This window comes from Ruegeria sp. K3 (assembly GCF_056531845.1).
The window spans coordinates 1-192,430 of record NZ_JBQFMM010000010.1 but is presented as its reverse complement, the minus strand read 5'-3'; the positions used below and the strand labels follow the sequence as shown (position 1 = coordinate 192,430).

Sequence of the window (192,430 nt, the reverse complement as noted above, 5' to 3'; positions counted from 1 at the left end):
CTGCGGTCAGCGTGGTCTTGCCGTGGTCAACGTGGCCAATCGTGCCGATGTTGACGTGCGGCTTATTACGCTCAAACTTTTCCTTTGCCATGATGGCCTCCTTTTTCGGTAATGAAGGGAGCGCGTTAGCCGCGCTCCCTCAAATCTTCGCTTATGCGTATTTCGCCTGAATCTCGTCCGAGATGTTCTGCGGAACCGGATCGTAGTGATCGAACTGCATGGTGAACTGGGCACGGCCCGACGACATCGAACGCAGAGTGTTGATGTAGCCGAACATGTTGGCCAGCGGAACAAACGCGTCGATCGCGATTGCGTTTCCGCGCGGTTCCTGACCAGATACCTGGCCCCGACGCGAGGTCAGATCACCGATGATACCGCCGGTATATTCTTCCGGGGTGATCACTTCGACCTTCATGATCGGTTCCAGCAGTTTCGCGCCAGCTTTGCGCATGCCTTCACGCATACACATCCGCGATGCGATCTCGAACGCCAGAACGCTCGAGTCAACGTCGTGGAACTTACCGTCCAGCAGGGCAACCTTGAAGTCGATCACGGGGAAGCCAGCCAGCGGGCCGCTGTCCATGACCGAGTTGATACCTTTTTCAACACCGGGGATGTATTCCTTCGGAACGGCACCACCAACGATGCGGCTTTCGAACGAATAGCCTTCGCCTGCCTCGGTCGGCTGGATCTCCAGCTTGACTTCCGCGAACTGACCCGAACCACCCGACTGTTTCTTGTGGGTGTAGGTGTGCTCGACCGGCATCGAGATGGTTTCACGATAGGCCACCTGAGGTGCACCGATGTTCGCTTCAACCTTGAACTCGCGCTTCAGACGGTCAACCAGGATGTCCAGGTGAAGTTCGCCCATGCCCTTCATGATGGTCTGACCGGATTCCAGATCAGTTTCCACACGGAAGGACGGGTCTTCGGCGGCCAGACGGGCCAGACCCTGAGACATCTTCTCTTGGTCGCCCTTGGTTTTGGGCTCAACCGCGATCTCGATAACCGGATCGGGGAAGGTCATGGTTTCCAGAACCACCGGATCTTTCGCATCACACAGAGTATCACCGGTGGTGGTGTCTTTCAGACCTGCCAGCGCGATGATGTCGCCTGCAAACGCTTCTTCGATCTCTTCCCGGTTGTTCGAGTGCATCATCATCATACGACCGATGCGCTCTTTCTTACCTTTGGTCGAGTTCAGGATCGAGTCGCCCTTGTTCATGGTGCCCGAGTAAATCCGGGTGAAGGTCAGCGAGCCAACGAAGGGGTCGTTCATGATTTTGAACGCCAGACCCGAGAAGGCCATGTCGTCGTCTGCACGACGGGCGATGTCACGAACTTCTTCCTCGTCGCCGGGTTTGAAGCCCATGTAATCAACAACGTCCAGCGGGCTGGGCAGATAGTCGATCACAGCGTTGAGGAGCGGCTGAACGCCTTTGTTCTTGAACGCCGAACCACCCAGAACCGGAACGAACGCGATTTCCAGAGTACCTTTGCGCAGCAGGGCGCGCAGGGTCGGAACGTCGGGCTCATTGCCTTCCAGGTATTCCATCATCGCGTCGTCGTCCATTTCGACGGCCGCTTCGATCATCTTGCCGCGCCATTCGTCAGCCATGTCTTTCAGGCTGTCGCGGATAGGAGCTTTGATCCAGCTTGCGCCCAGATCTTCGCCCTGCCACAGCCACTCTTCCATGGTGACCAGGTCGATCAGGCCTTCCAGCTCGGACTCGGCACCGATCGGAATACCAACCGGAACAGCGCGTGCGCCGGTGCGGTCTTCGATCATGTTGACGCAGTTGAAGAAGTCAGCGCCGATCTTGTCCATTTTGTTGACGAAAACCATACGCGGAACCTTGTAGCGGTCAGCCTGACGCCACACGGTTTCGGTCTGGGGCTCAACACCGGCGTTTGCGTCCAGAACGCAGACAGCACCGTCGAGAACCGCCAGCGAACGCTCAACTTCGATGGTGAAGTCAACGTGGCCGGGGGTGTCGATGATGTTCAGGCGGTGCTTAGGAGTTTCTGCGGTCTGACCGTCCTCGGTGCGTTCCCAGAAAGTGGTGGTCGCAGCCGAAGTGATGGTGATGCCGCGTTCCTGCTCCTGCTCCATCCAGTCCATGGTGGCTGCACCATCGTGCACCTCACCGATGTTGTGGGATTTACCAGTGTAATACAGGATACGCTCCGAGCAGGTGGTCTTACCTGCGTCGATGTGCGCCATGATACCGAAGTTACGGTACAGTTCGAGCGGATATTCGCGTGCCATTGGTCTAAGCCTCTCGGATTACCAACGATAATGGCTGAAGGCTTTGTTCGCCTCGGCCATCTTGTGGGTGTCTTCGCGTTTCTTGACGGCAGTACCGCGGGACTGAACGGCGTCCAGCAGCTCGCCTGCAAGGCGCTCTTCCATGGTGTTTTCGTTGCGGCCGCGCGCAGCAGTGATCAGCCAGCGGATGGCCAGTGCTTCGCGGCGCTCAGGGCGCACTTCGACCGGAACCTGATAGGTTGCACCACCAACGCGGCGCGAGCGAACCTCGACCGACGGTTTGATGTTGTCGAGCGCTTCGTGGAACACTTCGACAGGAGCGCGCTTTACCTTGTTCTCAACGCGGTCAAACGCGTTGTAAACGATGCGCTCTGCGACCGACTTCTTGCCGTCGATCATCAGGTTGTTCATGAATTTGGTCAGTACCTTGTCGCCAAATTTGGCGTCAGGCAGGACTTCGCGTTTTTCGGCGGCGTGACGACGTGACATATCAGCCTCTCCTTCTTACTTGGGACGCTTCGCGCCGTATTTCGAACGACGTTGCTTACGATCTTTGACGCCCTGAGTATCCAGAACACCGCGCAGGATGTGGTAACGCACACCGGGAAGGTCTTTTACACGACCGCCACGGATCAGAACAACCGAGTGTTCCTGCAGGTTGTGGCTTTCACCCGGGATGTACGAGATGACCTCGAACCCGTTGGTCAAGCGCACCTTGGCAACCTTACGCATAGCCGAGTTCGGCTTCTTAGGTGTGGTGGTGTACACGCGGGTGCAGACGCCGCGTTTCTGCGGGCACTGTTCCAAGTGCATGGACTTCGAGCGTTTTACTTTGGGCTGCCGCGGTTTGCGGATCAGCTGTTGAATAGTTGGCATTCCGGTTTCTTCCCCGTTTTGCAACACACATGACATGCACGCGCGTTGCGTGCGGTTAAATTCGCTGCACTCATGCGTCCACAAGCGCAAAACCCGCGAGCGTTCCCATTCCGAGGTGAACGTCGCGGTTTGTTATCAGAGGGCGCGAACGATAAAAGTGTTCGGGCCTTGACCAGTTCATTACTGAAATCGGTTATGGGGCGGCCCCCGGTACCGAGATGTCGCGCGTATTAAGGGGAGTCGGCCCGAGTGTCAACAGCCCAGCAGGAAAGGCGTGTTGTACATAAGAGCTCCGGCCGTCTATCAGGAACTAATGGAGATTCCCACTGCGCCGACGCATTGCAGCACTCCGGCACCGGATGCATAGTGAGCATGCCCTGCAAACCATTGGATGCCCCATGCAAGTCTTTGGCCTGTGCCGATTTTCATTCCCTGCTCTGGGCGATTTCCAGATCGAACATGACACGGTCGCAGATCGGCGCGCCCATCTCTACAACCCTGCTCGTCTGGAAGAGCGGTTCCGCCTGTTCGAATCTGTGACGTTGCCCAGCTTTCGCGCGCAGACAGATGGGGACTATCAGCTTCTGGTCGTTGTTGGGGACTGTCTGCCGCGAAAGGCGCTCGACCGGCTTAAGGACCTCACCGCTGACATCAAGCAGGTACGAATTGTCCAAAGACCCGTCGAACCAAGCCATAAACACCGGCAGGTCATGAAACGAATCCTTCAGGAAGCGCGTTCAAACCCGGACCGGCCCTGTCTTCAATTTCGCCATGATGACGACGACAGCATTTCGATTGATTTCATCGAAAGACTGCGCGAGTCCGCCGATGATGTTGCCGGGCTGATTGGAAAAAATCAGGCCATAGGCCTCGATTTCAACAACGGATACCAGGCCAGCTTTGGGCCGAATGGGGTTCGGGCGGCACAAGTCTACAAATCTCTGCTTGGGGTGGGCTTGGGCATGCTTATCGCGGGCGGGTGCGACCACACGATCATAAGTTTTACCCACAACCGGATCGGGCGTTTCATGCCAGTGGTCAGTTATCCTGATCGCCCGATGTGGATCAGGACATTGAACAACTCCAACGACTCGCCGCGCGCTGAAAAGCAGAAGGCGCAGCTTGCGCCGATCACGCCCGAAATCGAGACCGATTTTGCCACGCGTTTCGCGCTAAACCCCGGTTTCGTACGTTTGCCTCACTTCTCCGCCTGACGCGACCGTTCGCGAAACAGAGTGAACATCCCTGCCCCAACTACCAATGCACCACCCAGCATTGTGATCGCGTCCGGCCAGTCACCAAACACAGCCCACCCCAGTCCCAGTGCCCAAAGCAGGCTGGAATAGCGAAATGGCGCAACAAAACCGACCTCGCCCACGCGCATCACCATGACACTGAACAGATAGCCTATCAGAACAAAGACCGCAGCGCTGGCGATCATCGCTCCAGATGCGGTCGAGACCGGCACCCATCCTTCAAACGTGGAGACGATGATCGCTGCCAATGTGATAGTGAGGGATGTTGCCAGTGTTACCACCACAGAAGGTACTTCAGCTGACATTCGGCGGGTGATCAAATCGCGAACTGTAACGGAAGCAACCGCAATCAATGCGTAAATCGCATAGATGCTGAACCCTTCAGGACCGGGCCGAACGATCAACAACATACCGACGAACCCAAGCGCAATTGCAGCAATACGTCTCCATCCAATTACTTCACCGAAGAATAAGGCAGCGCCCAAAGTCACGGTCAGCGGCAACGCCTGTAGAACTGCCGTAACGTTGGCAAGCGGCATGTGCATCAGAGCCGTCAAAAAGAAGATGGTCGCCGCCAACTCTGCCAGGCAACGTAATGCGATAAGCCATTTGTCATGGAGGGGAAAATTCAGGTGGAGCGCCCCAAGATAACGGGCCATTATCAACACAAGAACTGTCGCCAAAACTCCGCGCATGGCCACAAGTTGGAACAGAGGCAGATCTTGCCCCACCACTTTCACCAACGCATCATTGACGGTAAAGGCCGCCATACTGCCCATCATCAGCAGCGCGCCTTTAACGTTAGGACTCATTTAATCAACACCCGGTCTTCAATATATTGTCGTATTCACTGTTCAATTGATCACGAATTCAATTTGCGCCTGACAATCCTACAGTAATAGTTCCGACGAGCTACACAAACTGTCGACTTTTCAGTCGTTTCAATCTGTCATCTGGGCGGAAGGCGTAGATTTCGAGATCTCGATCTCATCATCCGTCATCTCCTCTTCTACGCCATCAAACAATGGCGTCGAAAGGTAACGCTCGCCCGTATCTGGCAACATTACCAACATGACGGAACCTTCCGGAGCAGTCTCCGCCAGTTTCATCGCGACCGCAAAGGTCGAGCCACCAGAAATACCGGTAAAAATCCCCTCTTCCGCGGCCAAACGGCGCGACCATGCAATACCGTCGCTACCGGGAACGGGAATCAACTCATCATAGTACGAGTTATCAATGGCCTCCTGCAGAACCCACGGAATAAAATCAGGCGTCCAGCCTTGGATCGGATGCGGCTCGAAGTTCGGATGGCTCTCGGTCGGCTGGTGTATTTCATTGCGCGTGTTCACATATCCTGACGACACAATGGCTGCGTTGGCAGGCTCTGTCAGGATGATCTTGGTCTCAGGGCGCGCTTTTCTAAGAGCCCGGGCCACGCCCGAGACGGTCCCGCCAGTGCCATAGCCCGTAACCCAATAGTCGAGATTCTGCCCATCAAAGTCACCCAAGATTTCCTGCGCGGTGGTATTTTCGTGAATATCGGCGTTGGCTGCGGTTTCAAACTGGCTGGCCAGGAACCAACCGTTCTGCTCGGCCAGTTCTTTAGCTTTTGTATACATGCCGAACCCCTTTTGCGCGCGCGGTGTCAGGACAACTTTTGCCCCCAAAAACCTCATCAGCTTGCGCCGCTCGACCGAGAAACTGTCGGCCATCGTCACAACTAAGGGATAGCCTTTGGCCGCGCAGACCATCGCCAGCCCGATACCGGTATTCCCCGAGGTCGCCTCAACCACTGTCTGACCGGGTTTTAAGCTACCGTCGCGTTCTGCCGCTTCGATGATGTTGAGGGCAAGGCGATCTTTGACAGAACTGGCCGGGTTAAACGCTTCGAATTTTACGTAAACCGTCACGTTTGAGGGCGCGATCCTGTTTATTCGTATGCTTGGCGTGTCTCCGACGGTGTCCAAAATACTGTCATACAGTCGCTTTCGCCCATGCGTTTGACGAGTTGTCATTGCGGCCCCCTCCTCTGTTGACGAAAGCATGCCACAAACCGGATCACATTAGTAACTATCTTTGTGAGAGTTCGCCTCGGAGCGCTCACAACAAGAAAGGCCCCGCGAAATCGCGGGGCCTTTCTTAGTTATTGAGGGTGCCTATTCGCGGCTTTCCGGTGTTTCCACCAGAACGTCCAGCTCATCACCGACCATGTCGTCGTCGAAGGTCGGAGCGGCCAGAGCAGCGGCTGCTTCGGCCTCTTCCCTGCGCGCTTCGATAACCACGTTGTCACGCGACTGCGCGATGTGGCGGACGGCCTGAGTGGCCCCACCGGTCCCGGCGGGGATCAGACGACCAACGATTACGTTCTCTTTCAGGCCAACCAGCTTGTCTTTCTTGCCCTGAACCGAAGCTTCGGTCAGCACGCGGGTGGTTTCCTGGAACGACGCCGCCGAGATGAACGAACGCGTCTGCAGCGAAGCTTTGGTGATCCCCAGAAGGATCGGCTCACCCTGAGCCGGACGACCGCCACGCGAGATAGTCTTCTCGTTGGCTGCGTCGAACTCTTGCTTGTCGACATGTTCGCCTTTCAGCAGGGTGGTGTCACCTGAATCCAGGATTTCCCACTTCTGCAGCATCTGGCGCACGATGACCTCGATGTGCTTGTCGTTGATCTTAACGCCCTGCAGACGATAAACGTCCTGCACTTCGTCGATCATGTAATCCGCCAGCGCTTCGACACCCATAATCGACAGGATGTCATGCGGAGCCGGGTTACCGTCCATCAGGTATTCACCCTTCTGGATGAAGTCCCCTTCGGCGACCGGGATGTGCTTGCCCTTGGGTACCATGTATTCGATGGTCTCCATGGACTCGTCAGCCGGTTCGATGCTGATGCGGCGCTTGTTCTTGTAGTCGCGGCCAAAGCGCACGTAACCATCGGCTTCTGCGATGATCGCGTGATCTTTCGGACGGCGGGCTTCGAACAGTTCGGCCACACGTGGCAGACCACCGGTGATGTCCTTGGTCTTGGCGCCTTCACGCGGGATACGCGCAACAACGTCACCGGCTTCGATCTGCTGACCATCTTCGACCGACAGGATCGCATCCACCGACATCGGATAGTGAACCGGGTTGCCCGCATCGTTGCGGACCGGCTCGCCATCTTCACCAACCAGAATGATCTCGGGCTTGAGGTCGCTGCCTTTGGGGGCTGCGCGCCAGTCGATCACGATCTTCTGGGTCATACCGGTTGCGTCGTCGGTCTCATCCCGGACAGCAAGGCCCGAAACAAGGTCAACATATTTCGCGGTGCCAGCTTTCTCGGCGATGATCGGCAGGGTGTAGGGGTCCCATTCGAACAGCTTGTCGCCGCGAGCCACTTTGGTGCCGTCCTTGACGAACAGCTTGGAGCCATAGCCCAGCTTGTGGCTGGCACGCTCTTCGCCGTGTTCGTCGCTGATCACCAGCTTCATGTTCCGGCCCATAACGAGGCTTTCGCCTGCGGCATTGACCAGAATCTGCGGGTTCTCGAAGGAAACGACGCCTTCCTGGCTGGCTTCCTGGAACGACTGCTGACCACCTTGCGCAACACCACCGATGTGGAAAGTACGCATCGTCAGCTGCGTACCGGGTTCACCGATGGACTGCGCGGCGATGATACCGACAGCCTCACCTGTGTTCACCATGGTGCCGCGTGCAAGGTCACGACCGTAGCAGGTGGCGCAGACGCCTTCCTCGGACTCACAGGTCAGAGGCGAGCGGATGCGCATCGACGCAACACCAGCTTCGTCAATGGTGTCCGCCATGCGTTCGTCGATCAGCTGACCAGCGGCCACGATCACTTCATCGGTGCCCGGACGCAGAACATCGTCAGCCGCCACACGACCCAGCACACGTTCGGCCAGCGAGGCAACAACCTCACCGTCATTCACGGCGGCTTCGGCTGTGATCGCACGCTCAGTACCACAGTCGATCTCGCGAACGATGCAGTCCTGTGCGACGTCCACCAGACGACGGGTCAGGTAACCCGAGTTCGCCGTCTTCAGAGCGGTATCCGACAGACCCTTACGGGCACCGTGGGTCGAGTTGAAGTACTCGAGAACGGTCAGACCTTCTTTAAAGTTCGAGATGATCGGCGTTTCGATGATGTCACCGTTCGGCTTCGCCATCAGGCCGCGCATACCGCCCAGCTGTTTCATCTGAGTGACCGAGCCACGCGCACCGGAGTGGGCCATCATGTAGACCGAGTTCGGTTCCTGCTCGGAGCCGTCCTCTGCCCGATCCGACGACGAGATCGTCGACATCATAGCCTCGGTGACGCGGTCGTTACACTTCGACCAGGCATCAACAACTTTGTTGTACTTTTCGCCCTGAGTGATCAGGCCGTCCATGTACTGCTGTTCAAAGTCCTTCACCTGACCGCGGGTGTCATCAACGATGCCCCACTTGTCATCCGGAATGACCATGTCGTCCTTACCGAACGAGATGCCCGCCTTGAACGCTTCTTTGAAGCCCATCGACATGATCTGGTCACAGAAGATAACCGACTCTTTCTGACCGCAGTAACGGTAGACGGTGTCGATCACCTGCTGCACTTCTTTCTTCCGTAGCAGACGGTTGACCAGTTCGAACGGCGCCTTGTTGTTCATCGGCAGCAACGCACCCAGACGCAGACGGCCCGGAGTGGTTTCATAACGCTTCTGAACTTCGTTGCCTTCTTCGTCGATCTGCGTGATCCGCGCGGTGATTTTCGAGTGCAGATGCACCTCACCCGCGTCAAGCGCGTGCTGAACCTCGTCGATCGAGCCAAAGACCTTGCCTTCGCCCGGCATGCCTTCACGTTCCAGGGTCACGTAGTACAGACCCAGGATCATATCCTGCGACGGAACGATGATCGGCGCGCCGTTTGCAGGCGACAGAACGTTGTTCGTCGACATCATCAGAACACGGGCTTCCAGCTGGGCCTCAAGGCTCAGCGGGACGTGAACGGCCATCTGGTCCCCGTCGAAGTCGGCGTTGAAGGCCGAACAGACCAGCGGGTGCAGCTGGATGGCTTTACCTTCGATAAGAACCGGTTCAAACGCCTGAATGCCAAGACGGTGCAGCGTCGGCGCACGGTTCAGCATGACAGGGTGTTCGCGGATCACCTCGTCGAGGATATCCCACACTTCGGGACGCTCTTTCTCGACCAGTTTCTTCGCCTGCTTCACGGTCGAAGACAGACCCTTGGCTTCAAGGCGCGAGTAGATGAACGGCTTGAACAGCTCCAGCGCCATCTTCTTGGGCAGACCACATTGGTGCAGCTTCAGCTCCGGGCCGGTCACAATGACCGAACGGCCCGAGAAGTCGACGCGCTTACCCAGAAGGTTCTGACGGAAGCGGCCCTGCTTACCCTTCAGCATGTCCGACAGCGATTTCAACGGACGCTTGTTGGCGCCGGTGATCACGCGGCCACGGCGGCCGTTGTCGAACAGAGCGTCCACGGATTCCTGCAGCATCCGCTTTTCGTTGCGGACGATGATGTCAGGCGCGCGCAGTTCGATCAGACGCTTCAGACGGTTGTTCCGGTTGATGACGCGGCGATACAGATCGTTCAGATCCGAAGTCGCGAAACGGCCACCATCCAGCGGAACCAGCGGACGCAGTTCCGGCGGAATGACCGGAATCACGGTCATCACCATCCACTCGGGACGGTTGCCCGACTCGAGGAAGGATTCAACAACCTTCAGACGCTTGATGATCTTCTTGGGCTTCAGTTCGCCGGTCGCTTCCGCCAGATCAGCGCGCAGCTGCTCGGCTTCGGCTTCCAGATCGATCTGGGCCAGCATCTCACGGATGGCTTCGGCGCCGATATTGGCGGTGAACGCGTCCATGCCATAGGCATCCTGTGCGTCCATGTACTCTTCTTCAGTCAGCATCTGGCCGTAGGTCAGGTCGGTCAGACCGGGCTCGATAACGACGTAGTTTTCAAAGTACAGAACGCGTTCCAGATCGCGCAGCGTCATGTCCAGCATCAGACCGATGCGGGACGGCAGCGATTTCAGGAACCAGATATGTGCGACGGGCGCGGCCAGTTCGATGTGGCCCATACGCTCACGGCGGACTTTCTGCAGGGTGACTTCCACACCGCATTTCTCGCAGACAACGCCGCGATATTTCATCCGCTTATATTTACCGCATAGACATTCGTAATCTTTGATCGGGCCAAAGATACGCGCGCAGAACAGACCGTCACGCTCGGGCTTGAACGTCCGGTAGTTGATGGTTTCGGGTTTCTTGATCTCGCCATAGGACCAAGACAGAATCCGCTCGGGCGACGCCAGCGAGACCTTGATCTCGTCGAAAACCTTCGGGGGCGTCAGCGGGTTGAACGGGTTGTTGGTGATTTCCTGGTTCATCAGGTATCCTTTCCAGGCTCATCGCACGAGAACGTCACGTGCAGTCCAGTGCCAATGTATGCATACGTATGGGTGAAGCGGTTCAGTTCAGATTGTGTTGCACAGATTGCCGAAGCGACTTCGAAGCCATCCCATTTTGATGTTTCGTAGATCGCCATTCGGCCATCGACACTCTCATTGTGATCAACCAACAGGTCCACTTCCATCGAAGTTGAGCCCGCGGCTTTTCCGGCGAAGAAGCTTGCAACTCCTACAACCAAAACCACCGCGGTGCTCGCGATCACTTTGAGAGTGCGCATCTGCGTCACTCATCCACCTCCGCATCCAGGAGTTCCATATTCAGGCCGAGGCCACGGACTTCTTTCACCAGAACATTGAACGATTCCGGTACGCCCGCTTCGAAGTTATCCTCGCCCTTGACGATCGACTCATAGACCTTGGTCCGGCCGGCGACGTCATCCGATTTCACGGTGAGCATCTCCTGCAGGGTGTAGGCGGCGCCGTAAGCTTCCAGAGCCCAGACTTCCATCTCACCAAAGCGCTGACCACCGAACTGCGCCTTACCGCCCAGCGGCTGCTGGGTAACCAGGCTGTACGGCCCGGTCGAACGCGCGTGGATTTTGTCGTCCACCAGGTGGTGCAGTTTCAGCAGGTACTTGATGCCCACGGTGACCGGACGTGCAAACTGCTCACCGGTACGACCGTCGAACAGAACCGACTGACCGCTTTCCGAGAAGCCTGCACGCACCAGCGCATCGTTGACGTCAGCCTCTTTGGCACCGTCAAAGACCGGGGTCGCGATCGGAACACCGCGGGTCACGTTGCCCGCAGCCTCGATCAGGCCATCCTCGTCCAGACCGGTGATGCCTTCTTCGTAGACATCTTCGCCATAGGCCAGCTTCATCGCTTCGCGTACCGGGGTCAGGTCGCCGGAACGGCGGTATTCACCCAGAGCGTCATCGATGTTCAGACCCAGACCGCGCGCGGCCCAACCCATGTGGGTTTCAAGGATCTGGCCAACGTTCATACGCGAAGGCACACCCAGCGGGTTCAGACAGAAGTCGACCGGCGTACCATCGGCCAGGAACGGCATGTCTTCCATCGGAACGACCTTGGAGATCACACCTTTGTTCCCGTGACGACCGGCCATCTTGTCGCCCGGCTGCAGCTTGCGCTTCACGGCGATGAAGACTTTGACCATCTTCATCACACCCGGCGGCAGGTCGTCGCCACGACGGACTTTCTCGACCTTGTCCTCGAAACGGGCGTCCAGAGCACGCTTTTGCACTTCGTATTGCTCGTTCAGAGCTTCAACGATCTGTGCATCCTGCTCGCCTTCCAGCGCCAACTGCCACCACTGACCGCGGGTCAGGGTTTCCAGCAGATCCTCGGTGATCACCGACCCTGCCTTGACGCCTTTCGGGCCTTTGACAGCGGTTTTACCCAGGATCAGACCTTGCAGACGCGCGTAGATGTTGCGGTCAAGAATCGCCAGCTCGTCGTCCCGGTCACGGGCCAGACGTTCGACTTCCTCACGCTCGATCTGCAGCGCACGCTCGTCTTTTTCAACACCGTGACGGTTGAAGACGCGGACCTCAACGACCGTACCGTAGTCGCCCGGCTTCACGCGCAGCGAGGTGTCGCGAACGTCAGATGCTTTTTCACCAAAGATGGCGCGCAGCAGCTTTTCTTCCGGGGTCATCGGGCTTTCGCCCTTCGGAGTGATCTTGCCGACCAGAATATCGCCCGGCTCAACATCCGCGCCGATGTAAACGATGCCCGCCTCGTCGAGGTTGCGCAACGCTTCTTCACCGACATTCGGGATGTCGCGGGTGATCTCTTCCGGACCCAGCTTGGTGTCACGGGCGGCGACTTCAAACTCCTCGATGTGAACCGAAGTAAAGACGTCGTCACGCGCGATACGTTCTGAGATCAGGATCGAGTCTTCGTAGTTGTAACCGTTCCACGGCATGAACGCGACGACCACGTTCTTACCAAGCGCCAGTTCACCCATATCGGTCGACGGACCATCGGCAATGACCTCGCCCTTCTGGACGGTGTCACCCACCTTGATCAGCGGACGCTGGTTGATGCAGGTGTTCTGGTTCGAACGCTGGAACTTGCGCAGACGATAGATGTCAACGCCAGCGTCACCCAGTTCCAGATCTTCGGTGGCGCGGATAACGATACGCTGGGCATCAACCTGGTCGATGATACCGGCGCGTTTCGCCTGAATCGCGGCACCCGAGTCGATCGCAACCTTTTCCTCGATCCCGGTACCGACCAGCGGAGCCTCGGCCCGCAGCAGCGGAACCGCCTGACGTTGCATGTTCGAGCCCATCAGAGCGCGGTTGGCGTCGTCATTCTCAAGGAATGGGATCAGCGATGCAGCAACCGAGACCAGCTGTTTCGGCGACACGTCGATCAGGTCCACATTCTCGCGCGGGGCCAGAGTGTAGTCACCAGCCTGACGGGTCGAAACCAGATCGTTGATGAACTTGCCATCGGCGTCCAGGGTCGCGTTCGCCTGCGCCACGGTGTGACGCATTTCTTCGGTCGCGGACATGTAGTGAACCTCATCGGTCACCTCGGCGTCTTTGACGACGCGGTAGGGTGTTTCGATGAAGCCATACTTGTTCACGCGGGCAAAGGTGGCCAGCGAGTTGATCAGACCAATGTTTGGACCTTCGGGCGTTTCAATCGGGCACATCCGACCATAGTGGGTCGGGTGTACGTCGCGCACCTCAAAGCCCGCACGCTCACGCGTCAGACCTCCCGGGCCAAGCGCCGAGAGACGGCGTTTGTGGGTGACTTCCGAAAGCGGGTTGGTCTGGTCCATGAACTGCGACAGCTGCGATGAGCCAAAGAATTCACGAACAGCAGCCGCAGCTGGTTTCGCGTTGATCAGGTCCTGCGGCATGACGGTGTCGATCTCGACCGACGACATACGCTCTTTGATCGCGCGCTCCATGCGCAGCAGGCCAACGCGGTACTGATTTTCCATCAGTTCGCCCACTGAACGCACACGACGGTTGCCGAGGTGGTCGATATCGTCCACGTCGCCTTTGCCGTCACGCAGTTCCACCAGCGCCTTGATGCAGGCCACGATGTCTTCGCGGCGCAGCGTGCGCAGGGTGTCCGGCGCGTCCAGAGCCAGACGCATGTTCATCTTCACACGACCAACGGCGGACAGGTCATAGCGCTCGCTGTCGAAGAACAGGGTGTCGAACAGAGCCGACGCAGCCTCGACGGTGGGAGGCTCGCCCGGACGCATGACGCGGTAGATGTCCATCAGCGCGCTTTCACGGTTCAGGTTCTTGTCCTGAGCCATGGTGTTGCGCATGTAGGGGCCAACGTTGACGTTGTCGATGTCCAGAACCGGGATGTCGGTGATGCCCGCATCCATCAGGTCCTTGACGGTGCCGCCGATCAGGTCGCCGTCTTTATCATACTCCAGGGTCAGCTCATCACCGGCTTCGACATAGATCGCGCCGTTTTCTTCGTTGATGATGTCCTTGGCGACATACTTGCCGACGATGTTGTCGAAGGGCACCAGCAGGTCGGTAACAGCACCTTCGTCGATCAGCTTCTTGACCGCGCGCGGGGTGACTTTCTTGCCCGCTTCGGCAATCACTTCACCAGATTTCGCGTCGATCAGATCATATGTCGGACGGGTGCCGCGCACACGCTCGGGGAAGAAGGGCGTGACCCAGCCTTTCTTCTTGTCCAGCTTGTAGGACACGGTGTTGTAATACGCGTCCATGATCGCTTCCTGATCCAGACCCAGCGCGTACAGCAGGGTGGTCACAGGCAGTTTGCGGCGACGGTCGATACGGGCGAAGACGATGTCCTTGGCGTCGAACTCGAAGTCCAGCCAGCTGCCGCGATACGGGATGATGCGGCAAGCAAAAAGCAGTTTGCCCGAGGAATGGGTTTTGCCCTTGTCGTGGTCAAAGAACACACCGGGCGAGCGGTGCATCTGGGACACGATCACACGCTCGGTGCCGTTCACGATGAAGGTACCATTCGGCGTCATCAGGGGCATGTCGCCCATGAACACGTCCTGTTCTTTGATGTCTTTGACCGATTTCGCGCCGGTGTCCTCATCGACATCAAACACGATCAGGCGCAGTGTGACCTTCAGCGGCGCGCTGTAGGTCATGTCGCGCTGCATGCACTCTTCGACGTCGTATTTGGGTTTTTCCAGATCGTATTTCACGAACTCCAGAACGGAGGTTTCGTTGAAATCCTTGATCGGGAAAACCGACTGGAACACACCTTTGATGCCTTCGCCGTCTGTGGGCTGTTCTGCATCGCCGGAGCGCAGGAAAAGATCATAAGAAGATTTCTGCACCTCAATGAGGTTCGGCATCTCCAGCACTTCGCGGATTTTGCCGTAATATTTACGAAGACGTTTCTGGCCAAGGAACGTTTGAGCCATGTCAGATGTCACCTTTCGATGTTCTCAGCGGGCAAAGACACCGTCGGGCCCCGGCATCTTGCACAATCGAGACGACACGTCCGGATCAATTCGTGACCACCGTCCCGAAGGTGGCCTCCCGATCCGAAAACCGTGTCTTAGAAAACGCCCCAGACAATGAGGCCCTTTCTAAGACAGGTTCGGCTGGACCCGGATTTCTCCGGACCCAGCCAAATTTTGCGGCGCATCAGCGATGCACCTGTCGGTTGGCTTAGGCCAGCTCGACTTCGGCGCCAGCTGCTTCCAGCTTGCCTTTGACTTCCTCGGCTTCGTCTTTCGACACGCCTTCTTTGATCTTGCCGCCAGCTTCGACCAGCTCTTTGGCTTCTTTCAGGCCCAGACCGGTGATGCCGCGAACTTCTTTGATCACGTTGATTTTCGAAGCGCCGGCGTTCTTCAGAACGACGTCGAATTCGGTTTTTTCTTCCTCAGCTGCGCCACCGGCGTCGCCACCAGCTGCAACCATTACGGCGCCGCCAGCTGCAGGCTCGATGCCGTATTCGTCTTTGAGGATAGTTTTCAGTTCTTGTGCTTCCAGCAGGGTCAGACCCACGATGCTTTCTGCGAGTGCTTTCAGATCAGCCATTTTATCAGCTCTTTCCGTTTACAGTGTGTGTTCCAACGTCAGGGTATTTACCCTACGCAGATCATTCAGTGCCAACCGCTTACGCAGCTTCCGCCTTCTCTTCGATGGTGGAAAGGATGCTTGCGATGTTGCTTGCAGGTGCGCCAATCGCGCCGGCGATGTTCGAAGCAGGTGCGCCAATGCAGCCCACGATCGAAGCAATAAGCTCTTCACGAGACGGCATTTTCGAAACGGCTTCAACGCCTTTGCGGTCCAGAGCGTTCTCGCCCATTGCACCGCCGAGGATTTCAAAATTCTTGTTATCCTTGGCGAAGTCCTCGGCCACCTTGGCTGCTGCCACGGGATCCTCGGAATAGGTCAGAACGGTCATCCCTGTCAGCAGGTCGGCCATGCTTTCACACGGCTTACCCTCAAGGGCGATTTTGGCGAGCCTGTTCTTGGCAACACGCACGGCACCACCCGCGTCACGAGCACGTGCGCGAAGGTCCTGCATCTCGGCAACTGTCAGACCGGCGTAGTGCGAAACCACTACGACGCCAGAGCTTTCGAAGATTTGGCCGAGTTCCTCGACCACTTTCTCTTTCTGGGCTCTATCCACAGTTCTCTCCAAGTTAGGGGCGATATCTCACCCCGGCTCATATTTGCCGCAGCTTTCGCTCCGGCGTTCAGGTCCGTTGTTACGGGATTGGCCAAAATGCGCCCGAGGATCGTGACCCTCAGAATTCTTTGGTCTTACCCGTCTCAGGCAGGGAATTAAGGGGCCAGATGGACCCACCCACCGTCTTGGACGAAACAAAATAAAGCGCACGACGAATCGCACGCTTTATTCCGTGGCTCTACTTAGGACAGATGGGCCGGGTTTCCAAGGGGTAAATTTAGGTGACTCGCGTCTTCTGCGCAGAGGAAGCCACATAGCTGGAAATGTTCTGAGACCTCTTGGTTATTGGGAAACAAGCCGACATTAAGGCTTGCAGAATCCGCTGCGCACAAACCATAGCCTCACCCCTCCCGCGACAAAGCGCATATCCCTACATTGATCTGGTCAGGCATACCCCTGACTTACCCCCTTGGCACAAATGTGATTGCAACTTGAGGGCCTATGGCGCGGCGCTTTCAACCGATACTAAAGTCGCGCTGACACAAAGGTGCAAACTTACGGCGCGCCCGTCGCCAATGGAAATGAAAAAGCGGGTCCGGTATCCGCCAATTGTTACCGTAACTTTGGGCCAGCAATGCAGGCGCGTCCTGTGGCAGCATGATTTCACCACCGTTAAGCGATTTGAGTGGGAAAATCGCGCTTTCCGGCAGATCATCAAGTGAGTACGGATACACGCTAAAGCGCCCGTTTTCCGTCCAAGCCGGAAACAGATCGATATCAATACCCAAGTTATTTTTGACTTTGAAGATAGGAATGCTGTTTTTCAGCGAATTGTCATCCAAGCAATCGCTGTCCAGCAACTTTCGCTGATAATCAGCCCATTTTTTTGCGACGCCTTCAAGCGTGGACTCACCCAAATACACCGCAAAATCGACATCGTCATCGTGACCGATCAATCCACCCTCGCGAACATGACCCAACAATGCGCCAGCGTACAGCATGATCGGCTTTCCTAAACGGATTACGGGTTCAAGCTCGGCGTCAAGCTTTGAAAAGATATCATCGCCAGTCTTTTCCCCGAATGTTCTGTTATAGCCATGCGGTGTAATGAAATCGGGGTATAGCGTCTGCTTCACGCGCTCAAAGAACGAGGCAAAGCGCGCCTCTTTGCCCTGATCCGCATAGCGAGTCTCCATATGCTTTAGCCTACCGTGCGTCCGGGCAGGCTTTGTTCTCCCATGGCAGCAAAGAAGGATATAGGTCTCTTCCCAGTCATCAAATAGCGCCTGGTTTTCCAAGCGCTTTATTGGTTCCTTTAGCGAATTGACAGCCAAGCGCGTTTTACGAGGCCGTGGTAGTGCAGTTTGTGCCGCAGCATGGGTGAAAACATGCTCTCGAAGTGAGGCAAGCTCCTTGATTAACTCTTCTTCTGTCATTGTGTTTTTTCATAGATCGCGCGGGCGACGATCGCATCTTCTGTTTTATATTTTGCGAAACCACTGCCTTCGACGCCATAACACTTTCGGAATTCTGAGGCTTCCATTTTTGAATCCAGATCCGTCGCACTTACGTATCGCCGGAAATGCGGCGCCGCAATTTTCGTTGTGGCTCGGTCCGCCAACGTTCGATATTCGAACGCTACGACATCGCCAGGCCTGCACTCGCTCCGCAGCGCCCGGATCAGAGCATCTTCTTCATCATCTGTGATCGCATGCAAAAAGAACCGAGCATAAACGCAAACGATTTCAGATCGTCGCTCGGACAACACACGCTCAATCAATCCATCTTCGAGATTGGTCTGAACAAATTCAAGATCGTCGCCGCCCTGCTTTTGTGCATGCTTTTGCGCTGACGCAATCGCTGCCTCAGACGCATCCATGCCGGTCACTTTGAACCCGTGTCGTGAAAAGAAAAAACTGTCACGGGCATTCCCACACCCTACGTCAATGACATGTGACTGCCGATCAATCTCATTTGCCACAAACGCTGCGAATTGCGACGGCAAGGTAAGCTCCCATGACCCTGCCGATTTCGCATAAAACTGGTCCCAAAAGGCGCGTCGATCTTCTGGAAGTGATTTCTGACGAATATTTTGGTTCATTGATGAGTATTCTCGAACAGCTACTACACGGCAATGGGGGAACTGTGTCAGACCGCACCCCCTAGTTCAATCGCTTCTTTAGCCACCGCTGCTGAAGCAGTGAATCTATGTTTGTGTGTATCGCTGCTTTTTAGTCAGCTTAGCTGTAACCGGGTTTGAAATTGGCAAAACTTCAAGATTTCAATTGAGGTGCAAGCAACCGCGCTATCACACAGCTACAGCCTGTTTCTCATGTGGTGCGCAATAAAAATCCCGGGCAGTTCTCACTACCCGGGATCAAGTTCTCAAAGCTAAACGCTAAGGCTTATTCGCCCGCAGCAGCCGCCACGTCCAAAGTCACACCCGGGCCCATGGTCGAGCTCAGCGCGATTTTCTTCATATAGGTGCCTTTGGCACCCGACGGTTTGGCCTTCGCAACAGCCGAGATGAAGGCACGGACGTTTTCGACCAGCTTGGCTTCGTCGAAGGACGCTTTGCCAACACCGGCGTGCACAACGCCGCCTTTTTCCGCTTTGAACTGAACTTCACCACCTTTTGCTGCTTCCACAGCCGCTTTCACGTCCATGGTCACGGTGCCAACTTTGGGGTTCGGCATCAGGTTGCGGGGGCCGAGCACTTTACCCAGACGACCGACGATCGGCATCATGTCCGGGGTTGCAATGCAGCGATCAAATTCGATGGTGCCGCCCTGAATGGTTTCCATCAGATCTTCTGCGCCAACGATATCTGCGCCCGCTTCTTTCGCTTCGTCTGCCTTGGGGCCACGAGCAAATACAGCAACGCGCATCGCTTTGCCGGTACCGTTCGGCAGGCCAACAACGCCGCGAACCATCTGATCTGCGTGACGAGTGTCAACGCCAAGGTTCAGAGCGATCTCGATGGTCTCGTCGAATTTCGAGGTCGCGTTGCCTTTGACCAGGGAAACAGCTTCTTCGACCGACAGGTTTTCCTTGCCAGCGACAGCTTCGCGCGCAGCGCGGGTACGTTTACCGAGTTTTGCCATCTTACTTCACCTCGATGCCCATTGAGCGGGCCGAGCCCAGGATGATCTGCATTGCGCCTTCGACGTCGTTGGCGTTCAGATCTTTCATTTTGGCTTCGGCGATTTCACGAACCTGCTTCGAGGTTACGGTTGCCACGGTCTCACGACCTGGGTTTTCCGCACCACGAGGACGGTTACGCTTGCCAACCGGCTTCAGACCAGCCGCTTTTTTCAGGTAGTAAGACGCGGGCGGCGTCTTGATGTCCATGGTGAAGGACTTGTCCTGATAATAAGTGATCACGGTCGGGCACGGAGCGCCGGGCTCCATGTCTGCGGTCTTGGCGTTGAACGCCTTGCAGAATTCCATGATGTTGATGCCGCGCTGACCCAGCGCCGGACCAACTGGTGGCGACGGGTTCGCCTGACCTGCAGGAACCTGCAGCTTCATTGTACCAGCAAGCTTCTTGGCCATTTGGTTTTCCTTTCAACTTAGGTGAAACGCGTTTCACCCAGACTATGTTGCGTGGTCCGATCCGGGATCGCGATCCCAGCAACCTCCCACGAGAGAATCTCGCCCGAAGACGATAGGGGCGGCATTTACAGCGGAACGGCGGGGTTGGCAAGTGGCCTGCCCTGCTCTCACACATCGAATCAAGCCCCCAAGTGGGTCTCATACGCTCTCGGCGTACAGATCGTTACTAACAAGGTGCGACTGACAGCTCTTAAGAAATTAATATCAATGCAGAATCTGCGCGGTGGTTGCGGGATGGTCGGGTTTTCGCCACCCCCATCACCTCAATACTCGCAGCTGTGCTATACTCGACGAAATTAGTATTTTTGGTGGAGGTTAATTATGATCATTCGTTTATTAATAACAGTTGGCATCGCGCTGTCATTTGCGGCGTTTTCTCCTCAGACCGCGCGGGCCGATGCTGGCGAGATACTGGGCGGTGCTGTGGTTGGTGGCGTCATCGGCTACGCTATCGGCCGGGATCAGCAGAGAAAGCAGCAGGCCCGGACGAGGTCAACAACAACACGCACTTATCGCCCCGGAATTCCGTCGACCACACAAGGGGCGCAAACCCAGACCGCGCTCAACTATTTCGGCTACAACGCCGGTCGCGTTGATGGTCAGGTCGGTCGTGGCACGCGGTCTGCGATCGAACGCTATCAGGTCTCGATGGGCTACCCCGTGAATGGCTATGACTTCCAGCCCTATCAGCGCGACTTCCTGATGCAGGCCTATTACTGGGCGACAAGCGGCGGTCAGACGACAACCCAACTCGCAGGCCAACCGCTTTTGATGGAATACCGTCGGCAGATACAAACCGGCTCTGCCCTGGCTGCTGCCCCTCAGGCACCAGCACAAGCCCCAGCAACCACGATTCCGGTTGTGGTTCCTCAAGCTCAGGAACCAGAGCCCGAGGCCAATACAACTGAAACAGCCTCTGCCAGCCTGCCAAGCCTGTTTTCCGGCGGGACCGGCGGCCCATCGCTGGCCAATCGGTGTAGCGGGGTGATGCTGCAGACCTCGACCAACGGGGGCTACACGACACTGTCAAATATGACGGATGCCGATTTTGCCCTCAGCGAACAGTTCTGCCTTGCTCGCAGCTATGCAATGGCGCGTGGCGAAGATCTGATGGCGGATATCCAGGGGCTGACGCCGGATCAGGTGAGCGCACAATGCGACTCGTACGGTGAAATGTTGGCACCGCAAGTTGATGCGCTGTCGATCAGCTCGAAGGCAGAAGCTGAAACCCAGGTACGCAAGCTTGCGCTGGACTCGGGCCTCAGCCCCGCTGATCTTGCCGCGACAAGCAAAGTCTGTCTGTCGATGGGCTACCGTCAGGACAACATGGACACGGCAGTCGGTTCCGCATTGATGCTAGTCGCGATGGGTGAGCCTGCCTATGGAGAGTTGATCGGCCACCATCTGCGCGAAGGCTTTGGTGTGCAACAGCGTCGCGATCTTGCGATGCAGTGGTACGATGCGAGCCTTTCGGCGCTGGATGCCGGTTCGCAGGCCGTCTTCCTGCCATCCCAGACCGACCGCCCGCAACTGTTGCGAGCCGCTATGGTTCAAGCGCAGTAAGTCGCGCACTAAGTCGCTTCAGCCACTGCGAGGCTGATACAAATAACGCCGCGGTGTCTGTTTGCATCGCGGCGTTCTATATTGAGGGTGCCATTATGCCGACCCCACCGGAACCGATCTCAAAACATGACAAGATCGACGCTCTGATCGAGTGGATGGTTGACGGTGCCCGCCCAGCTGGAAATGCGGTCGATATCATCGAAGGTATCTGTACTCGTCTGCTGGATGCCGGTGTGGCCATCGATCGGTTCGGTTTGTTCATCTGGACGCTGCATCCCAATCTGATGGGTCGACGTTTCCTGTGGAAAGCGGGCGCTGGCGTTGATCGTGTCGACGCGCCGTCTCAATTGTTCACCGAGGCGATCTACACCGATAACCCCCTTGCGCATGTGATTGAGCGTCAGCAACCCGTCCGCCGCCATCTGGAAGATCCCAACTGCCCCGAGGATTACATCATTGTTGGCGAATTGCGCGAGCAGGGCTTCACCGATTACCTGGCGCAACCGCTGATCTATCTCAACGGCGATACCCATGTCTGCACCTGGTCAAGTGCCACGCCCGGTGGGTTTTCAGAGAGTGATCTGGCGATCCTGAACCGGGTTCGCGGTCCGCTCGCCCGCCTGACCGAAACCTATATGCTGCGGCTCGACGCGACCTACCTGCTGTCGACCTATGTCGGCCGTAACAGTGGCGCCCACATTCTGGACGGTAAAGTACATCGCGGTGATGGCAGCAAAATCGAGGCCGTTATCCTGTTTGCGGATCTCAAGGGATTTACCCGCCTTTCGAATTCGGTTTCCGGCGATACGCTGGTCCGGCTGCTGAATGACACGTTTGATTGCCTTGTCCCGTCGGTCATGGACCACGGCGGAGAGATTCTGAAGTTCATGGGCGACGGCTTTTTTGCCATCTTCCCTACCAGCACGGATCTTCCGCCAAAGGTGCAGATTCAGGCCGCCATCGCAGCGGTGCGCGAGGGTGTGGCGTCGCTGGCCGAGGCCGATTTCCAGCACAAGCTAGGCGCACGGACTGCGATCCATCATGGTCGCTTCCACTATGGAAATGTAGGTGGCGGGGACCGCCTGGATTTCACGGCCATCGGTCCAGACGTCAATTTGGCGGCTAGACTTGTAGCGGCGGCCACAGACTTGGATTGCGACCATGTCCTTTCGGATACAGCCGCAGCATTTCTCCCGACACTCTGCGAACCGGTCGGAACTGTATCACTTAAAGGTTTTGGTGAGGATCAAACTGTCTGGCAGATGAGCACGCCCCAAACGTAAAAAGGGTGCCCATAAGGCACCCCAAACGATGGTACGATGGAAACCAATCAGCTCTGCTTGGTGACCTGCGTAAAGTCCAGCTCAACCGGTGTTTCGCGGCCAAAGATCGAAACCGAAACTTTCAGTTTCTGGTTCTCGTCGTCCACACCTTCGACCATGCCGTCGAAATCCTCGAACGGGCCGTCGTTGACCTTGACCTTCTCGCCGACCTCGAAGCTGATCATCAGCTTGGGCGCTTCTTCACCTTCCTGAACGCGGTTGAGGATCTGGTTCACCTCGGCGTCGCGCATCGGCATCGGGCGGCCTTGGGGGCCCAGGAAGCCGGTAACGCGATTGATCGAGTTGATCAGGTGATAGCCCTGATCCGACATTTCCATGTGTACCAGCACGTAACCCGGCATAAAGCGGCGTTCGGTGGTGACCTTCTTGCCCCGGCGCACTTCGATCACCTCTTCGGTGGGCACCAGAACCTCGTCGATATCGTCTTCAAGGCCCTGCTCAGCCACCGACGTGCGGATCTGCTCTGCGATCTTCTTTTCGAAATTCGAAAGAACGCTGACCGAATACCACCGTTTCGCCATGAACCTGTCGTCCTTGTTTGCCTTTGGGCTGCGACGCATCGCGCCCTTCGTTGAAATCCTATTGCGTCACCCGGAATAAAAAGCGGCGCGCAGCCCGATTCGCCGCACGCCCATTCCGAATAGTCATGTCACCTACTCTGACATCGCAAGCTGTGCAAGGGGGCAGTCGCGTTTCAGCTTGCCCAAACCGGCTTAGCTGAACGCGCCGAGTACCAGTTGCAGACCGCCGCGAATGCCCAGATCAACCAGCGCAAAGAACACAGCCGTCAGCGCAGCCATGATGAACACCATGACCGTGGTCAACAGAACCTCACGACGGGTCGGCCAGACGACCTTTGCGACTTCTGCGCGGACCTGCTGAATGAACTGGATCGGGTTTAAGGTTGCCATGAGGCTACAATCTCTCTTCTAGCGGATGGGCCGGACATAGCCGGGCATTGCGGCAAATTCAAGGGCTGTTGACGCCCTTGTCAGGGCTTGGGCTTGTCATCCCATTCGTCGCTTAGGATACGGCGCGCATCGCCTTCGGGATCCTCATACTGGTTCGAGCGGACCGTGTAGATAAACGCAACCAAGCCAACCCCGCCCAAAAGCAGGGAAATCGGGATCAGATAGGCAAGCACTTCCATCAGAGTTACCTCAGCCGCAAGGCGTTCAGCGAAACAGTAATCGACGAGGTCGACATCGCCAATGCCGCAATAAGGGGTGTCGCCAACCCGGCAACGGCCAGCGGGACCGCGATGATGTTATAGACAGTGGCGATCCGGAAATTCTCGCGAATCCGACGCGTCGCCCTGACGGCTGTATCGCAAGCCTCAGCGATTGGGGACAGATCATTGCCCAGTAGCACGATATCCGACGCCACCCGCGCGGCATCCAAGGCGCTGGCCGGAGAAATCGAGACATGCGCCGCCGCCAATGCCGCCGTATCGTTCAGCCCATCGCCGACCATCAGAACGTGCCGACCTTGATCACTCAGCTCCTGCACCTTGGCGGCTTTGTCTTGAGGCAAGGCCTGGGCGATCCAGTTCTCAATGCCAAGCTTGCCCGCCAAGGCCTGAACCGCGCCTTGCGTATCGCCCGAAATCAGGATGACGTCTTTGCCTGCCGCACGGAAAGCCGCGACCGCCTCGGCAGCGCCTGCGCGCAGACTGTCGGTAAAAGTAAAGCGCGATGGCGTCCGCGATCCGATTGCGAGCCAGGCTGCGGTCTGCTCACCATCTTCGCCGCCGACCCAGGCCGCTCGACCCAGCCGGACCTGCTGATCGCGGTAAACGCCCTCAGTGCCATATCCCGGCACCTCAACAACATCGTGCAACTTGGCAGGCTTGATCCCGGCCTCACGCGCAGCCTTTGCAAGGGCAAGCGACAAGGGGTGCGAAGACGCTTCGGCTAATGCCAGAGCCACTTGCAAATCGCTACGCGAATGATCACCAAGGTTGGTCAACTCAGGCGCACCGGATGTGAGGGTTCCGGTCTTGTCGAACACCACCGTATCCACTTCGGCCAACCGTTCTAACGCGGTCGCGTGTTTGATCAGCATGCCACTGCGGAACAATCGGCCTGATGCAGCAGTGGTTACCGCCGGCACTGCCAAGCCCAGCGCGCAGGGACATGTGATGATCAAAACCGCCGCAGCGATATTCAGCGCCGTCCGGATATCGCCCGAATAAATATACCATCCTAAGAAGCTGAGCGCGGAGAGTATGTGTACCCCCGGCGCATAAAGCTTGGCCGCCTTGTCTGCCAGCGAGGTATACCGTGACCGGCCCGATTCAGCGATGGCTACCAGATCCGCCATACGGTGCAGCGAGGTATCTTCCCCGACTGCCGTCGCACGGATGGTCAGAGGGCCGGTCAGGTTAACCTCACCTGCACTGACGTTCAGCCCGGCCTCGGCAAAGACCGGGAGGGTTTCCCCGGTCAGCAGCGACCGGTCCAACTCGGACTGGCCCGAGATGATTTCGCCATCCACTGGCATGCGCCCTCCGGGGCGAACCAGAATCAGATCACCCACGTTAAGGCTCGCCACCGCCACTTCCGCTTCGGTCCCATCCACGAGCCGGATGGCGCGCGGGACCTCCAGCGCGGTTAGTTCTTCGGCGGCCGAACGTGCCGCGGCACGGGTGCGATAGTCCAAATACCTGCCCGCTAGCAGGAAGAATGTCAGGGTCAAAGCCGCGTCGAAAAAAGCATGTTCACCGCTGAGTGCAGTTTCCCAAAGCGACGTGACCAGAGCTAGCAGTATCGCCAAAACAATCGGCACATCCATATTCAACCGGCGTACGCGCAGCGCGCTCCAGGCGTTGGAAAAGAAAGGCTGGGCCGAGAACGCAATTGCAGGCAGCGCAATCGCCGCAGATATCCAGTGGAACATGTCGCGCGTCGCATCGGTGGCGCCGGACCAGACCGACACCGATAACAGCATCACGTTCATCGAAGCAAAACCCGCCACTGCCAGCCGCATCAGCAGATCGCGCCCGGCCTTATCGGTTTGCGTAGCCGAAAGCGCACCCGGATCCAGTTCGTGGGCTTCAAAGCCAGCGCGCTCCAGCACCGGGATCAGATCGGCGGCGCGCGTATCCGGTGCCGCCTTGATCATCGCGCGTTTCAGCGTGAGATTGACCCGCGCGTCTTCAACGCCGGGATGGGCATTCAACTCACGCTCGACCGTAGAGATGCAGGCCGAGCAGTGGATGCCCGGCAGCGACAGCGCGATCTGCACATCCTCTGGGATTGGCCGCGCCGCTTCCGCCGGGGCTGCGATGCAGCCAGGACAGGCTGCCCGAGATGGAGTGGCTTGCGCAACCATCTCTAACCTTTCACATACAGGGGCACACGTTGCGCGAACTCGGCACCATCTTTTGCTTTGGCCACAAGGCGAATGTTCCAGTTCCCTTCGCCCAGGGCAGCCGGAGCGGCATAGGCGATGCCATCAAAAGTAAAGTCCGGCGAGAAGTCTTCCTTCACATGGGTGGCGCGCCCCACCACGGCCTGCAGATCTGCCACTTCAACAGGGGAACCGGTCTGATCGGTTATGTATAGCACCAGCAGCCCTCCGGTCAGCTCGGCCTTGATATTCCAACCCAAGGCCTGCTGTTCCTTCAAACGTTCATTGAACTCCTGGCTGGCTACATAAGAGTTCTTCACCTCAAGCCCCGGAAAGGTCTTGATTGCACTATAAGCCAAGACGAGGTTCACCGTGATGATCACGCCAAAGGCCGCGACAAATACCGCCAATGCGTGTTTGCCTGTGAATTGACGTTCTGCCATTCTCAGCTTCCTCGTCCGTTGAAACTGGTATCCTTGTAGGCCCGCTCACCACTTTCCAGATCTTCGACCCAGATGCGAACCGAGGTGCTGTCAGCCGCCGCAGGGGCAGTACCCTGCGGAGCGGTGATATAGACGCGGGTCAATTGTGCCGTATCTGCAGTGACATTAACAGTCTCGCCTTCAACACCTTCGATTTCAATCTGCAGCGATGGATCGCCCGCAATCGTCAGTTTGAATGGCCGATCCTCGCCATGTTTGTTGCGCAGGCGTACATCATAGGTGTTACGGATCGTGCCATCTGAAAGGGTAACGAAAGTCGGATTCCGCACCGGCGCAACCGTCAAATCGATATCCGAACGAATAAACAGCGCAAAGAGCAGTGCAAATCCGACCAGTGACCATAGCGCCGTGTACAGGATCGTGCGCGGACGCAGGATGTGTTTCCAAACGTTTTTGGGTGGCTGACCTTCGCGTTCGCGGGCCTCATCACTCAGCGCCATATAATCGATCAGACCACGGGGCTTGCCTATCTTGGCCATCATGTCATCGCAGGCGTCGATGCAAAGCGCACAGGTAATGCATTCCAGTTGCTGACCGTCTCGAATGTCGATCCCTACCGGGCAGACATTGACGCAAGCCATACAATCGATGCAATCGCCCAGCTCGCTGTCAGCCGTACGTTTGCCTTTGCCGCGTGGTTCACCCCGCCATTCGCGATATCCGACGACGAGGGTGTCCTCGTCCATCATCGCGGCCTGTATGCGCGGCCATGGGCAGGCATAGATGCAGATTTGTTCGCGTGCAAAGCCACCGAAGAAAAACGTGGTGCCGGTCAGAATCAGCATCGTCGTATAGGCCACTGGATGCGCGTTTCCGGTGACCAGATCACGCGCCAGAGTTGGTGCATCCGCAAAATAGAAAACCCAGGCGCCACCAGTTGCGAGCCCGATGAAGAACCAAGCGACCCACTTGGTCAGGCGCAGCCGCGCCTTGCGGAAATCCAGCTTTTTCTGCCTGTGCAGACGCAGGCGCGCATTACGATCGCCCTCGATCCAGCGCTCTACAAGGATATACAGGTCCGTCCAAACCGTCTGCGGGCAGGCATACCCGCACCAGACCCGCCCAAGCGCCGAGGTGAACAGGAACAAACCCAAACCCGCCATGATCAGCAGCCCAGCGACAAAATAGAACTCGTGCGGCCAAATCTCGATCCAGAAGAAATAGAAGCGGCGGTTCGCCAGATCCAGAAGAACGGCCTGATCCGGAAGGCTTGGACCACGATCCCACCTGATCCAAGGCGTCACATAGTAAATGCCCAGCGTCACCGCCATGATGATCCATTTCAATTTGCGAAACGGGCCGGACACACGTCTCGGGAAAATCGGCTCTCTGGCGGCGTAGAGACTGGGGGTGGGATTGGAATCGCTCACAGGCTGGCTCCGCAACTGGCTATTCTGAGTGTGTGTTCTTCCAGATCACGAGGCAAGGGACTTTGACATGGGTCAAAACGCGCATCGTGCAGACACCTTTAGACGCGTGAATTATTGCTGGCTTCGCGCTTCGCGCCTCAGCCAGTTGATGAAAATTTTCACAGATCGCCTAAGAGCTTGTTTTTGCGTAACTATATGATACCCGCGCGTATCCGGCTCGGCGAACAGTTCGACGATGCGGCCCGCTTTGATGTCCGCTTCGACGAATTGTCGCACAGTGACGGTGACCCCTTGCCCAGACCGCAAACCATCCAGCAGCAGGTTACCGGGAAGCTGCGTACGCCCCGCGCCGCGTTCGGGTCCGACACCTCGCTCAGTCAGCCATTTTGTCCCCTCAGTCGTGCCAATTTCCTCAAGCCACGGCAACTGCGCAAGTTCTGCCGGGGACCAATCGGTCTTGTTACCCAATAGTGTGGGTGAGGCGACGATGACCATCGGCGTCTGCAACAACATCTCACACTCCACCCCCGGCCAACCGCCGGCGCCATAACGGATCGCTACATCCACGCCACCCGGTTGCAGCTCGACCACCTCAAAGGTTGGATCTAGGATCAGGTTTACATCGGGATGCGTCGCGCGGAAACTCGGCAGTCGCGGCATCAGCCAAGATGCAGCGAAGGAAGACGTCAGCGACACATGAACCGGGCGGTCCTGAGCCGAGCGAGCCAGATCACCCACAGCAGCCTCGATCGCACCAAATCCAAGCTGCAGGGCACGGGCCAGATGCTCACCTTCCGCGGTAAGTGTCAGCGCTTTGCCCGTTCGGTCCAGCAGAGCCGCGCCCAGATGTTTCTCGAGCGCGCGAAGCTGCTGGCTGATTGCAGCGTGGCTAACATTGAGCGCAGCACCGGCCTCGACAACACTTCGCTTCTCAGCGAAGGCTGCAAAGGCCCTGAGAGAGGCCAACGGCGGCAGTGATAGCCAGTCCATATGTAAACCCTACTTACACATTGAAATGGTAATTGAGTCGCATTCGGCGTGCGAAAGGTCAATCTTAAAGCTCAGAAACAACTCTGCACAGGAGGGAAACCATGCTGACCGTATTCGCCAGATCTTTTTTGAACGCGACACGCATCAATACGCCTCACATCTACGATGCGCCAAAGCCGGGCCGTCGCAAGCGGCGCTGGCTGCCCGAACATCATTGGTGGAGAGAAAACCCGCGCGATGTAAATCTGAACGATCTTTGATACTGGTTTGAATGCCGTATCTGGACCGGCAGAGATTGCAGCCCTATTGTTTGAAAATCGGCACCGGCTGTTCTGGAAACGCGCGAACAGATGGAACAGCCGGTGCCTAGACCTTCGGGCGGGAGACCGCCCGGAGGTGTTCTTTTAACCCTTACTGACCACCACCCAACTGATGAACATACGCCGTCACGGCGCGGATTTGCGCGTCGGTCAGGCGATTCTCCCACGGGGGCATCACGCCAAAGCGGCTGTAGGTGACCGTCTCGGTCAGGGCCTCTTGGCTGCCGCCGTAAAGCCAGATCGCATCGGTCAGATTCGGCGCACCCTGGGAAACGTCGCCTTTGCCGTCATCACCGTGGCAAGCCGCGCAGTTGTCTTCGAACACAACCTTGCCTGCCTGCGCCGCCGCGTCATCGGTCTGGGCGTTGGTCAGGGACATGACGTATTGAACCACTTGAGTGATCTCATCCTTTTCGAGGATCTCACCAAAGGCCGGCATCTCGGAATAGCGCGCGTCGTCGCTTTCCTCGTTCCGGATGCCATAGGCGATGGTGTACTCGATATCCTCAAGCGAGCCGCCCCACAGCCAGGCGTCATCCAGCAGGTTCGGGAAACCCGGCGCACCCTGCGCGCCCGATCCGTGGCACTGCGCGCACCAGGTTCGGAACACAGCGCCACCAGAGTTAACTGCGTATTGTTGCAGCTCCGCGTCGGCCGAGATTTCTTCCAGCGGTGTTTCCACCAACTTGGCATTCCACGGCGCATTCGCTTCTTCGAACGCGACCATTTCCTGCTGCACCAGCTCGCGCGAGGACCAACCCAGCACACCGGCGGTTGCCGATTGAACCAAGGGCCATGCGGGGTACATGATCGTGTAGATCACGCCCCAAATGATGGTCGCGTAAAAAGTCCAAAGCCACCAGCGCGGCATCGGATTATCGAATTCCTCGATTCCGTCCCAGCTGTGACCCGTGGTGTTAGGATCGCCCGGCTGTTTTTCAGGTGTCTTACTCATTGCCGCGCCTCCTTGGATGTGGCGGGTTTGTCATCGCCCCGACGGGGCGCTGGGGCATCAGTGTGCCGGAACGGGATGTTGGCGGTGTCCTTGTATTCCTTGCTGGCACCCGGGCGGAAAACCCAGATGATGATGCCAATAAAAAACGAGAACAGGAGCAGCAACATCCAGCTATCCGCGAACTGCCTTAGAATTGTGTATAGTTCCATCACACCCTCCTTTAACGGCTTGCGTCCGGGGTGAAGGTCGAGAAATCGACCAGCGTGCCCAGCATCTGGAGGTAAGCAACCAACGCATCCATTTCAGTCAGCTCGGGCTGACCGTCAAAGTTACGCACATTGACCTTGTCGCCATAGCGTTCCAACAATCCATCATAATCGCTGTCCGGATCGGCCTGCGCCCGAAAATCGGCCTGCGCCTGTTCAAGCATCTCGTCGGTATACGGGGTGCCGACCACGGCATTTGCCGCCATGATGTCACCGATATACTTGCCGTCTAGCTTACGATCCTCAAGGAAGCCGTATTTCGGCATCACCGATTCCGGCACCACCGATTGTGGATCGCGCAGGTGGTCCACCTGCCATTGATCCGAATACCGGCCACCGACGCGGGCAATATCCGGCCCGGTGCGTTTGGACCCCCATTGGAACGGATGATCATACATGGATTCAGCCGCCAGCGAGTAGTGGCCATAGCGTTCAACCTCATCACGCATCGGGCGGATCATCTGGCTGTGGCAAACATAGCAGCCTTCGCGCAGATAAACCTCACGCCCCGCCAGTTCGAGAGGGGTGTAAGGGCGCATGCCCTCCACCTTCTCGATGGTGTTCTCAAGATAGAACAGGGGCGCGATCTGTACGATGCCACCGATGGTCACGACCAGAAAGCTGAAGATCAGCAGGAGGGTCGCGTTGGTCTCGAGGATCTTGTGTTTGTCGAGAATTGCCATTGCTCCGGCCCTCCTTATTCAGCCGGGACCGCGACGGTCAGGCTGGCCTCTTTGGCCGGCGCTTTCCGTACGGTCATCCACAGGTTGTAGCACATGATCAGCGAGCCAGCGACGAACATCACGCCACCCAGCGCACGCACCACATACATCGGGAACTTCGCGGCAACGGTGTCAGCGAACGAATTCACCAAGAAGCCATTGGCGTCCACTTCACGCCACATCAGGCCTTCCATGATACCGGTGACCCACATCGACGCCGCGTAGAGAACGATGCCAATGGTGGCGAGCCAGAAGTGCCAGCTGACCAGCTGCAGCGAGTACAGGCGCTCACGCTTCCACAGAACAGGGACTAGGAAGTAAAGAGCACCAAAGGTGATCATACCGTTCCAGCCCAGCGCGCCCGAGTGTACGTGACCGATAGTCCAGTCGGTATAGTGGCTGAGGCTGTTCACAGCGCGGATCGACATCATCGGACCCTCGAACGTGGACATGCCGTAAAAGCCGACCGAAATCACCATCATCCGGATCACTGGGTCAGTGCGTAGTTTGTCCCATGCACCCGACAGGGTCATCAGACCGTTTATCATACCACCCCACGAAGGCATCCATAGGATCACCGAGAATACCATGCCAAGGGTCGAGGCCCAATCAGGCAGCGCGGTATAGTGCAGGTGGTGCGGGCCGGCCCAGATATACAGGAAGATCAGCGCCCAGAAGTGGATGATCGACAGCTTGTAGCTGAATACTGGACGCTCAGCCTGTTTCGGGATGAAGTAGTACATCATACCCAGGAAACCGGCAGTCAGGAAGAAGCCCACGGCGTTGTGGCCATACCACCACTGGATCATGGCATCCTGAACACCAGACCAGACGATGACCGATTTCGATCCCCAGATGCTGACCGGGATGGTCATGTTGTTGACCAGGTGCAGCATGGCGACAGTCACGATAAAGGCCAGATAGAACCAGTTTGCCACGTAGATGTGCGGCTCTTTCCGCTTGATGATCGTGCCCAGATAAACAGCCAGATAGGCAACCCAGACAACGGTCAGCCACAGGTCAACGTACCATTCAGGTTCGGCATATTCTTTCGACTGCGTTCCACCAAGTATATAACCGGTTGCCGCAAGCACGATGAACAGCTGATAGCCCCAGAACACGAACCATGCCAGGTTTCCACCCCAAAGTCGCGCAGCGCTGGTGCGCTGTACGACATAGAACGAAGTTGCGATCAACGCGTTACCGCCAAAGGCAAAGATAACCGCCGATGTATGTAACGGCCGCAGACGCCCGAAATTAAGATAGCCCTGCGCCCATTCGAAGTTCAGCGCCGGAAAGGCTAGCTGGAACGCAATAAAAGTCCCCGCCAGGAACCCGACTACCCCCCAGAATGCGGTTGCGATCACGCCGTAGCGGATCACGTCATCCATATACTCACCAGAGCGGTCGACGAGGATATCTGGCTCTTCCGTGTTTCTAAGCGTCCAGATGAACAGACCGCCGGCGATCAACATCACCAGAATTGCGTGCACCTGATACGCCAAATCCCGTGCGTAGTTAGAGCCGATGGCTGCGAACAGCACCACCAGCCCAAGCACGATCAGCTTGATGTAATTTGACATATTGCGTCCCTTTGCCATGCCTCGCGCGATTCTTCGTGTCACGCGAAACCTTTTTGACTGCATGCTGTAATGCAGCGAGGTCGCCTTTGACGCTTTGATCTGCATCAAGACAAGCCCCTGTTTTCTGTGAGAGGTATTTTGCAGAAACAGACACGCGCTGGCAACGGACAGCGCCGGAAACATGAGGTCGACATGGCATTTAAATCTCTTCTTACGGTCATGACGGAAACCAAGCTTTCTCAGAACGTACTGGCACAAATGGTGGCATTGGCAGAAGGGCAGGACGCCCATGTCGAAGCGTTGTGTCTTGGCGTCGATCGCAGTCAGACCGGTTATTATTATGCCGGTGCAAACGCTTTGATCCTGCAGGAGACCCTGAGCCGCGCCAATGCCGAGGCGGACGAGATACTCGCCTACGCTCAGGATTATCTGGGTAAGTCGGGCGTGCGCTGGTCCGCTGAAAACGGGGTAGCTCAGATCGCTGATCTCGGGCGACATGTCGCACGTCGCGCGCGCTTTTCGGATCTCGTGGTATTGCCGCGACCTTATGGAAAAGACCGCGACGCAGAAGCTGAACCCATCGTCGAGGCCGCCATGTTCGAAGGCCATTCGCCGGTGCTGTTAGTGCCCGATGATAACAAACCGATTTCGGCCCCTAAAACCGTCATGGTGGGCTGGAACGAAAGCGTCGAAGCGATGCGCGCCATCCGTCGCGCGTTGCCATTCTTGAAGCAGGCCGAACTCACACGGATTGTTGTGATTGATCCACCGCGTCATGGGCCGGATCGATCGGACCCGGGCGGTCTGCTATCTCAGATGCTGGCACGACATGGGGTGAAGTGCGAAATCGACGTGCTCAGCAAGACCATGACGCGCGTCTCAGACATCCTCAATCGCCACGCTGCCGATACCGAGGCCGATATGATCGTTATGGGGGCCTATGGCCATTCGCGCTTTCGCGAGGCCATTTTGGGCGGTGCGACCCGCAATATGCTGGAGCAATCAGAAATCCCCGTGTTTCTGGCTCACTGACGACGCCAACAAACGCAAAAGCCGCCCGTCTCTGGTGCGGCTTTATGTCTTGCGGATCAGGCCGATCAGGAACAGCAGGATCACCGCGCCGATAGTGGCAAAGAAGATCGAAGAGATGAGCCCTCCGCCAACCGCAAAGCCCAGGGCGGGAAAGATCGTGCCCGCCAGAAACGCACCGACAATCCCGACTATAATATTCCCGATCAGGCCGAACCCACGCCCTTCCATGATTTTTCCCGACAGCCAGCCAGCTATTGCGCCGATGAACAGCATGGCGAGTAAACCGCTAAATTCCATAAGGGACTCCCAATTGTTCGAGGGCGGCGGGCTGAGGCATCAGACCAGAAACCCGCCATCGGTATCGTCGCCCGCCTCTTCCATTAGGCGCCCCATATCGGGGATTGTTACATGGCGTTTACCTTCCAGAGTAATGACCTGATCTTTCTTCAAGGCGGAAATCTGCCGGCTGACAGTTTCCAGGGTCAGCCCAAGATAGTCGGCCATCGCCTCGCGCGTCAGTGGCAGGTCAAAGACAATCGGAGCTACCATTCCGGCTTGATGAATCGATGCGTCCCGGCGCGCGATGATCGAAAGCAGGCTGGCAATCTTTTCCCGCGCCGTCTTGCGCCCAAGCACCAGCATCCACTCACGGGCCGCATCCAATTCGTCCAGCGTCATTTCCAGCAGACGCTGCGAGATGTGCGGCGTTGTGATCATCATGTCTTCGAACGGCTTTTTGCGGAAACAGCACATCATCAGATCGGTGGTTGCAACCACGTCATAAGGCGCGTTGTCTCGTCCAGGGCGACCCACGAAATCACTAGGCAGCAGCAGGCCGACCATTTGCCTGCGCCCATCCTCCATCGTCTGTGTCAAAGACGCGATTCCCGACACGACCGAGCCGACAAAATTCATCGGATCGCCGGACCAGATGATCGTCTGCCCCGCCTCAAAGCTGCGGTAGTACTTGATGTTCTCAAGCTCTTCCAGCTCGTCCTTTTCGCAATGCGCGCACACCGCACGATGCCGGATCGGGCATTCTGCGCAATTGGTGTGGTCGAATTGGGCCTTGAGTGTCATTCGCGCTTCCATTTGATTTCGGTCAAAGTACCCTGGGCCCTCCAGCTATAGTCATATCTTTATGACACTGAAACCTCAACTGGCACGGCTTGGACTTTTTGACGCGAAAGTACCGCGTTACACAAGCTATCCCACCGCACCCCACTTCAGCAATGACGTTGGGGCCGATCTGTTTAGCGACTGGATTTCCGGGATTGCTCCGGGCAGTTCAATCTCGCTTTACATCCACGTACCCTTCTGCCGTCGGCTGTGCTGGTTTTGCGCCTGCCGGACACAAGGCACCCAGACTGATAACCCGGTCATTGCCTATGTCGACGTGCTAAAGGCCGAGCTGGACCTGCTGGCGGCACGCCTGCCAGAGGGTGTTAAATTGTCGCGGCTACACTGGGGCGGCGGTACGCCGACGCTGTTGAATGCAGACCTGATGCGGGATCTGGCCGCGCGAATCCTTGAGATTGTGCCTTTAGGCCCAGACGCCGAGTTTTCCGTCGAGATCGATCCGAATGAGATCGACGAAGCTCGGCTGGATGCACTGGCCGAAGCCGGGATGAACCGCGCATCGATCGGCGTTCAGGATTTTGACGACGAAATCCAGAAAACCATCGGTCGCATTCAAAGCTATGACACCACCCGCGAAGCTGCCGAGATGATCCGAGCGCGTGGTATATCCAGCCTGAATGCGGACATCCTTTATGGCCTGCCCCACCAGACCAAGGCACGCATGACCGAAAGTGTGCAAAAGCTGTTGTCGCTGAACCCTGACCGGGTCGCACTCTATGGCTACGCGCATGTGCCGTGGATGGCCAAGCGCCAGCAGTTGATTCCATCAGATGCCCTGCCCACACCGGAACAGCGACTGGAACTTTTTGAAACCGCCCGGCGACTGTTCCTATGGGACAATTATGCCGAGATCGGGATCGACCACTTTGCAACGCAGGACGATGGACTGACCCACGCGTTGCGCGCGGGTCGCCTAAAACGAAATTTCCAGGGCTATACAGACGATCAAGCTCCTATTCTGATTGGCTTGGGTGCCAGCTCGATCTCACGCTTCCCGCAAGGATATGCGCAGAACGCACCGGCAACCTCGGCTCATACGAAGGCCATACGCGAAGGGCGGTTCTCGACGTCGCGCGGGCATTTGTTCAAAGATCAGGATGTTCTACGGTCTCGTCTGATCGAAGCATTGATGTGCGATTTTCAGATCAACTCGGCCGAGATTCTGCGCGATTATGACATTTCAACTGCGGAACTGCAGCAAATGTACGCAACGGCAAACGCGGCCTTCGACGGGTTGCTACGCGTGGATGAAAACGGATTGTTCATACCGCCCGAAGCACGTGCGCTGACCCGCATGATCGCGCGCAGCTTTGACACGTATGATCTGAGTAAGGCTGGGCATAGTTCCGCGATCTGAACACTCTTCGGCAGGTCGTTTTTCGCGACCTTCCCTTACAAACCGGCACGGGGGCTTGACGCATGCCTTCGGTTTTCTCCACACTCAAGGGGGTGGAGAGACCCACCTCTTCACAGCCTGAGGCAGGCAAACGCAGACAGTTCTTGCCGACGCGCATGCGTTCGACAGCCCTTTTCGTGCAGCCATACTGCAACCTGAAAGAGGGACAGCACTCATGCGCGTTTTCACCGTCCTCGGCCCCAGCCAATCGGGCAAATCCACCTTGGTCGAAGCGATCAGCCGCCTCGACGGGCGGCCCACCACATTCGATGTTGCCGGAACCGTGCATCTGCACGGTTTTTCTTATTTAAACGAACCGTGGTGCGCTGTGGACGTAGACGGAGGCGGCGATGCGCTGGCCTATGTCGGCCCGGCCATGGCGATCTCGGACGCAGCAGTTGTGGTTGTCCCGCCTGACCCCGATGCCGCCGTTCTGTGTGCCCCGTATCTAAGGTTGGTCGAAGAGGCCGGCATTCCCTGTTTTTTATTCATCAACCGCATGGACAGCCCTAACGGTCGCATCCGCGACATCGTTGCTGCACTGCAGACCTATTGCACCCACCACATCGCTCTGCGGCAGGTGCCGATCCGGGACGGAGACACCATTATCGGCGCAGTCGATCTGATCTCGGAACGCGCCTGGAAGTATCAGGAGGGGCAGCCCTCGGCCCTGATCGAGCTACCGCAATCAGCGGAAGACCGCGAACAGGAAGCACGCACTGAGTTGTTGGAGACCCTATCGGATTTCGATGACAATCTGCTGGAGCAACTGATTGAGGACAAACAGCCCCCAAGCGACGAGGTATACGAGCTGGCCGCACAGGTCTTGCAGAACCATCAGCTTATCCCGGCTTGTCTGGGTGCCGCGAGCCATGGCAACGGTCTGACCCGCTTGATGAAAGCGCTGCGTCATGAAGCACCTGAATTCAACATTGCAGCTGACCGGGATGAGGCCGAAGAAAACGCCCGTGCCATTGCTGGCTTTGCGGATGTGAAGAAGCATATCGGCAAGATCACCGTATTGCGCGGTCTGGGCGACGGCGTGAAAGCTCATGAACCCCTTGGTGGCGAAACTGTTGGAAATCTGACAACCTTGGACGCCAAGACCCAGATCAGCGCGCTTGAAGCCGGACATATTGGCCTTGCTGTCAAATCCGACCACCTTAATCCTGGCTTCATCTATGACAGCGCGGCGGCAACGCCGTTGCCGGAATGGGCCTCATCCCATCCTGCCGCGCATCGTCAGGTCGTATCGCCCGCGCATGAGCGAGACGACGTGCGCCTGTCGAATGCGTTGACCCGGCTGGTTGAGATCGACCCCGGCCTGCACCTGGAGCAAGACGAGTTGAGCGGTCATTCTATTCTGGGCTCACAAGGCCCGCAGCACATGCGCCGCGTGACCGCCAAACTCGCCGAGGATTTTGGCATCGAGATCGAGGCCGAGGCCGCCGGAACCGCCTATCGCGAAACCATTCGCACAAGGGTCGATCATCGCCATCGCCACCGCAAGCAATCCGGCGGTGCGGGGCAGTTTGCCGATGTGGTCATATCCATCGCTCCGCTGCCGCGCGGCTCGGGGTTCCAGTTCGAGGAAGTGGTGAAAGGTGGGGCCGTACCCCGGAATTACATTCCTTCGGTTGAACACGGGGCCAAGGACGCACTGGTCGAAGGCCCCGAAGGTTTCCCTGTGGTGGACGTTAAGGTGACGCTCAGCGACGGCAAGCACCATAACGTGGACAGTTCGGATTATGCCTTCCGCACCGCTGGCAAGAACGCGGTGCGTGAAGCGCTGCCCGAAGCGAAACCAGTCGTGCTGCAACCGATCCTGAACGCCGAGATCCATCTGCCGTCAACCTTCGTAGGCGATCTCGTTCCAACGATCAGCTCGCTGCAGGGACAAGTCCTAGGTTTCGAAGGCAACCCCAACGCCTCAGGCTGGGAAATCTTCAATGCGACACTCCCCGCCGTTGCGGAAGATGAACTGCACCGAACCCTCGCCAGTGCCACCCGTGGCACCGGTTGGGTCAAACTGCAATTCGATCACTATGAAGAACTGCGCGGCCCCGTTCCCGCGTCAGCCAAAAACAAGGAAATAGCCTGACATCGAAGGCGCGGGCTGCGTATCAGCCCGCTGCCGCGATCAGTTCGCGGGTGTAGTCGGTCTGGGCGTGTTCGAACAAATCTTCGGCAGCGCCCATCTCGACGACATCGCCGTTTCGCATGACGATTACGTTATGTGACATCGCGCGCACGACCTTCAGGTCGTGGCTGATAAACAGATAGGCCAGCCCGTATTTCCTTTGCAGGTCACGCAGCAGGTCAACGATCTGCACCTGCACGGTCATGTCCAGCGCACTTGTAGGCTCGTCCAGAACCAGCAGCTTGGGCCGCAACACCATGGCGCGGGCGATGGCGATCCGCTGGCGTTGCCCGCCGGAGAACTCATGCGGATAGCGGTCCATCGCAGAGGGGTCCAATCCGACCTCGTTCATCACTTCGGCCACCAGATCGCGCGGGGCGCGATGAGGATCGACCTTATGGATGGCCAGCCCCTCGGCGATGATCTGCATGCAGGTCATCCGCGGGCTGAGGCTGCCGAACGGATCCTGAAATACGATCTGCATGTCCTTGCGCAACCGCCGCAACTCGCGCGTTGACCAGCGGCGCACATTCTGGTCGCGGAAAGTGATCCCGCCCTCGGACGCGATCAGACGCATGATCGCCAGCGCCAGCGTCGTCTTGCCCGAGCCGCTCTCCCCCACGATCCCAAGCGTTTCCCCGGCACGGACGCTGAGGGTCGCGTCGTTGACGGCCTTCACATAGCCTACGGTCCGTTTCAGGAAACCGCGCTGGATCGGGAACCAGACTTTCAGGTGATCGGTGCGGGCTACCTCTTCGGCATCCGGGGCCACCGGGTCGGGGTGCCCGGACGGCTCGGCCTCCAGAAGCTTGCGAGTATAGGGGTGTTGCGGGTTGTCGAAAATCTCCGTTGTCACTCCGGCTTCGACAATTTCACCGTCCTTCATCACGCAAACCCGGTCGGCGATGCGGCGGACGATGCCAAGGTCATGGGTGATGAACAACATACCCATGTTCTCGGACTTTTGCAATTCGGCCAGCAACTCCAGAATCTGCGCCTGGATGGTGACGTCCAGCGCCGTTGTCGGCTCATCCGCGATCAAAATGTCCGGCTTGTTCGCCAACGCCATCGCGATCATCACGCGTTGACGCTGCCCGCCGGACAACTGGTGCGGATAGCTGTCCAGCCGTTCCTCGGGGTCTCGGATGCCGACCTTGGTCAGCAGTTCTACAATCCGTTCCCGTGCCTCATCGCCGGTAACGCCCTGATGCAGAGCCAGCGATTCCGCCATCTGTTTCTGGATCGTGTGCAATGGATTGAGCGAGGTCATCGGCTCCTGAAAGATGAAACTAATGTCGTTGCCGCGCACGTCCATCAACCTGTCTTCGGTCGCGCCGATCATCTCTTGCCCTTCATAAGTGACCGAGCCTTCGACAATTGCGCTATCACCCAGCAGCGACACAGTGCTCAACGCCGTCACGGATTTGCCCGAGCCGGATTCGCCCACCAAAGCCACCGTTTCACCCCGGTCGACGGTAAAGGACACGCCTTTGATTGCCGCACTCACCTGCCCGTCCTGCCGGAACGAGACCTTGAGGTTGTTCACATCCAAAAGGCTCATGAGAAGGTCTTTCTGGGATCAAACGCATCGCGGACGCCTTCAAAAATGAAGACCAACAGCGACAGCATGATGGCAAAGGTGAAGAAGGCAGTGAAGGCCAGCCACGGTGCCTGAAGGTTCTGTTTCGCCTGCAAAGTCAACTCTCCAAGCGACGGGGCTGAAGACGGCAAACCGAAGCCAAGGAAATCCAGCGAAGCCAGCCCACCGATGGTTCCAGTCACGATGAACGGCATGAAGGTCAGCGTGGCGACCATCGCATTAGGCAGCATGTGGCGAAACATGATCGTCATGTTACCCACGCCCAGCGCCCGCGCGGCACGGACATACTCCAAATTTCGTGCCCGCAGGAATTCAGCGCGCACGACGCCCACCAGTCCGGTCCAACTGAACAGGATCATCAGAATCACCAAGAGCCAGAAACTTCGCCCAAGAATCGCGAACATGATGATAATGACATAAAGCGAGGGTGTCGCCGACCAGATCTCGATAATACGTTGGAAGATCAGATCCAGCCAACCGCCAAAGAACCCCTGAATGGCCCCAGCAAAAATGCCGATCAAACTGGCCACACCGGTGACGAGTAAAGTGAACAGGATCGACAGGCGGAAGCCATAGATGACACGAGCTAGCACATCTCGCTTGGTGTCGTCAGTGCCGAGCAGATTCTGACCATTAGGCGGCAGCGGTGCAGCGCCCGGGCGGTCCACGCTGGTGTTGAAGGAATACGGGATTGGAGGCCAGATGGCCCAGCCTCGCTCAAACCCATCCGCTTCGAACGTGCCCGCCTTGATTTCGTCGATGATACCTTCGGGGTCGTCGAAGCACTGATCCAATCCGCCGCTATCGATCAGGCACATGACCTCGGGGTCGCGATAGATCGCCTCGGTCTGGAAATCACCGCCGAACTCAGTCTCGGCGTAAAAGTTGAAGACTGGCGTGTAGATTTCACCCCGGTACTTTACCAGGATCGGTTTGTCGTTAGCGATGAACTCGGCAAACAGCGATAGGCCGAACAACACCGAGAAGATGATCAGCGACCAGAACGCCCTGCCATTGCGCCGGAAGTTGCGCCAACGGCGCTGATTGAGAGGGGAGAGTGCCATTTACCCCTCCCGCTTTTCGAAATCGATACGTGGGTCAACGAGCACATACATCAGATCGCTGATAATGCCGACGACCAGCCCCATAAGGCCAAATATGAAAAGCGTACCAAAAATCACCGGATAGTCGCGCGCCACTGCGGCCTCAAAGCCCAGACGCCCAAGACCATCGAGCGAGAAAATGGTCTCGATGATGATCGATCCACCGAAGAACACACCAATGAATACAGCAGGGAAACCTGCAATCACGATCAGCATCGCGTTGCGGAAGACATGACCATACAGCACCTTGCTTTCACTCAAACCCTTGGCGCGAGCGGTCATCACGTACTGCTTCTTGATCTCATCCAGAAACGAGTTCTTGGTCAGCAGCGTCAGCGTCGCAAAGGCCGAGATGGTCAGCGCGATTATCGGCAAAGCAATGTGCCAGAAATAGTCAGTAATCTTCCCAAACAGGCTGAGGCTGTCCCAATTGTCCGAGGTCAAACCCCGTAGCGGGAAAATCTGCCAGTAAGAGCCACCGGCGAACAACACCAGCAGCAGAATGGCAAACAGGAAACCGGGGATCGCATAGGCCACGATGATCGCACCGCTGGTCCAAGTATCAAAGCTCGACCCGTCCTTGATCGCCTTGCGGATACCTAGCGGGATCGAGACCAGATAGGCGATCAGCGTCGACCACAGACCCAGCGAAATAGACACCGGCATCTTTTCCAGCACCAGATCAATCACACTGATCGAGCGGAAATAGCTCTCTCCAAAATCCAGCGTCAGGTAGTTGCCCATCATGCCCAGAAAGCGTTCCAGTGGCGGTTTGTCGAAGCCAAACTCTTTTTCCAGTTCAGCGATGAATTCGGGCGGAAGGCCACGCGCACCGACGTATTTGTCATCAATGGCACCACCTGCGGGCTCGGCCCCAGCTCCGGCATCGCCTCCACCAGCGAACCCAGCAAAGACGTCGCCCTGCCCTTCGATCTGCGCGATGATCTGTTCAATGGGACCACCGGGCACGAACTGCACCAGCGTGAAGTTGACGATCATGATGCCCAGAAGGGTCGGAATGACCAGCAACAGGCGTCTTAGGATATAGGCGCCCATGTTATCGCAGCGCGCCTTTGGCTTTCAGGTCAGCCTCTTTCTCGGGGTTGATCCACCACAGATCGAGATACCCAAGCGAGAATGGAGGCAGGTTTTCAGGGTATTCGTACATGTCGTAATAAGCCGTCCAGTAATCCGCCACATACCCATCGGGAATGACGAAGAACTCATAACGCAAGACACGATCCAACGCCATCAGCGCAGCATCCTGTTCTGCCTGATTTGTCGTGTCGAATGACGCTTCGATCACAGCGTCAACAAGCGGGCTGGCAAGACCGGCAGGGTTGAACAAGCTGAACGCGGCTTCTTCCGATCCGTACATCTGACTGAGACCCCCGCCGGTCGACAGGAACGAGCCGTAGCGGTTCGAATATACCATATCATAATCACGCTCACGCCGCCGCAGGGTGAATTGAGAAGGATCTACCTTCTCTGCCGAAGCATCCACACCGATCGACTGCAGGTTCTGCACATAGGTCTCGATCATGGTGGCGGTCGAGGTTGGAATGCTCGACGCATACGGAATATTGACCTTCAGCATCTGCCCATCGGCATTGCGGCGCAGATTGCCGTCGCCGACGGGCCAACCAGCCTCGTCCAGCAGTTTCGAGGCTTGCCGCAAATTGCGACGGTCGTTCAACCGAGCTGGATTGGATTCGTGGACGACAAGCGCAGGCTCGCTGAACACCTCGGCCGGAACCACGTCACCCAGCGTTTCCAGAAACGCCAGTTCGGCACCCTCCGGCACGCCTGTCGCTTCAAGATGTGTCCCCTGCACAAATGAACTGCGCGGTGCGTTCAGACCGAACATCAGCGATTCATTTGCCCATTCGAAATTGAACGCCAGCGCCAGCGCTTTACGCACATTCTTGTCGGCAAATTGAGGCTTGCCCAGATTGAAAACGAAACCCGACGGCGTCGGTGGGCTACCATCCACGATCTCGTCCTGCACGACAAACCCTTCGCTGAGTTTCGGGAAATCGTAACTAGAGGCCCAGAGCTTGGGGTCACTTTCGATACGCATCGTGTATTCGCCCGCCTTGAACCCTTCGAAGGCGGCGGTTTGATCCGCGAAATACTCGATCCGGATAGTGTCGTAATTGTTGCGGCCTATGTTGATCGGCAGATCCTTGCCCCAATAATCGTCGCGACGCTTGTAGACTATACGACGGTTGATGTCATAGCTGTCCAGTTTGTAAGGACCTGAACCAACGGCGACCTCCAGCCGCGGTTCGTCCAGACGACGGCTTTCATCAGCCTCGAACCAGGCTTTTGAAAATACCGGGGTCGACCCGACGGTTTCGATCAACCCGCGCCGGGTGACATCCGGACTAAAAGTAAATTTTACAGTGTGGTCATCCAGAGCTTCAGCCCCTGTAACCATGCGCCCGACGGCTTGCGCATAAGACGGCAAACCCTGCTCAATGAACAAACGATGACTATAGACGACGTCTTCGGCAGTCACCGGGGTGCCATCCCAGAACATAGCTTCGGGGCGCAGATTGAAGATCACATAATTGCGCCCTTCGTCATATTCCATACTTTCCGCAACAACCCCATAATACTGCCCGACACTATCCGCGGTGCTTTCGATCAGCGGGTCATATTGAAGCGTAGTCAAAGCGCCTGCCCGCCCCTTGCGCGAATAAGGGTTCAGGGAATCAAACGTACCTGAGCCCGCCAAAGACAGCTCTCCGCCCTTTGGTGCGTCTGGGTTGACGTAGTTCAAGTACGGATAGTCGGCCGGATAATCCAGATTTCCGAAATAGGAATACCCGTGGCTGCGCGTGACGCCCTCTTCATTGGCACGGGCAGGATCGCTGCTGCCCAGAACCAGTGTCGCCGAAATCCCCAAAGCCGCAGCCCAAGCGTGAATTCCGGTAAAGCGCATCTGGGGCAGAAGGGGTTTCATCAGGCTCGTCCTCTGAATTTCTGTCATCTTCATTGTCGTGCCCGCCAGCTAAAGGTCCAGCACTGTCAGTTGCAAGTTTAGAATGCGTGAACGCTTTGTGAAGTTCTTCTCAGACAAAAAATAAAGCCGCTGCGCAGGGCAGCGGCTTTAAATCCTGCAAATCTGATCAACAGATCAGTTGCCGATGGTCTGCAGATACGCAATCAGATCGGCGCGTTCTTGTGGTTTTTTCAGGCCAGCAAAGCTCATCGAAGTGCCCGAGATATAGGCGCTTGGGCGTTCTAGGAACGCGTCCAGGGCTTCGGGTGTCCAGTTGCCACCATGCGCCTGCATCGAGGCCGAATAACCGGTAAAGCCTTTAGCTGAGGCAACCGGGCGATCTACGACACCATAAAGGTAAGGACCTGTACCATTGGCGCCGTCTTCCAGTTTGTGGCAAGCGGTGCACTTGCGGAATACGCGCGCGCCTTTTTCCGGATCGGCTGCAGCCAACATATCTTCAAAGACTACTTCTTCGCCGTCCGCGCTTTCGCCCGAGCTTTCGGTTTCGATAATGTAAGCAGCTTCGGCAAGATGGCTGTCAGAGCTATAGAGGACATCCGCCCCCCATTTTGCCAGAAGCAACACCAGGAAGGTGCCAAACAAGCCGGCTGCGGCTTTGGTAACTGTCATCGTGTCGAACATTTTGATCGCGTGTCCATTTCAGCTGTCTGCGGGGTGTCTAAGGCTTCCCCTGAGAAGACGCAAGGTATAGACACCGCGACTAAACGCCCAATTCAAGAACTTGTTGCACGGAAACGACCAAATGACCAATCGCATAGCATTTCAGGGAGAACCCGGCGCATACAGTCACGAAGCCTGCCGGAACGCGCGACCGGATATGGACGCCCTGCCCTGCCGCACTTTCGAAGATGTGATCGAATCAGTGCGCTCAGGTGAGGCTGATCTGGCCATGCTACCGGTGGAAAATACCACCTATGGTCGTGTGGCCGATATTCACCGCCTGCTTCCGCATAGCGGGCTGCACATCATCGACGAAGCATTTGTGCGCGTGCACATCAACCTGTTGGGCGTACCGGGCGCGACTCTGGAGGATATCACTGAGGCGCATTCCCACCTCGTCTTGCTACCACAATGCGCAGGTTTCCTGAAGCAACACGGAATTCGTGGCAGGGTCAGCCCGGATAATGCTCGTGCCGCACGCGAGGTCGCCGAGATCGGCGACAAACACTCCGCAGCGTTAGCCAGTGAGCTGGCAGGTGAGATTTACGGCCTCAACGTTTTGGCCCGTCACATTGAGGATCAGGGCGACAACACGACCCGTTTTCTGGTGATGTCTCGTGAGGCCGATGAATCGCGCCGTGGTGATCACGGCATGATCACAAGTTTTGTCTTTCAGGTGCGTAACATCCCGGCAGCGCTGTACAAAGCGATGGGCGGATTTGCCACCAACGGAATCAACATGACCAAGCTGGAAAGCTATATGGTCGACGGGTCCTTCACCGCGACCCAGTTCTATGCCGATATCGTGGGTCATCCAGGCGATCGAAATGTGCAACTGGCGATGGATGAGCTTGAGCATTTTACCACCAACGTAGAGGTCCTCGGCGTTTATCCGGCGGCGCAACCTCGTGGTTAGTGCAGGCAATCGGCTCGCCCCTTCAAAGGAACGGCCTAGATAGGCGGGGCAGCTACGCTTGCAGCTTAGAACGGTAGCTAGAGTCCTTCGGTGCGACATCCTGAAAGTGCGGCGGACTACGGGTTGGTCACTCCGGTCCCCATGCGAAAGACCTTGCATATCGCGCCATCCATCTGCCGGTACTCTCTGAATCCCATCGCCTCATAATAGCCAAGGCCGTCGGAATTATTGGCCCCGATCGTAGCATCGATAGCGGGCAATCCCTGCTGCCTAGCGGCTTGAAGAGAACGTTTGAACAACGCCCGACCGATACCACATCGCGCAGCGGACGGTTTGATATGCGTCCCAATGATGCCCCACCCGACCGCAACGCCATACGGGTTGTTTCGGGTGGCAAGCTTCAACGACTGGAAACCCAGTATCTGTCCGTCCGGCGCAACGGCAAGGCTACACTGAATCCGCTCAGGGTCGCAGATGTAATGCGTCAGTGCAAAGGCGCTGTCGGCGGGCTTGGTCCGCTTTCCAGCCGCTACAAGCGCTGTTAGCACACCGGACAAGCCATCCGCATCGGCTTCGACAGCGTCGCGTATGATCGGTCTCGTTAAAGTACTCATCTACTTCTCGGTTGTCAGACACCATGGAGGTGTCGTTCCTCCATATCGCGCGCGAATTCGCTGAGACGGGTCTGGAACTGCCGCCTGAATCGGGATTGCCCTAACTTCAGGGATTGAAGCAATAGGCGGGCGGGCAGCGTTTTCGCACCCAGCGATGTTTCAACGCGCAGCCGTGTCCGACGTTGGGAAAGCGCCAAAAGCTCGATCACCGTGTCGCCGTTCATTCCCTTGCTGCTGGACTGGAACCGCATCAAGGACGGGCGGTCGCATTCAGTCATCTCGATAATGATATGACGTGGCTTGCCACGTATCTTGAATTCGGTCTCCCAGGTTATTCCGGCCTGCGGCACAACCGACCCCGTGACCCGACGCACATCGACCCCGCGCCGCAAGGCTTTGCGTTCGAAGCGTTCAAAATCCGAGACCATGTTGAAGACCGTCTCGATTGGTACATCGATATCTTCCTGCGCTGAAAACTGCATGATTGCTTTTCTCTGCCCTAGATTGGGTTCAGTTTCTCGTCAGTCCAACGTGTCTGCAAGCCAGTGTTGCAACAAAAAGTGCGCAATCGCACCTTTTCGGGCAGGCAACAGCTTAGGGTGATCCCCAGCGAAGGCCTGCATCATCTCGGTCCGTGTGACCCAGATCGCATCCTCGATCTCGACCGGATCGATCTGGATATCGCGCGATAACGCCTCGCCTGCGCATCCAAACATCAGGGATGCGGGAAAGGGCCAGGGTTGGCTTGCGAGATAGCTCACCGCACCCACGGGCACGCCCGCCTCTTCCATCACTTCGCGCCGCACAGCGGCTTCCAGCGTTTCACCGGGCTCAACAAAACCAGCCAAAAGCGAATACATGCCTTCAGGCCAGCCCGGAGAGCGCCCCATCAGCACCGAATTGCCATGGGTAATCAACATGATGACCACAGGATCGGTGCGCGGGAAATGCTGGCCGCCGCAGGCCGGGCAACTGCGCTGCCATCCACCCTGAGACATCTCGCTGCGGGCACCACATCGGGCACAGAATTGATGCGTTTCGTGCCAGCCGATCACCGCCTTGGCGGTTGCCGCAATCTCTGCGTCTCGTGGGTTGAGGCGTGTCATGATGCGGCGCAGCTCGGCAAAGACACACCCCTCGGGCAGATCAGGGTGCTGCTGTTCGCTGCGGTCGACAAAATCTCCGACACCGGATAAATCCAGCCCTTCAGCCGCCCAGCCCGAGATGTCCATGGCAAAAAGCGGCGATCCATCCTCGGATTTTCCAAGGAAAATCGGTTGCTCGATCACACCGCCCGCTCCCTGTTCGAGAATCTTGTGCGTCATCGGAAGCCGGACGAGCCGGTCCAGTGCCTCACCCTCAACCAACAGTTTGCCGCGCCACAGCAACACACATGTTGCCAAAGGGTCACGATAAACCTGTGCCAGTTTGTCCGCGTCGCCGCGCAGCAAACCCGCCCGATCCAGTGCCGAGCCGCCAAATGTCACCTGTTCTGCGCGTTTCATGCCTGCCGTTCCTGACTGCCGCGCAAAGGGCTGCCACGTCTTACCTGATCGTGCAACGGGTATCGACCAAACATTTTTCGACCCTGCCGCGGAATGACCGCAGCATCGCCCCGGAAATTGCATTAAATCGACCTCATGGTGGAAACGTTGACACACTGACAGCTAGAAGTTGAAGATATTGAAATCAAAGCATTTAATGCGACAACGAAGAGATGCGGATGATAGCGCACGGATTCGAATCCTTGCAACATCCGATCTACACATGCACCTGACGTCATATGATTACTATTCGGATCGCCCCGAACCTGTGATTGGTTTGACCCGTACCGCCAGCCTGATTCACGATGCGCGCAGACAGGCTGAACGCGACGACGCCCTTGTGCTGTTGTTTGACAATGGTGATAGCCTGCAGGGAACGCCATTTGGCAAATGGGCAGCTGAAAACGTGCCAGACGCCCATCCCCTGCCACGCGCGTTCAACACGTTGAACTATGACGCGATCGGATTGGGTAATCACGATTTCGGATTTGGGCTGGAACTCGTCAATCGCATCGCTCGCCAAACCGCCTGCCCAATGATTTGCAGCAATATGCAAACCACTCAGACCGAACAAGGTTGGGATGCACACACGATTCTGCATCGGGTTGTCAGACTAAATGGACAGGACACCGCAATCCGCATCGGGGTTCTTTCTGTTTTGCCCTCTCAAACCGCACAGTGGGAAGCACATCTGCTAACGGACCGGGTCGTGGTAACAGACATTCTGGCCGCTGCGCGGCGCGCTGCTGAAGATCTCAGCGTGCAAGGTTGCGACCTGATTGTCGCCCTTGCGCATACCGGACTGGGATCGGCAATGGCCGAGCCGGATATGGAAAACGCGATCATCCCGCTGGCCGAGATGCCGCTGATTGATGCCGTCGTCGCAGGCCACACCCATCTGACACTGCCCGGAAAGGCGCATGATGGTTATCCATTCGTCGACAGTACGCGGGGGCTTGTCCATGGAACGCCGGTTGTCATGCAGGGTTGGGCCGGGTCTCATCTTGGGATCATTGATCTGACACTGCAAAAAGATACCACCGGCGATTGGCGCATTACAGGCAGCCATGTCGAAGCACGGGCAATCGCTCAATCGGGTACAGAAATACCCGAATGCCAAAGGATCACAGAGCTGTTTGCGACCGGCCACGCTGCGACGCGCAAAAGGGTGACCAGGCCAGTGGGCACAATCCCACACACGCTGCACAGCTACTTCTCATATTGCGTACCGGATCGCGGTCTGGCCTTGGTTGCGGCGGCTCAGGCCGCTGCCCTACGCCCGCATTTGGTCGATACCGACTGGGCAGATTTGCCTATCATATCGTCAGCCGCCCCGGCAAAGTTCGGCGGGCGCGCAGGAAGCAAGTACTACACTGATATCCCCTCAGGCGAGATTTCAGTTCGACATATCGCCGATCTCAGTGTCTTTCCTAATGAATTGCGCGCGATGCTGGCCTCAGGTTCTCAGATTCGGGACTGGCTTGAGATGTCAGCCGGGCTGTTCCATCAACTTGGATCAGACGCCCCGATCGATCTTGCCGATCCTCAGCGCACGGGCTTCAATTTCGATGTCCTGCATGGCGTCACCTACCAGATCGATCTTTCGCAACCGGCGCGGTTCGATACGCTCGGTCGAGTGATTGATCCGGCATTTTCCCGCATACGCAACCTGGAATTCGATGGGCAGCCGATTGCGCCTAACCAGAGTTTCCTTGTCGCCACCAATAACTACCGCGCCAATGGCGGCGGTCATTTTCCAATTGCGCGACAAGCCCGTATGATTGACCTGCCTCAGATCAGCATACAGGATATTCTATGCAAATACGTCGCCGGGACACTGCCCGCCGACCCACTTGCGCATGCACCGCGCTCTTTTTCTTTTGTGCCAAACCAAAGGCAGGGCGCGATCCTGACAACGGGGCCGCGCGCGCTACACCATGTTGCAGAGCTTGCTGAGTATCATCCACGCATTCTGCCCGACGATGCGGATGGTTTCATGCGTATTCATCTGACCTTCTGACGGGTTGCCATTTTCAGGGGATGCACCTATATCGGCTTTGAGAGGTTGGCGCGGGCGAGCGCCTCGCCAACCTGGTCAGGTCCGGAAGGAAGCAGCCACAACGAGCCCCGCTTGGGTCGATGTCCAACCTCTCACTTAGAACCTATCAGCCGCAGGAGGGCGTTTATGATTGTAGCAAAAACCCTTCGGGCAGACCGGTTCTGATCCTTTCCGATCAACTGATTGCCTGAACACGTCGCCGGCGGATGCGCGATTGCCATTCGACTGGATTGCTGTTTCTGATCACAGGCAGACCAATGTTACTTTCCTTATCGGACCTCGGATGGTCCTCTCATTTCGCGGCTCAGCATACGGCTGATCCGTCACTTCTTCCGTATCGCATCTCGGCCGTACACCGGGATCGACTGATCGGGCTGCGCCCTGAAGGTGAATCGCCTTTGTTATCTCTGGATCAATCAACCGGCGCATATGCCGTTGGGGATTGGGTTCTGGCGGATGAAAACAAACGCATACGCCGAGTGATGGACCGGCGCAGCCTGCTGCAGCGCCGGGCCGCAGGTACAGGGGCAGCGGCGCAGCTGATTGCTGCAAATGTTGATGTGCTGTTCATCGTCAGTTCCTGCAACGCCGATTTCAATATGCCACGATTGGAGCGGTATCTTGCGCTGGCGCATCAGGCAGGCTGCTATCCGGTGGTCGTTCTGACCAAATCGGACATGTGCGATGATCCGAGCCTTTATGTAGATCAAGCCCAATCGCTCGCCCCGTTTCTGACGGTACTTGCGGTCAACGCGCTGGATCACGGCGATCTCGAACAAGTTCTGTCGTGGTGTCCGAAAGGACAAACCAGCGCCTTGCTTGGATCATCCGGCGTTGGGAAAACGACGCTCGCCAACGGGATGACGGGGCAGGATCAGGCCACCGCAGGTATTCGCGAAGACGATGCGCGCGGCAGGCACACAACAACTGCACGCGCCTTGCATCGCATGCGCAATGGCGGCTGGCTGATCGATACGCCCGGCATGCGCGCGTTGCGTCTGCTGGATGCGCAGGAGGGGTTGGATGAGGTATTTTCGGACATCTCAGACCTCAGCCTGGATTGCCGCTTCTCGGATTGTCAGCACGAGTCTGAGCCCGGATGTGCGGTGCAGGCGGCAATCGACGCTGGTACGCTTGATCCCGCGCGGCTGGACCGCTGGCGCAAGCTGCGGCGCGAAGACCAACACAATTCCGCTTCGGTGGCGCAGGCCCGCGCCCGTGACAAGGCTTTCGGCAAGATGGTGCGCAGCGTGATGCACGAGAAAAAATCCCGTAAAGGGCTATAACGAAGCTGGGCACCGACCTACCGGTGCCCAGCGCTATCAGGCGATCAGCCTAGGCCAGACTGCCGCATTCCGTCTTGCGAATGCACCGATATGGCCGATCTTGGACACTCCGAATTCGCTTGGTGCAAGCAGATGGCGCCCGGCTTTGGGTCCATAGAGATCGGCAAGACGCCAGACAGCATCCGGCGGCACCATTTCATCATCTGCGAAGGTAAACAGATCGACACGTTTGCCCAAGTCTTTCCAGCGGGCGGCGGGCAGTGTCGTGCCGATCTCTGGCACATAGCTTTTGGGGGCGGTGCACCATTTGCGCCATTGCCAATAGACTTGGGCAGGCAGGTCCGATCCAAACCCGACCAACCGCCCGGGCAGGTAGCCAAGCGCCTTGACCACCAGCGGCGCGTGACCATACCAGAACAACGCCGCCAAAGCGCGATAAGGCCAAGGGTGATCCGCCAGCGTTACCAGACCCGAACAGACACAGATCATCCTGTCAATCTGATCGATATCGGGTTGGATCGGGCCAAACATTCCGCCCAAGGAATGACCGATGCTCCATAGCTTGGCCTGCGGAAACCGTCGGCGCATCTCGGCCCGGGCGGCTGGAATGTCGATCAACGCCCAATCGGCCATGGTGACATTTGACCGCTTTTGCGAACCCACCAAAGAGTGACCAAAATCCCGGTAGTCATAGGTCAGGCAGGCCATGCCCTGTTCTTCGGCAAGCCATCGGGCGAAGTACTGATAGTAATCCCTCGGCACCCCAGTCGCACCGTTTATGACGACCACCTTTTCGGGGTCGGCAACCGGACGGTAAAGCCGCGCCGACAACATTGCCGGGTCGGACGGGATCTGAAAATCCTCGGTCACAACCGCCAGCTGCGTGTCCAACATGGTGCCCTCCAATACCGACTGAACTGATCAGTTCACCCGAAGCGCCTCAAGTCAAGGTTGACGTAGCTGGACCGTACGTCACTTGCCTGACGCAATCTTCTTGACTCGGGCACGGCGCAGCCGCTAGCCATGGCGCGATGGTTCTCGCGCCCAATCGGGCCGGGATGAAAAGGGAACACGGTGCGGTTCTGCCCGGATAAATCCGGAAAGAACCTAGTCCGAGACTGCCCCCGCAACTGTAAGCGGAGAGCAATGCCGAGATACCACTGGCCTTGAAGGCTGGGAAGGTCGGCAAAGCGATGACCCGCAAGTCAGGAGACCTGCCATCGGATGTAGAACCGAAACTCGGGCGGGGTGTCCGGGACGGGTTTGATCGTGCTCCGCAACGACCAACCTGTGCCACGCCCTCGCCTTGCGCGCGGAGGGCGCATTGATGATCTGGAAGACCAAAACACACGAATTCACGGCGACCGTGTGCCAACGTACTGGCGCACCCTGCCCCGCATTGGCGCAGATGGCGCGGGCTCTGACGCAGGCCATGTCGTCTGCACAGCCGATCACAAAACCTGAGTTCGAAATTGAAGGCAGCATAGACCTGTCGCACTGCCCAGAGGGGTGTACCGCCCGCTTTCGCGCCCAATGTGATCAGATCCGCGTATTCTGCGGCGCCGATCCTGAAACTGCGATCGACCGGCTTGATGACTACGCTGACATGATGTTCGGGACCGAGTTCAGCAGCCTGCCCTCTGACCTGCTGAGGAACCATCCGTGCGCCATGCTTGAGGCTTCGCTTCTGGTACCACATACCGGTGGCGAAATCTCGCCACATGTTGGTGTCTAGGCCGTCAAACGGCTTGAACACGGGCCGGTTCAACGGCCCAAAGCATCTGGGCATTTGTCTCGACTGCGCAAGGACGCACCGTACGCAATCGCTTCAATGCCGCCTCAGGCCGTTCACCGCATTCAACCATCAGACGCAGAACCACCATCCCGGATCGGCCACAGCCACCACGGCAATGCACTAGCACACGGCCACCACCTGACAACGCCTGACGGGCAGTCGCGCCAACGCGGGGCCAGCGCTCCACAATCTCCTTGGGTGGCGTGCCAAAATCTTCGATCGGCAAATGCACCCATCTGCTGGCACGCCCCTGAATATCAGCGCCAAAATTCCGCGCACCATCCTGAATCATCTCAACCTCAGTCGTCATCGAGATCACAAGCCCGGGCTTCCAGTCTGCGATAAGATCAAGGTCTTCTGCATACGTTCCTCCACGCCCAGGCATCGAGGACAAGGCCAAGGTGCCTCCGCCGACCTGCAACGCATAAACCACCAGTTGCGACATAATCTCCCCCCAAACAAACTTCACCCAACAACATACTGGTCCAGTAAATAGAATAGAGTGGATTTTAGCCGCATACCCACGCATTCCAAAATGAAAATCGTCCCGGCTGGCTGTGGACGCGGGCGGCGGGGGCCTCTACGCTGCGGCGTAACGCGAATCCGACAGAGCAGACATGACCGAGACGCCCAGCCCCGCCTACCAGGTTCTTGCCCGCAAATACCGCCCCGAAACCTTTGCCGATCTGGTCGGTCAGGACGCCATGGTGCGCACTCTAAAAAACGCCTTCGAGGCGGACCGGATCGCGCAGGCCTTCATCATGACCGGCATCCGCGGTACCGGCAAGACGACGACCGCTCGGATCATAGCCAAGGGTATGAACTGCATCGGTCCCGATGGCAGCGGCGGCCCTACCACCGAACCCTGCGGTCAATGTGAACACTGCGTAGCCATCATGGAGGGCCGCCATGTCGATGTGATGGAGATGGACGCCGCCAGCCGCACCGGTGTCAATGACATCCGCGAGATCATCGACAGCGTACGCTATCGCGCTGCATCCGCGCGCTACAAGATCTATATCATCGACGAGGTTCACATGCTATCGACCAGCGCTTTCAACGCGCTGCTCAAGACGCTGGAAGAACCCCCCGAACACGTGAAGTTCATCTTTGCCACCACCGAGATTCGCAAGGTCCCGGTGACCGTCCTGTCCCGTTGCCAGCGCTTTGATCTGCGCCGGATCGAGCCGGAGGATATGATCGGACTGCTGCGCAAGATTGCAGATGCCGAAGGGGCACAGATTGCCGAGGATGCGTTGTCGCTGATCACCCGGGCCGCCGAGGGATCGGCGCGGGATGCGACCTCGCTGCTTGATCAGGCGATCTCGCACGGGGCCGGTGAAACCAGCGCGGATCAGGTGCGCGCGATGCTGGGGCTGGCCGATCGGGGCCGGGTGCTGGATCTGATGGATATGATCCTGCGCGGCGATGCTGCAGGCGCGTTGACCGAGCTGAGCGGGCAATATGCCGAAGGGGCTGATCCACTCGCCGTCTTACGCGATCTGGCTGAAATCACGCATTGGGTTTCGGTGGTCAAGATCACACCGGATGCCGCCGAAGATCCCACCGTTTCCCCCGACGAACGCGCCCGAGGTCAACAAATGGCCGAGGCTCTGCCCATGCGAGTCCTTACACGCATGTGGCAAATGCTGCTGAAAGCGCTCGAGGAAGTTTCCGCCGCACCCAACGCAATGATGGCTGCGGAAATGGCCGTGATCCGCCTGACCCATGTGGCCGACTTGCCTAGCCCGGAGGAGCTGATCAAGCGTCTGCAGGATTCACCCCCGCTGCCCAATGGTGGCCCCGACAAGGGAATCGGTGCGCCGGGACATGCTCCTGCCGCGCCGCAGGCTGCGGCCCGACCGGCCTATGCCACATCGGGAATCGGCGGCAACGCCGGCGGGCCAACGGCCGCGCCAGCCCAAGATGTGCAGGCAGCGCTGGCACGCTATCCAACATTTGAACATGTGGTCGAACTGATCCGAGCCAACCGGGACGTGAAGTTGTTGGTCGAGGTCGAAAACGGCGTGCGTCTGGTATCCTACCAACCGGGCAGGATCGAGTTTGCCCCAACCGACAACGCCCCGATCGACCTGTCACAACGATTGGGCGCGTCGCTGCAGCGTTGGACAGGCAACCGGTGGGCCGTTTCTATTGTCGCTGAGGGCAACGCACCGACCATTGCCGAGGTACGGGACGCTGCAGACTTGGCCCTGAAAGCCGAGGCTGAACAGCATCCTCTGGTGCAAGCAGTGCTGACTCATTTCCCGAAAGCGCGGATCAAGAGCATCGAAACCGCAAAACAACGCGCCGCTCAAGTCGAAACCGAAGCCCTGCCCGAGGTCGAAGACGAATGGGACCCGTTTGAAGAGGACTGACTTTCGAGCATAAGCGCACCTCAACCAAATGCTCCCGCACCCGCCACGGGCCATCGGCTGGCGCCGATACCCCTGAGCGGCTTTGTGCCCGGCAGCGCGCCTTGCTCGCCACCCGGCCCAACGGGAGGAAAGGTCTTGCCAAAGACCTTGACGACGGTCGGGAGCATCCTGACCTCTTGTGCCGCGCGGTTACGCTTCGTATCTAGGCCACAAATCGAGTGACAGGAGATTACCGATGCTAAAAGGTTTAGGCGGCCTGGGTGACATGGCCAAGATGATGAAATCCGCGCAGGATCTGCAGACCAAGATGACAGACATGCAGGAAGAGCTGAACACCATCATGGTTGTCGGCGAATCCGGTGCCGGGCTGGTCAAGGCCACCGCAACTGCCAAGGGCGAGTTGAAGGGTCTGGACATCGACCCGTCGATCTTTAACGGTGACGATAAGGAAGTAGTCGAAGACCTCATCCTCGCCGCGATCAAGGACGCCCAAACCAAGGCGCAGGAACGTTCGCAGGCAGAAATGGCCAAGCTGACCGAAAGCATGGGCCTGCCCGCAGACATCAAGCTGCCGTTCTGATACACCCTCCTGACGGATCTATGGCCGGGGCGTGTTTCCCTGGCCCAATTGCGAGGGTCTCACGGTGAGTTCGAACAGTGACATCGACAATCTGATCGACCTGATGGCCAAGCTGCCCGGTCTCGGCCCCCGCTCGGCCCGCCGCGCAGTCCTGCACCTGATCCGCAAACGCGCCCTGCTGCTGACGCCGCTTTCTGACGCCATGCAGCAGGTAGCCGTAACTGCCCGTGAATGCCTGAACTGCGGCAATGTGGGCACCACTGATATCTGCGACATCTGCAATGATGAGGCCCGCGCAACCGGAGAACTGTGCGTAGTCGAAGACGTCGCAGATCTTTGGGCGATGGAGCGCGCCGGGGTCTTCAAGGGCCGCTATCACGTTTTGGGCGGCACGTTGTCGGCTTTGGACGGAGTCGGCCCGGATGAATTGCGCATCCCCCGGTTGAAGGACCGGGTTGTGGCCGAAAGTACTACCGAGATCATCCTCGCCCTGAACGCCACCGTCGATGGTCAGACCACCGCCCACTACATCGCGGATCAGTTGGAGGGGCAGGTGCGCCTGACCTCGCTGGCACAAGGTGTGCCGATTGGGGGCGAGTTGGACTATCTGGATGATGGGACGATTACGGCAGCGCTTAGGGCGAGGAAGGAATTATAGTCTTTTTCGCTTCAAAGATGAAATTTGTAACAACTAAGATGCAGAAACTCAAACCAGCCGTGCGTTCGCAGATCTTGGCACTAGGTGCTGTAGTGTTTTGCTGTCTCGCAAGCGCGGCGAGTCCAGAACATCTTAGACTAGCTGTGATCTCAAACATGGACGATCAGACACTTGATGGGTTTTACAATAGAATTGCCGCAGAAAACCCGGTCGTCGACCCCTTTGCTCGTCCAAGTGGAATCGATGATACAGACATACTTGTCATTCTGTTAGAAAACTGGGCGGACGTTGAAATTCTTCCAATGGTGGTCCCCTGGACCCATTATTTGCGAATATCGGAAAGAACCGTCCAGATACTGTAAGATTCGAAGCATCGGCCAAGAGCTCTAGTGGCACCGAATTGAGGATTGTTGCGTACGCTCTTGCGAGCACAAACTACAAATCGTTGGCGTGTTACGCTGAAGATATTGCTGCAGTACTTCGCAAAAACTTCGACGTTTTAAACTCAGACGACTGCCAGTAGTTTGAAAGCTACTTTGTTTTCAACGATGGGGCGTCATTACACGTTTATCATATTGATTGACCCTACTACGTTAGTAGGCATCAAACTCGCCACATGATGTTGGGAAACCATACTATGAGCCGCCTTCTCGCCCTCACCCTAGCCACCTTCACTGCCACCGCCGCACTGTCCCAAGAACTCATCGACAAAGGTTTTGTCGAAGGCTGGAACATCATGATGGACCCCAATCTTGGCAATGGGTGCCTGATACAAACCGTGTATCAGGACCTCTCGGTGGTGCGGCTAGGCTATGACGCGTTGGATAATCGCGGGTATTTCACCGTTTACAACAAGGCTTGGGGCGACATTAAACCGGGGGAACAATATCCAATCCGGTTTGAGCTGGACGGCAAGAGCTTTGATGCCACCGCCATCGGGTTCAAGCAGGATCGCGTGCCCGGCGCGACGGTGTTCTTTACGGACCGGAGTTTCGTCACCTCGATTGCGCAGAACAAGACCATGACCGTCTACAATCCAGAAGGTCAGACCGTCATGGCGATTGATCTGAAAGGCACCGCCAAAGCGCTGGATTATGCGCGCGACTGCCAGAACAAAAAGCTCTAACGAATCGGATCAAACACTGCGTCTTTGGCGGTGCAATCACGGATCACGTCGCGGCCACAGGGCACCGGGTCAAGATCGCGGGACAAGCACAGGCGGACTTCTTCGATATAGCCTTGCTTACAGGTGATGGTGATCATGTCAGGCTCGAGCGTGGGATTGGCCTTGAGAAAGGCCTCTTCCACCACCGAAGCGGGCAGTTTGACCGTCGCGTCCAGCTTGCGGAACACTTCGGGGCGCGCAACACCTGCATAAGCCTGCCGCGACAGGGCGAAATAGTCGGGTGCACTGAGGCCCGAACAGGTGCCGTGCTTTTTCCATTGATGCCAGGCCAACCCGGATGAGCCCTGAATATCCTCCATTTCCCGCGTCATGCGGCGTGTGGGTGGCGCTTCGGACGTGCGACAGTACGAAGGCCAACCCTGATGGAATTGCGGCCAGAGACCATGCAATATCCATCCGTGATCGTGTCGTGCGTTGCACTGATCCGATCCGCGCGCATCGCCCTCGCGGGCGCACCAATTGGGCGACCAGCTGAGCGACAGAACGTAGTAGTCAAAATCGCCCGCCTTTTCGCCCTCGGCCATCGCAGCCATGGCACTTAGCACCCACAAAATCGCCCAGCGCATTCGCCTCTTCCCTTCTTTAGCTGTCGCGACTATATAGGCCCCAAGTTCCCCGACAACGGAAACCTGCCCCATAGCTTCGGGGCCGCCGAATTCCGGCGACGGGACAGATGTATTTATAGGAGACGGGCTGATGGCAAAACCGCTTATGGCCAAGGCAACCGCCGTATGGCTGGTGGACAACACCACGATCAGCTTCAAGCAGATCGCGGATTTCGTAGGCATGCACGAGCTGGAAGTGCAGGGTATTGCGGATGGTGATGTGGCTGCAGGTGTCAAAGGGTTTGACCCGATAGCCAACAACCAGCTGACTCAGGAAGAAATTGACACCGCGCAAAACAACCCGCTGCACAAGCTGAAGCTGAAATTCAATCCGGCGGCATCAGGCGAAGAGAAACGCCGTGGTCCGCGCTACACCCCGCTGTCCAAGCGTCAGGACCGTCCGAACTCGATCCTGTGGCTGGTCAAGTTCCACCCGGAACTCAGCGACGGCCAGATTGCCAAGCTGGTCGGCACCACCAAGCCGACCATCCAGTCGATCCGCGAGCGGACGCACTGGAACATCTCGAACATGCAGCCGATCGATCCGGTTGCCCTGGGTCTGTGCAAACAATCCGAACTGGATGCCATCGTGCAAAAGGCTGCGGCCAAGAAAGCAGCTGAAGGTGGCGTGATGAGCGATGATGAGCGTCGCAAACTGGTGTCGACCGAACAGTCGCTTGAGATGGATTCAGCGCCCAAGATCCCGACCGCGATCGAAGGTCTCGAGACATTCTCGTTGTCCGAGGACACCAACGAGAAGGAAGAAGAAGAGCCCATCGTCGATGCGGATAGCTTCTTCAACCTGCCCAAGGGTGGTGGTGATGAAGAAGACGAAGACGATCTGCGCCCCTGAGATGCGCATGGTCCCGGCCTCGAATAGCCGGGACCCGATTTTTTGGGTGATTTGATGCTAAAGGTTCTATCCTTATTCTTCGACGCGCATCGTGCCGTTTCAATCTATGTGTTCCTGAAATCCTGGTGGTTGGCCATTACAGGTGCCGTAGTGATGATTGCAATAGTCGCTGGCTTGCTATTGCTGAATGACGACGGCAAGCACGAGCACGAGGCGTTTCTCACCGTCGCGGTTTTGTCGGCGACACCGATCAATGGCGATCTCAAGAACGGGGTCATTGCTTCGGTGCGCTTGCCGGATGGCTCGGCAGCATCAATCACCTCGACCGAAGGGCCGATTGCTCAGACAGTTGGAACCCAAGCCTGTATCGAGAAACGGGTTTTCGTTGAAAGTGGAGAGCCAAGGTATCGGTTCAAACTGCCACGATATTGCGAAGCTAGCTAGAAAAGGAAAACCGCCCGGTGGCTCAACCGAGCGGTTTTTTGTTCAGATCATCTGAAACAGGATGCCTGCTACGATAGCGCCGCTGATGCCCAATCCCAGATAGGTGGCAAAGACGCGCGGTTTCACCAGTGACCACACGGCCGCCATCGCAGGTATCGAACTGACGGCGCCGGCCACCATGAACGACATCGCAGCACCCGCACTCATACCCTGCTCCATCAGACCCGCAAGAAGCGGTGGTGCGACGTAAGAGTTCAGATAGGCAGGCATTCCGACCAAGGCTGCGATGACGATTGGTACAACACCCTCACCACCAACAACGCGGGCGATCAGGTCTGCCGGAACATAGCTGACCAGCAATGCTTCGAGCACGTAGGCAAATGCCAGCCATTTGAGCAAGAACAGACCGTTATGAACGAACTCAACCCGAAAGCGCGTCCGACGGTCAGGGTCTTGCCAGAACTTCCAGACGGGTTTGTCATCTTGCTTTGGTCCGCAACCGCAGCAACCAGCGGGTTTGTATTCACGCAACGGCTGCGCAAAGGCACCTCCCTGCATCAGGGTGCGCACGGCAAACCCGCCGAACAAACCCAACGCGACAGCGGCAACCGCTTTACCAATTGCAAACGGCCAACCCAGCGCACCCGCAGTAATCAGCAACGTCGGGGGGTCGATCAACGGTGAACTGAGCCAGAATGCCATCACGGCCGACAATGGCGCACCCAGAGCCAGCAAGCCTGCGATGAATGGGATCACTTCGCAGGAACAAAATGGGGCCAGCCCGCCAAACAACGCGGCCAGAAAGATCATCCGTGTCTCGCGACCCTCAAATGCACGGGCGACCATCACTTCGGCCCCGGTTGCCTTCAGGTATGATAGCAGCAGAACAGCAAACAGGATGTACTGGCCCGTATGCGCAAGCGCTTTGGCTGCAAAACTCACGACCTCGGTCCAGTTGCCCGGATCAAGAATGGCCACCAGCGCCAGTATGACCACGATCAGAGCCCAGGGCGTTTTGATCAGGTCGATCAGGTTTCTGGCAAGTGGCTTGGGGTTTTGGGTCAGTTCAGCCATCGTTTGCGGCCTTTCCGATTTCGTCTGCGCAGCATTCACTTAGGATGAACTGCGCCAGGTTTCTCAATTCGTCAAAGCACGCGCGGTTGATCGTGCTACGCCCGATCTTCTCTTGCTCAACTACTCCGCCAGCAGCCAGAAACCGCAGATGATGCGCCAGAGTCGAGGGCGCGATTCCTGTCCTCGTTTGAATTTCTCCAACGGTCAGGCCTGCTTCCCCAGCACGAACCAAGGTCTTAAGAACCTTCAATCGGGCTTCCGAGCCCATGGCAGAGAAACCTGCGGCAGCTTCTTCCCACATCCTTTATCTCCATTAAACTAGATTTATGGTTATTTAGTTTAATTCGTATCCTGCGTCAACCACACGTGTGCGTAAAACTCTCCACATGGTTCGCAGGGCCATAAGTCCAGATTGCCACCGCCTTAGGTCCAACCTATAACGATGCAATGGGTATTTCGGTCGACACATTCTTTTTGGAACGCAATGGGCAAGGCACCTTACAGGCGCAGCTGCAACAGCTGATTGCCGAAGGCATTCTGTCAGGACGCTTCCACGTCGGGGAAAAGCTGCCCTCGTCCCGTAAACTTGCTGCCCATTTGGGTGTCAGCCGGATTACGGTCACGCTTGCCTATACTGAACTGCTGGCCAATGATTACCTGACCGCCAAAGGCCGGTCGGGATACTATGTTTCAGAAAATGCGCCAGTGCCGCCGACCTACACGCCAGTGCGGCGCGACACCGAAGTGGTTGACTGGGATCAGGCGTTTGCCCGCCGTTTCTCGGGCGGTGATGTGCTGACAAAACCCAGCAACTGGCGTGACTACCGCTATCCCTTCATTTATGGCCAAGTCGACAGAAAGCTGTTCGATCATGCAAACTGGCGTCTCTGCGCAGTTCGGGCGTTGGGACATAAGGACTTTGATTCTTTGACCGGAGACTATGTCGATCAGGATGACCCGCTGCTGCTTGAATTCATCGCCCGGCATACTCTTCCCCGCCGCGGAATTGTAGCCCGGCCCGAAGAAATCTTGATCACCCTGGGCGCTCAGAACGCCCTTTGGCTGGCGTCTCGCATATTGCTGAACCGGAACCGTAGGGCAGCGATCGAGGACCCCTGCTATTACGCCCTGCGCGATCTTCTGATTCACTCGGAATGCAAGCTGTCTTATCTGAAGGTCGACCGGGACGGGTTGCCCCCGGAAACGATCCCAGATGATACCGACGTCATATTCACCACCCCCAGCCACCAGAGCCCGACAACCGCGACCATGCCGGTGGACCGCCGACATGCACTGCTGCGTCGTGCCCGCGAATTGGATGCCATGATCGTCGAGGATGACTATGAATTTGAAATGTCATTTCTCGGGGCCCCGTCACCGGCGCTCAGGTCAATGGATCGCGATGGGCGGGTGATCTACGTGGGCAGCTTTTCCAAGTCGCTGTTTCCGGGGCTTCGATTGGGCTACATGGTCGGGTCCGAACCCTTTATCCGTGAAGCGCGCGCCCTGCGATCTCTGGTCTTGCGTCACCCTCCTGGCCACATGCAGCGAACTGCAGCCTACTTCCTATCGCTCGGCCACTATGATGCTCAGATCCGGCGCATGTCTAAAACGCTGCAACGCCGTCGCGAAGCGATTGAGGAGGCGATTGGACAATATGGTCTGACTGTTGCTGGGCGCGGGATGCTGGGCGGATCATCGATCTGGATGCAAGCGCCGCTGCATGTAGACACCAGCAAACTGGCCCGAGACCTGCAGCGCCAAAGCGTCCATATCGAACCGGGTGAGGCATTTTTTTCAAGCCAGAACAGGCCAAAGAACTTTTATCGGCTGGGCTACTCTTCAATCTCGTCGGATCGTATCGAACCGGGAATCCAACAGATTGCTGAAGCGATCCGGCGTTCTTAAGCACTCTGGACTTAAACCGCTACCGGTTCTGGCCCTAACGCCACAGACACCCGTACGCCAAAACCGATCAGAAAACTGGGTGCAAAACCCCCGTTCCATCCTTCTATGATCGGAGATTACGCAGATGAAGATGACCACCGAAGAAGCCTTTGTAAAAACCCTGCAGATGCATGGCATCGAACATGCGTTCGGTATCATCGGCTCGGCCATGATGCCGATCTCCGACATCTTTGGCAAAGCAGGCATCACTTTCTGGGATTGTGCCCACGAAGGGTCCGGCGGCATGATGGCCGACGGCTATACCCGCGCAACCGGCAAGATGTCGATGATGATCGCCCAGAACGGCCCCGGCATCACCAACTTTGTGACCGCCGTCAAAACTGCCTATTGGAACCACACTCCGCTGCTGCTGGTCACTCCGCAGGCCGCAAACAAGACCATGGGTCAAGGTGGTTTCCAGGAAATGGAGCAGATGCGCATGTTCGCAGACTGCGTTTGCTACCAGGAAGAGGTGCGTGACCCCAGCCGTATGGCAGAGGTTCTGAGCCGGGTGATCATGAACGCCAAGCGCGCCTCGGCACCTGCGCAGATCAACGTTCCGCGCGACTTCTTCACTCAGGTGATCGACATCGAGCTGCCTGCTGTTGTTGAGTTTGAACTGCCTTCGGGTGGTGCAACGGCCGTGTCCGAAGCTGCAGCTCTGCTGTCGAACGCAAAGAACCCCGTTATCCTGAACGGTGCAGGCACCGTTCTGTCGAAAGGCGGCATCGAAGCGTCGAAAGCACTGGCCGAGCGTCTGGACGCTCCGGTCTGCGTTGGCTACCAGCACAATGACGCTTTCCCCGGCTCGCACCCACTGTTCGCTGGCCCACTGGGCTACAACGGCTCAAAAGCCGGTATGCAGCTGATCAAGGAAGCAGACGTTGTTCTATGCCTCGGCACCCGCCTGAACCCCTTCTCGACCCTGCCGGGTTACGGAATGGAGTACTGGCCTGCAGATGCAAAGATCATTCAGGTCGACATCAACCCCGACCGCATCGGCCTGACCAAGAAGGTCTCGGTTGGTATCGTGGGCGATGCGGCGACCGTTGCCACCAGCATCCTGAACCAACTGTCCGACACAGCCGGTGACGAAGGCCGCGACGCGCGCAAGGCTAAGATCGCCGAAACCAAATCGCGTTGGGCGCAAGAGCTGACCTCGATGGACCACGAGCAGGACGATCCGGGCACCACGTGGAACGAACGCGCGCGCGCTGCCAAGCCGGACTGGCTGAGCCCGCGCAAAGCATGGCGCGCGATCCAGTCCGCGCTGCCGAAAGAGGCGATCATCTCGTCCGACATCGGCAACAACTGCGCCATCGGCAACGCCTATCCTTCGTTTGAAGAAGGCCGCAAGTATCTGGCCCCCGGCCTGTTCGGCCCCTGTGGCTATGGCCTGCCTTCGGTCATTGGCGCGAAGATCGGCTGCCCGGATGTACCAGTTGTCGGCTTCTCTGGCGACGGTGCCTTTGGCATTGCAGTCACTGAACTGACCGCCATCGGTCGCGAAGAATGGCCAGCCATCACTCAGGTTGTGTTCCGCAACTACCAGTGGGGTGCGGAAAAGCGCAACTCGACCCTGTGGTTCGATGACAACTTCGTCGGCACCGAGTTGGACACAAAAGTGTCCTATGCCGGCATCGCCAACGCCTGTGGCCTGAAAGGCGTCATCGCACGCACTCAGGATGAGCTGACTGCGGCGCTGAGCCAGGCGATCGAGGATCAGAAGAACGGCATCACCACCCTGATCGAAGCAATGATCAACCAGGAACTGGGTGAACCCTTCCGTCGCGACGCGATGAAGAAGCCGGTTGAGGTTGCAGGTATCGACGCAAGCGACATGCGTCTGCAGCAGGTTTGATTGCTGTCAAAAACATAAGTCGGACCGGGTTCAACCGGTCCCCTTAAAAAAAGCAGAGGAAGGGGGTGCCTGCACTCTCTTCCTCTATATGGTTGAGCCCGGTGTGCTTACGCTCCAGTGTGTTCAACACGTACAGGTACCAAGGCGATCCGCCACAGGGAGAGACAGCGTGAATCAACAACCGAACCTCAACCTATCCCCACCCGTGTCAGACGAGATCCGCCGGACTACATGCTACATGTGTGCCTGCCGCTGCGGTATCAACGTGCACATGAAGGATGGGAAGGTCGCCTATATCGAAGGCAATCGGGATCATCCGGTAAACAAGGGCGTTCTCTGCGCCAAAGGCAGCGCGGGGATTATGCAGGTGAACGCCCCGTCGCGCCTACGCGCACCGCTCAAACGCGTCGGCCCGCGTGGGTCTGGCGAGTTCGAAGAGATCAGTTGGGACGAGGCGCTCGAGATCGCTGTCGGTTGGCTAAAACCGATCCGCGAAGACAACCCTGAGAAACTGGCCTTTTTCACCGGCCGTGATCAGAGCCAGAGCTTCACCAGTTTCTGGGCACAGAATTTCGGCACCTGTAACTATGCGGCCCATGGCGGGTTCTGTTCGGTCAACATGGCAGCCGGTGGCATCTACACGATGGGCGGTGCATTCTGGGAGTTCGGTCAGCCCGACTGGGATCACACCAAGCTGTTCATGCTGTTCGGCGTTGCAGAAGACCACGACAGCAACCCGATTAAAATGGGCATCGGCAAGATCAAGGCGCGCGGTGCCCGGGTGATTGGGGTAAATCCGATCCGCTCGGGCTATAACGCCGTGGCAGATGATTGGGTCGGCATCACCCCCGGTACCGATGGCCTGTTCATCTTGTCGATGATCCATGTGCTGATGAAGGCAGGCAAAATCGATCTGGATTACCTAAGTCGCTACACCAACGCGCCGGTCCTGATCAACGTATCCGACGGTCCGGAAAAGGGTCTGTTCCTGAAAGACGATGACGGCAAGCCATTGGTCATCGACCGCAATACCGGCAAGCTGACTGCTTTCGACACCCCCGGCGTCCGCCCTGACCTATCAGCGACCTACGAAAAGGACGGTGTCACCCACCGCCCCGTCTTCCACCACATGGCAGAACGGTATCTGGCGGATGAATACGCCCCCGAGGCAATCGCAGAAAAATGCGGCGTACCAGCGACCCGCATTCGCGCGATTGCTGGCGAGCTCGCCCGTGTGGCCTTTGATGAAGCGTTCGAACTGGACCATGAATGGACCGATTTCCGGGGCGAGAAACACTCGAAGATGATTGGTCGCCCCGTCGCGATGCACTCGATGCGCGGCGTTTCGGCCCACGCGAACGGTTTCCAGACCTGCCGCGCCCTGCATGTGTTGCAGATCCTGCTTGGAACGGTCGAAGTCCCCGGCGGCTTCCGCTTCAAGCCGCCCTACCCCAAGCCAGTTGAGGCGCATCCGACTCCGCATTGTAAGGTGACTCCGAATACACCTCTGGACGGGCCGCATCTGGGGTTTGTTCGCGGCCCCGAGCATCTGGCGCTTAAAGAAGACGGCAGCCCGGCGCGGATCGACAAAGCGTTTACATGGGAAAACCCGATGTCCAGCCACGGGCTGATGCATATGGTGATCTCGAACGCACATGCGGGCGATCCCTACAAGATCGACACGTTGTTCATGTACATGGCGAACATGTCCTGGAACTCGACCATGAACACCAAGGGTGTCATGGAGATGCTGACGGACAAGGATGAGAACGGCGACTACGTGATCCCGCATATCATCTATTCCGATGCTTATTCCTCGGAAATGGTGGCCTATGCCGACCTTATCCTGCCCGACACAACTTATCTGGAACGACACGACTGTATCTCGCTGCTGGACCGCCCGATCTGCGAGGCCGAGGCAGCGGCAGACGCGATCCGTTGGCCGGTGATTGAACCCGACCGCGACGTACGCGGCTTCCAGTCGGTGCTGATTGATCTGGCCAATCGCATGGATCTGCCCGGCTTTACCAACGATGATGGCAGCGCCAAGTGGACGGATTACGCCGACTATATCGTCAACCACGAACGTAAGCCGGGCATTGGACCGCTTGCCGGTTTCCGGGGCGAAAACGGCGACAAGGAAGGTCGTGGCGAGGTTAACCCCAACCAATTGAACCAATACATCGAGAATGGTGGCTTCTATGTCGCGCATATTCCCGAAGGTGCGGATTACTACAAACCTTGGAACACTGCCTATCAAGACTGGGCTGTGGGCATGGGTATCTATGACAGCCCACAGCCCTATCTATTCCAGCTCTATTCCGAGCCGATGCGTAAATTCCAACTGGCCGCCGAAGGCTACGGGGAACGCCAGCCCCCAGATCACCTGCGCGCGCAGATCCAAGATACAATGGACCCCCTGCCCATTTGGTACGAAACCGATCAGACCAGCAATGAAGGTTTCACCGTCAACGCTCTGACCCAGCGGCCAATGGCGATGTATCATAGTTGGGGCACACAAAACGCCTGGTTGCGTCAGCTGCATGGGCGCAACCCGCTATACGTCCCGACCAAGCTGATGCGTGAACACGGGCTGCAAGACGGCGATTGGGCCAAAGTCAGCTCTCCACATGGCGAGATCACGGTACCCGTCATGGAGATGGCTGCGCTGAACAACAATACCGTGTGGACTTGGAATGCCATCGGAAAGCGCAAAGGGGCCTGGGCCTTGCAGAAAGACGCCCCCGAGGCCACCAAGGGTTTCCTGCTCAACCACCTGATCCACGAGCTGCTGCCCCCCAAAGGTGACGGCCTGCGCTGGGCAAACTCTGATCCGATCACCGGTCAGGCCGCCTGGTTCGATCTGAAGGTAAAAATCGAAAAGGCCGCCGCTCCAAGCGATGCTGAAAGCCAGCCAGAATTCGCTCCAATCAAATCGCCGGTCGGGCAGGGGCCAAAGGATTTGGCCTGGAAGGTGGGCAAATGACCCGATCCGTTCTTCATCTGGCTATAAATATCTCGGGGTCTGGGGCAGAGCCCCAGCCCGCCCTGACCACAATCGCAGAGGCAAGGCAGTCATGACCCAGCTCCCCCAATCAACCGAACGCAAGATGGGTCTGGTCATTGATCTGGACACCTGCGTTGGCTGCCATGCCTGCGTCATTTCATGCAAAGGCTGGAACACCGAAAACTACGGCGCGCCACTGTCGGATCAGGATGCTTATGGTGCTGACCCTTCAGGCACCTTCCTGAACCGGGTGCACTCTTACGAGGTGCAACCCGCCGAAGGGCATGCCCAATTGATCCACTTCCCAAAATCCTGCCTGCATTGTGAAGACGCACCCTGCGTGACCGTCTGCCCCACCGGTGCCAGCTACAAGCGGGTCGAGGACGGAATCGTTCTGGTCAACGAAAATGACTGCATCGGCTGCGGCCTGTGCGCGTGGTCCTGCCCCTATGGCGCACGCGAACTGGATCAGGCCGAAGGCGTTATGAAGAAATGCACGCTTTGCGTCGATCGGATTTACAACGAGAACCTACCCGAGGTGGATCGTGTGCCCTCTTGTGTGCGCACCTGCCCGGCAGGTGCCCGACACTTTGGCGATCTCGGCGACCCTGACAGCGATGTCAGCAGGTTGGTCGCCGAGCGTGGCGGCATGGATCTGATGCCTGAACAGGGCACCAAGCCCGTCAACAAGTACCTGCCGCCCCGACCCAAGGACAAAATTGAGGAGCAGATTGACATCCTAGCCCCTCTGCTGGCCCCGGTCGCCGAAGAGCCCAAGGGTTTCCTCGGCTGGCTCGACAAGACCCTGGAGAAGCTCTGATGCACCCGGCACCTTCCGTTATCATCTTTACCACCCTGTCCGGCCTCGGATTTGGACTCTTGTTCTTCCTGGGGCTCGGCATACCTGACGTCTCGGGCTGGGTCGCGTTTGTGTTTTTCGCAATTGCCTATGGCTTGTCCGTCGGAGGTTTGCTCGCGTCGACCTTCCACCTCGGCCACCCCGAGCGCGCCTGGAAAGCCTTCACCCAGTGGCGCTCAAGCTGGCTCAGCCGCGAGGGCTGGTGCGCGGTCATCGCGCTGCTCGTCATGGGGCTTTATGCTATTGGTGCGGTCTTTCTAGGCCAACGCTGGGGTGTGCTGGGCTGGATCGGGGCGGCATTCTCGCTGGCCACGGTCTTCACCACATCGATGATCTACACGCAGCTCAAGACCATCCCTCGCTGGAACATGAACCTGACACCGGCCATGTTCTTGTCGTTCAGCATTGCAGGCGGTGCTTTGTTGGCCGGAGCGGAAGCGCTTGCCCCTTGGTTGCTGGCTATTGCCGGCGCTGTACAGCTTGCCTATTGGGCCAAGGGCGACGATGCGTTGTCCCGATCGGGAACCACGCTCGCAACCGCGACAGGGCTTGGTGAGCGAGGCGCTGTCCGCGCATTTGAACCACCTCATACAGGTACAAACTATCTGCTGCGTGAGTTTGTGCATGTTGTCGGTCGGAAGCATGCGCAGAAACTACGGATGATATCCTTTGGTCTGGCTTTTGTGCTGCCTTTACTGCTGATCCTGCTCCCCGTCTCAGGTGTTCTGATCAAGCATGTCTTCGCGCTGGTGGCGGTGCTGTCGCATCTCACCGGCGTCGCTGTTTCACGCTGGTTGTTCTTCGCGCAAGCAGAGCATGTGGTTGGGTTGTACTACGGCAAGCGTTGATGGGGGCTCTGCCCCCGTCGCGGCAAGCCGCGCCTCCCCCGAGGTATTTCTAGCCAGATGAAATTTGGATCCCGAATTAAAGAAAGGGCGGCGCTCGATCTTCGAGGCCGCCCTTACGAGTCCGTGTATTGATTTCAGATTAATCCAGCATGCGCCATTGCTGCTTCGATAGCGGCTTTGGTGCTGTCTTCCAGCTCGGTCAGAGGCGAGCGCACTTCGGTGCTACACAGGCCAAGTTTGCTGAGCGCGTATTTTGCACCAACCAGACCGGGCTCGATGAAGATCGCTTCGTGCAGGGGCATCAGGCGGTCCTGATACTCCAGCGCCATTTCGTAGTCGCCATTCAGCGTTGCCTGCTGGAATTCAGCACAGAGCTTCGGAGCCACGTTTGCGGTGACCGAGATGCAGCCCACTCCGCCATGAGCGTTGAAGCCCAGTGCTGTGGCGTCTTCACCGGATAGCTGGCAGAAATCCGCACCACAGCTTGCACGCTGCTGGCTGACGCGCGCCAGATCTCCGGTCGCGTCCTTGACCCCGATGATGCGCGGCAGTTTCGCCAGCTCACCCATCGTTGCAGGAGTCATGTCGATGACCGAACGACCCGGGATGTTGTAGATGATGATCGGGATATCGGCACTGTCATGCAGAGTTTGGAAATGCGCCAGCAGCCCCTTCTGGGTCGGCTTGTTGTAATAGGGGGTTACGACCAGCGCCGCATCCGCACCGATTTTTTGCGCAAACTGAACAAACCGAATTGCCTCGACAGTATTGTTGGAGCCCGCGCCTGCGATGACAGGCACGCGACCTGCTGCAGCCTTCACCACTTCGGCGATAACCGTTTCATGTTCTTCATGGCTGAGGGTCGGGCTTTCGCCGGTCGTACCAACCGGAACCAGACCGGTCGAACCTTGCTGTATTTGCCATTCCACCAGGTGTTTGAGCGTTTCCAGGTCCAACGCGCCGTTGCTGAACGGGGTGACCAGGGCTGGCATTGAGCCTTTAAACATGGAACGCTCCTTAGGTGTTTTTTGCGCACCGGTCTGTCACGATTAAGGGTTTGTGAGTTGATCCCGGCGGCGCAAGGTTTATCCTGCATGGCTGTATCCTTGGTTTGTTGGGGAATGCAAGGGATGAGACGTATTCTGTCGCTTGGAATAGCGATGATTCTTGCGCTAATGCTACAGCCGCATGCCACTCGTGCGGATGCGACGCAGGATTTGCGCGCGGGGCTCTATGAGATGCGCAAGGGCGATTGGAATGCCGCGCTGCGCGTTGCAGGCCAGCGTGGATCGGTGGCGCGGGACATTATTGTCTGGCATTGGCTACGCGAAGGTTTTGGCAGCTCGGGCGATGTGCTGGTGTTTCTTGAGCGGCGCCCGGATTGGCCCGGTTTGGCCTGGCTGCGCCGTAAGAGCGAGCCATCATTCACCGGGGCCGATCCGAATCGAGCTCTGAAATTCTACGAAGGGATGCCACCGCAAACAGCAGAAGGTGCTTTGAATTATGCCGTGGCCTTGAAAAGCCAAGGCCGCAATGGTGAAGCAGAAGCCGACGTCGTAACCGCGTGGCGAACCATGCCGATGGGGTCGGGCCTACAAAAGGATTATCTTGAGAACTTCGGGAAGCTTCTGAGACCACATCACGAGGCCAGGTTGGATCGGATGTTGTGGGATGGGCATCTGGTCAGCGCCGGGCGGATGCTGCCCCTGGTCAACTCTGAGCAGCGCAAACTGGCCGAGGCGCGCATTGCCCTGCAAAAGCGCGAAAACGGAGTGGACGGCAAAATCGCCGCAGTGCCGGAATCACTGGCCAAAGACCCTGGCCTGGCATTTGATCGTTTCGTGTGGCGGGATCGCAAAGAACTGGACGACAGCGCCATTGATCTGATGTTGGCACGCTCGACCGGACCAAAATCGCTGGGTGAACCCGACAAATGGGCGGAAGGGCGACGCAGACTGGCACGTCTTGAGATGCGAACGGGAGATGCCGAACGCGCCTATGCGATTGCCGCCAATCACCACATGACCCCCGAAATGGGCTATGGCTATGCTGATTTGGAGTGGCTCTCGGGATTTCTGGCGCTGCGCAAGCTGAATGATCCGGCCACGGCGGTGCGGCATTTCCAGAATTTCTCGGAGGCGGTGCAATCGCCGATTTCGAAGGGTCGCGGTGGATATTGGCTGGGCCGCGCCTATGCGGCGCAGGGGGATGCTGACAAGGCGCACGAGGCTTATGCCGAAGGCGCGAACTATCAGACCTCGTTCTACGGGTTGCTGGCGGCGGAACAAATCGGCCGTCCGTTTGACAGCGAATTGGCCAACCCACGCCGCGCGCCGCATTGGAAACAAGCCGCATTCGCTGACTCAAGCGTGTTGGAGGCTGGATTGCTGTTGCAGCGCGCAGGAGAGGGAAACCTTTCAGAACGGTTTCTTACCCATTTGGTGGAAGGTCTCGATCAAACCCAGGCCGCTCAGCTGGGTGACCTGGTGATCGAACTGAACGAACCGCATCTGGCCGTCATGATCGCCAAGCGCGCGGCAACAACCGGTGTTGTTTTGCCTGCCGCTTATTACCCAGTGCACCCGGTCGCAGATATGGGACTTCCCATGGCGAAGGAAATGACGCTGGCAATTGCCCGACGCGAAAGTGAGTTCGATCCGGTAGTCATCAGTGGCGCAGGCGCGCGCGGTTTGATGCAGGTCATGCCCGCTACCGCCAAACTTGTGGCTCAGGATTTGGGTATTCTGGGTGGCCATAAAACCGCGCGCCTAACCTCGGACTGGCAATATAACGCAAAGCTGGGGGCGAATTATCTTGCAACGCTTGCAGAGGATTTCAACGGCAATGTCGTGATGATGGCCGCTGGATATAACGCGGGGCCAAGACGGCCGATTTCTTGGATGGAACGCTATGGCGACCCGCGCCGGGGCCAGGTGGACGTGATCGACTGGATTGAGACCATTCCTTTCAAGGAGACGCGCAACTATGTCATGCGTGTCGCCGAAAGCCTGCCGGTCTATCGCGCTCGGCTTGGGCAGCCAGCTTTACCAGTGCCATTCTCAAAGGAACTAACCGGTTCAACCCTTTCGTCGTTCGCGCCATAAGGTGAACAGGCCCGCAGCGATCACCAAAGCTGCGCCCAGAACAACCTCGGGGCGCAGGGTCTCGTGGAAGATCGTGATGCCGAGAATTGCGCTCCACATCAGATGGAAATAGGCAAAGGGTTGCACGGCGCTGGCCTCGGCCATTTCGTAGCACTTAATCAATAGCCAGTGTCCCAGAGCGCCTGCGATGCAAAGCAACCCCATCCAAAACCAATCGCTGCTGGCCATGGGTTCCCAAAACCAGACACCGACAGCAGTCATTGCGACTGCACCAGCCACCCCAGTCCAGAAAAAACTGGTCGCGGTACTGTCCCGCCGAGCCGCATACCGTGTCAGCAGGCCATAAATCGCGAACATAAACGCCGAGATCAGCGGGATCACAGCCCAAGGGTTGAACACACCGGCACCGGGCTGCAGGATGATCAACACCCCGATGCAGCCGACCCCGATGGCAGCCCAGCGACGCCAGCCGACTTTCTCACCCAGAACCGGGCTGCTGAGGGCAGCGATCAGCAGCGGATAGCTGATGAAAACGGCCTGGCTTTCAATCAAGCCCAGAATGGTAAAGCTGAAAACGGCGACACAAATTTCTGCGGCCAGTAACACACCCCGGAATATCTGGAGTCCCAACTGGCTGGTTTGCGCCGCCGCCCGCAAACCTCCGCTAGATCTCGCAGCCAGAGCAATCACGAATGCGGCAAAGAACCAGTACCGGATCATCACCACCATATACGTATTGTAGGTACCGGCCAGATGGCGCGAAATCCCATCCTGCAAAGCAAACACGATCGTCGCGCTGACCATAAGCGCTATACCGGCGTTGACGTTGTTCTTCTGGCTCATTGCTTCACCGCCCGGGTCATGTGCCGTTTACGGCCAAAGCCGGGGCTGCGGGTAACATCAAAACCTGCGTCGGATAGGCCCCGACGCACGAAACCCGCGGCAGTATAGGTTGCCGCTGTACCGCCTTGGATCGTGTGCTCCGCCACCTGCTGCATCAGGTCAGCCTCCCACAGCTCGGGGTTTTTTGCGGGTGAGAAGCCATCCAAAAACCACGCATCTGCCTCACCTGCCCATGTGGGCAAGGTCTGGCGCGCGTCTCCGACGTTGACCTCAAGATGCAACGTGTCCAGCACGCATTTCTGCCCATTCCATGTTTTCAGAAAGCGATCGGCCCACGGTGTCATCTCGGGGAAGGCGGCTAAAGCACGCGCCATATCGTCAGGCGCCATCGGAAAGGCCTCGAAGCTGGTGAACCGTAAAGGTGTAGTCTGCCCTGCTGCTTCCCACGCCGACCACGCGGTCAACAGATTCAGGCCGGTGCCAAAGCCTAGTTCAGCGATGTGAAACCCCGGTACAAAGCGCGTTGGCAGATCGTTGCCTGCCAGAAACACATGACGCGTTTCCTCTAACCCGTTCTGCAACGAGTAATAGGGGTCATCGAACCGATCCGAGACCGGGATCTGGTCTTCCGACCAAGTAAGTTCGGCACGCTGGTCTGCCATCGGGGAATCCTGTAGCTAAGCGGCGCGACACTGAACAACGAAAAGGGGATTGGCAATGGTCGATGTGACGGTGCGGGGCGCAGGAATATTTGGCCTCTCCATCGCCTGGACCTGCGCACGGCGCGGCGCGAAGGTTCAGATCGTCGATCCATTTGGTCCGGGCGCGGGGTCCAGTGGAGGGCTTGTTGGCGCGCTGGCCCCACATGTGCCCGAAAACTGGAACACCAAAAAGGCGTTCCAGTTTGAAAGTTTAATCATGGCTGAACCGTTCTGGAAACAGGTCGAGGCCACCGGTGGTGTGTCGCCCGGCTACGCACGTCTTGGGCGTCTGCAACCCATACCAGACGCACGCGGTTTGGAGCTGGCCCAAGCGCGTGAACAAACAGCTGCAACACTCTGGCAGGGTCAGGCTAATTGGCGCGTCCGGTTTATAGATCAGATTGGTGCCTGGTGCCCACCCAGCCCGACGGGATATGTCGTCCACGATACGCTAAGCGCGCGCATGCACCCAAGGCGTGCCTGCGTGGCGCTGGTGGCCGCGCTTGCCGTAATGGGAGTAGAAGTTACCGCCGAAGCGCCCGACAAGGGACAAGTCGTACACGCCACTGGACTTGCGGGTCTGCAAGAGCTCAGCAAGGCGTTTGGCAAGACAATCGGTAACGGCGTGAAAGGACAGGCAGCGTTGCTGCGATTTGATGCGGGCGACGTACCACAGTTGTTTGCCGATGCCGTTCACATCGTGCCTCATGCCGATGGTACGTTGGCCATTGGCTCGACATCAGAACGCGAATACGACGATCCGACCAGCACAGATGCCGCTCTGGACGATGTACTGGACCGCGCCATGCGTGCCGTGCCGGTCCTGCACGGGGCGGAAGTGATCGAACGCTGGGCCGGTGTCCGCCCCCGCAGTAAAAGCCGCGCGCCGATGCTGGGCGCGCATCCCCTGCACAAAGGGCAGTTTATCGCCAATGGGGGATTCAAGATCGGTTTTGGTATGGCACCGAAGGTGGCCGAGGTCATGGCCGAGTTGATGCTGGTAGGGCGCGATAGAATCCCGCAGGATTTTCTGCCCGAAGCTTCACTCTGATTGCGGTATTGCCTTGGCTGACATGCATTGTCGGCCTCCGGGTCCACGCACCCAAAACTCCTGACCGTTCCGACACAGGGTCGCCGTTTCGAAATGCATCAGCGGCGACGACGCGCGAAATTTAAACTCTGCCAAGGGTCCCAAAAGATCCGTTGCGAACAACATGAGGAATTGAGCCAGCAGAGGCCCATGGACGACCAGCCCGGCATAGCCTTCCACGTCTCGCGCATAGTCGAGATCGTAATGTATCCGGTGTCCGTTGAACATTAGCGCCGAATAGCGGAACAGCAGGGTTGTATCAAATTCAACACTGCGGTGATCCAACTCATCCGTTCGGGCCATCGGAACTTTTGGAGCCGGTGCGTTTGATGAGGGATCTTCTCGATAAACCAGATCCTGCCATTCGGTCACGCTCAGCGCGCCCTTTTGCCAAATCTCGTGACGTAGGGTGACAAATGCCAACGGTCCGCTACGTCCTGTCTTTGCCACGGCGCTTTCTCTGACCGTCCGACGCTCGGCTGCGACCCCTGCCACAAAGGGCTGATGAAACTGCAGTCGCCCACCTGCCCACATGCGCCTTGGTAGTCCCATATCGGGGATCAGACCTTGGCCTACCCGCGGATGTCCATCACGCCCAAGATCGCTCGGCACATGCGGCGACCAGAAATAGAGCTGATGAAAGAAGGGAGGGAGTACTGAGCCTGCCTCAATCGTCGGTTCCTGCCCCAATGCTACCTGCAGTGCAGCCGCTCGGGCAGGATCTACGACATCGGCCTGAGTCTCGATCTGGTCTTGATCCTTCATCCGCATAACCTAGAAGTTGCGGTACAGACCGGCAAGCAAAGAGGATTAAAACCCGGCCTCTGCCCGCAGCTTCTGCATCAGGTTATGCAGCGTATGCTCGTAGCGGTCGTTAGACAGCCGCCCGTCTGCATCAAATTCATTCGAACTGTCCGCCAAGTGAAGCTCGGGACCTTGCAGAATGCGTGGCTGAAAGGGGACCATGAAGGACCGCAAGATCATTTGCGCCCGCTCCCCCCCGGCCCGGCCCGCAGCCGCAGACATGACGGCGAGCGGTTTATCCATCCATGGTTTGCCTTTCGTCCGGCTGACCCAGTCCAGCGCGTTTTTTAGAACACCCGAAGGCCCTTTGTTGTATTCCGGCGTTGATATGATCACCGCGTGGGCCTGGGCAATCTGATCGGCCAAATCCTGCACGGCTTCGGGGATGCCTTCGCCAACTTCGAGATCGCCGTCATAAAGCGGCAGATTGAGATCAGCCTCAATGAATGTGCCGGGTTCGAACAGGCGTGCAGCTTCGCGCAGCAATTTACGGTTGGTCGCATCCTGCCGTAGCGAGCCGGAAAGGCCAAGAAGGATCGGTTGGGACATGGGGAAACTCCGCTTTGGTGTTTCCCCTTAGTTATCCCGAGACACCATCGAACCAAAGGCCCGATGACGCGCAGTCATTGTGCGCGAGACGCGTGATCAGGTGTTGTCGCTGGGAACCACCACAATCTCGACCCGCCGGTTCTGGGCTTTCCCCTCGGGTGTCAGGTTCGATGCGATCGGGTTGTTTTCGCCTTGCCCGACAGTAGTGATACGGGCGTAGCTGACACCATTGGCCTGCAGAATATCAGCCACCGCATTGGCGCGGCGTTCAGACAGTCCGAGGTTGTAGGACGCCTCTCCGTCACTGTCAGTATGACCGATAATCTGGACATTCGAATTCGGGTAGTTAACCAAATTCTGCCCCACCTTCACCAAATCGGCACGCAAGGCCGGGCGCACGGTGGAACTGTCGGTGTCAAAGGTGATGTCATTCGGAACCGTGACGATCAGGCGATCACCCGCGTTGACGATCGTGATGCCGTCATTTGCCAACTGCTGCCGCAGCTCTGCAGCCTGCCGGTCAAGTTGGTTGCCGATCACGCCACCGCCTGCGGCACCGATGGCACCACCGGCCAACGCCCCCAACAGTGGGTCAGAGTCATTGGCAATTGCGCCCACACCAGCGCCGATCAGACCACCCAGCAACGCGCCTTGCTTGGCATTCTGGTTGGGATCGTTCTGCACGCTGAGGGTGCCCGGGTCGGTACACGCCCCCAAAAACAGGGCTGAACACAGTCCAACCGTCAGTACACATTTGGAAATCGTCATTGAATCACCTTCTGCTCACGTACCCGTTCACCGGGTTTGTTTCGTTCCGCTTAGTATAACACAGTGAGAACAAAGAGCCTCAAGCAACAATTGAGTGAAATCGGCGAATACCTGCCATTCAGGCGACCCCTTTGGAGCTATCCCAGCTGTTCTGCTCCTGCCAGATCGCGCGCAGAGGTTCCCCTTGCCCGCAGAAATGATCCTCGGTCAGTTCGCAGGCCCAGATCCGATCCGTGCGGAAGTGGCGAAACCCGTTTCTCAGCTCGCACCACGCGGCCAGCATGGTGCATTCAATATGATAGATCAGGGCGACGGGCCGTATCGTGCGCTCGGTACGCTCATCTTCCGAATTCACGTAGGTGATGCGAATTTTACGTTCGGCCCGGATCGCTTCGCGATAGTTCACGACGGGCACACAGCCCTTTTCCGGATCATCCATCGGTGCGCCCCAGGGCGCAACCTGTAGCCAGTCGGCTGGCGCGCGCAGGGCCTCGATCTTCCGACAAACTCGGTCAGCGGCCTGTTGCAAGGTGCTGTCACCCGTGCGGGCCAGCATCGACAGGCCCACCCACAGGGCCTCAACCTCTTCGGCGTCGAAATTGAGCGGCGGCAGATCATACCCGCGCCGCATCAAGTAGCCAACACCCGCCTCGCCTTCGATTGGCGTACGCTGTGCCTGCAACGCGGCAATATCGCGGTAGACGGTGCGGACCGAAACCTCGAGCTTGGCGGCCAACGCATCGGCCGTCACGGGCGCTTCAGCAGCACGCAAGATCTGAATGATTTCGAACAAACGTGTCGAACGGCGCATCCGGGTCTCCTATCAATCTGCTGACAACTTAGCACACCTCCCTGACAAGGTGGTGTCAGGAGTGTTGGGCGAAGATTGGGCAATTGCAATTCAGGAGAGTGACCATGCCCTACCTCGACAATCACGTCATGATGACCTTGAAACTGGATCGCTGGTCCCAAGATCACGTTTTGCGCGGATTCGAAATCGAACGTGAAATTGCTGCCGCACGGGAACGCCAAGTTATACGCCCGGTCAAACGCACCAGGCGGTTTTCGCTGGGAAACCTGAAGATGCTTTGGACCAGTAACGCCTAGAATCAGAACTCGGCTGGCGCGCGAAATTTCATCGACACCCCGCCTTCGGGATTTTTGAGGCGCAGTTCTTCCGAATGAAGCATCAACCGCGGGAAGTCGCGCGCCGCGCCATCGGCATAAAACGGATCACCCAAGATAGGATGCCCCAGCGCCTGCATATGAACCCGCAACTGGTGTGATCGTCCGGTCTTGGGAGACAGGCGAACACGCGTTGTCTCGCCCTCGAATTTAACCACGCGCCAATCCGTAACAGCAGGCTTGCCGGTGTCGTGACAGACCATCTGACGGGGGCGATTGGGCCAATCGACGATCAGCGGCAGGTCAACCGTTCCCGTTTTTGGTTCTACCCGCCCCCATACGCGCGCGACATAAGTTTTGCGGGTCTGGCGATTTTCGAACTGTAGCCCCAGATGCCGCTGGGCATGCGGCGTCTGTGCAAACACCATTACACCGGATGTATCCCGATCCAACCGATGCACCAGCAGCGCTTGTGGAAACGCAACTTGTACGCGGGTCAGCAGGCAATCAGCAAGATGCGCGCCCCGCCCCGGCACGGACAACAAACCCGCCGGCTTGTTCACCACGATCAATTGCGTGTCTTCAAACAGCACATCCAGAGGGGAGTTTGGGGGATCATAGGTTTCGCTCATGCGCGCTTGCCTATCTCAGGCGGCCCCCTCCCGCAACGTCGTCCTTGCGTGAGTGAAAAGGTTCAGCAACTCTTTGGTCAACAAGAGGGAAGACGGTATGCACCCGACGATCAAACGAATGCAGGAAGTGGTGGCCAAAGGCGATGAAGGCCTGATCCAAGAGTTGCTGGCCGAACATGTGCGGTTTTCACCACCCACTTACTACAGCACCTGGACCGGGCGTGAACCTGTTGCAGCGGTTCTGGGTCATGTGGGTCAGGTGTTTTCCGAATTTCGCTATCGCCGGATCATGGGCGACGGCAACGATTGGGCATTGGAGTTTCAATGCAAAGTCGGTGCCTTGGACGCCGTGGGTGTAGACTTGATCACGCTGAACGCAGACGGACTTATTCAGGAATTTGAGGTCGTCATGCGTCCTTACAAGACCGTCGGAGCCTTGCGCGAAGCCATGATGGCACGAGTCATGAAAGATGCGCGCTTTCTAAAGTTCAAAGATGCGCTGAGCTAACGGTTCCTTTGCCTGTTGCCGCCGATCAGATTCTCAGAATTCCGCTTTTGCCTATTCTGGCAATTCAGGGGTTCGCGGTAAGGCGCAATGCGCAATTTCTGCCAGAACCGACTGGTCCCCGCCAAGGGTGTGCAGGGCGCGGGCCCAGACTGCGCTTGTTGATCACCGGGGACAGCTCGGCCGCTGGCGTTGGGGCGGGCACACAAGGCCAGGCGCTATCCGGGCAACTGGTCGGCCAATTGGCAAAGCGTTATACCGTGGAATGGCGGCTTGAGGCGGCCACCGGGCATACCACTCAAAACACAATTGAGCAGCTGCAAGGGCTTTCCGAACAGTTTGATGTAGCCATAACGGCGCTGGGTGTGAACGACGTGACTCGAGCGAGAAGTAGACAGAGCTTTGAGGACCACCAAGCACGCCTATTGGACCTTCTGACCGGGCCGATGAAAGCCAGGCGGGTGATCGTGTCTGCGGTTCCTCAGATGGCGCGTTTTCCCGCTCTGCCTCAGCCGCTCGCCTGGTTTTTGGGGCAACAGGCTGCAAGGCTGGATCACGGCTTGCAGACGGTGGCTGCAGCATATCCGCAAGTTTCACATCTGGCGCTGAACCTGCCCGATGACCCGGCGCTCGCCGCGCCGGACGGATATCATCCAAGCCCCAAGGCCTATGCAATCTGGGCGGAACAGCTTGCCCAGCTCATTCGCTAGGCCTGAGACCGTATTTGCCGGATCATCGGGATCGAATATACAATCAACCCGGCCCAGATCAGGGGGAACGCGATCAATCTTGCCTGATCAATACGCTCTCCGAACAACGTGATCGCGGTGATAAAAATCATCGTGGGCGCGATGTACTGCAGGATACCCATCGTCGACAGACGCACCAGTTTGGCCCCATTGGCATAAAGCAGCAACGGAATTGCAGTCACCAGCCCCGCGCCTGCAAGCAGCGCAGTGTCTGACACGGCTGCTCCAAAATGCCCGGCACCACTTGTTCCAAGCCAGGTGACGTAGGCCAGGGCGGGTATCAGTAGAATCAGGACTTCCAACAAAAACCCTTGGTTGGGCCCAATTGGGAGTGAGCGCTTGAAGAACGCATAAAACCCCCAGCTGAACATTAAGCCCAAAGCCGCCCAGGGTAAGCTTCCCGCCTGAAACACCAGTACCAACACCCCCAAAGCGGCCAACCCGACCGCAACCAACTGTGTTCGGTTCAGAGGTTCGCGCAGCAATATCGCACCCAACGCAATGCTGAACAAAGGGTTGATATAATAGCCCAAAGCCGCGTCCAGCGCATGCCCCGATGAAATCGCCCAGACATAAATCGCCCAGTTGACTGAGATCAGCGCCGCTGTAATTGCCGCCATACCCAACATTTTGGGATTGCGAAGTGCAGTTTTCAGATCGCCGGTCCGCCCGAGCGCTATCAGCAGCAGCCCGGCCACTGGCACCGACCAGATCACCCGATGCGCGACTACCTCGATCGGGCCGATATGTTCCATTGCTTTCATGTAAAGCGGCAGGAAGCCCCAAAGCACATAGGCCATCACAGCCAACGCCAGCCCTTTAGGCGTATCGGTATTGTTTGGTGGTACGCGGGTGTCTGCCACAGAGAGTCTCCGACTGATACCGTGTTTCTCTACGGCAAATCAGATGGGCTTGGGAACTATCAAAACTGTGAAGCAGGGCATCAAAGTTTCTGATAGGTCGCGCGTTCTGCAGCCAACCTACATGCGAAGCGCTGTCTCACGCTCATGGATATTGTTGGCCAGATGAGCAGGTGATCCCTTGTTGATCTGGCCAAAAATACTCTCGCGCGCGTCGCCCGTTACGGACGGTGGGGCAGAGCCTACCCCTGTCGATGTTTTCTAGACTTTGACCCGCTCGGATTTCGCATCGTACATCGGTTTCAACGACGCCTCTGCCTGGACTTTCACACCACAGACATCGATCTCATAGGTCGAGGCAAGCACATCTGCAGGCTTTTCGCCCTCGCATGGCACATAGCCCAGACCAATGGCACCACCCAGCGTGTGACCATAATTGCCCGAGCTAAGGTAACCTACATATTCACCATCGCGCACGATTGGTTCGTTGTGGAACAACAGTGGTTCGGGATCAGTCAGTCTAAACTGGACAAGCCGGTTCTTGGGCCCGCTTTCCTTTCGGGCCATCACCGCCTCGCGACCGATGAAATCGCTGCCTTTGTCCACTTTGACGGCAAATCCCAATCCCGCGTCGACCACGTGATCCTCGCAGGTGATGTCATGACCGAAATGGCGAAAACCCTTCTCGATCCGGCAACTGTCCATCATGTGCATGCCGCAGAGTTTCAGGCCCATATCTTGTCCGGCTTCGTGCAGCGCCTCAAAAACATGACCTGCCATGTCGGACGACACATAGATCTCCCACCCTAGCTCACCCACATAGGTCACCCTGTGGGCGCGAGCGAGACCCATACCGATCTCAATCTGTTGTGCTGTGCCAAAGGGGTTAGTCCTGTTCGAGAAATCAGCGGGCGAAACCTTTTCAAGCAATGCACGCGCATTCGGCCCCATGACGGCCAAAACGCCCTCGCCAGCGGTGACATCGGTGATAACAACACTGAAGCCGCCTGCATGACGCATCATCCATGTCTGATCCGCCAATCGGGTCGCCGCGGGGGTGACGACCAGGTAGGCGGTCTCAGTCAACCGTGTGACCGTGACATCTGCTTCGATCCCACCGCTACGGTTCAGAAATTGGGTGTAGACGATCTTGCCATTGGGCACTGAATAATCGCCGCCGCCGATATAATTCATGAATTTCTCGGCATCCGGCCCTTCGACGCGGATTTTGCCGAAGGACGACATGTCATACATGCCTACATTTTCGCGCACGGCACGGTGTTCGGCAGCCGAATTCTCGAACCAGTTCTGCCGATTCCAGCTGTATTGATACTCCCGTTCCTGCCCTTCGTTGGCAAACCAATTGGCGCGCTCCCACCCAGCCAATTCGCCCATCACGGCACCCTGTTCGATCAGGTGATGGTGAAACGGTGTCCGGCGCACACCGCGCGCGGTGGTCTTTTGGCGATAGGGATAGTGGTCGGCATAAAGCAGGCCGAGCGTCTCTTTCGAACGCTCAAAGAGGTACTGCTTGTTGCCCTGAAACGGCTGCATGCGACTGATGTCAACATCGCCCAGATCGAACGGTTTCTCGCCCGAGTCCATCCACTCGGCCAGTGCCATACCAGCACCACCCGCCGACTGAATACCGATCGAGTTGAACCCCGCAGCGACCCAAACGTTATCCATCTCGGGGGCGAGTCCCAAGTGATAGGCATCATCCGGCGTAAAGGATTCGGGGCCGTTAAAGAAGGTGTGAATCCCCGCCTCGGCCAACATCGGCATCCGATTGCAGGCCGCTTCGAGTATTGGTTCAAAGTGATCGAAATCCTCTGGCAACTGGTCGAATTCGAAACTGTCGGGGATGCCGTTCATCGCCCAGGGTTTTGCATTTGGCTCAAACGCGCCCAGCAGGATTTTGCCGGCATCCTCTTTGTAGTAGGCACATTCATCCGGTACGCGCAGCACCGGCAGTTGGGTCAGCCCGTCGATCCCTTCGGTCACGATATAGAAATGTTCGCAGGCGTGAAGCGGCACGTTCACACCTGCCATCTTACCAACCTCGTGGCCCCACATGCCCGCACAGTTCACCACCATGTCGCATTCGATATGGCCCGAGGAACTGCCATCGTCCGCAATCCAGTCCACGCCGGTGACTTTACGACCCTGCTTGACGATGTCGGTGACTTTCACACGTTCTTTGACGACGCCACCGCGCTGACGCGCACCTTTAGCCAAAGCCAGAGCGATATTCGCTGGATCACCCTGCCCGTCCAAAGGCAAATAAACCGCCCCCTTGACCCCTTCGAGGTTGAGATGGGGATACAGCTCTTGCACACGATCATTGCCGATCTCTTCGACCTCAACCCCGAAAGCACGTGCCATGGCGGCCTGACGATAGATCTCTTCCTTGCGCTCTTCAGTCAGCGCCACCGTGATCGATCCGCAACGCTTGAACCCTGTGGCAACGCCAGTTTCTTCCTCAAGTGCGCCATATAGTTCCTGACTGTACTTAGCCAGCTTGGTCATGTTTGCGGTCGCGCGCAGCTGCGCAATCAGACCTGCAGCATGCCATGTGGTGCCGCTGGTCAGTTGCTTGCGCTCAAGCAGCACAACATCGGTCCACCCTTTCTTGGTAAGGTGATACGCGACCGAGCATCCGATGACGCCGCCGCCGATGATGACCACACGGGCCTTGGTGGGAAGATCAACCATCCTGATGTCTCCGCTGTCTCAGGTTTTTTGCAAAATGCCATGAAGGATCGACAAAAAAAGCGTCAAAAACGTCATCTCAATTGCGAAAATCACCTATATTCTGCACGTCTTTTTTGACGTCTCAGAACAAACGGAGTGACGCCAAAGACGCTTTTGTAAACGGATGAGAATCCGTTTGGAAAGCCGCACACCAAGCCGATTTCCCGCACGCTCATCGTTGTGTTCAAAAGCAGGTTGTTGGCTTTGGCCAAGCGCATTTCTCGGTAGAATCCGTTTGGAGTGGTTGCGAAAGTTGCCTTGAACTTGCGCTCAAGCGATCTGTTCGACACGTGTAACATGTCAACGATCTGATTGATCGGTAGCGGTTCTTCAATATTTGCCTGCATCAGCTTGATACACTGATCCAGCTTTGCATCACCCGTGGCTGTATTCCGAGCGCCAGAAAACGGCTGCATGGATGAGAAATCGCGAATGTTCTCGTGCAGCATGATATCCGCAACTGTCATCTTGGCGGCACCCGAAATGTGCCGCCCAATCACCGCCAGTGCCACATCCGTCGTTGCCTCCATTCCCGCGCAGGTAACCACCGAACCCTGTTCGGTCGCAATTGAAAGCTTGGCCTCAAACCGCGCGCCACGTTCGCGCAAGAAAGAAGCGTTTTCCCAATGGGTTGCCATATGATCAGCGCCGTTTTCGTCGATGTACCTGCTTGCCGCTTCGGCCAGCAAAAAGACCTGGGCTCCCCGGTACGTATAGTCGGGCACGACGCGACCTAAAGAAAGCTCTGGCTGATCCGGATCCGAGTTTCCGATCACAAACAGATAATCCGCATCGGGCTGCGCAGGTATGGTTTCGGTCGACACCGTCGCGCAACTGCTGCTTTCAACAGGTCCCCCCTTTCGGGACCGGTATGTGAATGTGAACGGAGGATGCGCGCATACCCGGTTGGCCAGGCGCAACACATCGACCAACGAGGCCAATTCAAGCAACACGAAACCGGGTGCAACCAGAATATCGAAATGCTGCTGATCCCGTTCTTTTCGCCGTTCAGGTTTGTTGCGGATCGACATGAGGCACACTCAAACAATTGTGTGCCCAGCCGCGCGTAAACTGTCGGCAAGGGTTTCGATGTGATCTGGCCCAACTTCGCAGCAACCGCCAACAATCGTCGCGCCCTGTGCCACCCAGCCCATGGCATGCTGCGCATAGGCGTCAGGGTCTAGGTCATGACGGCTTTCCAGAGAGTCAACCGTCGGGGCATCCTTCAAAAAACCGTCTTTGATACCAGTAAAGCCATTGGCATAAGCGCCGAACGGGCGACCCAGCTTTGCGATGATCTCCAGTGCAGCCGGAATCGCTTCCGGGCGCGCGCAGTTGATCAAAACGGCCTCGGGGGCGTAACGCGCAACAAGCGGGGCGATGTCCTCCAGCGCTTCGCCTGACCGCAATCGCGTGCCGTCATCATCCATAACCGACATTGCCAGCCAGACGGGTTTGCCGCAATTCTCGGTACCGCGAAGCGCACCTTCGGCTTCCAGAACCGAGGACACGGTTTCGATCAGGAACAGATCAACCCGGTCTGCCATCAGTTGAGCCAACTCGGCAAATTTTTCAGCCGCATCGTCTGGGTCGGGGTTCAGATCGGGCCGGTAGCTGGCCAAAAGCGGACCAAGCGCACCAGCGATACGACCGTCAGTTCCCGCGCAAGCCTGCTCGGCCCGCGAAAGAGCAGCCTCGATCAGACGTGGCATCTGGTCTTCGATCCCCTCACGCACCAGCCGCGAGCGGTGAATGGCATAGGTATTCGTGGTGGCAATCGTCGCGCCACTGCGGAAATAGGCCGCGTGAACTTCGGTCAGCAAGTCAGGTTTGTCGATCATCACCCGCGTTGACCACAAAGGCGTGGGCTGGTCACCGCTGCGTTTCACCAGTTCCTGCCCGATCGAGCCATCTAAAAGCGTAATGTCAGCCATCTACCCCCCTTTCACGGTATTAATACCAGTTTCCCGGGCAAGGTCTTGGACATAAAATCCTCTTGCGCCTGAACAATGTCACGCAACGGGTAGGTTTTTGAGACCAAAGGCCTGATCCGACCTGCATTCATCAGCACAACAAGTCGGCCAAAGACTTCGGGAGGCTGATGGGTGCAGCCATGGATTGTGATGTCGCGCAGATAGATGTCTCGCAAATCGGCGCTGACGATGGGGCCAGCGATTGCACCTGACACCGCATAATGCCCGCCGGGTTTCAGCGCCAGTATGAGATCGGGCCAAGCCGAGCCGCCCACCACATCGATGACGACATCGAACATATCCTTCGGCAGTTGCGCATCCCGGTCAAAGGTTGCCGACGCCCCCTGCGCTTTGACCACATCCGTTTTGGCAGCGCTTGTCACCCCCCAGACCGTCGCTCCTCGTAGCGCCGCGAGTTGGACCGCGGCGAGCCCCACACCGCCTGAAGCCCCTGTAATCAGCACTGTGTGGCCTGCCGACACACCAGCGCGAGTCAGCAGGTTTTCTGCGGTCCCAAACGCGCAGGGAATAGCGGCGATTTCCACGTCTGATAGGGGCGAGGCGGTCACATCATAAAGATCACCCGCGTCGACCAGACAGTATTGGGCAAACGCTCCGTCGATTTCTGAACCAAGCGCGATAAAACCATGCGGTCTACCCGGCCCCGGGCGTGGCAAGTTGATAGGACAGGTCACGCGTTGGCCGGGCTTGAACGCTGCCCCCGGTCCAGCCTCTTCAACAATCCCACACAGATCACCGCCTTGGATGCGGGGGAAGTGCAGCGCACCTCCCCACCCACCGGCTTCAACCTGCTGATCTACCGCATCCGTCGCTTCTGTAACATCCGGCGAGTACCAGCCGATCCGCGTGTTGATGTCGGTGTTGTTCACCCCGGCAGCGGCGACGCGCACCAGAACCTGCCCTGGACCGGGGGTCGGAACGGGGACGTCTTCCCGCCATTCCAACACCTCAGGACCTCCATGGCCAGTCAGATATACGCCTTCCATCTGCCGGGTCATATCAGCGCCTTTCTGTCGTAGGGGTCAGGCCCTCAACCGTTCATTTGCAGGATCCCAGAGCGGCTGATCCTCCTGAACAACAGCACGACATTTCTGACCGTAGATTTCAACCTCTAGCTCAGTTCCCGGGACAGCCAGATCTGCGCGCACCATGCCCAGCGCGACCGAGGCACCAATGCGATACCCCCACGCACCCGATGTGGTTTCACCCACGATCTCATCACCGCTCCAGATGCAGGACATGTAAGGCGCATCGACCTCACCTGCGTCCACGATCAGAGTGACAAAGGACTTTTTAACGCCTTGCTGTTTTTCGTTCTGAATGGCTGCTTTGCCAACAAAATCCTGCGGTTTATCGAGCTTGACAAAGCGCCCCAAGCCACCTTCCAGCAGAGAGTAATCCGTGCTTAGATCGCCTTTCCACGCGCGATAGCCTTTCTCGATCCGCAGCGAATTCAACGCATACATGCCAAAAGGTTTCGCTCCGGCAGCCAGCACAGCTTCGTAGATGGCGGGCATCGCATCATTTTCAGCATGGATTTCCCAACCCAACTCACCCGCGAAAGATACACGGATCAGGAAGGCATCCTGCCCGGCAACTTTGGCGAATTGGTGGGTCAGCCACCCTTGCTGCAAATCTGCATCGGTGATGCCGGACAATACATTCCGCGTCATCGGTCCGGTCACGATCAGTGTGTCGCGCTCGGTTGTGGTTTCCCGAACGGTCACACCTTCGGGCACCGAATTGCGGATCAAATCACCATCGTGCCACTGTGCCGTGGCAGCGGTGATTAGGACGAAATTGTTCTCAGCCAGACGGATACAGGACAGCTCGGTCAGAATGCGCCCTCTTTCATCCGAGACATAGATCAGATTCATGCGCCCTGCTTTAGGGATACCTCCGGTACAGAAGCCACGCAGCCAGTCATCCGCCCCCTCGCCTTGTATCCAGAACCGCGAGAAGCCCGGCAGATCCAGCACCCCGCAGTGATCGCGCACGGCTTCGCATTCTTCTTTGACCCGTTGCTCCCAGGGGCCCGAACGTCCCCAGGTATGGGTGGCTTCCAGTGACGTGTCATCGCCGGTTTGCGCAAACCAGTTTGCGCGTTCCCAGCCGTTGTACGCGCCCATGACACCGCCCAATTCCTTGACCTTGGCGTGCACAGGCGAGACCTTCTTGTCGCGTGCGGCAGGCCATTCGTGATGTGGGAAATGCATGGCGTATTCGTTGCCGTAGACTTCCATCCCTTTCTGATTGCAGTAGTCCTGATCGGTGTAGTCGGTGTAACGACGCGGATCGACCGCCCACATATCCCATTCGGTGTGACCATCGACGATCCATTCGGCCAGAACTTTGCCTGCACCACCACCTTGGGCGATACCGAAAGTAAAGGTATGAGCCTCGAACGCGTTTGTCACACCCGGCATCGGGCCAATCAACGGCAGACCATCTGGTGCATAGGGGATCGGGCCATTGATGACGCGACCAACGCCCGAGGTTGCCATCAGCGGAACCCGTTCCATCGCATCGGTCACGATATCCTCGATCCGGTCCAGATCATCGTTCCACAGTTGGAAGCTGAAATCCTCGGGCATCGGGTCATCCTCGGTCATCCAGTGGCCCTTGCAATTGGGCTCATAAGGGCCAAGGTTGAAGCCGTTCTTCTCCTGCCGCAGATAGTACGAGATATCGACATCGCGCAGCAGCGGTAGCTTCTTGCCACCGTTTTCTTTCGACCACGCTTCGATTTCAGGAACTTCGTCGGTCAACAGATACTGATGGCTCATGACCATTGCCGGGACGGTTCGGCCGCCAAAGGGTTTGAACCATTCCCCTACGCGCTGCGCATAGTAACCGGCGGCGTTCACCACATAATCGCAGGCAATATCACCCTTTTCGGTATGCACGGTCCATGTGCCGTCGTCCTGCTGTGTCACACCGGTTGCCGGGCAGAATCGGATAATCTTTTGCCCCATATCCCGCGCTCCCTTGGCCAGAGCCTGAGTCAGCTGCGCCGGGTCAATGTCACCATCGGTCGGGTCATACAGAACGCCTTCAAGATCATGGGTCTCCAGGAAAGGATAGCGTTCCTTGGCCTCTTCCGGAGTCCACATCTCCATCGGGATGCCTTGATAGCGGCCCATAGACATGGCCCGTTCGAATTCCTGCATCCGCTCCTTGCTGTGCGCCAGACGAATTGACCCGGAAACGTGGTAGTTCATCGGATAGTCGACCTCGTCCGCGAGGCGCGAATACAGTTCGGTCGAATAGCGCTGCATGTTCATGATCGCCCACGAGGTCGAAAACGTCGGAACGTTACCCGCCGCGTGCCATGTCGAGCCTGCGGTCAGTTCGTTCTTTTCCAGCAGAACACAATCCGTCCAGCCCTTCTTGGCCAGATGATACAGCGATGAACAGCCCACAACGCCGCCGCCGATGATGACCACACGGGCCTTGGTTGGAAAATCACTCATGTGTTTGGTTCCCTATTAGTGTGCCCGCTGGGGCAGGTCGTCTTTGATGTCATAGTAATCGCCCTTGTCCGCAACGAAGATGTGCTGGGCGAGTTTCAACCCGGTCGGCTCATCCAATGAGCCCACGGAAATTGCGATCGTGTCCTCGTCATTGTGCTGCCAGAAGAGGAACGAGCCACAAGCGCGGCAAAATCCGCGCTTGGCAATGTCAGAGGCGCGATACCAGCCCAGCGTTTCGCTGGTGGTAAAGCTGAGATTGTCCTGTTGCGTAACGGTCGAGGCCCACAGGTGACCCGACTGTTTGCGACACTGCCCGCAATGGCAGGCATTTGGTGGCGTGAGGTCTCCGTCAACAACAAAAGCGACCGCGCCGCACAGGCAGGAACCGGTATGCATATCCTTACCCCCTCGCTGTCGGCGTCGAACTGGCACCCAGCAAAACGCCATAAATGATGAAACAGGTCGCCATCACGCGGCGTACCCAGATATTGAACACCGCCCCCAACGCAGCCTTGCCCATCAGCGCCCCCAGCGAGGTGAACCCGGTATAGCTGAGCGTCGTGATGACCAGTGCCGTCGGCATGATCACCGCCATCTGCTGCCAGATGGGTACATTCGGCTGCACAAATTGCGAAAACGCCGCAAGGTATCCGGCGACGCTTTTGGGGTTGATCGTGGCAACAGCCAACGCGTGAAAGTAAACATGTCGCGCCGGACGCTCTGACGCCGGAGCGGGTTTCGCTGCGTTCATCCAACCGCGAATGCCCATCCAGATCAGAAACCCGGCCCCGATCAGCTTGGCGACAAAGAAACCTGTTGGCGACGCGGCAATCAACGCTGTGATTCCCACAGCCGAGAGGATCAGGAACACACTCGCCTGAGTCAAAATAGCCAAGACACCCAACATAGCCTTGGAGAACGGCAGGCTCATCCCATTTGAGATGCAATTGACCGCATTAGGCCCCGGGGTGGTAACGAACACCACCCAGAACAGGGCGAATATGGTCCAGGCCTCGAAACTCATCAGTACACCGGTGGGGCGATAACCCAGATGGCCACAGCGGGCTCATCAAAGGGGTTGGACCAAGTGTAGGGCTCGTGCTTGATCCGGAAGCTATCGCCGGGTCCGACCTGAAAGCTGCGCGAGCCGATCGTCAGTTCCAGACGGCCTGAAACCATATAGCCGACTTCCTGCGTCGGCCGGTTTGCCGGGGTCTGCATCTGCGAATGCGGCTCAAAGGTCGAATGCACCATCTCGAAATCATCGGTCAGGTCCGGCGAAAGCAGTTCTTCGATCAACCCTTCTTCACCAGAGCCCATCGGGCGACGGGACCCTGCCCGCACAATATACCCTTGCTCATCCGCCGGCGCAGCGGAATGGGCAAACAGCATCGACATCGGCACACCCAGACATTCGGCAATCTGGCGTAGATCCGAAATCGACGGCTCGGACATGTCACGCTCGACCTGGCTGAGCCAGCCAACGGACCGATCCAATCGGTTGGCGAGCTCAGTCAGAGTCAGCCCACGCGCCTTGCGCAGTGCGCGCAGATCGGCACCGAGGGATGCGCTATGAGGGGCTTGCGAATTCAAGTTGCGCTCCGAGTCTGCGTGAAATTTTCTGTTACTTTTTCACGGTGCCTCGAATCGGTGAAATTTCCAAGCATTTTTTCACTTGGGTCTGCAAATTTAGTTGGCTATGCACGGTCCATGTGGATTGCCGTAATCTATCTTTGGGCCATTAATGCCCTGACTTTGATGGCGTTTGGCTGGGATAAGCTGCGCGCGCGCCGTAGAAGGCGACGCATCCCCGAGCGGCGCTTGTTATGGTTGGCGGCACTAGGTGGCAGCTTGGCCGCGCTACTGGGGCGCTGGATCTTCGGGCACAAGACCCGCAAGCGCGGTTTCTCGGCTTGGCTATACACGATCACAGCGTTTCAGGCCGGGCTTTGCTATCTGATTATGTCCCGAGATCTTGGCGCATTTTTGCGATAGGTCGGAACCCTCTAACGCGCAAATACATCCGTTAGAATAGCACCAAGTGCAGTCGCATCATCTTTGGTAAACGCGTCGGGCTGGTCGCTGTCGATATCAAAGACAGCGATCACGTTACCATTCGCATCCCGCACTGGTAGAACCAACTCGGACCGAGTGGATGACGCACAGGCGATATGGCCGGGGAAAGCATCTACATCCGAAACCAATTGCACTTGCCCTGTACGGGCAGCCGCACCACACACACCGCGTTCAAAAGGGATTACAAGGCAGCCATGCCCCCCCTGATAAGGCCCGATCTTTAGCACCTCGGGCTCAGTTACGCGGTAGAACCCTGTCCAATCGAAACGGTCGTCGGAGTGATGCACTTCGCATGCAACCGTGGCCATCAGCGCAACCTCGTCGGTTTCACCTTCGGTCAAGGCGGCAATGGTTTTGGCGAGTGTGTCGTAGTCGGCTTTCATGTTGGTAGACCTTGCATCCGAGGAACTGCGGGCGCTGCCGCCAATTCCCCGGAGTATTTGCAAAAAGACAAAGCGTCAAACGCGTTCTATTGCGATGGCCGTCCCTTCTCCGCCGCCGATGCAGATTGCCGCGACACCGCGCTTGAGGTTCCGCTTTTCTAACGCATTCAGCAGCGTGACCATGATCCGCGCCCCAGAAGCGCCAATCGGATGGCCAAGCGCACATGCGCCGCCATTCACATTCACGATCTCACGCGACAAGCCCATTTCGTGCATGAAAGCCATGGGCACAACGGCGAAGGCTTCGTTGACCTCCCACAGATCGACATCTTCTTTTTTCCAACCGACACGATCCAACAATTTCTGCGCTGCCGGAACCGGAGCAGTTGTGAACAGCCCCGGTGCCTGCGCGTGACTGGCGTGGCCGAGAATTCGTGCGCGCACGGTCAGGCCCTGCTGTTCTGCCGCCTCTGCCGAGGCAAGCACAAGGGCGGCGGCGCCATCCGAGATCGAAGAAGAATTGGCTGCCGTAACCGTTCCGTCCTTGCGAAAGGCTGGTTTCAGTGTGGGTATCTTCTCGGGTCGCGCCGATTTTGGTTGCTCATCCGCCTCCAGCACAACCTCGCCTTTACGGGTTTGAAGCTTGACCTGTGTAATTTCCTGGTCGAACGCATTATTTTCCTGCGCGGACAGCGCGTTCGAAAGCGATCGCAGGGCGTATTCGTCCTGCGCCTCGCGCGTGAACTGATAGGATTCGGCACAGTCCTCGGCAAACGTGCCCATAAGCCGACCTTTGTCATAGGCGTCTTCGAGCCCGTCCAGAAACATGTGATCGACGACCTGCCCATGTCCGATCCGGGCGCCACCGCGCATCTTGGGCAGCAGATAGGGCGCGTTGGTCATGCTCTCCATCCCGCCAGCGACCATGGTCTGAGTATGGCCCAAAGCGATCTGATCAAACGCGATCATTGCGGCCTTCATGCCTGAACCGCACATTTTGTTGAGCGTTGTGGCAGGTACATCTTCTCCCAGACCGGCGGCAAACCCAGCCTGACGCGCCGGGGCCTGTCCCTGGCCGGCAGGCAGGACGCAGCCCATCAGCACCTCATCCACGGTCCGAGTGCCAGCACCCTCCAGCGCTGCGCGGATAGCAGCACCGCCCAGATCAGCAGCGGCGACGCCGTCAAACATGCCCTGAAAGCCGCCCATTGGTGTACGCGCGGCACCTGCTATCACAACTTCGTTCATCCGAAATCTCCTTGAACTTTCCAGCCTATGGATACCGAATGGTAAGAATTACCGTCTAGCGTATTTCTACCATCATTTTGCATTGCCAAAGGCGGACGAACATGGGGCTCAGCAGCGAGATCACTGGCGAGACACAGATAATATCCGTTCATTGTGATCGAATTGATGCCGCGATGGCGATTCAATTCAAGGAAGATATGCGCGCGGAAACCCAAACCCATGCCAAACGGGTGGTGTTGGATTTGTCTTCTGTTGAATTCATCGATTCCAGCGGTCTGGGCGCCATTGTCGCCTCGATGAAACAATTGGAAAAAGGGCGCAGATTGGATCTGGCCGGCTTGCGCCCGATCGTTGAAAAAGTGTTCCGCCTGACCCGCATGGACACCGTGTTCAGACTGTTCAAATCGCTGGATGAGGCGATCGGCGCTGGTGCAGACTGACGATCGGCAGAGGTGGAACCGCGTGTGCTCGAATTGCAAACAAAACTGCCTGGAGGTGAGCTTTCCCGCGACACAAGTGCAGGCCAGCGCAGGGATCGCGGCGTTAAGCGTACGGCTGGCGGCGCAGGGATTGCCGGAAAGCAAAGCAGATGACGTAAGAATCGCGCTGACCGAAGCGATCAACAACGTGGTCGAACATGCCTATGCCGGGGTGGCCGCCGCTGACATTCAAATCGATTGCTCATTATGTGCAAAGAAGTTGGTGATTCAGATCATCGATACCGGCGACCCGATGCCCGAATTGCGGATACCGAGCGGCACTCCACCATCTGTCGACACTGCTTTGCAGGACCTGCCCGAGGGCGGCTTTGGCTGGCACCTGATTCATCAACTTGCCAGCGACATACAATATGAACGCAAAAGCGGCGGGAATCTGCTCTGCTTGCGGTTCGACTTTGACGAGATGCCCTAGCAGGCATCAAATGGCCACAATAAGGCCTAGATCGAACCATTGTCGCGCCGCAAACAAAGGTCATAAGTAAGGGGTAGCTCAGATAGCTTCCCTCGGCGCCTAGCGTCACAGCCCCCACCCAGTGAGCGGCGCCGAGGACCTCCTTCCTCTGATAGCATTGGACAATTCCCAGCTGCGGCTTAGTGTCTGCGTGTTTGCAGAAGGAAAGACCCATGCGCGATTTTCACAAGACAGGCCGTTCTGAAGTTTTGGCAACCGAAGGGATGTGCGCAACGTCCCATCCGTTGGCCGCCAAAATCGCGCTGGATATTCTGCAGCAGGACGGCAATGCCATGGACGCAGCCATTGCAGGCGCGGTGCTTCTGGGAATTTGCGAGCCGCAAATGACCGGCTTGGGCGGAGATTGCTTTGTTCTGTACAATCGCGCAGGCGAGCAGACTGTTCGCGCACTAAACGGTTCGGGTCGGGCCGCGGCAGCAGCGGATGCAAAGGCATTGCGGGATCGCGGTTCAAATTCGGTTCCCGAGACCAGCCCGGATGCCGTGACAATTCCCGGAGCGGTTGAGGCATTCTGCCGTCTAGCAAAAACCGAAGGTCGGCTGGGCCTGGAAGCAATCCTGCAACCCGCAATCCATTATGCCGAGTCAGGTGTTCCGGTGGCTCCTCGCGTTGCCTTTGATTGGATGAACAGCGCATCCACCCTGCAAGGCGCGGCCCGTGATCATTACCTGATTGACGGCAAACCCCTGCAAACCGGGCAGGTTTTTCGCGCACCCGGTCAGGCAGAAGTTCTTCGGCGCGTGGCCCAACACGGTCAAAAGGCATTTTATTCTGGTGAGATTGCCGATGACATGCTTGCGGCCCTGTCCGATCTGGGTGGAGTACAGACTGCGCAGGATTTCGCGGCCGTGCAAAGCGATGAAACTGTGCCCGTCAGCGGAGATTATGGCGGTGTCGAACTGGTCGAGCACCCACCGAATGGTCAGGGCGCGACGGCAATCCTGTTGCTGAATATCTTGAAGCACTTCGATCTGGCCGCAATGGACCCTTGGGGGGCTGAACGCATACATATCGAAGCCGAGGCTAGCAAACTGGCCTACGACGCACGCAATCGTTTCATCGCCGATCCCGACCACAGCACGCGGATGGCTCATTTTCTTGCAGCTGAGACAGCCGCCCAACTTGCCGCGCTGATCAATCCGAAACGCGCCATGGCTGCCGCCGCTCCCTTGACCGAATCTGTTCACAAAGACACCGTCTATATCACCGTGGTTGACCGGGATCGCATGGCCGTTTCACTTATTTATTCGATCTACCACGGGTTCGGGTCGGGCATCGCTTCGGAAAAGTTCGGCATTTTGCTGCAGAATCGGGGTGCTGGTTTCAACCTCGAACCCGGTCATCCAAATGAGCTTGCCGGTGGAAAGCGACCAATGCACACAATCATACCGGGAATGTTGCGCGCCCAAGGCCGCATCGCGATGCCCTTTGGTGTCATGGGAGGTGCCTATCAACCAACCGGACACGCTCGGCTAGTGTCAAATCTCACGGATTTCGACATAGAGCTGCAGGAAGCCATCGATGCGCCTCGGGCATTTGCAGATGGGGGTGTTCTGAAAATTGAGCGAGGCTATTCCGATGCCGTTCTGCAACAATTATCCGATATGGGGCACACTGTCCAAATACCGGAAACGTCTCTGGGTGGTGCGCAAGCCATTCGAATCTGTTCAAACGGAGTTCTGGAAGGTGCTAGCGATCCCCGTAAAGATGGTTGCGCATTAGGCTACTGACACACGCCATTATGACGGACATATTCAGTTCAACTGAAAGTGCAGCGGATAAGATCCATCCTGAAACGGGCCGAACATGTTGGGGATATCGGGATGGTCTACCGGCTCACCCGATTGATCCTCAACCAGATTTTGTTCTGAAACATAAGCGACATAGAAGGATTGATCATTCTCAGCCAGCAAATGATAGAACGGCTGGTCCTTCAGCGGGCGACTATCTTCGGGAATGGCCTGATACCATTCCTCCGAGTTCGAGAATTCCGGATCGACATCAAAAATAACCCCTCGAAAAGGGTGTCTACGGTGTCGAACCACCTGTCCCAGGCGGTACTTGGCTTGTGTCTTTAGCATTGTTTCGGCCCCCAAAGCATTTAGTACATCTTTTCGGGCAGAAAAGCCAACCAATGAGCTGAAATTCGGGGAAACAGTCTGTGAACCTACTCCTAACAGTGTTCGAAATCGTTGCCCCAGTGTTCCTTCTGGCCGGGATCGGGTTTGCGTGGGTCAAGCTTGGGTTCGAGTATCGGTTACAATTTGTCACGAGGTTTGCGGTGACGCTTGCAGTGCCCAGCCTGATCTTCGTAGCTTTGATGCAAACCGACATTCCTGGCGGTGAATTGACCGTTTTCACGCTCGCTGCGATTGCATCACATGTTGCTTTGGCGGTGGTTTTCTGGGTCTTTGTACGTGCCTCAGGGCTTGAGCAGCGGACCTATCTGTCACCTCTTATCTTCGGTAACACTGGGAATCTGGGCCTGCCTTTGTGCATCTTTGCCTTTGGGCAGGCTGGGTTGGGTTTCGCGGTGATCTTTTTGGCCGTTACCGCTCTGTTTTCTTTCACTTACGGTATCTATCTGGTCGCGGGGCGCGGCGCCTTTGGCAGGGTTCTGCGCGAGCCCATGGTCTGGGCCACGCTGCTGGGGGCATTGTTTCTGTGGCGTGGATGGCAGACGCCACTGTTTCTAACCAACACGCTGGAACTGTTGGGCCAGATGGCGGTGCCTATGATGCTGATCACCCTTGGGGTCGCGATTGCACGCCTGACAACACAGAAGCTGCAACAGGCTATATGGTTGTCCTTGCTGAAACTCGCGGTGTGCTTCGGGTTGGGCTGGGTTCTTGCCATCAGTTTTGAACTGGGCCCTGTGGCTTTCGGAGTTTTAGTTTTGCAGATGTGTACCCCAGTCGCTGTCACCTCATACCTGCTGGCAGAGCGGTTTGAGGCGGATTCAGATGCGGTTGCAGGCATGGTCATGGTCTCGACCGTGCTATCGGTTGCCGCACTGCCTATAATTCTCGCTATTATTCTGTAACGATTGTGATTTCCTCAGAGCTCAATCTGCGCTAGAATAAAGAAAAAAGGCACGAGGCACATGAGCAGAATTCTTTTCGTACTCTTCGTGGTGCTGCTTTTGGCATCCTGTGGTGGCGGGTCCAAACAGCCACCGAGCAGACTGAATGACGCGTGCAGCATTGCGCGCGAAAAACCCGATTATATCAAGGCTTTCAAAAGCACCGAGCGCAAATGGGGTGTCCCCGTTCACGTTCAGATGGCCACGATTTACCAAGAAAGCCGTTATCGCGCAGATGCGCGCACACCGCACAAATACGTGCTGGGCGTCATCCCGATGGGTCGCCAAAGCAGTGCTTACGGCTATGGTCAGGCACTTGATGGCACGTGGGAGCAGTATCAGCGCGAAACCGGCAAACGCCGCGCCAAGCGGGATCGCATCCGTGATGCGTCAGATTTCATTGGCTGGTACATGAACAAAAGCTATGAGCGGAACGGGATTCATCCCACCGACGCGCGTAACCAATACCTGGCCTATCACGAAGGGCAAACCGGCTACGCGCGCGGCAGCTACAACAGAAAATCTTGGCTGTTGAACGTTGCGAATGATGTAGACGCCCGAGCGCAACTGTATCAGGCGCAGCTGGCGAACTGCCGTTACTAAACAAACCCTGTCAGGTCAGCGATCGTCTGACCTGATACGGGTTTTGCTTGAAAACACGCTGGAATCGAGGTTTCCGCCTTCAGTCAACGGCCCCAGCAGTACGGTCGTTTGACTTCCAGCGTTATCGTGGATCACCCATTTGCGCAGCTCAACCGGATTGGATGTAAACATTAACTCGATCCGCCCGCTTTCCGGGTTTTTGGGGTCCTGAGCCGTCACAACCGTGGCGGTCCCGTCAAAATCGTGCCCAACAACCATATTGGCTTGCCCCAGATTGACATTCCGCGCCAACACCAGTGACAGCGGTGTGCGTTTCAGCGGGTACTGTTCGGGCGGCTGATTGGATTTCGGGTCAAAGATCTGCACCGTCCCCGACCGCGCCAAAACTACCGCGCTGTTGGGCGGATCATATTCGAACCGCATTTTTCCGGGCCGCTCGAGCCACAGCTTACCGGTGCTAAGCGATCCGTCATCATTCACCTGCGTGAATGTGGTCTGAGCCGTCTTCATCTGGTTCAGGTAGTTAGAGATTTGCGACAGTGGCAGCTTTTCAGCCGCCCACGCGGCGGGCGCAGCCAGTGTCAGAGCAAGGGCAAAAGCAATCTGTTTCATAGGACCCAGATAGGCGTTCTGCCCTTGTTATTAAATATCTTACTGCTCGGGGACGAGGATTTCGCGTTTTCCAACGTGATTTGCCCCGGAAACAACGCCTTCGTCCTCCATCTGCTCAACAAGCCGCGCAGCTTTGTTGTAGCCAATGGCAAGTTTTCGCTGAATGTAGGACGTCGAGCATTTGCGATCTTTGATCACAATCGCCACTGCCTGGTCGTAAAGGGCGTCTTCTCCGTTCGTGTTGCCACCCGTGTTCAGGCCCAGAACAGCGTCGATATTGTCAGCCTTTTCCTCAGCCGGGCCATCGACCACGCCACTCATGTAGGCCGGCGGACCGAACTGTTTCAGGTGGTTGACGATTTCTTCGACCTCTTCATCCGAGACAAACGGACCGTGGCAACGGGTGATCTTCGCCCCGCCCGCCATATACAGCATGTCGCCCTGACCAAGCAGTTGCTCGGCACCCATCTCGCCCAGGATCGTGCGGCTGTCGACTTTCGAGGTCACCTGGAACGAAATCCGCGTTGGGAAGTTCGCCTTGATCGTCCCGGTGATCACGTCAACAGAGGGGCGCTGAGTGGCCATGATCAGGTGAATGCCCGAGGCCCGCGCCATCTGCGCCAGACGTTGAATGCAGGCCTCGATCTCCTTGCCCGCGACCATCATCAGGTCGGCCATTTCGTCGACGATCACAACGATATAAGGCATTGCTTCGGGCGCGAATTCTTCGGTCTCGAACATTGGCTCGCCAGTTTCATCGTCAAAGCCGGTCTGGACCGTGCGGCTGAACATCTCGCCCTTGGACAGCGCATCCTTCACGCGGCCATTGTAGCCCGCGATATTGCGCACGCCCATTTTGGACATTTTGCGATAGCGATCCTCCATCTCGCCCACGACCCATTTCAGGGCCACAACCGCCTTTTTCGGGTCGGTCACAACAGGCGAGAGCAGGTGCGGGATACCGTCATAGACCGACAGTTCCAGCATCTTGGGGTCGATCATGATCAGGCGGCACTCATCCGGCGTTAGCTTATAAAGCAGCGACAGGATCATCGTATTGATTGCCACCGACTTACCGGAACCGGTCGTACCAGCGATCAAGAGGTGAGGCATTTTTGCCAAGTTCGCCACCACGGACTCACCGCCGATATCCTTGCCTAACGCCAAGGGCAGCGCATGGTTACCATCGCCGAAATCGCGACTGGCGAGGATTTCGCGCAGCACCACCATCTCACGGTTTTCATTGGGCAGTTCAATGCCAATAACCGAGCGCCCCGGTAGAGTTGAAACCCGCGCGGACAAAGCCGACATTGAGCGCGCGATATCGTCGGCCAAACCGATCACACGGCTGGCTTTTAAACCCGGTGCAGGCTCCAATTCGTACATGGTCACAACCGGACCGGGGCGGACGCTGACGATCTCACCCTTGACGCCGTAGTCATCCAGCACGTTTTCCAGCATCCGCGCATTTTCCTCGAGCGCCTCATCGCTTAGGTGATGGCGTTGGATGCTTGCAGGGTTGGACAGAAGGCCCAGCGGTGGCAGTTCGAAATCAGAATGCCGTTCCTCGAAAGAAAGTGTCGGCTGTGCTTCGGCTTGCGCCCTGCGCGAAGGTGGAGGAGTGCGTCGGACCGGTTGAGCTACTACAGGTTTACGCGGCTCAGCGACAGGAATCTTGACAGCCTGTCTCGCTTGGAGCGCGGGTTCGGAGGCATCATCAAACACGGCCTCATCATCATAGTCCGGTTCGGAAACATAGTCCTGCTGCATCCAATTATCAGCCTCGGAGTCAGCCGCCAGCGTCTCAACATCAGATCCTGCTGTCAGCGGTGGTTCGGGTGGCAAACCTGCAGAGGTCATCGGGGGTTCGGGCGGCAACTCGTCTGCCGCGCCAGAGTTCAAAATCAACGGGTCCGGTCCCCTGCCCCGCCCTTTGGTCAATGGCAAGTTGGGATCGGGTTCGGGCGTTAGCACACCAGCGGCCACTTTACGATTGCGCACAGCGGCGGAAATCTTGGACCGGATGCGATCCTCACCCGGCATGTCGTAATACCCTTCGACCGCAACGTTTTCGACCAACTCAGGCTCGGGCATTGGGTCAGGACGACGGATCAGGGAAGGCATCCGAGCCAGAAGGCCTGTCTTGGCGACAGGTTCCTGCGCTTCAATCTCAGGGTCTTCAAAGACCGGATCAGCGTAGGCCAGGTCGTCGTCAAAATCCGCCTGAACCGGAACTGCACGTTTGGCCTTGCGCTCGGCCCATTGGGCCTTCCGGTCCCGTGCTGCCCGCGCTGTCGCCGATGCCCCGCGTCCCAGCGCGTTCATCAACAGATCATAGGCCATGACCAGTCCCAACAGAAACGCCCGGAAGCCATTGCGAACGTCCGCTTTGCCGAAACCCAACACGAATACACCCAGAGCGAGCATACCGACCGCCATCGCCAGCGACATCAGCTTGACCAGGAAATGCGATGAGATCGGCAACAAAGTCAAAATCGCGCCCATCACTGTATCGCCGAATAGACCACCCAAGCCATAGCTGTGCGTCGTCCGCCATTCGGCACCCGGTACCAGAGTCGCTGCATAGACAGCCAGAACGGCGATCCAGATCGGCGCAAAAATCAGGCGGGCAATGGCACGGTCTTCACCTAAATGACCTGCAAATCGAACGCCCCAAGTGATCAGCACCAAGGCGACACCCAAGCTGCCCCAACCCACGATCATAAACAACGGCGCGGCAATCGAGGCCCCAATGCGCCCCATCCAGTTTTGCACGGGCGCATCGGTCGAAACCATCCAGTTTGGATCATCGGGCGTATAGGACCAGATCATCGCTGCAGCGGCCAACCCCAACAGGATCAAAGCGATCCCGATCAGTTCTTTGCTACGCCGTTCAATGGCGGCTTGCGTGTTGCTGTCCAGCAGCGGGTCACGGTTTCGCGCGTTATATGATGCCATTTTGCCCTCGTACCTCACGAATAGATGCAGTCGCGGAGTGTAATCAGCCCGCGCTTCATCTCTGTTTTTGGGGCCACCATCGCGACCCGGATAAATTGCTCGCCCGGGTTTTGCCCCGGATCACCTTGAGAAAGATATGCGCCCGGCAGAACCCGAACACCGGTTTCCTGCCAAAGCTTCAATGCGGTTTCTTCACCGTTTTCGACCGGCAGCCACAGGAAGAACCCGGCCTCGGGCGGCATGTAGCCTTGTACGCCTGCGAAAACCTCATCCGCTACGGCGTATTTCTCCTGATACAGCGCGCGGTTTTCCTGCACATGCGCTTCATCCGCCCAAACCTTGGCGGCGGCGGCCTGCAGCGGGGCGGGCAAAGGGGCACCCGCATAGCTGCGCAACAGTTTGACACGGCTGATTGTTTCAGGTCCACCTGCGATCAGCCCCGACCGCAGCCCGGCCAAGTTCGACCGCTTGGACAGAGAGTTGAACAGCGTGACACGTTCGGGGTCAGCACCCAGTTCTTGCGCAACGGTTAGCGCGCCAACCGGCGCGGCGTCGCGGTAGATTTCGGAATAGCATTCATCGGCAAAGATGCGAAAATCGTACTTTTCAGCCAATTGAATCAGTTCGACCCAGTTATCGCGCGAGGCGACCGCCCCCTGAGGGTTCGCGGGCGAGCAGATATAGGCTACAGCAGTACGGTTCAGAACCTCTTCGGGCAGGCCTGCATAGTCTGGCAAATGACCAGTGGCAGCGGTTGCCGGCACGAAATATGGCTGCGCACCGACCGAAATCGAGGCAACCATGTAGACCTGATAGAAGGGGTTCGGGCACAGAATGATCGGTTGCTGCCCATTTTTCTGCTCAGGGCAGAGCGCCATTGCAGCGTTATAAAGACCCTCGCGCGTACCGTTCAGTGCCATCACATTGGCATCTGCATCCATCGACACACCATAGCGGCGGTTGATCCAACCCGTGATCGCTGCGCGCAATTCAGGTGAGCCTTCGTTTGGGGGATATCCCTGAAACCCGGCGGCGTTTTCCATGATCACGTCAGTCACCCAAGAAGGGAAATCATGCTTGGGCTCGCCAATGGTCATGTGAACGACTTCACCACCCGGCTGATGATGATCCAACAGGGCGCGTAGACGCGGAAATGCGTATTCCGGTAGGTTCGAAAACCGCTCGGGGAAATTCATGATACTGCCTCAATTTCGGGGTCATTTTGCGCCCCGTTTTATGGCAGATTACAGATCGACCCGGGCTTCGTCCAGACAAAGAGGTGCCGAATCAGGGGATTGTGGCATTCAGGTCAAAGCGCTTTCGGCTGCCGACCCGAGCCGTAACAAGGCCTCTTCCGACCCCGGATAGCCCAACATCATCAGCCCGCAACCGGGTGTTCCCGTGGGCAAAGTCAGTGCCGCAAGCCCCATCAGATTGCCGATCCGGGTGTTGCGGAGAGCCAAGAGATTTTCGGTAACATAGTAGTCATGATCATTCATCAACCGGTCGAGATTGGGCGGTAGGATCGGGGCCGTCGGCGCAAGCACGGCGTCAAAGCCCGCAGTGGCCGCATCCCAAGCCTGTCGACAAGCGGTTAGTTTCGACCAAGCGGCCACGTAATCGGGGCCGGAATAGGCCTTGCCCATTCGGAACCGTTCAAGGATTTCGGGATACATCGCCTCGGGGTTCGCTTCGATCACATCTCGCCACAAGCCGTAGGCTTCGGTTGTATAGAGCACACCCGACAGGCTCATCGCTTCGTTCAGCTCAGGCACGTCAAGCGGAACGATCTCGGCCCCGGCCTCTTTCAGGCGCGCCAGCGCATCATCATAGGCGTTGGCTGGAGCTTCGCGCAGATCGTCCTTGGCGACGTTCTGCAAATCAGCAAAGCGGCGACCGATCAATGACGCCCCGCGCAGATCAGCCGGGGCGGTGCCCTCAAGCGCGGCAAGCATATGTGCGGCGTCCTCAACTGATCGCGCCAGCGGCCCAACGGTATCGAATTTCAGACATAGCGGCACGACGCCCTCAAGGCTAACGCGCCCCGCCGTGGTTTTCAGCCCCACCAGATCGTTCCAGGCCGAGGGAATCCGCACCGATCCACCCGTGTCCGAGCCAACGCCGCCTGCAGCAAGCCCCCAAGCCACCGAAGCTCCTGCACCTGAAGATGAGCCGCCCGGCACTGCGTCTTCGTCATTCACGCATGGAGGCGTAGCCGTCACAGGGTTTAGACCCAAACCCGAGAACGCCAATTCGCTCATATGCGTTTTACCCAGACAGACCGTACCCATCGCGGTCGCGTTCCGCACCACCTGCGCATCGGATTCGGGCACGCGGCCTTCCAACAGGGCCGAACCGGCCTCGGTCCCTACGCCTGCCGTGTCAAACAGGTCTTTCCAGCTGATCGGGACGCCATCCAACAAAGACCGACGCAGGCCAAGCTTGGCCCGCTCTTGCGCCGCAAGGGCCTCGGCGCGGGCGCGATCGTGGGTCACCCGGGCATAGATCCGATCGCGATGTGGATGGGCGTCAATCGCGCTCAGATAAGTTTCTGTCAGTTCAACCGGATCAATCTGCCCCATTCCGATACCACGGCCCAAATCACATGCCGTCATGGTCAGCCAGTCTTGCATCCGGTCCCCTCCCGAGTAATTCCGTGATCGGACGGTAGCGACAGGACCGCACATGGACAATCCCGAAAGGGCGCGCATATTGCAGCACATGGAACACAGATCCGATATCCTGATCGTTGGTGGTGGCCTGAATGGCCCTGCCCTTGCGCTGGCGCTGGCCCAGACCGGGCATTCAGTCACGGTTGTTGACGCTCTGGCAGAGAAAGTACGCAAGAATGCGGCCTTCGACGGGCGCGCCTATGCGCTGGCATTGGCGTCGCAACGTCTGCTCGACGCGATAGGCGTTTGGGAAAAGGTGGAAGAGCGCGCCCAGCCGATGCTGGAGATCAAGGTAACGGATGGTCATGCCGGTGCCGGACCTTCCCCGTTCTTTATGCATTTCGACCATGCCGAGATCGAAGAAGGCCCGATGGGCTATATGGTTGAAGATCGCCACCTGCGGCGGGCTTTTCTGGAGGCCATGACCGAACAAGACGGGATTACCGAAATCAGCGGCAAAACGGTCGTGTCTCAGGACATCTCGGCAAACGGGGCAACGCTGACGCTGGATGACGGGGCCACCTTGTCCGGCAGCCTACTGGTGGGTTGCGATGGCCGCCGCAGCGGCACCGCTATGCGCGCCGGAATCAAACGAACCGGCTGGGACTATGGCCAGACCGCTCTGGTCTGCGCCATTGAACACGAGCTACCGCATCACGGTATCGCCCATCAGTTCTTCATGCCCCCCGGCCCGTTGGCGATTCTGCCGCTGACCGGGAACCGCAGTTCCATCGTCTGGAGCGAACGCACTGAGACGTCCGCGCAGATCAATACGCTGCCCGAGGCAGATTACCTACAAGTTCTGCGCCCGCGCTTTGGCGATTTCCTGGGGGATATCCGCCTGCAGGGTGACCGGTTCACATACCCGTTGAACCTGACCATCGCCAATTCCTTCATCTCGGACCGGTTGGCTTTGGTCGGAGACGCCGCCCATGGCATGCACCCCATCGCCGGGCAAGGCCTGAACGCAGGCCTGCGTGATGTCGGTGCATTGGCCGAGGTTCTGACCCTTGCGGGACGACGTGGCGAGGATATCGGATCAACGCTTGTGCTGGAGCGCTATCAAGAGTGGCGCCGGTTCGACACAGCCTCGCTTGCGATGGCGACTGATGTGTTCAACAAGCTGTTTTCGAACGATAATCCCCTGCTCCGCATAGGTCGGGATATTGGAATGGGTATCGTCGGATCGCTGCCCGGGCTGCGCCGAGGTTTCGTGCGCGAGGCTGCAGGTCTGACCGGAGACCTGCCGAAACTGCTGCAGGGACACCCGATCTAGTCCAGCTCTCGGGCCTCATCCACTAGCATCACTGGAATACCGTTGCGGATTGGAAAGGCCAGAGCGGCGGCTTTTGACACCAGCTCTTGCCGTTCGGCATCATAGTGCAGCGTCGTGTGGGTCTGCGGACAAATCAACGCCTCAAGCATATGGCGGTCAAAGGCGTGTTCGGTATCGCTCATTGCAGTTTTTCCTCATTCGATCCGCCGCGCATGGCGAATTCAATCAATGTCACCAATGTCTCGCGCCGGGTGCGCAGGCAGGGGGCCTCAAGCAGGGCTTGCTTTTCCTCGGGGTCAAACTCTAGCATCATTGACAGGGAATTGACCAAAAGCTCGTCATCGGCATCTTTCATCGTGTCCCAATCGGTGGACAACTGACGGGACGAAAAAAACCGTTCCAACAGCCGCAGGAACCTGTTCCGATCAAAACCGTCATCCACCTCGGCCTTGCCGAGATCTCGGTCAAACCCGTCCCAGGACACCGAAACCCGGCGATACGGGGTGAAACTGTCCAACTCTGATTTGACCCTGAACCGAGAGATTCCCGTCAGCGTAATCAGATACCTGCCATCTTCGGTCTCGGAAAACTGGGTGACCCGTCCAGCGCAGCCGATCTGGTGCAGCTTGGTTTCGTCGCCCTGACAGGTATTCGGTTGCACCATCCCGATCAGGCGTTCTTGCGTTTTCAGCGCGTCGTCCAGCATCTGTAGGTAGCGCGGCTCAAAAATATGCAGCGGCAGGCGAGACCGTGGCAGCAGCAGCGCTCCGGGCAAAGGGAAAACGGATACCGTTTCCGGCAAATCGGCAGGATGCATCATGTACCCGAGTTTAGTTCTGATCGGGGATTAGGCAAATATCATCGAGCTGAGCTTGCGCCGCCCGTTCAGAACAATTGGGTCATTGGGCTTGAGCGCATCGAAAATTGTGAAGAGCTGCGCCTTTGCTGCCCCATCATTCCACTCGCGATCGCGGCGGAACAATTCCAACAGTTGAGCCACTGCCTCTTCGACATCGCCATTGGCATGCAGGGCCTGCGCCAGATCGAAACGGGCTTGATGGTTGTCTGGCTCGGCCTCAACTGTTGCAGTCAACTCACCTACCGGACCAGCATCTGCAGCCTGCTTGGCCAATTCCAGTTGCGCATGGGCCGCTTCAACCTCGGGTGAAGTGCAAATCTCGGCAGGAGCGCCATTGAGGATCGCCTCAGCCTGATCCAGATCCCCCGATGCGATATGCGCGCGCACCAACCCGCCATAAGCGGCAGCGTGATTGGGGTCTTCACCCAGTATGGCGGCAAAAGTCTGTGCCGCGTCTACAGCGGCCCCCTCGGTCAACATTTCTTCGGCAGCTTGCACAGCATCATCTAGTTGACCACCCGGGCTTTCACCGCCCGCGGCTTCGATCACACGATCTATGAAGGCCTTGATCTCGGACCCTGGCAAAGCGCCCTGAAACCCGTCGATCGGTTGGCCTTTGTGAAATGCATAGACCATCGGAATCGACTGGATGCGCAGTTGCCCTGCAATCATCTGCGCTTCGTCCACGTTGATCTTGACCATCTTGACCGCACCTTTGGCAGCGGTCACGGCCTCTTCCAACGCCGGGCCCAGCGTTTTGCAGGGACCACACCAAGGCGCCCAGAAGTCAACGATGATCGGCGATTCTTGTGAAGCTTCGACCACATCGGCCATGAAGGTGGCCTCGGTCCCGTCTTTAATCAGATCAGTGGCTTGGGGGCTGCCTGCGCCGTTCAGAAGGTCCATGGCTTATACTCTCTGGTTCGAACTTGCGCCCTATATGCAGTCCAATGCGGCAGAAACCAAGGGGAGAGTTCGGCGAATTTGCTTCGGTCAGACGTCAAACGTAGCAAATACCGGGGCGTGATCACTGGGTTTTTCCCATCCGCGCGCGTCGCGCAGAATGCGGCTGGAATGACCCGCGTTCGAGATATCGGGCGTAGCCCACACATGATCCAGCCTGCGTCCCTTGTCGGCGGCATCCCAATCTCGTGCCCGATAAGACCACCAGCTGTATAGCTGGCCCTCGGGAATATCCTGCCGGGTGATATCGACCCAGCCACCTGCATCCTGAGTCTCGGCTAGCGTTTCAACCTCGATCGGCGTATGTGAAACCACCTTCAGCAACTGCTTGTGCGACCAGACATCATCTTCGCGGGGCGCAATATTCAGATCGCCCACCAGAATGGACTTTTTCGGCTTTTCCGCATGGAACCAATCGCGCATGTCAGCGAGGTAATCCAGCTTTTGGCCAAACTTCTCGTTCACTTCGCGATCCGGCACGTCGCCCCCAGCGGGGACATAGAAATTATGAATGGTCACGCCATTCTCCAACCGCCCCGCAATGTGTCGCGCATGACCCAAACCCGCGAAATCCTTATCCCCTACTTCCTCAAGCGGAAGGCGCGACAGGATGGCGACGCCGTTATACCCCTTCTGGCCCCGCGCAATCATATGCGTATAGCCCAGCTCGGCGAACCCTTCGGTTGGGATTTTGTCGACCGGCGATTTGCATTCCTGTAGACACAGCACATCCGGTGCCTCTTCCTGCAGCAATTTCAGAACGATAGGCTCGCGCAGGCGGACCGAATTGATGTTCCATGTGGCAAGGGTGAAGGGCATATCCGGGGGTTCCTTTGTCGAAGTTGCCGCAGGTTAGCGCGGCGCCAAGCGAGGTGCCATCGAAAAACAAAGCAATGTTGCCTGACCCGGCGGTGACGGAAACTTGCAAAGTTTCCGGTCCGATTTCATTGAATGAAATCGGATGCCCGGTGCCGATATCGCCCTGCACGATACAGTTGCACCCTACAAAAAAAAGCCGGGCCATCAGGCCCGGCAGTCCAACAGGGAGGTGCATGTCATAACCCGGACATGCGCGGGTTGGGAGTAATCTAAAGATACCTACAGAGTATCACTTTGATCCAAGTCAATCCACCATTAGTCAAGCAACAAGGCGATATCCGCCCGATTCTGTGACCAAAAGGCGCGCATTCGACGGGTCGGGTTCAATCTTCTGACGCAGACGATAGATATGGGTTTCAAGCGTGTGCGTTGTAACGCCTGCGTTGTAACCCCAGACCTCATGCAAAAGAACATCACGTGCAACGACGCCGTCAGTTGATCGATAGAGGAACTTGAGAATGTTAGTCTCTTTCTCGGTCAGGCGGATCTTGCGATCATCTTCGGTCATCAGCATCTTCATGGCCGGTTTGAAGGTGTAGGGCCCCAGAACAAAGACCGCATCCTCGGATTGTTCATGCTGGCGCAGTTGGGCCCGAATCCGGGCCAGAAGAACCGGAAATTTGAAAGGCTTGCTGACATAATCATTAGCGCCAGCATCAAGGCCCAGGATCGTGTCAGCATCGCTGTCGTGCCCAGTCAGCATCAGCACCGGGCTTTTGACGCCCTGCTTGCGCATCAGGCGACACAGCTCGCGGCCATCGGTATCCGGCAGGCCGACATCCAGAATCACCAGATCGTATATTGCTTCGCGCGCGCGTTCCATTGCCGACGCGCCATCGGACGCCTCGAACACGTCAAAGTCTTCGGTCATGACAAGTTGCTCGCTGAGCGCTTCGCGCAGGTCTTCGTCGTCATCCACCAGCAGTATTTTCTTGAGCTGAGCCATGTACGGTCCTCCTAAGCCTTTTCCATCACTTGCGTATGAAGAATGCAATCAGCAAGATTTACTGCAGTCGTCTCACGCCCTCGTGTCTGACGCCGAGGAAATGTTTCACATTTTCCAGTGATCGGGGTAGGACAGGGTCTGATCGTTTCAAGGTAAACTGCATGAGTCTCACTCCCGACATCACCGAATTGCTGGCACGGGCGCGGGCTGACCTGCGTATGGGTGTTCCCGTTGTTCTGACCGACGAACTGGGATTTGGAGTACTCGCATTCGCCACCGAGACCCTGAGCCCGCAAAGGTTGGCCGATTTGCGCGGCTTGGGCGGGGATCCCGTTGTCGCCATCACGGTTCGGCGCGCTGAAACACTTAAAGCGCGTGCATATGACGGCGATCTTGCTCGTGTCATGATCCCGGCGGATGCTGGGCTGAGCTGGGTGCAGGCGGTGGCCGACCCGTCCGATGATCTGAACGCCCCGATGAAGGGCCCGCTGATGACCGAACGACAAGGCAGCGCAAATCTGCACCGGATCGCTATTGCGCTGGCCAAGTCGGCGCACTTGCTTCCGGCCGCCGTCGTCGCCCCAATTCAAGACGGGCGCGAATTTGCGGCAGATCATGGTCTGACCTGCATTGACCATGCCCGGGCCGCGCCACATCTGACAGATCGCAGCGCTCTGCACCCTGTCGTCGCCGCACGCCTGCCGATGGAAGTGTCGGAGGCCGGGCGCCTACATGTATTCCGCCCCGAAGATGGTGGAGAAGAACACTATGCGGTTGAAATCGGTCGCCCTGACCGCGACAAGCCCGTCCTCGCGCGGCTGCATTCGGCCTGTTTCACGGGCGATCTCATGGGCAGCCTGAAATGTGACTGTGGCCCGCAGCTGCGCGGGGCCTTGGCCCAGATGGGGGACGAGGGTGCGGGTGTCCTGCTCTATCTGAATCAGGAAGGACGTGGGATCGGGCTCGCCAACAAAATGCGCGCCTATTTTCTTCAGGATCAGGGATTTGACACAGTCGAGGCCAATCACCGGCTTGGATTCGAAGACGATGAACGGGATTTCAGGCTCGGCTCGGATATCCTGAAATCGCTGGGCTTCAATTCGGTCCGTCTGCTGACCAACAACCCTGCAAAAATCGCGATGATGGAACGCACAGGTATCGCCGTCACCGAACGTGTTCCGTTGAAAGTAGGTGAAACAGATTTCAACCGCGCGTATCTGGCGACCAAAGCGGCAAAGTCAGGCCACCTGCTGTGACACCAAGCGATCTGGTTCTTACACCACGTGGCATTCGGTTTCTCGGGCACCTGTTCCCCTGCGCTATAGGCAAAGGGGGCTTGAGCCCAACCAAGCAGGAAGGTGACGGAACAACACCAACAGGTGTGCATCACATTGTGGGTATGCTCTATCGCGCAGACCGAATGCCACGGCCGGCGCATTGGGCACGACCGATCGGACCGCGCGATTTATGGTCAGACGACGTAGAGGACGATGCGTATAACCATTTGGTGCGGGCGCCTCATGATTTCAGTCACGAAAAACTGCGTCGCCCAGATCCGCTTTATGACCTGATCTTGATAACCGATTGGAACTATCCCAATTCAGAACCCAGCCGGGGATCGGCCATCTTCCTGCATCAATGGCGACGCCCACGGTTTCCGACCGAAGGCTGCATCGCATTCAGGCGCGACCACCTACGTTGGATTGCCCAAAAAATCACGCCGGGCACACGGCTGATCATCCCTGAGGCTTAACCCGCGCCCCGAATATGGCAGACCCAATACGGACGTGTGTGGCACCCAAGGCGATTGCCGATTCAAAATCACTGCTCATTCCCATCGACAAACCCTCCAGCCCATTCCGCTCTGCGATTTTTGCTAATAGCGCGAAGTGCAGCGCGGGCTCCTCTTCAACCGGTGGAATGCACATCAAACCTCGGACGGGCAGGTCCATGCCGCGGCATTCTGCAATGAACGCATCAGCATCTTGTGGAAGAGTACCGGCTTTCTGATCCTCTTCGCCTGTGTTGATCTGTATAAAAAGATCAGGGCACTTACCCATCTCTTGCGCCAATCGCGCCAATATTTTGGCGAGCTTTGGTCGATCAACTGAATGGATGGCATTGCAAAGCTCAATCGCCTGCCGTGCCTTGTTTGTTTGCAATGGACCGATCAGATGCAGATCGATGTCCGGAAAACTCTCGCGAAATGCAGGCCATTTGCCAGCGGCTTCCTGCACACGGTTTTCTCCGAAACACCGGTGGCCCTGCTTCAATACGGCTTCGACCCGGTCGTTAGGTTGCACCTTGGAAACCGCGATTAATTGCACCGAGCCTTCGGCGCGTCCTGCCGCAGATTCAGCTTTGGCTATTCGATCGGTGATTTCTTGCAGCGACATGGGTCCCTCATTCTGCGTTTGCAGCAGCAAAACACCATGTGGCGGCAAAAGAAAAGGGCAGGTCCGAAGACCTGCCCTTGAACCTTGTGGTTCAGATCAACTTAGAAGTTGAACTGAGCACCAAAGTCGGCACGCAGCTGGCTGTCGCCGTCGCCACGCTTCTGGTTGCCGATACCACCGCGCAGCGATGCACCGCCACCCAGGTCGTAGATGGCACCGATGCCGTACTGCTGCAGATCGTCGTCTGCCGAACCGTCACCGTAAGCGAAGGTCAGAGTGGTTGCCGCGCCCAGGTTGTAGGCTGCCGACAGACCGTATGCGGTGCCGTTGCGGTCATCGTTTGCAACGTCATCGTCTGCGACGAACAGAGTACCGGAGAAGTCACCGAATTCTGCACCCAGGGTCAGAACGGTCAGGCTCTGCTTGTCGGCGTCGCCCAGACCGCTGGTCTGACCGTAGGCCAGAGCGGCAGTTACGTTACCGAAGGTGTAGGTCGCGCTGATGTCCCAGCGGTCTGCATCATCAGTGTCCGCACCGGCAACAGCTTCGTCAGCAAATGTGCGCTGGTCATACGACGCGCCGAAGGCGAAGTCGCCAACTGCGTACTGGAAGAACACAGCGTTTGCGCCCGAACCGGTCGACGAGTACGCCAGGAAGTCATAGTCGACGCCCGAGTACTGACCAATGAAGCTTTCCAGGCCAGGCTCGTTACCGTAGTAGTTTGCCAAGTTGTCGAACGAACCGGCTACGTTACCGGCGTCAACACGCAGACCACCGAAGATGACCGAGAAGCGTGCGCCGTTCAGGCCAGCAGAGTTTGCTTCGCCGTTGCCGGCATCTTCGTCTGCCTGCAGACGAACACGGCCTTCGAAGCGAACGCCACCGTCAGTTTCAACGATTCCGTCGATGTTCAGACGGAAGCGCGAGACCAGAATGGTTTCGTCGGTTTCTACGCCGGTCGCTTCACCACCACCAATTGCGTCAACGGTACCTGTACGGTCTTCCAGGTATCCCAGACCAAAGCGGCCGTAACCGCTGAACTTTACTTCGGCCGCTGCAACACTTGCGGTTGCAATCAGTGCGGTCGTTGCGAAGAGAACTTTTTTCATCTTGTTTCCCTCGGTTTCAAAGATTTTCTACTCGACACATGCAAAGCACGCGTCTCAGCACGGACACCGTTTCGCTTTTTTTGCCCCCGTTGCGCAAGCTTGGCATAAACGCAAAGACGTCATTCGGCCCAAATTGGTGCAAGGATGCCACAGTCGAATTCAACGGATCGTGCGGTTCGCGCGAGTCGATCATAAAAGAATAGGGTTGTTGCTGTACGGGTCCTTGTCTAGGAGTATCACTCGACAGAGCAAAACAAGTGACACGGGACCTTCCAACGATGCGCCGTATTACGATTCCAGGTTTGATCATGGTAACGGCTGCCTTATCAGCCTGCGGAGGGCCACCGCCTGGCGATGCAAGTGTGTTGACCGCTGATGGCAGCTCGACAGAGGAACGCGAACTGAATGACCCGAATCGTTCGACGATTTGGGATGTATTTGGCCCGAACACCTCAGAGCAGGTCACTCAGGTAAATCGCTATCTGTGGGCCGCATCGCTGGATGTATTGAATTTCTTACCGATCCAAGAGGTCGATCCGTTTACCGGAGTGATCGTAACGGGTTATGGCACACCGCCCGGCGGCGGGCGTTCCTATCGCGCGACAGTTCACATCAGTGATCCTGCTTTGGAAGCGCGTTCTTTATCCGTAGCTCTTCAGACCAGTGGCGGTTCTCCGGTCAGCGCTGCAACGTCGCGCGCCGTCGAAGATGCGATCCTGTCTCGCGCGCGTCAGCTACGCATTGCGGACAACAAGTTCTAGAAACCCGACAAAAATCACACTATTACCACGCCGGGTTCCTACCCGGCGTTTTCATTCACGAAGGACCGCATGATGTCTCGCTACTCGGCCAACGAAATCGAAGCAAAATGGCAGGAGGCCTGGGACAAGGCCGGAATCTTCACCGCCAATCACAAGGCGGACAAGCCGAAATACTATGTGCTTGAGATGTTCCCCTACCCGTCTGGCCGTATCCACATGGGGCATGTACGCAACTACACGATGGGTGACGTGATCGCCCGCCACAAGCTCGCAACCGGTCATAACGTGCTGCACCCGATGGGCTGGGACGCGTTCGGGATGCCTGCGGAAAATGCCGCAATGGCCAGCGGCGGCCACCCCAAAGATTGGACCTACGGCAATATCGCCGACATGCGCGGACAGATGAAGCCGCTGGGCCTGTCGATCGACTGGTCTCGTGAATTCGCCACCTGTGATCCGGAATACTACGGCCAGCAGCAGGCTTTGTTCCTGGATATGCTCGAGGCCGGTCTGGTTTATCGCAAGAACGCCGTGGTGAACTGGGACCCAGTCGATATGACCGTTTTAGCCAATGAACAGGTAGAAAACGGCCGTGGCTGGCGTTCAGGCGCCTTGGTTGAGCGTCGCGAGTTGACTCAGTGGTTTTTCAAGATTTCCGATTATTCCGAGGAACTGCTCGACGCGCTGGATACGCTGGATGACTGGCCCGCCAAGGTGCGCCTGATGCAAGAGAACTGGATCGGCAAGTCCCGTGGCCTGCAATTCGGGTTCGAACGCACCGATGGAGGTGAGCCGATCACCGTCTACACGACACGGCCCGATACGCTGATGGGCGCGTCGTTTGTTGGCATCTCGCCCGATCATCCGATTGCCAAGCAGCTTGAGGCAGAAAACCCGAAAGTCGCTGAATTCGTTGCTGAATGCCGCAAGGGCGGCACCACCGAAGAGGCGATCGAAACCGCCGAAAAGCTGGGTTATGACACCGGCATACGTGTAAAACATCCACTCGACCCCAGCTGGGAGCTGCCGGTTTGGATCGCCAACTTTATCCTAATGGACTATGGCACCGGCGCCATTTTTGCCTGCCCAGCTCATGATCAACGTGACCTCGATTTCTGTCGCAAATACGGCCTGCCTGTGGTCGACACATTCTTTGCACTGGATGATGACACTCCGGTCGACAAGATCGCGTTTGTTCCACCAAAAACCGAGAAAGTCCGCTGGGTGAATCATTTTGCGGGTCTCACCGAGGCAACGGGTGACGAGGCCATCAATGCCACCGTTGATTTCGCCGAAAAGGCCGGTTGGGGTGAAGGTGTTACCAAATACCGCCTGCGCGATTGGGGGCTCAGCCGCCAGCGCTATTGGGGCTGCCCGATTCCTGTTGTGCATTGTGATCAATGCGGCACGGTCCCCGAGAAGAAAGATAATCTGCCGATCGAGCTGCCTTATGATGACGGCAACAGCAAACCCATAGATTTTTCGATCCCCGGCAACCCGCTGGACCGCCACCCCAGCTGGCGCGACACCCCTTGCCCTTCCTGCGGCGCTCCAGCCAAGCGGGAAACTGACACGATGGACACGTTTGTCGATTCGTCGTGGTACTTCGCCCGTTTCACCGCCCCGCGCGCTGAAACACCCACCGATCTTGCCGAAGCCGAGTATTGGATGAATGTCGACCAATATATCGGTGGGATCGAGCATGCGATTCTGCACCTGCTCTATTCGCGCTTCTTCGCACGGGCGATGAACATCACTGGTCATTTGCCGAAGAAAGCGATTGAGCCGTTCAACGCGCTGTTTACTCAAGGCATGGTGACTCATGAAATTTATCAGACACGCGACGCCAACGGTCGCCCGGTCTATCACCTGCCCGAAGACGTGACCGACGGCAAACTGACCGACGGCACCGTGGTTGAAATCATCCCCTCAGCCAAAATGTCCAAGTCGAAAAAGAACGTCGTCGATCCGGTCAGCATCATCTCGGCCTTTGGTGCGGATACTGCGCGCTGGTTTGTTCTGTCCGACTCCCCACCTGAGCGCGACGTGGAATGGACCGCGTCGGGCGCCGAAGCCGCGTTCAAACATCTCAGCCGCGTGCACCGCATCGCCGCAGAAATCGCAGAATCGGATCTGCCGGCCACTGCAGATGACGAAACGCTGCTACGTGAGATGCACAAAGCCATTCATGACGTATCGGGCGGGGTCGAATCCTTTGGCTTTAACGCATCTATCGCAAAGCTTTATGCATTCACTAACACGCTTGCCAAATCCAAAGCGGGCTCTGCAGTCAAGCGCGAGGCAGCCAAGACATTGGCGCAGCTGATGTCGCCGATGACGCCACACTTGTCCGAAGAACTTTGGCAGATGCTGGGCGGAGAAGGCCTGGTTGCAACCGCGCCTTGGCCCATCGCGGATGAGACGATGCTGATCGATGACACCATAACCCTGCCGATTCAGATCAACGGCAAGCGTCGGGCCGAGATCAGCGTAGCCAAAGATCTGGATAAAGCAGAGGTTGAAAAAATCGCCCTCAGCACCGAAGCTGTGCAAAAGGCGCTGGATGGCGCTGCACCGAAGAAAGTGATCGTTGTTCCGGGCCGGATCGTTAATGTCGTCGTTTGATCGCAGAACCCTGTTATTGATGCCGCTGGCGCTCGCCGCTTGCGGGTTCGAGCCGGTCTATGCGCCCGGAGGATCAGGCTCGGCCTTGGATGGCAAGGTCGAGGTGTCAGCGCCGAATACCGTCGAAAGCTTTCTGCTTGTTCAGAATCTGGAACGCAAATTAGGTCGAAGCGCGACCTCGGGCAACGAATACAAGCTGGATGTGGGGGTTTCGACGGTCACCCGCAGGGCCTCGATCACCACAGCAAATGAAACCAATCGCTACACCATCGACGGGAACGCGACTTACGCGCTGAAATCCAATGCGACCGGGCAAATCATCGCCTCGGGCAACGTTACCGAATTTGTCGGCTATTCTGCTGCGGGCTCAACTGTGTCGACGCTGGCCGATGAGCGTGATGCGACCGAGCGGCTGATGGTGATTCTAGCCGATCAGATCGTGAACCGCCTTTACGCCACGCCGGGCCTGTCCACATGAAGTTGAGCCCGCGTGAGGCTGAAGGGTATTTTTCCAAGCCGGACGCGGACAAAGCCGGATTGCTGATCTACGGGGCGGACGCGATGCGCGTTGCGTTGAAGCGTCAACAGGTGCTGGCGGCTTTGCTGGGACCTGGCGCCGAAGAGGAAATGCGCCTGACCCGCATTCCCGGAAGCGATCTACGCAGCGATCCGGCCCTGTTGCTGGACGCGGTCAAGGCTGTCGGATTTTTCCCCGGTCCCCGCGCGGTGTTTGTTGAAGACGCCACCGATGTCGCAGCGCCTGCGATTCTCACAGCCCTTGAAGACTGGGATCATGGCGATGCACAGATCATCGTGACGGCCGGGCAGCTCAAACCCAGCTCGAAAATCCGCAAAGCTTTCGAAGCGAACCCTGCCGCATACGCTGTTGGCATCTACGATGACCCGCCCTCGCGTGCCGAGGTGGAGCGCATTCTGGCGCAAGCCGGATTGAAGAATATTCCGCGCGATTCGATGTCGGCGCTTAGCGAACTTGCGATGGCGCTCAGCCCTGGTGATTTCACTCAATCAGTTGATAAACTGTCGCTTTACAAACGCGGTGACGCCGGTGAACTGACGATTGAAGACATTGAAGCCTGTGCGCCGCGGTCGACCGAGGCGGCGCTGGATGATGTATTGAACGTCGTTGCCGAAGGCCGGGCACAGGAAATCGGCCCCCTTATCCGACGCCTGCAGGCGCAGGGCACCAACGGGGTCACCTTGTGTATTGGGGCGACGCGGCATTTCCGAACGCTCTATGCCTGCGCATCCGACCCTGAAGGCGCGGCGCAGGGAATCGGCAAGCTGCGCCCTCCGGTCTATGGCAAACGACGTGACCGGATCCTGAGGCAAGCTCAGGGATGGGGGGCGCCCAAGCTGCAGACCGCTTTAACCGTCCTTACAGATACGGACCTATCCTTGCGCTCGGCAGGTCAAACCGCACCTGCGATGGCACTGGTAGAGCGTGCAATGATCCGACTGGCGATGCTGGCCCGATCGGGTTAAGGCCTAGCGCGCCAACCACGTTGCCGCCGACTGACCGGCCCAACGTCCCGTCGCCAGACAGGCGGTCAGAAGATAACCACCGGTCGGGGCTTCCCAATCCAGCATCTCGCCCGCGCAAAAAACGCCCGGACATGCAGTCAGCATCAAACCGCTGTCCACGGCACCCGATGCTACCCCGCCAGCGGTTGAGATCGCCTCATCCATCGGGCGTAGCCCAGCATACCTGATGGGCAGGTTTTTCAGCGCACCGATCCATTGCGTTTGCTTCAATGCGCGGCCCTTAGTCATTTCGTGGAACAAAGCGATCTTTTGCGGAGACAGACGCAGACCATTCTTCAACCAATGCGAAAGCGTTGCCTTTGATTTCTTCGCGTCCAATCGCGCCTGCATCCCTTCAGCCGTCACATCCGGGACCAGATCAACAAACAGCGGCGCCCCCGTCCGCAGCGCAGGGGTCAGGGCATACATACCGCCACCTTCCAGGCCTTTTGCGGAAATAGTGGCCTCACCACGGCTATCCAGATCGCCCGCCATCCACCGCACCGACTTGAGCGCCGCGCCAAAATGTGGCTGCATATAGGGGCTCCAATCGACTGACAGAGCGGCGTTAGCCGGTGCAAACGGTGTTAGATCAACTCCGCTGTCTGCAAGCCATTGGGCCCAAGCCCCATCCGAACCCAACCGCGCCCAGCTGGCACCCCCCAATGCCAAAACCGTCGCGCCGGGCGAGCAAAACTGCATGCCATCTGGCGTGTCAAAAGCCAAAGCCCCACCTTGCCATCCCTGCCAGCGCCAGCGTGTCCTGATCTGAACACCGGCCTGATCCAATCTGGCCAGCCAAGCCCGCAGCAAGGGTGAGGCCTTCATGACTTTCGGAAACACGCGCCCGGTAGAGCCCGTGAACATCTCTTGCCCAAGATCACCGGCCCAAGCCTTCACCGCCTGTGCGTCAAACGCTTGTATCATCGGATGCAACCAATCCTTTGCATCCCCGTATGCGCCCATAAGCATGTCAAAAGGCTCATCCTTGGTCAGGTTCAGGCCGGACTTCCCCGCCATCAGGAATTTACGCGCGACAGACGGCATGGCTTCGGCCACTACAACCTCGTGCCCGGCGGCGGCAAGCTGTTCGGCGGCCATTAGCCCCGCTGGTCCTGCCCCGATAACCATGGATTGCGCCATTGTGTCCCTCTTGCCCTGTACACGCATCAGCGCGAAGTTAGGTCATGGCAAATTCCGATCCGATCTGCCCGCTCTGCAACCGTCCGATCCCCGAAGGTGGTGGAAGCCTGCACCATCTGATCCCAAAGCTTAAGGGAGGCAAGGGCGGACCCACCGTTTTATTGCATCAGATATGCCACAAAGAGATCCACGCGACACTGACCGAGGCCGAACTGGCGCGTGACTTCCACACTGTCGATGCACTGCGCAAACATCCGAGGCTTGAGAAGTTCCTGAATTGGGTGCGCAAACGCCCGCCGGGGTTTCGCTCAAAAGTGCCGGGAAAACGACGCGGGCGATGATCAGGCAGGAAGCCAGGGATCACCGAATGCATCCTTTTTCGGGTCAGCCAGCCCTTCAATTTCGATCCCAAGATAGTCCGGCACCGGTGCAAACCGGGCATTTGGGATGTGTTGGTATTCCAACGTGGTATATGGGCGCTTCCACAGCCATTCGCGATTCTCAACCGCCCAGAGATCGGGGTTGGGAGGCTCCTCTGCGGTGAACGCATAGAAATGCAGATCGAACCCGTGAGGTTCGACATCCTGCAGAGACAGCAAAGACAGTCCCATGGATCGGCAAAACGCATCTTCGGCGACAATATCGCCGGTTCGCAAAGTGATCTGGCCGATACAGGCCTTCGCGAAGGGGGCGTCCGGGCTTGTAGCATCAACCGGTCGGTTGCCCTCGAAATCCTGCTGCAGCAGTTCAATGGCAAACCCTTCGGGGTCATTCAGATGGCACATATAGCCGATATCCAGAAACTGCCGCGGCGCGCTGACCGGGATACCCTTCTGGCGCAGGTGTGCTGCGACAAGATCAACATCCGGCAACGTGATCCCGATCTTCCAATACCGCTGCCCCGGGTCGTGGCGGTAGCCCCCGCCACCCGGCATCAGCAACAGATCGGCATCCTGACCGGAATATCCAAGACGACGATTGGCGCCTTCAACCCTGACAGACATGCCAAGCGCATCACGATAAAACGCCGCCAACGCATCCGGGTCCTCCACCCGCAATCGGAGCGCGGCCAACCTCATGGGCACAATCCGGCTATGCCCGCAGCAACCGACGGATCTGCGGACAGGCTGTCGGCTACAAGTTCTTGTGCAGTTGGTATCAAATGTTCGGGCTCAACCACCCGATCAACCAGCCCAAAACTATAGGCTTCTTCTGCAGAAATCTTCTGTCCAGCCATCAGTATAAGCCGGGTTCTGGCCGGACCGATCAACTCTGCCATCCGCTTGGGATCCGAGGGCTGCGGCAAGAATCCCAGCTTCATGACCGGGTAAAAGAACTTGGCCGAGGGCACTGCGATACGCAGGTCACAGGCCAGCACCATACCGTTGGCTCCACCGGCCAAAGTGCCGTTGAGCGCGGCCACCGTCAGACAGGGCAAGGCGGCAATGGCACCCGACAACCTCTCCCAAAGATCGGAGGTCGCAAGGCCCGCCCGCGCTTCTTCAAGATCGGCGCCCGCACTGAAGACCCGGCCCGCCCCCGTCAGGATCAATGCACGTGCCTCGGTCGCCGCCTCTGCGATGCGAACCAATTCGCTTAGCATCGCTGAGGTCAGCGCATTGGCCTTGTCCGGATTGTTCAACGTGACGGTCCACAACCCATCATCCTGTGTCAGTTCGATCACGTCAGCCCGACCCTTTTTCGGATGTCTTCGTTGCGCAGCGATATCTCGGTCCCCAAGAACTCATCCGCATCTGCCGAGCACATCCACATCAACGCCCGCGCGGGCCAGTCTGCGGGGATGTGATCGTCCCAATCCAGCTGACTTACTGGATTGATTCCGCTGGCCTTGATCACCCGCTGCATATCTGTGGCCACAGTTCCCGGGGACAGGCCCATTGCGCGAATACCGTGATGCGCCTCTTCCAGATGCAGGCATTCGGTCAGCATCTTGGCCCCGGCTTTTGATGCGCAATAGTGGCTCCAGGCTTCGACCGGATTCGACGCGGCACCGGACGAGACTGTCAGAACGGTCCCGCCGCCTGCTGCCCGCATGATGGGCAGGACGGCACGCATTCCGTAAAAGACACCTTTCAGGTTGATGTCGATTGCTTGGCTCCAGGCCCGGGTGTCGGCATTCGACAGATGAAAGATCGGATCAATGACGCCCGCGTTCCCGATTAGCACATCCAGCTTGCCGAACCGGTCGATGCAATCGGCAACTGTCTGTTCAACCTGGGAAAAATCGCTGACGTCGCAGGCCAGCGCCATGGTGTTTTCACCCAATGCCGCAGCCAGAGCGTCAATCTGATCGCGGCTGCGGGCGACCAAGGCCACATTGGCCCCAGCTGCGGCAAAAACGCGCCCGGCTTCCGCTCCGATGCCTCGGCTTGCCCCTGTGATCAGTACCGTTTTCCCTTGCATATGCATCGTTTAAATCCCTGCATTTGAAATTGTCTTAACTCGTACCCTGCAAATGGGGAATTGGTCCACCCCTTCCCCCTTGACGCTGGCCGCTACAGGCACGACCATGCCGGCAAATTGATCAAGAAGGGTTCTCTTATGACTGTTTTCCTTCGCCGTAGCTGCGGTGCAGCTTTGGCCTATGCTGTTGCAACCAACGGCGCCTTTGCAGATGTTACCGCCAATGATGTCTGGGCCGATTGGCAGGCTTATCTGGGCGGCATGGGCTATGACGTCACTGGCGATCAGAGCGTTTCCGGCAACGTCACCACCATCGCGAACATGACGATGGCCATGGCCATTCCGGACACCGAAGGCACCTTCGACATGGTCATCCCCGAGATGACGTTGACCGAAAATGGCGACGGTACAGTCAATATCGGCTTTCCTGCCAGCTTCCCGATGACAATTTCGGGTGAAGCCGAGGGCGAGACATTTTCGGCTGATCTGATGTACGCTCACGACGCCTTGGAAATGGTCGTTTCGGGTACCCCCGAAAACATGACATATGACTATACGGCGAACAGCCTGACTCTGTCGATGGACTCGATGGAGTTTGATGGCGAAACCGTATCCAGCGACATGTTTGCCTTGAACGTTCAGATGAACGAAATCGCAGGCACATCGCAGATGCAGATCGGCGAGATGCGCGATATCGCGCAGCAGTTCACGGCCAGCAGCCTGTCCTATGATGTGGCCTTCAACGAGCCCGAAAGTGAAGACACGGGCCGGATCAGCGGTAAATTAGATGGTTTGAAATTTGATGGCGATACAATCATTCCACCCGGTATGGATGTCGCCAACATTGAAGACATCTACAAGGCCGGGTTCGCCGCTTCAGGTACATTCACATACGCCTCGGGCAGCACCGAAATGGCAGGCACTGCCGAGGGTGAGCCATTCTCGCTCAGCAGCAGTTCCGAAGGAGGCAGCTTTACCGGCAGCATCGATGCACAGCGCCTTGTCTACGATCTTGCGCAGAACAGCACCAAACTAGCCGTCACCACGTCGGATCTGCCTTTTCCAATCGAAATCGCGATGGCAAATGCAGGGCTGAAATTCGAGCTTCCGGTGCAGGCCTCGGAAGAAATCCAGCCATTTGGGTTTGGCATGAACCTGACGGATTTCACCATGTCCGACGTGTTGTGGAGCATGTTCGACCCTGCTAGTGCGCTGCCGCGCGATCCGGCGACCATCGCGTTGGATGCAACCGGCACCGCCAAAGTTCTGGTCGATTTCATGGACCCGGAAGCCGTCGAAGAGCTTGAGACATCTGATATCGTTCCGGGCGAACTGCATTCGCTGAAGATCAACAAGCTTCTCGTATCATTGGTCGGAGCCCAATTGAGCGGTGATGGCGACTTTGCGTTCGACAACTCCAACACGGAAGAGTTTGATGGCCTGCCTGCCCCGTCGGGTGTCGCCAACTTGAAACTTGTTGGGGCCAACGCTCTGCTGGACAAGCTGATCGGCATGGGCTTTGTGTCGGAAAACGACGCGCTGGGCGCGCGTATGATGATGGGTCTGATGGCTGTTCCGGGCGAAGAACCGGACACGTTGAACTCGAAAATCGAGTTTACCGAGGATGGACAGATCCTGGCTAACGGTCAGCGTATCAAGTGACAATCAAATCGGGAAAGGCCGCTGCGCTGGCCTTTCCCGCCCGAGGCACATAAAGCCAGTGGGCTGCAGGCCTTGCGGGACAGGCTATCCGAGGCTAGGTCCAGAACAACAAGACCGGAGGCCTCATGACGCGAACACCTCAAACAATCAGTGAAGAGCTGCTGAATGCAGCCCGCACGGCAGGTGCCGAGGCAGCGGATGCCATAGTAATTGATGGCTCATCCGTTTCTGTGGAAGTACGTAGTGGTGCATTGGAACATGCCGAACGCTCGGAAGCGACCGATCTAGGGCTGCGGGTCTTCCTTGGCAAACAGCAGGCAATCGTATCCAGTTCGGATAGTCGCCCCGATACGCTTACCGCGATGGCCGAGCGCGCCGTGGCCATGGCACGGGAAGCGCCGGAAGATCCGTTCACCGGCTTGGCCGCGCCTGACCAATTGGTCGCCAACTGTAATATCGACGCGCTGGAGCTGTTTGACCCAGCCCCTGAACCCGGCGCTGAAGCTCTGATGCAGGATGCGCTGGCGGCAGAGGCAGCAGCGCTGGACGTTGCGGGAGTCTCACAGGTGTCCGACGCTGCGGCCGCCTATGGTACCCACCGGGTCCATCTTGCCGCAACAAACGGCTTTTCGGATGGCTACATGCGCAGCAGCCGTTCAACCTCATGCGTCGCCATTTCCGGCGAAGGGACGGGAATGGAGCGTGACTATGACGGTGACAGCCGGACTTTTCAGTCTGACCTGCGCAGCCCCGCCGAGATTGGTCGCACGGCTGGTGAACGTGCGGTTCAGATCGTGGGAGCACGCAAGCCCCAGACCGGCAGTTTTCCGGTGGTGTTCGACGAACGGATTTCATCATCCCTGATCGGCCATCTGCTGGCCGCCAGCAATGGCGCGGCGATAGCCCGCGGGGCCTCGTGGCTGAAGGAAAGCCTTGGGCAACAGGTTCTACCGGCACATTTGTCTTTGATTGAAGACCCGCATCGCCCGCGCATTTCGGGCTCGCGCCCGTTCGATGCCGAAGGGCTGGCAACACGGCGCAGGGCGATCGTTGAAGATGGCGTACTGACCGGCTGGACGTTAGACCTGTCCAGCGCCCGCAAATTGGGAATGACCTCGACCGGCAACGCAGCGCGCGGCGTATCCGGGCCGCCGTCGCCCAGCAACTGGAACCTGAGCCTGACGCAAGGCGAGAAGACCCGCGCCGAGTTGTTGCGCGACATGGGTACTGGGCTTTTGGTCACTTCGATGATCGGATCGACCATCAATCCGAATACCGGCGACTATTCACGCGGCGCTTCGGGATTTTGGGTTGAGAACGGCGAGATCACCCATCCCGTCAACGAGTGTACCATCGCTGGCAATCTTCGCGACATGCTGATGCGAATCATTCCGGCAAACGATGCGCGGCCTTACCTATCGCGCGTTGTACCCTCGCTGTTGATCGAAGGGATGACACTTGCCGGCAACTGACCTGCCCCTGCTGATCGACGCTGCGCTTGAGGCCGGAAAGATCGCCACGCGCTATTCGGGTCCTGATGCCCAGAGCTGGGATAAACCCGAAGGCGCAGGCCCGGTGACCGAGGCCGATCTGGCCGTCAACGCGATGCTAGAACGTGATCTGCAGGCGGCCCGCCCGGATTATGGCTGGCTGAGCGAAGAAACCGAGGATTCACCCGATCGTCTGGCCCGTGATCGGGTCTTCGTCATCGATCCCATCGACGGCACCCGCAGTTTTGCCGAGGGGTCGCGCACATGGGCCCATTCGCTGGCCGTAACCGAGAACGGTGAGGTCACGGCAGCCGTCATCTACCTGCCCTTACGTGATCTGCTGTATGCGGCTGCAAAAGGGCAAGGTGCAACGTTGAATGGCACTGCCATCCAAGTGTCAGGGCAAGCGCACCTGCCCGAAGCCGAGATTTTGGCGGCAAAACCCAATCTAGATCCGCGCCACTGGCAATCCGGTGCTGCACCTGACTTTCGCCGTGTATACCGCCCGTCTCTGGCCTATCGGATGGCGCTGGTTGCGCAGGGACGGTTTGACGGGATGCTGACGTTGCGACCCAGTTGGGAATGGGATATCGCCGCCGGAGATCTGATCCTGCGCGAGGCAGGCGGGCTCTGTACCGATCGTTTGGGGCAACCTCTGCGCTTCAACAATACCCACCCGCGCCTGAACGGCGTGGTGGCGGCAGGTTCAGCGGTGCATTCGGACCTTCAGACCCGACTTAACCCGAATGGGGCCGGAATTCCGGCATGAGCAAGCCGCGATCTCTGAGCCTTGCGGCCTATCGAGTCCTGTCCTGGGGCGTCCCGCAAAGCACGGGTCACCCCGAGATTGCGCGCCCGGAAGGTGAACTTCTGTGGGTCCATGTCAGTACACCCGATCGGTTGCGGGCCGTCGACAATATTTGCCGTCGGCTGCTGTCTGTGCGACCAGAACTTTCGCTGTTGCTGACCGCCCCACCCGATGTTGATCTGAAGGACTGGGAAGATTGCGATACCCCGATCACAATGCTGCCCGCCGAGCATACCGGCGCGGCGCGCACGTTCTTGGATCACTGGCGCCCTGATATGGGGCTGTGGTTTGGCGGTGGGCTGATGCCCAATGTCATAACACGCGCACAGGAGCGGGGCATTCCGCTAATTTTGCTTGAGGCTGTGGTCGACGTGAAAACCGCAAGGGGTGGACGTTGGCTACCTGATATCACGCGATACACGCTGGATTGCTTTACAGCGATACTTGCGCCCAATGATGACAGCGCACGCCAAATCCGACGCCTGGGAGTGAACTCGGCAAAAATCTCGGTCGCGCCACCACTTCATATCAGCCCCAACCCAGAGCCCTGGCCCGAAGATGAATTGATCGAGACCACTCACACAATGGCCGGGCGCCCAGTTTGGCTGGCCGCATGGGTTCAGGACAAGGAATTCATCTCGGTTCTGACGGCCCATCGTCAGGCCTTGCGGATGCTGCCACGTCTGGCTTTGGTCCTGCATGTGGCGGATATGTCCGAGTCAGCGCCCTTGTTTAAACGCCTCGAAGCGATGGACCTGCGATGCGCCAACTGGGATGAAAGCCATCCAATCGAAGACACCACACAAGTGATTCTAACGGCCGAGCCCGAGGATCTGGGCCTTTGGCACCGTGTATCCGCAGTTACCTTCATGGGAAGTTCACTGGAACGCGGGGCGCGGGGGCACGACCCTCTGACCGCAGTCGCCTTGGGATCTGCGGTAATCCATGGGCCTCATGTCAGCAAGCATAGCAGTCTCTATGACAGATTGGGGCAGGCAAAAGCCGCGTTGAAGATACGAACCGCAACAGAGTTGGGCGATGGCGTTGTCGAATTGTTGGCACCTGACCGCACAGCAGACATGGCATTGGCCGGATGGCGGATTGTCACCGAAGGGGCTCCACAGGCGGACCAACTGATCGATATGGTACAGGATACACTGGACCGGCGAGGGCGTGACGATGCGGGCACCTGACTTCTGGAACTCAGCCCCTGATCGGTTGGATCTGCGCGCCAGGCTGTTGGCGCCACTTGGTCGCCTCTATGCCACTGCAACCGCCCGTCGCGTGGCGAGCGGGCAAGGCATCTCGCCGGGCGTACCGGTTATCTGCGTTGGCAACCTGAATGCCGGTGGCACAGGGAAGACACCGACGGTGATCTGGGTTTTGGAATATTTGAGGGATACCTGGCATCAACCTCATGTCGTGACCAAAGGCCATGGTGGCTCGCTGGAAGGCCCGGTGCAGGTCGACCCGCGCAAACACACAGCGGCTCAGGTCGGGGACGAACCCCTGTTGCTCGCCGCGTTTGCCGAGGTCTGGGTCGCCAAAGATCGTGCAGCGGGCGCGCAGGCAGCCGCAGCGGCAGGGGCAACCGCGATCGTGCTGGACGACGGTTTTCAGAACCCCGCAGTTGCCAAGGATTTTTCCATCATCGTGGTGGATGCGCAGCGCGGATTTGGCAATGGCCTTTGCCTTCCTGCTGGTCCACTGCGAGAGCCTGTGGCCGTTGGATTGAAACGTGCCGATCTCGTGTTGTCGCTTGGGGACGCCGCAGCGCAGTCAACATTTTCAGAAAGATGGGAACCTGCCCTGACGGTCCCACACGCCACCGGCGAGGTGTGTCCGCTCCAAACCGGAATGGACTGGAACAATACACCCGTTCTGGCCTTTGCGGGCATAGGCTATCCGGACAAGTTCTTTGGAACTCTGCGACAGCAAGGCGCTAAACTGCTGCGGGCCGAGGCACTGGATGATCACCAACCACTGACTTCAGCGCTGATGACGCGGCTTGAGAACGAGGCCAAAGCACTGGGCGCGCAACTGGTGACAACCGAGAAAGACGCCGTGCGCCTGCCCGCCACTTTCCGCAACAAAGTTCTGACCCTACCGGTTCGGTTGCAAATCAATCAGGATGACAAAGTCAAAGAGTTGTTGGCGAAGGCCGCGCCTTCACCTTAGGCAGATGGCCAGCCCAAAACAGGCTGACCATTCAGGATTTAGCTGCCAAGCTCGGCTTCGATCAGCGTCTTGAAGTCGTCATACGGCTGATTTTCAACCTTCTTCCCATTCACGACGAAAGTAGGCGTCGCCTGAATTCCATCGCGTTCGGCATTTTCCTGATACCAGGCCACCAGTGTCTGCGCGCGGGTACCGTCCTGCAGGCAAGCCTCAAGCTGATCATTGTCTATGCCAGCGAGACGCCCGATCTTGCGCAGTTCATCAACGATTTCGGCAGGACCTCCGGCACGGGTCCATTCCGACTGGCCTTCATACAGCAGGTCGGTGATGCCAAAGAACTTGTCAGGTCCTGCACAGCGCGCGACCATCGAGGCCCACAGGCCATAGCGGTCGAAATACACCTCGCGGTAAGTGAACTTTACCTTGCCGGTATCGATGAAGTCCTTTTTGAGCTGCTTGTACGCGCCCTGATGGAAATTCGCGCAGTGCGGGCAGGTGTACGATGCATATTCGATGATCTCGACTGGCGCGTCTTCGGCCCCCTGCACCATCTCGACGATGGTCGAGGTGTCCAAATCCGCCTCTTGCGCCTCAGCAGCACCAACAAGCGGGTTCGAAGGGATCGTGTTACTCGACGTTGTCAGCCAATAGCCGCCAGCGGCCACGGCGACAGCCGCACATATTACGGTTGCAATCCGGCTCATTCATCAGCCCTTTCTTAGCGTTTCTGTCTGGATAAAACGTTGCGGCCCAAACGTTCAAGGGCCGCGCGCAAATCTTCATCATCAACCGCGCGCGACACATTGTCGGCCTCAGCTGCGATTTCTGGTGAAACAACCGGTTTCGTCTGTTTCGGTTTGTGATCGAAACTCGCCTGCCCCTCAGCAAATCCGGTAGGCGCGGTCTGGGTGATACGCACCCGATTGATCGCGTTGTAACCATAGACCGCATTCACTTTGTCGCGCAGCTGTTCTTTCTGCATCTCCAGCATTGGCGCCTGCGGCCCGGTGGTCAGCACCGTCAGCGTCGCGCCAAAGCCACCCTTGGCGTATCCCACATTCACCGGCCGGGCGATCGACGCGATGTCCTGGCCCACAATCTCGGCCCAATGGGTCAAAAGGCGCGAGACGGCAAATCCCCGGCTTTCCCCGGCCTGCCTGATCCGGTCGTTCAGCAAAGTGGCGGTGCGCTTGAACCCGCGGGTCGAGGAACGTCTGCGTTGCATCTGGTTTCCAACTCCTGCGTCGCTATTGTAATAGGCTGATACCCGGACGCCAGTGAAACCCGACAGAGAGTTACATAAAACTTGCGTGACTGCACCGAATCTGACCTGAGCGATACGCTGCTGGATTGGTACGACCGCCACGCACGTGAAATGCCTTGGCGTATTGGCCCGGCAGCGCGTGCCGCAGGCGTAGCACCAGACCCCTACCGCGTCTGGCTATCCGAAGTGATGCTGCAACAAACGACCGTTGCCGCTGTTCGCGACTATTTTGTTCGTTTCACCACGCGCTGGCCAACCGTCGAAGCCCTTGCCAATGCGCAAGATGATCAGGTCATGGGGGAATGGGCTGGCCTGGGCTACTACGCCCGCGCCCGCAACCTTCTGAAATGCGCGCGGGTGGTTGCGTCCGCGCATAACGGGCAGTTTCCCGACAATTACGATGCACTACTGGAACTGCCGGGCGTTGGCCCCTATACGGCGGCGGCCATAGCAGCCATCGCATTTGATCGACCAGAAACTGTCCTGGACGGCAATGTCGAACGGGTCATGGCAAGGCTCTATGATATTCACGAACCCCTGCCCGCCTCAAAACCCCTGTTAAAGAAAAAAGCCGCGGCATTGACCCCGCAGCACCGACCCGGAGATTACGCGCAGGCTGTCATGGATTTGGGTGCAACGATCTGTACTCCAAAATCTCCGACCTGCGGCATTTGCCCCCTGCATGCGGCCTGTCTGGCGCGGAAGGCGGGGACGCAGATGGAACTGCCGCAAAAAACGCCCAAGAAGCCCAAACCCACCCGGCTGGGCCACATCTACATCGCCCAACGCGGCGATGGTGCTCTGCTGTTGGAACGCCGCCCCGACAAGGGTCTGCTGGGCGGAATGCTGGGCTGGCCTGGCTCGGACTGGTCCGAAACACCGCAGGAAAGCCCTCCGTTCCCGGCGCGATGGCACGAAATCCCCGGTGAAGTGAGACACACCTTCACCCACTTTCACCTGATCCTGCGTATTTGGACAACCGAATTGCCAGACGGTTGCGATCCGAACGGTCTGACTGTCATGGACAAACACCAATTCAGGCCCAGCGACCTGCCCACTGTTATGCGCAAGGCTTTTGACCTCTGGCGCGGCCAATAGACTGCTGGGCAAAGCCCAGTGCGCGGTCTACGGTGCCGCCAACGTTTCGGAGCCTCAACATGATCGCATCTGACACCCTGTCCCGCTGGCAATCCGCCCTTCCCTTTTGGGTCTCATATCTCCTGATCCCACTGATCTGGATGACCACCACGGCAGGCGGATGGTGGGTCCTGCTGGTACCGCTTTCGACATGGTGGGTCTTTGCGGTGCTTGACCGGCTGACCGGCCTAAACCTTGAAAACGCCGACCCGGATACGCCAGATACGGGGCTGCAATGGTATATCTGGCTGACCAAAGCCTGGGCGCCTGTGCAATTCCTCACGCTCTATGGGCTGATCTGGTACACTACCCGAGCCGTAGATATGAGCTCGGTCGAAAAAATCGGCGTGTTCTTCGGCATGGGCGTCCTTTCCGGAACGATCGGGATCAACTACAGCCACGAGCTGATGCATCAGAAAGGCAAACTGGAACGCTGGCTGGGCGATTTCCTGTTGTCGATGGTCCTTTATTCCCATTTCCGGTCCGAGCACCTGCTGGTTCACCACCGCTACGTCGGAACTCCGCGCGATCCGGTAACCGCTCGCTACAATGAAGGTTTCCACCGGTTCTATCCGCGCGTTCTGCGCCAAAGCCTCATCTCAGCCTTTCGCGCCGAGCGGGAAAAACTGGCCCGCAAAGACCGCCCGTGGACCGACCCGGCAAACCCGTTCTGGCGCTATTGGAGCCTGCAAGGAGCCATGCTGCTGCTAGCATTTCTGATCGGCGGATGGGCAGGGCTAGGCCTGTTTTTGGTACAGGCCGGTACCGCGATCTGGCAGCTTGAACTTGTTAACTATGTCGAGCACTACGGGCTGACGCGCAAATATCTGGGCGATGGCAAATATGAGCATGTGCACCCGCGCCATTCCTGGAACGCGTCACAAAAGGCCTCGAATTGGTTGTTGATAAACTTGCAACGCCACTCGGACCACCACTACAAGCCAAACCGGCGCTTTCCATTGCTGCAACACCATACGCAGGACGCAGCGCCGCAACTGCCTCATGGATATCCGGTCATGACCCTTGCCGCGATGATCCCGCCCTTGTGGCGGCGTATCATGAATCCGAGGGTCCGCGCTTGGCGGCGTCAATACTATCCCGAAATCACCAACTGGAAGCCTTACAACAAAGCGCACAACCCTGCCCCTCGCACCTGACTGCAGCGCGCACCAGCGCGCTGCCCGGCCCAACGGGAAGGATCACATCTTTGATCCGGTGCTGACAGGCGGGAGCCCTGGTTGCTACAGCACCCAGACATCCATCGGGGCTGTAACACCGCGAACAGGCTGGTCCGAGTGCTGTGCAAACCCGGTCATCATGTCTTGCGCATTTGGCGTCTCGCTTAGAGCCTGAGACCGCAATGCATCGCTGACAATGATGCGCGCTTGAAAATCGCGCGTCAGGGCCTCTAGCTTCGCAGCAACATTCACCGCATCGCCGATCACTGCAAATTCCAGCCGGTTTGCACCGATATCCCCCAGTACGACCGAGCCATAATGAACCCCGACCCCGATCCGAATCTCTGGCTCACCCGCGCGCTTGCGCTCCAAATTCCAACGGTCGATCATCTCGACCATGGACCGCGCGCATGCCAGCGCATTGCTTGCATCCAGCTCTCCGGGTACGGGGGTTCCAAACGTGGCCATCAGCCCATCGCCCAAGTATTTGTCGAGTGTTCCGTGATGGCGAAACACCTCGGTCTCCATTCGGGCGTGGAAACCACGCAAAACTTCAATAACCTCATATGGATCACGGCCAGCCGAGAACTTGGTGAAGCCAACGATGTCGATAAATAGAACCGCGATATCCTCTTTGCGGACCTGCTTCAGAGGTTCGTCGTTCTGGCTCAGCTCATCCACCACATTCGGCGAAAAGTATCGAGACAGATTCGCGCGTTCACGTTCAAGCCCAGCATTGGACATCAGCAAGCGATTGAGGCGGCGCATCGACACCCCAAGCGTCACTGCGACCATGACAAAAACGATCACCTGCTGGATGCGTAGGGTTGGCATGAAACTGTTGGGATCCATGAACTCGGCCACATCCGGGTAGCCTGACAAAGCCTCGGCCACACGCTCGCTAATCCCGGGGATCGGGGTGGCGACCCACCAAGCGATCACCCATCCAGCCGTCCACATCATCGCCGTCCACGAACCGATCGCAATGACAGTGCGCCAGGAATAGGCAAGCGTCCCTGCTGCTAGGATAATGAAGAAATATTGAAAATTGTCGAACCGATACTGCATCGCCAGTGGTCGCACATCGTCGCTGAACGGGTTTGGCACAATCATCCCCAGCGTCATGATCAGCAGATCGACGAAGATCAAAAGCAACTCGGTCCGTGATTGCCCCACACGACCCGCGCGTTGGATCAGCCAACCATTGGCGCAGATCAGAAGCAGGATGAAATGGTACCATAGGACCTCCCACTGGGGATTCAGATAGATCAGCAACAGCCCGGTCAACGCCATCGCGATCCACCGTGCACGAACAGCCAGTTCAAGCCCCTCTCGCTTGTGTCGTTCCAGTGCTGCCTCGGTATATTTGTTGTCCAGATCGAAGTTGTCCGGTTGCGTAACAAAGAACCGGCTGAGGCGGGATTGACTGGCGGTGGTCTCGGTCATTGCCTTTATCTCCCAAAAGGGCTGTCAGGGGCTGCCCTATGCAATCATCTCACAGGCAAAAACAAAAGACCCCGCCGGTAACGGCGGGGCAAGGCGTAGTGCCTTGTGTCAGGCCACAGGCACCGGCGGTATTCAGCTATGCAATTCGGCCCTGATCTGCTGACGCAACACGTCGATGGGCACGGTTTTGCCATCGCGTTTGAAGCACCAATAGGTCCAGCCGTTACAAGACGGTGCATTTTCCAGATGCGCGCCAACCTGATGGATCGAACCTTTGACGTTCTGCCCTACCAGAGTCCCGTCGGCGCGGACCTTGGCTTTATGGCGTTGGTTCATCGAATACAGTTCCTCACCCGGGCGCAGCATACCGCGTTCGACCAATTGGCCGAAGGGCACGCGCGGCTCAGCGCGCTTGCTAGCGCTGACTTCCAACGCTTCGCGGTCAAACTTACGGACCTTTGAGATACGCTTTTCAGCCACCTTGCGATAACTTTCTTCGCGCTCAATCCCAATGAACTCACGCCCCAGCATTTTCGCTACAGCACCTGTGGTGCCCGTGCCAAAGAACGGATCCAGCACCACGTCACCGGGATTGGTCGAGCCAATCAGGACACGATGCAGCAGTGATTCCGGTTTCTGTGTCGGATGCGCCTTGTCGCCGTTTTCGTCCTTGAGCCGTTCATGCCCGGTGCAGATCGGCAGTACCCAATCGCTGCGCATCTGCACGCCTTCGTTCAGCGCTTTCAGTGCTTCGTAGTTAAACGTGTATTTGGCCCCTTCGCGCTTGGACGCCCAGATCATTGTTTCATGCGCATTGGTAAACCGCTTGCCACGGAAGTTTGGCATCGGGTTGGATTTACGCCACACAACGTCGTTCAGAATCCAATAACCCGCATCCTGCAGGGCGGAACCCACGCGGAAAATGTTGTGATAAGACCCAATCACCCAGATCGCACCATTGGGCTTCAGCAGACGATGCGCAGCCTTCAACCATTCCCGCGTGAACTGGTCATAAGCCCCAAAGCTGCTGAACTGATCCCAGTGATCATCGACCGCATCGACCTGAGAATTATCGGGCCTGTGCAATTGACCTTTCAACTGTAAATTATACGGGGGGTCCGCAAAAATCAGGTCAATCGACGCCTCGGGCAGACTGTTCATCGCCTCGATGCAGTCACCGGATAGAATCGTGTTTAAAGGGAGCGCGGCTGCGCCCTTTGTCTTGATTGTGGTCATATCACTGCCTCAGTTCCACGGCGCTTTTGCGCTCATTTGGTTGAGACAAGGATGAGTCAAAGATGATTCGCCGTCAATTTCTTTTTTGAATCAGCGACTTACGATTTACTCTTGATACAAGATATTGTGGACCGGTTTGAACGAACGTCTATGGTGTGGGGTCACGCCAAGATTTTGCAACGCCTCGCGGTGCTGTTTTGTCGGATATCCGGCATTCGCCTCCCACCCATAGCCGGGATGCTGTTGCGCCAAATCCACCATCAGCTGATCACGCCAGATTTTTGCAATGATCGACGCTGCCGAAATCGACACCGACCGTGCGTCGCCCTTCACCACCGCCTGCGAGGGTAATTTCATACCGCGCGGGATCATGTTGCCATCAATCAGCAAGAAATCCGGAGCCGGGTCCAGCGCAGCTACCGCGCGTACCATCGCCAGATGCGAGGCGCGCAGGATGTTATGCTCATCGATCTCTGCAACCGTGGCTTCGGCCACCGCGACCTCTGCCCGGTCGCGCAATATCTCATCCAAACCGCCGCGACGCTTGGCCGTCAGTTTTTTTGAATCGTTCAACCCAGCGGGAATGTCATCCGGGTTCAAAATAACCGCTGCGGCTACAACCGGGCCGGCCAGCGGACCGCGCCCAACCTCATCCACCCCGGCAATTCGGGTATATCCGCGTGCCAGCAAAGCCCGTTCGAGTTCATAATCAGGTGTCGTCATACCCTTGGCAAATCGCGTTTCGTAGCGCTTCGCAAGAAAAAAGAGAGGGCAGCTTGCGCCACCCTCTCCCGCGCGGCGCTTCTATGGCGCCACTCCTGCTCGAAACCTGTTACTGGTAAACGACACGGTATCCTTTCTGGCGCAGGCAGGCGGGTTCGTATGCCCGTTTTACCTTTTTACCATTCCAGAAACCAACCTTGCATTGGTGTGGCAGGCTATCGGCATGTTTATAGTACTTCTTCAGGCAATTCGGCCCAAGCAGCGGACGCTTGTTCGAATAGGCATTGAACGTGCGCAGGCAACGCTGTGGTAGGTCATAACGGGCCACGCGCTTTGGCAACGGGCGTACAGCATGTTTTTTCTTGGCCTTCTTCGCCTTGGCTTCAGCCTGCTTGTGACGCTTGCGGCGCTCTGCCTCTTCGTCGCGCTTTTTCTCCTGATGATAGTGGTTGATCGCAGCACCTATGAGCGCGATCGCAGCCAATCCGCCGAGAATATCTCGGGTATCTGCCGCCCGTGCCTGCGACGCCGAGATCCCCGTGATGGCGACGGCGGTTGCTATGATCAGAGCGATAAATTTCCGGTGCATGATGCGTGTCCTTTCGGATAATGGGCAGGCCGGTTACCGACCGCGGAATTGATAACCTGACACTGCGACCACCCCGTTCAGACAAGCAATAACGGCATACTGTTATTCAATATCAGCACCACAAACCCCCTGAGGTTATTGAATATCCACCCAACCCATGCGCAGGATGCAGCCCATGAAACAGATCCTCTCTTCTCTGGCTCTGACGGCCCTGATATCGGTTGGGTCGCAAGCCATCGCGGCAGATTGCTATGCCGACTACAAGGCCAAGCAGGACAATCCCTTACGCCTGCACTATGGCGTCATGCAGGTCTCAAGCTGCGATAAAGGCTCGGCCCGGAAAGAAGTCGCCAAGCGGCTGAAATCAAACGGCTGGACCCTGCTGAACGTGATGACCGTTTTCGAGGCGGGTGGATTGGATCAAAGGAAGGCCAATGCCGGAAAATACTATCTCCGTTACTGAGGCGCGTCGTTCGGGGGTTCGGCTGGTTGGTCTGGGGATTGCGGCAATCGTCGCGATCCTGGTGACTGCAGCGGTTTTCCTGTTCTGGACGCTACCGGACGCAAATGCCTTCAACGCGCGGGTTGAACGGCTGTTTGTCGAGGCTGACCTGACCTCGCAATCGGAAATCCGTCTGCTCGAGATTCTGGCGCAATCGGGCACCGCCTTTGCCGATACGCTATCCAGCTATCGAATGGTCATCTTCGTGCTGTTGGTCTTTGCCAGCGCCATGCTGATCACCGCGCTTGTTTTTCTGGTCATGCTGGTTCTGCTGAACCGCCGCATGGCCCAGATTGAGCGGACGGGGATCCAGGTAACATCCCTGCTGATCAGCCGTGAAGAGAATACCGTTTATCTCAACAACATGGATTTTAAGTTGACCCCCGCCGCGATGGAAACGCTTTCGGTTCTGGCTGAATCCCGGCTGGATGACGAGGTCCTGTCGGGTGCCCAGATCGAAGCGATGATCTCGGGCAGAAACGCTGCAGATTGCGATGAGGCCGCCGGGGCAACCCGGATCAAACGCCTGCGCGACGCCTTGGGAAATCAGATGGTCAGTGAGCTGCTGGTGAAGAACATCGCCAAGAAGGGCTATATGCTATCGATTGAGAAAGACGTTATTCAAATGGTCTGAGGATGCCATTGCGGTAAAATCTACGTGCGCATCTTGGAATTCTCGCCCTCAAGACCCATGATATAAGGGCTTGGCCAAGGGAGGTTGCAGATGAACGTCCATGCCACACCGAATGTCAAAGGCTATGGGATATCAGTTGAGCCGCTGCAGGGACGGATCGCGATCTACCGTGGTGATATACTGCTGGCCGAAAGCCACAACGCCAAAGTGATGTACGAAACGCGGCTACCTCCCGCGATCTATGTTCCGCGCGAAGACTTGTGCGTCGAACTCAGCCCTGAGACCGAATTGCAGACGTTCTGCCCCTTCAAGGGTACCGCAACCTATCACGACATTAGCCTGCCGGAAGAGCGCCTTACGAACTCGATCTGGGCCTATGAAGACGCCTTCCCTGAAAGCGCGGCCATTCAGGGCCATATTGGATTCATGCCGGATACCGCGACGCGGATCGACCTCGGCGACAACCAACTGCGTCAACCCGACGATGGCAATATCAGCGGCCCCCTGATCGATTGGCTGATGCGCGGTGCGTCCGAAATTGACACTCCTGATGCCTTCACAAAAGCGCTGGCCGAGAAAATGCTGGAACATGGCATCGCTATTCAACGCCTAAGCATTCTGGTCTGGTCGCTGCATCCGCTGATCGCAGGCAAACACTATATCTGGGAGAAAGACTCGGCTGAGATTTCGACCCACACTCCGACCTATGAAATTCATGATCACCCTGCCTTTACCAATAGCCCTCTGCGTCACGTTTCAAACGGGTTGGGTGGTGTCCGCCAGCGCCTGAACAACGACAATCCGCATAACAGCTTTCCGATCATCGAAGACCTGCGCGCAAAAGGGGCCACCGATTACGTTGCCATGCCACTGCCTTTCTCGGATGGGCGGACGAATGTCCTGACCCTGACTTGCGATCATCCCGATGGGTTCACGACCGAGAACCTGGGTCTGGTTTTTGAATGCTCTACTGTCATCGCGCGGTTCTACGAGGTCTTCATGCAGCGCGAAAACGCGCAGGTTCTGCTGGAAACCTATGTAGGCAAGCGCAGCGGTGCGCGCGTTCTAGGGGGCGAGATTCGCCGCGGTGATGGCGATGACATAGATGCGGCGATCATGTTTTGCGATCTTCGAAATTCAACCGCATTGGAAGAAAAACTGGGGCGTGATGACTATATCGAGCTACTGAATGCGTTTTTTGAGACAGTTTCAGGGATCGTGCACGACCATGACGGAGAAGTTCTGAAATTCATCGGCGACGCTGTTCTTGCCGTCTTCCCGGCGGGTGACGATGCCGCCAAAGCCCGATCCAGCGCGCAGCTTTCGGCAACTGAGATCGTCGAAAAACTGGGTGAATTGCGCAGTGACGGAAGTGATCATGATTTCGACTGCACGATTGGTGTCGCCTATGGCCGCGTCACCTATGGCAATGTGGGCTCGCGCGAACGGTTGGACTTTACCGTGATCGGTCAGGCCGCCAATGTCGCTGCCAGATTGGGCGAATATGGCAAAACCGTCGGACATAGAATTGTTGTCTCGCAAGATATCGAACCTGTTTGCAAACAGGCGATCCCTTTAGGGGCGATCAAGCTGCACAACGTCTCGCAACCGATCAAATCATTTGCCCTGCAAACCTCAGCCGATGCCTGATTTGACAGTTTACTTCGCAAGAGTTGAACCTCAAAATGTGCCACCCACTATCTCGGATCGGGCAACCTAGGGCCTTGCGCGAGATACCGTACACACCGTGTCTGGTTGACATCAATGGTTCAAAAACCACCGCCCAGCAGGATCAGAGCCGTCTGCGCAGGTGAGATCGTCTGTTGGATTTGATTGATCTGATTGCGGGCCAGATACGTGTCGGTCAGCTTTTCGATTGCCTCACTTTCAGTGAACTGCGCCAGATCGGATGAACCCGTAACGCGCTGCAACCGATCCTTGAACACCTCAAGCTGCTTGTCGATATCCAGTTGCGCAAATGCTGATGGCAGGCCCAATGCAGTTTCCATCATACTGCGCAAGGGGGGCAGCCCCATCAGATCAAACCACCGTCTGTCCTCACTGCCACCCTGGCCAGCCAGATCGCGCAATGCATGCTGGGTGTACAACGCGATACGCATCGATTCATCTGCTTCACCAACCGAGATTTCAAATCGCGCAATCAAGTTGTCGTCGGCGATCTTTTCCATGGCGTCCACCAATCCGGTCTTGCGCACATCGCCGGGACCAAGTCCAAAGGCATTGGCAAAATCACGGTACCTGCCGTCGGCCAGCCTGTTCGCAAGCGCATCGTCAGCCTGCGTTCCATCGGACAAGATTTTTTGGACAAAATACCGATTGTCGAGATCACCTTCCAAGCCAAACGCACCCAAAGCCACCTGCAACAACCGTCGGTCCGAAACCAGATCCTCGGCCGTCTGGACCTTGCCAATATTGTCGAGAAAATACCTTGAGTCCCGTTCGTTGATCCCCGAGGTGGAATAGCTTTGAAGCTGCGCATCATAAGTACGCTGCAAAAAGCGCCAGCCAACTAGCCCACTTGATGGTATGACCGGCTGAAAGGTCACTGCTGATATGCCATCAGACGTTCTTCGCGCGGCAACAGTGAACGCAAAGCCTTCAAACACTTATAATATTGCTCTGCCACCAACGCTTCAGTTGCGTTGGCCAGGACCCGGCGACTGTCGGCATCCGTGAAAACCTGGCTCAGCTCTTCCACGCGCCGCAGAAGTTGCTGGCGCGCCAGCTCAGGTTCGGTATCGCCTGACAGAACCAACTGCGCGGCATAGCAGACACGGCGTACCGGCGTGTTGACCTCTTCCGGGTGAATGGCATCGCGCAGGCGCAGGACATTTGCCTGAGGTGTCATGATCGAAAACCGACTGCGTCGATCCCCGTTTTCGATTACAACACCATTGATCAGAACCCGTTCCTTTGGGGCAAGTTTCAGGACCAGACCCCCCATCAGTTGCCCCTCATTTGACGTAACCCGCGCAACACGGCCATGTTGATCTCAAGCAGCGGCTCAACGGTCGCCTTGTTCGCCAGCACCTGGCTGCTGTGTTGTTCGGTAAACTCAGCCAAATAGAAAATCCGCGCCCGCAGATTGCTCGGCAGCCCGTTATCCGCATCCGCCACATCGGTTGCCAGCACAGTCCACAGGCGGCGATTTTCGTGCAAGGCTTGAACGAACCCTCGGAAATCAGCCGTTTTCCGCGTGGAAGCAGCCTTCAACCGATGTGTAATCCTGGAAATCGCCTCATACTCTGTATCCCGAGGTGTTCGCGTCGGTGCAGCAGATTGCGCATAAGCGCGGTGAGCAAGCGTTTGCGGTGTCACTTGAAATCCTTCCAATTGTCCTTCAGCGGGCGATTAAGTCCGGGGCACGGCGTGCGTGCCCCGGATCAGTTCCAAAGTTAGCGGAACAGCGACAGGATGGACTGTGGCGCCTGGTTCGCGATCGATAGCGATTGGGTTGCCAGCTGTTGCTGGACCTGCAACGCTTGCAGTCGCGCCGAGGTTTCTTCCATGTCAGCGTCAACCAACGAGCCGATACCGGATTTGAACGAGTCAGACAGGTTCGAGATGAACTCTTTCTGGGTCTCGATCCGACCCTGCGCCGAACCAAAAGCCGCCGAGGCATCAATCGCAGTATCGATGAGGCCTTCGATCGCGCCAAGCGCTGCGGATGCGCCGGCAGAAGTCGACACATCAATCGAGGCCAGAGCGCCTAGACCGCCAGAGTTCGCATTGGCATATTGACCGCTGATCTGCAGCGAATCCGACCCTTCGTTGGTGATATCGAGTTGCGCAGCATTCGTACCCGGATCATAGACGACCGAAACATTGGCATCCGAAGCTTCGATGGCAGCTTTTAGCCCCGCAGCGATGATCTCTTCGGGCGCGTTGCCTGCGGCGATATCCTCAGCCCGGACTGTATAAGACGCGACATCGTCGCCCAGTCGGACCGTGAAAGTATCACCAGCGGACAATGTGCCCGGATCAGCGATCACGATGCTTCCATCATCATCGCTTCCGCCGTTTCCATCCAACGAAAATCCGAATGCGTCGGCCGTATCCGCAGTGACCCCGTCAGTTCCAGTGAACACGTCGGCAGCAGTGTAACCACCTGTCGACAGGTTTTGCGCCGATACACTAATGGAAGACGCTGTCACGTTGCCTGCATTGTCTCGATCCAAAGAGGACAGAATGCTTGCGCCAGCCCCACCGTTCACCAGATTGAGGCCATTGAACTGGGCAGCGCCGACAACCGATTCGATCTGATCCCTAAGCGCGGCCACATCGGTGTTGATCTTAGCACGATCAACGTTGTCTTCCTGCGCCGCAACGATCTTGCCTTTCATCTGGTTCAGCAGATCCGTCACAGTTTCTGAGGCGTTTCGAGCAACTGCGACAGTGGATTCACCCAAGGCCAGGCTGTCCTTGATCGCATTGAAGCCGTTGACGTCTGATTCCATCACCTTTGAGATGGCCCAGACAGCCGAGTTATCCTTGGCTGTAGCCACATCCTTGCCGGTCGAGATCGCGTTTTGCGTCTGGGCGAGGTTCTTGTTGACCGATTTGAGAGTTTGTAGCGCAACCATTGCGCCATTGTTCGTCAGAATGCTGGACATATTTGTCATCCTCTTAGCGTTCGGGCGCGTTTGACGCCCATGTTGGACCCACCAAACCGGCAGGCATTCTGTCGTTCTGACCTGTGCGTCGTGCCTTGTGGCCTTCGCGCCACCCGTTGTTTCAGGTGCATCGCCACATTTGACCCCGATCTCCTAACGGAGTGCTAAGACGGGCAAATCCGAAATCTCGGATTTGAATCAAACCTGATGCTATGCCCGTTTTTCCAGCTTTGCCCGCGATCGCAAAGCAAACCCGCTACGCTGCCCCGAGGCGTCATAAGTGCTGAACTCCTGTCGGACCTGTTTCAGTTCCGCCATTCGGTCCGCCACAGTCCGAATACCCTCGGCCGCACTGTTCAAAAGGGCTTGGTTGCGCACGACCTTCTTCTGGATCCGGATCAGATCATCGCTTTCCAACACCTGCAGATCATTTATTGCACCGATCAAATTTTCTTTTTCAGGCACCAATCGATCCAGATCGGTCAAATCCCCCTGGACCAGGGCCGTGCGCTCCAGATCCAAAAGGTCTTCCAGTGCCTGAATCGGATCTTTATCCATCAAACTTCTCCATCATTGCATTGAACAAAATTTCGGAAAGGCCGATTCCACCCGCCTTTGCCATTTGCTGTGCCTGCTGTTGCACCAGAAACGAAGCAAATTGATCTTCGCCTGCGCCACCGCCAAAAGAACTTCGTGTTTGGCCGAGGCCTGCAGACTTGAGCATTTCAGCCAGAAAAGCGGCTTCCAGCTCAACAGAGGCGGCTTTCATTTTCTGTGGAATCTGGGCGGAATGCATGGTCGCACTGGTAGATGTAATCGTCATCGGATTCTCCGAAAATTGCTATGAACTTTCTCGATCAAAGGGGAAAGCGGTTAAAATAAACGTAACTTCCTGTGGGCACAGTGCCGGCCAGATCAAAGAAACCCCGGAGCGAAAAATGACCAACCCGCTGACGATCATGTCGCCTGCATCTGCCACGGGTGACAAACCGGGGGCATCTCAGGGTAAAGAGCGTGATACCAAAGGTGGGTTTGCCTTTGAGGAAGTGCTCAATGAGGATGTCGAACAAATCGAGTTGAAGGATGTTGATCCGTTTGTGGCTGATTCAAACCTGCCACCCAAACAATCAGAAATTCCATCTGTTTCTACGGCAGATTCAACTGAGACAATCAAAACCGACGAACTAGAGCCCGCCCAACTGCAGGTGGCTGCGCAAGAGGTCGCAAATGCGCCGAAACACCACGCAGATTTTGCCGTCGGTGAGACGAACCATGTTGCCGCTCCGCCCAGCCCGGTACAGCAAATTTCGCAGTTGGCCTCTGAAAACTCAACGCTAAGACAAAATGCAGGCTCGCCCGAAGCGGCTGCCCCAAGGCCTGACGCAAACGTGCTTCGAGCGCCAACCCAAGTTCCGATCCCTGATGTTAGCGGAAATGGATATCTACACCATAGGCCGGCCTCACACGCGCTAAATGCTAGCTTTTTGGGGGATACGTTTTCGAAACTGGAACCGCCAAGTCCCGAACCAGAGGTGCCACTCGTCGCACGCGCAGTTGAGCCTGTAGAGGCTCGAATAACCCGGCAAACTGTCATTTCTGCCGCCTTGAAACCGCAGACAACAGCTTGGAATCTCGACCGGGCTCCGGGCGATGCTATTGCTGAAACGGCGATCAGCGCGGAAGTTGATGACCTCTTTGCTGTCAAAGACACAGCGGTGGGCCACACGATACGCGACACGACGCAAGCGATGCCCATCGCCGCAGCCCGCGCGGAAACGGCACGCACGATTGCGGGGCAACTGGCCGCTTCGATTTCGACCCGACCAAATACCGGTGGCGTTGAAATAGCCCTGAACCCCGAAGAGCTTGGGCGCGTATCAATCTCGCTCAACGGTCGAGAAGACGGGTTTCATCTATCGATCGCGGCCGAACGGCCTGAAACACTGGACCTGATGCGGCGACACATTGCGATCCTGTCGGCTGAGTTCGAAAAGCTGGGTTATGGGGATCTGTCGCTTGACCTTAGCATGTCCGGGGACTCGTCCCAGCATGGTGACCCATCAGAGCCTGGCCCTTCCTCAGAAACGGTCGAAATGGTTCGCGACGCGGACCATAAGGCACCCACACTTTCGGCTGGCCCTGAAAGGGGCCTTGATATGAGGCTTTAATTGATGATTTCAGCGACCAATTCAGTGACCGCAACGGGTGCAAATCCCGGCGCAAACAACAATTCGGAACGCTCGGCACTGACGTCAGATTTCGAGACCTTTCTGCGCATGCTGACCGTGCAGGCGCGCAATCAGGATCCGCTTGAACCTCTGGATTCCTCCGAATATGCCTCTCAGCTGGCGCAGTTCTCGATGGTCGAACAACAAGTCAAAGCCAATGAGCTTCTGTCTGGTCTCGCGCTGACAATGGGGGCAGTCGATCTTAATCAGCTCACCGGCTGGGTTGGGATGAATGTCAAAACCGATGCACCGTTTCGCTTTGTAAATCAGCCTGTTCCGATTTTTGCTCAGGCCGAACCCACTGCCGACCGGGCCGAGTTGGTCATCCGCAACGACCAGGGCACCATTGTCGATCGCATCCCTGTGCCTACCGATAAGGCCGAATTCGAGTGGGCCGGGGTCAGCAGTGCCGGTGATCCCTTTCCCGCTGGCAGTTACTCAGCCACATTGGAGAGCTTCAAAAGAGGTGAGTTACTAACCAGCACGCCCGCATCTGCCTTCGGTCGGGTGGTAGAGGCACAGGTCAGCGAAGGTGGCATCATCCTGAAACTGGAGAGCGGTGCAGAGGTGTCCGCCGAAATGGTCACGCAAATCCGCACGGGCGCTTGATCTGGAAGGCAAGGCGGGCCAAAGCTTGGCGCATCGCGACTCGCCCCCTAACCCGGTATCTCTCCTGTCTGATCATCACCAACCTCCCCCGGGCCTTGTTGCCCAGCTCAGCACCCAAGGTTTGATCCGCCACGACGTGACCTTCGAGGTGTTGTACGGTGGGCGGACCAATCATGTCTGGAAGGTTTTGTCCGGCAATAGTGATGCCGTGCTTAAGCTATACAGTGCGCGGTTTCAGAACCCCTTGTTTCGCAACGATGCCCGGCTTGAGTCAGAATGTCTGCGCACGCTCAACAGCTTTGGCTTCGTGCCCAATTTACGTGCCACGGGTTCCTTTGGAGACGACAGCTGGGTCTACTATGACCACGCTCCGGGCGTCCCTTGGCAGGACGATGTTTCGGGCGTGGCCCATCTGCTTGGAAGGTTGCACCAAATTCCGGTCAATCTGGACCTCCCTAACGGCTGCAATGGCAGCGAAGATCTGGAACAGCACGCGTGTCAAATTCTGGCTGATTGCCACGCGGAAGAGCGGCGATCGTTGCTTGCAAAAAAACCTCAGGCCCAAGTACCGCCATTATCCGCGCGGTGCTTGATCCATGGCGATCCGGTCGCGGGAAACATCCTGCAATCGAAAAATGGGCTGACGCTGATCGATTGGCAATGCCCGGCCTTCGGTGACCCATGTGAAGACTTGGCGATATTCCTTTCACCTGCGATGCAGCAACTCTATCGAGGCGCGCCCTTGTCCGAGGCCGAAGAGACGCTGTTTCTTAAGGCCTACGACCAACCCGATATCACCGAACGCTATCTGTCATTGAGGCCTTGGTTTGCCTGGCGCATGGCCGCTTATTGTCTTTGGCGGGCCGAAAACGGTGCGGCTGATTATGCCATTGGGTATGAGTTGGAAGTTGAGGCCTTATAGGTCCGCCAGACCCAGATACGCATAGGCTGGCGGCATGACAGCGCGACGCCAACGGCCAAAGGGAAACCGCCCCGGCGCACCCGCAATAGGGGACGGAATGTCTGCGGATTGCCCCAGCACCAGTCGCGCCAAAGCACGTCCACAATAGGTTCCCATCGCCACACCATTGCCGTGGTAAGCAAACCCTGCATACATCCCCGGATGCTCAGGAACCGGGCCCACAAAGGGCACAAGGTTCCGGGCAAGGCAAACCATGCCGGACCACTTATGTGTGACATCGACCGTGTCCCAGGCGGGGAACATCCGCCTGAAATCCCCGAAGGCCTTTTGCCGAATGCGCGCCTCAGCCCCAGGGGATGAAAGCAGCCCCCCTCGTGTCCCAAACAGAAATCGTCGATTGGGCATCAATCGGAAATAGTGCAGCAAATTACGCGTGTCATAGGCCATCTGATCCGACGTCCAGCCTTGCGCCTGCAGCTCGACATCAGTCAGAGGCCGCGTCACAAGAACCGTTGACTGTGCAGGCATATAACGCGCGGCCAACCAGGGCGGCAGATCCTCGCTTGAGTAGCCATTTGTGCACACCAGAACGTTCGAAGCACGAACGTGACCCGCAGGCGAGGTCAGCACGAATCCCAAGGTGGCCTGTTTGATCTGCGTGATCGGGCTGTTCTGGAACAGAGTTGCGCCCTTTGCCTGGGCAGCGCCTGCCAAGCCGAACAGATACTTTCGGGGGTTCAGGGCAAAACCAATCGGAGTTGTATAGCCGCCGAAAAACGCACCGCCCAACCCAAGGCTCCTCAGTTCGCCGATTTCGTGCAATTGTCCGGCCGGATCGGCCGACCGGCGCAATCGTTCCATCGCGCGCCGTGAATGGGCCAGTTGAGTTTCACCATTGGAATGCGTTTCGGCGTCGATTTGGTTATCACGCAGAAGGTCAGCAACCAGTGAAACGGCGTCTTCTTCCGCTTGGTAATAGGCCTGCGTTGCCACCTGACCATAGCGACGGGTCAGACCAGCCTTGCTGAGCTTTGACCCGCCCAGACAACAAAAGCCCCCGTTTCGACCGGACGCCCCCCAGCCCGGTGTTTCCGCCTCGAACACAGCGACCGAAACCCCTGCCTCGGACAGATGCAATGCGGCGGACAAGCCGGTAAACCCGCCCCCGATGACGGCGACGTCAACGCTGATATCGTCTTCGAGCTTTGGCCAAGCAGGGGTCGCGATCGTCTCATCCCACCAACACCCCGCGCGTGGCGCGGGGCCGTAGGCATAATCAGGAAATATACGCCTCATTCAGCGCTTGCCGCGGCCAACTCATCCTGTTTCTGCCGAACCATCGCCCGCTTGGTCACCAGGGACGCGGTAATAACGCCCACCGTGACAACCGCGATCATTAACGTCGACAGCGCGTTGATCTCTGGACTGACCCCCAGACGCACAGCCGAGAAAATCTTGATCGGCAACGTGGTGGCAGAAGGTCCAGATGTAAACGAGGCAATCACAAGGTCATCCAGCGATAGGGTGAAAGCCAGCAGCCATCCCGAAATCACTGCAGGCGCGATGATTGGCAGTGTGACCAGACGAAACGCCTGCGCCGGAGAGCAGCCCAGGTCCAGCGCCGCCTCTTCCAACGACCGATCAAAGGTCACAAGACGCGAGGATACGACGACCGAGACAAAACACATCGAAAACGTCGTGTGCGCCAGAACGATGGTCAAGATCCCCCGGTCCAATCCGATGCCAATGAACAACAACAGCAGCGACAGACCCGTGATCACTTCGGGCATCACGAGCGGGGCATAGATCATCCCGGAAAACAGCGTGCGCCCAAAGAACCGTCCGCCGCGCACCAGAACGTAAGCTGCTGCGGTGCCCAGAATCGTGGCCAACGTTGACGAGAACACAGCCACACGCAGCGTGACCCAGGCTGCATCAAGAAAGGCTTCGTTCTGCATCAACTCGCCGTACCATTTGGTCGAAAAACCGGCCCAAACAGTGACTAGCTTGCTTTCGTTGAAGCTGAAGATGATCAGGATGATCATCGGGATATACAGAAAGGCAAATCCCAGCGTCAGTGAGACAGTGTTGAACCAGCTCAGCCTGTTCATTGTTCTGCCTCCGTCTGCTTTTGCTGGTTGCGCTGGAACAGCACAATCGGGATCACGAGGATGAGCAACAGAACCACGGCCACCGCGCTGGCGACGGGCCAATCGCGGTTCGAGAAGAACTCTTCCCACAGCACCTTACCGATCATCAAGGTCCCCGATCCGCCCAGTAGCGAGGGGATTACGAATTCCCCAATCACCGGAATCATCACGAGGAAGCAGCCCGCGATAATACCGGGGCGCGACAAGGGGATTGTGATCAACCAGAATGCCTGCAGTCGCGAACACCCAAGGTCTTCGGCGGCTTCGATCAGCGACCCGTCCATCCGTTCAAGCGACGAATAAATCGGCAGGATCATAAAAGGTAGGTAGGTATAAACGATACCGATATAAACTGCGGTATTCGTGTTCAGAATGGTCAACGGGGTCGAGATGATGCCCGTCCACAGCAACAATTGGTTCAGATAGCCTTCGTTGCTGAGGATACCCATCCATGCGTAGACCCGGATCAGAAACGAAGTCCAGAACGGCAGGATGACCAGCATCATGAATGTAGGTCGCCACTCTTCAGGTGCGCGCGCCATCGCATATGCGATCGGATACCCGACAATCAGCGTCAACACCGTTGAGATCAGCGCGATCTTTACGCTGGACAGATAGGCCTTCCAATAAAGATCATCTTCAGTCAGCCAGACAAAGTTTTCCAGATCAAGCTGGCTGAAGAAATCCCTGATACCCGCCCAACCTGCGGACAGGTCCAGCGTCGGAGTGTAGGGCGGAATGGCAAGTGCGGTGTCTGAAAGCGATATCTTTAGGACGATAAAGAATGGCACCAAGAACAGTGCCAGCAACCAGACATACGGGACAGCGATAAGAACAGCGCGGCGCATCAGTTTTCCAGCAGAACTGCGGCAGTCGCTGTCCAGGACAGCCAAACCGGGTCTTCCCAGGTGAACGAGCGGCGCGAGATGCGGCGGGTATTCGCTGTTTGCGCCTTGATGATCGTGCCGTTTGGCAGTTCGACATGATAGGTCGACAAGTTGCCCAGATAGGCGATGTCATGCACCTTGCCCTGAATGGCGTTGATTGCATCGACCGGGCGCTCGGCAGAGATCGCGACCTTTTCAGGCCGGATCGCCAGATGACAGCTCTGACCATTGGACAGTTGGGTCGCAGAAGACGCCGCTAACGGGGGCTGCCCTTCTGCCCACTCGATCTGATAACTTTCGTCGCCTACTGCAGTAGCTCGTCCCTCAATGATATTTACATCCCCAATGAAATCAGCAACATAAACCGAGTTTGGTGTCTCATAGATGCGATCTGGAGTTGCCACTTGCATCAGTTTGCCCTGATCCATCACGGCCACTCGGCTGGCAACGGTCATCGCCTCTTCTTGATCGTGCGTCACGATGACAAAGGTCGTGCCGGTTTTTTCCTGAATGTCCATCAACTCGAACTGAGTATCCTGACGGAGTTTCTTATCCAAAGCACCCAAAGGTTCGTCGAGCAATAGCAGTTTTGGTGCTTTGGCCAATGACCGGGCCAGCGCAACGCGTTGGCGTTGACCACCCGAGATCTGGTGCGGCTTGCGGCGTGCGAACTGTTCCAGCCGGGTTAGGCGCAGCATCTCATCGACCCGCTCTTCCAGATCGCGCTTGGGCATGTTGTCCCGGCGCAGGCCAAAGGCGATGTTGTCCCAGATGCTGAGATGAGGAAACAGCGCATACGACTGAAACATCATGTTTACCGCCCGTTTGTTGGGCGGGATCGGGTCGATATCCTGTCCACCCAGAAGGATATGACCATCGGAGGGGGTTTCGAATCCGGCCAGCATCCGCATCATCGTGGTCTTGCCGCAGCCCGACGGGCCGAGCAGCGCAAAGAACTCACGCTCGTAGATATCCAATGAAAGATTGTCGATTGCGGTGAATGCGCCAAAACGCTTGGTGACGTTCTGGAACTGGATCAAGGGTTTCGCCTGCGGGTCATCCCACGGCGCAAAGACTTCAGAATTCAAGGCGGCCCCCGTTTATCGGTCAGGATAAAAATGGCGCAAGGCAGTGGGCCCGCCTTGCGCTATGATCAGATCAGGTGCCTGATTTCACTTTGGTCCAGAGACGTGTCACCACTCGCTGGGTCTTTGCCGGATAAGGTGTGGTGATGTAGAGGTTCTGCATGGTCGCATCATCCGGATAGATCGCCGGATCACCGATCACGTCCTCTTCAAGAAACTCCTGCGAGGCCTTGTTGCCGTTGGCGTAGTACACATAGTTCGACGCCGCAGCCATGTTGTTGGCATCCAGGATAAAGTTCAGGAACTGGTGCGCGCCTTCGGGGTTTGGTGCGTCGACCGGAATAGCCATCTGGTCAAACCACATCAGCGAGCCTTCCGCAAAGGGATGGTATTCAATTTCCACGCCGTTATCCGCTTCCGCCGCACGGTCGCGTGCCTGCAAGATGTCGCCCGACCAGCCGACAGCAACGCAGATATCACCATTGGCGAGCGCATTGATGTATTCCGAACTATGGAATTTCTGAACATACGGGCGCACACTGGTCAGAATCTCTTCGGTTTTCCCAATTACGTCTGTGTCGTGGCTGTCAGGGTCTTCGCCGATATACTGCAGCACCATCGGAATGATCTCAGACGGTGCGTCCAGGAAATGCACCCCACACGAGGCCAGCTTTTCCATGTTCTCGGGCTTGAGCACCAGATCCATGCTGTTAAGCGCAACATCGTCGCCCAGCACTTCTTTGACCTTGCCGACATTCAACCCGATACCTGTCGTGCCCCACATATAGTTGATCGAGTAGGCGTTGTTGGGGTCATACCCTGCAGTTCGTTCCTGGATCACATCCCATAGGTTGCCTGCATTCGACAGCTTGGCGGCATCCAGTTCCTGGAATGCGCCGGCCTGGATCTGGCGTTGTAGGAACGTGCCTGAAGGCACAACCACATCATAGCCTGACCCACCGGCCAGCATTTTTGTTTCCAGAACCTCGTTGCTGTCGAACACATCGTAGATCAGGGTTAGCCCTGTTTCTTCTTCGAATTTGCTCAGCAGATCTTCGTCAATGTAGTCGGACCAGTTATAGACGCGCACTTCTTCAGCAAACGCGGCCGAAGTCCCCAATGCGACGATCGCTGTCATCCCCAGCGTTTTCAGTTTCATATTTTTCTCCCTGCAACTGTGCGGCCATTTTGACCTTTTTTTGGATTTGATCAAGTTTTGCGTTTCACGACGGTTTCACCTATGGTCGGAATAGGTGAAGATTCTGGCAAGACAGAAACACTTGGATTGGGGCAAACCTTTTGGATTTGATCAAAAATAAAGCAGATACACCTCCGGTAGATGAAGAAAAACGCCCAGCGCACGAACAGGTCTATCGGACACTGAAATCCCAGATTCTGTTTGGCGATCTCGTGCCCGGGCAGCCGGTCACGATCCAGGGACTGACTGATTCGCTTGGTGTCGGCATGACTCCGGTGCGCGAGGCGATACGCCGTCTGATTTCCGACGGCGCGCTCATTTTTCAGGGCAATCGTCGCGTGAGCGTCCCGCTGCTTTCAGCCAACGACATCGAGCAGATGATTTTTGCAAGAATTTCAATAGAAACAGAGCTTTCCAGGCGATCCACAAAGAACATATCTATAACCGAGATCGACTATCTTGAGCAGCTGGATCAACGATTGGACAATATGATCGCGGATGGAGATGTAGGGGGTTACCTGCGTTTGAACCACGCCTTTCACCAATCTCTGTATTCCCATGCGGACGCTCCGATACTTGTTGATCTAGCCGAACGGCTATGGCTGCGATTCGGCCCTTCGTTGCGCATCGTTTGCGGTCGCTTCGGCACTCAAAGCCTGCCCGACAGACACAAAGACATTATTGCCGCGCTACGTGAGCGAGATGCAGAAAAGGCCGCGTTAGCAACAGCGCAGGACATTGAGCAGGGTATGGGAATGATGGGCGATGCTTTGCCAAGCACCTAGAAACCAGCGATTCGATTGACAGCATAAAATTTGATCATATTCTATCTGGCAACGACGCTTGCTGGAGAATCCGAGATGTCCACCATCACCAATCACATGCCCACTGCCGAATTGCAGGCGCTGGACGCAGCACACCATTTGCATCCTTTTTCGACCAATGAGGCGCTGGCAGACGAAGGTGTCAGGGTCATCACCCGTGCCAAGGGCGTCTATCTGACCGATAGCGAAGGTCATGAAATTCTGGATGGTATGGCCGGATTGTGGTGCGTAAATATCGGATATGGCCGCGACGAGCTGGCCGATGCAGCCGCACGTCAAATGCGCGAGCTGCCGTATTATAATACTTTCTTCAAGACGACCCATACGCCCGCCATTGCGCTGGCTGCAAAACTGGCTGAGCTTGCGCCAGGTGATCTGAACCATGTCTTCTTTGCCGGAAGCGGGTCCGAGGCCAACGACACCAACATCCGTCTAGTGCGCACCTATTGGGCCGAAAAAGGTCAGCCGGACAAGAACATCATCATCAGCCGCAAGAATGCCTATCACGGTTCTTCTGTTGGATCGGCGTCGTTGGGTGGCATGGCAGGAATGCATGCGCAGGGCGGCATTCCAATCCCGAATGTCCACCATATCAACCAGCCAAATTGGTGGGCGGAAGGCGGCGATATGAGCCCGGAGGAATTCGGCCTTGCCCGCGCGCGCGAGCTGGAAGAAGCCATTCAGGAACTGGGCGAAGATCGCGTCGCTGCCTTCATCGCCGAACCTGTGCAGGGCGCAGGCGGCGTGATCATCGCACCCGACACATATTGGCCTGAAATTCAGCGCATCTGCGACAAGTACGATATACTGCTGATCGCGGATGAGGTGATCTGCGGGTTTGGCCGAACCGGCAACTGGTTTGGCTCGCAAACCGTCGGGATCAAACCGCATATCATGACAATCGCCAAGGGCCTTAGCTCAGGCTATGCACCTATTGGCGGATCGATCGTCTGCGACGAAGTCGCCCGTGTCATCAGCGCCACCGAGTTCAACCATGGCTACACCTATTCCGGCCACCCGGTTGCCGCAGCAGTTGCGCTCGAAAATCTGCGCATCCTCGAAGAAGAAAACGTCGTCGATCATGTGCGCAACGTGGCCGCGCCCTATATGAAAAAGAAATGGGACGCATTGGTCGAGCATCCGCTAGTCGGAGAGGCAAAGATCGCAGGCTTGATGGGGTCCATCGCATTAACGCCTGAAAAGGCAAGCCGAGCCAAGTTCGCATCAGATCCCGGCACGATCGGATATATCTGCCGCGAACATTGCTTCAAAAACAATCTGATCATGCGTCATGTGGATGACCGCTTGGTCATCTCTCCGCCGCTGGTCATTACCCCGGCCGAAATCGACGAGATGTTCGTGCGCATTCAAAAATCGTTGGATGATGCGTTGGTTGAAATCAACGAAAAAGGTCTGATGAAGCCTGCGTCCTGATCATTAGATCATGGGCGACCCAAGTGGGCCGCCCTAATTATCAGCGCATCCTTTCCAGCAGGCCGAGCGACGGGTATCCATCCGGGATCAACCCCTGAGCAACCTGAAACGCGCGCACCGCGTTAATCGTATTTGGCCCGGTGCGCCCATCGATCCCTTGTGTATCGAAGCCCGCCTGAGTCAGCCGACGCTGTAGTTCTTTCTTTTCAGTAAAGCTCAATACGCGATCGCCACGCGGCCAATCGGCCTCAAACGGAGAGCCTCCTGCAAGCCGGTCGGACAGATGCCCGATGCCGATCACGTAGGCATCGGCGCCGTTGTAGGCCTCGATCACTTTGAAATTATTGAAGATCATCAGGGCGACACCTCGACCACCAGCCGGTAACAGAATTGCCGCTTGACCGTGATCGGGCACGGCCTTGCCCGAGTAAGCAAGAACCCCACGGGCCGCCCATTCCGACGGCATCATAGTGAAATCTCGCCGCGCGTTGGCGTAGTCAAAGTCGGATGGTAGTTGCACTTCGACCCCCCAAGGTTGGCCTTTGGTCCATCCATGTTTTGCCAAATAAGAAGCGGCTGATGCTAAGGCATCAGTTGGATTATCGGACCAGATCTCGCGACGCCCATCTCCATCGAAATCAACCGCGTAATCAAGAAACGAGGTCGGCATGAACTGTGTATGCCCCATCGCCCCAGCCCAACTGCCAACCATATTCTCAGGGTCGACATCCCCTGCCTGCAGTATCTGCAACGCGGCGATCAGCTGTCCCTCAAAAAAGTTTGCTCGTCGAGCATCAAAGGCCAAAGTCGCCAGCGACCGAATGGTTTGCTTGCTTCCTCGGTAGGTGCCGAACGAAGTCTCAAGACCCCAGATCGCGGTCACGACCTCTTTTTCGACGCCGTACTGGGCTTCGATCCGGGTCAAAGTCTCTCGGTGCTTGTCTAGCCCAGCGCGACCGTTGGAAATCCGCGTTTTTGAAACCGCTCCATCCAGATATTCCCAGATCGGTTTGGAAAACTCCGCCTGATTGCGATCGCGTTTGATGATGTCACTGTCATAGGTCACCCCAGCCAACGCCCGATCCAGCGTATTGACCGAGATGCCCTGCTCTTGCGCCCGCTTGCGAAATGCCCCCAGCCAAGCCTGAAATCGGGCATTCCCGTCTGCCGATAGACGTTGCACCTCGACCTTAGGCCGCAGCACGGGCCGTACCGAGACCGTCACATCCGCCGAGGCCAGTTGCACATTGTCGACCATAGGTCGGGCCAGAGGCCGTATCGAATTTTCTGTTGTATCCGCCTGCACGATGGATGCCCATAATGCGGCGGTCATAACGCCACCTACACACTTACGCATTCCGTTTTATCCTGATTACTGCTCAGAGCCGATGATAGCTCACAATCGGAATTTCTCAAAACGCAGAACGTCAGGTTTCCTGATCCTGTTCCTCACGTTCCGCGCGAAGACGGGCAATGGCTTCACGCAATAGCGATACGCGATTGGGTCGGAAGCTATCCTCGGTCACATCCATGCCCTGCATACGATCCAGCCGAAACACTCGGAAATCCTGACGCAGGTGGCACCAACTCAGCAATACGCTGGCACGGTCCATATAGACGATGCTCAGCGGATTGACCCGACGACGGGTGTCTGCGCCTTTGGCATCGGTATAGGCGAACTCGATCACGCGTTCATCCCACGCGGCTTGGCGTAAAATGGCAACGTCAATTGTTGGCACGGCTGGCCTGTCAAATCGCGTGGCGGTCAGAACAGCATGGCTCAGCCGATGCGACTGGCGCTGCGGCAACCGGCCCTGCAGCTTGCGTAGGGCCGCGCTTGCAGCATCCGACAGCGCCGGGTCTCCGATCAATTGCACCTCGCGCAAGCCCAACACCAGCGCTTCGAGCTCGTCATTGGTGAAACCCAACGGCGGTAGGGTCGCATCCTCGATTAGGGTGAACCCGAACCCGGCCTCTCCGTCGATTATCGCCCCGAGGCCACGCAATGCATCGATATCCCGGTGCACTGTGCGCGGCGAAACGCCTAAATCCTGCGCCAATTGAACCGACGTTCTGGGCGAGGGGCCAGATCGTAGGGCCTGCATCAACTGAAAAAGACGGGCGGTGCGGGACATAGTATAGTCTACTCTAAGCCTAACGTCAGAATCTGTCATCAGTCCGGCGTACCCATCAGGCGTCCCAACTATGGAGCTGATGATGCTGACCCTTCTCACCTTCCCCTCTGCCTTTGGCCTGTTCAGCGCCAGCCCATTCTGCGTGAAAACGGCCCTGATGCTTCAAAGCGCGGGCCTGCGCTGGCAACGGTCCGATCTGCTGGACCCACGCAAGATGCCACACCAGAAGCTGCCGGTTCTACGCACGCCTGAACTTCTGATTCCGGACAGCGACCTGATCCGCGACTGGCTTGAGGCTCAGGGGGCCGATTTCGATGCTGGCCTGACCGATCTGCAAAAAGCCCAGTCCCGCGCGCTGATCCGCATGGCCGAGGAACATCTGTACTTCCATGTCGTGCAGGACCGTTGGGCCAATGATGAGGTCTGGCCAATCCTGCGCGATACATTCTTTACCGTCATTCCCGCACTGATCCGCAAGCCGGTTTCGAATTCAATCCGGAAATCCGTTCTCAAGGGGCTCGCGTTTCAAGGTGTATCCCGCTTTTCGCCCGCCGAACGACAAGACCGGCTGGAGCGCGACTTTGAGGCGATCTCGGCCTATCTTTGGCAATCGCCTTATCTGATGGGAGAGAAACCTACCTCGGCGGACATGAGCGTCGGTCCAATGCTGGCGGCGATGCGCGCGACACCATCAGACACCCCCCTGACCCGTCGGATTAAACAAGATAAGCTGCTCAACAGCTATATCGACCGAATGGAGCAGGCGATCCCGCTATCATGACAGCCTTTGAGGACAAAAAAGTCGCTGCAGCCTATGAGGCGCTACCGGAAGAGACGCGCAATGGGGCACTAGCGCTGCGCGAGTTGATATTCGAAACCGCGGCCTCACTGCCACGCGCTCAGCCTCTGGAAGAAGCGTTGCGGTGGGGCCAGCCCGCCTATCTGGCGCCCAAAGGCTCGACGATTCGTTTGGGCGGACACAAGGCGGCCTGTTTTGCGTTGTTCGTGCATTGCCAAAGCCGACTGATGGGGGATTTTACTTCCGCCTTTCCTGGCGAGGATCGGATCGACGGCAATCGCGCGATTCTGTTCGACCGGCCCGATCAGATTGATCCTACGCGCCATGGCTGGCTGATTGCGCGCGCGCTTACTTATCACCTCTGACGGCGTTTGCGTTCGACCTTGCGCTTGATCTTGTCCTTCTTGCGCTTTGTGCTGGCGGCCTTGCGCCGCGTTCCGCGCTTGGCGGGGCCACGGCCGCGCGGCAGCGCCTGATCATCGAGGGACAACAACTCCAATTCCAATCCGCCCGTCACCGGCGTCGCCTCGGTCAACCGCACCGTGACACGCTGGCCAATGGCGATGATCAGCCCGGTGTCCGAGCCCATCAGCGTCCCGGCCTCTCGGTCGAAATGGAAAAACTCTCGCCCCAGCGAACGCACTGGAACCAGACCGTCCGCTCCGGTCTCGTCCATCTTCACGAAGGCACCGAACCGGGCAATACCGCTGATCCGGCCAGAAAACTCATTGCCGACCCGCTCGCTGAGATAGGCCGCCAGATAGCGATCAGTCGTATCGCGCTCGGCCATCATCGAGCGGCGCTCGGTATCCGAGATATGGGTCGCCGTTTCTTCCAACCGTGCAATCTCATCCTCGGTCAATCCGTCCTTGCCCCAGCCATGGGCTGAGATCAGCGCGCGATGCACGATCAGATCAGCATAGCGCCGGATGGGAGAAGTGAAATGCGCATAGTTCCGCAGAGCCAGCCCAAAATGGCCGAAATTTTCGGGGTGGTAATAGGCCTGCGCCATCGACCGCAGGGTCGTCAGGTTGATCAGCTCCGCATCCTCGGTACCAGCGGCGGCGTTTAGCAGCGCGTTCAGATGTCGGGTCTGCAATACCTGCCCTTTGGCGAGGTTTAATCCCGCCGCCTGCGCCGTCTCTCTCAGGCTTTCCAGCTTTTCGGGCGCGGGCTCTTCGTGGACGCGGAACAGCAGCGGGCGGCGTTTGGTGATCAGGGTCTCGGCAGCGGCGACATTGGCGAGGATCATGAATTCCTCGATCAGCTTATGCGCATCCAGCCGGTCACGGAACGCGACGCTGGTCACCTCACCCGCATCGCTGAGTACGATTTTGCGTTCAGGCAGGTCCAGCTCCAGCGGCTGCCGCACGGAACGCGCCTTTTTCAGCGCAGCATACGCGGTATAAAGCGGATTCAGCACCGTATCCAACAGCGGCCCGGTGCGGTCGTTCGGGTTGCCGTCGATCGCCTCCTGCACCTCGTTATAATTCAGCGAGGCGGCAGAGCGCATCAGGCCGCGCACGAACCGGTGGCCTATCTTGTTGCCTTCGGCATCAATCTGCATCCGCACGGCAATACAAGCGCGCGGCACGCCTTCGTGCAGGGAACACAGATCGCCGGACAGGCGATCCGGCAGCATCGGCACTACGCGGTCCGGAAAGTAACTGGAGTTGCCCCGCTTGCGCGCCTCGCGATCCAGAGCCGTACCGGGTTTCACATAGGCAGCGACGTCAGCGATGGCGACCCAGATCACATGGCCACCCGGGTTCTTGGGATCGTCATCAGCATGGGCATAGCAGGCGTCGTCGTGGTCCCGTGCATCCGCAGGATCGATGGTCAGCAACGGCATATCCCGCAGGTCTTCACGCCCTTTCAGTCCGACGGGTTTGGCTTTGTCGGCTTCTTCGATCACCTTGTCCGGGAAATCGTCGGGAATACCGTGTTGGTGGATGGCGATCAATGAGACAGCCTTGGGCGCGGTCGGATCGCCGAGCCGTTCAACAATACGCGCACGCGGCAGGCCCATGCGGTTCTTGGGTCCGGCCTGCTCGGCCTCGACCAGCTCACCGTCCTTGGCGCCCAGAACGGCCCCGTCCGCGACCAGCCATTCTGTCTGACCAGCCTTGTCGATGGGCACGATCCGTCCGCCCTCGGCCCCTTTGCGAAAAATGCCGACGATCTTGCGCGGGTTGGTGCCGATGCGGCGGATCAAGCGGGCTTCGTAATTGTGATCTTCCTCATGCACCACGGTCAGGCGGGCCAGAATGCGGTCACCCTCACCCAGCGCCGGATCGCTGGCACGCGTGACGAGCAGAACGATGGGCTCAACCCCCTCGCCGTGCCATTCCAACGGGCGCGCAAACAGGTCGCCATCTACGTTGGGAGCCTTTACCTGCAACACGCTGACCGGCGGCAGACGATCCGGATCACGATAGCTGCGCTTGCGCTTTTCCAGATGGCCTTCGGCCTCAAGCTCTTTCAGGATGCGCTTCAGGTCGATCCGATCCGCGCCCTTGATGCCAAAAGCCTTGGCGATATCACGTTTCGAGGTCAGGGTAGGGTTCGCCGAGATCCAGTCGAGGACCTCTTGCTTGGTCGGAATGCGTGTCATGAGTTTGGCCTAGCACGGGCATGCGACCGCGTCATGGTCAAAAAGCGGTGCATGATGTCAGCCGTGCAGATCGGCCACGGTATCCACATCGCTCAGGTGATCCAGCAACGTTACTCGGCACCCGCGAACCGAATTCAGTGTGTCTTTCAACGCGTGTTCCGTTGACCAGCGCACATCGCGGAATAACCCCGAAGGCAACGCGCCATAACGCTGAGCACCAACCAACCAATAGCCGCCATCCGGGGATGGCCCGAACACCATCTCAGCCCGGCCCAACGCGCGAAAGGCCCGCGCAATGTGACCCCTTGTGATGCCCGGAATATCCGCACCGATCAGGCACACCGGACCATCGGGAGCACCGCGCAACATCCGCCCCATACGGTCGCCCAGATCTCCGCGCCCCTGAGGCTTCCGGGGTAAATCAACAGGCCAGACCCGACTGTTCATTCCCTCCCTATTTGGAGAGACCGCCAGTACAATCTGCCAGCGTGGATCACGCAGATGCCGGATCAGAGATCGCGTTTGATGCCGAAACCACCAAGCAGCCCCAACCATGCCGATATCGCGCCCCAAACGGGTCTTGACCCGCCCTGGACGTGGCTCTTTCACCATGATGACCAGCGTTTTCTGCATGGATCAGGCGAAGTAATCCGTCAGAATACGGGTGTAGATCGCCTTGAGTTGATGAATTTGCGCCACTTCGACACATTCATCGACCTGATGCATGGTGTGCCCGACCAGACCAAACTCGACCACCGGGCAATGATCTTTGATGAAGCGGGCATCCGAGGTCCCGCCGGTGGTCGAAAGCTCGGGGCGAATATTTGTTTCTGCTTTGACAGCGCAAGCTACCAGATCAGACAATGCCCCCGGAGGGGTCAGAAAGCTTTCACCCGAAATCTTGATCCGGGTCTCGACATCGACGCCAAACGCCTCGGCAACGGTGTCTGCCTCGGATTGCAACCAATCGCTCAAACTGGCCCCGGAATGCAGGTCATTGAACCGGATGTTCACTGTCCCAGAACATTGCGCCGGGATCACATTTGTCGCCGGATTACCGGTGTCGATCGTGACAACCGCCAAGGTCGAGGCGTCAAAGTGGTCGGTCCCCTGATCCAGTTCTTGGCTGGCCAGCCGATCCATCAGCCGCGCCATCGCGGGCACCGGGTTCTTTGCCCGATGCGGATAGGCCGAATGCCCCTGCACTCCGGTCACAGTGAACCACGCAGTCATCGAACCGCGCCGGCCGATCTTCATCATTTCGCCCATCGTGTTCGGGCAAGTGGGTTCTCCCACCAGACAAACCGACATCCGCTCATCCGTTGCGGCCATGTGATCCAGTAAAGCAACAGTGCCATCCAGTGCGTCGCCTTCTTCATCACCTGTGATCGTCAGGATCACCGCCCCATCCGGGGGCGTGTCACGCACAAAATCGATAGCCGCTGCCGCAAATGCTGCCACGCCCGATTTCATATCCGTCGCGCCCCGGCCGTACATCACCCCGTCCCGGACCTCGGCGCCGAAAGGAGGCATGGTCCAGGCTGCTTCATCCCCTACCGGAACCACATCCGTATGACCATTAAAGCCAAAGCTGCGCGCGTGACCCTTCTGCCCCCACCGGGCGAAGAGGTTGCAGGTTCCACCTCGATCTACGCGAGTGCAATAAAATCCGGCCTCCTCCAGCACTTGCTGCAGCAAGACCAAAGCCCCGCCTTCATCGGGTGTGACCGATGGGCAACGGATTAGATTTGCTGTCAGCTCAACTGGATCGGTCATATTGGGCCTCTTGTCCTTAGGGGTGCCTGTGTTCGTGCACAGATTCAACGAATTGCCCGGATTGCCAACCCCGAATAGTCGAATTCCGAGACCGAATGCCCAAGCGGCTTGATTTTGCACCCCAACAAAACATGAGCGTTGACCCAGCGGCTGCCTTGCCGCGCTGCCCTTAAGTGCGTTAGAGGGCCGCGAAACAGGTGATTCCACATGAAGCGTGTCTTCTTCGCATTGATCTGCCTGACTTTCGCGATTCTTGCGCAGCAAAGCCAGGCCCAGTCTCTTACGGTTACAACGGTAACCCGTCCTCCGTTCTCATTTGTCGAGGACGGTGCCCAGACCGGTTTCTCGATGGATCTTCTGGCGGCACTGTCTGAATCACTCGGCTGGGAATACTCGGTCAACGGCGTCGAGACATTTGGAGAAATGTTGGGCGCGGTTCAGGATGGTTCTGCCGATCTGGCGATCGCTAATATATCGATCACCGCCTTGCGCGAAACCCGAATGGATTTCACGCAACCGATATTTGAGGCCGGATTACAGATCATGGTCCCGTCAGAGGCCGCTCGCCAGCCATCGCTGTTGCACGCTTTGCTGTCTCGGGAATTGTTCATCGCCATCGGGCTGGCCTTTGCGATCCTGCTTGGTGGCGGCATGCTGATGTGGAGTTTTGAGAAACGCGCGCAGCCCTACTTTGATCGCAAATTGAATGAGGCGTGGTTCCCCTCGTTCTGGTGGGCCCTCAACCTGGTGGTGAACGGTGGCTTTGAAGAGCGGATGCCGCGCACCCCGTTTGGCCGCCTGTTGGGTGTAGTACTGGTGGTGTCATCCCTATTCATCGTCTCCGTTTTCACGGCCCGGATCACCTCGGTGATGACGGTGGACGCAATCACCGGCAGCGTCAATTCGGTCAACGACCTTTACGGCAAACAGGTCGGGACGATTTCCGATTCAACCGCCGCCAGTTTTCTGAACCGGCGCGAGATCGACTATACCGGCTATGGCGATCTGCAGGACATGCTGAACGCGTTTGAGAATAAGGATTTGGATGCGGTCGTTTTCGACGCTCCGATCCTGTCCTATTATGCAAGCCACGAAGGGCGCAGAATGGCGACAATGACCGGGGGCATCTTCCTGCGTGAAAACTATGGGATCGCATTTCCAACCGGATCGCCATTGGTCGAAGACGTCAATCAGGCGCTGCTGTCCCTGCGCGAAGACGGCACCTATGACGAAATCTATCGCAAGTGGTTCGGGGTAAGAAACTAAGCAGTTTCCTCGTCGCCGAAGAATGGCGTCATCTGTGCCACGATAACCGCGTTTTCATCCAGCGCCCGTTGCATCAATGCCCGCTCATCCGGATCGATATCATGTCCTTGCGCCTCACGCTCGGCCAGGGTGCCATAGCCGGTGACATCCAGCGGTGCAGTATCGGCCTGCTTCAGGATCGCTACTGTCTCGCGCACGGCTTCGGCCTCGTCCACGCCGCTGGCAAAACACATCAACGCCGCCCCGGTCGCGCCTTCGGGCAGGCCGTCGCCATCTTTGCGACCGATCTGAACCAACAACGTATAGACTTGCTGGCGCGAAGGTTTTTTCTGCTTTTCCATAGTGCCCGCAATACGCTGGCCCGATGGCACGGTCAACTCAGTCGCAGGTGCTGTCGTATAGGTGGTCCAACAGCATCTGCGCTGCCACGCGCTGCGTGTCGCGCCATTCCGCCCGGGGTCGCAATGGCATCACAGCATCCGTATTGAAATAAATTGCGGACATACCCGCTGCCACGGCTTGGACCCCTTGCATATTGGCAGCAGGCAGTTCGTTCATGATTTCAGCAGCGATCCTTGCCTCGAAGTCATAGACAAACCCAAGCAAGGGTTCTCGCAAATCCGCGTGTCTTTCTGAGGCTGCGACCAAAGCGGCAAACACCGCAGCACTTTCCGAAGAATAGGTGCCGCGTCCGAACAAAGCGTCCAGCATCGCTGCAACCCGATTAGTGCACGGCAGAGTGTCGAAGAGCGCCTCAACCTGATCCGCGAAGACTTTCAGGACGTGATCCAGCAGCTTGCGAACCATCTCATCCCGGTTGCCCAGATAGTGGCGCAGCAATGGCCGCCCGACGCCTGCCTCTTCTGATATGCGCGCCAGGGTCGAGCCATCCAGCCCGTACCGCGCGACACAACGCATAAATGCGTTCAGGATTTGCTCGGATCTGGCGTCTTTCATACTGGGACGGGGCATCAGAATCCGTTCGCAACTGGTGGAAAAACATCCGCCAGAACGTAGAGAACGCCCAAACCGATCCACAAACCCGTCAGCGACCAGAACAGTGCCGGATCTGTCGCGCGGTTTATCGGTTCGATCAAGAAGGCCTGCCCCGAGCGCACCGCCAAGAGCCCCCAAAATATGAACAACAGACCCCAAAGGCCGTAATACCCGGCGAAGGTCGAAACAAGAAGCGCCGCCAGAATTAGCAGTGTCATCCACCTTTGATTCCTCAGGGTTTGAATAAAAGTCATCCTGCCTCCAAGCGGGTTCAGAAAAATCTTAAGGTGAAATCTGGACATTCGAAGGTTTATTGTCAATATTGATGACTATCATTTTTGACAATAAACGGACTCGACAATGCCGCCTGACGCACTTCCGGATCAACCCAAGCAACAACTGCCGCGTGAGGCATATATCTCGGACAGTTGGTATGAGGCCGAACAGAAAACCCTGTTCAGCAAGTGCTGGAGTTTTGCCTGCGTGACTATGGATTTCACCGAGCCTGGCGATTTCAGGACGATTCAGGCCGGGGCCTACGCTCTGATTGTCATAAGGGACGCAAATGGCGACTTGCGCGCCTTCCACAACCAATGCCGCCATCGCGGAACCGAGTTGTTGGAAGGTTGCGGCAACGCAGGCAAGACCATTGTCTGCCCTTATCACAACTGGGTCTACAATCTGGATGGCGCATTGCGCGGAGTACCAGCCCAGCGCGAGTGCTTTCCGGATCTGGACAAGAAGGCAACCGCGTTGTTCGGTGCCTCAGTCGGTGTCTTCCGCAACCTTGTTTTTGTTCACCCAGAACCGGATCAGAGCTTTGACGCGTGGCTTGGCGCTCTGGCTCAAATACCTTGGCCTCATGATCTGGCATCAAGCGAGCTACAAGAGAACCCCGACGACGTGGTCTATGAGATCAACTGCAATTGGAAGGTCTTCTTTGAAAATGCAATCGATGGCTATCATCTGGCCTATCTGCACAAAGACACGTTGGGCGGGCCAACCCATGACAAGAATCTTTGGGAGGTTTCTGGCCACAACATGGTCTGGTGGTCGACCGAGCGCGAAGGCGTCAAACATCGTATCCCTCAGTTTGTTGAAAACTCGGCCAAAGGGTCCGGCCTGAAAACGGTACGGAATGCCGAAACGCCGGGCTATGGCGGGGTCTACATGCTGTTTCCGACCACGATCCTGACGCCAAACCCCTGGGGGTTTTCGATATCGACCATGGAACCGGTCGACGCCAACACAACTCTGCTGCGGGTCAGAAACTGGTCGCCTAAAGGCTGGTTCACCTATACGCATCGCGCGGCGGACATACCCGGATACGACCCGGAATCCGGTCGGATCAAATCCTCTCACTGGACCCAGCACCCACTGGAGACGGGGGATTTTCAGACCGAGGATGTCTGGGTGTGCGAAAAGATGCAGCGCGCCCTTCAATCGCCCCGATATCAAGTCGGCCCTCTGGCCAAAGGGGCCGGAGGTGAGGCGGCGATTGATTTCTTTCAGCAAACAGTGCTGGAGTTCATGCCAAAATAAGAAAGGCCGCAGAGCATGCACTCTGCGGCCTATTCAAACTGAAACGAGGGGATCAGTCGCGCAGTAGCTCATTGATCCCAGTTTTCGAACGGGTCTTTTCATCGACGCGTTTCACGATGACCGCGCAATACAGGCTTACATTGTTCTTGGACGGCATCGAGCCCGCAACAACCACCGAATAGGGCGGAACCTCGCCATACATGACTTCACCGGTTTCGCGGTCCACGATCTTGGTGGATTTACCGATGAATACGCCCATGCCCAGAACCGAACCCTCGCGGACGATGCAGCCTTCGACCACTTCCGAACGCGCACCGATAAAGCAGTTGTCCTCGATAATGGTCGGACCGGCCTGCATCGGCTCCAGTACGCCTCCAATGCCGACGCCGCCCGACAAGTGCACGTTCTTGCCGATCTGCGCGCAGGAACCAACGGTGGCCCAGGTATCAACCATCGTGCCTTCATCGACATAAGCGCCAAGGTTCACGAACGAGGGCATCAGCACCACACCAGGTGCGACATAGGCCGACTTGCGGACCACACAGTTTGGCACGGCGCGGAACCCTGCCGCGCGCCACTGGTTCTCTCCCCAGCCGGCGAACTTGCTGTCGACCTTATCCCACCAGCCGCCGTCTTGCGGGCCTCCGGTCTGGATTTCCATGTCCTTGATGCGGAACCCCAGCAGAACTGCTTTTTTCGCCCACTGGTTCACGTGCCAATCACCACTGTCGAGCTTTTTAGCCACCCGCAGCGAACCGCTGTCCAGCGCGCTCAGCGTGTCTTCGATTGCTTCTCGTTGCTCGCCGGTGGTCGCAGGGGTGATTGTGTCACGTACTTCCCAGGCGGATTCGATGGCGGCTTCCAGTTGCGCATTGGACATGGGGCGTCTCCCTAGAGAATCTGTTCACGTTGATGTGGCCTATACGCAAGCGAGACCCATGGCGCAATGCGACGCGGATACCTCGGTTTGCGTCAATCATCGGTAAGTGCGCTGAGTGCGGCAAACATATCCCGGTCATTTTGGGTTCCGGCATTGGGTGCGGTCAGCAACACATCGCCGTAGAAAACCGAATTTGCACCAGCCAGAAAGCACAATGCCTGCTCGGCAGTTGAAAAGTCCGACCGTCCTGCCGACAGGCGCACCCGTGTTTGCGGCATGGTGATCCGCGCGGTCGCAACCATGCGCACCAGATCAAAAATGCCTACTTTTTCTAGATGCGCCAGCGGCGTGCCTTTGATCGGGATCAGCGCGTTTATCGGTACGCTTTCGGGATGCGGGTCAAAATTCGCAAGGACCTGCAACAGCGAGGCACGATCCCGCAGGCTTTCACCCATACCGATAATGCCGCCGCAACACAGATCAATACCTTCGTCCCGGCAATAGCTGAGGGTCTCAAGACGATCCTGATAGGTACGAGTTCCAATAATCTCGCCATAGAATTCCGGCGAAGTATCCAGGTTATGATTGTACGCCGTAAGTCCCGCCTCGGCCAATCGTTTGGCCTGATGTGGCTTGAGCATGCCCAGGGTGACGCAAGCCTCCATGCCCAGATCACGCACGCCCCGCACCATGTCCAGCACATTGTCGAATTCTTCGCCGTCGCGCACCTGACGCCATGCAGCACCCATGCAAAACCGTTCAGCCCCCGCATCGCGCGCCCGTTTGGCAAGCGAGATGACATGCGCAGGGTTCATGAGCTTTTCCTTGGTCAGCTCGACCTCGCGATGATGGGCGGATTGCGGGCAATAGGCGCAATCCTCGGGACAGCTTCCGGTTTTTATCGACAGCAGGCTGGCTTTTTGGATGTCGTTTGGATCGTGATACGTCCGGTGAATTACATTTGCGCGACCTACCAGATCCAACATTGGGAGGCGCATCAGCGCCTCCACTTCATCCACGGTCCAATCGCTGCGGATATCTTGCCCGGTATCAAGCATCTGGCTGCGGCCCACGGATTTTCTGCATCAGACCCGTCGGCAGGCCAATCACGAGAACGGCTGCCAATGCAATCTTCACGAGATCACCCAGAATGAAAGGGCTGAAACCGTAAACCAGAACCTTGTCTGCAGGCACGAACTGAGCCAACCAACCCAGACCCAGCGCATAGATCACCGCAAGCCCAGCCAGCATCGCCGGAACCAGAAACAGTTTGCGCAGATTGTCCGCTGCCCATCCAACCATGACCGAGGCGACCACGAAACCCAGTAAATAACCTCCGGTTGCACCCATCATATAGGCCAGCCCGATGCCTTTTTCGGGCGTTCCGGCAAACACGGGCAAACCCACTGCCCCGGCGACCATGTAGCCGATCACGGTTGCAGAACCGAGACGCAGCCCAAATGCCGCGGCGACAGCCATGACAGCGGCGACTTGAAGGGTCATGGGCACAGGCCAAAATGGCACCTGGACTTTTGCACTGGCGGTCAAAAGAAGAATACCCAACGCGACACGAAGGATCTGACCCGCAGGGGTTATTACTCCGGCGGCCGGGAGGGTGGATTGCAGAGTGGCTTTCATCGTCATTCTCTTTTTATAGATAATATTGCATAGATTCGGAATTAATCATCATTTTTATCTATTAAAAATCAAGTCAAATCTTCTGAGGAGGCACAGATTGTAGTTTCAAAGGCAGAAAGTATCAGCTTGCACGACGGATATGGCGCAGAAGTATCGAGGTTGCGGCGGAAACGTCTTTGCTCTTCAGTGCCTGAATGATCGCAGCGTGATCCGTATCGACGCGCTGCACCCATTTGGGCCGCCAATGTGCAAACAGGTGCCTGGCACTGGCAATGTGCAGATCATCGACAGCATGCAAAAGACGGGGCAACCCGCAAGGTGTCAGGATCGCACGATGAAACACCCTGTTCCGCGCCTCCCACTGAGGCATGCTCTCTGCCTCATCACACGCCTTTCGTGCATCATCAGCAGCCTTCAGAGCAGCTGGGGTCATGTTTTGCACGGAATGCTGCATCGCCAGCGTTTCCAGCGCGACACGCATTTCGATCACCTCACGCACTTCGGCAGGGTCCAACGCGGTGACGCGCATGCCCTTTCGCGGCTCGCTTTTGGCCAATCCATGCGCCTCAAGCCGCAGCAGTGCTTCGCGCACCGGAACATGGCTGGTCTCAAAGTCGCGCGCGATATGGTCCTGACGCAGCTTTTCACCGGCAGGAAGATCGCCGGTGATGATTTTCTGGCTCAGGGCACTATAGATTGTGTCGGCAATGGTCGCGGTCATGAATTATAGATAAAATCCATGAACAACATCTACAAGCCGTATTCTCAACCTGTTAGCGGATCTGGCGCGATGTTCCCGCCGCAAATCAGCACTGCGACACGCTCACCCGGCTCCGGCTGGTAAGCGCCCGAAATCAGTGCGGCAAGCGCAGCAGCCCCTGCTGGTTCAACCAGTATTCGATGCGTCTGCCACAGAGTATTCTGGGCTTGCGCTATCGCATCATCAGAAACCAGAACCGAACTCATACCTTGGGCCAGCCCAAAGCAAATCTCACCAATTCTCCGTGCGCCCAGTGCGTTCGCTGCAATGCCCGAAACGGAAACATCAACCGGTTCGCCCGCAGCCAACGCAGCATTCAGCGCGCAAGAGGTTTCCGGTTCGACCGCCACGACTTTGCGCGCACCCTGAAACCATGCCAAAGCTCCGGCAATCAGCCCACCGCCGCCCACGGCCACCAATACTGTGTCCGCCTGCAAGCCCTGCGCGTCCCATTCAGCAAAACATGTCCCCTGCCCTGCCACCGTCGCTGGCGCATCATAGGCGTGGATTTGCATGGCGCCGGTGCTTTCCTCATGCGCCTGCGCCATGGTCAGTGCATTGGCGTATTCACCCGAAACAACACTCAGATCAGCCCCGATCCGCTTGATCAGCGCAATCTTGGAGGGACCTGCAAGTTCGGGCACAAAAATCTTCGCTGGGTAGCCCAGTGAATGCGCGGCATAAGCCGCTGCCGCACCGTGGTTGCCACCGGAAGCCGCCACGACGCCTGCCGCAGGCACATCCATGCTGAGCAGGGTATTGAACGCCCCGCGCGGTTTGAAGCTGCCGGTGTGCTGCATATGTTCAAGTTTCATTTCAACCGGATAGCCCGGAATTTGGCTTTCCATCACTGGCGTGACCTGTGCGTGTCCGGCAATGCGGTCCCGCGCTGCCAATATTTCACTTTTCCAATCCATTCTTGTCTTTCCGTGACTGGCACTCTGCCCGCGAACCCTATAGCTGTTTTGGAAACACGCAAGCAGGGAACCCCGCATATGAGAGAAGATCGCCTCAGCCCCTTTCGCGACGCACAGACCGACCGCTCGACCGCAAGCGAGGTACCAGATACCCCGCAGACGCGGTCTTCGGCCTATCACCTTGCCTTCGCTGATGATGACTTCCTGTGCCGGGATGAGCTGCGCCCCGTGCGGCTGCAACTGGAGCTGCTGAAGCCCGAGATGATCATGACCGAGCGTGAGATCACCTCGACCATCGTCATGTTCGGTGGCGCGCGCATTCCGGAACCCGCTCAGAAACACACGGCGCGGACCGAGACCTTGGCCGGGCTGTCGAAATACTACGATGAAGCGCGTGAGTTTGCGCGGCTGATGACCGAGAAGTCAAATCAGACAGGCTGCCGCGAAAATGTGATCGTCACCGGTGGCGGCCCCGGCGTGATGGAGGCGGGTAACCGTGGTGCACAGGATGCGGGCGGGTGTTCAATCGGCCTGAACATCGTGCTTCCGCACGAGCAGGCTCCGAACCTGTATGTAACGCCCGATCTCAGCTTCAATTTCCACTATTTCGCCATCCGCAAGATGCACTTCCTTATGCGCGCTCGCGCCATCACCATCTTCCCCGGCGGCTTCGGCACCATGGATGAGCTGTTCGAATCCCTGACCTTGATCCAGACCGGCCGCATGGATCGCGTCCCATTCCTGCTGTTCGGGCGTGAGTTCTGGGAGAAGGTTATCAACTGGGAGGCTCTGGCTGATGCGGGCACCATCTCGGACGAAGATCTTGACCTGTTCCGCTTTGTCGACACCGCGCAAGAGGCGGTCAAGATCATCGAGAATTGGGAACCCGCGCCCCCACGCGATGAAATACCGGGGCGCTGAGCCATGAGCCCGAAGACCGGCGAAATGTTGCACTTGCGCGGGAATGCCCTGAACAAGGGCGAGCCTGTGGCCCTGCCGCTGACCCAAAGCAGCATGTACCATCTGCCCGGTGCGCCGGATGGGCATGCCAGCTATGGCCGGGTCGACAACCCGACCTGGGTGCATCTGGAACACGTTCTGTCGCATCTCGAAGATGCACCCTGCCTCAGCTTTCCTTCGGGTATGGGTGCGATTTCGGCGGCCTTGTTTGCGACGGTCCATGCCGGGTCGCGGCTGCTGATTCCATCCGACGGGTATTATGTGACGCGCCTTTTGGCTGATCGGTTCCTGTCAAATCTGGGCGTCTCGGTTATCGAACGCCCAACCACCGACTTTGCCGAAGGTGGCTTTGATGAATTCGATGTGGTGTTTCTAGAAAGCCCCTCGAACCCCGGTCTGGACATGCTTGATCTGCCAGTAATCGCCGAGGCCGTGCGCGAGGCCGGCGGCATCACCATCGCCGACAACACAACGATGACCCCATTGGGCCAGCGCCCACTGGACCTTGGCGTCGATGTGGTTGTGAGTTCAGACACCAAAGCGATGGGTGGGCATTCGGACCTGTTGATGGGTCATTTAGCCAGCCGCAATCCGCAAATCATGGAGCGAGTTGAGGAATGGCGCCGCGTCTCCGGCGCGATTCCAGGGCCGCATGAGGCGTGGCTATTGCACCGTGGCCTAGAAACGCTGGACGTGCGCTTTGACCGGATGTGCCGCTCGGCGCAGGTTCTGGCCGAACGGCTGGCCGCTCACCCGGCCGTGAAACAGATCCGCTATCCCGGACTGACCGATGATCCGGCGCACACATTGGCGACGGCTCAAACCAAGCGCTTCGGGTTTCTGCTAAGCATCACGCTTGAGACCGAGACCAAAGCCGAACAGTTCATCAACAGCTGCCCACTGCTGCGTCCGGCTACATCCTTCGGCGGCGTCCACAGTTCGGCCGAGCGGCGCGCCCGTTGGGGGGATGCTGTCGATCCTGCTTTCATCCGCCTGTCTGTGGGGTGCGAACCGGTGGACGAGTTGTGGCAGGCCATCGAGGCCAGTTTAGACGCGATATGACTATTTCTTAGGGTCGCGCAGTTCGGGAAACACGTAGATCGGCAGCACAATACTGCCGATCAGAGCGCCCAACCATACCAGCAAGGTTGCGGCCAACAGATTTGAGATACCGCCAATGGTCAGACCGGATGTGATCAGATCGGTGACCAGAAGACCAACAAAGGTTACGATCAAGGCAATTCCGCCCTTCAGCGCCGGCGCCTTCTTTTCCCCCAGCTTCAGGATCAGCGGTTCGGCTATCACCTGGACCAGGGTGAACACGACTACCACCACGATGAAGGAAATCGGTCGGATCGCAAACTCTGACAGCAGCAAACTGGCCAATAGCAGCCCGATGGCGTTCCCAGCCAGCAATGCCAGCACCGATTTGAGCCTGCGCGTCATGGGGTGATCTCCGTCAATGATCAATCTGAAACATCTTAATATTAGCAGAGCTTGACAGATTTACGAGACAATTTAGCCGCCTCTTCTTTTTGACCTGTTGAAATCAATTGATAAAATACCTTCATCAAGGCCAAACCCCACATCGACGAGAGGCAAGATGAGCGACGATCCCTATTCCGTGCTTGGCGTCGCCAAAGACGCTAGCGATGCCGAGATCAAGAAAGCCTATCGGAAGATCGCCAAAGAATGCCACCCGGACCTCAAGCCGGGCGATGCCGAGGCAGAGGCCAAGTTCAAAGCCGCTGCTGCTGCTTATGACCTGCTGAAAGACCCCGAGACGCGCAAACGCTACGACAATGGCGAAATTGATGCGTCGGGTCAGGAACGTCCGCAGCAGCAGTATTATCGCGAATATGCCGAGGCTGCTGGCAACCCTTATCGCGGTCACGCGGCTGAACAAGACGATATGTCCGACATCTTTGCCGAATTCATGCGCGGGCGGGGTGGATATGGCCAGCGGAGCCAAGAGTTCCATGCACCGGGCCACAACCTGAACTACTCGCTGCAGATCAGCTTTCTTGACGCCGTTTTTGGAGCCAGCCAGAAATTGACCCTGCCAGATGGGAACCGGATTGAAGTGAAGATACCTGCGGGTATCACGACCGGGCAAACCATCCGCCTGCGTGGAAAAGGGGCCCCGGGGTACGGCGATGGGCCTCCCGGCGATGCGCTTGTGACGATCTCGGTTGCCGATCACCCGGTGTTCGACCGTCAGGGCGATGACATCCACATCACGCTGCCCATCACCATTGATGAGGCCGTTCTGGGTGGCAAGGTTCCCGCCCCTACCATCGACGGTGGCGTCAATGTCAGTGTCCCAGCGGGGACCAGCAGCGGCAAAACCCTGCGCCTGCGTGGCAAAGGGGTCAAGAAACGCGGCTCGTCCGAGCGGGGCGATCAGTTCATAGAACTGACCGTCGCAATGCCAGATAAGGTAGACGATGAATTGAAGCACTTCATGGAGACATGGCGCGAAACCCACGGCTATGATCCGCGCAAAGGAATGCCGTCATGAGCCGCACATTGACCGAAGCCGAACTGATCGACGCCATCGCCCGCCTGACTTCGGATCGCCTGACCGAATATCTGGCCGCTGAGATCGTGATCCCCGAGCAATCGGAGCAAGGGCTGCGATATCAGCGTATCGACGTTGCTCGTCTGGAACTGGCATGCGAACTGCATGACCAGTACGACATGGAGGCCGATGCACTGTCGATGATGATCTCTCTGATCGACCAGATGCATGGGCTGCGCGCCGAACTGCGCGAGGTTTTGAACGCAGTCGAGGCGCAACCGGAACCGGTTCGCCAGCAACTGATCGAGGTGATCGGCACAGCGCGGTTCCGTCGCAGTTAACGGGGTTTTGGGAGCCAGGATTTTGGCGTAGAAGGCGCCCTTGATCCTTAGCCCGGTATCCCCATGACCCAGTCCAGATCCGAATTGCTGATGCCTGCGGGCAATCTGCGTAAGTTGAAACTCGCCATCCTCTATGGCGCGGATGCGGTCTATCTGGGCACACCGGATATGTCGCTGCGGACAAAGTCCGAGTTCTCGCTGGAAGAGGTGATAGAGGGAGTCGAGTTCTGCCACAACCATGGCCGGCGCGCGTACCTGACACTGAACCTGTTCTCGCACAATAAGGACATTCCGAAGCTGGACGAATACATCGACACTGTCCGCAAGGTGAAACCTGACGGGCTGATCATCGCCGACCCCGGAGTGTTCCAATACGTCCGCGAACGCGCGCCGGAACTGCCGCTGCATATCTCGACGCAAGCCAATATCTGTTCGTGGTTGTCGGTGAAGTTCTGGCAGGATCAGGGGGCCGAGCTTGTGGTTCTGGCCCGCGAAGTCTCATACCCCGAATTGGTCGAGATTCGCGAGAAATGCCCCGATATCAAGCTTGAGGCGTTTGTGCACGGGGCCATGTGCATGACCTATTCGGGCCGCTGCCTACTGTCGAACTTCATGGCCGAACGCGGGGCCAATCAGGGCAACTGCGCCAATTCCTGCCGCTGGAACTACGGTCTGAAACTGCGTCTGAAAGACGGAACGCATCAGGAGCTGCGCATTACCGATGAAAACGCCGACCTATTCGAATTCCTGCTGGAAGAAGGCTGTCGCCCCGGTGATTTGATGCCCATCGAAGAGGATGATCGGGGATCCTACATCCTCAATTCCCGCGACCTGTGCATCATGCCCAAGCTGGATGAATACTTGAAGATCGGTGTCGACAGTCTGAAAGTCGAAGGGCGCGGCAAATCGGAGTATTATGCCGCCATCGTCGCTCGCGCCTATCGTATGGCCATCGACGACTATCACGCCGACCCCGAGAACTGGGACCCGAAGCCCTATATGCGTGAACTCGAAACAGTCGGGAACCGCGGCTACACGCTGGCTTTCCACGAAGGCCGCCTGACCAATTATGCACATGATTACGAACACACAGCCTCGATTGCGCAGTGGGAATATGCCGGGATCGTCACCGAGGTGACCGAGGATGCCTTTCTGGTCGAGGTGAAAAACAAGCTGGAACCGGGGGATGTATTGGATTTCGTCTCTCCGATTTCGCGCGAGACGGTTCTGCTGCGGGTCTATGACTTTGAACGCGCTCATGATGGGGCGCGGCTGGACGTTGTGCATGGCAGTACCAAAACCATCATCCGCCTTCCCTTCACCCTGTTCGATCACGAGGATATCGACGATCTGCGCGCCCGTTTCCCGGTCTACTCCGTCCTGCGCAAAGAACGTGCCCTGACCGACGAACACTGGAGTCGCATTCGGTTTGACAAGCTGGTGCAGGGGCTGGAAACCTCAGGTCGCGACAACCCTAAGGCCTATACCCGCCGTCGTGACGAGCTGGTCGAGAAAATCGGCGAAGACGGCAATGAGCGCCGCTTCAAAACCAATCGAATCGGAACCGAGGGATGTTGCGGCAAAGGCTGCAACGGCTGTTTGATCTTCTGGCAGGATGAGAAATACGCGCTCGCCCGCGAGGTCCTATCCAAACGCAAACAGGGTGAGCAACTCAGTCGTCAGGAAGCGACCGAGCTGAAGCTGCCTGACCCGGCGGCCTGAAGATCACTCTGCGACACGATACTCTTCGGGTACGTAAAACGTATAGTCCCGGTCCGCGACGGCCTCGTGGCAGACATGGCAGTAATCGACCTCTGACGCGCGAAAGCCCATCGTATCACCGAACAGCGAACCGTCCGGCATCACCATGATATAACGCCAGTCGGCTGTTTCCTGGTTGGTGCCTTCTGGCAGTTTCTCCATCACGAACAGGGCACCGGCATGGATATTGCCCTCATCTGTGACAGTCATACTGTCTTTGGCCAGGACCGAGCCTGCAGGCAGCTCTTCGCCTTCTTGCAATGTGCCGTAGTTGTGGGCCATGCGGTTCGCATAGCTGTTGACATAGCGCTGCCCATGCGTGGCCGAGATGTAGGGCGCATCGTTGAACAAAGGCCAGTTCTGATAGTTTCGGATCAAGTCCATCTGTGCCGCCGCATAACCCCGCGACATGCGTCGTATCAATGACTGATAGTGTTTCTGCGCTTGCTCCTTGGTCAGATCGGCTGGGTTTTCAATCGCCAAATGCGCATCCTGATCTTTGGTCTGAGCAGATGCCGCGTGGAGAACAAATCCCGAGATCGCCAGAACAGCTGCGATACCCAAGACTTGCCGGTGACTTACAATCATATTGTGGCCTCCCTGACTGATCAGTTCGCCTAAATGCCGCTTTGCTTCAGAAAAATGGTAGCGGCCTTAATTGGTGTTACCAGCACCGCCCCGGCAATCTCACCACCTTGTGTCTGTCGGTGAGTTCCCCATCCAGAGCGGGTCTGCGCCGAAGATACCAAATTTTGAACAAGGAAACAGCACTCAATTCATTAAGTTTTTCGCGTGAAGCCACGGCGCATGCCCTTAGCGGTTTAGCCCGGCTTCAGCCTCGATCTGCTTTCGCGATTTCCGGGCCCGTTCGGTGGCCGATTTTAACTGGCCACAGGCCGCCATGATATCCTCACCCCGCGTTTTGCGGATGGGTGAGGCATAGCCCGCCTGATAGATGATGTTCGCAAAGGCGCGGATACGATTGTTCGAGCTGCGCTTGTAGGGCGCGCCCGGCCATTCGTTGAACGGGATCAGGTTGATCTTGGCCGGGATGTTATGGCGCTTGATATGTGCGATCAGGCGATGCGCGTCTTCGTCGCTGTCGTTCACGCCATCCAGCATCACGTATTCGAACGTGATCCGTTCAGAATTCGACGCGTTGGGATAGCTGGCCAACGCCTGCAGCAGTTCCTCGATATTCCAGCGCTTGTTGATCGGAACAAGTACGTCGCGAGTTTCATCAGTGGTAGCGTGGAACGAGATCGCCAACAGGCATCCAATTTCTTCAGCCGTGCGCGCGATCTCGGGTACCACACCCGAGGTCGACAGCGTGATGCGGCGACGGGACAGAGAAATCCCCTCGGGGTCCATCGCGATCTTCATTGCGTCACGGACGTTTTCAAAGTTGTAAAGCGGCTCGCCCATACCCATCAGCACGATATTTGACAGCAGGCGTGTTTCATCTTTGGGCGCACCCGGTGTTGGCCATTCCTCAAGATCGTCACGCGCCATCATTACCTGCCCGACAATTTCGGCCGCTGTCAGGTTGCGCACCAATTTCTGCGTGCCCGTGTGGCAGAAGGAGCAGGTCAGAGTACAGCCCACCTGAGATGAAATGCATAGAGTTCCGCGATCATCTTCAGGGATATAGACAACCTCAACCTCATGCCCGCCCGCGATGCGGCACAGATACTTGCGGGTGCCGTCCTCTGAAACCTGACGGGTCACGACTTCGGGGATTTCGATTACGAACTGCTCGGCCAGTTGCGTGCGATAGGCCTTGGCCAGATTGGTCATCTCACCAAAATCACGCACACCCCATTGGTAGATCCATTGCCAAATCTGCCCCGTGCGCATCTTCGCCTGCTTTTCGGGCGTGCCGTGTTCAATTAGCGCCTCACGCAATCGATCGCGGGTCAAACCGACAAGGTTCATCTTCCCCTCGGGCAGTTTGCGGGGGATGGTCATGACGTCTTGAGTGATCGGCGCTTTGGGCGACATTGGCGTATCTCGGTGGATTCTGGCTTGGGATGCGCCTCTATATAGGAACACACGTAAAGATCAAAAGAATTCGTGCTTCAATTTGCGTAACGCAACAATTCGTCAACTCGCGCCCGGCCAAGGTCAACCCGACAGGCTGTGATGGCGATCCCCGTACCCGATCCTCCGCCGAACGAAGCACCTACCGCTTCGCACTGCGCATCGCGATAGGCCACCCACGCGTTTTGCGAGGCCTCCAGCGCAGGCACAGCGACGACCCGTCCGGTGACCTCGTCCAGTTCTTGTGCGGAGCCGAGCGCCAGCGAATAGCTGGAGTCTATCGCAGTGTTTACCCGCAATTCCATATTCGAAACACAAGATCCAATTTCCACCTGCGAACCGGCGTCAATACACTCCATAGTTGGATCCGCAATTGCGGATATCGGAAACATCAAAAAAACAAACGCCCATCGCATCCATCATTCCTCCAGACAGAGATATCTGTCTATCACAGATCAAGATGCGCGCCCAATCAAGATGGGCCACTAAAGCAGAAACTCAAGCGGCCCATTGTTGTTAGTTTACTGCGGGCGGGATGTAGCAATCTACTGCATCCAGGGTCTTTACGGGATCTTCCGGACCACATTGCTCACCCGTTATCGGATAGGTTTCCGATCCTTTCTCACAACCTGCAAGGATCACCGCAGACGCCATCAAGAGCACTGCCAGGTTTTTGCTTAAGTTCATTGCCGACTCCTCAACAAATTCTGAACTAATTAGTTCATAAAACGGGAACGCAGGCTTTGACACGGATCAAGAAACACCGCTCTACGTAGCGTAAATTTCTGAAAACACACAGGATCGGACCAAACAAATAAAACCCCGCCGGAAAGCGGGGTTTCGGAATTTGATCTGCTTGTGACTTAGTTCGTGCAGCGCGTTTCCGCGTCTTCAATCGCGGCCGTAAAGCCCAGCAACGAGAAAGTGTCCTTGGTCTGCGTACCACGTTCCGAACGGGCGGTCAGCACCGCCTCACTTCCGCGCTTCATCGCTGTGACGATCTTGGCATCATCCGAGGCGGTCGCAGGCCATGCCCACTCACCATCGGTGAACAGCTCGAACTCGCTGCCATCGACAACCAGATTGACAGTAGAACCAGACGCAAACGGATAGCCGCCGGTAAAGGTCACCTGCCCTTTAACCTCGGCATTCGGACGATAGAACACAAACAGCAGGATATCGCTGCGCCGAACGGAAACGACCCGGCCACCGCGTGTGTTCACGGTCTCTTTCGGGGCAGATACGCTCCAGCATTCGGTTGGGTCGTCCTCGACAAACACGCTCCAGTCCGTTTTGGCAGCGACGCGATTGGTACTGGTTGCCTGCTGAGCAATTGCCGTTGTCGCCATTCCTGCCATGCACAGGCCCGCGATCACGCGGACGAGCTTTAATCCCATCGGTTCAGCCTCCTAGCCCGACCTATTACCTCATACCCATCGGAAATACGTGCGAACTCTGCCGGTTCGTCTGTTCAGTTGCGTATTCCGATGATTGTCGACATACACACACTAACGCAGGTTTCGCCACAGGCGAAAGGGCGATTGGCAGATTTTTGCGCATGATTGATGGGGTGGACATGACACAAGCCGTACCAATGACAGAACTCTGGCGCGGGTCACTGTTAGAAAGCCTGCATATGGGCCATGCAGTGATCTGTGACGATAGTGGTCAGATCGTGCGCAGCTGGGGTGATCCAAACGCGGTGATCTATCCCCGTTCCTCGGCCAAAATGATCCAGGCCCTGCCGCTGATTACCTCGGGTGCGGCTGCAAAATACGGTTTGAACAGCGAGCATCTGGCTCTGGCTTGTGCCTCGCACAATGGTGCACAAATCCATACGGATCGTGTTTCCGCCTGGCTGGATCACCTCGGTCTGTCCGAGCCTGACTTGCGCTGTGGCCCGCAGGAACCGCAGGACATGGCGGCCCGCGACGGGCTGATTCTGGCTGACGATACGCCTTGCCAGATTCACAATAATTGCTCAGGCAAGCATTGCGGTTTCCTGACTTTGACGCAGCATATGGGGGCCGGGCCGGAATACTTGGAAATCGACCATCCAGTTCAGCAGGCCTGCCTGTCCGCCATCGAGGAAACCACTGGCGAGACCAGCCCAACCTATGGGATCGATGGTTGCTCCGCCCCAAATTTTGCGACTTCTCTGGTGGGACTTGCGCGATCGATGGCTTGGTTTGCCTCTGCCGCAGACCGTTCGGACCGCTCCAGCGAAGCAGCGGTACAGCTCACAGAAGCAATGGTGAAACATCCCGAACTTGTCGCAGGTGAAACTCGCGCTTGTACCGAGTTGATGCGAGCGATGAACGGGCGCGTTGCAATCAAGACAGGGGCCGAGGCCGTCTTTGTTGCCATTATCCCTGAACAGCGAATGGGCGTTGCGCTAAAAATCACTGACGGCACTACCCGCGCCAGCGAATGCGCCATCGCCGCGATTCTAGTGCATTTAGGTGTGCTAGAGGCCGATCACCCGGCCACCCTCAAATTCATGAACGCCACGCAATACAGCCGCCGCGGGTTGGAATGTGGTGTAATCAAACCCTCATCGGGATTCCCCGGCTGAGGCTTACATCTCGATCTCGTGCACCTCGGCCACTTCGACCGAGCCCGAGCCATTCACGACCATCGGGCAGCCTTTGGCCATCTCGGTTGCAGTCTCAATGCTGTCGGCCTTCACCACCGTGAAACCTGAGGCCGGATTTGATCCGCCATTGTCTTCAACCCCTCCGCTGCTGACCGTGTAGGACTGGCCTACAGGATTTCCCGGAATCTCTAATGAGCCGCCGATTTCCTGAAACCAAGCGCCCCAAGCGGCCATGGTCGCCTCGATCTCGGCGGGATCGGTTGGGGTGTGACCCCCGTGATAAACAAACAAATATTGGGGCATATCGCTCCTCCCTGATGAAAACCTATTTGCAAAGTGCTTCGAGTTTGCGCAGCGACGATGTCCAGCCTTCGTTGTGGTTCGTGGCCGACTCGGCATCGACAAGTTCACGGTGATCAACCACCAGCCGTGATCCGCTGTTGGTCGCGGTAACCGAAAAGGTCACATGGCTTTCCGCACTGCGCTGGTCCTGATCGTCATGCCAAGCCCACGTAAATCCAACAGATTTTGGTCGATCGATATGGGTAACATGACCCGAGACTTTGAACTGCTGACCCTCGCCATTCTGCATAACCGAATACCAGGGACCAATGCGCGAAAAGTCGAGATCATGTTCCGGTACATGCAACCCTTCGGGCCCCCACCACTGCAGAAGTTTCGCACCATCGCTGACCCATGCGAACAGGACCTCGGGACTAACGGGAAAATCTCGTTCCAGTTTCAGGTCGGCCATGAATTTTCCCTTTCAATAAGCTCTTCCAAACGGTCGAGGCTGCTTTCCCAGAAATGTCGTTTCGAAATCGTCCATTCGGCTATCGCGCGCAGCCCCTCGGGCTGCACCGAATACATCCGTTGCGTGCCGTGTACCCGCTGCTGCACCAACCCGGCCTCGCGCAAAACCTTCAAATGGCGCGAGATCGCGGCCCCTGACATGCCCTTGCCTTCTATCAAATTACCGACGGGCAGTTCGCCTTCGTCCATCAGTTGCTCGACAATCGAGAACCGAGTGGCATCAGACAATGCGGAGAATGTGACCAGAAGCGTATTCATGGCTTTATTTAACACAATAGTTAAATTAAAGGAAGCCCCTTAGAGGCCTTGAAATTCTGACCTGCCATAGCCCTGCAAATACAACAACGCTGTCAGATCGCCGTGATTTATGCGGACATCACATTCGGCAGCGACCGAAGGCTTGGCGTGCAACGCGACACCCGTCCCCGCCCGACCCAACATTCCCAGATCATTCGCTCCATCGCCAACGGCAATCACGTCAACCTCGGAGATACCTAGGCGTGTTGTGATCTGCTCCAATGCCTCTATTTTGGCCTGTCGCCCAAGAATGGGCCGCTTCACGTCGCCGGTAAGCTTGCCATCCTCAGCCAGCAATGTATTCGCCCGGTTCTCATCAAACCCAAGCTCTTCGGCGACCTTAGCCGTAAAAGCCGTGAACCCACCCGAGACCAGCGCTGCATAGACCCCATTCGCGCGCATCGTGGCAAGTAACGCCTTGCCGCCGGGCATCAGCGTGATCCGTTCATTCAGAACCTTGCCGATCACGCTTTCATCCAGCCCTTTCAATAAGCCCACACGCTCAGTCAGCGCACCTTCGAAATCCAGCTCGCCGTTCATTGCTCGCGCGGTGATGTCCTTGACCCGATCACCGACACCAGCCTCATCCGCCAGTTCATCGATGCATTCCTGTTGGATCATGGTGCTGTCCATATCGGCCAGCAGCATCTTTTTCCGGCGACCGTCAGCTTTTTGCACGACCAGGTCCACGCCCATCTCTTGCAACTCGCCCCAAACGTCCCAGCGATTGTAGGGAATTTCTGGCAGGGAAAACTCGGCCGCCTCATCGAGGCTCAGCCAGTTCGCATCACCCCCGCCCCATGCATTCCGCAACGACTCAACCAGCGTCGCCTCTAAAGAAGGGGCCGCAGGGTTGGTCAGCAGAGTAGCTACATACATGTCAGGCCTCCGATTAGCGCACCTGCGGGATATCGCAGGTGCAGCATTTTCACCAGAGGCAGATTGATCTAACCGAGAATACCAGGCAGGCGCAGCCCATGTTCGCGAGCGCAGTCTTTCGCGATCTCATACCCCGCATCTGCGTGACGCCAGACCCCCGAGGCAGGGTCGTTCCACAGAACACGCTCCAATCGCCGCGCGGCATCTTCGGTACCATCTGCACAGATCACCATACCCGCGTGCTGACTAAAGCCCATGCCCACGCCGCCGCCATGATGCAGCGAGACCCAGGTCGCACCGCTGGCCGTATTGATCAGAGCGTTCAACAGCGGCCAATCCGATACTGCGTCCGAGCCGTCCAGCATCGCCTCGGTCTCACGGTTCGGGCTGGCGACCGAGCCCGAGTCCAAATGATCACGCCCAATGACAACAGGCGCTTTCAACTCACCATTGGCCACCATTTCGTTGAACGCCAACCCAGCGCGATGACGATCGCCAAGGCCGATCCAGCATATACGTGCGGGCAGACCCTGAAACGCAATGCGTTCCTGCGCCATATCCAGCCAACGATGCAGGTGTTCGTTCTCGGGGAATAGCTCCTTCATCTTGGCGTCGGTCTTGTAGATATCCTCGGGGTCACCCGACAATGCACACCATCGGAACGGGCCGATGCCCTTGCAGAACAGCGGCCGGATATAGGCGGGCACAAAGCCGGGGAAGGCAAAGGCATTCTCCAAGCCTTCATCCTGCGCCACCTGACGGATGTTGTTGCCGTAATCCAGCGTCGGAACGCCCGCGTTCCAGAAATCGACCATTGCAGCGACATGCTGTTTCATCGAGGCACGGGCGGCCTTTTCAACCGCTTTAGGATCAGTTTCGCGCTTGTCCTTCCACTGCGCCATGCTCCAGCCAATCGGCAGATACCCATTGATCGGGTCATGGGCGCTGGTTTGGTCAGTGACGATATCGGGGCGCATGCCACCGGCCTGCATCCGCGCATAAATTTCGGGGAACACCTCAGCCGCATTGCCTAGCAGACCCACAGATTTCGCCTCGCCCGCCTTGGTCCAGCTGTCGATCATCTCAAGCGCTTCATCGAGAGTCTCGGCTTTTTCGTCCAGATACTTGGTGCGCAGGCGGAAATCGATCGAGTCCGGATTGCACTCGACCGCCAAACAACTGGCCCCGGCGAACACCGCCGCCAGAGGCTGCGCGCCACCCATGCCGCCCAGACCGCCGGTCAGAATCCATTTGCCAGTCAAGTCGCCGCCATAGTGCTGACGGCCAGCCTCGGCAAAGGTTTCATAGGTGCCCTGTACGATGCCCTGCGTACCGATATAGATCCACGAACCGGCCGTCATCTGGCCGTACATCATCAGCCCCTTCTTATCGAGCTCGTTGAAGTGATCCCAATTGGCCCAATGAGGCACGATGTTTGAGTTGGCGATCAGAACCCGAGGCGCATCCTTATGGGTGCGGATGATCGCCACCGGTTTGCCCGACTGGACGATCAGGGTTTCATCCTCTTCCAGATCTTTCAGCCCTGCGACGATCCGGTCGAAATCGTTCCATGTCCGCGCCGCGCGACCGATGCCGCCATAAACCACCAGCTCATGCGGGTTTTCGGCCACATCCGGATGCAGGTTATTCATCATCATCCGCAACGGCGCTTCGGTCACCCAGCTTTTTGCGTTCAGTTCGGGGCCGGTGGGCGGATAGATATCGCGGGTATTCTTGCGAGGATCGGTCATGTCAAAGCTCCAATGCAGTGTCTTGGATGGCGTCGAGAATATCCACCAACCAGCGACGCAGGCGCTTGGCTTTCGCCTCGTCAAACGCCCACGGAGGGGTTTCGGCGGACAGATAGGTAGATTGCGCCAGCTCCATCTGGATCGCGTGTTGGCCCTCATCAGGACGGCCATAGTGGCGGGTCGTCCAACCCCCTCGGAATCGCCCGTTCAGGACGGTGCTGTAAGGGGAGGAATGCGAAAATTCATAGGCCGCGGCCTCAATGCCGGGGGCACAGGTCGCGCCACCATCGGTGCCGATGTTCATATCCGGCAGGGTGCCTTCAAACAGGAACGGAATCTTGCTGCGGATCGAGTGGCAGTCAAACAAGATCGCAACGCCGTGTATTGCCCGCACCCTTTCAAGCTCTTGCTCAAGCGCGTTGTGGTAGGGCGCGTGGTAGGCGGTTCGACGTACCTCGATCTCATCGACTGAGGGCTCCTGCCCCTCGGCCCAGATCGGCTGACCGTCAAAATCGGTCAACGGCACCAGAGTTGTTGTGTTCTGCCCAGGATACAATGATACACCCGCAGGGTCTCGATTAGCGTCAATGACATAGCGGTGGATATGGGATTGCACGACCGTCGCGTTGGCAACGAGCCCATCGTAGAGCTGATTGATATGCCAATCCGTATCCGCCAGCGCCTGCCCATTCGCATTCAGTCGCGCGGCAATGTCGTCGGGTACATGCGTGCCGCCATGCGGCTGTCCCAGCACGATGGGCCCATCGCCACGCTGAACACTGAAAACCTGCATCACGACAGCTCCGGCATGGGCATTGCAGCTGCCTGCAGAATAGTTCCGCTTTCGACTAGGGACTTCGCGGTTTCCAATTCGGGTGCCAGATAGCGATCATCGCCAAGCGACGGGATATCGTCGCGCACACGCCCAACCACGCTGGTCAGCGCTTTGCTGGTCGCCAGAGGCGCACGGAACTCGATGCCTTGCGCGGCGCAGAGCAGTTCGATCCCCAGAATATAGTTCAAATTATCAACCATCCGGCCTAAACGCCGCGCCCCGTGCGCCGCCATCGAGACGTGGTCTTCCTGATTGGCCGATGTAGGTGTGCTGTCGGTCACACATGGGTTGGCCAGATGTTTGTTCTCGCTCATCAACGCAGCCGTTGTGACCTCGGCGATCATCAGACCCGAGTTCAGCCCCGGCTCGGGCGTCAGGAAGGGCGGCAGATCAAAGCTAAGCGCCGGGTCGACCATTAATGCGATCCGACGCTGTGCGATCGCCCCGATCTCTGACAGGGCCAAAGCAATCATATCGGCGGCAAAGCCTACCGGCTCGGCGTGGAAATTCCCGCCCGAGACGATTGCATCCGGATCAGTCAGAACCAGCGGATTATCAGTGGCCGCGTTGGCCTCAGTTACAAGAGTTGCGGACGCCTGCCGGATCACATCCATCGCTGCGCCGGTCACCTGTGGTTGGCAGCGGATGCAATATGGATCCTGCACTCGCGTATCCCCATCACGGTGACTTTCGCGGATCTCAGAGCCCTCCAGAGTGGCCCGCATCGCCGCCGCCGCTTCGATCTGCCCACGATGCCCGCGCAACGCGTGAATCTCGGGTTGCAGAGGGGCGGTGGATCCCATGATCGCATCAGTTGAAGCCGCCGAAATCACCAGCGCATTTTGTGCTGAACGCCAACCTTCGAACAATCCGGCCAGAGCAAAGGCAGTCGAAAACTGCGTCCCGTTGATGAACGCAAGGCCCTCCTTTGGACCAAGTTGAATCGGCTCTAGCCCAGCTGTTTTCAGAGCCTCTGCACCCGGCATAACAACACCGTTCACCTTTGCCTCGCCCTCACCGATCACCACAGCGGTCATATGGGCCAGTGGCGCAAGATCGCCAGACGCGCCGACCGAACCCTGTGCCGGGATCACAGGTGTCACACCACACGCCAGCATCTGTTGCAGCAATTCGACAAGTTCCCAGCGGACACCCGAAGCACCTCGGCCGAATGACAGCAACTTCAGTGACATCATCAGCCGCGCCAGACGACGCGGCACTGCCGGACCCACCCCGCAACAATGGCTGAGGATCAGGTTGCGCTGCAGGGTTGAGGTATCTTTGGCCGCAATCTTGTGACTCGCCAGTTTGCCAAAGCCGGTGTTGACGCCATAGACGGGCTCGGTCCCTTCGGCAGCCTGCGCAATGCGGGCAGCAGCGACCTCAACCTTGGGTCGGCAGGCGGCGTCCAGCGAAATGGCGGCTTCGGTCCAGTAGATCTGGGCAAGCTGATCCAGCGAAACCTGACCAGGGACAAGCAACAGAGGTGTCATTCCAGACCTCCAAAAATACGTTTATGCAGAGGGTTGAAACCGATGCGATAGGACAGTTCTGCAGGATGAGTGGCATCCCAGACGGCCAGATCAGCGCGCAATCCGGGCGCGATCACGCCGGTATCATCCAGACCCAAAGCGCGGGCCGCGACGTGGGTAACACCTGCCAATGCTTCTTCAGGCGTCATGCGAAATAAAGTGCACCCCATGTTCATTGTTAGCAGCAGAGAAGTCAGGGGTGAGGACCCCGGATTGCAATCGGTCGCTAGTGCCATGGGAACATTCTTCTGGCGCAACAATTCAATCGGCGGAGCTTGCGTTTCATGCAGCGTATAAAACGCGCCGGGCAGCAAGACCGCGACCGTTCCGGCCCTGGCCATGGCGGCAACACCTTCGGCGTCCAGATATTCGATATGATCAGCGGATAGCGCTCCGTAAGCTGCCGCCAGCTTAGCCCCACCTAGATTTGAAAGTTGCTCAGCATGCAGCTTCACCGGTAGGCCAAGCTCTTGCGCGACAACAAAAACCCGTTCGATCTGTGTGGGATCAAATGCAATGCCTTCGCAGAACCCATCCACTGCGTCCACCAGCCCTTCGGTATGGGCCGCGCGCAGTGTCGGAATGCAGACCTCGTCAATATAGGCGTCATCCCGACCCGCATATTCTGGCGGAACGGCATGTGCGCCAAGAAAACTGGTGTTGACCCGAATAGGGCGCTCCCGCGCAATTCGGCGCGCCGCGCGCAACATACGCAGTTCGGTTTCGGTATCGAGCCCATAACCCGACTTCACCTCGATGCAGGACACACCTTCGGCCAGCAATGCGTCCACGCGCGAAAGCGCGCCTGCAAGCAGCTCTTCTTCTGTTGCTGCCCGCGTGCCGTTTACGGTCGACAGGATGCCTCCACCCGCGCGGGCAATTTCTTCGTAGGTCGCGCCCTTCAGGCGCATTTCGAACTCAACCGCGCGGTTGCCGCCAAACACAACATGAGTATGAGCATCAATCAGAGCAGGCGTGATCAAGCGGTCACCATAGTCGTTCTGCGGCCACTCGGCATATGACGGCGGCATTGCCGACCGAGCGCCAACCCAAACGATTTCCGACCCATCGATGGCAATCGCACCATCCTCGATCATCCCATAGGATTGGTCGCCCCCCATGGTGGCTACATGTTTGCTACGAAGAACAGTTTTTTTCGTCATGGCGATTCTTTTGGGCTCCCCCTGCGCTTGATTTTTTCGTATACGGCTAAAAATATAAAGTCTACACAAAATGGAATTACGATGACGGTTCATGCTAAAACGGCCCTGTTAGGCTCTGAGTGGGTGCACAACCTACGAGTCGAAATCGAAGACGGTCGGATCGCTGCGCTGAAATCAGGGACCGAGCCAAAACCCGAAGACACTCGGGTCGACGTGTTGCTGCCCGCTTTGGCGAACCTGCACAGCCATGCCTTTCAACGCGCCATGGCGGGCATGACCGAAACGCGCGTAGCAGGGCGCGAAAGCTTCTGGACCTGGCGTACCTTGATGTACCGATTTCTGGACCGCCTCACTCCTGCACAGATCGAGGCCATTGCTGCATTGGTCTATATGGAGATGCAGGAAGCCGGGTATGCTGCGGTCGGGGAATTCCACTACGTCCACCACCAACCCGGCGGCACGCCTTATGCGCAGTTGTCTGAGCTGAGTCAGCGCATCTTCTCGGCAGTCAGCCAAACCGGGATTGGATTGACACATCTACCGGTGCTCTACACCTATGGCGGCGTCGCGCAAGAGCCTCTGACCGGTGGTCAATTGCGGTTCGGCAATGATGTGGAAAGGTTCCTGCAGCTTGTCGAGGACTGTAAGCCGCTGATGCCTTATGCAGACAGCCAGATCGGCATCGCGCCGCACTCTCTGCGTGCGACCTCGCCTGATGATCTACGGCAAGTGCTGAACGCTACCCCACGAGGCCCGGTGCACATCCACATCTCTGAACAAGAGAAGGAGGTCACGGATGTAGAAGCCGCTCTGGGTCAACGACCGGTAGATTGGCTGCTGAGCAACGTGGATGTGAACGAACGATGGTGCCTGATCCATGCCACTCATATGACAGACGATGAAACCCGCGCTCTTGCCCGATCCGGGGCTGTGGCCGGTCTTTGCCCGATCACAGAGGCCAATCTGGGGGATGGTATTTTCAATGGTGCCGTCTACATCGAGCAGGGCGGTGCCTTTGGTGTCGGTTCAGACTCGAATGTGCGTATTTCGCTGCCCGAGGAATTGCGTACGCTGGAGTATTCTCAACGTCTGCGCGACAAGGCCCGCACTGTGCTGGTACGTGGCGAAGGCTCGGTCGGTCAAACGCTGTATACCGGAGCCGCCCGCGGTGGCGCACAGGCGCTGGGGCGCGACGCCGGAGAGATCGCAATAGGTCATCTGGCCGATCTGGTTGCGATCGATCGAAGTCACCCCACCCTGTGTACTTTGCGCGACGATCAATTGATTGACGGCCTGAGCTTTGCCGCGCCTGACGGAACAGTGACCGACCTTTGGTCTGCCGGGCGACATCAGGTGCGCGGCGGGCGCCATATCGCCCGCGATGCGATCCTGAACAATTATCGTGCCGCGATAAATGACCTTTTGGAAGACATCTGAACTGATATGACCCAAACCAGCGACACAACCAGCTACAAAGACATTAAGCAAACCGTCCTGCGCCGGATCCGCTCGGGCGAGTTGCAGCCCGACGCTCTGCTTCCCAATGAGCAAGAATTAGCGGTCGAGTTTTCGTGCACCCGCACCACAGTCAACAGAGCACTGCGGGAACTGGCGGATGAAGGGTTTCTTGAACGGCGCCGAAAGGCAGGCACCCGGGTCCTTAGCGCACCGCAGCGACAGGCGCGCTTCACAATTCCTCTGGTCCGAGATGAAATCGAAGCGGCGGGCGGAACCTATCGCTACGCTCTTGTGTCATGTGAAACGCAGATCGCCTCAGACTGGCTGGCGGCCCGGTTGGCCCTACGTGCTGATCAAAGTGTGATGCACGTGCGATGCATGCATTTCTCCGGCAATTCACCGTTTCAGTTCGAAGACCGCTGGATCGTGATAGACAGCGTACCTCAGGTCACGCAGGCAGATTTCACTAGCGTCGGACCCAATGACTGGCTGGTGCAAACAGTCCCGTTCACCAATGTCGAGTTGACCTTTCTGGCCAGCCGCGCAGATACCACTTTGGCCGGATTTCTGGACGTTCCCGAGGGTGAACCCGTTTTTACTGCCGAGCGTATCACATGGCTGCAGGGTCAGCCGGTAACGTTTGCCAAGATGTATTTTGCGGCCGGATATCGGATGACAACCGAGTTCTGATTGTCCGGGCTTTACGCTTCCCCAATTCCACGACAGATTTGCTGCAGAATGTGCGCGTCTGCTGGAAAGGATATCGGGATGGGCAACCCGCTTTATGATCGTTTGCTGGGCATCCATGCAGGCAAGGATACGCCATTTTTGCACCTTCCGGATGGTCAGACTTTGACCCATGCCACGTTTCTGGACACGGCGGCCCGTCTGGCCAACACCATGACAGGACTGGAAATGGAACCGGGCGACCGCGTGGCGGTGCAGGTGGAGAAATCCGTTGAGGCACTGGCGCTTTATGCCGCCTGTGTCCAAGCGGGGCTGATCTTTCTACCTCTCAATACGGGCTATACGACGCAAGAGCTAAGCTATTTCATCGAAAACAGCGGAGCCTCACTGGTGGTGTGCGATGAGGCAAACGAGGCAGGGCTTGCCGAGATCGTGCAAAAGAACAATGCCCGGCTTGAAACGCTGAACGCCGACGGTTCAGGCAGCCTGATGCGACGCGCCCTAGGCATGCTTCCGGCCTTTCAGCCGGCCCACCGATCAGAAGATGATCTGGCTGCGTTTCTATATACTTCAGGCACGACGGGGCGTTCGAAAGGGGCAATGCTGACGCAGGCGAATCTGCTGTCGAACGCGGAGACCCTTGTGCAGGAATGGCGATTCACAGATGATGACGTGCTGTTGCACGCGCTGCCGATCTTTCACACGCATGGACTGTTTGTTGCGACAAATGTCGTCCTCGCATCGGGCGGGTCGATGATATTTCTGCCGAAGTTCGACCTGGAAGATATGTTACGCCTGATGCCACAGGCAACGGCGATGATGGGGGTGCCGACGTTTTACACCCGCCTGCTAAGCGACGACCGCTTCGCCCAAGATCTGACTCAGGATATGCGGCTGTTCATCTCAGGTTCAGCGCCTTTGCTGGCAGATACCCACGTTCAATTTGAAGACCGCACAGGTCATCGCATTCTGGAACGCTATGGCATGACCGAGACGAACATGAACACTTCTAACCCCTATGACGGCGAACGCCGGGCGGGAACGGTCGGATTTCCCCTGCCGGATGTTGAACTGAAGGTCACAGACCCCAAAACAGGTCAAACCCTAGCAGATGGTGAGATCGGCATCATCGAGGTGCGCGGTCCCAATGTGTTTCAGGGCTACTGGCAAATGCCCGACAAAACCGCCGCAGAACTGCGCGAAGACGGGTTCTTCATCACCGGTGATCTGGGGCGGATCGATGAAGATGGCTATGTCCATATCGTCGGGCGTGGCAAAGACCTGATCATCTCGGGCGGGTATAATATCTACCCCAAAGAGATCGAGCTGCTGCTAGACGAACAACCCGGCGTGCTGGAAAGCGCGGTAATTGGCGTCCCGCATCCGGATTTCGGAGAAACCCCGGTTGGCATTCTGGTCCCTACCCCCGGTCATACGCCAGATATCGAGGCCATCATGGGTGCGGTTCGGGACGCGCTCGCCCGGTTCAAACATCCCCGCCAGTTGATCCTGCTGGACGAGCTCCCCCGCAACACAATGGGCAAGGTGCAAAAGAACATCCTACGTGACCGCTGCAAAGACCTTTTCACCAAGACCTGATCTTCAAGGCAAAAGCGCAACGCGACCCTTGTCCGTCAACAACCAGCAATCCTGTCCTTCGAGCACCGCAACGCCAACCGGACGGCCATACCCTGCGCCGCTATCCAGGTTGATGCGATTGCCGTAATGCGTTGATTGATCCACCGGCGTATGCCCATGGACGATCAGTTTCGGATGCGGACCTCGGTGGTTGTGAAAGGTTTGCCTGATCCAGACCAGATCATTTTCCCGTTGTTCGCTCAGCGGAATACCGGGCCGAATGCCCGCATGGACAAAAGCAATCTCGCGCGTTTGATGCATGGCGATGAGCCCTTGCAGAAATATCCGATGCGCATCGGGAACCGCACCCCGCGCTGTTGCATGCAGATCCTCGAGCCGTGTCTGCTGATCGAAGAACACGCCATAGCTTTGTAGTGTTTCGACACCACCCAACCGCTCGTGCAGCCAATGATACCCGACCAACATATGCGGGTCGTGACGTGGGACATCTTCGAGGAACCATGAAAACATCCGGTCATGGTTGCCCAGCAGAGTGATCCACCGCTTGCCCGCATCGCGACCAGCGATCAGCCGATCCAGAACGCCCCGGCTGTCGGGGCCCCGATCAACGTAATCGCCCAGATACACGATCTCGGCATCGGGGCCGCCATCGCGTTCGATCAGCGCCAAGGAGCGCTCGAACTCATCCACGCGGCCGTGCAAATCTCCAATTGCGTAGATCGGATTGGTCATCAGCTTCCCCTCGGGCAATGGTGATTGCCGCACTTCTGGCGCAAAATCAGCACTTTGAAAAGGCGATGCCCACGCTTTGGACAAGCGCGGGCATCAATCTGTCACAGAAGTTCAACAGCGACCGTCAGGCCACGTCAAACTCCAACGGTTTGATCTGAGTAAACAGACCTGTCTCGGCGAGTTTGGCGCGCGCCTCGGCTGGTACCGGTTCATCAACATAAAGCAACGCAATCGCCTCACCGCCGGCTTCGGATCGTCCAAGAGTAAAGTTCGCGATGTTCACATCGTTCTCGCCCATGGTCTGTCCTAAAGCACCAATGATGCCCGGCACGTCTTCGTTAGTCGTATAGAGCATATGCGCCCCGATCTCGGCATCGATATTGATGCCCTTGATCTGAATAAACCGCGGCTTGCCGTCGCTGAACACCGTGCCACCGATTGAGCGTTCACGCTTTTCAGTCACCACAGTGACCTTGATATAGCCTTCGAACGCACCGGATTTGTCCTGATTGGTGGTCGATATCTGGATGCCACGCTCTCTCGCGACAACCGGGGCCGAGACCATGTTCACCTCGGGATTGAATTTCTTCATGATTCCGGCAACGACCGAACAATTCAACGCAGCCAGGTTCATGTTCGCAGCGACACCGTCATAGAGGATGTTGATTGCCTTGATCGGCTCATCCGTCATCTGACCAATGAAGCTGCCCAGATGCCCGGCCAGCTTGATCCACGGCCCCATGACCTTGGCCTCCTCTGCCGTCACACTGGGCATGTTCAGTGCGTTCTCGACCGCTCCGGTCAGCAGGTAATTCGAGATCTGCTCGGCCACTTGCAGCGCCACGTTCTCCTGCGCCTCAGTCGTGGCCGCACCCAAGTGCGGTGTGCAAACCACATTGGGTAGGTTGAACAGGGCGTTCTCCTTGGCCGGTTCCTCACTGAACACGTCAAAGGCCGCACCGGCGACATGACCCGATTGCAACGCCTCGGCCAGCGCGTCCTCGTCGACCAGACCGCCACGGGCGCAGTTGACAATGCGCACGCCTTTCTTGGTCTTGGCCAGATTCTCACGGCTGAGGATATTGCGCGTCTGATCGGTCAGCGGCACGTGCAGAGTGATAAAGTCAGCGCGGGCCAGAAGCTCGTCCAGTTCGACCTTTTCCACACCCATCTGCGCGGCTTTCTCTTCGCCAAGATAGGGATCATAGGCGACGACCTTCATCTTCAGACCCAAAGCACGCTCGCATACGATGCCACCAATGTTGCCCGCGCCGATCACGCCCAGGGTCTTGTTGGTCAGCTCAATCCCCATGAACTTGGACTTTTCCCACTTGCCCGCATGGGTCGAGGTACTGGCCTCGGGGATTTGCCGCGCCACGGCAAACATCATCGCGATGGCATGCTCGGCGGTGGTGATCATGTTGCCGAACGGTGTGTTCATCACGATGACGCCTTTTTTCGAGGCCGCATCCTTGTCGATATTGTCGGTGCCGATCCCGGCACGACCAATAACTTTTAACTTGTCTGCCTTCTCCAGAATGGTTGGCGTGACTTTGGTGGCAGAACGGATGGCGAGGCCGTCATAATGACCGATCACCTCGGCCAGTTTGTCTTTGTCCTTTCCCAGATCGGGCATGAAATCCACGTCGATGCCACGGTCGCGGAAGATTTGTACGGCGGTTTCGCTCAGCTTGTCAGAGACGAGTACTTTGGGAGCCATATTTTTGGTCCTTGAACATTGTGGAAGGTCCGGGCCGGATGCGGCCCGGTAGAAAAGGTCAGGCAGCTTCGGTTTGCGCTGCAATCTCGGCTTCAAAAGCCCATGCAAGCCAGGGCAGCATCGCCTCGATATCTGATGTCTCAACCGTGCCGCCGCACCAGATGCGCAGACCCGCAGGCGCGTCGCGATAGGCACCGATATCAAGCGCAATGTTTTCGGCCTCAAGCCGTTTGGCGACGGCTTTGGCAAAAACGGCACCATCTTGAATGCGCGTATCGGTGAACTTCAGACAGACCGACGTATTTGATTGAGTTGTCGAGTCTTCGGCCAGATTGGCGATCCAGTCATTTTGGTCGCAGAACGCATGAACCGCGCCAGCATTGGCATTCGCACGAGCAATCAGCCCCTGCAAGCCTCCGACTGAACGCGCCCAGTCCAACGCGAAAAGGTAATCCTCAACCGCGAGCATTGAGGGTGTGTTGATCGTCGCGCCGGTGAATATCCCATCAATCAGCTTGCCACCTTTGGTCAGGCGGAAGATCTTCGGCAATGGCCATGACGGGGTGTAACTCTCCAAGCGCTCGACCGCGCGCGGAGACAGGATAAGCATCCCATGAGCCGCCTCTCCGCCTAGTACCTTCTGCCAGCTGAACGTTGTCACATCCAACTTGTCCCATGGCAAGTCCATCGCGAACGCAGCGGATGTCGCGTCACAGATCGTCAGACCCTGACGATCATCGGCAATCCAGTCGCCATCTGGGACCCGCACACCCGAAGTCGTTCCGTTCCATGTGAACACCACATCGTTGGCGAAATCGACGGACGCGAGATCAATGATCTGCCCGTACTCGGCGGTTTTCACTTCAGCGTCGATTTTCAGTTGCTTGGCCACATCAGTCACCCAACCCGCGCCAAAGCTTTCCCAGGCCAGCATTTCAACTTTACGCTCACCCAGCAAAGACCAAAGCGCCATCTCAACTGCACCGGTGTCCGAGGCTGGTACAATGCCGATGCGATAATCCGCCGGTATGCCTAGAATCTCTCGCGTGCCTTCAATGGCCGCCTTCAGCTTGTCCTTGCCGACAGCAGCCCGATGCGAGCGGCCCAAGGCGGCATCCGCCAGTTTGGTCAGATCAAATGTGGGGGGCTTGGCACAGGGGCCCGAGGAAAAACGCGGGTTGGCCGGCCGCGTCGCCGGTTGTTCGATAGTCATGTGTATTACCCTTCCAGATACACGCCCCTCGTTGGGGAGGGGTGTCCCACGCACAGAGGTATGGGTCGTTTGCACCTGCAGCAAGAGTAAAAGACGCTTCATCAGCGGAAAACGACACTGGAAATAGGCTCAGATCGGAACACAGGTTTCCGATGGGCGAAAACCCCCGCCAGTTGGCGGGGGTTTATTGATTGAGGTTTATTCAGCTGCGTCCATGTATTCGGTCATTGGCGGGCATGTGCAGATGAGGT

General features: G+C 57.4%; 194 protein-coding genes, 1 other RNA gene and 1 riboswitch. Of the genes, 71 read left to right on the top strand and 124 right to left on the bottom strand.

What is annotated here, in order from left to right; translation table 11 throughout:
* The 4 genes from ACR0MP_RS17710 to rpsL form a co-directional block, all read right to left on the bottom strand.
* On the bottom strand, positions 1-91 hold a 91-nt coding region (locus ACR0MP_RS17710), incomplete at its 3' end, for a GTP-binding protein (protein ID WP_036223564.1).
* Between the two features lie 60 nt (positions 92-151).
* The gene (fusA, locus tag ACR0MP_RS17705; protein WP_170328783.1) at positions 152-2,269 is read right to left on the bottom strand and encodes an elongation factor G; all 2,118 of its coding nucleotides are present in this window, start codon (positions 2,267-2,269) and stop codon (positions 152-154) included.
* 18 nt (positions 2,270-2,287) lie between these two features.
* Positions 2,288-2,758 (bottom strand): 30S ribosomal protein S7, encoded by a 471-nt coding sequence (rpsG, locus tag ACR0MP_RS17700; RefSeq protein WP_010441203.1) that lies wholly within the window; start codon positions 2,756-2,758, stop codon positions 2,288-2,290.
* Between the two features lie 15 nt (positions 2,759-2,773).
* On the bottom strand, positions 2,774-3,145 hold the full coding sequence (rpsL, locus tag ACR0MP_RS17695) for a 30S ribosomal protein S12 (protein WP_005621086.1): 372 nt from the start codon (positions 3,143-3,145) through the stop codon (positions 2,774-2,776).
* A gap of 398 nt (positions 3,146-3,543) precedes the next feature.
* On the opposite strand from rpsL, the gene ACR0MP_RS17690 reads away from it, so the two are divergent.
* Positions 3,544-4,359 carry a glycosyltransferase gene (locus ACR0MP_RS17690; RefSeq protein WP_170398559.1) on the top strand — a complete coding sequence of 272 codons (816 nt, stop codon included), beginning with the start codon at positions 3,544-3,546 and terminating at the stop codon, positions 4,357-4,359.
* Here the strand turns inward: ACR0MP_RS17690 and ACR0MP_RS17685 are convergent.
* From ACR0MP_RS17685 to ACR0MP_RS17645, 9 genes are all read right to left on the bottom strand, one after another.
* The gene (locus tag ACR0MP_RS17685) at positions 4,344-5,213 is read right to left on the bottom strand and encodes a DMT family transporter (protein ID WP_170406483.1); all 870 of its coding nucleotides are present in this window, start codon (positions 5,211-5,213) and stop codon (positions 4,344-4,346) included. The genes ACR0MP_RS17690 and ACR0MP_RS17685 overlap by 16 nt on opposite strands.
* A gap of 129 nt (positions 5,214-5,342) precedes the next feature.
* Complete coding sequence (locus ACR0MP_RS17680) at positions 5,343-6,416, bottom strand: pyridoxal-phosphate dependent enzyme (protein ID WP_170596851.1); 1,074 nt, start codon at positions 6,414-6,416, stop codon at positions 5,343-5,345.
* A gap of 141 nt (positions 6,417-6,557) precedes the next feature.
* A complete protein-coding gene (rpoC, locus tag ACR0MP_RS17675; protein ID WP_480887345.1) occupies positions 6,558-10,799 on the bottom strand; it encodes a DNA-directed RNA polymerase subunit beta' in 4,242 nt (1,413 codons plus the stop codon).
* Positions 10,799-11,107: a hypothetical protein gene (locus tag ACR0MP_RS17670; RefSeq protein ID WP_480887347.1), complete on the bottom strand. Its 309-nt coding sequence runs from the start codon at positions 11,105-11,107 to the stop codon at positions 10,799-10,801. Before ACR0MP_RS17670 ends, rpoC begins: the two co-directional genes overlap by 1 nt.
* On the bottom strand, positions 11,104-15,240 hold the full coding sequence (gene rpoB, locus ACR0MP_RS17665) for a DNA-directed RNA polymerase subunit beta (RefSeq protein ID WP_170508789.1): 4,137 nt from the start codon (positions 15,238-15,240) through the stop codon (positions 11,104-11,106). Before rpoB ends, ACR0MP_RS17670 begins: the two co-directional genes overlap by 4 nt.
* 250 nt (positions 15,241-15,490) lie before the next feature.
* On the bottom strand, positions 15,491-15,865 hold the full coding sequence (gene rplL / locus ACR0MP_RS17660) for a 50S ribosomal protein L7/L12 (RefSeq protein WP_010441182.1): 375 nt from the start codon (positions 15,863-15,865) through the stop codon (positions 15,491-15,493).
* A gap of 79 nt (positions 15,866-15,944) precedes the next feature.
* Complete coding sequence (gene rplJ, locus ACR0MP_RS17655; RefSeq protein ID WP_170406495.1) at positions 15,945-16,463, bottom strand: 50S ribosomal protein L10; 519 nt, start codon at positions 16,461-16,463, stop codon at positions 15,945-15,947.
* 515 nt (positions 16,464-16,978) lie between these two features.
* Positions 16,979-17,899, bottom strand: coding sequence for a LicD family protein (locus ACR0MP_RS17650; protein ID WP_170406498.1), 921 nt, complete (start codon positions 17,897-17,899; stop codon positions 16,979-16,981).
* The gene (locus ACR0MP_RS17645; protein WP_480593435.1) at positions 17,896-18,468 is read right to left on the bottom strand and encodes a class I SAM-dependent methyltransferase; all 573 of its coding nucleotides are present in this window, start codon (positions 18,466-18,468) and stop codon (positions 17,896-17,898) included. Before ACR0MP_RS17645 ends, ACR0MP_RS17650 begins: the two co-directional genes overlap by 4 nt.
* Positions 18,469-18,479: 11 nt before the next feature.
* On the opposite strand from ACR0MP_RS17645, the gene ACR0MP_RS17640 reads away from it, so the two are divergent.
* Positions 18,480-18,629: a hypothetical protein gene (locus ACR0MP_RS17640; protein WP_480887350.1), complete on the top strand. Its 150-nt coding sequence runs from the start codon at positions 18,480-18,482 to the stop codon at positions 18,627-18,629.
* Positions 18,630-18,868: 239 nt separating this feature from the next.
* Here the strand turns inward: ACR0MP_RS17640 and rplA are convergent, their stop codons facing one another.
* Together rplA and rplK are read right to left on the bottom strand one after the other, a co-directional pair.
* Positions 18,869-19,567: a 50S ribosomal protein L1 gene (gene rplA, locus ACR0MP_RS17635; RefSeq protein WP_010440987.1), complete on the bottom strand. Its 699-nt coding sequence runs from the start codon at positions 19,565-19,567 to the stop codon at positions 18,869-18,871.
* A gap of 1 nt (position 19,568) precedes the next feature.
* Positions 19,569-20,018 carry a 50S ribosomal protein L11 gene (gene rplK / locus ACR0MP_RS17630; protein WP_010440985.1) on the bottom strand — a complete coding sequence of 150 codons (450 nt, stop codon included), beginning with the start codon at positions 20,016-20,018 and terminating at the stop codon, positions 19,569-19,571.
* Between the two features lie 381 nt (positions 20,019-20,399).
* Between rplK and ACR0MP_RS17625 the strand changes: the two genes are divergently transcribed.
* Together ACR0MP_RS17625 and ACR0MP_RS17620 are read left to right on the top strand one after the other, a co-directional pair.
* The gene (locus ACR0MP_RS17625; RefSeq protein ID WP_170406505.1) at positions 20,400-21,641 is read left to right on the top strand and encodes a peptidoglycan-binding domain-containing protein; all 1,242 of its coding nucleotides are present in this window, start codon (positions 20,400-20,402) and stop codon (positions 21,639-21,641) included.
* Between the two features lie 95 nt (positions 21,642-21,736).
* Positions 21,737-22,924, top strand: coding sequence for an adenylate/guanylate cyclase domain-containing protein (locus tag ACR0MP_RS17620; protein ID WP_480887352.1), 1,188 nt, complete (start codon positions 21,737-21,739; stop codon positions 22,922-22,924).
* Between the two features lie 47 nt (positions 22,925-22,971).
* Here ACR0MP_RS17620 and nusG read toward each other — a convergent pair whose 3' ends face one another.
* The 7 genes from nusG to ACR0MP_RS17585 form a co-directional block, all read right to left on the bottom strand.
* Positions 22,972-23,505, bottom strand: a complete 534-nt coding sequence (gene nusG / locus ACR0MP_RS17615; protein WP_152459924.1) for a transcription termination/antitermination protein NusG — start codon at positions 23,503-23,505, stop codon at positions 22,972-22,974.
* Between the two features lie 192 nt (positions 23,506-23,697).
* On the bottom strand, positions 23,698-23,895 hold the full coding sequence (gene secE, locus ACR0MP_RS17610) for a preprotein translocase subunit SecE (RefSeq protein ID WP_170398600.1): 198 nt from the start codon (positions 23,893-23,895) through the stop codon (positions 23,698-23,700).
* Between the two features lie 80 nt (positions 23,896-23,975).
* On the bottom strand, positions 23,976-24,134 hold the full coding sequence (gene ccoS / locus ACR0MP_RS17605) for a cbb3-type cytochrome oxidase assembly protein CcoS (RefSeq protein WP_074737762.1): 159 nt from the start codon (positions 24,132-24,134) through the stop codon (positions 23,976-23,978).
* A 5-nt stretch (positions 24,135-24,139) separates the two neighbouring features.
* Entirely contained in the window at positions 24,140-26,317 is a 2,178-nt protein-coding gene (locus tag ACR0MP_RS17600; RefSeq protein ID WP_480887354.1) for a heavy metal translocating P-type ATPase, read from the bottom strand.
* A 2-nt stretch (positions 26,318-26,319) separates the two neighbouring features.
* Complete coding sequence (locus tag ACR0MP_RS17595; RefSeq protein WP_170406514.1) at positions 26,320-26,778, bottom strand: FixH family protein; 459 nt, start codon at positions 26,776-26,778, stop codon at positions 26,320-26,322.
* A gap of 2 nt (positions 26,779-26,780) precedes the next feature.
* Positions 26,781-28,208, bottom strand: coding sequence for a cytochrome c oxidase accessory protein CcoG (gene ccoG, locus ACR0MP_RS17590; RefSeq protein ID WP_170736306.1), 1,428 nt, complete (start codon positions 28,206-28,208; stop codon positions 26,781-26,783).
* 111 nt (positions 28,209-28,319) lie between these two features.
* Entirely contained in the window at positions 28,320-29,198 is an 879-nt protein-coding gene (locus tag ACR0MP_RS17585) for a LysR family transcriptional regulator (RefSeq protein WP_170406517.1), read from the bottom strand.
* A 101-nt stretch (positions 29,199-29,299) separates the two neighbouring features.
* On the opposite strand from ACR0MP_RS17585, the gene ACR0MP_RS17580 reads away from it, so the two are divergent.
* Complete coding sequence (locus tag ACR0MP_RS17580; protein WP_170398617.1) at positions 29,300-29,458, top strand: hypothetical protein; 159 nt, start codon at positions 29,300-29,302, stop codon at positions 29,456-29,458.
* Positions 29,459-29,609: 151 nt separating this feature from the next.
* On the opposite strand, the gene ccoP is transcribed toward ACR0MP_RS17580, so the two are convergent.
* From ccoP to ccoN, 4 genes are read right to left on the bottom strand one after another with little or no spacing between them, the layout of a single operon-like run.
* Complete coding sequence (gene ccoP, locus ACR0MP_RS17575) at positions 29,610-30,473, bottom strand: cytochrome-c oxidase, cbb3-type subunit III (RefSeq protein ID WP_170398621.1); 864 nt, start codon at positions 30,471-30,473, stop codon at positions 29,610-29,612.
* On the bottom strand, positions 30,470-30,682 hold the full coding sequence (locus ACR0MP_RS17570) for a cbb3-type cytochrome c oxidase subunit 3 (RefSeq protein ID WP_170406523.1): 213 nt from the start codon (positions 30,680-30,682) through the stop codon (positions 30,470-30,472). Before ACR0MP_RS17570 ends, ccoP begins: the two co-directional genes overlap by 4 nt.
* An 11-nt stretch (positions 30,683-30,693) precedes the next feature.
* A complete protein-coding gene (gene ccoO / locus ACR0MP_RS17565; RefSeq protein ID WP_170398627.1) occupies positions 30,694-31,422 on the bottom strand; it encodes a cytochrome-c oxidase, cbb3-type subunit II in 729 nt (242 codons plus the stop codon).
* Positions 31,423-31,436: 14 nt separating this feature from the next.
* Positions 31,437-33,044 carry a cytochrome-c oxidase, cbb3-type subunit I gene (ccoN, locus tag ACR0MP_RS17560; RefSeq protein WP_170398630.1) on the bottom strand — a complete coding sequence of 536 codons (1,608 nt, stop codon included), beginning with the start codon at positions 33,042-33,044 and terminating at the stop codon, positions 31,437-31,439.
* A gap of 192 nt (positions 33,045-33,236) precedes the next feature.
* Here ccoN and ACR0MP_RS17555 point away from each other — a divergent pair, with 192 nt between their 5' ends.
* Entirely contained in the window at positions 33,237-34,076 is an 840-nt protein-coding gene (locus ACR0MP_RS17555) for a universal stress protein (protein WP_480887356.1), read from the top strand.
* Positions 34,077-34,118: 42 nt separating this feature from the next.
* On the opposite strand, the gene ACR0MP_RS17550 is transcribed toward ACR0MP_RS17555, so the two are convergent.
* Entirely contained in the window at positions 34,119-34,373 is a 255-nt protein-coding gene (locus ACR0MP_RS17550) for a GlsB/YeaQ/YmgE family stress response membrane protein (protein ID WP_170398637.1), read from the bottom strand.
* Positions 34,374-34,412: 39 nt separating this feature from the next.
* Positions 34,413-35,156 carry a transcriptional regulator FnrL gene (fnrL, locus tag ACR0MP_RS17545; RefSeq protein WP_170406526.1) on the bottom strand — a complete coding sequence of 248 codons (744 nt, stop codon included), beginning with the start codon at positions 35,154-35,156 and terminating at the stop codon, positions 34,413-34,415.
* A 61-nt stretch (positions 35,157-35,217) separates the two neighbouring features.
* Between fnrL and hemN the strand changes: the two genes are divergently transcribed.
* Positions 35,218-36,573 carry an oxygen-independent coproporphyrinogen III oxidase gene (gene hemN / locus ACR0MP_RS17540; RefSeq protein WP_170406528.1) on the top strand — a complete coding sequence of 452 codons (1,356 nt, stop codon included), beginning with the start codon at positions 35,218-35,220 and terminating at the stop codon, positions 36,571-36,573.
* Positions 36,574-36,787: 214 nt separating this feature from the next.
* A complete protein-coding gene (locus ACR0MP_RS17535; RefSeq protein WP_170406530.1) occupies positions 36,788-38,713 on the top strand; it encodes an elongation factor G in 1,926 nt (641 codons plus the stop codon).
* Positions 38,714-38,735: 22 nt separating this feature from the next.
* Here the strand turns inward: ACR0MP_RS17535 and ACR0MP_RS17530 are convergent, their stop codons facing one another.
* The 5 genes from ACR0MP_RS17530 to ACR0MP_RS17510 form a co-directional block, all read right to left on the bottom strand.
* Complete coding sequence (locus ACR0MP_RS17530; protein WP_480887359.1) at positions 38,736-40,313, bottom strand: ABC transporter ATP-binding protein; 1,578 nt, start codon at positions 40,311-40,313, stop codon at positions 38,736-38,738.
* Entirely contained in the window at positions 40,310-41,416 is a 1,107-nt protein-coding gene (locus ACR0MP_RS17525) for an ABC transporter permease (protein ID WP_170398652.1), read from the bottom strand. The genes ACR0MP_RS17530 and ACR0MP_RS17525 overlap by 4 nt, the downstream gene beginning before the upstream one ends.
* Complete coding sequence (locus ACR0MP_RS17520; RefSeq protein WP_480887361.1) at positions 41,417-42,511, bottom strand: microcin C ABC transporter permease YejB; 1,095 nt, start codon at positions 42,509-42,511, stop codon at positions 41,417-41,419. It abuts the gene before it with no gap.
* Position 42,512: 1 nt separating this feature from the next.
* Positions 42,513-44,423 (bottom strand): extracellular solute-binding protein, encoded by a 1,911-nt coding sequence (locus ACR0MP_RS17515; protein WP_170562438.1) that lies wholly within the window; start codon positions 44,421-44,423, stop codon positions 42,513-42,515.
* Positions 44,424-44,597: 174 nt separating this feature from the next.
* Entirely contained in the window at positions 44,598-45,107 is a 510-nt protein-coding gene (locus ACR0MP_RS17510; RefSeq protein ID WP_170398660.1) for a c-type cytochrome, read from the bottom strand.
* A 121-nt stretch (positions 45,108-45,228) separates the two neighbouring features.
* Here ACR0MP_RS17510 and ACR0MP_RS17505 point away from each other — a divergent pair, with 121 nt between their 5' ends.
* On the top strand, positions 45,229-46,062 hold the full coding sequence (locus ACR0MP_RS17505) for a prephenate dehydratase (protein WP_170398663.1): 834 nt from the start codon (positions 45,229-45,231) through the stop codon (positions 46,060-46,062).
* Between the two features lie 116 nt (positions 46,063-46,178).
* On the opposite strand, the gene ACR0MP_RS17500 is transcribed toward ACR0MP_RS17505, so the two are convergent.
* Genes ACR0MP_RS17500 through nudC form a run of 3 tightly spaced genes read right to left on the bottom strand, consistent with a single transcriptional unit; the run spans position 46,179 to position 48,181 of the window.
* Positions 46,179-46,676, bottom strand: a complete 498-nt coding sequence (locus tag ACR0MP_RS17500) for a GNAT family N-acetyltransferase (RefSeq protein WP_170406540.1) — start codon at positions 46,674-46,676, stop codon at positions 46,179-46,181.
* 14 nt (positions 46,677-46,690) lie between these two features.
* Positions 46,691-47,158 (bottom strand): SRPBCC family protein, encoded by a 468-nt coding sequence (locus ACR0MP_RS17495; protein WP_170406543.1) that lies wholly within the window; start codon positions 47,156-47,158, stop codon positions 46,691-46,693.
* Between the two features lie 39 nt (positions 47,159-47,197).
* The gene (gene nudC / locus ACR0MP_RS17490) at positions 47,198-48,181 is read right to left on the bottom strand and encodes an NAD(+) diphosphatase (protein ID WP_170406546.1); all 984 of its coding nucleotides are present in this window, start codon (positions 48,179-48,181) and stop codon (positions 47,198-47,200) included.
* Positions 48,182-48,377: 196 nt separating this feature from the next.
* Here nudC and ACR0MP_RS17485 point away from each other — a divergent pair, with 196 nt between their 5' ends.
* The 3 genes from ACR0MP_RS17485 (at position 48,378) to rsgA (ending at position 51,565) form a co-directional block, all read left to right on the top strand.
* Positions 48,378-50,240 (top strand): bifunctional 2',3'-cyclic-nucleotide 2'-phosphodiesterase/3'-nucleotidase, encoded by a 1,863-nt coding sequence (locus ACR0MP_RS17485; RefSeq protein WP_480887364.1) that lies wholly within the window; start codon positions 48,378-48,380, stop codon positions 50,238-50,240.
* A 38-nt stretch (positions 50,241-50,278) separates the two neighbouring features.
* Positions 50,279-50,377: signal recognition particle sRNA small type (ffs, locus tag ACR0MP_RS17480), an RNA gene on the top strand.
* Between the two features lie 159 nt (positions 50,378-50,536).
* Entirely contained in the window at positions 50,537-51,565 is a 1,029-nt protein-coding gene (rsgA, locus tag ACR0MP_RS17475) for a ribosome small subunit-dependent GTPase A (RefSeq protein WP_480887366.1), read from the top strand.
* A gap of 36 nt (positions 51,566-51,601) precedes the next feature.
* On the opposite strand, the gene ACR0MP_RS17470 is transcribed toward rsgA, so the two are convergent.
* A complete protein-coding gene (locus ACR0MP_RS17470; RefSeq protein WP_170736295.1) occupies positions 51,602-52,459 on the bottom strand; it encodes an alpha/beta fold hydrolase in 858 nt (285 codons plus the stop codon).
* A 121-nt stretch (positions 52,460-52,580) separates the two neighbouring features.
* Positions 52,581-52,801: riboswitch (cobalamin riboswitch) on the top strand.
* A gap of 91 nt (positions 52,802-52,892) precedes the next feature.
* Between ACR0MP_RS17470 and ACR0MP_RS17465 the strand changes: the two genes are divergently transcribed.
* Entirely contained in the window at positions 52,893-53,300 is a 408-nt protein-coding gene (locus ACR0MP_RS17465) for a hypothetical protein (RefSeq protein ID WP_170406558.1), read from the top strand.
* A 4-nt stretch (positions 53,301-53,304) separates the two neighbouring features.
* Here ACR0MP_RS17465 and ACR0MP_RS17460 read toward each other — a convergent pair whose 3' ends face one another.
* Positions 53,305-53,805: a phosphatase domain-containing protein gene (locus tag ACR0MP_RS17460; protein WP_170736294.1), complete on the bottom strand. Its 501-nt coding sequence runs from the start codon at positions 53,803-53,805 to the stop codon at positions 53,305-53,307.
* A gap of 172 nt (positions 53,806-53,977) precedes the next feature.
* On the opposite strand from ACR0MP_RS17460, the gene ACR0MP_RS17455 reads away from it, so the two are divergent.
* Positions 53,978-55,738, top strand: coding sequence for a DNA polymerase III subunit gamma/tau (locus ACR0MP_RS17455; RefSeq protein ID WP_170736290.1), 1,761 nt, complete (start codon positions 53,978-53,980; stop codon positions 55,736-55,738).
* A 20-nt stretch (positions 55,739-55,758) separates the two neighbouring features.
* Here ACR0MP_RS17455 and ACR0MP_RS17450 read toward each other — a convergent pair whose 3' ends face one another.
* The gene (locus tag ACR0MP_RS17450) at positions 55,759-55,905 is read right to left on the bottom strand and encodes a hypothetical protein (RefSeq protein ID WP_170736288.1); all 147 of its coding nucleotides are present in this window, start codon (positions 55,903-55,905) and stop codon (positions 55,759-55,761) included.
* A gap of 68 nt (positions 55,906-55,973) precedes the next feature.
* On the opposite strand from ACR0MP_RS17450, the gene ACR0MP_RS17445 reads away from it, so the two are divergent.
* From ACR0MP_RS17445 to ACR0MP_RS17435, 3 genes are all read left to right on the top strand, one after another.
* On the top strand, positions 55,974-56,318 hold the full coding sequence (locus ACR0MP_RS17445) for a YbaB/EbfC family nucleoid-associated protein (protein WP_170398693.1): 345 nt from the start codon (positions 55,974-55,976) through the stop codon (positions 56,316-56,318).
* Positions 56,319-56,382: 64 nt separating this feature from the next.
* Positions 56,383-56,976 carry a recombination mediator RecR gene (gene recR, locus ACR0MP_RS17440; RefSeq protein ID WP_170736286.1) on the top strand — a complete coding sequence of 198 codons (594 nt, stop codon included), beginning with the start codon at positions 56,383-56,385 and terminating at the stop codon, positions 56,974-56,976.
* Positions 56,977-57,613: 637 nt separating this feature from the next.
* Entirely contained in the window at positions 57,614-58,102 is a 489-nt protein-coding gene (locus ACR0MP_RS17435) for a hypothetical protein (RefSeq protein WP_170732496.1), read from the top strand.
* Here the strand turns inward: ACR0MP_RS17435 and ACR0MP_RS17430 are convergent.
* On the bottom strand, positions 58,099-58,728 hold the full coding sequence (locus ACR0MP_RS17430; protein ID WP_170406570.1) for a ribonuclease T2: 630 nt from the start codon (positions 58,726-58,728) through the stop codon (positions 58,099-58,101). The genes ACR0MP_RS17435 and ACR0MP_RS17430 overlap by 4 nt on opposite strands.
* A 130-nt stretch (positions 58,729-58,858) precedes the next feature.
* On the opposite strand from ACR0MP_RS17430, the gene ACR0MP_RS17425 reads away from it, so the two are divergent.
* Together ACR0MP_RS17425 and ACR0MP_RS17420 are read left to right on the top strand one after the other, a co-directional pair.
* A complete protein-coding gene (locus ACR0MP_RS17425) occupies positions 58,859-59,620 on the top strand; it encodes a DUF1013 domain-containing protein (RefSeq protein ID WP_170406573.1) in 762 nt (253 codons plus the stop codon).
* A gap of 54 nt (positions 59,621-59,674) precedes the next feature.
* Positions 59,675-60,064 carry a hypothetical protein gene (locus tag ACR0MP_RS17420; protein WP_170398710.1) on the top strand — a complete coding sequence of 130 codons (390 nt, stop codon included), beginning with the start codon at positions 59,675-59,677 and terminating at the stop codon, positions 60,062-60,064.
* A gap of 42 nt (positions 60,065-60,106) precedes the next feature.
* On the opposite strand, the gene ACR0MP_RS17415 is transcribed toward ACR0MP_RS17420, so the two are convergent.
* Both ACR0MP_RS17415 and ACR0MP_RS17410 read right to left on the bottom strand, forming a co-directional pair.
* Positions 60,107-61,138 (bottom strand): permease, encoded by a 1,032-nt coding sequence (locus ACR0MP_RS17415; RefSeq protein WP_170406576.1) that lies wholly within the window; start codon positions 61,136-61,138, stop codon positions 60,107-60,109.
* Positions 61,131-61,439 (bottom strand): ArsR/SmtB family transcription factor, encoded by a 309-nt coding sequence (locus ACR0MP_RS17410; protein ID WP_170398716.1) that lies wholly within the window; start codon positions 61,437-61,439, stop codon positions 61,131-61,133. The genes ACR0MP_RS17415 and ACR0MP_RS17410 overlap by 8 nt, the downstream gene beginning before the upstream one ends.
* Positions 61,440-61,585: 146 nt before the next feature.
* Between ACR0MP_RS17410 and pdxR the strand changes: the two genes are divergently transcribed.
* The 5 genes from pdxR (at position 61,586) to ACR0MP_RS17385 (ending at position 69,660) form a co-directional block, all read left to right on the top strand.
* Positions 61,586-63,046: a MocR-like pyridoxine biosynthesis transcription factor PdxR gene (gene pdxR / locus ACR0MP_RS17405; RefSeq protein ID WP_170398719.1), complete on the top strand. Its 1,461-nt coding sequence runs from the start codon at positions 61,586-61,588 to the stop codon at positions 63,044-63,046.
* A 124-nt stretch (positions 63,047-63,170) separates the two neighbouring features.
* Positions 63,171-64,946 (top strand): sulfoacetaldehyde acetyltransferase, encoded by a 1,776-nt coding sequence (xsc, locus tag ACR0MP_RS17400; protein WP_170514751.1) that lies wholly within the window; start codon positions 63,171-63,173, stop codon positions 64,944-64,946.
* Positions 64,947-65,115: 169 nt separating this feature from the next.
* Positions 65,116-67,932 carry a molybdopterin oxidoreductase family protein gene (locus ACR0MP_RS17395; RefSeq protein ID WP_480887370.1) on the top strand — a complete coding sequence of 939 codons (2,817 nt, stop codon included), beginning with the start codon at positions 65,116-65,118 and terminating at the stop codon, positions 67,930-67,932.
* A gap of 91 nt (positions 67,933-68,023) precedes the next feature.
* Positions 68,024-68,773, top strand: a complete 750-nt coding sequence (locus ACR0MP_RS17390; protein ID WP_170406588.1) for a 4Fe-4S dicluster domain-containing protein — start codon at positions 68,024-68,026, stop codon at positions 68,771-68,773.
* Positions 68,773-69,660: a DmsC/YnfH family molybdoenzyme membrane anchor subunit gene (locus tag ACR0MP_RS17385; protein ID WP_170406593.1), complete on the top strand. Its 888-nt coding sequence runs from the start codon at positions 68,773-68,775 to the stop codon at positions 69,658-69,660. The genes ACR0MP_RS17390 and ACR0MP_RS17385 overlap by 1 nt, the downstream gene beginning before the upstream one ends.
* A 134-nt stretch (positions 69,661-69,794) precedes the next feature.
* Here ACR0MP_RS17385 and dapA read toward each other — a convergent pair whose 3' ends face one another.
* Positions 69,795-70,667, bottom strand: a complete 873-nt coding sequence (gene dapA / locus ACR0MP_RS17380; RefSeq protein ID WP_170406596.1) for a 4-hydroxy-tetrahydrodipicolinate synthase — start codon at positions 70,665-70,667, stop codon at positions 69,795-69,797.
* Between the two features lie 123 nt (positions 70,668-70,790).
* Between dapA and ACR0MP_RS17375 the strand changes: the two genes are divergently transcribed.
* Entirely contained in the window at positions 70,791-72,764 is a 1,974-nt protein-coding gene (locus tag ACR0MP_RS17375; protein WP_480887372.1) for a transglycosylase SLT domain-containing protein, read from the top strand.
* Here the strand turns inward: ACR0MP_RS17375 and ACR0MP_RS17370 are convergent.
* Positions 72,738-73,607: a DMT family transporter gene (locus ACR0MP_RS17370; RefSeq protein WP_480887374.1), complete on the bottom strand. Its 870-nt coding sequence runs from the start codon at positions 73,605-73,607 to the stop codon at positions 72,738-72,740. The genes ACR0MP_RS17375 and ACR0MP_RS17370 overlap by 27 nt on opposite strands.
* Positions 73,604-74,269, bottom strand: coding sequence for a tRNA (5-methylaminomethyl-2-thiouridine)(34)-methyltransferase MnmC2 (mnmC2, locus tag ACR0MP_RS17365; RefSeq protein WP_480887376.1), 666 nt, complete (start codon positions 74,267-74,269; stop codon positions 73,604-73,606). The genes ACR0MP_RS17370 and mnmC2 overlap by 4 nt, the downstream gene beginning before the upstream one ends.
* 55 nt (positions 74,270-74,324) lie before the next feature.
* On the opposite strand from mnmC2, the gene ACR0MP_RS17360 reads away from it, so the two are divergent.
* Positions 74,325-75,359, top strand: a complete 1,035-nt coding sequence (locus tag ACR0MP_RS17360) for an NAD(P)/FAD-dependent oxidoreductase (RefSeq protein WP_480887378.1) — start codon at positions 74,325-74,327, stop codon at positions 75,357-75,359.
* On the opposite strand, the gene ACR0MP_RS17355 is transcribed toward ACR0MP_RS17360, so the two are convergent.
* From ACR0MP_RS17355 to ACR0MP_RS17340, 4 genes are all read right to left on the bottom strand, one after another.
* Positions 75,351-76,163 carry an HTD2 family dehydratase gene (locus ACR0MP_RS17355; RefSeq protein WP_480887380.1) on the bottom strand — a complete coding sequence of 271 codons (813 nt, stop codon included), beginning with the start codon at positions 76,161-76,163 and terminating at the stop codon, positions 75,351-75,353. The genes ACR0MP_RS17360 and ACR0MP_RS17355 overlap by 9 nt on opposite strands.
* Before the next feature lie 45 nt (positions 76,164-76,208).
* Positions 76,209-76,751 carry an NADPH-dependent FMN reductase gene (locus ACR0MP_RS17350; protein ID WP_480887381.1) on the bottom strand — a complete coding sequence of 181 codons (543 nt, stop codon included), beginning with the start codon at positions 76,749-76,751 and terminating at the stop codon, positions 76,209-76,211.
* A 96-nt stretch (positions 76,752-76,847) separates the two neighbouring features.
* Positions 76,848-77,519, bottom strand: coding sequence for a YiaD family glycine zipper/OmpA-like lipoprotein (locus ACR0MP_RS17345; RefSeq protein ID WP_170398755.1), 672 nt, complete (start codon positions 77,517-77,519; stop codon positions 76,848-76,850).
* Between the two features lie 118 nt (positions 77,520-77,637).
* Positions 77,638-78,330, bottom strand: coding sequence for a helix-turn-helix transcriptional regulator (locus ACR0MP_RS17340; RefSeq protein ID WP_170406614.1), 693 nt, complete (start codon positions 78,328-78,330; stop codon positions 77,638-77,640).
* A gap of 104 nt (positions 78,331-78,434) precedes the next feature.
* Here ACR0MP_RS17340 and ACR0MP_RS17335 point away from each other — a divergent pair, with 104 nt between their 5' ends.
* The gene (locus ACR0MP_RS17335) at positions 78,435-78,626 is read left to right on the top strand and encodes a hypothetical protein (RefSeq protein WP_170398761.1); all 192 of its coding nucleotides are present in this window, start codon (positions 78,435-78,437) and stop codon (positions 78,624-78,626) included.
* A gap of 2 nt (positions 78,627-78,628) precedes the next feature.
* Here ACR0MP_RS17335 and ACR0MP_RS17330 read toward each other — a convergent pair whose 3' ends face one another.
* Positions 78,629-79,276 (bottom strand): RluA family pseudouridine synthase, encoded by a 648-nt coding sequence (locus ACR0MP_RS17330; RefSeq protein ID WP_170406617.1) that lies wholly within the window; start codon positions 79,274-79,276, stop codon positions 78,629-78,631.
* Positions 79,277-79,373: 97 nt separating this feature from the next.
* On the opposite strand from ACR0MP_RS17330, the gene ACR0MP_RS17325 reads away from it, so the two are divergent.
* Both ACR0MP_RS17325 and ACR0MP_RS17320 read left to right on the top strand, forming a co-directional pair.
* Positions 79,374-79,784, top strand: coding sequence for a nuclear transport factor 2 family protein (locus tag ACR0MP_RS17325; protein ID WP_170406619.1), 411 nt, complete (start codon positions 79,374-79,376; stop codon positions 79,782-79,784).
* Between the two features lie 155 nt (positions 79,785-79,939).
* Entirely contained in the window at positions 79,940-80,491 is a 552-nt protein-coding gene (locus ACR0MP_RS17320; protein WP_480705826.1) for an SGNH/GDSL hydrolase family protein, read from the top strand.
* Here ACR0MP_RS17320 and rarD read toward each other — a convergent pair.
* The 9 genes from rarD to ACR0MP_RS17275 form a co-directional block, all read right to left on the bottom strand.
* Positions 80,488-81,393, bottom strand: a complete 906-nt coding sequence (gene rarD, locus ACR0MP_RS17315; RefSeq protein WP_170406626.1) for an EamA family transporter RarD — start codon at positions 81,391-81,393, stop codon at positions 80,488-80,490. The two genes, ACR0MP_RS17320 and rarD, sit on opposite strands and share 4 nt — an antisense overlap.
* Before the next feature lie 258 nt (positions 81,394-81,651).
* Positions 81,652-84,105 (bottom strand): GcvT family protein, encoded by a 2,454-nt coding sequence (locus ACR0MP_RS17310; protein ID WP_480887384.1) that lies wholly within the window; start codon positions 84,103-84,105, stop codon positions 81,652-81,654.
* Positions 84,106-84,194: 89 nt separating this feature from the next.
* On the bottom strand, positions 84,195-85,175 hold the full coding sequence (locus ACR0MP_RS17305; RefSeq protein ID WP_170398776.1) for a helix-turn-helix domain-containing protein: 981 nt from the start codon (positions 85,173-85,175) through the stop codon (positions 84,195-84,197).
* A gap of 9 nt (positions 85,176-85,184) precedes the next feature.
* The gene (locus ACR0MP_RS17300) at positions 85,185-86,078 is read right to left on the bottom strand and encodes a homocysteine S-methyltransferase family protein (RefSeq protein ID WP_480887386.1); all 894 of its coding nucleotides are present in this window, start codon (positions 86,076-86,078) and stop codon (positions 85,185-85,187) included.
* A gap of 11 nt (positions 86,079-86,089) precedes the next feature.
* Positions 86,090-87,136 (bottom strand): alcohol dehydrogenase family protein, encoded by a 1,047-nt coding sequence (locus tag ACR0MP_RS17295; protein WP_170663227.1) that lies wholly within the window; start codon positions 87,134-87,136, stop codon positions 86,090-86,092.
* Positions 87,137-87,160: 24 nt separating this feature from the next.
* Positions 87,161-89,611 (bottom strand): GcvT family protein, encoded by a 2,451-nt coding sequence (locus tag ACR0MP_RS17290; protein ID WP_170398785.1) that lies wholly within the window; start codon positions 89,609-89,611, stop codon positions 87,161-87,163.
* 15 nt (positions 89,612-89,626) lie between these two features.
* Positions 89,627-90,007 (bottom strand): GFA family protein, encoded by a 381-nt coding sequence (locus ACR0MP_RS17285; protein WP_170406643.1) that lies wholly within the window; start codon positions 90,005-90,007, stop codon positions 89,627-89,629.
* Positions 90,008-90,011: 4 nt separating this feature from the next.
* Complete coding sequence (locus ACR0MP_RS17280; RefSeq protein WP_170406646.1) at positions 90,012-90,635, bottom strand: LysE family transporter; 624 nt, start codon at positions 90,633-90,635, stop codon at positions 90,012-90,014.
* Positions 90,635-91,204, bottom strand: coding sequence for an XRE family transcriptional regulator (locus ACR0MP_RS17275; protein ID WP_170398796.1), 570 nt, complete (start codon positions 91,202-91,204; stop codon positions 90,635-90,637). Before ACR0MP_RS17275 ends, ACR0MP_RS17280 begins: the two co-directional genes overlap by 1 nt.
* A 117-nt stretch (positions 91,205-91,321) precedes the next feature.
* On the opposite strand from ACR0MP_RS17275, the gene ACR0MP_RS17270 reads away from it, so the two are divergent.
* Positions 91,322-91,606, top strand: coding sequence for a DUF1294 domain-containing protein (locus ACR0MP_RS17270; protein WP_170406651.1), 285 nt, complete (start codon positions 91,322-91,324; stop codon positions 91,604-91,606).
* 11 nt (positions 91,607-91,617) lie between these two features.
* Here the strand turns inward: ACR0MP_RS17270 and ACR0MP_RS17265 are convergent, their stop codons facing one another.
* Both ACR0MP_RS17265 and ACR0MP_RS17260 read right to left on the bottom strand, forming a co-directional pair.
* On the bottom strand, positions 91,618-92,070 hold the full coding sequence (locus ACR0MP_RS17265) for a GAF domain-containing protein (protein ID WP_170406656.1): 453 nt from the start codon (positions 92,068-92,070) through the stop codon (positions 91,618-91,620).
* A 75-nt stretch (positions 92,071-92,145) separates the two neighbouring features.
* Positions 92,146-93,318, bottom strand: coding sequence for an acetyl-CoA C-acyltransferase (locus tag ACR0MP_RS17260; RefSeq protein WP_170406658.1), 1,173 nt, complete (start codon positions 93,316-93,318; stop codon positions 92,146-92,148).
* Between the two features lie 101 nt (positions 93,319-93,419).
* Between ACR0MP_RS17260 and ACR0MP_RS17255 the strand changes: the two genes are divergently transcribed.
* From ACR0MP_RS17255 to ACR0MP_RS17245, 3 genes are all read left to right on the top strand, one after another.
* On the top strand, positions 93,420-93,758 hold the full coding sequence (locus ACR0MP_RS17255; protein WP_170398809.1) for an STAS domain-containing protein: 339 nt from the start codon (positions 93,420-93,422) through the stop codon (positions 93,756-93,758).
* A 55-nt stretch (positions 93,759-93,813) separates the two neighbouring features.
* Complete coding sequence (locus ACR0MP_RS17250) at positions 93,814-94,230, top strand: ATP-binding protein (RefSeq protein WP_480762989.1); 417 nt, start codon at positions 93,814-93,816, stop codon at positions 94,228-94,230.
* A 212-nt stretch (positions 94,231-94,442) separates the two neighbouring features.
* On the top strand, positions 94,443-96,020 hold the full coding sequence (locus tag ACR0MP_RS17245; protein ID WP_170406663.1) for a gamma-glutamyltransferase family protein: 1,578 nt from the start codon (positions 94,443-94,445) through the stop codon (positions 96,018-96,020).
* Between the two features lie 24 nt (positions 96,021-96,044).
* Here ACR0MP_RS17245 and hspQ read toward each other — a convergent pair whose 3' ends face one another.
* The gene (gene hspQ, locus ACR0MP_RS17240) at positions 96,045-96,371 is read right to left on the bottom strand and encodes a heat shock protein HspQ (protein WP_170398818.1); all 327 of its coding nucleotides are present in this window, start codon (positions 96,369-96,371) and stop codon (positions 96,045-96,047) included.
* Positions 96,372-96,451: 80 nt separating this feature from the next.
* On the opposite strand from hspQ, the gene ACR0MP_RS17235 reads away from it, so the two are divergent.
* On the top strand, positions 96,452-97,333 hold the full coding sequence (locus ACR0MP_RS17235) for an AEC family transporter (protein WP_170406666.1): 882 nt from the start codon (positions 96,452-96,454) through the stop codon (positions 97,331-97,333).
* Positions 97,334-97,393: 60 nt separating this feature from the next.
* Entirely contained in the window at positions 97,394-97,975 is a 582-nt protein-coding gene (locus tag ACR0MP_RS17230) for a transglycosylase SLT domain-containing protein (protein WP_480887389.1), read from the top strand.
* Positions 97,976-97,990: 15 nt separating this feature from the next.
* Here the strand turns inward: ACR0MP_RS17230 and ACR0MP_RS17225 are convergent, their stop codons facing one another.
* From ACR0MP_RS17225 to ACR0MP_RS17210, 4 genes are all read right to left on the bottom strand, one after another.
* The gene (locus tag ACR0MP_RS17225; protein ID WP_170406673.1) at positions 97,991-98,587 is read right to left on the bottom strand and encodes an outer membrane lipoprotein carrier protein LolA; all 597 of its coding nucleotides are present in this window, start codon (positions 98,585-98,587) and stop codon (positions 97,991-97,993) included.
* Positions 98,588-98,626: 39 nt separating this feature from the next.
* A complete protein-coding gene (locus tag ACR0MP_RS17220; RefSeq protein ID WP_170736272.1) occupies positions 98,627-101,545 on the bottom strand; it encodes a DNA translocase FtsK in 2,919 nt (972 codons plus the stop codon).
* A 14-nt stretch (positions 101,546-101,559) separates the two neighbouring features.
* Positions 101,560-102,741: an aminotransferase class I/II-fold pyridoxal phosphate-dependent enzyme gene (locus tag ACR0MP_RS17215; RefSeq protein WP_170406679.1), complete on the bottom strand. Its 1,182-nt coding sequence runs from the start codon at positions 102,739-102,741 to the stop codon at positions 101,560-101,562.
* Between the two features lie 108 nt (positions 102,742-102,849).
* Positions 102,850-104,178, bottom strand: a complete 1,329-nt coding sequence (locus tag ACR0MP_RS17210; RefSeq protein WP_170732523.1) for an amidase family protein — start codon at positions 104,176-104,178, stop codon at positions 102,850-102,852.
* A gap of 52 nt (positions 104,179-104,230) precedes the next feature.
* On the opposite strand from ACR0MP_RS17210, the gene ACR0MP_RS17205 reads away from it, so the two are divergent.
* Complete coding sequence (locus tag ACR0MP_RS17205; RefSeq protein WP_480893844.1) at positions 104,231-105,493, top strand: FAD-dependent monooxygenase; 1,263 nt, start codon at positions 104,231-104,233, stop codon at positions 105,491-105,493.
* On the opposite strand, the gene ACR0MP_RS17200 is transcribed toward ACR0MP_RS17205, so the two are convergent.
* From ACR0MP_RS17200 to ACR0MP_RS17180, 5 genes are all read right to left on the bottom strand, one after another.
* Entirely contained in the window at positions 105,490-105,675 is a 186-nt protein-coding gene (locus tag ACR0MP_RS17200) for a Trm112 family protein (protein WP_170398842.1), read from the bottom strand. The genes ACR0MP_RS17205 and ACR0MP_RS17200 overlap by 4 nt on opposite strands.
* A complete protein-coding gene (locus tag ACR0MP_RS17195; RefSeq protein WP_170398861.1) occupies positions 105,672-106,313 on the bottom strand; it encodes an LON peptidase substrate-binding domain-containing protein in 642 nt (213 codons plus the stop codon). Before ACR0MP_RS17195 ends, ACR0MP_RS17200 begins: the two co-directional genes overlap by 4 nt.
* A 27-nt stretch (positions 106,314-106,340) precedes the next feature.
* The gene (locus ACR0MP_RS17190; RefSeq protein WP_170736266.1) at positions 106,341-107,258 is read right to left on the bottom strand and encodes a thioredoxin family protein; all 918 of its coding nucleotides are present in this window, start codon (positions 107,256-107,258) and stop codon (positions 106,341-106,343) included.
* 87 nt (positions 107,259-107,345) lie between these two features.
* A complete protein-coding gene (locus ACR0MP_RS17185) occupies positions 107,346-108,134 on the bottom strand; it encodes an exodeoxyribonuclease III (protein ID WP_170425855.1) in 789 nt (262 codons plus the stop codon).
* Positions 108,135-108,453: 319 nt separating this feature from the next.
* A complete protein-coding gene (locus ACR0MP_RS17180; protein WP_170398869.1) occupies positions 108,454-109,140 on the bottom strand; it encodes a response regulator transcription factor in 687 nt (228 codons plus the stop codon).
* Positions 109,141-109,301: 161 nt separating this feature from the next.
* Here ACR0MP_RS17180 and ribA point away from each other — a divergent pair, with 161 nt between their 5' ends.
* Together ribA and ACR0MP_RS17170 are read left to right on the top strand one after the other, a co-directional pair.
* Complete coding sequence (gene ribA, locus ACR0MP_RS17175; protein ID WP_170425856.1) at positions 109,302-110,396, top strand: GTP cyclohydrolase II; 1,095 nt, start codon at positions 109,302-109,304, stop codon at positions 110,394-110,396.
* Entirely contained in the window at positions 110,393-110,893 is a 501-nt protein-coding gene (locus tag ACR0MP_RS17170; RefSeq protein WP_170406691.1) for a L,D-transpeptidase family protein, read from the top strand. Before ribA ends, ACR0MP_RS17170 begins: the two co-directional genes overlap by 4 nt.
* Here the strand turns inward: ACR0MP_RS17170 and ACR0MP_RS17165 are convergent.
* Together ACR0MP_RS17165 and ACR0MP_RS17160 are read right to left on the bottom strand one after the other, a co-directional pair.
* The gene (locus tag ACR0MP_RS17165; RefSeq protein WP_170406696.1) at positions 110,877-111,536 is read right to left on the bottom strand and encodes a YggS family pyridoxal phosphate-dependent enzyme; all 660 of its coding nucleotides are present in this window, start codon (positions 111,534-111,536) and stop codon (positions 110,877-110,879) included. The two genes, ACR0MP_RS17170 and ACR0MP_RS17165, sit on opposite strands and share 17 nt — an antisense overlap.
* A gap of 101 nt (positions 111,537-111,637) precedes the next feature.
* Complete coding sequence (locus ACR0MP_RS17160; RefSeq protein WP_170398881.1) at positions 111,638-112,645, bottom strand: porin; 1,008 nt, start codon at positions 112,643-112,645, stop codon at positions 111,638-111,640.
* Positions 112,646-112,923: 278 nt separating this feature from the next.
* Between ACR0MP_RS17160 and ACR0MP_RS17155 the strand changes: the two genes are divergently transcribed.
* From ACR0MP_RS17155 to holA, 4 genes are all read left to right on the top strand, one after another.
* Positions 112,924-113,406 carry a DUF3576 domain-containing protein gene (locus ACR0MP_RS17155; RefSeq protein ID WP_170398884.1) on the top strand — a complete coding sequence of 161 codons (483 nt, stop codon included), beginning with the start codon at positions 112,924-112,926 and terminating at the stop codon, positions 113,404-113,406.
* A 72-nt stretch (positions 113,407-113,478) separates the two neighbouring features.
* On the top strand, positions 113,479-116,031 hold the full coding sequence (gene leuS, locus ACR0MP_RS17150; RefSeq protein WP_170736260.1) for a leucine--tRNA ligase: 2,553 nt from the start codon (positions 113,479-113,481) through the stop codon (positions 116,029-116,031).
* Complete coding sequence (gene lptE / locus ACR0MP_RS17145) at positions 116,018-116,509, top strand: LPS assembly lipoprotein LptE (RefSeq protein ID WP_170398890.1); 492 nt, start codon at positions 116,018-116,020, stop codon at positions 116,507-116,509. Before leuS ends, lptE begins: the two co-directional genes overlap by 14 nt.
* Complete coding sequence (gene holA / locus ACR0MP_RS17140; protein ID WP_170406701.1) at positions 116,506-117,534, top strand: DNA polymerase III subunit delta; 1,029 nt, start codon at positions 116,506-116,508, stop codon at positions 117,532-117,534. Before lptE ends, holA begins: the two co-directional genes overlap by 4 nt.
* A gap of 3 nt (positions 117,535-117,537) precedes the next feature.
* Here holA and ACR0MP_RS17135 read toward each other — a convergent pair whose 3' ends face one another.
* Positions 117,538-118,716: a TIGR03862 family flavoprotein gene (locus ACR0MP_RS17135; protein ID WP_170406704.1), complete on the bottom strand. Its 1,179-nt coding sequence runs from the start codon at positions 118,714-118,716 to the stop codon at positions 117,538-117,540.
* Positions 118,717-118,760: 44 nt separating this feature from the next.
* Between ACR0MP_RS17135 and ACR0MP_RS17130 the strand changes: the two genes are divergently transcribed.
* Positions 118,761-119,057: an HNH endonuclease gene (locus tag ACR0MP_RS17130; protein ID WP_170406707.1), complete on the top strand. Its 297-nt coding sequence runs from the start codon at positions 118,761-118,763 to the stop codon at positions 119,055-119,057.
* On the opposite strand, the gene ACR0MP_RS17125 is transcribed toward ACR0MP_RS17130, so the two are convergent.
* The 3 genes from ACR0MP_RS17125 to ACR0MP_RS17115 are packed head-to-tail and all read right to left on the bottom strand — an operon-like array spanning position 119,058 to position 121,146.
* Positions 119,058-119,795, bottom strand: coding sequence for a VOC family protein (locus tag ACR0MP_RS17125; protein WP_170406710.1), 738 nt, complete (start codon positions 119,793-119,795; stop codon positions 119,058-119,060).
* Positions 119,792-120,400 carry an enoyl-CoA hydratase/isomerase family protein gene (locus ACR0MP_RS17120; RefSeq protein ID WP_170406713.1) on the bottom strand — a complete coding sequence of 203 codons (609 nt, stop codon included), beginning with the start codon at positions 120,398-120,400 and terminating at the stop codon, positions 119,792-119,794. Before ACR0MP_RS17120 ends, ACR0MP_RS17125 begins: the two co-directional genes overlap by 4 nt.
* On the bottom strand, positions 120,397-121,146 hold the full coding sequence (locus ACR0MP_RS17115) for an SDR family oxidoreductase (protein WP_480887396.1): 750 nt from the start codon (positions 121,144-121,146) through the stop codon (positions 120,397-120,399). The genes ACR0MP_RS17120 and ACR0MP_RS17115 overlap by 4 nt, the downstream gene beginning before the upstream one ends.
* A 132-nt stretch (positions 121,147-121,278) precedes the next feature.
* Between ACR0MP_RS17115 and ACR0MP_RS17110 the strand changes: the two genes are divergently transcribed.
* The 5 genes from ACR0MP_RS17110 to lpxK all read left to right on the top strand — a co-directional run bounded on the left by ACR0MP_RS17110 (position 121,279) and on the right by lpxK (position 127,278).
* A complete protein-coding gene (locus ACR0MP_RS17110) occupies positions 121,279-122,802 on the top strand; it encodes a DUF2125 domain-containing protein (RefSeq protein WP_170398911.1) in 1,524 nt (507 codons plus the stop codon).
* A 125-nt stretch (positions 122,803-122,927) separates the two neighbouring features.
* On the top strand, positions 122,928-124,274 hold the full coding sequence (locus ACR0MP_RS17105) for a TldD/PmbA family protein (protein ID WP_480887397.1): 1,347 nt from the start codon (positions 122,928-122,930) through the stop codon (positions 124,272-124,274).
* The gene (locus ACR0MP_RS17100; RefSeq protein ID WP_480887399.1) at positions 124,261-125,061 is read left to right on the top strand and encodes a 3'(2'),5'-bisphosphate nucleotidase CysQ; all 801 of its coding nucleotides are present in this window, start codon (positions 124,261-124,263) and stop codon (positions 125,059-125,061) included. The genes ACR0MP_RS17105 and ACR0MP_RS17100 overlap by 14 nt, the downstream gene beginning before the upstream one ends.
* Complete coding sequence (locus tag ACR0MP_RS17095) at positions 125,058-126,293, top strand: glycosyltransferase N-terminal domain-containing protein (protein ID WP_170406726.1); 1,236 nt, start codon at positions 125,058-125,060, stop codon at positions 126,291-126,293. The genes ACR0MP_RS17100 and ACR0MP_RS17095 overlap by 4 nt, the downstream gene beginning before the upstream one ends.
* Positions 126,280-127,278 (top strand): tetraacyldisaccharide 4'-kinase, encoded by a 999-nt coding sequence (gene lpxK, locus ACR0MP_RS17090; protein ID WP_170406728.1) that lies wholly within the window; start codon positions 126,280-126,282, stop codon positions 127,276-127,278. Before ACR0MP_RS17095 ends, lpxK begins: the two co-directional genes overlap by 14 nt.
* Positions 127,279-127,316: 38 nt before the next feature.
* On the opposite strand, the gene ACR0MP_RS17085 is transcribed toward lpxK, so the two are convergent.
* The gene (locus tag ACR0MP_RS17085; RefSeq protein ID WP_170406731.1) at positions 127,317-127,982 is read right to left on the bottom strand and encodes a DsbA family protein; all 666 of its coding nucleotides are present in this window, start codon (positions 127,980-127,982) and stop codon (positions 127,317-127,319) included.
* Between the two features lie 14 nt (positions 127,983-127,996).
* Positions 127,997-128,503, bottom strand: coding sequence for a DUF721 domain-containing protein (locus ACR0MP_RS17080; RefSeq protein ID WP_170398930.1), 507 nt, complete (start codon positions 128,501-128,503; stop codon positions 127,997-127,999).
* 81 nt (positions 128,504-128,584) lie between these two features.
* On the opposite strand from ACR0MP_RS17080, the gene mutY reads away from it, so the two are divergent.
* Both mutY and ACR0MP_RS17070 read left to right on the top strand, forming a co-directional pair.
* Positions 128,585-129,640 (top strand): A/G-specific adenine glycosylase, encoded by a 1,056-nt coding sequence (mutY, locus tag ACR0MP_RS17075; protein WP_480887402.1) that lies wholly within the window; start codon positions 128,585-128,587, stop codon positions 129,638-129,640.
* A 59-nt stretch (positions 129,641-129,699) separates the two neighbouring features.
* The gene (locus ACR0MP_RS17070) at positions 129,700-130,836 is read left to right on the top strand and encodes an alkane 1-monooxygenase (RefSeq protein WP_480887404.1); all 1,137 of its coding nucleotides are present in this window, start codon (positions 129,700-129,702) and stop codon (positions 130,834-130,836) included.
* 84 nt (positions 130,837-130,920) lie between these two features.
* Here ACR0MP_RS17070 and ACR0MP_RS17065 read toward each other — a convergent pair whose 3' ends face one another.
* The 4 genes from ACR0MP_RS17065 to ACR0MP_RS17050 all read right to left on the bottom strand — a co-directional run bounded on the left by ACR0MP_RS17065 (position 130,921) and on the right by ACR0MP_RS17050 (position 134,851).
* Positions 130,921-132,303 (bottom strand): adenylate/guanylate cyclase domain-containing protein, encoded by a 1,383-nt coding sequence (locus ACR0MP_RS17065; RefSeq protein ID WP_170398937.1) that lies wholly within the window; start codon positions 132,301-132,303, stop codon positions 130,921-130,923.
* Positions 132,304-132,435: 132 nt separating this feature from the next.
* Positions 132,436-133,539 (bottom strand): DNA methyltransferase, encoded by a 1,104-nt coding sequence (locus ACR0MP_RS17060; protein ID WP_480887406.1) that lies wholly within the window; start codon positions 133,537-133,539, stop codon positions 132,436-132,438.
* A gap of 105 nt (positions 133,540-133,644) precedes the next feature.
* The gene (locus ACR0MP_RS17055; protein WP_170406743.1) at positions 133,645-134,262 is read right to left on the bottom strand and encodes a ribonuclease HII; all 618 of its coding nucleotides are present in this window, start codon (positions 134,260-134,262) and stop codon (positions 133,645-133,647) included.
* Between the two features lie 109 nt (positions 134,263-134,371).
* Positions 134,372-134,851: a hypothetical protein gene (locus ACR0MP_RS17050; protein WP_170406746.1), complete on the bottom strand. Its 480-nt coding sequence runs from the start codon at positions 134,849-134,851 to the stop codon at positions 134,372-134,374.
* 175 nt (positions 134,852-135,026) lie between these two features.
* On the opposite strand from ACR0MP_RS17050, the gene ACR0MP_RS17045 reads away from it, so the two are divergent.
* The 3 genes from ACR0MP_RS17045 to ACR0MP_RS17035 all read left to right on the top strand — a co-directional run bounded on the left by ACR0MP_RS17045 (position 135,027) and on the right by ACR0MP_RS17035 (position 137,637).
* Positions 135,027-135,314, top strand: a complete 288-nt coding sequence (locus ACR0MP_RS17045) for a hypothetical protein (protein ID WP_170398948.1) — start codon at positions 135,027-135,029, stop codon at positions 135,312-135,314.
* A complete protein-coding gene (locus ACR0MP_RS17040) occupies positions 135,286-135,987 on the top strand; it encodes a winged helix-turn-helix domain-containing protein (RefSeq protein WP_170398951.1) in 702 nt (233 codons plus the stop codon). The genes ACR0MP_RS17045 and ACR0MP_RS17040 overlap by 29 nt, the downstream gene beginning before the upstream one ends.
* Positions 135,988-136,077: 90 nt before the next feature.
* Positions 136,078-137,637 (top strand): DUF427 domain-containing protein, encoded by a 1,560-nt coding sequence (locus ACR0MP_RS17035; RefSeq protein ID WP_480887407.1) that lies wholly within the window; start codon positions 136,078-136,080, stop codon positions 137,635-137,637.
* Positions 137,638-137,756: 119 nt separating this feature from the next.
* On the opposite strand, the gene ACR0MP_RS17030 is transcribed toward ACR0MP_RS17035, so the two are convergent.
* The 6 genes from ACR0MP_RS17030 to ACR0MP_RS17005 all read right to left on the bottom strand — a co-directional run bounded on the left by ACR0MP_RS17030 (position 137,757) and on the right by ACR0MP_RS17005 (position 141,417).
* A complete protein-coding gene (locus ACR0MP_RS17030; RefSeq protein WP_480893841.1) occupies positions 137,757-138,503 on the bottom strand; it encodes a DUF1217 domain-containing protein in 747 nt (248 codons plus the stop codon).
* A gap of 47 nt (positions 138,504-138,550) precedes the next feature.
* Complete coding sequence (flbT, locus tag ACR0MP_RS17025; protein WP_480567944.1) at positions 138,551-138,952, bottom strand: flagellar biosynthesis repressor FlbT; 402 nt, start codon at positions 138,950-138,952, stop codon at positions 138,551-138,553.
* Positions 138,952-139,326 carry a flagellar biosynthesis regulator FlaF gene (flaF, locus tag ACR0MP_RS17020; RefSeq protein ID WP_170425892.1) on the bottom strand — a complete coding sequence of 125 codons (375 nt, stop codon included), beginning with the start codon at positions 139,324-139,326 and terminating at the stop codon, positions 138,952-138,954. Before flaF ends, flbT begins: the two co-directional genes overlap by 1 nt.
* A gap of 77 nt (positions 139,327-139,403) precedes the next feature.
* Positions 139,404-140,621, bottom strand: coding sequence for a flagellin N-terminal helical domain-containing protein (locus tag ACR0MP_RS17015; protein WP_170406757.1), 1,218 nt, complete (start codon positions 140,619-140,621; stop codon positions 139,404-139,406).
* Positions 140,622-140,831: 210 nt separating this feature from the next.
* Positions 140,832-141,179 carry a flagellar biosynthesis protein FlgN gene (locus ACR0MP_RS17010; protein WP_170406760.1) on the bottom strand — a complete coding sequence of 116 codons (348 nt, stop codon included), beginning with the start codon at positions 141,177-141,179 and terminating at the stop codon, positions 140,832-140,834.
* Complete coding sequence (locus tag ACR0MP_RS17005; protein WP_480887409.1) at positions 141,172-141,417, bottom strand: rod-binding protein; 246 nt, start codon at positions 141,415-141,417, stop codon at positions 141,172-141,174. Before ACR0MP_RS17005 ends, ACR0MP_RS17010 begins: the two co-directional genes overlap by 8 nt.
* 142 nt (positions 141,418-141,559) lie before the next feature.
* Between ACR0MP_RS17005 and ACR0MP_RS17000 the strand changes: the two genes are divergently transcribed.
* Genes ACR0MP_RS17000 through ACR0MP_RS16990 form a run of 3 tightly spaced genes read left to right on the top strand, consistent with a single transcriptional unit; the run spans position 141,560 to position 144,380 of the window.
* Complete coding sequence (locus ACR0MP_RS17000) at positions 141,560-142,789, top strand: flagellar hook-length control protein FliK (protein ID WP_480760493.1); 1,230 nt, start codon at positions 141,560-141,562, stop codon at positions 142,787-142,789.
* Between the two features lie 3 nt (positions 142,790-142,792).
* Entirely contained in the window at positions 142,793-143,458 is a 666-nt protein-coding gene (locus tag ACR0MP_RS16995; RefSeq protein ID WP_170562275.1) for a flagellar hook capping FlgD N-terminal domain-containing protein, read from the top strand.
* Complete coding sequence (locus ACR0MP_RS16990; protein WP_480454439.1) at positions 143,409-144,380, top strand: phosphotransferase family protein; 972 nt, start codon at positions 143,409-143,411, stop codon at positions 144,378-144,380. Before ACR0MP_RS16995 ends, ACR0MP_RS16990 begins: the two co-directional genes overlap by 50 nt.
* On the opposite strand, the gene ACR0MP_RS16985 is transcribed toward ACR0MP_RS16990, so the two are convergent.
* From ACR0MP_RS16985 to ACR0MP_RS16965, 5 genes are all read right to left on the bottom strand, one after another.
* Positions 144,375-145,676: an NAD(P)/FAD-dependent oxidoreductase gene (locus ACR0MP_RS16985; protein ID WP_480887414.1), complete on the bottom strand. Its 1,302-nt coding sequence runs from the start codon at positions 145,674-145,676 to the stop codon at positions 144,375-144,377. The two genes, ACR0MP_RS16990 and ACR0MP_RS16985, sit on opposite strands and share 6 nt — an antisense overlap.
* A complete protein-coding gene (locus ACR0MP_RS16980) occupies positions 145,673-146,491 on the bottom strand; it encodes an ABC transporter permease (protein ID WP_170398984.1) in 819 nt (272 codons plus the stop codon). The genes ACR0MP_RS16985 and ACR0MP_RS16980 overlap by 4 nt, the downstream gene beginning before the upstream one ends.
* Positions 146,488-147,378, bottom strand: coding sequence for an ABC transporter permease subunit (locus tag ACR0MP_RS16975; RefSeq protein ID WP_170508943.1), 891 nt, complete (start codon positions 147,376-147,378; stop codon positions 146,488-146,490). The genes ACR0MP_RS16980 and ACR0MP_RS16975 overlap by 4 nt, the downstream gene beginning before the upstream one ends.
* Positions 147,378-148,505, bottom strand: a complete 1,128-nt coding sequence (locus tag ACR0MP_RS16970; RefSeq protein WP_170736236.1) for an ABC transporter ATP-binding protein — start codon at positions 148,503-148,505, stop codon at positions 147,378-147,380. The genes ACR0MP_RS16975 and ACR0MP_RS16970 overlap by 1 nt, the downstream gene beginning before the upstream one ends.
* Before the next feature lie 70 nt (positions 148,506-148,575).
* A complete protein-coding gene (locus ACR0MP_RS16965; protein WP_170398992.1) occupies positions 148,576-149,661 on the bottom strand; it encodes a polyamine ABC transporter substrate-binding protein in 1,086 nt (361 codons plus the stop codon).
* Between the two features lie 140 nt (positions 149,662-149,801).
* Between ACR0MP_RS16965 and ACR0MP_RS16960 the strand changes: the two genes are divergently transcribed.
* Positions 149,802-150,485, top strand: a complete 684-nt coding sequence (locus ACR0MP_RS16960; RefSeq protein ID WP_170406782.1) for a GntR family transcriptional regulator — start codon at positions 149,802-149,804, stop codon at positions 150,483-150,485.
* 75 nt (positions 150,486-150,560) lie between these two features.
* Entirely contained in the window at positions 150,561-151,958 is a 1,398-nt protein-coding gene (locus ACR0MP_RS16955; protein ID WP_170406785.1) for an aspartate aminotransferase family protein, read from the top strand.
* Between the two features lie 40 nt (positions 151,959-151,998).
* Here the strand turns inward: ACR0MP_RS16955 and ACR0MP_RS16950 are convergent, their stop codons facing one another.
* Entirely contained in the window at positions 151,999-153,315 is a 1,317-nt protein-coding gene (locus tag ACR0MP_RS16950; protein ID WP_170406788.1) for a lytic murein transglycosylase, read from the bottom strand.
* Between the two features lie 70 nt (positions 153,316-153,385).
* Positions 153,386-154,093, bottom strand: coding sequence for a helix-turn-helix transcriptional regulator (locus ACR0MP_RS16945; protein WP_170406791.1), 708 nt, complete (start codon positions 154,091-154,093; stop codon positions 153,386-153,388).
* Positions 154,094-154,175: 82 nt separating this feature from the next.
* Between ACR0MP_RS16945 and ACR0MP_RS16940 the strand changes: the two genes are divergently transcribed.
* Entirely contained in the window at positions 154,176-154,874 is a 699-nt protein-coding gene (locus tag ACR0MP_RS16940) for a glutathione S-transferase family protein (protein WP_480887416.1), read from the top strand.
* The gene (locus ACR0MP_RS16935) at positions 154,871-155,257 is read left to right on the top strand and encodes a DUF1801 domain-containing protein (RefSeq protein WP_170406797.1); all 387 of its coding nucleotides are present in this window, start codon (positions 154,871-154,873) and stop codon (positions 155,255-155,257) included. The genes ACR0MP_RS16940 and ACR0MP_RS16935 overlap by 4 nt, the downstream gene beginning before the upstream one ends.
* Here ACR0MP_RS16935 and rnr read toward each other — a convergent pair.
* From rnr to dapE, 3 genes are read right to left on the bottom strand one after another with little or no spacing between them, the layout of a single operon-like run.
* A complete protein-coding gene (gene rnr / locus ACR0MP_RS16930) occupies positions 155,248-157,506 on the bottom strand; it encodes a ribonuclease R (RefSeq protein ID WP_170596761.1) in 2,259 nt (752 codons plus the stop codon). The genes ACR0MP_RS16935 and rnr overlap by 10 nt on opposite strands.
* A 57-nt stretch (positions 157,507-157,563) precedes the next feature.
* Complete coding sequence (locus ACR0MP_RS16925) at positions 157,564-158,139, bottom strand: TIGR04282 family arsenosugar biosynthesis glycosyltransferase (RefSeq protein WP_170406802.1); 576 nt, start codon at positions 158,137-158,139, stop codon at positions 157,564-157,566.
* 3 nt (positions 158,140-158,142) lie between these two features.
* Positions 158,143-159,282, bottom strand: coding sequence for a succinyl-diaminopimelate desuccinylase (gene dapE / locus ACR0MP_RS16920; RefSeq protein WP_170406804.1), 1,140 nt, complete (start codon positions 159,280-159,282; stop codon positions 158,143-158,145).
* A gap of 207 nt (positions 159,283-159,489) precedes the next feature.
* Here dapE and ACR0MP_RS16915 point away from each other — a divergent pair, with 207 nt between their 5' ends.
* Positions 159,490-160,548: a transporter substrate-binding domain-containing protein gene (locus ACR0MP_RS16915; RefSeq protein ID WP_170736234.1), complete on the top strand. Its 1,059-nt coding sequence runs from the start codon at positions 159,490-159,492 to the stop codon at positions 160,546-160,548.
* Here the strand turns inward: ACR0MP_RS16915 and ACR0MP_RS16910 are convergent.
* Genes ACR0MP_RS16910 through ACR0MP_RS16900 form a run of 3 tightly spaced genes read right to left on the bottom strand, consistent with a single transcriptional unit; the run spans position 160,545 to position 161,762 of the window.
* Positions 160,545-160,889, bottom strand: a complete 345-nt coding sequence (locus ACR0MP_RS16910) for a hypothetical protein (protein WP_170399025.1) — start codon at positions 160,887-160,889, stop codon at positions 160,545-160,547. The genes ACR0MP_RS16915 and ACR0MP_RS16910 overlap by 4 nt on opposite strands.
* Positions 160,890-160,926: 37 nt before the next feature.
* Positions 160,927-161,520: a TetR/AcrR family transcriptional regulator gene (locus ACR0MP_RS16905; RefSeq protein ID WP_480893838.1), complete on the bottom strand. Its 594-nt coding sequence runs from the start codon at positions 161,518-161,520 to the stop codon at positions 160,927-160,929.
* Positions 161,520-161,762, bottom strand: coding sequence for a hypothetical protein (locus ACR0MP_RS16900; RefSeq protein WP_255611946.1), 243 nt, complete (start codon positions 161,760-161,762; stop codon positions 161,520-161,522). Before ACR0MP_RS16900 ends, ACR0MP_RS16905 begins: the two co-directional genes overlap by 1 nt.
* Positions 161,763-161,904: 142 nt before the next feature.
* On the opposite strand from ACR0MP_RS16900, the gene ACR0MP_RS16895 reads away from it, so the two are divergent.
* Complete coding sequence (locus ACR0MP_RS16895; RefSeq protein WP_480887419.1) at positions 161,905-163,086, top strand: aromatic ring-hydroxylating oxygenase subunit alpha; 1,182 nt, start codon at positions 161,905-161,907, stop codon at positions 163,084-163,086.
* A 52-nt stretch (positions 163,087-163,138) separates the two neighbouring features.
* Here the strand turns inward: ACR0MP_RS16895 and dapD are convergent, their stop codons facing one another.
* From dapD to ACR0MP_RS16870, 5 genes are all read right to left on the bottom strand, one after another.
* On the bottom strand, positions 163,139-163,966 hold the full coding sequence (dapD, locus tag ACR0MP_RS16890; RefSeq protein ID WP_170736229.1) for a 2,3,4,5-tetrahydropyridine-2,6-dicarboxylate N-succinyltransferase: 828 nt from the start codon (positions 163,964-163,966) through the stop codon (positions 163,139-163,141).
* A 92-nt stretch (positions 163,967-164,058) separates the two neighbouring features.
* Complete coding sequence (gene bioB, locus ACR0MP_RS16885) at positions 164,059-165,024, bottom strand: biotin synthase BioB (protein ID WP_480887421.1); 966 nt, start codon at positions 165,022-165,024, stop codon at positions 164,059-164,061.
* A complete protein-coding gene (locus tag ACR0MP_RS16880) occupies positions 165,017-165,604 on the bottom strand; it encodes a biotin transporter BioY (RefSeq protein WP_480887443.1) in 588 nt (195 codons plus the stop codon). Before ACR0MP_RS16880 ends, bioB begins: the two co-directional genes overlap by 8 nt.
* Positions 165,605-165,725: 121 nt before the next feature.
* Positions 165,726-166,325, bottom strand: coding sequence for a GntR family transcriptional regulator (locus ACR0MP_RS16875; RefSeq protein WP_170399042.1), 600 nt, complete (start codon positions 166,323-166,325; stop codon positions 165,726-165,728).
* Between the two features lie 44 nt (positions 166,326-166,369).
* Positions 166,370-167,281: a threonine/serine dehydratase gene (locus tag ACR0MP_RS16870; protein WP_480887423.1), complete on the bottom strand. Its 912-nt coding sequence runs from the start codon at positions 167,279-167,281 to the stop codon at positions 166,370-166,372.
* Positions 167,282-167,359: 78 nt separating this feature from the next.
* Here ACR0MP_RS16870 and ACR0MP_RS16865 point away from each other — a divergent pair, with 78 nt between their 5' ends.
* A complete protein-coding gene (locus tag ACR0MP_RS16865) occupies positions 167,360-168,202 on the top strand; it encodes an LOG family protein (protein WP_480887425.1) in 843 nt (280 codons plus the stop codon).
* A 3-nt stretch (positions 168,203-168,205) separates the two neighbouring features.
* Positions 168,206-169,303: a cystathionine gamma-lyase gene (locus tag ACR0MP_RS16860; RefSeq protein ID WP_480887427.1), complete on the top strand. Its 1,098-nt coding sequence runs from the start codon at positions 168,206-168,208 to the stop codon at positions 169,301-169,303.
* Here the strand turns inward: ACR0MP_RS16860 and ACR0MP_RS16855 are convergent, their stop codons facing one another.
* Positions 169,304-169,687, bottom strand: a complete 384-nt coding sequence (locus ACR0MP_RS16855; RefSeq protein WP_170399056.1) for a hypothetical protein — start codon at positions 169,685-169,687, stop codon at positions 169,304-169,306.
* Positions 169,688-169,844: 157 nt separating this feature from the next.
* Here ACR0MP_RS16855 and ACR0MP_RS16850 point away from each other — a divergent pair, with 157 nt between their 5' ends.
* The 3 genes from ACR0MP_RS16850 (at position 169,845) to ACR0MP_RS16840 (ending at position 172,825) form a co-directional block, all read left to right on the top strand.
* The gene (locus ACR0MP_RS16850; protein ID WP_170425936.1) at positions 169,845-170,762 is read left to right on the top strand and encodes a J domain-containing protein; all 918 of its coding nucleotides are present in this window, start codon (positions 169,845-169,847) and stop codon (positions 170,760-170,762) included.
* Positions 170,759-171,103: a hypothetical protein gene (locus ACR0MP_RS16845; RefSeq protein WP_170406831.1), complete on the top strand. Its 345-nt coding sequence runs from the start codon at positions 170,759-170,761 to the stop codon at positions 171,101-171,103. The genes ACR0MP_RS16850 and ACR0MP_RS16845 overlap by 4 nt, the downstream gene beginning before the upstream one ends.
* Positions 171,104-171,166: 63 nt before the next feature.
* Positions 171,167-172,825 carry a U32 family peptidase gene (locus ACR0MP_RS16840; protein ID WP_170596744.1) on the top strand — a complete coding sequence of 553 codons (1,659 nt, stop codon included), beginning with the start codon at positions 171,167-171,169 and terminating at the stop codon, positions 172,823-172,825.
* A 3-nt stretch (positions 172,826-172,828) separates the two neighbouring features.
* On the opposite strand, the gene ACR0MP_RS16835 is transcribed toward ACR0MP_RS16840, so the two are convergent.
* From ACR0MP_RS16835 to ACR0MP_RS16815, 5 genes are all read right to left on the bottom strand, one after another.
* Positions 172,829-173,452, bottom strand: coding sequence for a cytochrome P460 family protein (locus tag ACR0MP_RS16835; protein ID WP_480887429.1), 624 nt, complete (start codon positions 173,450-173,452; stop codon positions 172,829-172,831).
* A gap of 225 nt (positions 173,453-173,677) precedes the next feature.
* Positions 173,678-174,865 carry a dual-specificity RNA methyltransferase RlmN gene (gene rlmN / locus ACR0MP_RS16830; RefSeq protein WP_170406840.1) on the bottom strand — a complete coding sequence of 396 codons (1,188 nt, stop codon included), beginning with the start codon at positions 174,863-174,865 and terminating at the stop codon, positions 173,678-173,680.
* A gap of 77 nt (positions 174,866-174,942) precedes the next feature.
* Positions 174,943-175,263, bottom strand: coding sequence for a lysozyme inhibitor LprI family protein (locus tag ACR0MP_RS16825; protein WP_170406843.1), 321 nt, complete (start codon positions 175,261-175,263; stop codon positions 174,943-174,945).
* A gap of 157 nt (positions 175,264-175,420) precedes the next feature.
* Positions 175,421-175,591: a hypothetical protein gene (locus ACR0MP_RS16820; RefSeq protein ID WP_170406846.1), complete on the bottom strand. Its 171-nt coding sequence runs from the start codon at positions 175,589-175,591 to the stop codon at positions 175,421-175,423.
* A gap of 176 nt (positions 175,592-175,767) precedes the next feature.
* Positions 175,768-176,301 (bottom strand): invasion associated locus B family protein, encoded by a 534-nt coding sequence (locus ACR0MP_RS16815; RefSeq protein WP_170399079.1) that lies wholly within the window; start codon positions 176,299-176,301, stop codon positions 175,768-175,770.
* Between the two features lie 179 nt (positions 176,302-176,480).
* On the opposite strand from ACR0MP_RS16815, the gene ACR0MP_RS16810 reads away from it, so the two are divergent.
* Positions 176,481-177,479 (top strand): asparaginase, encoded by a 999-nt coding sequence (locus ACR0MP_RS16810; protein ID WP_170406849.1) that lies wholly within the window; start codon positions 176,481-176,483, stop codon positions 177,477-177,479.
* 3 nt (positions 177,480-177,482) lie between these two features.
* Here ACR0MP_RS16810 and ACR0MP_RS16805 read toward each other — a convergent pair whose 3' ends face one another.
* From ACR0MP_RS16805 to hutI, 8 genes are all read right to left on the bottom strand, one after another.
* Entirely contained in the window at positions 177,483-177,803 is a 321-nt protein-coding gene (locus tag ACR0MP_RS16805) for a YciI family protein (RefSeq protein WP_170406852.1), read from the bottom strand.
* A gap of 22 nt (positions 177,804-177,825) precedes the next feature.
* Complete coding sequence (locus ACR0MP_RS16800; RefSeq protein WP_480887433.1) at positions 177,826-178,254, bottom strand: SRPBCC family protein; 429 nt, start codon at positions 178,252-178,254, stop codon at positions 177,826-177,828.
* The gene (locus tag ACR0MP_RS16795; protein ID WP_170399088.1) at positions 178,242-178,571 is read right to left on the bottom strand and encodes a metalloregulator ArsR/SmtB family transcription factor; all 330 of its coding nucleotides are present in this window, start codon (positions 178,569-178,571) and stop codon (positions 178,242-178,244) included. Before ACR0MP_RS16795 ends, ACR0MP_RS16800 begins: the two co-directional genes overlap by 13 nt.
* 39 nt (positions 178,572-178,610) lie before the next feature.
* The gene (gene serB / locus ACR0MP_RS16790; protein ID WP_170406855.1) at positions 178,611-179,489 is read right to left on the bottom strand and encodes a phosphoserine phosphatase SerB; all 879 of its coding nucleotides are present in this window, start codon (positions 179,487-179,489) and stop codon (positions 178,611-178,613) included.
* Positions 179,490-179,557: 68 nt separating this feature from the next.
* Positions 179,558-181,240, bottom strand: coding sequence for a urocanate hydratase (gene hutU, locus ACR0MP_RS16785; protein WP_170406859.1), 1,683 nt, complete (start codon positions 181,238-181,240; stop codon positions 179,558-179,560).
* Between the two features lies 1 nt (position 181,241).
* The gene (hutG, locus tag ACR0MP_RS16780) at positions 181,242-182,033 is read right to left on the bottom strand and encodes an N-formylglutamate deformylase (protein ID WP_480887436.1); all 792 of its coding nucleotides are present in this window, start codon (positions 182,031-182,033) and stop codon (positions 181,242-181,244) included.
* Positions 182,033-183,568, bottom strand: a complete 1,536-nt coding sequence (hutH, locus tag ACR0MP_RS16775) for a histidine ammonia-lyase (protein WP_480887437.1) — start codon at positions 183,566-183,568, stop codon at positions 182,033-182,035. Before hutH ends, hutG begins: the two co-directional genes overlap by 1 nt.
* Complete coding sequence (hutI, locus tag ACR0MP_RS16770; RefSeq protein ID WP_170406870.1) at positions 183,565-184,770, bottom strand: imidazolonepropionase; 1,206 nt, start codon at positions 184,768-184,770, stop codon at positions 183,565-183,567. The genes hutH and hutI overlap by 4 nt, the downstream gene beginning before the upstream one ends.
* An 81-nt stretch (positions 184,771-184,851) precedes the next feature.
* On the opposite strand from hutI, the gene ACR0MP_RS16765 reads away from it, so the two are divergent.
* The 3 genes from ACR0MP_RS16765 to ACR0MP_RS16755 all read left to right on the top strand — a co-directional run bounded on the left by ACR0MP_RS16765 (position 184,852) and on the right by ACR0MP_RS16755 (position 188,514).
* Positions 184,852-186,207, top strand: a complete 1,356-nt coding sequence (locus ACR0MP_RS16765) for a formimidoylglutamate deiminase (protein WP_170406872.1) — start codon at positions 184,852-184,854, stop codon at positions 186,205-186,207.
* Between the two features lie 6 nt (positions 186,208-186,213).
* Positions 186,214-186,918 (top strand): GntR family transcriptional regulator, encoded by a 705-nt coding sequence (locus ACR0MP_RS16760; RefSeq protein WP_170736215.1) that lies wholly within the window; start codon positions 186,214-186,216, stop codon positions 186,916-186,918.
* 78 nt (positions 186,919-186,996) lie between these two features.
* Positions 186,997-188,514: a malonate--CoA ligase gene (locus ACR0MP_RS16755; RefSeq protein WP_480705932.1), complete on the top strand. Its 1,518-nt coding sequence runs from the start codon at positions 186,997-186,999 to the stop codon at positions 188,512-188,514.
* A 3-nt stretch (positions 188,515-188,517) separates the two neighbouring features.
* Here the strand turns inward: ACR0MP_RS16755 and ACR0MP_RS16750 are convergent, their stop codons facing one another.
* The 3 genes from ACR0MP_RS16750 to ACR0MP_RS16740 form a co-directional block, all read right to left on the bottom strand.
* Entirely contained in the window at positions 188,518-189,246 is a 729-nt protein-coding gene (locus ACR0MP_RS16750; protein ID WP_480585874.1) for a metallophosphoesterase family protein, read from the bottom strand.
* Between the two features lie 124 nt (positions 189,247-189,370).
* Positions 189,371-190,966, bottom strand: coding sequence for a phosphoglycerate dehydrogenase (gene serA, locus ACR0MP_RS16745; protein WP_170406884.1), 1,596 nt, complete (start codon positions 190,964-190,966; stop codon positions 189,371-189,373).
* A 58-nt stretch (positions 190,967-191,024) separates the two neighbouring features.
* Positions 191,025-192,179 (bottom strand): phosphoserine transaminase, encoded by a 1,155-nt coding sequence (locus ACR0MP_RS16740; protein WP_480887440.1) that lies wholly within the window; start codon positions 192,177-192,179, stop codon positions 191,025-191,027.
* Positions 192,180-192,430: the final 251 nt, after the last annotated feature.

What these genes read in the sequence shown, in the direction of transcription:
- ACR0MP_RS17460 (WP_170736294.1), bottom strand. Translation starts at nt 53,805, where the DNA reads ATGTCGCAACTGGTGGTTTATGCGTTGCAGGTCGGCGGAGGCACCTTG.
- rpoB (WP_170508789.1), bottom strand. Translation starts at nt 15,240, where the DNA reads ATGGCTCAAACGTTCCTTGGCCAGAAACGTCTTCGTAAATATTACGGC.
- ACR0MP_RS17270 (WP_170406651.1), top strand. Translation starts at nt 91,322, where the DNA reads ATGTGGATTGCCGTAATCTATCTTTGGGCCATTAATGCCCTGACTTTG.
- ACR0MP_RS17000 (WP_480760493.1), top strand. Translation starts at nt 141,560, where the DNA reads ATGACCAACCCGCTGACGATCATGTCGCCTGCATCTGCCACGGGTGAC.
- ACR0MP_RS16985 (WP_480887414.1), bottom strand. Translation starts at nt 145,676, where the DNA reads ATGAGGCGTATATTTCCTGATTATGCCTACGGCCCCGCGCCACGCGCG.
- ACR0MP_RS17520 (WP_480887361.1), bottom strand. Translation starts at nt 42,511, where the DNA reads ATGGGCGCCTATATCCTAAGACGCCTGTTGCTGGTCATTCCGACCCTT.
- ACR0MP_RS17640 (WP_480887350.1), top strand. Translation starts at nt 18,480, where the DNA reads ATGACCCTGCCGATTTCGCATAAAACTGGTCCCAAAAGGCGCGTCGAT.
- ACR0MP_RS17465 (WP_170406558.1), top strand. Translation starts at nt 52,893, where the DNA reads ATGATCTGGAAGACCAAAACACACGAATTCACGGCGACCGTGTGCCAA.
- ACR0MP_RS16825 (WP_170406843.1), bottom strand. Translation starts at nt 175,263, where the DNA reads ATGGAGTGTATTGACGCCGGTTCGCAGGTGGAAATTGGATCTTGTGTT.
- ccoP (WP_170398621.1), bottom strand. Translation starts at nt 30,473, where the DNA reads ATGAGTAAGACACCTGAAAAACAGCCGGGCGATCCTAACACCACGGGT.
- ACR0MP_RS17555 (WP_480887356.1), top strand. Translation starts at nt 33,237, where the DNA reads ATGGCATTTAAATCTCTTCTTACGGTCATGACGGAAACCAAGCTTTCT.
- ACR0MP_RS17525 (WP_170398652.1), bottom strand. Translation starts at nt 41,416, where the DNA reads ATGGCACTCTCCCCTCTCAATCAGCGCCGTTGGCGCAACTTCCGGCGC.
- ACR0MP_RS16875 (WP_170399042.1), bottom strand. Translation starts at nt 166,325, where the DNA reads ATGACCGCGACCATTGCCGACACAATCTATAGTGCCCTGAGCCAGAAA.
- ribA (WP_170425856.1), top strand. Translation starts at nt 109,302, where the DNA reads ATGAGTCTCACTCCCGACATCACCGAATTGCTGGCACGGGCGCGGGCT.
- secE (WP_170398600.1), bottom strand. Translation starts at nt 23,895, where the DNA reads ATGGCAACCTTAAACCCGATCCAGTTCATTCAGCAGGTCCGCGCAGAA.
- ACR0MP_RS17015 (WP_170406757.1), bottom strand. Translation starts at nt 140,621, where the DNA reads ATGTCCAGCATTCTGACGAACAATGGCGCAATGGTTGCGCTACAAACT.
- hemN (WP_170406528.1), top strand. Translation starts at nt 35,218, where the DNA reads ATGACACTGAAACCTCAACTGGCACGGCTTGGACTTTTTGACGCGAAA.
- ccoS (WP_074737762.1), bottom strand. Translation starts at nt 24,134, where the DNA reads ATGGAAGTGCTTGCCTATCTGATCCCGATTTCCCTGCTTTTGGGCGGG.
- ACR0MP_RS17065 (WP_170398937.1), bottom strand. Translation starts at nt 132,303, where the DNA reads ATGACCGAGACCACCGCCAGTCAATCCCGCCTCAGCCGGTTCTTTGTT.
- ACR0MP_RS17005 (WP_480887409.1), bottom strand. Translation starts at nt 141,417, where the DNA reads ATGCATTCCGCCCAGATTCCACAGAAAATGAAAGCCGCCTCTGTTGAG.
- ACR0MP_RS16975 (WP_170508943.1), bottom strand. Translation starts at nt 147,378, where the DNA reads ATGCGCCGCGCTGTTCTTATCGCTGTCCCGTATGTCTGGTTGCTGGCA.
- ACR0MP_RS16915 (WP_170736234.1), top strand. Translation starts at nt 159,490, where the DNA reads ATGAAGCGTGTCTTCTTCGCATTGATCTGCCTGACTTTCGCGATTCTT.
- holA (WP_170406701.1), top strand. Translation starts at nt 116,506, where the DNA reads ATGAAGTTGAGCCCGCGTGAGGCTGAAGGGTATTTTTCCAAGCCGGAC.
- ACR0MP_RS17535 (WP_170406530.1), top strand. Translation starts at nt 36,788, where the DNA reads ATGCGCGTTTTCACCGTCCTCGGCCCCAGCCAATCGGGCAAATCCACC.
- flbT (WP_480567944.1), bottom strand. Translation starts at nt 138,952, where the DNA reads ATGGGGGGTCTGGTCCTGAAACTTGCCCCAAAGGAACGGGTTCTGATC.
- ACR0MP_RS17325 (WP_170406619.1), top strand. Translation starts at nt 79,374, where the DNA reads ATGCACCCGACGATCAAACGAATGCAGGAAGTGGTGGCCAAAGGCGAT.
- ACR0MP_RS17370 (WP_480887374.1), bottom strand. Translation starts at nt 73,607, where the DNA reads ATGAGCCAGAAGAACAACGTCAACGCCGGTATAGCGCTTATGGTCAGC.
- ACR0MP_RS17495 (WP_170406543.1), bottom strand. Translation starts at nt 47,158, where the DNA reads ATGCAGTTTTCAGCGCAGGAAGATATCGATGTACCAATCGAGACGGTC.
- ACR0MP_RS17335 (WP_170398761.1), top strand. Translation starts at nt 78,435, where the DNA reads ATGCCCTACCTCGACAATCACGTCATGATGACCTTGAAACTGGATCGC.
- rlmN (WP_170406840.1), bottom strand. Translation starts at nt 174,865, where the DNA reads ATGTCGCCCAAAGCGCCGATCACTCAAGACGTCATGACCATCCCCCGC.
- ACR0MP_RS16935 (WP_170406797.1), top strand. Translation starts at nt 154,871, where the DNA reads ATGACAGCCTTTGAGGACAAAAAAGTCGCTGCAGCCTATGAGGCGCTA.
- ACR0MP_RS16980 (WP_170398984.1), bottom strand. Translation starts at nt 146,491, where the DNA reads ATGAACAGGCTGAGCTGGTTCAACACTGTCTCACTGACGCTGGGATTT.
- ACR0MP_RS16815 (WP_170399079.1), bottom strand. Translation starts at nt 176,301, where the DNA reads ATGGGATTAAAGCTCGTCCGCGTGATCGCGGGCCTGTGCATGGCAGGA.
- ACR0MP_RS17055 (WP_170406743.1), bottom strand. Translation starts at nt 134,262, where the DNA reads ATGACGACACCTGATTATGAACTCGAACGGGCTTTGCTGGCACGCGGA.
- ACR0MP_RS17050 (WP_170406746.1), bottom strand. Translation starts at nt 134,851, where the DNA reads ATGCACCGGAAATTTATCGCTCTGATCATAGCAACCGCCGTCGCCATC.
- dapD (WP_170736229.1), bottom strand. Translation starts at nt 163,966, where the DNA reads ATGTCCAATGCGCAACTGGAAGCCGCCATCGAATCCGCCTGGGAAGTA.
- ACR0MP_RS17280 (WP_170406646.1), bottom strand. Translation starts at nt 90,635, where the DNA reads ATGAGTTTCGAGGCCTGGACCATATTCGCCCTGTTCTGGGTGGTGTTC.
- ACR0MP_RS16810 (WP_170406849.1), top strand. Translation starts at nt 176,481, where the DNA reads ATGACACAAGCCGTACCAATGACAGAACTCTGGCGCGGGTCACTGTTA.
- rpsL (WP_005621086.1), bottom strand. Translation starts at nt 3,145, where the DNA reads ATGCCAACTATTCAACAGCTGATCCGCAAACCGCGGCAGCCCAAAGTA.
- ACR0MP_RS16855 (WP_170399056.1), bottom strand. Translation starts at nt 169,687, where the DNA reads ATGACGCGCAGGCTCAAATCGGTGCTGGCATTGCTGGCTGGGAACGCC.
- ACR0MP_RS17620 (WP_480887352.1), top strand. Translation starts at nt 21,737, where the DNA reads ATGCCGACCCCACCGGAACCGATCTCAAAACATGACAAGATCGACGCT.
- ACR0MP_RS17115 (WP_480887396.1), bottom strand. Translation starts at nt 121,146, where the DNA reads ATGCATATGCAAGGGAAAACGGTACTGATCACAGGGGCAAGCCGAGGC.
- ACR0MP_RS17550 (WP_170398637.1), bottom strand. Translation starts at nt 34,373, where the DNA reads ATGGAATTTAGCGGTTTACTCGCCATGCTGTTCATCGGCGCAATAGCT.
- hutU (WP_170406859.1), bottom strand. Translation starts at nt 181,240, where the DNA reads ATGACCGATCCTCGCAAGAATACCCGCGATATCTATCCGCCCACCGGC.
- ACR0MP_RS17350 (WP_480887381.1), bottom strand. Translation starts at nt 76,751, where the DNA reads ATGTCCCAACCGATCCTTCTTGGCCTTTCCGGCTCGCTACGGCAGGAT.
- ACR0MP_RS16870 (WP_480887423.1), bottom strand. Translation starts at nt 167,281, where the DNA reads ATGGATTGGAAAAGTGAAATATTGGCAGCGCGGGACCGCATTGCCGGA.
- ACR0MP_RS17385 (WP_170406593.1), top strand. Translation starts at nt 68,773, where the DNA reads ATGCACCCGGCACCTTCCGTTATCATCTTTACCACCCTGTCCGGCCTC.
- ACR0MP_RS16800 (WP_480887433.1), bottom strand. Translation starts at nt 178,254, where the DNA reads ATGGCCGACCTGAAACTGGAACGAGATTTTCCCGTTAGTCCCGAGGTC.
- ccoN (WP_170398630.1), bottom strand. Translation starts at nt 33,044, where the DNA reads ATGTCAAATTACATCAAGCTGATCGTGCTTGGGCTGGTGGTGCTGTTC.
- rplL (WP_010441182.1), bottom strand. Translation starts at nt 15,865, where the DNA reads ATGGCTGATCTGAAAGCACTCGCAGAAAGCATCGTGGGTCTGACCCTG.
- hutH (WP_480887437.1), bottom strand. Translation starts at nt 183,568, where the DNA reads ATGACACCTCTGTTGCTTGTCCCTGGTCAGGTTTCGCTGGATCAGCTT.
- ACR0MP_RS16805 (WP_170406852.1), bottom strand. Translation starts at nt 177,803, where the DNA reads ATGCCCCAATATTTGTTTGTTTATCACGGGGGTCACACCCCAACCGAT.
- leuS (WP_170736260.1), top strand. Translation starts at nt 113,479, where the DNA reads ATGTCTCGCTACTCGGCCAACGAAATCGAAGCAAAATGGCAGGAGGCC.
- ACR0MP_RS16955 (WP_170406785.1), top strand. Translation starts at nt 150,561, where the DNA reads ATGTCCACCATCACCAATCACATGCCCACTGCCGAATTGCAGGCGCTG.
- ACR0MP_RS17160 (WP_170398881.1), bottom strand. Translation starts at nt 112,645, where the DNA reads ATGAAAAAAGTTCTCTTCGCAACGACCGCACTGATTGCAACCGCAAGT.
- ACR0MP_RS17210 (WP_170732523.1), bottom strand. Translation starts at nt 104,178, where the DNA reads ATGCAAGACTGGCTGACCATGACGGCATGTGATTTGGGCCGTGGTATC.
- ACR0MP_RS17185 (WP_170425855.1), bottom strand. Translation starts at nt 108,134, where the DNA reads ATGCCCTTCACCCTTGCCACATGGAACATCAATTCGGTCCGCCTGCGC.
- rpsG (WP_010441203.1), bottom strand. Translation starts at nt 2,758, where the DNA reads ATGTCACGTCGTCACGCCGCCGAAAAACGCGAAGTCCTGCCTGACGCC.
- ACR0MP_RS16820 (WP_170406846.1), bottom strand. Translation starts at nt 175,591, where the DNA reads ATGAACTTAAGCAAAAACCTGGCAGTGCTCTTGATGGCGTCTGCGGTG.
- ACR0MP_RS17040 (WP_170398951.1), top strand. Translation starts at nt 135,286, where the DNA reads ATGCCGGAAAATACTATCTCCGTTACTGAGGCGCGTCGTTCGGGGGTT.
- ACR0MP_RS17685 (WP_170406483.1), bottom strand. Translation starts at nt 5,213, where the DNA reads ATGAGTCCTAACGTTAAAGGCGCGCTGCTGATGATGGGCAGTATGGCG.
- bioB (WP_480887421.1), bottom strand. Translation starts at nt 165,024, where the DNA reads ATGCTTGATACCGGGCAAGATATCCGCAGCGATTGGACCGTGGATGAA.
- ACR0MP_RS16965 (WP_170398992.1), bottom strand. Translation starts at nt 149,661, where the DNA reads ATGAAACTGAAAACGCTGGGGATGACAGCGATCGTCGCATTGGGGACT.
- ACR0MP_RS17265 (WP_170406656.1), bottom strand. Translation starts at nt 92,070, where the DNA reads ATGAAAGCCGACTACGACACACTCGCCAAAACCATTGCCGCCTTGACC.
- ACR0MP_RS17165 (WP_170406696.1), bottom strand. Translation starts at nt 111,536, where the DNA reads ATGTCGCTGCAAGAAATCACCGATCGAATAGCCAAAGCTGAATCTGCG.
- ACR0MP_RS16950 (WP_170406788.1), bottom strand. Translation starts at nt 153,315, where the DNA reads ATGCGTAAGTGTGTAGGTGGCGTTATGACCGCCGCATTATGGGCATCC.
- fnrL (WP_170406526.1), bottom strand. Translation starts at nt 35,156, where the DNA reads ATGACACTCAAGGCCCAATTCGACCACACCAATTGCGCAGAATGCCCG.
- rnr (WP_170596761.1), bottom strand. Translation starts at nt 157,506, where the DNA reads ATGACACGCATTCCGACCAAGCAAGAGGTCCTCGACTGGATCTCGGCG.
- rplA (WP_010440987.1), bottom strand. Translation starts at nt 19,567, where the DNA reads ATGGCAAAACTCGGTAAACGTACCCGCGCTGCGCGCGAAGCTGTCGCT.
- ACR0MP_RS17230 (WP_480887389.1), top strand. Translation starts at nt 97,394, where the DNA reads ATGAGCAGAATTCTTTTCGTACTCTTCGTGGTGCTGCTTTTGGCATCC.
- ACR0MP_RS17580 (WP_170398617.1), top strand. Translation starts at nt 29,300, where the DNA reads ATGCTGACCGTATTCGCCAGATCTTTTTTGAACGCGACACGCATCAAT.
- hutG (WP_480887436.1), bottom strand. Translation starts at nt 182,033, where the DNA reads ATGCAGGTTTTCAGTGTTCAGCGTGGCGATGGGCCCATCGTGCTGGGA.
- ACR0MP_RS17010 (WP_170406760.1), bottom strand. Translation starts at nt 141,179, where the DNA reads ATGGATAAAGATCCGATTCAGGCACTGGAAGACCTTTTGGATCTGGAG.
- ACR0MP_RS17195 (WP_170398861.1), bottom strand. Translation starts at nt 106,313, where the DNA reads ATGATGCATCCTGCCGATTTGCCGGAAACGGTATCCGTTTTCCCTTTG.
- nusG (WP_152459924.1), bottom strand. Translation starts at nt 23,505, where the DNA reads ATGGCGAAACGGTGGTATTCGGTCAGCGTTCTTTCGAATTTCGAAAAG.
- ACR0MP_RS17190 (WP_170736266.1), bottom strand. Translation starts at nt 107,258, where the DNA reads ATGGACCTTCTGAACGGCGCAGGCAGCCCCCAAGCCACTGATCTGATT.
- ACR0MP_RS17650 (WP_170406498.1), bottom strand. Translation starts at nt 17,899, where the DNA reads ATGACAGAAGAAGAGTTAATCAAGGAGCTTGCCTCACTTCGAGAGCAT.
- ACR0MP_RS16895 (WP_480887419.1), top strand. Translation starts at nt 161,905, where the DNA reads ATGCCGCCTGACGCACTTCCGGATCAACCCAAGCAACAACTGCCGCGT.
- ccoO (WP_170398627.1), bottom strand. Translation starts at nt 31,422, where the DNA reads ATGGCAATTCTCGACAAACACAAGATCCTCGAGACCAACGCGACCCTC.
- ACR0MP_RS17510 (WP_170398660.1), bottom strand. Translation starts at nt 45,107, where the DNA reads ATGTTCGACACGATGACAGTTACCAAAGCCGCAGCCGGCTTGTTTGGC.
- ACR0MP_RS17430 (WP_170406570.1), bottom strand. Translation starts at nt 58,728, where the DNA reads ATGCGCTGGGCGATTTTGTGGGTGCTAAGTGCCATGGCTGCGATGGCC.
- ACR0MP_RS17215 (WP_170406679.1), bottom strand. Translation starts at nt 102,741, where the DNA reads ATGAATTTCCCCGAGCGGTTTTCGAACCTACCGGAATACGCATTTCCG.
- ACR0MP_RS16765 (WP_170406872.1), top strand. Translation starts at nt 184,852, where the DNA reads ATGACGGTTCATGCTAAAACGGCCCTGTTAGGCTCTGAGTGGGTGCAC.
- ACR0MP_RS17060 (WP_480887406.1), bottom strand. Translation starts at nt 133,539, where the DNA reads ATGACCACAATCAAGACAAAGGGCGCAGCCGCGCTCCCTTTAAACACG.
- ACR0MP_RS16740 (WP_480887440.1), bottom strand. Translation starts at nt 192,179, where the DNA reads ATGACTATCGAACAACCGGCGACGCGGCCGGCCAACCCGCGTTTTTCC.
- ACR0MP_RS17095 (WP_170406726.1), top strand. Translation starts at nt 125,058, where the DNA reads ATGAGCAAGCCGCGATCTCTGAGCCTTGCGGCCTATCGAGTCCTGTCC.
- ACR0MP_RS17585 (WP_170406517.1), bottom strand. Translation starts at nt 29,198, where the DNA reads ATGGACTGGCTATCACTGCCGCCGTTGGCCTCTCTCAGGGCCTTTGCA.
- ACR0MP_RS16880 (WP_480887443.1), bottom strand. Translation starts at nt 165,604, where the DNA reads ATGAAAGCCACTCTGCAATCCACCCTCCCGGCCGCCGGAGTAATAACC.
- ACR0MP_RS17125 (WP_170406710.1), bottom strand. Translation starts at nt 119,795, where the DNA reads ATGAGGTTGGCCGCGCTCCGATTGCGGGTGGAGGACCCGGATGCGTTG.
- ACR0MP_RS17515 (WP_170562438.1), bottom strand. Translation starts at nt 44,423, where the DNA reads ATGAAACCCCTTCTGCCCCAGATGCGCTTTACCGGAATTCACGCTTGG.
- ACR0MP_RS17600 (WP_480887354.1), bottom strand. Translation starts at nt 26,317, where the DNA reads ATGGTTGCGCAAGCCACTCCATCTCGGGCAGCCTGTCCTGGCTGCATC.
- dapA (WP_170406596.1), bottom strand. Translation starts at nt 70,667, where the DNA reads ATGTTTAAAGGCTCAATGCCAGCCCTGGTCACCCCGTTCAGCAACGGC.
- ACR0MP_RS16945 (WP_170406791.1), bottom strand. Translation starts at nt 154,093, where the DNA reads ATGTCCCGCACCGCCCGTCTTTTTCAGTTGATGCAGGCCCTACGATCT.
- ACR0MP_RS17450 (WP_170736288.1), bottom strand. Translation starts at nt 55,905, where the DNA reads ATGCTCCCGACCGTCGTCAAGGTCTTTGGCAAGACCTTTCCTCCCGTT.
- ACR0MP_RS17305 (WP_170398776.1), bottom strand. Translation starts at nt 85,175, where the DNA reads ATGTCGATCCGCAACAAACCTGAACGGCGAAAAGAACGGGATCAGCAG.
- ACR0MP_RS17595 (WP_170406514.1), bottom strand. Translation starts at nt 26,778, where the DNA reads ATGGCAGAACGTCAATTCACAGGCAAACACGCATTGGCGGTATTTGTC.
- ACR0MP_RS16840 (WP_170596744.1), top strand. Translation starts at nt 171,167, where the DNA reads ATGACCCAGTCCAGATCCGAATTGCTGATGCCTGCGGGCAATCTGCGT.
- ACR0MP_RS16860 (WP_480887427.1), top strand. Translation starts at nt 168,206, where the DNA reads ATGAGCCCGAAGACCGGCGAAATGTTGCACTTGCGCGGGAATGCCCTG.
- ACR0MP_RS17690 (WP_170398559.1), top strand. Translation starts at nt 3,544, where the DNA reads ATGCAAGTCTTTGGCCTGTGCCGATTTTCATTCCCTGCTCTGGGCGAT.
- ACR0MP_RS17310 (WP_480887384.1), bottom strand. Translation starts at nt 84,105, where the DNA reads ATGGTTGATCTTCCCACCAAGGCCCGTGTGGTCATCATCGGCGGCGGC.
- ACR0MP_RS17530 (WP_480887359.1), bottom strand. Translation starts at nt 40,313, where the DNA reads ATGAGCCTTTTGGATGTGAACAACCTCAAGGTCTCGTTCCGGCAGGAC.
- ACR0MP_RS17445 (WP_170398693.1), top strand. Translation starts at nt 55,974, where the DNA reads ATGCTAAAAGGTTTAGGCGGCCTGGGTGACATGGCCAAGATGATGAAA.
- rpoC (WP_480887345.1), bottom strand. Translation starts at nt 10,799, where the DNA reads ATGAACCAGGAAATCACCAACAACCCGTTCAACCCGCTGACGCCCCCG.
- ACR0MP_RS17505 (WP_170398663.1), top strand. Translation starts at nt 45,229, where the DNA reads ATGACCAATCGCATAGCATTTCAGGGAGAACCCGGCGCATACAGTCAC.
- ACR0MP_RS17135 (WP_170406704.1), bottom strand. Translation starts at nt 118,716, where the DNA reads ATGGCGCAATCCATGGTTATCGGGGCAGGACCAGCGGGGCTAATGGCC.
- ACR0MP_RS17355 (WP_480887380.1), bottom strand. Translation starts at nt 76,163, where the DNA reads ATGAAGGATCAAGACCAGATCGAGACTCAGGCCGATGTCGTAGATCCT.
- ACR0MP_RS17410 (WP_170398716.1), bottom strand. Translation starts at nt 61,439, where the DNA reads ATGTGGGAAGAAGCTGCCGCAGGTTTCTCTGCCATGGGCTCGGAAGCC.
- ACR0MP_RS17345 (WP_170398755.1), bottom strand. Translation starts at nt 77,519, where the DNA reads ATGACGATTTCCAAATGTGTACTGACGGTTGGACTGTGTTCAGCCCTG.
- ACR0MP_RS17245 (WP_170406663.1), top strand. Translation starts at nt 94,443, where the DNA reads ATGCGCGATTTTCACAAGACAGGCCGTTCTGAAGTTTTGGCAACCGAA.
- serB (WP_170406855.1), bottom strand. Translation starts at nt 179,489, where the DNA reads ATGTATGTAGCTACTCTGCTGACCAACCCTGCGGCCCCTTCTTTAGAG.
- ACR0MP_RS17295 (WP_170663227.1), bottom strand. Translation starts at nt 87,136, where the DNA reads ATGACCCGGCAGATGGAAGGCGTATATCTGACTGGCCATGGAGGTCCT.
- ACR0MP_RS17300 (WP_480887386.1), bottom strand. Translation starts at nt 86,078, where the DNA reads ATGGCTGACATTACGCTTTTAGATGGCTCGATCGGGCAGGAACTGGTG.
- ACR0MP_RS17105 (WP_480887397.1), top strand. Translation starts at nt 122,928, where the DNA reads ATGACGCGAACACCTCAAACAATCAGTGAAGAGCTGCTGAATGCAGCC.
- ACR0MP_RS17375 (WP_480887372.1), top strand. Translation starts at nt 70,791, where the DNA reads ATGAGACGTATTCTGTCGCTTGGAATAGCGATGATTCTTGCGCTAATG.
- ACR0MP_RS17035 (WP_480887407.1), top strand. Translation starts at nt 136,078, where the DNA reads ATGAACGTCCATGCCACACCGAATGTCAAAGGCTATGGGATATCAGTT.
- ACR0MP_RS17455 (WP_170736290.1), top strand. Translation starts at nt 53,978, where the DNA reads ATGACCGAGACGCCCAGCCCCGCCTACCAGGTTCTTGCCCGCAAATAC.
- lpxK (WP_170406728.1), top strand. Translation starts at nt 126,280, where the DNA reads ATGCGGGCACCTGACTTCTGGAACTCAGCCCCTGATCGGTTGGATCTG.
- ACR0MP_RS16835 (WP_480887429.1), bottom strand. Translation starts at nt 173,452, where the DNA reads ATGATTGTAAGTCACCGGCAAGTCTTGGGTATCGCAGCTGTTCTGGCG.
- ACR0MP_RS17255 (WP_170398809.1), top strand. Translation starts at nt 93,420, where the DNA reads ATGGGGCTCAGCAGCGAGATCACTGGCGAGACACAGATAATATCCGTT.
- ACR0MP_RS17070 (WP_480887404.1), top strand. Translation starts at nt 129,700, where the DNA reads ATGATCGCATCTGACACCCTGTCCCGCTGGCAATCCGCCCTTCCCTTT.
- ACR0MP_RS17290 (WP_170398785.1), bottom strand. Translation starts at nt 89,611, where the DNA reads ATGAGTGATTTTCCAACCAAGGCCCGTGTGGTCATCATCGGCGGCGGC.
- ACR0MP_RS17390 (WP_170406588.1), top strand. Translation starts at nt 68,024, where the DNA reads ATGACCCAGCTCCCCCAATCAACCGAACGCAAGATGGGTCTGGTCATT.
- ACR0MP_RS17220 (WP_170736272.1), bottom strand. Translation starts at nt 101,545, where the DNA reads ATGGCATCATATAACGCGCGAAACCGTGACCCGCTGCTGGACAGCAAC.
- ACR0MP_RS16850 (WP_170425936.1), top strand. Translation starts at nt 169,845, where the DNA reads ATGAGCGACGATCCCTATTCCGTGCTTGGCGTCGCCAAAGACGCTAGC.
- serA (WP_170406884.1), bottom strand. Translation starts at nt 190,966, where the DNA reads ATGGCTCCCAAAGTACTCGTCTCTGACAAGCTGAGCGAAACCGCCGTA.
- ACR0MP_RS17205 (WP_480893844.1), top strand. Translation starts at nt 104,231, where the DNA reads ATGGACAATCCCGAAAGGGCGCGCATATTGCAGCACATGGAACACAGA.
- ACR0MP_RS17285 (WP_170406643.1), bottom strand. Translation starts at nt 90,007, where the DNA reads ATGCATACCGGTTCCTGCCTGTGCGGCGCGGTCGCTTTTGTTGTTGAC.
- ACR0MP_RS16905 (WP_480893838.1), bottom strand. Translation starts at nt 161,520, where the DNA reads ATGCCCCGTCCCAGTATGAAAGACGCCAGATCCGAGCAAATCCTGAAC.
- ACR0MP_RS17435 (WP_170732496.1), top strand. Translation starts at nt 57,614, where the DNA reads ATGAGCCGCCTTCTCGCCCTCACCCTAGCCACCTTCACTGCCACCGCC.
- ACR0MP_RS16795 (WP_170399088.1), bottom strand. Translation starts at nt 178,571, where the DNA reads ATGAATACGCTTCTGGTCACATTCTCCGCATTGTCTGATGCCACTCGG.
- ACR0MP_RS17130 (WP_170406707.1), top strand. Translation starts at nt 118,761, where the DNA reads ATGGCAAATTCCGATCCGATCTGCCCGCTCTGCAACCGTCCGATCCCC.
- lptE (WP_170398890.1), top strand. Translation starts at nt 116,018, where the DNA reads ATGTCGTCGTTTGATCGCAGAACCCTGTTATTGATGCCGCTGGCGCTC.
- ACR0MP_RS16750 (WP_480585874.1), bottom strand. Translation starts at nt 189,246, where the DNA reads ATGACCAATCCGATCTACGCAATTGGAGATTTGCACGGCCGCGTGGAT.
- ACR0MP_RS16845 (WP_170406831.1), top strand. Translation starts at nt 170,759, where the DNA reads ATGAGCCGCACATTGACCGAAGCCGAACTGATCGACGCCATCGCCCGC.
- ACR0MP_RS17200 (WP_170398842.1), bottom strand. Translation starts at nt 105,675, where the DNA reads ATGAGCGATACCGAACACGCCTTTGACCGCCATATGCTTGAGGCGTTG.
- ACR0MP_RS17625 (WP_170406505.1), top strand. Translation starts at nt 20,400, where the DNA reads ATGATCATTCGTTTATTAATAACAGTTGGCATCGCGCTGTCATTTGCG.
- ACR0MP_RS17340 (WP_170406614.1), bottom strand. Translation starts at nt 78,330, where the DNA reads ATGCGCCGTTCGACACGTTTGTTCGAAATCATTCAGATCTTGCGTGCT.
- rsgA (WP_480887366.1), top strand. Translation starts at nt 50,537, where the DNA reads ATGTTACTTTCCTTATCGGACCTCGGATGGTCCTCTCATTTCGCGGCT.
- ACR0MP_RS17045 (WP_170398948.1), top strand. Translation starts at nt 135,027, where the DNA reads ATGAAACAGATCCTCTCTTCTCTGGCTCTGACGGCCCTGATATCGGTT.
- ACR0MP_RS16755 (WP_480705932.1), top strand. Translation starts at nt 186,997, where the DNA reads ATGGGCAACCCGCTTTATGATCGTTTGCTGGGCATCCATGCAGGCAAG.
- hutI (WP_170406870.1), bottom strand. Translation starts at nt 184,770, where the DNA reads ATGACGAAAAAAACTGTTCTTCGTAGCAAACATGTAGCCACCATGGGG.
- ACR0MP_RS17415 (WP_170406576.1), bottom strand. Translation starts at nt 61,138, where the DNA reads ATGGCTGAACTGACCCAAAACCCCAAGCCACTTGCCAGAAACCTGATC.
- ACR0MP_RS16760 (WP_170736215.1), top strand. Translation starts at nt 186,214, where the DNA reads ATGACCCAAACCAGCGACACAACCAGCTACAAAGACATTAAGCAAACC.
- ACR0MP_RS16925 (WP_170406802.1), bottom strand. Translation starts at nt 158,139, where the DNA reads ATGCAGAAAACGCTGGTCATCATGGTGAAAGAGCCACGTCCAGGGCGG.
- ACR0MP_RS17085 (WP_170406731.1), bottom strand. Translation starts at nt 127,982, where the DNA reads ATGAGCCGGATTGCAACCGTAATATGTGCGGCTGTCGCCGTGGCCGCT.
- ACR0MP_RS17680 (WP_170596851.1), bottom strand. Translation starts at nt 6,416, where the DNA reads ATGACAACTCGTCAAACGCATGGGCGAAAGCGACTGTATGACAGTATT.
- fusA (WP_170328783.1), bottom strand. Translation starts at nt 2,269, where the DNA reads ATGGCACGCGAATATCCGCTCGAACTGTACCGTAACTTCGGTATCATG.
- ACR0MP_RS17155 (WP_170398884.1), top strand. Translation starts at nt 112,924, where the DNA reads ATGCGCCGTATTACGATTCCAGGTTTGATCATGGTAACGGCTGCCTTA.
- hspQ (WP_170398818.1), bottom strand. Translation starts at nt 96,371, where the DNA reads ATGCTAAAGACACAAGCCAAGTACCGCCTGGGACAGGTGGTTCGACAC.
- ACR0MP_RS17570 (WP_170406523.1), bottom strand. Translation starts at nt 30,682, where the DNA reads ATGGAACTATACACAATTCTAAGGCAGTTCGCGGATAGCTGGATGTTG.
- ACR0MP_RS17110 (WP_170398911.1), top strand. Translation starts at nt 121,279, where the DNA reads ATGACTGTTTTCCTTCGCCGTAGCTGCGGTGCAGCTTTGGCCTATGCT.
- ACR0MP_RS17470 (WP_170736295.1), bottom strand. Translation starts at nt 52,459, where the DNA reads ATGTTGGACACGCAGCTGGCGGTTGTGACCGAGGATTTTCAGATCCCG.
- ACR0MP_RS17180 (WP_170398869.1), bottom strand. Translation starts at nt 109,140, where the DNA reads ATGGCTCAGCTCAAGAAAATACTGCTGGTGGATGACGACGAAGACCTG.
- ACR0MP_RS16900 (WP_255611946.1), bottom strand. Translation starts at nt 161,762, where the DNA reads ATGACACTGCTAATTCTGGCGGCGCTTCTTGTTTCGACCTTCGCCGGG.
- ACR0MP_RS16865 (WP_480887425.1), top strand. Translation starts at nt 167,360, where the DNA reads ATGAGAGAAGATCGCCTCAGCCCCTTTCGCGACGCACAGACCGACCGC.
- xsc (WP_170514751.1), top strand. Translation starts at nt 63,171, where the DNA reads ATGAAGATGACCACCGAAGAAGCCTTTGTAAAAACCCTGCAGATGCAT.
- ACR0MP_RS16940 (WP_480887416.1), top strand. Translation starts at nt 154,176, where the DNA reads ATGCTGACCCTTCTCACCTTCCCCTCTGCCTTTGGCCTGTTCAGCGCC.
- mnmC2 (WP_480887376.1), bottom strand. Translation starts at nt 74,269, where the DNA reads ATGGCAGACCAGCGTGCCGAACTTACTTGGTCGGAAGACCAGATCCCG.
- pdxR (WP_170398719.1), top strand. Translation starts at nt 61,586, where the DNA reads ATGGGTATTTCGGTCGACACATTCTTTTTGGAACGCAATGGGCAAGGC.
- ACR0MP_RS17330 (WP_170406617.1), bottom strand. Translation starts at nt 79,276, where the DNA reads ATGAGCGAAACCTATGATCCCCCAAACTCCCCTCTGGATGTGCTGTTT.
- rplK (WP_010440985.1), bottom strand. Translation starts at nt 20,018, where the DNA reads ATGGCCAAGAAGCTTGCTGGTACAATGAAGCTGCAGGTTCCTGCAGGT.
- ACR0MP_RS17360 (WP_480887378.1), top strand. Translation starts at nt 74,325, where the DNA reads ATGGTCGATGTGACGGTGCGGGGCGCAGGAATATTTGGCCTCTCCATC.
- ACR0MP_RS17500 (WP_170406540.1), bottom strand. Translation starts at nt 46,676, where the DNA reads ATGAGTACTTTAACGAGACCGATCATACGCGACGCTGTCGAAGCCGAT.
- ACR0MP_RS17425 (WP_170406573.1), top strand. Translation starts at nt 58,859, where the DNA reads ATGGCAAAACCGCTTATGGCCAAGGCAACCGCCGTATGGCTGGTGGAC.
- ACR0MP_RS16995 (WP_170562275.1), top strand. Translation starts at nt 142,793, where the DNA reads ATGATTTCAGCGACCAATTCAGTGACCGCAACGGGTGCAAATCCCGGC.
- ACR0MP_RS16910 (WP_170399025.1), bottom strand. Translation starts at nt 160,889, where the DNA reads ATGGAAAAGCAGAAAAAACCTTCGCGCCAGCAAGTCTATACGTTGTTG.
- ACR0MP_RS17260 (WP_170406658.1), bottom strand. Translation starts at nt 93,318, where the DNA reads ATGAACGAAGTTGTGATAGCAGGTGCCGCGCGTACACCAATGGGCGGC.
- ACR0MP_RS17420 (WP_170398710.1), top strand. Translation starts at nt 59,675, where the DNA reads ATGCTAAAGGTTCTATCCTTATTCTTCGACGCGCATCGTGCCGTTTCA.
- ACR0MP_RS17080 (WP_170398930.1), bottom strand. Translation starts at nt 128,503, where the DNA reads ATGCAACGCAGACGTTCCTCGACCCGCGGGTTCAAGCGCACCGCCACT.
- ACR0MP_RS17485 (WP_480887364.1), top strand. Translation starts at nt 48,378, where the DNA reads ATGCGACAACGAAGAGATGCGGATGATAGCGCACGGATTCGAATCCTT.
- nudC (WP_170406546.1), bottom strand. Translation starts at nt 48,181, where the DNA reads ATGAAACGCGCAGAACAGGTGACATTTGGCGGCTCGGCACTGGATCGG.
- dapE (WP_170406804.1), bottom strand. Translation starts at nt 159,282, where the DNA reads ATGACCGATCCAGTTGAGCTGACAGCAAATCTAATCCGTTGCCCATCG.
- ACR0MP_RS17225 (WP_170406673.1), bottom strand. Translation starts at nt 98,587, where the DNA reads ATGAAACAGATTGCTTTTGCCCTTGCTCTGACACTGGCTGCGCCCGCC.